The 215,991-nt window shown below is 67.0% G+C and carries 222 protein-coding genes, 3 tRNA genes and 3 pseudogenes (1 of these 228 only partly in view); 125 read left to right on the plus strand and 103 right to left on the minus strand.

Going from position 1 to position 215,991, the window contains the following annotated elements:
* The 3 genes from FPZ61_RS00005 to FPZ61_RS00015 all read left to right on the plus strand — a co-directional run.
* Nucleotides 1-337, plus strand: a 337-nt coding sequence (locus FPZ61_RS00005; protein ID WP_185464383.1) for a transposase, incomplete at its 5' end; no start/stop codon positions are given.
* A 692-nt stretch (nt 338-1,029) separates the two neighbouring features.
* The gene (locus FPZ61_RS00010; RefSeq protein ID WP_185474707.1) at nt 1,030-1,629 is read left to right on the plus strand and encodes a hypothetical protein; all 600 of its coding nucleotides are present in this window, start codon (nt 1,030-1,032) and stop codon (nt 1,627-1,629) included.
* Between the two features lie 143 nt (nt 1,630-1,772).
* The gene (locus FPZ61_RS00015) at nt 1,773-2,147 is read left to right on the plus strand and encodes a hypothetical protein (RefSeq protein WP_185464381.1); all 375 of its coding nucleotides are present in this window, start codon (nt 1,773-1,775) and stop codon (nt 2,145-2,147) included.
* A gap of 7 nt (nt 2,148-2,154) precedes the next feature.
* On the opposite strand, the gene FPZ61_RS15815 is transcribed toward FPZ61_RS00015, so the two are convergent.
* The 5 genes and pseudogenes from FPZ61_RS15815 to FPZ61_RS00035 all read right to left on the minus strand — a co-directional run bounded on the left by FPZ61_RS15815 (nt 2,155) and on the right by FPZ61_RS00035 (nt 4,535).
* On the minus strand, nt 2,155-2,952 hold the full coding sequence (locus FPZ61_RS15815; RefSeq protein ID WP_185464380.1) for an HNH endonuclease: 798 nt from the start codon (nt 2,950-2,952) through the stop codon (nt 2,155-2,157).
* A 194-nt stretch (nt 2,953-3,146) separates the two neighbouring features.
* A complete protein-coding gene (locus FPZ61_RS15820) occupies nt 3,147-3,413 on the minus strand; it encodes an HIT family protein (RefSeq protein WP_370594257.1) in 267 nt (88 codons plus the stop codon).
* Between the two features lie 175 nt (nt 3,414-3,588).
* Nucleotides 3,589-4,104: pseudogene (locus FPZ61_RS15825) on the minus strand (HNH endonuclease); the annotation flags it as partial.
* Nucleotides 4,105-4,110: 6 nt separating this feature from the next.
* On the minus strand, nt 4,111-4,269 hold the full coding sequence (locus tag FPZ61_RS00030) for a hypothetical protein (protein WP_221629682.1): 159 nt from the start codon (nt 4,267-4,269) through the stop codon (nt 4,111-4,113).
* A gap of 59 nt (nt 4,270-4,328) precedes the next feature.
* Nucleotides 4,329-4,535: an addiction module protein gene (locus FPZ61_RS00035; RefSeq protein WP_221629683.1), complete on the minus strand. Its 207-nt coding sequence runs from the start codon at nt 4,533-4,535 to the stop codon at nt 4,329-4,331.
* Between the two features lie 270 nt (nt 4,536-4,805).
* Between FPZ61_RS00035 and FPZ61_RS00040 the strand changes: the two genes are divergently transcribed.
* Together FPZ61_RS00040 and FPZ61_RS00045 are read left to right on the plus strand one after the other, a co-directional pair.
* The gene (locus FPZ61_RS00040; protein ID WP_185464378.1) at nt 4,806-5,438 is read left to right on the plus strand and encodes a DUF433 domain-containing protein; all 633 of its coding nucleotides are present in this window, start codon (nt 4,806-4,808) and stop codon (nt 5,436-5,438) included.
* Nucleotides 5,439-5,458: 20 nt separating this feature from the next.
* Nucleotides 5,459-5,827 carry a DUF5615 family PIN-like protein gene (locus tag FPZ61_RS00045; protein ID WP_185464377.1) on the plus strand — a complete coding sequence of 123 codons (369 nt, stop codon included), beginning with the start codon at nt 5,459-5,461 and terminating at the stop codon, nt 5,825-5,827.
* 5 nt (nt 5,828-5,832) lie between these two features.
* Here FPZ61_RS00045 and FPZ61_RS00050 read toward each other — a convergent pair whose 3' ends face one another.
* Nucleotides 5,833-6,459 carry an HNH endonuclease gene (locus FPZ61_RS00050; protein ID WP_185464376.1) on the minus strand — a complete coding sequence of 209 codons (627 nt, stop codon included), beginning with the start codon at nt 6,457-6,459 and terminating at the stop codon, nt 5,833-5,835.
* A gap of 325 nt (nt 6,460-6,784) precedes the next feature.
* Here FPZ61_RS00050 and FPZ61_RS00055 point away from each other — a divergent pair, with 325 nt between their 5' ends.
* On the plus strand, nt 6,785-7,078 hold the full coding sequence (locus FPZ61_RS00055; RefSeq protein WP_185464375.1) for a DUF1778 domain-containing protein: 294 nt from the start codon (nt 6,785-6,787) through the stop codon (nt 7,076-7,078).
* Nucleotides 7,075-7,575, plus strand: coding sequence for a GNAT family N-acetyltransferase (locus FPZ61_RS00060; protein ID WP_185464374.1), 501 nt, complete (start codon nt 7,075-7,077; stop codon nt 7,573-7,575). Before FPZ61_RS00055 ends, FPZ61_RS00060 begins: the two co-directional genes overlap by 4 nt.
* An 80-nt stretch (nt 7,576-7,655) precedes the next feature.
* Here FPZ61_RS00060 and FPZ61_RS00065 read toward each other — a convergent pair whose 3' ends face one another.
* A complete protein-coding gene (locus FPZ61_RS00065; protein ID WP_255441219.1) occupies nt 7,656-8,003 on the minus strand; it encodes a nucleotidyltransferase domain-containing protein in 348 nt (115 codons plus the stop codon).
* A 138-nt stretch (nt 8,004-8,141) separates the two neighbouring features.
* Between FPZ61_RS00065 and FPZ61_RS15380 the strand changes: the two genes are divergently transcribed.
* Together FPZ61_RS15380 and FPZ61_RS00075 are read left to right on the plus strand one after the other, a co-directional pair.
* Nucleotides 8,142-8,354: a type II toxin-antitoxin system RelE/ParE family toxin gene (locus FPZ61_RS15380; RefSeq protein WP_370593317.1), complete on the plus strand. Its 213-nt coding sequence runs from the start codon at nt 8,142-8,144 to the stop codon at nt 8,352-8,354.
* A gap of 25 nt (nt 8,355-8,379) precedes the next feature.
* A complete protein-coding gene (locus FPZ61_RS00075; RefSeq protein WP_370593316.1) occupies nt 8,380-8,643 on the plus strand; it encodes a HigA family addiction module antitoxin in 264 nt (87 codons plus the stop codon).
* On the opposite strand, the gene FPZ61_RS00080 is transcribed toward FPZ61_RS00075, so the two are convergent.
* Nucleotides 8,632-8,931 (minus strand): hypothetical protein, encoded by a 300-nt coding sequence (locus tag FPZ61_RS00080; protein WP_185464370.1) that lies wholly within the window; start codon nt 8,929-8,931, stop codon nt 8,632-8,634. The two genes, FPZ61_RS00075 and FPZ61_RS00080, sit on opposite strands and share 12 nt — an antisense overlap.
* 193 nt (nt 8,932-9,124) lie before the next feature.
* Here FPZ61_RS00080 and FPZ61_RS00085 point away from each other — a divergent pair, with 193 nt between their 5' ends.
* The 4 genes from FPZ61_RS00085 (at nt 9,125) to FPZ61_RS00100 (ending at nt 10,451) form a co-directional block, all read left to right on the plus strand.
* Nucleotides 9,125-9,349 carry a 2-oxoisovalerate dehydrogenase gene (locus FPZ61_RS00085; RefSeq protein ID WP_370594252.1) on the plus strand — a complete coding sequence of 75 codons (225 nt, stop codon included), beginning with the start codon at nt 9,125-9,127 and terminating at the stop codon, nt 9,347-9,349.
* Nucleotides 9,346-9,591, plus strand: a complete 246-nt coding sequence (locus FPZ61_RS15385) for a type II toxin-antitoxin system HicA family toxin (RefSeq protein ID WP_185464368.1) — start codon at nt 9,346-9,348, stop codon at nt 9,589-9,591. The genes FPZ61_RS00085 and FPZ61_RS15385 overlap by 4 nt, the downstream gene beginning before the upstream one ends.
* Nucleotides 9,592-9,884: 293 nt before the next feature.
* The gene (locus FPZ61_RS00095; RefSeq protein WP_185464366.1) at nt 9,885-10,214 is read left to right on the plus strand and encodes a DUF6883 domain-containing protein; all 330 of its coding nucleotides are present in this window, start codon (nt 9,885-9,887) and stop codon (nt 10,212-10,214) included.
* Between the two features lie 3 nt (nt 10,215-10,217).
* Entirely contained in the window at nt 10,218-10,451 is a 234-nt protein-coding gene (locus tag FPZ61_RS00100) for a DUF4926 domain-containing protein (protein WP_185464365.1), read from the plus strand.
* Here the strand turns inward: FPZ61_RS00100 and FPZ61_RS15270 are convergent.
* Nucleotides 10,406-10,807 (minus strand): HNH endonuclease, encoded by a 402-nt coding sequence (locus FPZ61_RS15270; RefSeq protein WP_370594253.1) that lies wholly within the window; start codon nt 10,805-10,807, stop codon nt 10,406-10,408. The two genes, FPZ61_RS00100 and FPZ61_RS15270, sit on opposite strands and share 46 nt — an antisense overlap.
* Between FPZ61_RS15270 and FPZ61_RS00110 the strand changes: the two genes are divergently transcribed.
* From FPZ61_RS00110 to FPZ61_RS00140, 7 genes are all read left to right on the plus strand, one after another.
* Complete coding sequence (locus tag FPZ61_RS00110) at nt 10,806-11,123, plus strand: nucleotidyltransferase family protein (RefSeq protein ID WP_185464364.1); 318 nt, start codon at nt 10,806-10,808, stop codon at nt 11,121-11,123. The genes FPZ61_RS15270 and FPZ61_RS00110 overlap by 2 nt on opposite strands.
* 170 nt (nt 11,124-11,293) lie before the next feature.
* Nucleotides 11,294-11,479, plus strand: coding sequence for a DUF86 domain-containing protein (locus tag FPZ61_RS00115; protein ID WP_185464363.1), 186 nt, complete (start codon nt 11,294-11,296; stop codon nt 11,477-11,479).
* A gap of 154 nt (nt 11,480-11,633) precedes the next feature.
* Nucleotides 11,634-11,816: a hypothetical protein gene (locus tag FPZ61_RS00120; protein ID WP_185464362.1), complete on the plus strand. Its 183-nt coding sequence runs from the start codon at nt 11,634-11,636 to the stop codon at nt 11,814-11,816.
* A gap of 56 nt (nt 11,817-11,872) precedes the next feature.
* A complete protein-coding gene (locus FPZ61_RS00125; RefSeq protein ID WP_185464361.1) occupies nt 11,873-12,133 on the plus strand; it encodes an AbrB/MazE/SpoVT family DNA-binding domain-containing protein in 261 nt (86 codons plus the stop codon).
* A complete protein-coding gene (locus FPZ61_RS00130) occupies nt 12,130-12,513 on the plus strand; it encodes a type II toxin-antitoxin system PemK/MazF family toxin (protein ID WP_185464360.1) in 384 nt (127 codons plus the stop codon). Before FPZ61_RS00125 ends, FPZ61_RS00130 begins: the two co-directional genes overlap by 4 nt.
* 282 nt (nt 12,514-12,795) lie before the next feature.
* Entirely contained in the window at nt 12,796-13,029 is a 234-nt protein-coding gene (locus FPZ61_RS00135; RefSeq protein WP_185464359.1) for a DUF433 domain-containing protein, read from the plus strand.
* Nucleotides 13,030-13,082: 53 nt separating this feature from the next.
* Nucleotides 13,083-13,520 carry a DUF5615 family PIN-like protein gene (locus tag FPZ61_RS00140; protein ID WP_255441220.1) on the plus strand — a complete coding sequence of 146 codons (438 nt, stop codon included), beginning with the start codon at nt 13,083-13,085 and terminating at the stop codon, nt 13,518-13,520.
* Nucleotides 13,521-13,550: 30 nt separating this feature from the next.
* Here FPZ61_RS00140 and FPZ61_RS00145 read toward each other — a convergent pair whose 3' ends face one another.
* Nucleotides 13,551-13,742, minus strand: a complete 192-nt coding sequence (locus tag FPZ61_RS00145; RefSeq protein ID WP_185474708.1) for a hypothetical protein — start codon at nt 13,740-13,742, stop codon at nt 13,551-13,553.
* Nucleotides 13,743-13,807: 65 nt separating this feature from the next.
* Between FPZ61_RS00145 and FPZ61_RS00150 the strand changes: the two genes are divergently transcribed.
* Entirely contained in the window at nt 13,808-14,092 is a 285-nt protein-coding gene (locus FPZ61_RS00150) for a hypothetical protein (protein WP_185464356.1), read from the plus strand.
* 352 nt (nt 14,093-14,444) lie between these two features.
* On the opposite strand, the gene FPZ61_RS00155 is transcribed toward FPZ61_RS00150, so the two are convergent.
* Nucleotides 14,445-14,705, minus strand: a complete 261-nt coding sequence (locus FPZ61_RS00155; RefSeq protein WP_185464425.1) for a hypothetical protein — start codon at nt 14,703-14,705, stop codon at nt 14,445-14,447.
* A gap of 131 nt (nt 14,706-14,836) precedes the next feature.
* On the opposite strand from FPZ61_RS00155, the gene FPZ61_RS00160 reads away from it, so the two are divergent.
* The gene (locus FPZ61_RS00160) at nt 14,837-16,321 is read left to right on the plus strand and encodes a glycosyl hydrolase family 57 (RefSeq protein ID WP_255441222.1); all 1,485 of its coding nucleotides are present in this window, start codon (nt 14,837-14,839) and stop codon (nt 16,319-16,321) included.
* An 890-nt stretch (nt 16,322-17,211) separates the two neighbouring features.
* On the opposite strand, the gene FPZ61_RS00165 is transcribed toward FPZ61_RS00160, so the two are convergent.
* Complete coding sequence (locus FPZ61_RS00165) at nt 17,212-17,469, minus strand: hypothetical protein (protein ID WP_185464354.1); 258 nt, start codon at nt 17,467-17,469, stop codon at nt 17,212-17,214.
* Nucleotides 17,470-17,707: 238 nt separating this feature from the next.
* On the opposite strand from FPZ61_RS00165, the gene FPZ61_RS00170 reads away from it, so the two are divergent.
* The gene (locus tag FPZ61_RS00170; protein ID WP_185464353.1) at nt 17,708-19,360 is read left to right on the plus strand and encodes an urea transporter; all 1,653 of its coding nucleotides are present in this window, start codon (nt 17,708-17,710) and stop codon (nt 19,358-19,360) included.
* Nucleotides 19,361-19,397: 37 nt separating this feature from the next.
* Here FPZ61_RS00170 and FPZ61_RS00175 read toward each other — a convergent pair whose 3' ends face one another.
* The 4 genes from FPZ61_RS00175 to FPZ61_RS00190 form a co-directional block, all read right to left on the minus strand.
* Nucleotides 19,398-20,816: a hypothetical protein gene (locus FPZ61_RS00175; protein WP_185464352.1), complete on the minus strand. Its 1,419-nt coding sequence runs from the start codon at nt 20,814-20,816 to the stop codon at nt 19,398-19,400.
* A 46-nt stretch (nt 20,817-20,862) separates the two neighbouring features.
* Complete coding sequence (locus FPZ61_RS00180) at nt 20,863-21,333, minus strand: hypothetical protein (protein WP_185464351.1); 471 nt, start codon at nt 21,331-21,333, stop codon at nt 20,863-20,865.
* Between the two features lie 4 nt (nt 21,334-21,337).
* Nucleotides 21,338-22,396, minus strand: coding sequence for a hypothetical protein (locus FPZ61_RS00185; protein WP_185464350.1), 1,059 nt, complete (start codon nt 22,394-22,396; stop codon nt 21,338-21,340).
* 117 nt (nt 22,397-22,513) lie between these two features.
* Nucleotides 22,514-22,696 (minus strand): hypothetical protein, encoded by a 183-nt coding sequence (locus FPZ61_RS00190; protein WP_185464429.1) that lies wholly within the window; start codon nt 22,694-22,696, stop codon nt 22,514-22,516.
* Nucleotides 22,697-23,202: 506 nt separating this feature from the next.
* On the opposite strand from FPZ61_RS00190, the gene FPZ61_RS00195 reads away from it, so the two are divergent.
* The 6 genes from FPZ61_RS00195 to FPZ61_RS00220 all read left to right on the plus strand — a co-directional run bounded on the left by FPZ61_RS00195 (nt 23,203) and on the right by FPZ61_RS00220 (nt 27,002).
* A complete protein-coding gene (locus tag FPZ61_RS00195) occupies nt 23,203-23,547 on the plus strand; it encodes an Hsp20/alpha crystallin family protein (protein ID WP_255441223.1) in 345 nt (114 codons plus the stop codon).
* Between the two features lie 23 nt (nt 23,548-23,570).
* Complete coding sequence (locus tag FPZ61_RS00200; protein WP_185464348.1) at nt 23,571-23,951, plus strand: hypothetical protein; 381 nt, start codon at nt 23,571-23,573, stop codon at nt 23,949-23,951.
* Nucleotides 23,952-24,086: 135 nt separating this feature from the next.
* Nucleotides 24,087-24,293, plus strand: coding sequence for a hypothetical protein (locus FPZ61_RS00205; RefSeq protein WP_185464428.1), 207 nt, complete (start codon nt 24,087-24,089; stop codon nt 24,291-24,293).
* A gap of 31 nt (nt 24,294-24,324) precedes the next feature.
* The gene (gene folK, locus FPZ61_RS00210) at nt 24,325-24,918 is read left to right on the plus strand and encodes a 2-amino-4-hydroxy-6-hydroxymethyldihydropteridine diphosphokinase (protein ID WP_185464347.1); all 594 of its coding nucleotides are present in this window, start codon (nt 24,325-24,327) and stop codon (nt 24,916-24,918) included.
* A gap of 48 nt (nt 24,919-24,966) precedes the next feature.
* Nucleotides 24,967-25,530: an NUDIX hydrolase gene (locus FPZ61_RS00215; RefSeq protein WP_185464346.1), complete on the plus strand. Its 564-nt coding sequence runs from the start codon at nt 24,967-24,969 to the stop codon at nt 25,528-25,530.
* Complete coding sequence (locus FPZ61_RS00220) at nt 25,527-27,002, plus strand: deoxyribodipyrimidine photo-lyase (RefSeq protein ID WP_185464345.1); 1,476 nt, start codon at nt 25,527-25,529, stop codon at nt 27,000-27,002. Before FPZ61_RS00215 ends, FPZ61_RS00220 begins: the two co-directional genes overlap by 4 nt.
* Here FPZ61_RS00220 and FPZ61_RS00225 read toward each other — a convergent pair.
* Nucleotides 26,978-28,183 (minus strand): DegT/DnrJ/EryC1/StrS aminotransferase family protein, encoded by a 1,206-nt coding sequence (locus FPZ61_RS00225; protein WP_185464344.1) that lies wholly within the window; start codon nt 28,181-28,183, stop codon nt 26,978-26,980. The genes FPZ61_RS00220 and FPZ61_RS00225 overlap by 25 nt on opposite strands.
* 27 nt (nt 28,184-28,210) lie before the next feature.
* On the minus strand, nt 28,211-28,780 hold the full coding sequence (locus FPZ61_RS00230) for a thioredoxin family protein (RefSeq protein ID WP_185464343.1): 570 nt from the start codon (nt 28,778-28,780) through the stop codon (nt 28,211-28,213).
* A gap of 33 nt (nt 28,781-28,813) precedes the next feature.
* Here FPZ61_RS00230 and FPZ61_RS00235 point away from each other — a divergent pair, with 33 nt between their 5' ends.
* The gene (locus tag FPZ61_RS00235) at nt 28,814-29,431 is read left to right on the plus strand and encodes a hypothetical protein (RefSeq protein ID WP_185464342.1); all 618 of its coding nucleotides are present in this window, start codon (nt 28,814-28,816) and stop codon (nt 29,429-29,431) included.
* 9 nt (nt 29,432-29,440) lie between these two features.
* Here FPZ61_RS00235 and FPZ61_RS00240 read toward each other — a convergent pair whose 3' ends face one another.
* From FPZ61_RS00240 to FPZ61_RS00250, 3 genes are read right to left on the minus strand one after another with little or no spacing between them, the layout of a single operon-like run.
* The gene (locus tag FPZ61_RS00240; RefSeq protein ID WP_185474709.1) at nt 29,441-30,079 is read right to left on the minus strand and encodes a 4'-phosphopantetheinyl transferase superfamily protein; all 639 of its coding nucleotides are present in this window, start codon (nt 30,077-30,079) and stop codon (nt 29,441-29,443) included.
* An 8-nt stretch (nt 30,080-30,087) separates the two neighbouring features.
* Nucleotides 30,088-30,525: a hypothetical protein gene (locus FPZ61_RS00245; protein ID WP_185464340.1), complete on the minus strand. Its 438-nt coding sequence runs from the start codon at nt 30,523-30,525 to the stop codon at nt 30,088-30,090.
* 2 nt (nt 30,526-30,527) lie between these two features.
* Nucleotides 30,528-31,388 (minus strand): FAD-binding domain-containing protein, encoded by an 861-nt coding sequence (locus FPZ61_RS00250; protein WP_185464339.1) that lies wholly within the window; start codon nt 31,386-31,388, stop codon nt 30,528-30,530.
* 88 nt (nt 31,389-31,476) lie between these two features.
* On the opposite strand from FPZ61_RS00250, the gene fabI reads away from it, so the two are divergent.
* A complete protein-coding gene (fabI, locus tag FPZ61_RS00255) occupies nt 31,477-32,259 on the plus strand; it encodes an enoyl-ACP reductase FabI (protein WP_185464338.1) in 783 nt (260 codons plus the stop codon).
* On the opposite strand, the gene FPZ61_RS00260 is transcribed toward fabI, so the two are convergent.
* Nucleotides 32,246-32,866: a carbonic anhydrase gene (locus FPZ61_RS00260; protein ID WP_185464337.1), complete on the minus strand. Its 621-nt coding sequence runs from the start codon at nt 32,864-32,866 to the stop codon at nt 32,246-32,248. The two genes, fabI and FPZ61_RS00260, sit on opposite strands and share 14 nt — an antisense overlap.
* An 85-nt stretch (nt 32,867-32,951) precedes the next feature.
* Between FPZ61_RS00260 and hisB the strand changes: the two genes are divergently transcribed.
* The 3 genes from hisB to FPZ61_RS00275 all read left to right on the plus strand — a co-directional run bounded on the left by hisB (nt 32,952) and on the right by FPZ61_RS00275 (nt 35,793).
* The gene (hisB, locus tag FPZ61_RS00265) at nt 32,952-33,593 is read left to right on the plus strand and encodes an imidazoleglycerol-phosphate dehydratase HisB (protein WP_370593315.1); all 642 of its coding nucleotides are present in this window, start codon (nt 32,952-32,954) and stop codon (nt 33,591-33,593) included.
* Between the two features lie 179 nt (nt 33,594-33,772).
* Nucleotides 33,773-35,314: a carotenoid oxygenase family protein gene (locus tag FPZ61_RS00270; RefSeq protein WP_185464335.1), complete on the plus strand. Its 1,542-nt coding sequence runs from the start codon at nt 33,773-33,775 to the stop codon at nt 35,312-35,314.
* Complete coding sequence (locus tag FPZ61_RS00275) at nt 35,314-35,793, plus strand: DUF1499 domain-containing protein (protein ID WP_185464334.1); 480 nt, start codon at nt 35,314-35,316, stop codon at nt 35,791-35,793. The genes FPZ61_RS00270 and FPZ61_RS00275 overlap by 1 nt, the downstream gene beginning before the upstream one ends.
* Before the next feature lie 52 nt (nt 35,794-35,845).
* On the opposite strand, the gene FPZ61_RS00280 is transcribed toward FPZ61_RS00275, so the two are convergent.
* Entirely contained in the window at nt 35,846-37,036 is a 1,191-nt protein-coding gene (locus tag FPZ61_RS00280; protein WP_255441224.1) for a DUF389 domain-containing protein, read from the minus strand.
* A 262-nt stretch (nt 37,037-37,298) separates the two neighbouring features.
* Between FPZ61_RS00280 and FPZ61_RS00285 the strand changes: the two genes are divergently transcribed.
* The gene (locus FPZ61_RS00285; protein ID WP_185464423.1) at nt 37,299-38,951 is read left to right on the plus strand and encodes a mechanosensitive ion channel family protein; all 1,653 of its coding nucleotides are present in this window, start codon (nt 37,299-37,301) and stop codon (nt 38,949-38,951) included.
* Here FPZ61_RS00285 and FPZ61_RS00290 read toward each other — a convergent pair.
* Complete coding sequence (locus FPZ61_RS00290) at nt 38,936-40,582, minus strand: mechanosensitive ion channel family protein (RefSeq protein WP_185464333.1); 1,647 nt, start codon at nt 40,580-40,582, stop codon at nt 38,936-38,938. The two genes, FPZ61_RS00285 and FPZ61_RS00290, sit on opposite strands and share 16 nt — an antisense overlap.
* A complete protein-coding gene (locus tag FPZ61_RS00295) occupies nt 40,579-42,339 on the minus strand; it encodes a SulP family inorganic anion transporter (protein ID WP_255441225.1) in 1,761 nt (586 codons plus the stop codon). The genes FPZ61_RS00290 and FPZ61_RS00295 overlap by 4 nt, the downstream gene beginning before the upstream one ends.
* A 120-nt stretch (nt 42,340-42,459) precedes the next feature.
* On the opposite strand from FPZ61_RS00295, the gene FPZ61_RS00300 reads away from it, so the two are divergent.
* Together FPZ61_RS00300 and FPZ61_RS00305 are read left to right on the plus strand one after the other, a co-directional pair.
* Nucleotides 42,460-42,960, plus strand: a complete 501-nt coding sequence (locus FPZ61_RS00300; RefSeq protein WP_185464332.1) for a hypothetical protein — start codon at nt 42,460-42,462, stop codon at nt 42,958-42,960.
* A gap of 470 nt (nt 42,961-43,430) precedes the next feature.
* A complete protein-coding gene (locus FPZ61_RS00305) occupies nt 43,431-43,907 on the plus strand; it encodes a hypothetical protein (RefSeq protein WP_185464331.1) in 477 nt (158 codons plus the stop codon).
* A 73-nt stretch (nt 43,908-43,980) separates the two neighbouring features.
* Here FPZ61_RS00305 and FPZ61_RS00310 read toward each other — a convergent pair whose 3' ends face one another.
* From FPZ61_RS00310 to FPZ61_RS00330, 5 genes are all read right to left on the minus strand, one after another.
* A complete protein-coding gene (locus FPZ61_RS00310) occupies nt 43,981-44,865 on the minus strand; it encodes a bile acid:sodium symporter family protein (protein WP_185464330.1) in 885 nt (294 codons plus the stop codon).
* A gap of 5 nt (nt 44,866-44,870) precedes the next feature.
* Nucleotides 44,871-45,257, minus strand: a complete 387-nt coding sequence (locus FPZ61_RS00315) for a YidH family protein (protein ID WP_185464329.1) — start codon at nt 45,255-45,257, stop codon at nt 44,871-44,873.
* Nucleotides 45,257-45,607 (minus strand): DUF1622 domain-containing protein, encoded by a 351-nt coding sequence (locus tag FPZ61_RS00320; protein WP_255441226.1) that lies wholly within the window; start codon nt 45,605-45,607, stop codon nt 45,257-45,259. Before FPZ61_RS00320 ends, FPZ61_RS00315 begins: the two co-directional genes overlap by 1 nt.
* A gap of 51 nt (nt 45,608-45,658) precedes the next feature.
* Nucleotides 45,659-46,582, minus strand: coding sequence for a formylglycine-generating enzyme family protein (locus tag FPZ61_RS00325; RefSeq protein ID WP_185474710.1), 924 nt, complete (start codon nt 46,580-46,582; stop codon nt 45,659-45,661).
* Between the two features lie 73 nt (nt 46,583-46,655).
* The gene (locus FPZ61_RS00330; RefSeq protein WP_185474711.1) at nt 46,656-48,158 is read right to left on the minus strand and encodes an arylsulfatase; all 1,503 of its coding nucleotides are present in this window, start codon (nt 48,156-48,158) and stop codon (nt 46,656-46,658) included.
* Nucleotides 48,159-48,927: 769 nt separating this feature from the next.
* Between FPZ61_RS00330 and FPZ61_RS15390 the strand changes: the two are divergent.
* Nucleotides 48,928-49,176: pseudogene (locus FPZ61_RS15390) on the plus strand (helix-turn-helix domain-containing protein); the annotation flags it as partial.
* Here the strand turns inward: FPZ61_RS15390 and FPZ61_RS00335 are convergent.
* From FPZ61_RS00335 to FPZ61_RS00345, 3 genes are read right to left on the minus strand one after another with little or no spacing between them, the layout of a single operon-like run.
* Nucleotides 49,141-50,316: an HAD family phosphatase gene (locus FPZ61_RS00335; protein ID WP_185464325.1), complete on the minus strand. Its 1,176-nt coding sequence runs from the start codon at nt 50,314-50,316 to the stop codon at nt 49,141-49,143. The pseudogene FPZ61_RS15390 and the gene FPZ61_RS00335 sit on opposite strands and share 36 nt — an antisense overlap.
* Nucleotides 50,310-50,948 (minus strand): RdgB/HAM1 family non-canonical purine NTP pyrophosphatase, encoded by a 639-nt coding sequence (gene rdgB, locus FPZ61_RS00340; RefSeq protein WP_185464324.1) that lies wholly within the window; start codon nt 50,946-50,948, stop codon nt 50,310-50,312. The genes FPZ61_RS00335 and rdgB overlap by 7 nt, the downstream gene beginning before the upstream one ends.
* Complete coding sequence (locus FPZ61_RS00345; protein WP_185464323.1) at nt 50,945-52,423, minus strand: phosphoglucomutase/phosphomannomutase family protein; 1,479 nt, start codon at nt 52,421-52,423, stop codon at nt 50,945-50,947. Before FPZ61_RS00345 ends, rdgB begins: the two co-directional genes overlap by 4 nt.
* 102 nt (nt 52,424-52,525) lie before the next feature.
* Here FPZ61_RS00345 and FPZ61_RS00350 point away from each other — a divergent pair, with 102 nt between their 5' ends.
* Nucleotides 52,526-54,100, plus strand: a complete 1,575-nt coding sequence (locus FPZ61_RS00350) for a TM0106 family RecB-like putative nuclease (RefSeq protein ID WP_185464322.1) — start codon at nt 52,526-52,528, stop codon at nt 54,098-54,100.
* Here FPZ61_RS00350 and FPZ61_RS00355 read toward each other — a convergent pair.
* Both FPZ61_RS00355 and pyrE read right to left on the minus strand, forming a co-directional pair.
* Entirely contained in the window at nt 54,007-54,936 is a 930-nt protein-coding gene (locus tag FPZ61_RS00355) for a folate-binding protein YgfZ (protein ID WP_185474712.1), read from the minus strand. The genes FPZ61_RS00350 and FPZ61_RS00355 overlap by 94 nt on opposite strands.
* Before the next feature lie 19 nt (nt 54,937-54,955).
* Nucleotides 54,956-55,585 (minus strand): orotate phosphoribosyltransferase, encoded by a 630-nt coding sequence (gene pyrE / locus FPZ61_RS00360; RefSeq protein WP_185464320.1) that lies wholly within the window; start codon nt 55,583-55,585, stop codon nt 54,956-54,958.
* A gap of 189 nt (nt 55,586-55,774) precedes the next feature.
* On the opposite strand from pyrE, the gene FPZ61_RS00365 reads away from it, so the two are divergent.
* From FPZ61_RS00365 to FPZ61_RS00380, 4 genes are all read left to right on the plus strand, one after another.
* The gene (locus FPZ61_RS00365; protein ID WP_255441227.1) at nt 55,775-56,362 is read left to right on the plus strand and encodes an occludin/ELL family protein; all 588 of its coding nucleotides are present in this window, start codon (nt 55,775-55,777) and stop codon (nt 56,360-56,362) included.
* 16 nt (nt 56,363-56,378) lie between these two features.
* Nucleotides 56,379-56,451: transfer RNA gene (locus FPZ61_RS00370), tRNA-Ile, on the plus strand.
* A 167-nt stretch (nt 56,452-56,618) separates the two neighbouring features.
* Nucleotides 56,619-57,044 carry a hypothetical protein gene (locus FPZ61_RS00375; protein ID WP_185474713.1) on the plus strand — a complete coding sequence of 142 codons (426 nt, stop codon included), beginning with the start codon at nt 56,619-56,621 and terminating at the stop codon, nt 57,042-57,044.
* A 256-nt stretch (nt 57,045-57,300) separates the two neighbouring features.
* Nucleotides 57,301-57,555, plus strand: a complete 255-nt coding sequence (locus FPZ61_RS00380; RefSeq protein WP_185464318.1) for a hypothetical protein — start codon at nt 57,301-57,303, stop codon at nt 57,553-57,555.
* A gap of 11 nt (nt 57,556-57,566) precedes the next feature.
* Here FPZ61_RS00380 and FPZ61_RS00385 read toward each other — a convergent pair whose 3' ends face one another.
* Entirely contained in the window at nt 57,567-58,043 is a 477-nt protein-coding gene (locus FPZ61_RS00385; protein WP_185464422.1) for a redox protein, read from the minus strand.
* Between the two features lie 230 nt (nt 58,044-58,273).
* Here FPZ61_RS00385 and FPZ61_RS00390 point away from each other — a divergent pair, with 230 nt between their 5' ends.
* Nucleotides 58,274-59,158, plus strand: coding sequence for a CsgG/HfaB family protein (locus tag FPZ61_RS00390; RefSeq protein ID WP_255441229.1), 885 nt, complete (start codon nt 58,274-58,276; stop codon nt 59,156-59,158).
* Between the two features lie 10 nt (nt 59,159-59,168).
* On the opposite strand, the gene FPZ61_RS00395 is transcribed toward FPZ61_RS00390, so the two are convergent.
* From FPZ61_RS00395 to FPZ61_RS00405, 3 genes are all read right to left on the minus strand, one after another.
* Entirely contained in the window at nt 59,169-59,351 is a 183-nt protein-coding gene (locus FPZ61_RS00395; protein ID WP_185464316.1) for a hypothetical protein, read from the minus strand.
* 63 nt (nt 59,352-59,414) lie between these two features.
* The gene (cobA, locus tag FPZ61_RS00400; protein ID WP_185464315.1) at nt 59,415-60,230 is read right to left on the minus strand and encodes a uroporphyrinogen-III C-methyltransferase; all 816 of its coding nucleotides are present in this window, start codon (nt 60,228-60,230) and stop codon (nt 59,415-59,417) included.
* On the minus strand, nt 60,227-61,525 hold the full coding sequence (locus FPZ61_RS00405) for a CbiX/SirB N-terminal domain-containing protein (RefSeq protein WP_185464314.1): 1,299 nt from the start codon (nt 61,523-61,525) through the stop codon (nt 60,227-60,229). The genes cobA and FPZ61_RS00405 overlap by 4 nt, the downstream gene beginning before the upstream one ends.
* Nucleotides 61,526-61,748: 223 nt before the next feature.
* On the opposite strand from FPZ61_RS00405, the gene FPZ61_RS00410 reads away from it, so the two are divergent.
* Nucleotides 61,749-62,099, plus strand: a complete 351-nt coding sequence (locus FPZ61_RS00410; RefSeq protein ID WP_185464313.1) for a hypothetical protein — start codon at nt 61,749-61,751, stop codon at nt 62,097-62,099.
* Here the strand turns inward: FPZ61_RS00410 and FPZ61_RS00415 are convergent.
* The 3 genes from FPZ61_RS00415 to FPZ61_RS00425 all read right to left on the minus strand — a co-directional run bounded on the left by FPZ61_RS00415 (nt 62,023) and on the right by FPZ61_RS00425 (nt 64,068).
* The gene (locus FPZ61_RS00415; RefSeq protein ID WP_255441230.1) at nt 62,023-63,603 is read right to left on the minus strand and encodes a ferredoxin--nitrite reductase; all 1,581 of its coding nucleotides are present in this window, start codon (nt 63,601-63,603) and stop codon (nt 62,023-62,025) included. The genes FPZ61_RS00410 and FPZ61_RS00415 overlap by 77 nt on opposite strands.
* A 97-nt stretch (nt 63,604-63,700) precedes the next feature.
* Nucleotides 63,701-63,898, minus strand: coding sequence for a hypothetical protein (locus FPZ61_RS00420; protein WP_185464312.1), 198 nt, complete (start codon nt 63,896-63,898; stop codon nt 63,701-63,703).
* A 26-nt stretch (nt 63,899-63,924) separates the two neighbouring features.
* The gene (locus tag FPZ61_RS00425) at nt 63,925-64,068 is read right to left on the minus strand and encodes a hypothetical protein (RefSeq protein ID WP_185464311.1); all 144 of its coding nucleotides are present in this window, start codon (nt 64,066-64,068) and stop codon (nt 63,925-63,927) included.
* Between the two features lie 239 nt (nt 64,069-64,307).
* On the opposite strand from FPZ61_RS00425, the gene FPZ61_RS00430 reads away from it, so the two are divergent.
* Nucleotides 64,308-65,405 carry an anthranilate phosphoribosyltransferase family protein gene (locus FPZ61_RS00430; RefSeq protein ID WP_185464310.1) on the plus strand — a complete coding sequence of 366 codons (1,098 nt, stop codon included), beginning with the start codon at nt 64,308-64,310 and terminating at the stop codon, nt 65,403-65,405.
* Nucleotides 65,395-65,865, plus strand: coding sequence for a nitrate reductase associated protein (locus tag FPZ61_RS00435; RefSeq protein WP_185464309.1), 471 nt, complete (start codon nt 65,395-65,397; stop codon nt 65,863-65,865). Before FPZ61_RS00430 ends, FPZ61_RS00435 begins: the two co-directional genes overlap by 11 nt.
* On the opposite strand, the gene FPZ61_RS00440 is transcribed toward FPZ61_RS00435, so the two are convergent.
* Nucleotides 65,826-68,030 carry a molybdopterin oxidoreductase family protein gene (locus tag FPZ61_RS00440; RefSeq protein ID WP_370594254.1) on the minus strand — a complete coding sequence of 735 codons (2,205 nt, stop codon included), beginning with the start codon at nt 68,028-68,030 and terminating at the stop codon, nt 65,826-65,828. The two genes, FPZ61_RS00435 and FPZ61_RS00440, sit on opposite strands and share 40 nt — an antisense overlap.
* A 43-nt stretch (nt 68,031-68,073) precedes the next feature.
* Nucleotides 68,074-69,630 carry an MFS transporter gene (locus FPZ61_RS00445; protein WP_185464307.1) on the minus strand — a complete coding sequence of 519 codons (1,557 nt, stop codon included), beginning with the start codon at nt 69,628-69,630 and terminating at the stop codon, nt 68,074-68,076.
* 311 nt (nt 69,631-69,941) lie between these two features.
* Here FPZ61_RS00445 and FPZ61_RS00450 point away from each other — a divergent pair, with 311 nt between their 5' ends.
* From FPZ61_RS00450 to FPZ61_RS00465, 4 genes are read left to right on the plus strand one after another with little or no spacing between them, the layout of a single operon-like run.
* Complete coding sequence (locus tag FPZ61_RS00450; RefSeq protein ID WP_221629687.1) at nt 69,942-70,517, plus strand: phosphate-starvation-inducible PsiE family protein; 576 nt, start codon at nt 69,942-69,944, stop codon at nt 70,515-70,517.
* Nucleotides 70,514-71,194: a molybdenum cofactor guanylyltransferase gene (locus FPZ61_RS00455; RefSeq protein ID WP_185464306.1), complete on the plus strand. Its 681-nt coding sequence runs from the start codon at nt 70,514-70,516 to the stop codon at nt 71,192-71,194. The genes FPZ61_RS00450 and FPZ61_RS00455 overlap by 4 nt, the downstream gene beginning before the upstream one ends.
* A 34-nt stretch (nt 71,195-71,228) precedes the next feature.
* The gene (locus FPZ61_RS00460) at nt 71,229-72,305 is read left to right on the plus strand and encodes a GTP 3',8-cyclase MoaA (RefSeq protein WP_370593314.1); all 1,077 of its coding nucleotides are present in this window, start codon (nt 71,229-71,231) and stop codon (nt 72,303-72,305) included.
* Between the two features lie 48 nt (nt 72,306-72,353).
* Nucleotides 72,354-72,734 carry a hypothetical protein gene (locus FPZ61_RS00465; RefSeq protein ID WP_185464304.1) on the plus strand — a complete coding sequence of 127 codons (381 nt, stop codon included), beginning with the start codon at nt 72,354-72,356 and terminating at the stop codon, nt 72,732-72,734.
* Here the strand turns inward: FPZ61_RS00465 and FPZ61_RS00470 are convergent.
* Nucleotides 72,717-73,358 (minus strand): cysteine hydrolase family protein, encoded by a 642-nt coding sequence (locus FPZ61_RS00470; RefSeq protein ID WP_255441231.1) that lies wholly within the window; start codon nt 73,356-73,358, stop codon nt 72,717-72,719. The genes FPZ61_RS00465 and FPZ61_RS00470 overlap by 18 nt on opposite strands.
* On the opposite strand from FPZ61_RS00470, the gene FPZ61_RS00475 reads away from it, so the two are divergent.
* Together FPZ61_RS00475 and FPZ61_RS00480 are read left to right on the plus strand one after the other, a co-directional pair.
* The gene (locus tag FPZ61_RS00475) at nt 73,357-74,760 is read left to right on the plus strand and encodes a glutamine synthetase family protein (protein WP_185464303.1); all 1,404 of its coding nucleotides are present in this window, start codon (nt 73,357-73,359) and stop codon (nt 74,758-74,760) included. The two genes, FPZ61_RS00470 and FPZ61_RS00475, sit on opposite strands and share 2 nt — an antisense overlap.
* A gap of 125 nt (nt 74,761-74,885) precedes the next feature.
* Nucleotides 74,886-76,247, plus strand: coding sequence for an APC family permease (locus FPZ61_RS00480; RefSeq protein WP_185474714.1), 1,362 nt, complete (start codon nt 74,886-74,888; stop codon nt 76,245-76,247).
* On the opposite strand, the gene FPZ61_RS00485 is transcribed toward FPZ61_RS00480, so the two are convergent.
* Nucleotides 76,195-78,570 carry an FdhF/YdeP family oxidoreductase gene (locus tag FPZ61_RS00485; protein WP_255441232.1) on the minus strand — a complete coding sequence of 792 codons (2,376 nt, stop codon included), beginning with the start codon at nt 78,568-78,570 and terminating at the stop codon, nt 76,195-76,197. The genes FPZ61_RS00480 and FPZ61_RS00485 overlap by 53 nt on opposite strands.
* A gap of 467 nt (nt 78,571-79,037) precedes the next feature.
* Here FPZ61_RS00485 and FPZ61_RS00490 point away from each other — a divergent pair, with 467 nt between their 5' ends.
* The 3 genes from FPZ61_RS00490 to FPZ61_RS00500 all read left to right on the plus strand — a co-directional run bounded on the left by FPZ61_RS00490 (nt 79,038) and on the right by FPZ61_RS00500 (nt 84,176).
* Nucleotides 79,038-81,167 (plus strand): HAD-IIB family hydrolase, encoded by a 2,130-nt coding sequence (locus FPZ61_RS00490; protein WP_255441233.1) that lies wholly within the window; start codon nt 79,038-79,040, stop codon nt 81,165-81,167.
* A 115-nt stretch (nt 81,168-81,282) separates the two neighbouring features.
* Nucleotides 81,283-82,122 (plus strand): HAD-IIB family hydrolase, encoded by an 840-nt coding sequence (locus FPZ61_RS00495; protein WP_185464300.1) that lies wholly within the window; start codon nt 81,283-81,285, stop codon nt 82,120-82,122.
* 101 nt (nt 82,123-82,223) lie between these two features.
* Nucleotides 82,224-84,176, plus strand: a complete 1,953-nt coding sequence (locus FPZ61_RS00500; protein ID WP_185464299.1) for an amylosucrase — start codon at nt 82,224-82,226, stop codon at nt 84,174-84,176.
* Between the two features lie 42 nt (nt 84,177-84,218).
* Here FPZ61_RS00500 and FPZ61_RS00505 read toward each other — a convergent pair whose 3' ends face one another.
* The 5 genes from FPZ61_RS00505 to FPZ61_RS00525 form a co-directional block, all read right to left on the minus strand.
* Nucleotides 84,219-85,058 (minus strand): MOSC domain-containing protein, encoded by an 840-nt coding sequence (locus FPZ61_RS00505; RefSeq protein ID WP_370593313.1) that lies wholly within the window; start codon nt 85,056-85,058, stop codon nt 84,219-84,221.
* A gap of 62 nt (nt 85,059-85,120) precedes the next feature.
* Complete coding sequence (gene moaB / locus FPZ61_RS00510) at nt 85,121-85,675, minus strand: molybdenum cofactor biosynthesis protein B (RefSeq protein WP_185464298.1); 555 nt, start codon at nt 85,673-85,675, stop codon at nt 85,121-85,123.
* Between the two features lie 188 nt (nt 85,676-85,863).
* Entirely contained in the window at nt 85,864-87,225 is a 1,362-nt protein-coding gene (locus FPZ61_RS00515) for a diacylglycerol kinase family protein (protein ID WP_370593312.1), read from the minus strand.
* A complete protein-coding gene (locus tag FPZ61_RS00520; RefSeq protein ID WP_185464297.1) occupies nt 87,176-90,289 on the minus strand; it encodes a DEAD/DEAH box helicase in 3,114 nt (1,037 codons plus the stop codon). Before FPZ61_RS00520 ends, FPZ61_RS00515 begins: the two co-directional genes overlap by 50 nt.
* 146 nt (nt 90,290-90,435) lie before the next feature.
* On the minus strand, nt 90,436-90,900 hold the full coding sequence (locus tag FPZ61_RS00525; protein ID WP_185464296.1) for a hypothetical protein: 465 nt from the start codon (nt 90,898-90,900) through the stop codon (nt 90,436-90,438).
* Between the two features lie 33 nt (nt 90,901-90,933).
* Between FPZ61_RS00525 and alaS the strand changes: the two genes are divergently transcribed.
* The 4 genes from alaS (at nt 90,934) to FPZ61_RS00545 (ending at nt 98,240) form a co-directional block, all read left to right on the plus strand.
* The gene (gene alaS / locus FPZ61_RS00530; protein WP_185464295.1) at nt 90,934-93,624 is read left to right on the plus strand and encodes an alanine--tRNA ligase; all 2,691 of its coding nucleotides are present in this window, start codon (nt 90,934-90,936) and stop codon (nt 93,622-93,624) included.
* A gap of 94 nt (nt 93,625-93,718) precedes the next feature.
* A complete protein-coding gene (gene glsA / locus FPZ61_RS00535; protein ID WP_185464294.1) occupies nt 93,719-95,581 on the plus strand; it encodes a glutaminase A in 1,863 nt (620 codons plus the stop codon).
* 13 nt (nt 95,582-95,594) lie between these two features.
* Entirely contained in the window at nt 95,595-97,499 is a 1,905-nt protein-coding gene (locus FPZ61_RS00540; protein WP_185464293.1) for a CHASE2 domain-containing protein, read from the plus strand.
* Between the two features lie 96 nt (nt 97,500-97,595).
* A complete protein-coding gene (locus tag FPZ61_RS00545) occupies nt 97,596-98,240 on the plus strand; it encodes a hypothetical protein (protein ID WP_185464292.1) in 645 nt (214 codons plus the stop codon).
* 8 nt (nt 98,241-98,248) lie between these two features.
* Here FPZ61_RS00545 and FPZ61_RS00550 read toward each other — a convergent pair whose 3' ends face one another.
* Nucleotides 98,249-99,727, minus strand: coding sequence for a mechanosensitive ion channel family protein (locus FPZ61_RS00550; protein ID WP_185474715.1), 1,479 nt, complete (start codon nt 99,725-99,727; stop codon nt 98,249-98,251).
* A gap of 197 nt (nt 99,728-99,924) precedes the next feature.
* Here FPZ61_RS00550 and FPZ61_RS00555 point away from each other — a divergent pair, with 197 nt between their 5' ends.
* Nucleotides 99,925-100,605 carry an SIMPL domain-containing protein gene (locus FPZ61_RS00555; protein WP_255441234.1) on the plus strand — a complete coding sequence of 227 codons (681 nt, stop codon included), beginning with the start codon at nt 99,925-99,927 and terminating at the stop codon, nt 100,603-100,605.
* A gap of 96 nt (nt 100,606-100,701) precedes the next feature.
* On the plus strand, nt 100,702-101,091 hold the full coding sequence (locus FPZ61_RS00560; protein ID WP_185464289.1) for a DUF3307 domain-containing protein: 390 nt from the start codon (nt 100,702-100,704) through the stop codon (nt 101,089-101,091).
* Here FPZ61_RS00560 and FPZ61_RS00565 read toward each other — a convergent pair.
* On the minus strand, nt 101,088-101,642 hold the full coding sequence (locus FPZ61_RS00565; protein WP_255441235.1) for a Crp/Fnr family transcriptional regulator: 555 nt from the start codon (nt 101,640-101,642) through the stop codon (nt 101,088-101,090). The genes FPZ61_RS00560 and FPZ61_RS00565 overlap by 4 nt on opposite strands.
* A 54-nt stretch (nt 101,643-101,696) precedes the next feature.
* Entirely contained in the window at nt 101,697-103,670 is a 1,974-nt protein-coding gene (gene speA / locus FPZ61_RS00570; protein WP_185464415.1) for a biosynthetic arginine decarboxylase, read from the minus strand.
* Between the two features lie 146 nt (nt 103,671-103,816).
* On the opposite strand from speA, the gene ndk reads away from it, so the two are divergent.
* The 3 genes from ndk to FPZ61_RS00585 are packed head-to-tail and all read left to right on the plus strand — an operon-like array spanning nt 103,817 to nt 106,810.
* Entirely contained in the window at nt 103,817-104,275 is a 459-nt protein-coding gene (ndk, locus tag FPZ61_RS00575; protein WP_185464287.1) for a nucleoside-diphosphate kinase, read from the plus strand.
* Nucleotides 104,276-104,285: 10 nt separating this feature from the next.
* Nucleotides 104,286-104,981 (plus strand): FecR family protein, encoded by a 696-nt coding sequence (locus FPZ61_RS00580; RefSeq protein ID WP_185464286.1) that lies wholly within the window; start codon nt 104,286-104,288, stop codon nt 104,979-104,981.
* Nucleotides 104,978-106,810: an adenylate/guanylate cyclase domain-containing protein gene (locus FPZ61_RS00585; protein ID WP_185464285.1), complete on the plus strand. Its 1,833-nt coding sequence runs from the start codon at nt 104,978-104,980 to the stop codon at nt 106,808-106,810. Before FPZ61_RS00580 ends, FPZ61_RS00585 begins: the two co-directional genes overlap by 4 nt.
* Before the next feature lie 20 nt (nt 106,811-106,830).
* On the opposite strand, the gene FPZ61_RS00590 is transcribed toward FPZ61_RS00585, so the two are convergent.
* Complete coding sequence (locus FPZ61_RS00590; RefSeq protein ID WP_185464284.1) at nt 106,831-107,985, minus strand: FAD-dependent oxidoreductase; 1,155 nt, start codon at nt 107,983-107,985, stop codon at nt 106,831-106,833.
* Nucleotides 107,986-108,099: 114 nt separating this feature from the next.
* Here FPZ61_RS00590 and gatB point away from each other — a divergent pair, with 114 nt between their 5' ends.
* The 3 genes from gatB (at nt 108,100) to FPZ61_RS00605 (ending at nt 110,674) form a co-directional block, all read left to right on the plus strand.
* Nucleotides 108,100-109,581 carry an Asp-tRNA(Asn)/Glu-tRNA(Gln) amidotransferase subunit GatB gene (gatB, locus tag FPZ61_RS00595; protein ID WP_185464414.1) on the plus strand — a complete coding sequence of 494 codons (1,482 nt, stop codon included), beginning with the start codon at nt 108,100-108,102 and terminating at the stop codon, nt 109,579-109,581.
* Between the two features lie 29 nt (nt 109,582-109,610).
* Nucleotides 109,611-109,889, plus strand: coding sequence for an Ets-domain-containing protein (locus tag FPZ61_RS00600; protein ID WP_185464283.1), 279 nt, complete (start codon nt 109,611-109,613; stop codon nt 109,887-109,889).
* A gap of 182 nt (nt 109,890-110,071) precedes the next feature.
* A complete protein-coding gene (locus FPZ61_RS00605) occupies nt 110,072-110,674 on the plus strand; it encodes a chemotaxis protein (protein WP_185464282.1) in 603 nt (200 codons plus the stop codon).
* 12 nt (nt 110,675-110,686) lie between these two features.
* Here FPZ61_RS00605 and FPZ61_RS00610 read toward each other — a convergent pair whose 3' ends face one another.
* Together FPZ61_RS00610 and coaE are read right to left on the minus strand one after the other, a co-directional pair.
* Nucleotides 110,687-111,622 carry a hypothetical protein gene (locus FPZ61_RS00610; RefSeq protein WP_185464281.1) on the minus strand — a complete coding sequence of 312 codons (936 nt, stop codon included), beginning with the start codon at nt 111,620-111,622 and terminating at the stop codon, nt 110,687-110,689.
* A 25-nt stretch (nt 111,623-111,647) separates the two neighbouring features.
* Nucleotides 111,648-113,123 carry a dephospho-CoA kinase gene (coaE, locus tag FPZ61_RS15830; RefSeq protein WP_370594255.1) on the minus strand — a complete coding sequence of 492 codons (1,476 nt, stop codon included), beginning with the start codon at nt 113,121-113,123 and terminating at the stop codon, nt 111,648-111,650.
* A 40-nt stretch (nt 113,124-113,163) separates the two neighbouring features.
* Between coaE and argJ the strand changes: the two genes are divergently transcribed.
* Genes argJ through FPZ61_RS00635 form a run of 4 tightly spaced genes read left to right on the plus strand, consistent with a single transcriptional unit; the run spans nt 113,164 to nt 117,058 of the window.
* A complete protein-coding gene (gene argJ, locus FPZ61_RS00620) occupies nt 113,164-114,393 on the plus strand; it encodes a bifunctional glutamate N-acetyltransferase/amino-acid acetyltransferase ArgJ (RefSeq protein ID WP_185464279.1) in 1,230 nt (409 codons plus the stop codon).
* Between the two features lie 47 nt (nt 114,394-114,440).
* On the plus strand, nt 114,441-115,010 hold the full coding sequence (locus FPZ61_RS00625; protein WP_185464278.1) for a hypothetical protein: 570 nt from the start codon (nt 114,441-114,443) through the stop codon (nt 115,008-115,010).
* 36 nt (nt 115,011-115,046) lie between these two features.
* Nucleotides 115,047-115,388 (plus strand): hypothetical protein, encoded by a 342-nt coding sequence (locus FPZ61_RS00630; protein WP_185464277.1) that lies wholly within the window; start codon nt 115,047-115,049, stop codon nt 115,386-115,388.
* Nucleotides 115,388-117,058 (plus strand): AarF/ABC1/UbiB kinase family protein, encoded by a 1,671-nt coding sequence (locus FPZ61_RS00635; RefSeq protein WP_185464276.1) that lies wholly within the window; start codon nt 115,388-115,390, stop codon nt 117,056-117,058. Before FPZ61_RS00630 ends, FPZ61_RS00635 begins: the two co-directional genes overlap by 1 nt.
* Nucleotides 117,059-117,165: 107 nt before the next feature.
* Here the strand turns inward: FPZ61_RS00635 and FPZ61_RS00640 are convergent, their stop codons facing one another.
* Complete coding sequence (locus tag FPZ61_RS00640) at nt 117,166-117,582, minus strand: hypothetical protein (RefSeq protein WP_185464275.1); 417 nt, start codon at nt 117,580-117,582, stop codon at nt 117,166-117,168.
* A 609-nt stretch (nt 117,583-118,191) separates the two neighbouring features.
* On the opposite strand from FPZ61_RS00640, the gene FPZ61_RS00650 reads away from it, so the two are divergent.
* Complete coding sequence (locus tag FPZ61_RS00650; RefSeq protein ID WP_185464274.1) at nt 118,192-119,610, plus strand: NAD(P)/FAD-dependent oxidoreductase; 1,419 nt, start codon at nt 118,192-118,194, stop codon at nt 119,608-119,610.
* 323 nt (nt 119,611-119,933) lie between these two features.
* On the plus strand, nt 119,934-120,980 hold the full coding sequence (locus FPZ61_RS00655; RefSeq protein ID WP_185474716.1) for a hypothetical protein: 1,047 nt from the start codon (nt 119,934-119,936) through the stop codon (nt 120,978-120,980).
* A gap of 465 nt (nt 120,981-121,445) precedes the next feature.
* Here the strand turns inward: FPZ61_RS00655 and eno are convergent, their stop codons facing one another.
* Nucleotides 121,446-122,738 carry a phosphopyruvate hydratase gene (eno, locus tag FPZ61_RS00660; RefSeq protein WP_185464271.1) on the minus strand — a complete coding sequence of 431 codons (1,293 nt, stop codon included), beginning with the start codon at nt 122,736-122,738 and terminating at the stop codon, nt 121,446-121,448.
* 138 nt (nt 122,739-122,876) lie between these two features.
* Between eno and gloA the strand changes: the two genes are divergently transcribed.
* From gloA to rplL, 8 genes are all read left to right on the plus strand, one after another.
* The gene (gene gloA, locus FPZ61_RS00665; protein WP_185464413.1) at nt 122,877-123,281 is read left to right on the plus strand and encodes a lactoylglutathione lyase; all 405 of its coding nucleotides are present in this window, start codon (nt 122,877-122,879) and stop codon (nt 123,279-123,281) included.
* Nucleotides 123,268-126,162, plus strand: coding sequence for an ATP-dependent Clp protease ATP-binding subunit (locus FPZ61_RS00670; RefSeq protein ID WP_185464270.1), 2,895 nt, complete (start codon nt 123,268-123,270; stop codon nt 126,160-126,162). The genes gloA and FPZ61_RS00670 overlap by 14 nt, the downstream gene beginning before the upstream one ends.
* 68 nt (nt 126,163-126,230) lie before the next feature.
* Entirely contained in the window at nt 126,231-126,479 is a 249-nt protein-coding gene (gene secE / locus FPZ61_RS00675) for a preprotein translocase subunit SecE (protein WP_185464269.1), read from the plus strand.
* Between the two features lie 136 nt (nt 126,480-126,615).
* The gene (gene nusG, locus FPZ61_RS00680) at nt 126,616-127,227 is read left to right on the plus strand and encodes a transcription termination/antitermination protein NusG (RefSeq protein ID WP_259738211.1); all 612 of its coding nucleotides are present in this window, start codon (nt 126,616-126,618) and stop codon (nt 127,225-127,227) included.
* A gap of 123 nt (nt 127,228-127,350) precedes the next feature.
* Nucleotides 127,351-127,776 carry a 50S ribosomal protein L11 gene (gene rplK, locus FPZ61_RS00685; protein WP_185464267.1) on the plus strand — a complete coding sequence of 142 codons (426 nt, stop codon included), beginning with the start codon at nt 127,351-127,353 and terminating at the stop codon, nt 127,774-127,776.
* 132 nt (nt 127,777-127,908) lie between these two features.
* Entirely contained in the window at nt 127,909-128,616 is a 708-nt protein-coding gene (rplA, locus tag FPZ61_RS00690) for a 50S ribosomal protein L1 (protein ID WP_185464266.1), read from the plus strand.
* Between the two features lie 325 nt (nt 128,617-128,941).
* Entirely contained in the window at nt 128,942-129,469 is a 528-nt protein-coding gene (rplJ, locus tag FPZ61_RS00695; protein WP_185464265.1) for a 50S ribosomal protein L10, read from the plus strand.
* Nucleotides 129,470-129,531: 62 nt separating this feature from the next.
* Nucleotides 129,532-129,915: a 50S ribosomal protein L7/L12 gene (gene rplL, locus FPZ61_RS00700; RefSeq protein ID WP_185464264.1), complete on the plus strand. Its 384-nt coding sequence runs from the start codon at nt 129,532-129,534 to the stop codon at nt 129,913-129,915.
* Nucleotides 129,916-130,161: 246 nt separating this feature from the next.
* Here the strand turns inward: rplL and FPZ61_RS00705 are convergent, their stop codons facing one another.
* Nucleotides 130,162-130,887 carry a DUF3747 domain-containing protein gene (locus FPZ61_RS00705; protein WP_185474717.1) on the minus strand — a complete coding sequence of 242 codons (726 nt, stop codon included), beginning with the start codon at nt 130,885-130,887 and terminating at the stop codon, nt 130,162-130,164.
* Between the two features lie 77 nt (nt 130,888-130,964).
* On the opposite strand from FPZ61_RS00705, the gene FPZ61_RS00710 reads away from it, so the two are divergent.
* The 6 genes from FPZ61_RS00710 to FPZ61_RS15410 all read left to right on the plus strand — a co-directional run bounded on the left by FPZ61_RS00710 (nt 130,965) and on the right by FPZ61_RS15410 (nt 138,326).
* Entirely contained in the window at nt 130,965-131,738 is a 774-nt protein-coding gene (locus FPZ61_RS00710) for a ribonuclease H (protein ID WP_185464262.1), read from the plus strand.
* The gene (locus tag FPZ61_RS00715; RefSeq protein ID WP_185464261.1) at nt 131,735-132,931 is read left to right on the plus strand and encodes a quinone-dependent dihydroorotate dehydrogenase; all 1,197 of its coding nucleotides are present in this window, start codon (nt 131,735-131,737) and stop codon (nt 132,929-132,931) included. Before FPZ61_RS00710 ends, FPZ61_RS00715 begins: the two co-directional genes overlap by 4 nt.
* Before the next feature lie 93 nt (nt 132,932-133,024).
* Nucleotides 133,025-133,996 carry a type IV pilus biogenesis protein PilM gene (gene pilM / locus FPZ61_RS00720; RefSeq protein WP_185464260.1) on the plus strand — a complete coding sequence of 324 codons (972 nt, stop codon included), beginning with the start codon at nt 133,025-133,027 and terminating at the stop codon, nt 133,994-133,996.
* On the plus strand, nt 133,993-134,706 hold the full coding sequence (locus FPZ61_RS00725; RefSeq protein WP_185464259.1) for a PilN domain-containing protein: 714 nt from the start codon (nt 133,993-133,995) through the stop codon (nt 134,704-134,706). The genes pilM and FPZ61_RS00725 overlap by 4 nt, the downstream gene beginning before the upstream one ends.
* Nucleotides 134,703-135,509 (plus strand): hypothetical protein, encoded by an 807-nt coding sequence (locus FPZ61_RS00730; protein WP_185464258.1) that lies wholly within the window; start codon nt 134,703-134,705, stop codon nt 135,507-135,509. Before FPZ61_RS00725 ends, FPZ61_RS00730 begins: the two co-directional genes overlap by 4 nt.
* 84 nt (nt 135,510-135,593) lie before the next feature.
* On the plus strand, nt 135,594-138,326 hold the full coding sequence (locus FPZ61_RS15410; RefSeq protein ID WP_255441238.1) for a type II secretion system protein GspD: 2,733 nt from the start codon (nt 135,594-135,596) through the stop codon (nt 138,324-138,326).
* Nucleotides 138,327-138,348: 22 nt separating this feature from the next.
* Here FPZ61_RS15410 and FPZ61_RS00740 read toward each other — a convergent pair whose 3' ends face one another.
* Genes FPZ61_RS00740 through FPZ61_RS00750 form a run of 3 tightly spaced genes read right to left on the minus strand, consistent with a single transcriptional unit; the run spans nt 138,349 to nt 139,541 of the window.
* Nucleotides 138,349-139,170 carry a pentapeptide repeat-containing protein gene (locus FPZ61_RS00740; protein ID WP_185464257.1) on the minus strand — a complete coding sequence of 274 codons (822 nt, stop codon included), beginning with the start codon at nt 139,168-139,170 and terminating at the stop codon, nt 138,349-138,351.
* Nucleotides 139,171-139,205: 35 nt separating this feature from the next.
* Nucleotides 139,206-139,379, minus strand: a complete 174-nt coding sequence (locus tag FPZ61_RS00745) for a hypothetical protein (protein WP_185464256.1) — start codon at nt 139,377-139,379, stop codon at nt 139,206-139,208.
* A 3-nt stretch (nt 139,380-139,382) separates the two neighbouring features.
* On the minus strand, nt 139,383-139,541 hold the full coding sequence (locus FPZ61_RS00750) for a hypothetical protein (protein WP_185464255.1): 159 nt from the start codon (nt 139,539-139,541) through the stop codon (nt 139,383-139,385).
* 131 nt (nt 139,542-139,672) lie between these two features.
* On the opposite strand from FPZ61_RS00750, the gene FPZ61_RS00755 reads away from it, so the two are divergent.
* Complete coding sequence (locus FPZ61_RS00755) at nt 139,673-140,857, plus strand: histidinol-phosphate transaminase (RefSeq protein WP_185464411.1); 1,185 nt, start codon at nt 139,673-139,675, stop codon at nt 140,855-140,857.
* Here the strand turns inward: FPZ61_RS00755 and FPZ61_RS00760 are convergent.
* Entirely contained in the window at nt 140,815-141,894 is a 1,080-nt protein-coding gene (locus FPZ61_RS00760; RefSeq protein ID WP_185464254.1) for a glycosyltransferase, read from the minus strand. The two genes, FPZ61_RS00755 and FPZ61_RS00760, sit on opposite strands and share 43 nt — an antisense overlap.
* A 72-nt stretch (nt 141,895-141,966) precedes the next feature.
* Between FPZ61_RS00760 and FPZ61_RS00765 the strand changes: the two genes are divergently transcribed.
* Nucleotides 141,967-142,716: a hypothetical protein gene (locus tag FPZ61_RS00765; RefSeq protein ID WP_185464253.1), complete on the plus strand. Its 750-nt coding sequence runs from the start codon at nt 141,967-141,969 to the stop codon at nt 142,714-142,716.
* On the opposite strand, the gene FPZ61_RS00770 is transcribed toward FPZ61_RS00765, so the two are convergent.
* A complete protein-coding gene (locus FPZ61_RS00770; protein WP_185464252.1) occupies nt 142,706-143,644 on the minus strand; it encodes an NAD(P)-dependent oxidoreductase in 939 nt (312 codons plus the stop codon). The two genes, FPZ61_RS00765 and FPZ61_RS00770, sit on opposite strands and share 11 nt — an antisense overlap.
* A 74-nt stretch (nt 143,645-143,718) precedes the next feature.
* Between FPZ61_RS00770 and FPZ61_RS00775 the strand changes: the two genes are divergently transcribed.
* The gene (locus tag FPZ61_RS00775; protein ID WP_185464251.1) at nt 143,719-144,153 is read left to right on the plus strand and encodes a hypothetical protein; all 435 of its coding nucleotides are present in this window, start codon (nt 143,719-143,721) and stop codon (nt 144,151-144,153) included.
* Between the two features lie 6 nt (nt 144,154-144,159).
* On the opposite strand, the gene pgk is transcribed toward FPZ61_RS00775, so the two are convergent.
* Nucleotides 144,160-145,365: a phosphoglycerate kinase gene (pgk, locus tag FPZ61_RS00780; RefSeq protein WP_185464250.1), complete on the minus strand. Its 1,206-nt coding sequence runs from the start codon at nt 145,363-145,365 to the stop codon at nt 144,160-144,162.
* A gap of 136 nt (nt 145,366-145,501) precedes the next feature.
* Here pgk and FPZ61_RS00785 point away from each other — a divergent pair, with 136 nt between their 5' ends.
* The 3 genes from FPZ61_RS00785 to FPZ61_RS00795 are packed head-to-tail and all read left to right on the plus strand — an operon-like array spanning nt 145,502 to nt 147,740.
* Nucleotides 145,502-145,885: a universal stress protein gene (locus FPZ61_RS00785; RefSeq protein ID WP_185464249.1), complete on the plus strand. Its 384-nt coding sequence runs from the start codon at nt 145,502-145,504 to the stop codon at nt 145,883-145,885.
* Entirely contained in the window at nt 145,885-146,796 is a 912-nt protein-coding gene (ylqF, locus tag FPZ61_RS00790) for a ribosome biogenesis GTPase YlqF (protein ID WP_185464248.1), read from the plus strand. The genes FPZ61_RS00785 and ylqF overlap by 1 nt, the downstream gene beginning before the upstream one ends.
* Nucleotides 146,793-147,740 carry an RluA family pseudouridine synthase gene (locus tag FPZ61_RS00795; RefSeq protein ID WP_185464247.1) on the plus strand — a complete coding sequence of 316 codons (948 nt, stop codon included), beginning with the start codon at nt 146,793-146,795 and terminating at the stop codon, nt 147,738-147,740. Before ylqF ends, FPZ61_RS00795 begins: the two co-directional genes overlap by 4 nt.
* A 27-nt stretch (nt 147,741-147,767) precedes the next feature.
* Here the strand turns inward: FPZ61_RS00795 and FPZ61_RS00800 are convergent, their stop codons facing one another.
* Together FPZ61_RS00800 and FPZ61_RS00805 are read right to left on the minus strand one after the other, a co-directional pair.
* A complete protein-coding gene (locus FPZ61_RS00800; RefSeq protein WP_185474718.1) occupies nt 147,768-149,081 on the minus strand; it encodes a chloride channel protein in 1,314 nt (437 codons plus the stop codon).
* An 8-nt stretch (nt 149,082-149,089) separates the two neighbouring features.
* Nucleotides 149,090-150,709 (minus strand): ABC transporter ATP-binding protein, encoded by a 1,620-nt coding sequence (locus FPZ61_RS00805; protein WP_185464245.1) that lies wholly within the window; start codon nt 150,707-150,709, stop codon nt 149,090-149,092.
* Nucleotides 150,710-150,815: 106 nt separating this feature from the next.
* On the opposite strand from FPZ61_RS00805, the gene FPZ61_RS00810 reads away from it, so the two are divergent.
* Nucleotides 150,816-153,215, plus strand: a complete 2,400-nt coding sequence (locus tag FPZ61_RS00810; protein WP_185464410.1) for a bifunctional (p)ppGpp synthetase/guanosine-3',5'-bis(diphosphate) 3'-pyrophosphohydrolase — start codon at nt 150,816-150,818, stop codon at nt 153,213-153,215.
* Between the two features lie 92 nt (nt 153,216-153,307).
* On the opposite strand, the gene FPZ61_RS00815 is transcribed toward FPZ61_RS00810, so the two are convergent.
* On the minus strand, nt 153,308-154,924 hold the full coding sequence (locus FPZ61_RS00815; RefSeq protein ID WP_185464244.1) for a hypothetical protein: 1,617 nt from the start codon (nt 154,922-154,924) through the stop codon (nt 153,308-153,310).
* A gap of 59 nt (nt 154,925-154,983) precedes the next feature.
* On the opposite strand from FPZ61_RS00815, the gene FPZ61_RS00820 reads away from it, so the two are divergent.
* Together FPZ61_RS00820 and FPZ61_RS00825 are read left to right on the plus strand one after the other, a co-directional pair.
* Complete coding sequence (locus FPZ61_RS00820; protein WP_185464243.1) at nt 154,984-156,510, plus strand: YdiU family protein; 1,527 nt, start codon at nt 154,984-154,986, stop codon at nt 156,508-156,510.
* A 36-nt stretch (nt 156,511-156,546) separates the two neighbouring features.
* Complete coding sequence (locus tag FPZ61_RS00825; RefSeq protein ID WP_185474719.1) at nt 156,547-156,735, plus strand: hypothetical protein; 189 nt, start codon at nt 156,547-156,549, stop codon at nt 156,733-156,735.
* On the opposite strand, the gene FPZ61_RS00830 is transcribed toward FPZ61_RS00825, so the two are convergent.
* Nucleotides 156,693-157,226 (minus strand): DUF2062 domain-containing protein, encoded by a 534-nt coding sequence (locus tag FPZ61_RS00830; RefSeq protein WP_185464242.1) that lies wholly within the window; start codon nt 157,224-157,226, stop codon nt 156,693-156,695. The two genes, FPZ61_RS00825 and FPZ61_RS00830, sit on opposite strands and share 43 nt — an antisense overlap.
* Here FPZ61_RS00830 and mnmE point away from each other — a divergent pair.
* Both mnmE and nadC read left to right on the plus strand, forming a co-directional pair.
* Nucleotides 157,207-158,559, plus strand: a complete 1,353-nt coding sequence (gene mnmE / locus FPZ61_RS00835) for a tRNA uridine-5-carboxymethylaminomethyl(34) synthesis GTPase MnmE (RefSeq protein WP_185464241.1) — start codon at nt 157,207-157,209, stop codon at nt 158,557-158,559. The two genes, FPZ61_RS00830 and mnmE, sit on opposite strands and share 20 nt — an antisense overlap.
* 47 nt (nt 158,560-158,606) lie before the next feature.
* Nucleotides 158,607-159,500 (plus strand): carboxylating nicotinate-nucleotide diphosphorylase, encoded by an 894-nt coding sequence (gene nadC, locus FPZ61_RS00840; RefSeq protein WP_221629689.1) that lies wholly within the window; start codon nt 158,607-158,609, stop codon nt 159,498-159,500.
* Here the strand turns inward: nadC and stpA are convergent.
* Nucleotides 159,479-160,735 carry a glucosylglycerol 3-phosphatase gene (gene stpA, locus FPZ61_RS00845; RefSeq protein ID WP_185464240.1) on the minus strand — a complete coding sequence of 419 codons (1,257 nt, stop codon included), beginning with the start codon at nt 160,733-160,735 and terminating at the stop codon, nt 159,479-159,481. The two genes, nadC and stpA, sit on opposite strands and share 22 nt — an antisense overlap.
* Nucleotides 160,732-162,174 carry a glycoside hydrolase family 13 protein gene (locus FPZ61_RS00850; protein ID WP_185464239.1) on the minus strand — a complete coding sequence of 481 codons (1,443 nt, stop codon included), beginning with the start codon at nt 162,172-162,174 and terminating at the stop codon, nt 160,732-160,734. The genes stpA and FPZ61_RS00850 overlap by 4 nt, the downstream gene beginning before the upstream one ends.
* A gap of 55 nt (nt 162,175-162,229) precedes the next feature.
* On the opposite strand from FPZ61_RS00850, the gene FPZ61_RS00855 reads away from it, so the two are divergent.
* Together FPZ61_RS00855 and FPZ61_RS00860 are read left to right on the plus strand one after the other, a co-directional pair.
* Nucleotides 162,230-163,768, plus strand: a complete 1,539-nt coding sequence (locus FPZ61_RS00855; RefSeq protein WP_185464238.1) for a glycerol kinase GlpK — start codon at nt 162,230-162,232, stop codon at nt 163,766-163,768.
* A 3-nt stretch (nt 163,769-163,771) separates the two neighbouring features.
* Entirely contained in the window at nt 163,772-165,358 is a 1,587-nt protein-coding gene (locus FPZ61_RS00860) for a glycerol-3-phosphate dehydrogenase/oxidase (protein ID WP_185464237.1), read from the plus strand.
* Here the strand turns inward: FPZ61_RS00860 and FPZ61_RS00865 are convergent.
* A complete protein-coding gene (locus FPZ61_RS00865) occupies nt 165,304-166,965 on the minus strand; it encodes an alpha-amylase family protein (protein ID WP_185464236.1) in 1,662 nt (553 codons plus the stop codon). The two genes, FPZ61_RS00860 and FPZ61_RS00865, sit on opposite strands and share 55 nt — an antisense overlap.
* Nucleotides 166,966-167,045: 80 nt before the next feature.
* Complete coding sequence (ggpS, locus tag FPZ61_RS00870) at nt 167,046-168,518, minus strand: glucosylglycerol-phosphate synthase (protein ID WP_185464408.1); 1,473 nt, start codon at nt 168,516-168,518, stop codon at nt 167,046-167,048.
* 342 nt (nt 168,519-168,860) lie between these two features.
* Here ggpS and grrP point away from each other — a divergent pair, with 342 nt between their 5' ends.
* The 5 genes from grrP to FPZ61_RS00895 all read left to right on the plus strand — a co-directional run bounded on the left by grrP (nt 168,861) and on the right by FPZ61_RS00895 (nt 174,527).
* A complete protein-coding gene (gene grrP, locus FPZ61_RS00875; protein WP_370593311.1) occupies nt 168,861-169,814 on the plus strand; it encodes an extracellular substrate binding-like orphan protein GrrP in 954 nt (317 codons plus the stop codon).
* Between the two features lie 65 nt (nt 169,815-169,879).
* Nucleotides 169,880-170,284 (plus strand): GrrA/OscA1 family cyclophane-containing rSAM-modified RiPP, encoded by a 405-nt coding sequence (grrA, locus tag FPZ61_RS00880; protein ID WP_185464235.1) that lies wholly within the window; start codon nt 169,880-169,882, stop codon nt 170,282-170,284.
* The gene (gene grrM, locus FPZ61_RS00885; RefSeq protein WP_185464234.1) at nt 170,281-171,459 is read left to right on the plus strand and encodes a cyclophane-forming radical SAM/SPASM peptide maturase GrrM/OscB; all 1,179 of its coding nucleotides are present in this window, start codon (nt 170,281-170,283) and stop codon (nt 171,457-171,459) included. The genes grrA and grrM overlap by 4 nt, the downstream gene beginning before the upstream one ends.
* A gap of 75 nt (nt 171,460-171,534) precedes the next feature.
* Nucleotides 171,535-173,349 (plus strand): arginine--tRNA ligase, encoded by a 1,815-nt coding sequence (gene argS, locus FPZ61_RS00890; protein ID WP_185474720.1) that lies wholly within the window; start codon nt 171,535-171,537, stop codon nt 173,347-173,349.
* Nucleotides 173,346-174,527, plus strand: a complete 1,182-nt coding sequence (locus tag FPZ61_RS00895) for a histidinol-phosphate transaminase (protein ID WP_370593310.1) — start codon at nt 173,346-173,348, stop codon at nt 174,525-174,527. The genes argS and FPZ61_RS00895 overlap by 4 nt, the downstream gene beginning before the upstream one ends.
* Before the next feature lie 6 nt (nt 174,528-174,533).
* Here the strand turns inward: FPZ61_RS00895 and FPZ61_RS00900 are convergent, their stop codons facing one another.
* The 6 genes from FPZ61_RS00900 to prfB all read right to left on the minus strand — a co-directional run bounded on the left by FPZ61_RS00900 (nt 174,534) and on the right by prfB (nt 178,528).
* Nucleotides 174,534-175,319, minus strand: coding sequence for an MBL fold metallo-hydrolase (locus tag FPZ61_RS00900; protein ID WP_185464232.1), 786 nt, complete (start codon nt 175,317-175,319; stop codon nt 174,534-174,536).
* Between the two features lie 65 nt (nt 175,320-175,384).
* Nucleotides 175,385-176,017: an aminodeoxychorismate/anthranilate synthase component II gene (locus FPZ61_RS00905; protein WP_185464231.1), complete on the minus strand. Its 633-nt coding sequence runs from the start codon at nt 176,015-176,017 to the stop codon at nt 175,385-175,387.
* A 23-nt stretch (nt 176,018-176,040) separates the two neighbouring features.
* On the minus strand, nt 176,041-176,463 hold the full coding sequence (locus FPZ61_RS00910) for a diacylglycerol kinase family protein (RefSeq protein ID WP_255441265.1): 423 nt from the start codon (nt 176,461-176,463) through the stop codon (nt 176,041-176,043).
* 98 nt (nt 176,464-176,561) lie between these two features.
* On the minus strand, nt 176,562-177,155 hold the full coding sequence (gene ybeY, locus FPZ61_RS00915; protein WP_370593309.1) for an rRNA maturation RNase YbeY: 594 nt from the start codon (nt 177,153-177,155) through the stop codon (nt 176,562-176,564).
* Entirely contained in the window at nt 177,152-177,385 is a 234-nt protein-coding gene (locus FPZ61_RS00920; protein ID WP_185464229.1) for a DUF3285 domain-containing protein, read from the minus strand. The genes ybeY and FPZ61_RS00920 overlap by 4 nt, the downstream gene beginning before the upstream one ends.
* A 17-nt stretch (nt 177,386-177,402) precedes the next feature.
* Nucleotides 177,403-178,528 (minus strand): peptide chain release factor 2 gene (gene prfB / locus FPZ61_RS00925; RefSeq protein WP_185464404.1). Its coding sequence is split into 2 segments (ribosomal slippage): nt 177,403-178,452 and nt 178,454-178,528, totalling 1,125 coding nucleotides; the frame shifts between segments, so codons are not numbered across the junction.
* 98 nt (nt 178,529-178,626) lie between these two features.
* Here prfB and grxC point away from each other — a divergent pair.
* Nucleotides 178,627-178,896 (plus strand): glutaredoxin 3, encoded by a 270-nt coding sequence (gene grxC / locus FPZ61_RS00930; protein WP_185474721.1) that lies wholly within the window; start codon nt 178,627-178,629, stop codon nt 178,894-178,896.
* Nucleotides 178,897-178,898: 2 nt separating this feature from the next.
* Nucleotides 178,899-179,912: a glutathione synthase gene (gshB, locus tag FPZ61_RS00935; RefSeq protein ID WP_185464227.1), complete on the plus strand. Its 1,014-nt coding sequence runs from the start codon at nt 178,899-178,901 to the stop codon at nt 179,910-179,912.
* Between the two features lie 27 nt (nt 179,913-179,939).
* Here gshB and FPZ61_RS00940 read toward each other — a convergent pair whose 3' ends face one another.
* Nucleotides 179,940-180,809 carry an ion transporter gene (locus tag FPZ61_RS00940; RefSeq protein WP_185464226.1) on the minus strand — a complete coding sequence of 290 codons (870 nt, stop codon included), beginning with the start codon at nt 180,807-180,809 and terminating at the stop codon, nt 179,940-179,942.
* 6 nt (nt 180,810-180,815) lie between these two features.
* Nucleotides 180,816-182,255, minus strand: coding sequence for an isochorismate synthase MenF (locus tag FPZ61_RS00945; RefSeq protein ID WP_370593308.1), 1,440 nt, complete (start codon nt 182,253-182,255; stop codon nt 180,816-180,818).
* Nucleotides 182,256-182,330: 75 nt separating this feature from the next.
* Here FPZ61_RS00945 and menA point away from each other — a divergent pair, with 75 nt between their 5' ends.
* From menA to FPZ61_RS00975, 6 genes are read left to right on the plus strand one after another with little or no spacing between them, the layout of a single operon-like run.
* The gene (gene menA, locus FPZ61_RS00950; RefSeq protein ID WP_185474722.1) at nt 182,331-183,311 is read left to right on the plus strand and encodes a 2-carboxy-1,4-naphthoquinone phytyltransferase; all 981 of its coding nucleotides are present in this window, start codon (nt 182,331-182,333) and stop codon (nt 183,309-183,311) included.
* Nucleotides 183,308-184,405 carry an enolase C-terminal domain-like protein gene (locus FPZ61_RS00955; RefSeq protein ID WP_185464224.1) on the plus strand — a complete coding sequence of 366 codons (1,098 nt, stop codon included), beginning with the start codon at nt 183,308-183,310 and terminating at the stop codon, nt 184,403-184,405. Before menA ends, FPZ61_RS00955 begins: the two co-directional genes overlap by 4 nt.
* Nucleotides 184,402-184,707 (plus strand): hypothetical protein, encoded by a 306-nt coding sequence (locus FPZ61_RS00960; protein WP_185464223.1) that lies wholly within the window; start codon nt 184,402-184,404, stop codon nt 184,705-184,707. Before FPZ61_RS00955 ends, FPZ61_RS00960 begins: the two co-directional genes overlap by 4 nt.
* A 16-nt stretch (nt 184,708-184,723) precedes the next feature.
* On the plus strand, nt 184,724-185,995 hold the full coding sequence (locus tag FPZ61_RS00965) for an AMP-binding protein (RefSeq protein ID WP_185464222.1): 1,272 nt from the start codon (nt 184,724-184,726) through the stop codon (nt 185,993-185,995).
* A 23-nt stretch (nt 185,996-186,018) separates the two neighbouring features.
* Nucleotides 186,019-186,285 (plus strand): TM2 domain-containing protein, encoded by a 267-nt coding sequence (locus tag FPZ61_RS00970; RefSeq protein WP_185464221.1) that lies wholly within the window; start codon nt 186,019-186,021, stop codon nt 186,283-186,285.
* Nucleotides 186,285-186,527 (plus strand): hypothetical protein, encoded by a 243-nt coding sequence (locus FPZ61_RS00975; RefSeq protein ID WP_185464220.1) that lies wholly within the window; start codon nt 186,285-186,287, stop codon nt 186,525-186,527. Before FPZ61_RS00970 ends, FPZ61_RS00975 begins: the two co-directional genes overlap by 1 nt.
* A gap of 127 nt (nt 186,528-186,654) precedes the next feature.
* Here the strand turns inward: FPZ61_RS00975 and FPZ61_RS00980 are convergent, their stop codons facing one another.
* The 4 genes and pseudogenes from FPZ61_RS00980 to FPZ61_RS00990 form a co-directional block, all read right to left on the minus strand.
* Complete coding sequence (locus FPZ61_RS00980; RefSeq protein WP_185464403.1) at nt 186,655-187,134, minus strand: thioesterase family protein; 480 nt, start codon at nt 187,132-187,134, stop codon at nt 186,655-186,657.
* Between the two features lie 23 nt (nt 187,135-187,157).
* Nucleotides 187,158-187,316, minus strand: coding sequence for a hypothetical protein (locus FPZ61_RS15835; RefSeq protein ID WP_311133976.1), 159 nt, complete (start codon nt 187,314-187,316; stop codon nt 187,158-187,160).
* A 3-nt stretch (nt 187,317-187,319) separates the two neighbouring features.
* Nucleotides 187,320-187,559, minus strand: a pseudogene (locus FPZ61_RS15840) (DUF2752 domain-containing protein); the annotation flags it as partial.
* Complete coding sequence (locus FPZ61_RS00990) at nt 187,556-188,740, minus strand: NAD(P)H-quinone oxidoreductase subunit H (protein WP_185464219.1); 1,185 nt, start codon at nt 188,738-188,740, stop codon at nt 187,556-187,558. The pseudogene FPZ61_RS15840 and the gene FPZ61_RS00990, both read right to left, overlap by 4 nt.
* A 47-nt stretch (nt 188,741-188,787) precedes the next feature.
* On the opposite strand from FPZ61_RS00990, the gene rsmH reads away from it, so the two are divergent.
* Nucleotides 188,788-189,687, plus strand: coding sequence for a 16S rRNA (cytosine(1402)-N(4))-methyltransferase RsmH (gene rsmH, locus FPZ61_RS00995; protein ID WP_185464218.1), 900 nt, complete (start codon nt 188,788-188,790; stop codon nt 189,685-189,687).
* Nucleotides 189,687-190,235, plus strand: a complete 549-nt coding sequence (locus tag FPZ61_RS01000; RefSeq protein WP_185464217.1) for a DUF456 family protein — start codon at nt 189,687-189,689, stop codon at nt 190,233-190,235. The genes rsmH and FPZ61_RS01000 overlap by 1 nt, the downstream gene beginning before the upstream one ends.
* On the opposite strand, the gene FPZ61_RS01005 is transcribed toward FPZ61_RS01000, so the two are convergent.
* Both FPZ61_RS01005 and FPZ61_RS01010 read right to left on the minus strand, forming a co-directional pair.
* Nucleotides 190,210-191,271: a hypothetical protein gene (locus FPZ61_RS01005; protein WP_185474723.1), complete on the minus strand. Its 1,062-nt coding sequence runs from the start codon at nt 191,269-191,271 to the stop codon at nt 190,210-190,212. The two genes, FPZ61_RS01000 and FPZ61_RS01005, sit on opposite strands and share 26 nt — an antisense overlap.
* Nucleotides 191,272-191,330: 59 nt before the next feature.
* Complete coding sequence (locus FPZ61_RS01010; RefSeq protein ID WP_185464215.1) at nt 191,331-192,464, minus strand: cysteine desulfurase family protein; 1,134 nt, start codon at nt 192,462-192,464, stop codon at nt 191,331-191,333.
* Nucleotides 192,465-192,527: 63 nt separating this feature from the next.
* Between FPZ61_RS01010 and FPZ61_RS01015 the strand changes: the two genes are divergently transcribed.
* The 3 genes from FPZ61_RS01015 to FPZ61_RS01025 all read left to right on the plus strand — a co-directional run bounded on the left by FPZ61_RS01015 (nt 192,528) and on the right by FPZ61_RS01025 (nt 194,917).
* Nucleotides 192,528-193,052, plus strand: a complete 525-nt coding sequence (locus FPZ61_RS01015) for a hypothetical protein (RefSeq protein WP_255441241.1) — start codon at nt 192,528-192,530, stop codon at nt 193,050-193,052.
* Between the two features lie 82 nt (nt 193,053-193,134).
* Complete coding sequence (locus FPZ61_RS01020) at nt 193,135-193,893, plus strand: response regulator transcription factor (protein WP_255441242.1); 759 nt, start codon at nt 193,135-193,137, stop codon at nt 193,891-193,893.
* Nucleotides 193,886-194,917 (plus strand): RluA family pseudouridine synthase, encoded by a 1,032-nt coding sequence (locus FPZ61_RS01025; RefSeq protein ID WP_255441243.1) that lies wholly within the window; start codon nt 193,886-193,888, stop codon nt 194,915-194,917. Before FPZ61_RS01020 ends, FPZ61_RS01025 begins: the two co-directional genes overlap by 8 nt.
* An 8-nt stretch (nt 194,918-194,925) precedes the next feature.
* Here the strand turns inward: FPZ61_RS01025 and lipA are convergent, their stop codons facing one another.
* Nucleotides 194,926-195,795 carry a lipoyl synthase gene (gene lipA, locus FPZ61_RS01030; RefSeq protein ID WP_185464399.1) on the minus strand — a complete coding sequence of 290 codons (870 nt, stop codon included), beginning with the start codon at nt 195,793-195,795 and terminating at the stop codon, nt 194,926-194,928.
* 83 nt (nt 195,796-195,878) lie between these two features.
* On the opposite strand from lipA, the gene FPZ61_RS01035 reads away from it, so the two are divergent.
* Nucleotides 195,879-195,952, plus strand: a tRNA-Pro gene (locus FPZ61_RS01035).
* A gap of 37 nt (nt 195,953-195,989) precedes the next feature.
* On the opposite strand, the gene cobJ is transcribed toward FPZ61_RS01035, so the two are convergent.
* Together cobJ and FPZ61_RS01045 are read right to left on the minus strand one after the other, a co-directional pair.
* On the minus strand, nt 195,990-197,777 hold the full coding sequence (gene cobJ, locus FPZ61_RS01040) for a precorrin-3B C(17)-methyltransferase (protein ID WP_185464213.1): 1,788 nt from the start codon (nt 197,775-197,777) through the stop codon (nt 195,990-195,992).
* On the minus strand, nt 197,774-199,099 hold the full coding sequence (locus FPZ61_RS01045; RefSeq protein ID WP_185464212.1) for a hypothetical protein: 1,326 nt from the start codon (nt 199,097-199,099) through the stop codon (nt 197,774-197,776). Before FPZ61_RS01045 ends, cobJ begins: the two co-directional genes overlap by 4 nt.
* A gap of 457 nt (nt 199,100-199,556) precedes the next feature.
* Between FPZ61_RS01045 and psaA the strand changes: the two genes are divergently transcribed.
* Together psaA and psaB are read left to right on the plus strand one after the other, a co-directional pair.
* Nucleotides 199,557-201,860 carry a photosystem I core protein PsaA gene (gene psaA / locus FPZ61_RS01050; RefSeq protein WP_185464211.1) on the plus strand — a complete coding sequence of 768 codons (2,304 nt, stop codon included), beginning with the start codon at nt 199,557-199,559 and terminating at the stop codon, nt 201,858-201,860.
* A 21-nt stretch (nt 201,861-201,881) separates the two neighbouring features.
* Nucleotides 201,882-204,101 carry a photosystem I core protein PsaB gene (psaB, locus tag FPZ61_RS01055; RefSeq protein ID WP_185464210.1) on the plus strand — a complete coding sequence of 740 codons (2,220 nt, stop codon included), beginning with the start codon at nt 201,882-201,884 and terminating at the stop codon, nt 204,099-204,101.
* Between the two features lie 73 nt (nt 204,102-204,174).
* Here the strand turns inward: psaB and FPZ61_RS01060 are convergent, their stop codons facing one another.
* The 3 genes from FPZ61_RS01060 to FPZ61_RS01070 form a co-directional block, all read right to left on the minus strand.
* Nucleotides 204,175-207,309: an efflux RND transporter permease subunit gene (locus FPZ61_RS01060; protein ID WP_185464209.1), complete on the minus strand. Its 3,135-nt coding sequence runs from the start codon at nt 207,307-207,309 to the stop codon at nt 204,175-204,177.
* A 175-nt stretch (nt 207,310-207,484) separates the two neighbouring features.
* Complete coding sequence (locus FPZ61_RS01065; protein ID WP_185464208.1) at nt 207,485-207,964, minus strand: photosystem I reaction center subunit XI; 480 nt, start codon at nt 207,962-207,964, stop codon at nt 207,485-207,487.
* A gap of 72 nt (nt 207,965-208,036) precedes the next feature.
* On the minus strand, nt 208,037-208,153 hold the full coding sequence (locus FPZ61_RS01070) for a photosystem I reaction center subunit VIII (protein ID WP_185464398.1): 117 nt from the start codon (nt 208,151-208,153) through the stop codon (nt 208,037-208,039).
* 92 nt (nt 208,154-208,245) lie between these two features.
* On the opposite strand from FPZ61_RS01070, the gene FPZ61_RS01075 reads away from it, so the two are divergent.
* Nucleotides 208,246-208,764, plus strand: coding sequence for a hypothetical protein (locus FPZ61_RS01075; RefSeq protein ID WP_185464207.1), 519 nt, complete (start codon nt 208,246-208,248; stop codon nt 208,762-208,764).
* On the opposite strand, the gene FPZ61_RS01080 is transcribed toward FPZ61_RS01075, so the two are convergent.
* Both FPZ61_RS01080 and FPZ61_RS01085 read right to left on the minus strand, forming a co-directional pair.
* Complete coding sequence (locus FPZ61_RS01080) at nt 208,722-209,693, minus strand: glycosyltransferase family 2 protein (RefSeq protein WP_185464206.1); 972 nt, start codon at nt 209,691-209,693, stop codon at nt 208,722-208,724. The genes FPZ61_RS01075 and FPZ61_RS01080 overlap by 43 nt on opposite strands.
* 44 nt (nt 209,694-209,737) lie before the next feature.
* A complete protein-coding gene (locus FPZ61_RS01085; RefSeq protein ID WP_185464205.1) occupies nt 209,738-210,469 on the minus strand; it encodes a C40 family peptidase in 732 nt (243 codons plus the stop codon).
* Nucleotides 210,470-210,486: 17 nt separating this feature from the next.
* Here FPZ61_RS01085 and FPZ61_RS01090 point away from each other — a divergent pair, with 17 nt between their 5' ends.
* Nucleotides 210,487-211,419 (plus strand): serine hydrolase, encoded by a 933-nt coding sequence (locus FPZ61_RS01090; protein ID WP_185464204.1) that lies wholly within the window; start codon nt 210,487-210,489, stop codon nt 211,417-211,419.
* Nucleotides 211,420-211,480: 61 nt separating this feature from the next.
* Here the strand turns inward: FPZ61_RS01090 and FPZ61_RS01095 are convergent.
* Together FPZ61_RS01095 and alr are read right to left on the minus strand one after the other, a co-directional pair.
* Nucleotides 211,481-211,569, minus strand: a tRNA-Ser gene (locus tag FPZ61_RS01095).
* 19 nt (nt 211,570-211,588) lie between these two features.
* Nucleotides 211,589-212,806 (minus strand): alanine racemase, encoded by a 1,218-nt coding sequence (gene alr / locus FPZ61_RS01100; RefSeq protein WP_185464203.1) that lies wholly within the window; start codon nt 212,804-212,806, stop codon nt 211,589-211,591.
* A 137-nt stretch (nt 212,807-212,943) separates the two neighbouring features.
* Between alr and FPZ61_RS01105 the strand changes: the two genes are divergently transcribed.
* On the plus strand, nt 212,944-213,441 hold the full coding sequence (locus FPZ61_RS01105) for an HNH endonuclease (protein ID WP_185464202.1): 498 nt from the start codon (nt 212,944-212,946) through the stop codon (nt 213,439-213,441).
* Nucleotides 213,442-213,466: 25 nt separating this feature from the next.
* On the opposite strand, the gene prfA is transcribed toward FPZ61_RS01105, so the two are convergent.
* From prfA to truA, 5 genes are all read right to left on the minus strand, one after another.
* Nucleotides 213,467-214,564: a peptide chain release factor 1 gene (prfA, locus tag FPZ61_RS01110; RefSeq protein WP_185464201.1), complete on the minus strand. Its 1,098-nt coding sequence runs from the start codon at nt 214,562-214,564 to the stop codon at nt 213,467-213,469.
* Nucleotides 214,565-214,639: 75 nt separating this feature from the next.
* Nucleotides 214,640-214,906, minus strand: a complete 267-nt coding sequence (gene rpmE / locus FPZ61_RS01115; protein ID WP_185464200.1) for a 50S ribosomal protein L31 — start codon at nt 214,904-214,906, stop codon at nt 214,640-214,642.
* Nucleotides 214,907-214,937: 31 nt separating this feature from the next.
* Nucleotides 214,938-215,345 (minus strand): 30S ribosomal protein S9, encoded by a 408-nt coding sequence (gene rpsI / locus FPZ61_RS01120; RefSeq protein ID WP_185464199.1) that lies wholly within the window; start codon nt 215,343-215,345, stop codon nt 214,938-214,940.
* Entirely contained in the window at nt 215,342-215,794 is a 453-nt protein-coding gene (gene rplM, locus FPZ61_RS01125) for a 50S ribosomal protein L13 (protein ID WP_185474724.1), read from the minus strand. Before rplM ends, rpsI begins: the two co-directional genes overlap by 4 nt.
* Before the next feature lie 114 nt (nt 215,795-215,908).
* Nucleotides 215,909-215,991, minus strand: partial view of a tRNA pseudouridine(38-40) synthase TruA gene (gene truA, locus FPZ61_RS01130; protein ID WP_185464397.1) — the 3' portion only. 859 nt of this gene lie beyond the right edge of the window; only the last 83 of its 942 coding nucleotides appear in the window; its start codon lies beyond the right edge, outside the window — the gene reads right to left on this strand; the stop codon is at nt 215,909-215,911.

The raw sequence follows: 215,991 nt of genomic DNA on the forward strand, positions 1-215,991 counted from the left end.
TCCAGAAAACGAACATGACTATGTCTGGGCAGACTCAGCTTATTCAGGTGAATGCTTTGAGGATCTTCTGAGTCTCGGTGGCTTCGAGAGTCTGATCCACGAAAAAGGAGCTCGCAATCATCCGCTCAGCGACGCAGCCAGGGAACTGAATCGTGTCAAGTCGTCAATCAGAGCTTGCGTGGAGCATGTCTTCGGCTGCATGACTATTTCCATGGGTGGAAAGCTGACAAGAAAGATTGGGCTAGAAAGGAATGAAGCTTGGTGGGGCCTCAAGAACCTTACCTTCAACTTTCTTCGTTATCTCCAGCGCTCTTCCCATATAGCAGTTGTTGCATGAATCCGCCGGAGAAGCTCCCATAGTCCGAGCAATCTCGTCAATGGTTGAGAAAAGATTCCCTTGCTTTGCCGCCTCTTCGGCGGCTTCTTTGTGTCCGCAAAGCCCCTGTAAATTACTGATTATTCGAGGTAACCTGAAGTCAAAGCTGGTATCGCAAGGCTGGGAGACTCAGTGGAGAAGGTGTTCCTAATGGATCATCTTTGGCAGATCTCGCAGAAGGAGGGCAACTAACATTGCTGTTTGGCTATCCCATTGCGGCAACGAATGACAATTGGCTTCATGAATGTCTGTGCGAAGTGAATAGGAGCATCCATGATACTGTTGATGCCGGAAGATGCTATCCAGGCTGGCCCGCTATTCTGCCAGTTGCGCATCGAGAAAGGCTGAGTGCAAGGACAGGCTTTCGAGATCGCCTGGCAAATTACGATAGGACTGTTCGCAGGTTCTCGAAAGCCAACAGAGCCCGTATTCTTGAAGCTGTAACAGACCAGAACCGATTATCTGATCTGCTAATCGGAAGATGTAACTGCGCCAGGCTTGCCGAACTGCCAAAGATCGTTCATAAGCCAGTCAAAGAACTATTTGACTTCGCATTCGATCGGCTAACTGATCTGGGTGTACGTGATTCACACTATATTGGCATCTACGAAACAACCCAGGATCACGTCTGTCCCTTTTGTGGGGTCGAATACATGGATGCGCCAGGAGCGCCTCGCGAAGCCTTGGATCACTATCTCGCAAAAAGCATTTATCCTTTCGCTGCCGCAAATCTAAGAATCCTCGTGCCAATGGGCAATAAGTGCAATTCGAGATATAAGCTGACGACCGATATTATCTGGCGTGATGATGGGACACGTCGTCCGGCCATTGATCCCTATAGCCATTTTAGGGTCCAAGTTCTGTTGGACGACAGTGAACCCTTCCACGGTGAATCTGAGTATACGCCAAAGTGGGCTATCTGCTTCGTGCCCGATACGCCAGCCTTGGCGACCTGGGACGAGGTCTTCAAAGTTCGAGAACGCTACTGCCGAGATCATTTAAACCCGTCGTTTCCCAGCTGGCTCGGCATCTTTGGGAGCTGGGTCCGCTCTGCTCGGCTAGAGATAGACTCTGATGTAGAGATCGTAGATGCTCTGCGGCGTTACGAGGAGTGCTTAGCCGCATGTGGAATGCAAGACCGGGCTTTTCTCAAGGCTGCCGTCTTTCGCATGCTTCGACGCCACTGCGAAGCTGGTGATCAACGCCTGCTCAGTCAGATTAAGAATTTGGTGGCTCATTCCGGTATTTCTTGAGCAGTGGCTCCAGGCTCACACTGCCTCGCTTCTAGAACAATCAACTTGCTCATTTTTAGCGTTGTTTGACCTATCCGCGTGGCGAGCGGAAGCTTCAGCCTTGATGCGCTGGTGGCACATGCCCTTGCAGCCGTGCCACCCCCTTGGCCACCCGCGCTGCCTTCTCGTTCAAAGACTTTCCCGGCGTCCCGGTACGCCACCTTTATCTCTACCACGTCGGCTACCCCACCGGCGCCGCCTGGCGTTTTGCGGAGTCCAAGCGGGAGTCCTCCGATCCCGCTTCCCTCCTTGTCACTTTCCTGAGATCCCAGCCCAGGGCGGCGCAGATCGAGAACTCCGAGGAGACCGCCGATGCCGAGTACCGCTATCGGGTGCAGCTGCTCCCCGGCCCCGATCCCCAGCTGCTGGTGCAGGCCTGGCGGCGTCTTCCTGCCAGCAGTTCCTGGCATCCCCGCTGCGGTCCAATGGAGCTGGCAGTGTTCGTCCGGCGCTTCCTGTCCGGGGGCCTTCCCGATTGACCAACGATCATCGGCGCAGTACCTCCCGATGGGCACTCAGAAACTGCTCCTGCTCCCGGCTGAACGGTCGGATCAGGTTCGCCCCCTCGATCCCCCAGCAGCGCAATGCCTCCCGGGCCGCCTCGTGCTCACAGATCAGCTGTCCTCTGGAATCGAAGCTGATCCAGTTGCGGTCGAACAGTTTGTCCACATGGGGGGAGAGCAGCAGGCCGTTGGCGCCATCGAGCCGCTCACGGTTGTCGCAGTCGCGCCAGGGCTTGATGTGGCTCGCCACCAGGAACTGCTGCCGCGCCAACCCCGTGACGCGGCAGGCCGGTTCCCGTTCGACCACCCGATGGCGGAACAACCCCTGCCCCAGCCGCGCCTTGGTGAGCGCATCGCGTTCGGTGCTGCTCGGCACCTCCCGCAACCGCTGCATGTCATCGAGCAGGGCAGCGGTGTAGTCGCCCTCTTCCGCCAGCACCACCAGGTGCACCCGCACCGCGGGTTCGGCATGGTCTTCGATCAGCTTCAGCAGCAGCAGGCCCAGCGTTTCGCTCAGCCCCGCCAGGTACACCCCCTGGTTGCCCCGGCCCGTGCTGGTGCTGATCGGGCTGTGGCGCTCCGGCAGCAGTGGCTGGATCAGCTCGAAATGGGTTTGCGGCACCAGGGCCTGGCGCAGCGGCTGCCAGTTCACCCGCACCAGCCAGCCCTCCTGGCTCCAGTTGTCGCCCGCGGCGCCAAACTCCGGCGGCTTCTGCGCCGTGACCGCTGTCGTTTCCACCAGACCGATCTGGCTGATGCGCCCATTGGCGTAGCTGAACACCACATCCCCGCGCTGGCAGGGGTGAGGTTGTCATAGGTCACGTTGCGGGCGCCGTTGGCATTGGCCTTGGGCGACCAGACGTAGCCGCCGTCGGTCTCCTGACGGTAGGTCTGCTTGTGGTTGACGCACCAGTAGGAGGGCACGGATCAGGCCTGGCGCTTTCTTTGTTGTAGCTGAGGTTGTGAGGGGTGTCCTCAGTAGCTCTGATGCGCCGGAATCACCCCCCGCACCCCACCCCGCGGCTCCTCGCAATCCTCCTCCCGCCTCGGAATCAGATGCCAGGGCGCATGAAACACCGTCTGCCCCGCTGCCTCGCCTGAGTTCAGCCCCACATTCCAGCCGCTGATCGTGGGGTCCTGGGCGCTGAGCTGCTCCCGCCGCAGCTTCAGCAGCTCCACCGCGGCGTTCCACTCCGGCTGGTGCAGCGCCAGCCCGTCGGCCACATGGCGCCGCGGGATCACCAGGCTGTGGCCAGTTCAGCAGCACCCGGCCGCTGCCCTCCAGCGCGCAGAACACACAGCCCGCGTCGCGCAGAGCGTAGCTGGCCTGCACGCCGCGGAAGTCGGTGGTGTCGGTGTCGCGCTTGCCGGCATTGCAGCGGAAGCAGAGGGCCTGCAAGTTGCTGAGGTCGTCAGAGCCGCCCTGGTTCCTGGGCACGATGTGGTCCACCTCCAGGGCCCTTTGGTGCTCATGGGCGCCGCAGCACTCGCAGCGGCCCCTGGCGCGGGTGAGCACCCGGTACTTGATCGAGCCGCTGATCGGCGTGCGGTGGCGGCTGCGGTGGGCGAACACCTCTTCGCCGCGCTGCTCTCGGAAGGCATCGAGGCGCTGGCGGCAGAGCTGCAGCAGCTGGTCGCGTTCGGCGTCGCTCAGCTCGTCGCCGCCCACCAGGGCGTAGGTGCCCTTCTCGCAGCGGGTGATGCCGTTGCCGGTGAGCACCTTGCCCACCATGCGCTTCACGCGTTCGGTGTAGTACTCGATCTGGGTCACGTCTTCCCCCAGGATCCGGCGGGCCACGTCCTGCGCCGGGGCCGGGCTTCGGCGGCCGAGCAGCTCCATGAGCATCAACGGTTGGTAGACGTGGCTCATGCGCATGCGTTCGGCGATGTAGTCGCGCAGGCGCTGGTAGGTGGCGGAGGGGGGCGGGGGCATGGGGGCTCACGTGCTGGAGCGCTGCCGCCAGAGTGTTGGGTCGCGGCCGCAATGCAGAACCGCCAGCACAACGATGAAGCGCCGGATCAGTGCACGGCGGGTGTTTCGATAGCCCTCGGCATAGGCCTCTGGGTTGCTTCGGATGCGGTGGAAGGTCTGACGCACCTCTTGCAAAAAACTCCGCCCCAGGCCCGGCTCCTGGGCTTCGTACCAACGGGCTGCGATCAGAGGGACTGCTCCAGAGCGTTCAGCACGGCGTCGGCATCCAGGCCGGGATCCCCGCTTGCCAGGAACTGCTCCAACCGCTGATCGATCACCTGGCGGTCGGCTTCCGAGAGTTCCGGTCCGATCTGCTCTGCAGCAATGGAATCCCATAGGGTCTGGACCAACTCCAGCCGCTGTGCCAAGGGCAGCGTCAGCAGGTCATTCACCACGCGCCGTGCCGGCAGGGCCGGTAGCCAGATGATTTCAGGGTAGCGGGGGTTTCAGGCACCTCCTCGCCACCCACCTTGCGCTTCCAGGATCCGCCGGGCCACGTCCTGCGCGGGCGCTGGGGGGGGCAGGTGGGGACTGGGGGGTGACAGGGGTGGCACTTGCCCATTGAGGAACCATCTCCTTTTGGCAATGGCCTCCCACCCCGTCCACCAGGACACCAACCTCAGCTCCCTTACTATGATTCAGCCTGAAACATGGTTTTTGCGATGCCCCCAGCCCTCACCGCCGCCACAGGGGCCGCCCTGCTCGGAACCGATGCCCGTCTGCTGAGTCAGGAATACCGCCGTGTGCTGGCCCCGCCCGAATCGCATTCCTCCGCAGCACCGCTGCGCCTGGGCTTTCGTGAGCTGCTCTACTTCCAGGTGGTCAGCGCCCTGAGTGCCGAGGGCCTTCAGCTTTCGCCTGTTCAGAAGCGTCAGGTGTTCCGTGTCCTCACCGAGAAGACTCAGCGGTTGCCTGTGGACTCACCCCCGGGTCAGGTCGCTCTGGGTGAATGGTCCCGTGGTCACGGTGAACTGCGCAAAACCGGTGCGGTGTCCTTCAGCTTCGATCTCAGCAGCGTGAGCCGGGAGGTCCGGTATCGCTATCGGCTCCTCAGGCGGCCCCATGCCCTGGTGGAGAGCAATCCAGCCATCTGCTCGGGGCAACCTGTGTTTCGGGGCACCCGAATTCCAGTCGCCGTGGTTGTGGAGCAGCTGCGCTCCGGCGTGAGCCGCACCGACCTGGAGGCCGACTTTCCCCAGCTCAGCAGGCAGGCCCTCGACTACGCCCAGATCCAGGCCCGCCTGCCGAAGCCTCCAGGCCGTCCCCGCCAACCTCTCACCCTGCAGCGCGGCTGAAGGCCCATCCCTTGAGGCTGTTGATCGACGAAAACCTCAGCCCTCGTCTCGCCCGTTGGGCCTGTGACATGGGAATTCCAGCAGAGGCTGCCGTGCATGTCGGTCTTGCTGGCGCTGCGGATGAGGATGTCTTCGCCCATGCAATGGCTCGGGATCAGATTGTGGTCACGGTGAACGTGGGGGATTTCATGCGATTGGCCGCCGCCATGGAAGTTCACCCAGGCGTGATCGCTCTCAGGGAAGCTGGTTTGAATGCGGAAGAGCAATGGCTCAGGGTCCAGTCAGCCTTGCAGCTGATCAACCAGAGCCGTGACCCTGACATGGTTAATCGGGTGCTTGAAGTTCAATCCGACGTTGTTGTCCGATGTCATGAGATTCCCGCCAGCTGATCTCATCAGATCTGCATCGAATGAACCAGCTCCACCACGGCGTTCCACTCCGGCTGGTGCAGCGCCAGCCCGTCGGCCACATGGCGCCGGGGGATCACCAGACTGTGGCCCGGCGTCACCGGGTAGGCATCGGCGATGCACAGCGCCAGCTCGTTCTCCAGCAGCACCCGGCCGCTGCCCTCCAGCGCGCAGAACACACAGCCCGCCTCGCGCCTGGCGTAGCTGGCCTGCAGACCGCGGAAGTCGGTGGAGTCGGTGTCGCGCTTGCCGGCATTGCAGCGGAAGCAGAGCGCCTGCAGGTTGCTGAGGTCGTCGGAGCCGCCGTGGTTTCTGGGCACGATGTGATCCACCTCCAGGGCTCGCTGGTGTTCATGGGCGCCGCAGCACTCGCAGCGGCCCCTGGCGCGGGTGAGCACCCGGTACTTGATCGAGCCGCTGATCGGGGTGCGGTGGTGGCTGCGGTGGGCAAACACCCCCTCGCCGCGCTGTTGGCGGAACGCATCGAGGCGCTGGCGGCAGAGCTGCAGCAGCTGGTCGCGCTCGGCGTCGCTCAGCTCGTCGCCGCCCACCAGGGCATAGGCGCCCCTCTCGCAGTGGGTGATGCCGTTGCCGGTGAGCACCTTGCCCACCATGCGCGTCCCAGGATCCGCCGGGCCACATCCTGCGCCGGGGCCGGGCTGCGGCGGCCGAGCAGCTCCATGAGCATCAACGGTTAGTAGACGTGGCTCATGCGCATGCGTTCGGCGATGGTGTGCTGCAGGCGCTGGCAGGTGGCGGAGGGGGGCGGGGGCATGGGGGCATCCTGGCGGGGTGTGACGGGGGGTGGCACTGGTGGAGGGGAAGCCCTGCGGCGATGCCATGCACTCCGCCATGCCCACAGCCACGCCTTGCGGGACACCCTCGCGTGCGTCGTTTGTACTAACATTTTCCATCACCTCAAGTGGGAGATGGTTCGCCATGGCTGCCATCGGAGCTTCGCCTCCTGCGCGCTCAGCCCGGCTCGGCCTGCGCGCCACTCCGGAACAGGAAGCCGTGCTGCGTCGTGCCGCCGAGGTGACCCACAAGTCGCTCACCGACTTCATCCTCGACAGCGCCTGCCTCGCTGCTGAGCAGACGCTCCTCGATCAGCGCCTGTTCATGGTCTCGGGCTCCCAGGCCCAGGCCCTGATCGATCTGCTGGACCGCCCCGAACAGACCAACGAGGGTCTGCGTGATCTGTTCACCAGGCAGGCACCCTGGGACGCCCAGTGACCTGGCGGCCGCCGGAGCCGCTGGCCGTCCAGCACCGGCTGGAAGGCTTTGACTGCGGCAAGCCCACATTGAATCACTGGCTGATTCACCATGCCCGCCAGGGCCAGACCGGTGGCTCGGCCCGAACGTTCGTGGTCGCTGAGGAGGAGAACCGCGTTGCCGGCTATTTCAGCCTCACCGTGGGCCAGGTCGACACGGTGGAGGCGCCAGAGCGCATCCGTCAGGGCATGGGGCGATTTCCGCTGCCCGTGGTCATCCTGGCCAGGCTCGCCGTGTCACGGGAGAACCATGGACGTGGCCTTGGTGTCGGGATGCTTCAGGACGCGATCCGTCGGACGCTGGTGATCGCCGAGCAGGCCGGAATTCGAGCGATCCTGACCCACCCCATCGACGAAGACGCGGCGCGCTTCTACACCCGGTTCGGTTTCAGCGCATCGCCACTATGTCAGCAGCAACTGCTTCTGCTGCTCAAGGACGCGAGGAAGATCCTCCGCTGAGCATCCTCCACCGCCTGGGCCCGCCAGAACCCCCAGGCGCATCCAGATCGGCGATGGCGATCCGCAGCAGGCCTTCAGGCTCAGAGAGCACCATCCAGCAACCGCCCCTCCCGCAACGCCCTGCCGATCACGTGGCTACGCCACTGGCGGCGTTCCTCACACTCCCGCTCGGAGTACAGCAGCAGATCCAGCGACACATCCGCTCGCGCCAGCAGCCCCCAGAGGTGATTGAGCACCTCGAAGCGGTTGCGCCCTTCCAGCCAGGCATCCGGGGCAGTGATCAGCAGATCGATATCCGAGTCAGGTCCGGCGGTGCCCTTTGCCCTGGATCCGAACAGGCGTACCTCTGAGCCCGGGATAACGCCATGGATGACCTCAGCCATCGCCTGCAGGCGCGCATCGATCGGCGGCGCAACCGGGGTGCTCATGCTCACCATTCTGGTGGATCTAGCCATTCCCGTTGGCGGCGGAGTGCTGAGGGGGCATGGCTGCATCCTGGTGCCGGCAGGCCAGTACTGGCGCGGAACACAGGCAAGCCAGGCCGCCGCTTCCGAGGCTTCGCTCGGGTGGCGTTCCGCAAGCTCGCCATCCTCGACGCCACCAGATGCCTCAACGATCTGCAGATCCCTCCGGACAATCGCCTGGAGCCGCTCAGGGGGAACCGCCATGGCCAGCAAAGGGCCTGTCTCAGAAAACGGTGCATCAACGACCAGTTCCGGCTCTGCTTTGTCTGGACGGACGCCGGGCCAGAAGAGGTCGAGATCGTTGACGTCCACTGACGTGATGCTCGTGCCACCTGGCGAGGTGCTGCTGGAGGAGTTCCTGCGGCCCATGGGAATCAGCCAGTACCGATTGGCGCTGGCGATCGGTGTGCCGGAGAGCCGCATCAACGCGATCGTGAAGGGCAAACGGGCCATCACTGCCGACACCGATCTGCGCCTGTGCCGTTTCTTCGGCCTGAGCGAGGGCTTCTGGCTGCGGATGCAAGGGAGCCACGATCTGAAGCTGGCAAAGCAGGCCCTGGAAAGCGTGCTGCCGACGATCGAGCCAATCCAGTCAATGGCGTGAGGAGGGCTTGCGGTTCAGTGCCAGCAGCTGGTCGCGCTCGGCGTCGCTCAACTCCTCACCGCCCACCAGGGCGTAGGTGCCCTTCTCGCAGCGGGTGATGCCGTTGAAGGTGAACCTTGCCCACCGTGCGCTCCCCAGGATCCGGCGGGCCACGTCCTGCGCCGGGGCCGGGCTGCGGCGGCCCAGGAGTTCCATGAGCATCAGTGGTAGGTCGATGGGGCTCATGCGCATGCGTTCGACGATGTACTGCCGCAGCCGCTGGTAGGTGGCGGAGGGGGGCGGGGGCATGGGGGATGCTGGCGGCTCCCGGGCGTCCGAGCCAGGTTTGGGTTTGGGCGGCCCGTCAGGCCATTGCCGCTGGGGGGATCTCCTCCGGCGTGGGCGCGCCGTGGCTGCAGCCAACCCTGCACCAGGCGTGGCTGTGCCGCCCCAGTCCGTTGGCCCGGCCAGAGGCAGCATCCCCCCCACCACTGCAAGACTGGTGCTATCGGAGGGCGCCATGCAGGAAATCCTTTTCGTGGTCGAGGAAGCGGAGGACGGCTCCTACCGGGCCAGTGCCGCCGGCGCCGCCATCCATGCGGAAGCCGACACGCTGGAGGACCTCCACCGGGAGATTCGCGACGCCGTCGTCTGCCATTTCGATCCCGGCGAGGCGCCGCCCCTGATCCGCCTCCATCACGTCAGACAGGAACTGCTGGCCCTGTGAGGATTCCGCGGGACGTCAACGGCCAGCTCCTGGCCGAGCGTCTGCGGCGCCATGGCTACGTGCTGACGCGGCAGACAGGCAGTCACATGCGGCTGAGCCGAAGCTCTGATGGCCAGCATCAGCACCTCACGATTCCTGCCCACAAGCCTCTCAGGGTCGGCACCTTGCGGCAGATCCTCAAGGACGTGGCCAGCCAGCTGGGCTGCTCGATCGAAGAGCTGATTGGCAGCCTTGACCTGTGAAGACTGGGCCATGGGGCCGCTCCCTCGGACCGCAGGCTTCAGAGCCGCTGACGCCTGGTCACCACATCAGAGTGTGCCTGCCCATCGGCTTGGGGCACTGATGCCGTTGCCGGTGAGCACCTTGCCCACCATGCGCTCCCCAGGATCCGGCGGGCCACGTCCTGCGTTCGGCGATGGTCTCGCGCAGGCGCTGGTACGTGGCGGAGGGGGCGGGGACATGGCTTGATGCTGGCGGGGGGTGACGGGGGTGGCACTGGTGGAGGAGAAGCCCCGGCGATCACCCTGGCCCACGAATGCTCCCCCATGCAGACCACGCACTCGATGACGACGCCAAGATCTGCGACTACCTGCTTTCTGACACGCATCCCGTCGGTCGCTTCAAGGCCAGGGTATTTCGTTCCCTCGGCTACACCGCTGAATCCTGGATACGACTTCGTGATGATCTGCTCCACCATGGGCAGTCTGGGTCGGTTAAGCAGATCGAGATGAGCGCCTATGGGATGAAAGTTGTCATCAGTGCTACTTTGAAAGGCCCCAACGGAGCATCCAGACCATTCAGAACGGTCTGGCTGATCCCCGATCATTCCAGTCAGCCAAGGCTCGTCACCGCATTTCCGGAGTAAGTCATGTTCGTCTTGCACCAGACAGTTGCTCTCACCCACGACATACCTGATGCTGGTCTGCAGTTGGGGGATCTCGGTGCTGTCGTCGCTATTCACGATCCTGAAAATGTCGAGGTTGAGTTTGTCGCCGCATCGGGACGCACCCAATCGCTGTTGACGCTTTCAATCAGCAGCCTCCGAGCGATTGGTGATCAGGATCTGATCGCCGTCTGCTCACTGGCCACTGCCAGGCATTGAGTTTCGGATGTGCTCAGCGATCCCAACCCTCCGCCCGGTGATGAGCTCCAACGCGCAGAACACACAGTCCGCCTCGCTTGGCATCGCTTGCCGGCATTGCAGCGGAAGCAGAGGGCCTGCAGGTTGCTGATGGCGTTGGAGCTGCCCTGATTTTTGGGGATGATGTGGTCCACCTCCAGGGCCCGCTGGTGCTCATGCGCCCCGCAGCACTCGCAGCGGCCTCTGGCGCGAGTGAGCCCCGGTAGTTGATCGAGCCGCTGATCGCCGTGCGGTGGCGGGGGCATGGAGGCATCCTGGCGGGGTGTGATGGGAGTGGCATTGGTACGTTGCCCACAGGGCCAGCACAATGGACCCATGATCCGGACAGCACCGTTATCCCCTCTCACGGCCGAAGAGGTGCTCAACGGCCTCCGTCAGCGCCAGCCGGACTGGCATCGCCGTTTCCATGTGGTGGAGCTTGGCCTGTTCGGCTCCGTTGCCCGCGGCGATGCCCGCCCAGACAGCGATCTCGATGTCTGGGTCCAGCTTGACCCGCTCACGCCCTACGCCCTGGTGCACTTGAAACAGGAGCTGGAAGAGCTGATGCAGTGCCCCGTCGATCTGGTGCGCCTGCGGGATCGCATGGCCCCAACCCTCCGAAAGGGAATTGAGCAGGAGGGGCTCACGGCGTGACTGAGGACCAGAGGGATGTCCTGCTGAGCCTCCTGAGCGCACTCAAGCGTGCCCAGCGCAAATCCCAGTCTCTGATTGCCAGTCCTGAGTTATTGGATCAGGAGGAAGGTGAAGATGCTCTGGATGTGATCTGTATGTAGTTCCTCGCAGCCGGTGAATCTCTGAAGCGTTTGGAGCGTCTGTATCCTGGCCTCTTGCAGAATCGTTATCCCCATATCGACTGGAAAGGAGCAATGGGGTTTCGCGGTGTCATCGCTCATCAGTATTTTGATCTTGATGTTGAACAAGTGCTTGTCATTTGTGAGCAGTCCCTGCCCGGCCTGATCCTTGCGGTTCAAGACCTGTTGGAGAACTGATGAAGCGGCGCCACGTCGCTCATTCGCCATGGCATCCATCTCTCCAGTCCCTTTGCTCCCCTCTGACCGTTCCTACAGTGAGTCCCTCGCTGGGTGAGGTGGCGGTGGCGCCCATGGCTGACATGCTTCACCGACCCCAGATGGGGCGCTGCCGGTGGACCCTGCCCTCTGCGTCGCTCAGCTCCTTGCCGCCCACCAGCGCGACGGTGCCCTTCTCGCAGCGGGTTATGTCGTTGCCGGTGAGCACCTGGCCCAGCAGGCGGATCCCAGGCCCTGCTCGGCGATGAACGCCCGCAGGCGAAGGAAGGCAGCAGAGGGGCTGGAGGCCATGGAGTGATGCTGGCGCTCCAGCCACCTGAGACGTCTATACTTCTGTCTATACGCCTGATTTCCATGGCCGCCACCCCTTCGCGCCAGGCCCTGCGCCGCTGGGGCAACAGCCTTGGCATTCGCCTGCCTGCAGCCATTGCCCGGGAGGCTCAGCTGCAGGAGGGTCAGGCCGTGGAACTCTCCGTTGTGGAGGGAGGCGTGATGATCAGGTCGGTGCAGCGACGCCTGTCTCTGGCAGAACGGCTGGCGGCCTACGAGCCCATGGCTGGCGGACCCATCGAGGCTCTGGCGTTCAGGCCGCTCGGTGCTGAGGTCATCGAGTGAGTCCCCGCCGAGGGATCCAGGGCTGGGTGCCCGATCGCGGCGACGTGATCTGGATCGACCACAACCCCCAGGCTGGTCGCGAGATGAAGGATCACCATCCCTTTGCCGTCTTGTCCACAGCTTCCTTCCACAGCACCGTGGGCCTGGTGGTGGGCTGCGCCATGAAGTCAGCGCCCTACAAGTGTGGTTCCACCCTTGCTGTGGACCTGGGCCCCATCCCCGATCGGCCGGACAGCCACAGCTATGTGCTGTGCCAGCAACTCAAATCCTTCGACTGGCGCGCCAGGGGCGCTCGCCCGCATCCGATCGGGCGACTGCAGGACTCCCAGCTGGAAGAGGTGTTGGCGATTGTGGGGCAGATCCTTGGGTTTGTCGTTTGAGCCATCGGACGCCAGGTGACGCTCGATCGAAGACCTGACCGGCAGCTTTGATTTTTGAGGGCGTGGCTGCGCCGGCCCAGCAACTCCACGAGCATCAGCGGTTGGTCGATGGGGCTCATGCACATCCGCTCGGCGATGTAGTCGCGGAGGGGGTGGTGAGTGGCTGGTTTGTGACGGGGTTGGCACTGGTGGAAGAGCGACTCCGTCGCCATGGCATCCCCCCAGCCGTTTCAAGGCCGAGAGCGCTGGTGCCGCCTGGCGTGGGGATGGCCAGGGAGCACCATGGGAGACCAGCTCAGCCGGATCACCCTCAATCCAGAGGTGTGTCACGGGAAACCAACGATCCGTGGGTTGCGTTATTCTGTGGAGATGCTGTTCGACCTGTTGGCCGCCGGCATGAGCGCGGCTGAGATCTTGGCCGATTATCCCGATCTCGAAGCCGCAGACATCACCGCGGCACTTCAGTACGCGGCACAACTGGCCTGTGTTCAGAGGGTTGAACTACTGCCTGCATGAAGATCCTGCTGGAAGCCCAGCTGCCGCCAGCCCTCAAGGGCCAGCTGGAACCCATGGGCTGTGATGTTCTTCATACCCTTGATCTTCCCGAAGGTAATCGCAGCTCAGACAAAACAATCTCCTCCATCGCAGACCACGACGGACGCGTGGTGTTCAGCAAGGATGCTGATTTCATCCAGAGTCATCTGCTGCGCGGAATTCCCGCCAGGTTGCTGATCTTGACCACTGGGAACATCAGTGCGCTTCCCAGGATCTGGCGGGCGATGACCTGGACCGGGGTGGGGCTGTTCATGCGCCTTCCGCTCGGCGATGAACGCCCGCAGGCGAAGGAAGGCGGCAGAGGGGCTGGAGGCCATGGAGTGATGCTGGCGCCCCCGCTGGGAATCCTTCTGGCGTGGGCGCGTGGCGGCTGCAGCCAATCCGGCTCCGGGTGCTGGCGTTTTGCCCCAGCCCTCCACAAGGCTGATGACAAAAGGCACACACGAGCCTAAGGTGTTTCGATGAAGCCCTTTCGCTGGAGCTCAGGCAAGAACGAGGTCCTTCAGGTTCAGCGAGGCGTTCCCTTCGAGGCCGTGGTGGTCGCTATCGAATCCGGTGATCTGCTCGACATCGTTGAGCATCCGAACCAAGCCCGATACCCAGGCCAGCGCATTCTTGTCGTTCTGATCTCCGGCTATGCCCATCTGGTGCCGTTTGCCGAGGCCGACGATCACCTCTTTCTCGAAACCATCATTCCCAGCCGCAAAGCCACCATCGCCTACCGCCCAGGAGACCCACCATGAACACCCTTGATCACGAAGAGCAGGAGATCCTGGAGGCCTTCGAAGCGGGCACGCTCCGTTCGGTGGCCACGGCCGCCGAGCGCTCCCGCCTGGAATCCTCCGCCAGGGTCACCCAAACCAAGGATCAGCGCATCAACATTCGCCTCACCAGCGAAGATCTGGGCGCCTTGCGCGCCCGAGCCCTGCAGGAGGGGATTCCCTACCAGACCCTGATCAGCAGTGTCCTTCATAAGTATGTGAGCGGCAGACTGCTGGATCGTCCCGGAAGCGGTGGAGCTTGACGGTTGCGGGCGGCCTGAGGGGTAGGAGAGGTTTGATCTCGATGCCGGCCTCCTGCACGAGCAACAGCAAGCGGGAGATGTCGTGCGTCGAGGGTGGCGTGCTGCCGAGGTGGTGCAGCCAGGCCCACTGCTTCTCTTCGAGAAGGCTTCGCCTACGCAGAAGCCTTCGGCCACAAGGTCTTCTCCAGACACTGCAGCGCTTCAGGCCTGGCCATCGAGCAGAACGCCCTCGCGCATGGCCTCGACCATCAGGTCGACAGACAGATTCGGTTGGGCCACGTCACCCCACAGGTCAGCGGGCAATGCAAAGCGGTCGCGTTGTGCCAGCCAGGCCTGTCACCTTGCCGGCGGATCAGAAAATTCCCAGGGTCTTTTTCTTGCAGTAGCCCGCCCCGATGTTCATCCATCCCGAATCACAGGGCTTTCCGTAGGTGGGCTTCACTTCGTAATAGATGGGCGAATTGCAATGCTGCTTCAGGTCATTCACATAACCAAGCGGACACTGGTCATATCCCGGCAGTTTGGGAATCCGCTTCTGAGCCTGTGCTGGGCCAGGGCTCAGCACAGGCAGGGCAAGGAGTACGGCGGACAGAGCGAGGGGACGAGTGCGCACCGGACGAGCAATCAAGGGATCAAACCTTAGGAGTATCTCGCCGGAAGCTCCGATCTCGTCAGTGACAAAGACTGCACAGGCGCCAGCCAGCAGCCCGAAGCGGCCGCGATGATGGGCCCATGGATTCAGACATGAGCAGCCACGACCTGCCGCCGATCGCCGGCTTCGAAGCCGAGATCCTCGCCCTGGTTCAGCAGCCCGGCCCCGTGGCACTGCCGCACACCAATCTGAACCTGGAGCGGATTCGCTCAGGCTTTGCCTGCGCGCTCCACATGCACCAGCCCACGATTCCAGCCGGGGTGAACGGTGCCCTCATCTCCCACCTGCAATACATGCTGGAGCACCCTGGCGAGGGCGACAACCACAATGCCGAACCCTTTGCCCGCTGCTACAGGCGCCTGGCTGACATCATTCCCCAGCTGATTCAGGAAGGCTGCAACCCTCGGATCATGCTCGATTATTCGGGAACTCTGCTCTGGGGAATCCAGCAGATGGGCCGCCACGACATCCTCGAGGCCCTCCAGGCACTTGCCTGCGATCCCAACCTCCAACCCCATGTGGAATGGCTCGGCACCTTCTGGAGCCATGCCGTGGCGCCCTCCACGCCCATTCCCGACCTGAAGCTGCAGATCCTGGCCTGGCAGCACCAGTTCGCGGCCCTCTTCGGCCATGAGGCGCTGCAGCGGGTGAAGGGATTCTCCCCACCGGAGATGCACCTGCCCAACCACCCCGACACGCTTTATGCCTTCGTGAAGGCCCTCAGGGAGTGTGGCTACCGCTGGCTGCTGGTGCAGGAGCACAGCGTTGAAAATCTCGATGGTGCAGGCCTCAGCCAGGAGCAGAAAGTCGTCCCCAACCAGCTGGTGGCGCACAGCTCCCGCGGTGATACGGCCACGATCACAGCGCTGATCAAAACCCAGGGCTCCGACACCAAGCTGGTGGGCCAGATGCAGCCCTGTCACGAAGCTCTTGGCCTCGCTCGGCAACCGCTGGGTGCCGCCACGGTTCCATCGCTCGTCTCCCAGATTGCCGACGGTGAAAACGGCGGTGTGATGATGAATGAGTTCCCGTCGGCCTTCATCCAGGCTCATCACACCATCGCCGCCAAGGGGGATGATCCGGGAACGGTGGCGATCAACGGCACGGAATATCTTGAGTTGCTGGAAGATTCCGGTGTGGATTCAGGGGATTTCCCGAGGATTCAGGGGATCCACCAACACAAACTGTGGCAACGGCTCGGCAGCCTGCCCTCCCCGGAAGCCACCCCGGACGCCACGGCAGCGGCCATCGCCGACCTCCAGGCCAGCGATCCCTCCTTCTCGATGGCCGGCGCCTCCTGGACCAACGACCTCAGCTGGGTGGAGGGCTACGCCAACGTGCTGGAGCCGATGAACGCCCTCAGCGCCCGTTTTCACCAGGTGTTCGATCCCCTGGTGGCCCAGGATCCCGGGGTGACCCTGACCCCTCACTATCAGCAGGCCCTGCTCCACCTGCTGCTGCTGGAAACCAGCTGTTTCCGCTACTGGGGCCAGGGCACCTGGACCGACTACGCCCGCGAGATCCACAGGCGTGGCGAAGCCGCGATCGCCAGCGCCCGGGTCAGCTGCAGCGCTTGATGCCAGCGGAGGCGGGCCATCGCAAGGCCCCCTTGGTCCCCCGCGGCCATTTGCGCTGGAGCGATCCTCCTGGTTCTGCGGATGGTTGGTTCAGCCGCCTGGACGCTGATGCTCAGCTGGGTGATCCGGGATTGCCAGGGGTGGCTGAGGCGTGGCGTTGTCGAGCCTGTCCCTGCAGGTGGAGCAGAGCACCCGGCCCTTTTGTTGGACGTAGCTGCGGGCAGAGCGTTCGATCTGAACGCCGCAACTGGTGCAGGCAAACAGAGGAGGCATCGGATGCCGGAAACCTTTCCACAACTAGCCCAGGGACAGCAGTCCCGCCGTAGCCCCCTCTACTGGCTCTACAGGCCCCACAGACTGACCAGCAGGAGCAGGCCGGGCCCACAGGATCATCGACGGGAAAGTTCAGAAGGCCATTCCCTGGGGGGTCGTGGCGGCGATCACTCTGTTGCCGGTCGCCAGTTCGATCCTGATCTTCAACCTGCGGCAGTCTGATCATCATCCCCTCAAGATGCGCAGGGAACTTCGTCAGTTCTGAGCAGGACAGACACCCCGGACACCTTCATGGAAGATCAGCGAATCAGCAACGACCAGGTGGCGGTTGGCAGGGTTCGGCAGGTGATCTCGCTGGAGGCTATGGCGATTCACTCTGTCGTCATGATGGCCGAAGACACGCAGACATCGAGGTGGCCTGAGGAGCTTTGTCCGTCGGGCGGTTCGTGGCGAGTCAGGACGAGTGCAGCTTGCTTCGCCCCGATCTTCAGAGTGAAGATCTGCGCCGTCTTTACCGGCAGTTTGAAGGGGGTGAGCAGGGCTTGATCTCTTCCAGTCAGGTGGATCGGGCCCTGGCCAACATGGCTGATGTGATTGATGAGGAAGGCGCAGCAGACCTACGATCGCTGGTGCAGGAGCAGGGACGCCTGAGTTTCAGCGGCTTTGCCGAGTGGGCCCTGAGACAGCCCACCTTCGACCTGATGGCGAATCATCGCGAGCTGTTCGCGTTGGTTGACAGCAATGCCAATGGCTACCTCAGCCGCATCGGGGTGGTCTGGATCGATGCCCACGACAACCGCCAGCACGCCATCAACACCTCCGACTCCAGCACCCTCGGCCTCTGGAGGTCTTGCCGGAACCTGGCTGGCTGTCATCTGCTCTACGTCAGCTTCGATGGCGACAGCCTCGACGCCACCATCTGCAAAGGCACCGACACGCCGCCGCCTCCTGCGGATCCTGCTGAGCGATCAGCGAGTGGTGTGCTGGGAAATCTGCGAGATCAACCCTCATCTCGACAGCCTCAATACTCTTGCGGAGGTGTCGCTGGGGATCTACAAGTCCGTGCTAACGGTCCTCGATCAGAGGCTGTAGATCAAGCCTGTCCTCTCCCCCATGCCCCAGTCCGAAGGAACAGACCAGGCCCAGGCTTTCGATCTGCTGGCCCGCTTCGTGGATTCCCCCGAGGCGCCGGCGCAGAGGCCATGGCTGCCCACGGCGGGCACCTTGCCGCAGCTCGTTGCACTGTGGGATGGGCATCCAGCCGCTGTGACCCTGACCTGCACCCTGCGCAGCCTGGGGCAGGTGATCTTCATCAACAACCCGATCAGTGGCCTGCTGCTGCTGCTGGCACTTCTGTGGCAATCACCCGCCATGGGGATCTTCTCGGTGCTGGGGATCGCCACGGCGACCCTCACATCCCGGCTGATCGGTGCTGATCGCGGTGCACGGCTCAATGGCATCTACGGCTTCAATGGAGCGCTGGTGGGCAGTGCCGCAGCCGCCTTCGCCGCCTTGGATCGCCCCCTCAGCCTGGTGGCCTGGTTGCTGTTGGTGGCGGCTGGCGCGGCGCTCACCACGCTGCTGGTTGAGGGCCTGGGAGGTTGGCTGGTCAGGCGTCTCGGCGTGCCACCCCTCACCCTGCCGTTCTGCCTGATCACCTGGTTGCTGCTCTCCCTCGTGATGGCCGTCAGCCATCCGGCCCTGGGCCTGATGGTGGCGACTCCAGCCACGGCCCAGGATCCAGGTGGCGCCGGTCTGCTGCTGGGGGTGGTGCGGGGCTTCGGGCAGGTGTTTCTCTGCCCATCCCTGCCCAGTGGTCTGATCGTGCTGGTGGCCGTCGCCGCCGCCAGCCCCCTGGCCGCCCTTCTCGGCCTGGCCGGTGGTCTGGTCTCCAGCCTCACGGCCCTGGCGATCGGCATGGCGCCCGCTTCGGTGGCCCTGGGTCTGGGCAGTTACAACGGTGTGCTCACCGCCATCGCGATCGGCGGCATTTTCTACGCCACGACCCGAGGCAGCCTGTTGATCGCTCTGCTTGCGGCAGCGGGCGCGAGCCTGGTGACGCCGGCTCTGAGCCAGGTCCTGGCCACAGCTCAGCTGCCCGTGCTCACCTTCCCCTTTGTGCTGGCCACCATGGCCACGATGGTGGTGATGCGCCCGGTCCTTCCCTCCCTCCTGCCGGTGGCGCTGCATTCGGTGCACACCCCCGAGGAACACCGTCAGCGCTTCAGGGTCGCCAGGTCGCTGCTGAATGATTTTCGTCGCCGGCTTCGTCAGGCCGTCTGCGGTGAGCCGAAGGCGGTGCTGATGCCAGGCGCGGAGGCTGCCCACCGCCAGCAACTCCAGAGCCTGTTCGAGGAGCTCGACAAGGACGGCAACGGCAGCCTCAGCGTGGCTGAACTCGCCACGGGTCTGATGCAGCGCCAGCCGTCGAATCGCGCCGATGCCGCCAGCCGACAACGCTTCCTGCTGATCAAGGGGATTCTGAAGCGCATGGATCTCAATGGCGACGGCCGGGTGGATCACGTGGAATTCGCTGAACTGATGCTGCGGCTCCGCCGCCTGCAGGAGGGGCGCGCACGGCTGCTCACCTATCTGCAACCGGTGGATGTCGACGGCAATACCGAGCTCGACCCAGCCGAGCTGGACCGGCTGCTGGTGAGCGTCGGCCAACCCCGCCTCCTGGAGGAGGAGCGCCAGCGGATCTTCGGCACCACAGGCGGTGGCCTGAGCTGGGGCAGTTTCCTCGATCAACTGCTGCTGACCTGAACCGACGCTGGAGACGCGTTCTGGGCGCGAGACCTGATCAGTTGTCCTGCTGGGGTGGGTCGTGGCCGGACAGGGAGGGCGAGTGGAACGTCAGCAGTTCAAGCCAGGTCTGGGCTGCCCGCCTCAGCGTGAATCCCTGGGTGGAGATCAGGCGTTGGATCTGGTCACGGGCCCAGCTGCTGCGCTGCTCAGCGGGAACCAGTCCTGCCAGTTCATCGCACACGGCGTGGTTGTGTCCGATCCAGTCACTGGTCACCGCCGTCGTTGAGGAACCCGGCCCGCTGGCCAGCCAACCCAGGGAGCCCGCCAGGGGCTGATCGGGCAACAGATCAGCAAGCCCGATCTCCGGACGGCGCGCCCCGAGCCACCAGCGACGGGCGCCCGCAGGGTCATGACCATGGCGATCACGGGCACGCCTCGGGAAGAACCCATCGATGGGATTGTTCTCTCCCTCGACCACCTGCTGGGCGATCCAGTCGACCCGCCGACTCCTTCCCTGGGCGGGGGCCTGATAGAGCACCCGGCCCCTCACGGCATCGTGCAGGGGGCTGGTGGCATCAACCGAGATTTCCGTGTGGGGATCAAGGATCGCCGGCAGAGCGCAGTACTGCGCCCGCGAGCCCAGGCCGAGGCCGTGAAAACGCTGCAACCGAACGCCAGCGTCGCGAAAGCCATCGCGGATGCCGAACAGAATCTCTGCCAACTTCACATAGCGCGTGGCTGTGGGTTGAGAGAGCTTCCGGCGTGCTGCCAGTGACGTCCACTGGGTGCCGGTCTGGAGGTTGTTCAGTCCGGCAAAACCCACCGCCACATTGCTGGCACCCTCTTCAGCGGCCATCCGTCCAGCTGCCTTGGCTGTGAAGTAATCAGCCGCCGCCAGGGTCACATAGACGTGCCGATCCCGTGCACGGGGATCGGAGATCATCGCCATCCAGCCATTCAGGCTGATGCGATTGCGCTGCCTGAACTTGTCGATCGACCAGCCGGTCATCGTGCGATCGATGCCCAGGCCCATCAGGCAACCAATGCAGAAATCCTCTGGGGCGATCAGATGGGTGGGATCCATCGCCATCTGCTCATCGATCACGGCGGCCCAGTCACGACCCTGATGCAAGGTGTCGATGAAGCGGGCAACCTCCAGGGCGAACATCTTTGCCGGTAGGCGCACAGCCTTGGGCATGCTGCTCATTGATGGTTCGCCACTTTCCTTGCGGATGGATCGGTAGGTGGAGAGGATCGATCCGGCGGTTTCTGCGAACTCGTCGATGACGAGATCGATCAGTGGTTTGGTGCCATTGTCGGCCATCAGGTCAGCGCCGTCTTGGCGCACGTCTGCGGCCAGCTCGAGGGTCTGTGGGGTTGTTCGGTGACTGGAGAGCAGCCAGGCCGAAGAGACGTAACCGCTGTCGGCGTAGATCTCAGCGGTCTGAGGGCGGAGATTGGTGAAAAAACGCATGGGCCACTGATTCAGAACTGACGCTCAGGGCAATGGCAGGCGAAAATTAATTGATGTAGTTGTGGTACCAACGCGATTCAACACAGCAATGGGTATGCGTGGACTGCAGGAGCCCTTTGGTCTCAGCTTCGATGCTGCGTTGGGGCGCCAAATCATTGTAGCGATCATTGGCAAGTTGGAGCTTGTTGTTGGCTGCATCGACGATGGCCTGGTAGGCGGAAGAGGCTTCGTCGTCTCCAGCTTGTTCCGCATCACGCTGGCCCAGCTGTGCTTCGTTTCGGATGCGCTCAAGATCATCGCGGGTCGTGTAGTCGTCCAGCTCAGTCATTCGATCCTTGGCATCATCAAGCCAGGTTTGCACCTGGTCCAGCAGGCCAGCCACGTACTCACAGTCGATCTGGTCGCAGGGGACATTGTTGAAGGTCTCAACAACGCCTGATCCATCCAGAAGGTCAGACACATCAGGGGGGTCGGGAATCCCATCAAGCTCGGCCTGAAGCTCCTCGGGGGTCAACATCTGCCTAGGCCTCCTGAAGTCTGGAAATCAGATCACCCGCTGAGTACTGCACTCCGATCGATGGAAACTCCCAGTTCCCATCGATCACGCGAGGGTAAAGATCATAGGCGTGCCGAGCCTCATCGGCCAGCCAGTCTTCCCAGACAGTGTCGGCGTGGCTTCCCGGTCCTTCAAAGTGGGCCACAAGGATCTTCTCGCCATTGTCGTCGAGCTCCACCTTGCCTCGGATCCAGACGAGGGCTCCGGGCACGGTGCCGTTCTGCTTGATGTCCCTGCGGTGGATCCGTAATTCCGATCCGTCGGTCAGCCGCAGAAAGGAATAGGGAATCAGGGGCCGATCCACCCAGCCCATTTCGGCAATTTCTCCAACCACCACCTGGTCTTCACCCTCTGGAAGGGCACTCAGGGGCAGGCCACCCTGCCACTGGGCAGTGTCGTAGCGCCGCAGGGTGGTGCGGTTGCCGGCGATCCGCCTCATGCCGGCCTCACCGGGGCCGGTCGACAGGCGTCGCATCACCAGCACCGTGCCGGCCAGAAGCATGGCGTGACGCCGAGCGAGATCAGAGCAACGCAGGCCCAGATTCCCCATCCGTCGATCAGCCACCGGCAGGAGTCCTGCGCCTTCAAGGACAGGATCAAGCCTCTCAACGTCGTTGACGAGTTCAAGGAAGATCGCCGTGGCCGCAGGAAGATCTCCAGCCCTGGCCGTTTCCCTCAGGTCATGGAGGCGGGCGTCGTAGCTGGCCTCGGCCGTGCCAAGCAGCATCAGCAGACGCCCCGGGTTCACGGGTGTAGCGCCTGGCCTCATCACGGCGTCATGGAGCCGGGCATGCGCCGATCGACCAAGGGCCGAGGCCACCCGCTCGGCTTCCTCATCCGTGATGGCGCCGTAGCCCGGAAGCGGTTCGGTGGCTCCCTCGTCAATCACGTCGGGAACCCGGGGAAATTGAGAGAAGAGTTCACCCCAGGCGATGATTCGGCCTGGTTCTGCGGCATAAACCGCTGTGGATTCCTTGTCGGCGCTGAGCTGGAGAACGGTTGCGGCGATCCCTCGATGCAGCATCAGATCGACCAGTGGCTGGCCTCTAAAGGCTATCGCACATCTGCCAGGCAGCATGCCAAGGGTCCTTCCCCGGGATTGTCCTCATGGTGCTGGCTGTTCAGTTACACCTGCGATGGCTTAGGGCAGGGTGAATCCGGAGGTGTTCAGGTGCTTGAGATCGAGCATCACGATCGAGAGCCAGCCCAGCAGTGCCAGGCCGCCAAGAACGGCCAGGACGACCAGAACACCAGCCCATGCAGACTTCGACGAGCCGTTGTCGTTCATCACAGGAGCACGGGGTTGCTGCACGAAGTATGCCATGCCAGGGCTGTGCAACTATTCGCCGTATGTCAATCCTGCAGTTGCATGAACAGGATTGTTGGTGCTCAGGACAGCTCTTGAACCGTGCTGAGTCCGAGCAAGATGATCAACAAGTGCTGCAGTCCTCCGGGTTGGATCATCCTGAGTGGCCCGGATAGCTTCGCGACCTGGGCCCATCGAGGCCTTGGGGGCAACCGTCAGGGGCGGTCTCCCGCACCTTTTCAAGCCCACGCAGCGGATCGACAGTTCCATCAAGGGAGGTCCATCTGGACGCAACCGTCCATTCCGGTCCCGGAATTCTCCCGCGTGCAAGGTCGATGCCAGGCAGCGGTCGTGCATGTGGCGAGATGAAGAGCTTCCCTCCACACTCCTTTCACTCACCACCAGGAGGTCACGCCATGGCGCTCTTGAAACGAGAATCCCTTAAAGACGTCGAAGATCTCTTTGACAGATACACCCTTTCGTTGCCCTGGCCGTTCACTCGCAGCAGTTCTGGCCTGGCCGGCATGCCCCTCCATGACTGGCACCCTCGGGTCGACATCTCCGAAACCGCCACGGGTTATGAGGTCCGCGCCGACATCCCCGGTGTCAGCAAGGATGACCTGAAGGTGACTCTTCAGGAAGGGGTCCTCACCATTCAGGGTGAGCGCCGTCAGGAGCAGAAGGAGGAGAACGAGCGCATGCACCGCGTCGAGCGGGTCTACGGCAGCTTCAGCCGCAGTTTCCACCTCCCCGACGACGCCGATGCCGCCGCCATGACCGCCACGGCCAATGACGGACAGTTGACGGTGTCCCTGCCCCGCAGAGGTCCGGCCCCCAGCGCGGAACCGCTCCAGATTCCGGTTCAATGAGAACGGACCTGTGAGCCCGGCTGATGCCTGTTCTCGCCCGTGCCGTTCTGCTGATGCTCGGCTTCGCCGCCATGCCACCGGCCCTGGCGGCGGAGCGCCTCTCCACCATCCCGGAGCGTTTCCGGGGCATCTGGATGGCCGAAGCCCGCCACTGCACCGCCCCGGCCACGGATGAATCCTGGCTGCGGATCGGGGCTGATCAGATCAGCTTCTACGAGAGCGCCGGCCCCGTGCTGGCGATCGTGACCCGGGGGGCTGATCAGCTGGCTCTGATCAGCGAGCTCAGCGGCGAGGGCAGCACCTGGCTGGACCTGCACCAGTTCACGCTCTCCGCCGACCGCCAGCAGCTCACGACCCGGGCGCCAGGCCTGGCCGACCCCTACCAGCGGGTTCGCTGTCCCTGAGCGCCTCTCGTCTGGTGCGAGCCTTCCTGCTCCCGCTGAACCGGTTGTGTGTCGCTTCCAGGCGGGCAAGGCCTGCGCCTGGGCACAACGTTCTGACCGCCGATACGCTGGCGAACTCTTCACCAGCACCGCACCATGGCCCCCAGGGTCTCCCTTGCAGCCCGCAGCAGGCGCGTGAGCCGGGAAGACGCACTGCAGCAGCTTGATCTGGCCACTCTGGCCCAGGCGTATCGCTCCGGCCATTCGGTGTACCTGGGCCGCGGCGACTTCTGGATCTGGGCCCACGACGGCATCCCCTCCTGGCTCGTGCCCCGGTTCGAGGATCTTGGCTTTCTGCCGTAGCTCTCCGCCCCCGCCACGGCCTGGGACGACCATGGCCGTGGTGTCAGGTCTCGCCATAGCTCTCGGGGCGAACCTCGGCCATCCCACCCGCACCCTGACCGCCGTGCGGCCATTGCTGAGCCAGCAGCTGCTCGACTGGGCCGGCTTCCCGCTGCTGCTGCGCTGGTCGCCGCTGTTTCGCACGGCGCCGGTGGGCGGGCCGCCGGATCAGCCCTCGTTCATCAATGCCGCTCTTCTGGCCGTTCGCCCGGAGCCGGAGGAGACCGCGGTGAGGGCTGGCCTTGAGCCCTGGCCCGATCCCCTGGGGTTGCTGGAGCGGCTCCAGGGGCTGGAGGCGTGCTTCGGCCGCCGGCGCCTGGAGCACTGGGGACCCCGCAGCCTCGATCTCGATCTCCTCTGGTGCGCTGGGGCCCGCCGCCACAGCCCCCAGCTGGAGCTGCCCCACCCGCGTCTGCGCCAGCGTGCTTTTGTGATCGGCCCCCTGGCGGCGATCGAACCGCAGCTGGTGCTTCCCGGCGGTCTCGAGACCGCCGCCTCCCTGTTGGCTGAACTGCTCAGCCGCACAGGGGCCGAACCGCCCCCGTTGTTGCTGCCGGCTCAGGACGGCTGGCCCGAGGGGGGCTGATCGCGCCTGGCCGGCGGTCACACTGGTGTGGCTGCTCCACCTCCCTCCATGGCTCCCCTGCCGCCCCCCGAGCCCTCCACCCACCTGGAAACCACGGCGGCACTTGAAGCCCGCAAACTTCGCTTCGAGCTCAACCGGGTGCTGCTGCCGATGGGGGTGGAGGGCACCTACGGGATCATTCGCCATCCCGGGGCCTCCCTGGCTGTGCCGGTGCTGGCTGACGGGCGGGTGGTGGTGCTGCGCCAGTACCGCTTCGCCGTGGAGCGCCGCATCCTCGAGTTCCCCGCCGGCACCCTGGAAGACGGCGAAGACCCCCTGGAGTCGATGCAGCGGGAGCTGGGGGAGGAGGCCGGCTACAGCGCCACCCGCTGGGATTCCCTGGGCCTGATGCTGCCCTGCCCCGGTTATTCCGATGAGGTGATCCATCTATTCCTGGCCAGGGATCTCTCGCCCCTCAGCGAGCGGCCCCCGGGCGATGACGACGAGGATCTGCAGGTGCTGCTGCTTGAGCCCGCCGCCCTTGATTCGGCCCTGGCCAGCGGTGATGAAGCCCTTGATGGCAAGAGCGTCACCGCCTGGTTCCGGGCCCGCCAGCTGCTCGGCCTCGCATGAGCTCGCCCCGCTGGTTGTTCTGGCACCGCCGCGATCTGCGCCTGGCCGACAACCTGGGCCTGGCCGCCGCCGCCCGCGCCACCGCCGCCGTCACCGGCGTGTTCATCGTCGATCCAGCTCAGGAGGAGGCCCTCGACCGTTCCGCGTCCCGTCTCTGGTTCCAGAGCGAGAGCCTGCTGGAGCTGCAGCGCCGCTGGCGCGAGGCCGGCTCCCGGCTGCTCCTGGTGCGGGGGGATCCGGCTGAGCTGCTGCCACAGCTGGCGGAGGCCAGCGGCGCTGAAGTGGTGGCCTGGAACCGCGATGTGGAGCCCTGGGCCCGCGCCCGCGATCGTCGTGTCGCTGAGGCCCTGCGCGCCAGCGGCTGCAAGCTGCTGGCCGACTGGGACCAGTTGCTGGTACCCCCAGAGACCCTGGCCACCGGCGCCGGGGACCCCTACCGGGTCTACGGCCCCTACTTCCGGGCCTGGCGCCGGCGGATCGAGCAGGCCGGTCCCGAGAGCACGGCCCCCGTTCCCGCCCCATCGGGCCTGATCGATCTCGATCCTGCTGCGATGCCCGCCGAGCGCCGCCGGCTCTGGGACCGGATGAGCTGGTTGGAGCCGGCGCCCAGCCCCTTCGCGGGCGCTGATCTCTGCCCCTGCCGTCCCGGTGAGGCGGCCGCTGCCGCCCAGCTGGCTGCCTTCGCCGATGGGCCCCTGCTGAGTTATGAGTCAGGCCGCAACCTGCCGGCGGAGCCGGGCACCTCGGGCCTGAGCGCGGCGCTCAGGTTCGGCACCCTCAGCCCACGCCAGGCCTGGGCCGCCGCCCAGGAGCAGCGCCCACGGGCCCGCAGCGAGGAGGAGCACCAGGCGATCACGGTCTGGGAGCAGGAACTGGCCTGGCGCGAGTTCTACCAGCAGGCCCTCTTCCATTTCCCGGAACTGGCTGACGGTCCCTACCGCCCCCAGTGGCGCCACTTCCCCTGGGAGAACGACGAGGCCCGATTCGTGGCCTGGTGTGAGGGTCTCACCGGCGTGCCGATCGTGGATGCCGCCATGCGCCAGCTCAACGCCTCAGGCTGGATGCACAACCGCTGCCGGATGATCGTGGCCTCCTTCCTGGTGAAGGATCTGATCGTGGACTGGCGCTGGGGCGAACGCCGGTTCATGGACCAGCTGGTCGACGGTGATCTGGCGGCCAACAACGGCGGCTGGCAGTGGAGTGCCAGCAGCGGCATGGATCCCAAACCCCTGCGCATCTTCAACCCCTACACCCAGGCGGCCCGCTTCGATCCCGAAGCCGCCTACATCCGCCGCTGGTTGCCTGAGCTCTCCCATGTGGCCAGCGCCGATCTGATCCGTGGGGAGATCGCGCCCATGGAGCGCCGGGGGTACCCGGGGCCGATCGTGAACCACAAGACGCAGCAGGCCCGTTTCAAGGCGCTCCATGCCGCGCTGGCGCCTCCGGCTCAGGAGGCCAGGCTGAGGGGCTGAGCCACCAGCTGCCGCATCACCGCGGTCACGGTGGCCTGCTGGGCGGAGCTGAGTTCAGGGAAGATCGGCAGGCTGAGCACCTCGGCCGTGAGCCGCTCGGTGATCGGCAGGCTGCCGGGCCCGTAGCCCAGCTCTTCGTAGGCCGGTTGACGGTGGATCGGGATCGGGTAGTAGATGATCGTGTTCACGCCGGCCTCGGCCAGGGCCTGCTTCAGCCAGTCGCGGCAGCAGCTCTCGGGCAGTCCGTAGGCGGCGCTGTCGCCGGAGGGCACGCAGCTGCCGCCACAGCCCGCCTCGGCCGCTGGGCAGCGGGGGATGCGCACCACGAACTGGTTCCAGCTGTGGCCGCTGGGGCCCGGTTCCGGCAGGACCAGCCCCTGCAGGTCAGCCAGCTCGCGCCGGTAGGTGTCAGCCAGATGGCGCCGCCGCTCCACCCACTCCGGCAGATGGGGCAGCTTCACGCTCAGCACGGCAGCCTGCAGGGCGTCGAGGCGGCTGTTGTATCCCAGCGACGTGTGCAGGTAGCGGCGCGGCATGCCGTGCACCGCCAGCTCCCGGATGCGGGCGGCCAGTGCCGGATCCCGGCAGGTGACCGCACCGCCGTCCCCGGCGCCCCCCAGGTTCTTGGTGGGGAAGAAGCTGAAGCAGCCGGCATCACCCCAGCTGCCCACAGGCCGCCCGGCCCAGCTGGCGCCGGTGGCCTGGGCACAGTCTTCGATCACCCGCAGGTCGTGGGCGGCGGCGAGTGCCCCCAGGCGCTCCATGTCCACCGGCCGCCCGAACAGATGCACCGGCATCACCGCCCTGGTGGCCGGGGTGATGGCGGCCTCGATCAGCTCGAGATCGATCAGGTAGGTGGCCTCATCCACATCCACGAACACGGGCGTGGCGCCCACGGCGCTGATCGCTTCGGCGGTGGCGAAGAAGCTGAAGGAGCTGGTGATCACCTCATCGCCCTCGCCGATGCCCAGGCCCCTCAGGGCCAGCACCAGGGCGTCGGTGCCGCTGTTGCAGCCGATGGCGTGGGGAGCGCCCACGGCCTGGGCGAACTGTTGCTCGAAGCGTGCAATCGTGGCGCCCCCGATGTATTGCCCACTGCGCAACACCTGCAGAACGGCGTCTTCGAGGGCCTCACCCAGTTGATGAAGCTGCTCGGTGAGATCGAAGGGGGGCACCTGCATGAAAGCAACCTTAAGCCCCTCCCAGGGTCAGGCCCAGGCCGGCTCCAGCCCCGGGTGCCACTTGATGTTGCAACCGATTGCAGGCTTCTGATCAGTGTTCGGCGGCCGCCCCGCCAGCAGGGCTTCGAGGGCCTCACGCAGGTCGGCGCCATCCAGGGGCAGGTCGTTGCCTGGACGGCTGGCATCGAGCTGCCCCCGGTACACCAGGCGCCGCTCGGCATCGAACAGAAACAGGTCCGGGGTGCAGGCCGCCCTGAAAGCCCGCGCCACGCTCTGGTCGGGGTCGAGCAGGTAGGGGAAACCCCAGCCGCAGCGACGGCGCTGCTCCGCCAGCTGCTCCGCTCCGTCCTGGGGGTGGGTGATCAGGCTGTTGCTGGCGATGGCCAGGATCGTGACCCGCTCGCCGTAGTCGCGATCGATCCGGCTCAGTTCCGCCTCGATGTGCTTCACGAAGGGGCAGTGGGCGCAGAGGAACAGCACCAGCACCGGCCGCGGCGGCAGCCCGGAGCTGCTCACCATGTCCCCGTCCAGGTTCCGCAGCGTGAACGAGGGCAGGGGATGGGCCAGCGGCAGCATCGTCGAGGGAGTCAGTGCCATGGATCGACCGTCGCTGGAGTGATTGTCGCGTCCATGGCTGCGGCGCGCCCGGGGCAGGATCCCCCCACTTGCGACCATCCCTTGGCCCGGCCACCCCATCGCCCGGCACCGCCCCTGGTCGCGCTTGCCGCCCTGGTGGCGCTGGCCGCGGTGGCCGGCTGTGTCCCCGCCCACCACCGCCCCAGCTGGCGCCTCTTTCCCCTGCAGCGGCAGCAGACCCACGACGGCCTGGCGGTGGTCAGCCAGCCTGACGGCTACGGGCTGCACATCTGGCTCGAGACCGACACCCGCCGCAAGGGTGTCTGCAGCCCGCGCTGGCTGCCGGATCCAGCGAGGCTGTTCAACGGCAACGGCAGTCACCCCTTCAGCTCGGGCCTGGCCAGCCGCGAGGAGTTCTTTGCCGCCGTGGCCCGCCGCGACGTGCGCCAGGCCCTGCGCAGGGAACTGGAGGCGCTCTGCCAGAGCCGGGCCCCACGCAGCACCTGGGAGTGGGTCGAGCCGCCCCTGAATCCATCTCAGGTGAAGGTGGAGACGCTGCCGATGCTGGAGGAGGAGGACCTGCTCACCGATCCCGAGACGATCCGAGAGCAGGAGCAGGACCCCGGGCAGGAGGACCCCACAGAGCCGGAGGCGGACGCCGGAAACCCCTGAACTCAGGGCTCAGATCACGGCGAGGCTGCCGGCGTAGCCCTCCGGCAGGTGCAGATCGTGCAGCTCAAGGCCTGGTGGTGGAGGGGATCCGGCGGCGGCCAGGCCGTGTCCCGTGGCCTTCAGCACCGCCTCCAGCCGGCACCACTGCTGCAGAAAGCCGCCTGGCTGCTCCTCGGGGGGAAGCGCCAGCAGGGCTTCACAGCCACCGCTGGGCAGATGGCGTCGGGCGATCGCCTCCCAGTTGGGGACGGGCCGCTGCCGCTCCACATCCACCCCCACGGGCCGCCGTGGGTGCAGCGCCAGCAGCACCAGGGCACCCGAGTGGGCCAGGTTGAACTGCATGGCGCCCCGCTCGTCCAGGGCGGGCTTGCCCTGGGGGCCCAGGCGAAAGTGCAGCCGCGCGGGCTCCAGCCCCAGAGCTTCCCCCAGCCGCTGCCGCAGCAGACCCCGTCCCAGCAGGAAATGGTCCCGGTCCCCGGGCTGACGCCAGCTCCGCAGCCGCTGGCGCTCCTCGCTGGAGAGCAGCGCCAGCAGCTCCGCGCGCCGCGAGGGGGTGAGCCAGCCCAGCCCTGCCATCCACACCGTGGCCGGCAGCCGGGGATCCTCCAGCTGGCGTGGCGAGGCCTGCAGCGGGTCGCTGGGATCCATCAGCGCGGTCAAGGCGTGGGGTGATCGGGCCGCAGCCGGGGCCCGGCCGATCGCCAGTAGCGGCTGAAGCGGCGCAGATCCACCGGCTCCGGCAGGAGCACGAAGGGCTCGGGCTCCAGCACCTGCAGGGGCAGGGTGGCGGCCACCGTGGCGGCGATGCCGCCCAGCTGCGGGTCCACCCAGGCGCTGGTCACCACCCCGTCGGCCCGGTGCCTGGCGGCGAAGGCCAGCACCTGCTCGGCTCCGTCGCCCCGGCGGATCGTGACCGGCAGCTCCAGCAGACACTCGTAGAGGAACACGATCCGCTTGAGGCTGATCGGTTCGTCGGCGCCTCCCAGCAGGCCATCGTCGAAGACGAACAGCGCCGGCCGGTCCGGGTGGGCCAGCAGGGCGGGATTGGCCGGCCCCAGGGCTTCGGCGTGGATCCACAGCACCGGGCGTTCCATGCTCAGGTCGTCTCCCCGCTGGCCTCTCCAGCGAACAGCCGGCCCTGCAGCACCTCGTAGCTGGCCTCGAACGGACAGGCCGCCGCGGCCGGGCAGCCCGGGCAATGGCGCCCGGCGCCGAAGCGCTCCAGGTTGGCGCGGTTGAACAGGTAGGGCTTGCTGCTGAAGCTGCTGGCCACCCACTGCCAGCTCAGATTGTTGCTGGCGGGATCGCCGTCGAGCAGATGGCGCAGGAACCAGCGGGCCCCGGCCTGCCAGCGCACCCGGCGCCAGTGCACCACGTAGGCGGCCAGCCACATCCGTTCGTGGTTGTGCAGCCAGCCGGTGTCGATCAGCTGGCGCGCGAAGGCATCGATGCAGGCCAGGCCGCTGCGGCCCTCGCGGATGTCCGCCGGCAGCTCTCGGGCGTAAGCCTCCTCCGGGTGGCCGGTCTTGAGGGGCTCCAGGTTGTCCCAGATGCGATCCCCCAGCCGGCGCCGGAGCCGCTGCCAGTAGTCGCGCCAGGCCAGCTCCTGCAACAGCTTCTCGCTCACCGGCCCTGGCCCCCTGGTCATGCGTCGCTGCACCGTGTCGCGCACCTGCGCCAGGGTCACCACCCCGTGGCGGATGTAGGGGGAGAGACCGCTCACGGCTCCATCCAGGTGGTTGCGGCTGGCGGCGTAGCGCACAGGATCCACGGCCTCCAGGGCTGCCAGCGCCGGCTTGGATCCCCCCCTGATCGTGCTGGCGCCCCCTTCGGCGCGGGGAAAGCGTGCCGCCAGCTCACGCACCAGGGCGTCGCGGTCGCTGAAGGTGCGCGGCAGATCGCCTCTGCCGGGCTGCAGGGGCGGCGTGGTGTCTGAAACGGGAGCGCTGGGCGTCATCACTGGCTGAGGGGCGCGGCCTGGTGCCGCCGGATGCGGTGGAGGAGAATCCCCCCACTGTCTTCGGCCGGCACTCGGCGCCTCTCCCATGCTCCTCGATCTGCGCGGCAAGAAAGCCCTCGTCACAGGCATCGCCAACAACCGCTCGATCGCCTGGGGCATCGCCCAGCAGCTGGCCGCGGCCGGCTGCGAGCTGGGAGTCACCTATCTGCCGGATGAGAAGGGCCGCTTCGAGGGCAAGGTGCGGGAACTCACCGCGCCGCTGAACCCCAGCCTGTTCGAGCCGCTCAACGTGCAGGACCCGGCCCAGATCGAGGCGGTGTTCGAGCAGGTGAAGCAGCAGTGGGGCTCGATCGACGTGCTCGTCCACTGCCTCGCCTTCGCCGGCAAGGATGAACTGATCGGCAACTACTCCGACATCAGCCCAGAGGGTTTCGCCCGGGCTCTGGAGGTGAGCGCCTACTCCCTGGCCCCCCTCTGCCGTCACGCCAAGCCCCTGTTCAGTGAGGGCGCCAGCGTGATCACCCTCAGCTATCTCGGGGCGGAGCGGGCCATCCCCAACTACAACGTGATGGGTGTGGCCAAGGCGGCCCTGGAGGCGAGTGTGCGCTATCTGGCCGCTGAACTTGGGCCGGAGAAGCAGGTGCGGGTGAACGCCATCAGCGCCGGTCCGATCCGCACCCTGGCCAGCTCCGCCATCGGCGGCATCCTCGAGATGATCCACAACGTCGAGGAGAAGGCTCCGCTCAAGCGCACCGTCACGCAGGACGAGGTGGGCGCCACCGCCGCCTTCCTGGCCAGCCCCCTGGCCTCGGGCATCACCGGCCAGGTGATCTACGTGGATGCCGGTTACTGCATCACGGGGATGTGATCAGGGCCTCCAAGTGCGTCGGCATCACCGATCCCATCCAGTCGATGGTGGTGGTGTGCAGGTTGTAGAAGGCGGCTTCCACCTGAAGACGGCCGGCGCGCATCAGGTCGGTGAGCAGCACGCTGGAATCCACCAGGTTGCGGGCCGCATTGAGGGTGTGGTGGCGGGAGGCCTGATCGAGGTCGTGGTGGCCGCCGAGATTGATCAGCTCCATGCGCAGCTGACCCACCAGCTGGGCCAGGCTTGGGGTGAGCGTCAGCGCAGGGTTCAGGGCCGCCTCCACGGCGCCGCAGCGCTCATGGCCGAGCACCACGATCACGGGTACGCCCAGATGGGCCACGGCGTATTCCAGCGAGGCGATCGCCGCTGTGGTGGAGAGGGTGCCGGCGTTGCGCACCACGAACAGATCGCCGAAGCCCGTGTCGAACAGCAGCTCCACCGGCACCCGGGAATCGGCGCAGCCCAGCACCGCCGCGGTGGGATGCTGCCCCGTCTCCACCTCGAGCATGCGTTCGCGGCTGCTGTGGGGATGGAGCGACTCCCCGTCCAGGAAGCGCCGATGGCCGGCGCGCAGCTCGGAGAGCACCGCCTGGGGAGAGTCGTTCACGCGGCGGGCGATCGGAGCCACTGATTGTGACCCGATACCGACGTCCGACTTCGGCATGATTGGTACAGTCTCGCGCCAACGCCCCGTGTCCTCTCCCCTGGACCTCGATCACGGCGGCCCCGGCGGCCGCAGCGGCAGCATCCACCGCGTCACGGGTGAAACCGACGTGCGGGTGCGGCTGGGTCTCGATGGCCGCGGCCGCTGCCAGGTGAGCACCGGCGTTCCCTTCCTCGATCACATGCTCCATCAGCTCGCCAGCCATGGCCTGCTGGACCTGGAGATCAGCGCCGAGGGCGACACCCACATCGACGACCACCACACCAACGAGGACGTGGGCATCGCCGTGGGCCAGGCCCTGGCCAAGGCCCTGGGGAGCCGCAAGGGCATCCAGCGCTTCGGCCATTTTGTGGCACCCCTGGATGAGGCGCTGGTGCAGGTGGCGCTCGACTGCTCCGGCCGCCCCCACCTCAGCTGCGATCTCGCCATCCCGGCGCAGAAGATCGGCAGCTACGACACCGAGCTGGTGAAGGAGTTCTTCGTGGCGGTGGTGAACAACAGCGGCCTCACGCTGCACATCCGCCAGCTGGCGGGGGCCAACTCCCACCACATCGTGGAGGCCTGCTTCAAGGCCTTCGCCCGGGCCCTGCGCATGGCCACCGAGATCGACCCGCGCCGCGCCGGCGAGGTGCCCAGCAGCAAGGGCGTACTGGAGCGGGCCGGCGCCTGAGCCGTTGCTCAGCCAGCCTGCTGTGGCGACCGGCTTCATCGCGTGGCGTTTGAAGGTTTCGCGGCCCAGCACCTGCCCCTGGAGGGGACGCGCTGCTCTCCTGCAGGGCTGTTCAGCGGTGCATCCACGCTGTCACACTCCGTTACGTGATGATGGAGGGATCCCCGCGCGAATGAGCGATGACCATCGCCCCCAGTCGACCCGAGCCCGGCAACCCCGCGGCCGCTGCCGCCGCGCCGGCCCAGGCCCCCGGTTACGACCGCGGCGACTGGGCCAGCGCCTTCCGCAATGTGGGCACGGAACTCACGGCCGTGCCGCTGGCCACGTCCAGCGGCACCATCCCGAGCGAGCTGAGCGGCAGCCTGTACCGCAATGGGCCCGGGCGGCTGGAGCGTGGCGGACGCTGGGTGCACCATCCCTTTGATGGCGACGGCATGATCACCGCCGTGCGCTTCGCGGGCGGTGAGGCCCACCTCTCCAACCGCTTCGTGCGGACCGAGGGCTGGCTGGCGGAGGAGGAGGCCGGCAAGGTGCTCTACAGGGGGGTGTTCGGCAGCCAGAAGCCTGGGGGGCCATTGGCCAACGCCTTCGACCTGCGCCTGAAGAACATCGCCAACACCCACGTGGTGCGGCTGGGAGAGAAGCTGCTGGCCCTCTGGGAGGCCAGCTCCCCCCACAGCCTCGATCCCACCACGCTCGAAACGGAGGGGGTCGAGCTCCTCGGGGGCGTGCTGGCCGATGGTGAGGCCTTCAGTGCCCATCCCCGCTTCGATCCCGGCCACCACGGCCAGCAGCGCATGGTCACCTTCGGGGTCAAGGCAGGCCCGCGCAGCACCATCCGCCTGATGGAGTTCGACGCCGGCCCCGATGCGGCTGCAGGGGACCTGGTGGCGGATCAGAAGCGCAGCTTCAACGGCTTCGCCTTCCTGCATGACTTCGCCATCACCCCGAACTGGGCGGTGTTCCTGCAGAACGCCATGAACTTCAACCCGTTGGGGTTCGTGCTCGGCTGGAAGGGGGCTGCCCAGTGCCTGAGCTCAAAGCCTGGCGAAAGTGGCCAGTTCTGGCTGATCCCTCGCTCTGGCGAGGGGGAGCCTCTGCAGGTGGGTGCTCCCGAAGGCTTCGTCTTCCACCACCTCAATGCCTTCGAGGATCCCGGCGCCGGCGTGGCCGGCCAGTTGGTGGTGGATTCGATTTTCTACGACGATTTCCCCTCGATCGGTCCTGACGTTGATTTCCGCGCCGTCGATTTCGACACCCTGCCCATCGGCCAGCTCAAGCGTTGCCGCATCGACCTGACCAGCGGTGAGGTGAGCACGGAGCTGCTGGAGGAGCGCTGCTGTGAATTCGCCATGGTCAACCCCCAGCGGGTGGGCCTGGAGGCCCGTTACGCCTGGATGGCTGTCACGGAGCAGGAGCGGGGCAATGCCCCCCTGCAGGCGATCGAGAAGCTCGATCTGATCAGCGGGGAGCGCCGGATCTGGAGCGCCGCTCCCCGGGGCTTCGTGAGCGAACCCGTGATGGTGCCGCGCCCCCGGCCCGAGGCCGCGAGCGAGCAACCCGCCGAAGACGATGGCTGGATCCTCTGTGTGGTCTGGAACGGGGCGCGTTGCGCCAGCGACCTGGTGATCCTCAACGCCGCCGATCTCTCCGAGCAGGCGGTGCTGCCCATGCCCCTCGCCCTGCCCCACGGCCTGCACGGCAGCTGGACGGGCGCCTGATGAGACTGTTTTCCGGATTGAACAAGTTTCTGACGCTGGTGGCAGCGCAGCTTTTGCTCTGGGTGTTCCTGCTGGGCCACCCGGTCGCCGCCTGGGCATCCCTGCTCCATTTCAGCGGCGTGCCACCCGCGGATCTGGGCCTGCACGATGGGCTGCTGCGTCCCTGCGTCAGCCCCGCCCACTGCGCCCGCCAGGACTGGCCGCTGGCCGATCCAAAAGCTGCCCTTCGGCAGCTGGCGCTGGAGCTGGAGGCCATTCCAGGCACGGAGATCGAAGCCAGGTCCGGCTCCCCCGAGCTCAGCTACCTCCATGCCACCGCCGAGAGTCAGCTGTTCGGCTTTGCCGACGATCTGGAACTGGCCGTGGATCCCTCCGGGTCCAGCCTCCAGGCCCGCTCGGAATCCCGCCTGGGCGATTCCGACCTTGGCGTCAATGCCCGCCGGCTGGACCACCTGCGCTCCAGCCTCAATCCTGGCTGAGCTTCAGCTCAGCTCAGCTCTGAACATCGCTGCCGCCTGATGGGGGGGCTGGCTACTCGGGCGGCGACGGCGGCGCCACGGGTGCTGTTCCCGCACCTGCCGATCCCGCGGGCTGTGGGGTTACGGGTGTTGGTGGATCAGGAGGGGGGGGTGCTTGCTGTGTTCTGGGCAGTGGCAACACACCTTCGGGGGGTTCGGGATTGGGGGCGGTTTCCGGTCCCACCACCTCCACCGCCGAGCGCTCCACCAGCAGGCGAAAGCGCAGCCCCTGGCGTTCGTTGATCAGTTTCTGCACCTCCGCCACCTGCTTCGGGCTGGGCACATCCGGCCGGTTGGCCCGCACCACCACCCGGATCAGGGGGGGATTCTGGTCCCAGTCGATGGTCATCCCATCGAGCTGGGCCTCCTGGCCCAGGGTCACGGTCTCGCGCACCAGCAGGTTCTGGATCGTGTCCTGCAACTGTCGTTGCAGTGTCTGCTGCCGGCCCCGCTGGACCAGATCGAGGAAGCTGCTGGTCAGGGGAACCACCAGCACCGCCGTCAGGGAGAGGCTGATCAGGCTGAGCCGGCTGCGGCGCATGTGGTGCCGTAGCCCCGGCCCGGATTTGGCCAGCACCACCAAGCAACCGCTCAGGATGCCCAGCAGGTTGGTGAGGTAGAGCAGGCCGGCTCCCAGGGCCAGGCTCCACTGGTTGGCCGAGAGCAGAAGACCCATCACGCATACCGGCGGCACCAGTGCCACGGCAATGGCCGTTCCGGCGAGCGACGAGACCGCCTCGCTGCGCAGCTTGGCGTAGGCGGCGATCCCACCGGCCACCAGGGCGATGCCCAGGTCGAGCAGATTGGGGCTGGTGCGCGAGAGCACCTCGTTGCCGAAATCCGGCAGGCCAGCCAGCTTGCCCAGCAACAACGACAGGCTGACCGTGATCAAGGCCCCCACCAACAGGGTCCCCAGCCCCTGCACCACCATCGGCAGGCGCCCCCGCAGGATGCCGAAGGAGGTGGCCCGCAGCGGCGTGATCCACGGAGCGATGATCATCGCCCCGATCACCACGGCGGCACTGTTGGCCAGCAGGCCGAGGCTGGAGATCAGGGCGGAGCCCAGGGTGAGCACGATGAACACCTGATCCAGCCGGGCGTCCTCGCGGAACTCCATCAGCAGACGTCGCATGCGCTGACGCGGCACGGCGCGTGCCTCCCTGCGCAAGGAAGGGCTGGTCAGAGGCCAGCGCTCTGGTGTCATGGGCCCCAGGTTCGGCGGCACGGAGCGATCAGTCCCGGATGGGAATGGGGCGGTGCGATGGCGGCGAGCCGATCAGGGGCGGCAACTGTAAGCGGTCAATCGGTCCAGAACGGTTGCTTCTTGCCCCGGGGAGCCGCGCCCGTCTGAGCAGGGGCGAGGCTGGAGGTTCGGCTCCGTGAGGGGCGTGAGCCGTCAGGGCGCTGAGAGGCGTTCCCCGATTCATGGGGCTGCCATGATCCTTGGCTTTATGGGCACAATGGCCATGGGGCATGCCAGGCCCCGTCACCGGGTGGTGACCCTGCTGCTGGGTGTGCTGCTGGGCCTTGGTTTCGTCTTCACGCCGGCGATCGCCTCGCCAGCCCAGCTCCCCACGCCCGAGAGCGTTCCGCAGTACTGCGCCAATCCCTCGGCGTGGATCCGTCTGGACGGCAAGAACGTGCTGGAGATTCGCTCGGCCCCCGGAGCCCAGCAGGTCACGGCCTTCGCCGCCCGCGGCAGCAGGACCCTGGCGCAATGGGCCTCCGACTTCACTGTTCAGCCCGAGCAGATCGTGCTGAAGGAGGATCCTCCCTACACGTTGATCGGTGTCAAGCGTGGATCCACATTCGCCGCCTCGATGGCGGTGGATGATCGCGGCAGTGCCTGCTTCGGGCTCAAGCGCCAGGAGCTGGCAACGCGCTATCGCGACAGCCTGCGCCAGGCTGTGTCCGATTACCGCCGGAGCCACACCCAGGACTACTGGTTGCGGGGCACGGCCCTGGCCCTGCTGGTGCTTGGGGTCTACGTGCTCTGGGTGCACCTGCAGACGCTGTTGCGTGGGCGCATCCAGGGCTGGATCGATGAGCAGGAATCGGGGTCGTTCCTGCTGGTGCAACGACGCAGTGGCCAGCTGCTGGATCCAGCTCAGATCCGCTCGGTGCTGCAGGCGCTGCTGCGGCTGATCCACTGGGGGCTGTTGCTGCTGGTCAGCTACCTGCTGATCCCCCTGTTGCTGGGATTCTTCCCGCCCACCCAGGGAATCGCCGAAGGGTTGCGCGGCCAGATTCTGGCGCTGGTGGGCAACCTGCTGGCCGGGGTCCTGGCCACCATCCCGAATCTGTTCTCGATCCTGGTGATCATCGTGATCGCCACGGCGGTCGGACGGTGCAGCAACGCCTGGTTCAAGGCCCTCGATCGCGGGCGGGTTCGTATTCCTGGGTTCTACCAGGAGTGGGCCATGCCCACGGCGCGCCTGGCCACGATCCTGATCGTCCTGGCCAGTGTGGTGCTGGCCTACCCCTACATTCCGGGCTCCAGCAGCAAGGCCTTCCAGGGGGCCGGCCTGCTGCTGGGTGCACTGGCGGCTCTCGGCTCCAGTGCCATCGCCACCAACATCATCAGCGGGATGATGCTGATCTACACCCGGGCCTTTCGCAAGGGAGACCGGGTGGAGATCAACGGCACCATCGGTGTGGTGCAGGACCGAGCCCTGCTGGTGACTCTGATCAAGACACCCCGCAACGAACTCGTGAGCATTCCCAATGCCACGGTGATCTCGGCCTCCATTCTCAACTTCAGCTTCTCCCGCCGGGAGATCTCCAGGCCCGTGGCCATTGCCACCACCGTCACCATCGGCTACGACGTGCCCTGGCGACGGGTTCATGAGCTGATGCTCGCCGCCGCCGACAGCGTCGAGGGCATCACCGACGAGGTCAGTCCCTCTGTGTTCCAGACCTCCCTCAACGATTTCCACATCAGTTATGAGCTGAATGCTTTCGTCAGGGATGTGGACAGCTATCGCCAGACCCTCTCGGATCTATTGGCGGCCCTGCAGGATCAGTTCGCAGCGGCGCAGGTGGAGATTCTCTCGCCGGGATATCACGCGATCCGCAGTGGTCGGGCCAGCACGGTGCCCCCCACCTACGGCACTCCCTGATCCGGTGGCGCCACCGGGGATTCACCGGCGCGGCCGGCCAGCAGGGCCTGGAGCCCCGCACTGAGCTCAGGCGGCAGGGCAAGTTGCAGACTCTCGCCGCCCAGATGCAGATCCCGCTGGGGGAAGGGGATCGTGATCTCTCGGCGGCGGAGAAGGGCTTCGATCCGGTAGTTGAGATCGCTGATGATCTCGTACTGGCGCATGGGTTGGTTGATCCAGACCAGCAGGGAGAAGTCGAGGGAGCTGTCGCCGAAACCGGTGAAGAACACACTTGGTTTGGGCTCCTGGAGAATGCCGGAATAGCCTTTGCACGCTTCCACCAGCGCATTACGCACCGCGTTGCAATCTGAGCCGTAGGCCACCCCCACGGGCAGGATCAGGCGGGAGGTGGGACTGCCATGGCTCCAGTTCACCACCTGGGATTCAAGGAATTCCGAGTTCGGCACGATGATCGAGATCCGATCCAGGGTCACCACCTCGGTGCTGCGCAGGCTGATCTTCTGAACGGTGCCCTGAAGCTCACCGATCTCCACGAAATCGCCCACCTGAATCGGCCGCTCGAAGATGATGATCAGGCCACTGATGAAATTCTTGGTGATTCCCTGCAGTCCAAGGCCCAGGGCAACGCCGAACACACTGGCGAACAGGGCCAGGGAGCTCAGGTCGAGCCCCCAGAGCTGCAGCAGCACCAGCGAGCCGATGAACAGCAGGGCGTATTGCAGCACGAAGGCGATCGCTTCCTGGTTGCCCTTGCCGATCCCGGTGTACTGAAGAACGCGGGTGCGCAGCATCCGTTGCAGCATTCCCAGCCCATTGGCCAGGGCCAGGAACAGGGTGATCAGCACGATCACATCCAGCACCGAATAGCTGCGCTCCCCCAGGGGCAGGAAGGGGGACGCGAGGCTGTCGGAGAGGGCGCCCCGCAGCCGTTGCAAGCCCATCCGACTGATCGGAAACAGGTCGGCCACGGTTCCGGCCACGCTGATCCAGAGCGCTGCCTGCAGCACTCGCAGCAGTCCCCTGAGCAGCAGGCCCGTGCCCCCGGGGTTCTCCTTCTTGTCGCTGTCGGGGCCAGGTTGTGGCCAGGCCTGCGTAAAGGCCCGCCGGAAGATGGTCCCCAGCAGGCGCTGCAGCAGGAAGGCCCCCAGCAGCAGCAGCAGCGAGCGCAACAGCATGCTGCGGATGTAGGTGGGCTTGCGCTGGAGCCGCGCTTGCTCGAGGGCCTCCTCCAGGCGACGGCGCCAGGCTTCCGCCTGCTCCTCCAGGCTCACCCCCTCCGGAGCGTCCAGGCGGGTCACAGTCAGCAGGGAGGTGCCGTTGAGGGTGATCACCGGCAGCTCGTTGCGTTCCACCACCTCAATCACGGCTGCCCTGGGGGTCTCGGCGGCGCGCTGGAGCAGCCCATTGGCCGCGTCAACCCTTTGCTCGGCGCTGAAGTCCTTCGACGTGCGCACCTGAAACAGGCCGTTCCCATCCACCTCCACCAGAGCGGAGGGAATCTCGGGCGCCTCCAGGGATGGGGCCGCGGCGGGCAGGGCCACCAGCAAGGCCACGATCAGCAGAGCGCGCCAGAACCATCCCCGCCGATCAGACCGGGCGTGGCTGCGCTGGCCCGCTGGCTTCGGGGTCATGGGCCGATGTCCTCCCCAGATCTGGGCAACCTACCGAGATCTGAACGCTGCACCTGCTCCTCCGGGTTGCCGACCGGCCAAGGGTTGGCCCCCCGCTCCAGCCCCTCGGCGAGGTAGTGCTCCACCGCCCGCTCGATGTTGCGGTGCATCCGCTCCCTGCCCAGGCGCTCGCCCAGCTCCGAGCGGCGGATCACCTCCAGCACCGTGGGGTTCAGCCCCGCCAGCCACAGGGAGATCCCCTCCCGCTCCAGACGCCGCTCCGCCTCGATGATCGTCTTCAGGGCGGAGTACTCGATGTCGATCACAGCGCTGCCATCGAGCACCACCACCCGCGGGTGGTGCCGATCCACCTCGGCGCGCATCCTCAGGAGCACGCCATGGGCGTTCGCGAAGAACAGGCGCCCCTCGGCCCGGAGCAGCAGCAGCCCCGGCCAGGTTTCATCGTGGGGATGCCGGGCGGACAGTGGCCGGAACACATCGGTGCCACGCTTGCGGCCGATGGCATACACCGGAGGGTTCACCGCCTGCTGCACCAGCGCCAGCAGGGAGAGGATCACCGCCACGAGGATGCCCTGGAGGGTTCCAAGGACCACCACCCCCAGGAAAGCCACCAGCGCCCAGCGGAATTCGATGTCGCGGACACGGCGGATGGCCAGAAATTCGCCAGGGGCGATCAATTCGAACGAATAGACGATCACCACCACCGCCAGGGCCGCCAGGGGCATCAGCGCGATCCAGGGGGCGAGCAGCAGCAGCGTGGCGAGTGCGGCTCCTGCCGTGACCAGCTCCGCCATCTGACTGCGGGCACCGGCCTGGCGGTTCACCGCCGTCTGGGTGGTGCCGCCGCCTGCCGCCATCGCCCCGAAGAAGCCGCCGCCGATGTTGGCCAGCCCGAGAGCCAGCAGCTCCCGGTCGGGTTGCGGAGAAGGTTCATCGCTGGCGCGGAAGGCGCGCGCTGCGGCGATGCTTTCCGTGAAACTCATCATGGCGATGCCGGCCGCCCCTGGCCAGAGACCGCTGAGCAGATCCAGTCGCGGCAAACTCAGTCCAGGCAGCCCCCTGGGCACGGCGCCCACCAGCTCCACGCCGAAGCGATCGAGGCCCAGCAGGGCACAACCGGCGATCGCCATGGCCACCACCACCAGCGGCGCCGGCACCCACGGCAGCCCACGCTTCAGGCCGAAGAGCAGGCCGAACAGAGCGGCCGAGAGCAGCACCGTGGCCAGCGAAGCCTTGGGGATCCCAACCAGCAGCGCAGCGAGGTCGCGGAAGAAGCCTTCCTTCTCCCCATGCAGCCCCAGCAACTTGGGCAGCTGATCCACCACGATCACCAGACCGATGCCTGACTTGAAGCCCACCAGCACCGATTCGGAGATGAAGTTGGCGATGAAACCGAGTCGCAGCAGGGCCGCGCCGCAGAGCATGGCGCCCACCAGCAGGGTCAGGGTGGTGCTGGCCGCCACCAGGGCGCTGGGATCATCCAACGGCGAGAGCCGGTTCAGCTCGCTGCCCACAAGGATCGCCAGGGTGGTGGTGGTGCTCACGCTCAGGGGTCTGGAGCTGCCCAGCAGGGCGTACACCGCCATCGGCACCAGGGCTGTGTACAGACCCACCTGCACAGGGAGGCCGGCGATGGTGGCGTAGGCCATCGCCTTGGGCAGCACCACCGCGGCGGCGGTCAGTCCGGCCGCCAGATCCTCCTGCCCCAGTCCTCGCCGGTAGCCGATGGGCAGAAGAGAGGCAGGAAACCGGGCCATGGCTGGAACTGGAGAAGTCGGACGATCGATCTGTGGTCAAAGGCAACGGCTTGCTGCCCGCTTTCAGTTCTGTTGTCAGGATGACAACAAAGCCCGCCGCTGACTGGGAGTTCTTCAGCCATGCAACTCCACGTTCCATCTCCAGGACCCTTTGTCCCACTTGCCCTGGCCGCGGCCTCACTCCTGAGTTGGGCGGCAATTCCGGCACCGGCTCGCTCGGAGCTGCTCTACAAACTCGAGACGGAGTGCAGCCTGAAGAGTGGGCCGGCCCAGCCCTGCATCGTGGAGGCCACCAATGAAGAGGGAGCCACCCTCTACCGCCACACGATCGGCGAGAAGGAGGAGCTCATCAAAATCACCAGCACCCCCACCCGCATGAGTCTCTGGGATCCAGCCGGCAAGACGTGGACCTATCTGACCTCGGCGGGTGCCTTGTTCTCGACCAACACCATCTGCTTCAACGGCCGAGATCTCTGCGTCGTCAATGCCAATTATCTCAACAGCGTTGTGGAGGAACGGCCCGAGGCCACCGAGGGGAGAGATCTGATTCGGGTCAAATTCGGAGCGGATGGCCGGGTCGACCTCAGCTGCTACGACGAGGCCTGTGAGGAGGTGAACTGATGAAACGGCCCCTCTCAGTTTTCGGTGTGCTGCTGGCCGCGGTGATGGCCCTGCCGGCCACCCCCTCCCACGGGGCTTTGGAGTCAGTCCCCCCGGCCCTCGACACCAGCGAGCAGCTGGCCCAGAGGGGCGGCGGCAGGCGCTCCGGCGGGAGCCGGAGTCGTGGGGGAAGCCGGAGTCGCGGAGGGAGCCGCGGATCCTCGTCGAGGGGCAGAAGTGGCTTCAGGAATTCAGGCTCCAGCCTCAACCGCGGCTCGAGAAAACCGCGAAGCGGCTGGAGCAACACGTCGAGGCAGAGGGGTGGGCCTTCGATGAATCGCTCCTACCGGAGCGGGAGTGGCAACATCAACCGCAATGTGAATCGGAATCGGAATCGAGCGGTCAACCGGAATTTCAACCGGAATGTCAACCGAAATGTGAATCGAAATGTGAATCGGAATCGAGCGATCAATCGAAATTTTGATCGCCGTGTGGGCAACCGCCGGGGCTACAACTACAACCGGGCGAACAACAACTGGCGCCGCTACAACAGTGGTTACCGCTACCGGGGGGGCTGGGCGCGGCCCGGCTGGGGATACGCCCGTCCCTGGAACCACGGCTGGTATGGCGGTTGGTCGCGGCCCAACTGGGGTTGGTGGGGGGCGAGTGCAGCGGTCTGGGGCGTCACCACGCTGGCAACGGCCGCCATCATCAATTCGTCCGTCGATAACGCCGTGACCACCAAGACGGAGTACATCGTGGTGCCGAACACCGATTACCAGCTGTACTACGGATCAGTCCAACCCACCAACGACGATTCAGTGACCTTCCTGGTCAAAGCCGGTGATGGCGATTACCAGATCACGGCTGACTGCAAGGCCGGCACCCTCAACGGCCAGCAACCCGGCAACGCCTCCGAAGCTGAGCTGCTGAACGCCGTCTGTCAGGTGGCCTTCGGTTCGGTCTGATCGACAGCGGCCTGCCTTGAAGCGGTGCACGCCTTGGCGTGTGGTTGTTGACCTGCTTGATGGTCAATAATGATCATGCGACTCCGGTGATTTCGCGCTGTTGCCATTTCAGAAACAGGGTGGAGATGATCACCGTGATCAACACATAAGAGAGGATGCCGGGGATCAGTTCAGGCATCCCTGGTTGATAGGTCAGGGCCAGTTGAGCCGCCAGGCCCGTGTTGCGCATCCCCGTCACCAGCGCCACCGTTCGACGCTCCAGCGGATCCCGTCCGGCCAGGCCATAGCCGATCGCCAGGCTGAAAACGCAGAGGCCGGCCATCGCGGCCAGGGCCAGCAGGTTCTGCTGGAGGAAGGGCACCAGCTGACTGCCGCTCAGCACCAGCAGAGCCACCAGCATCAGCATCAGCATCAGGGTGGCCAGGGCACCGAGAGCACGGCTGCAACGCTGGGCCAGCTGCGGCTTCCACTGCCCCAGCAGCACGCCGGCGATCACGGGCAGCACCTGCACCTGCAGCACCTGCATCGCCACCTGGGCCGGGTTGATCTCCCACCCGTCGATCTCCCACCCGTTAAGGGCGACGCTGGCCTTGAACACGACCGCCATCAGGGGAATGGTGAGGATGGCCAGCAGCGCCGCCGCGATCTGCAGCCGCGCCGCGAGCTCAGCGGTGCCGCCACTGCCGCGCACCCGGAACAGAATGAGCGGGGCGCTGGGACACACCAGCATCAGGGCCATGGCTGCCCAGGCAGGCCGTGTCAGCACCCCTTGCAAGGGCAGCAACACCAGCACCAGCCCGGCCAGGGGCACCAGCAGGCAGGTGCCGATCACCACACGCCAGAGAAAGCCGGGGCGATCCCTCAGCAGCATGAACGGGTAGTCCTTCAGCCCCAGGCCAAGGCTGAACATGAGCGTCACGATGGTGGCCGTGACCAGCAGCGCTGCAGACTGGGGCATGGGAGCTAGGTGACTGAGGTGCCGGTCACCAGCAGGGCAAAGGCCGCAATGCCGATGATCGTGAGAGCAATGGCCGTGAAGACGGTGATCGAGCGCTGATCGACATACACGAAGTCATCGCGTCGAATCAGCTTGAGGGTGCGCAGATGCTGCCGGGTGGCTGAGGCCATGGCCAGAATGCCGATCAGCACGAAGCCAATCGCCACCAGACGCACGCTCATGCTGGCATGGTCGCTGCCGTCGAAACGGCTGCGGTTGATGGCGGCGATGATTTTGTCGAGACCGAAGCCGAAACTGATCAGCGACAGGCAGGTGCGGATCCAGGCCATCATCGTGCGCTCGGCGGCGGCCCGATTGCGCTCCTTGGCCAGTTCGTTGTTGAGATTTCCCATCAGTATGAGGTGGCTGTAGTGCCGGATGTCCGCTCACGCTCGGCATCTTCCAGCTTCCGTTCGGCTTCCACCTCGCGGCCGAGAAAGACGTTGAGAAAGGTTCGAATCACAGCCACCACCGTCAGCTGAATCAGATTCTCATTCGAGGGGGTCGTGGTGGTGGCGACGATGTCGGCCGCCAGTTGGAATTCCAGCGCCATCGATAGCCAGCTGCCGAACGTGAGCCGGGTGCTGTTGAAAGGCCGTCCCTGAGATTGACCGTTGCGACGCAGGCGAAGACTCTGACGAAGGGTGACAAGGAACCCGATGGCCACACAGACAACGGAGACGCCTTCCAGCAGCAGCCGCAACCCCCCGGCGACCAGCTCGAGCAACTCCGTGAAGAGGACAGCAGGCACGGTTCAGCTCCTCACGATGCAACGGAAGCCCATGTGGCAGGTGGAGGTGTCGATGCCCTGGGCCATGCGGGCGGCAGGGCGGTAGCGGCGGCAGTAACTGGGGGCACACAGAAAGGAGCCGCCCTTGACCACCTTGCGGGGGATGGTGCCGTGCTGGGAGCTGGCGTCGATGCTCTCCTGTCGCGAAGCACCGCGCGGGGACTCGATCGTGCAGCAACCTCCCGCCTGCTTGTGGGCCGCCACGGTGGCGCCATGGCCGGCGTACCAGTCGTCGGTCCACTCCCAGACATTGCCGATCATGTCGAGCAGGCCATAGCCATTGGGCGGGAAGCTGCCCACCGGCGAGGTGCGCTCCCAGCCATCGAGCAGGCTGTTGTGGTGGGGGAAGTCCCCCTGGAAAGTGTTGGCCTTCGGCCGCCCGCCGGGATGGAGTTCCTCCCCCCAGGCGAATTCAATTCCCTCCACTCCGCCCCGGGCGGCCCGCTCCCACTCGGCTTCGCTGGGCAAGGCCTTGCCGGCCCAGGCGGCGTAGGCCAGGGCATCCTCATGGGCCACATGCACCACGGGATGGTGGTCGCGGCTCTTGATCGAGCTGCCCGGGCCTTCCGGGTGGCGCCAGTTGGCCCCCTGCAGGTACTGCCACCAGCGGTAGGGGTCGCCCTTGCCGATCGGCCCGGGCGGAGGCACGAACACGATCGATGACGGAGCCAGCAGCTCCGGCAGGGCGTCGGGATAGGTCGCCGGATCCGCCGGCCGCTCGGCCAGGGTCACGTGACCGGTGGCCTTCACGAACTTGCGGAACTGGGCATTGGTCACCGGCGCGCGGTCGATCCAGAAGCCCTTCACCACCACCCGGTGGGCCGGGGCCTCCTCGGGGTAGTGGTGGTCGGAGCCCATCAGAAAGCTGCCGGCCGGGATCCAGACCATGTCCCGCGCCGGCGGGCGCCCTGGAGGGCGGGCAGTCCGGGCCCTGGACGCTGGAGCAGGCGACATCTGATCCTCAGGAGCTGCCGAGGGGGGCTGTCATCTTCTCGATTGCATCGCTCACCGTGAAGCTGGCCGCTTTCTGGCGGGGCGGGAAGGCCTTGAGGGTCTCCAGTGCCTGGGCCACCCGCGCCTGGGCTGGAATCAGCAGGAAGACATGGTCCAGCATCCAGTCCCAGTAGGTGTTGGAGGTGATGTCGGCCCGCTCGTAGGGATCGGTGAGCAGGTTGAAGATCTTGGGGATACGCAGAACGGTGAAGGGTTCAGCCCAGATCTGCAGCGTGCCGGTGCAGCGCTGCTCCATGAACACGAACTTCCAGTTGTCGTAGCGCAGAGCAGTGAGATCACCGTCGTCAGAGAAGTAGAAGTAGTCGATGCGCGGACTTTTGTCGGTCTTCCCGGTCCAGTAGTCGAGCATGTTGTAGCCATCCAGGTGCACCTTGAAGGTCTTGGTGCCCACCTGATGACCCTCCAGGCACTTCTGCTTGATCTCGGGTTCGCCGGCCGCTGCCAGGATCGTGGGCAGCCAGTCGAGATGGCTGACGATTCCGGTGAGCAGGGTGCCGGGTTCGATGTGGCCTGGCCAGCGCACCATCGCCGGCACACGGTAGGCACCCTCCCAGTTGGAGTTCTTCTCGTTGCGGAAGGGGGTCATGCCGGCATCGGGCCAGCTGTTCATGTGGGGGCCGTTGTCGGTGCTGTACATCACGATCGTGTCGTCAGTGATGCCCAGCTCGTCGACCAGATCGAGCATCTCACCGATGCAGTTGTCGTGATAGATCATCACGTCGTGGTATTCCGATTGCCAGCGTCCCGACTGGCCGATGTCCTGGGGACGGGCATGGGTGCGGAAGTGCATGTGGGTGGTGTTGAACCATACGAAGAAGGGCTCTCCGGACGCCACCGCATCCTTGATGAAGCGCTTGGCCTCCTTCATGAACTCCTCGTCGGCCGTCTCCATCCGCTTCTTGGTGAGCGGGCCGGTGTTCTCAATGCGCTGGGTGCCGTCGCCATTGGCCCAGCAGTGCAACACGCCGCGGGGTCCGAAGTTCTCCTTGAAGTTGGGATAGTCAGCTTCGGGGGGATAGTCGCGCAGCTCGGGCTCTTCCTCGGCATTGAGGTGGTAGAGATTGCCAAAGAACTCATCGAAGCCGTGCATCGTCGGAAGATGCTCGTCGCGGTCGCCGAAGTGGTTCTTGCCGAACTGGCCGGTGCGATAGCCCAGGGGCTTGAGCAACTCGGCGATGGTCGGATCTTCGGCCTGGTAACCAGCCTCAGCGCCTGGCAGGCCCACCTTGCTGAGGCCGGTGCGGATCACGCTCTGGCCGGAGATGAAGGCGGCCCGGCCGGCGGTGCAGCTCTGCTCGGCGTAATAGTGAATGAAGCGGGCGCCTTCCTTGGCGACGCGATCGATGTTGGGGGTCTGGTACCCCATCAGGCCGTCGCTGTAGCAGCTGAGGTTGCTCTGGCCGATGTCGTCGCCCCAGAGGATCAGGACGTTGGGCTTTCCGTTGGGCATGGGAGGTGGGGCCTGTGTTGGCTGCGGGCCTGGCGCTGGAGGGGTTTCCAGCTCCGGCACACGGAGGAACTCACTCACAACATGCCGCCCATGGCAGGCTGGGGCCACTCAGAAAGTGCAAGGGGCGATGGCTCCGCTCCACAGGTTCGAGGCTGTTGAGCAACTGGAAACTCAGCTGCAGGAGGCGGGGCTGGATCTGCGTCTGCTCCAGCTCTCCAACGGCCGCCTCAGCGGCAACCTCGTCGTCCGCAGGCTAGGCCCGCTGCGGTTGCTGCGCCTTCAGGCCAACCGTTGTCTGCACATGGCCGGATCCAAGCCCCTGGATCAACGCCTGGTCTGTCTGAACCTTCTGCCCTCCGGCGGCGGCGCCTCTCTTCGGGCCCACGGCACCACCATCAGCCCCGATCTGCTGTTCGGTCTCGACCCCCGGACGGAGGTTCACCTCTCCACTCCTGAGCAGATGGATCTGGCGGTGGTGATGCTGAATCCCAGCACCCTGACGCGCTGGAGCGGTGGCCAGGGGGACCTTGATCTGGAAGCGGCGCCCTTCCGCTCCAATTGCCTGCCCGTCGATGTCGACAGCCGCGCGCAGCTCCAGCGCCGGTTGCTCAAGCTGTTGCCCCTCCAGGCAGAGCTGCCCCCGGTGCCGGCCGTGTCGCCGCCGGCACTGGATGGAGCTGGTGGTGATCTGTTGCCTCTGCTCGTTGATGCGCTGGAGCAAGGCCTCAGGCTGCGGGGCGGGCCCGACAGCCCGCCGGCACGGATCGAGATGGTCAAGCAGCTGCAGCAGTGGGTCGAGGAGCACCCCCTTGAACCGATCAGCCTGGACCGCCTCAGCCGTCAGGTGTATGTCGGACGGCGCAGCCTGATCCTTGGGTTCAAGGAGCACCTGGGCATGGGCCCGATGGCCTATTTCAAGCTGCGGCGCCTCCATGCCGTCCGCCGTGAGCTGATGGAGGCAGCGCCTGGCGCGATCACGATCTCAGGGCTGGCGGCCTCCTGGGGCTTCCTCAATCCGGGGCACTTCGCCCGGGATTACCGCCGGTTGTTCGGGGAGCTCCCCAGTGCCACGCTCTCCCGCCGGCTCAGCCCCGCCGTCCTGGCCGGGGGGCATCGCACAGCGGTTGACCACCTCCCCGTCGGATCCTGCCGAAACTGAAGGGGCCGCGAACACGCTGGCCCAGTCGTCGCGCATGCTCACCACCGTCCAGCCCTTCCGCGGGGCTTCACGCAACGCCCGATCCAGATGGCCGAAGGCTGATTGGCGGTCGTAGGCCACCTCCCGCTCCGGGTCGTCGTGGTGAACAATCACCCCCAGGCGTGGCCCCGGCAGGCTGGTGGTCCACTCCAGCATCTCGAAATCTCCGTCAGAGTTGCCGAAGGCGGCGATCGGCCTCCGACCGATCAGCTGCTCGATCAGGACCGGTTTCTTGGCCCGATCGGCGACCGTCTGCACCTCGCCCTGGCGCAGGATCACCGGCAAGCCGCCGCGGATGGCGTAGGTGGTGCCGACGCTGGAGCCGATCACCTGCTCCGGGGGGATTCCATAGACCTCCTCGGCGAACACCCGCATGAAGGCCTCGCCACCCGCCGAAACGATGTAGGTGCGGAAGCCGTTGGCCCGCAGGTGGTCCAGCAGCTCCAGCATCGGCTGGTAGGCCAGGGCGGTGTAGGGCCGCTGCAGGGTCGGGTGGCAAGCGCCATTCAGCCACTCGCGCACCAGGTCGCGGAACACGTCGGTGCTCATGCCCGCATGGGTGAGTCCCACCAGATCCAGCAGACCCTTGATGCCCATGGTGAGCACGGCGTCTCCGTTCCCGGCCGCGGCCGCCGCGGCGATGATCGGATTGGAGGCGAGCTCCGGTTGCTGGGCCACCATGGCGCGGGCCCGCTCGATCGCGAAGGCCAGCTGCACGTACATCGGTTGCTCCGACCAGAGCGTTCCGTCGTTGTCGAAGACGGCGATGCGCTCCTCGGGGGGCACATAGGTCTCTCCTCCTTCCCGGCTGACGCTGGCGATGAAGTCCAGGATCCGGGCTCTGGTGGCACCGTCGCGCCAGGAGGGGAGGAGCTCGCTGGCCATGGCGGGGGCCAAAGGGGGCACCATCATCAGGGCGAGAAGGCTTCCCGCCGCTGCCGCCACGACCCGCCTCAGCATTCGGCTCTGCTTCCGGGGTCAGCGAACAGCTGCTGCAGCTGCGGCAGCAGGGCCTCCAGGGCCCGGCCGCGATGCCCCAGGCGCCGCTTCAGTTCAGAGGGCATCTGGGCGAAGCTGAGGCCCGCTTCTGGCACCAGGAACACGGGGTCGTAACCGAAGCCACCGTCACCGCTGGGGGCGTTCAGGATCTCGCCCGTGCAGACCCCCTCCACCTCCAGCACGGTGTGGCCTGCGGGGTCGGCAACAGCCAGGGCGGCCGTGAACCGGGCCCGCCGGTTGCTTTCGCCTGTCAGCTCCGCCAGCAAGCGGGCAATTCGCTCGGAGTCGCTGGGGGCGTAGCGGGCGGAGTGGATGCCGGGTGCACCGCCGAGGGCGTCCACGCTGAGGCCGGAATCGTCGGCCAGGGCCCATTGCCCGGTGATCCTGGCCACGGCTTCGGCCTTGAGGCGAGCGTTGGCGGCGAAGCTGTCGCCGGTTTCGTCCACCACCAGCCCCCTTGGCTGCGGCAGGACCTCCAGTTCCAGTCCCGGGCCCGCCGAGGCCAGCGCGGCCTTGAATTCCCGCAGCTTGCCGGCGTTACCGCTGGCGATCACCAGCACCCTCGCCGTGGGGTGTGGGCCGGCCGCGCTCATGCCGCCTCAGCGAACTGGCGAGCCCACGCCAGGATCTCGCTCACCCGCTCGCGGCTCGGAGCCTCGCTGTAGAGACGAAGCAGCGGTTCGGTGCCCGAGAAGCGCAGCATCAGCCAGTGGCTGGCGCCGAGGCGCAGCTTCACCCCGTCGGTGCTCACCACTTCCTGTACCGGCCAGCCGGCCACGCTGCTGGGGGGATCCTGCGCCAGCTGCTGCTCCAGCCGCTCCCGGCTGGCCATGTCCTTGAGGCGCAGGTCGAGCCGGTCGTAGGCGCTGGCCCCGCCATGGGAGGCCTGCAGCCGGTCGAGGCGCTCGCCCAGGGGCAGGCCGCCCTCCACCAGAGCTTCCAGCACCAGCAGGGCGGCGAAGAGGGCATCCCGCTCGGGCAGGTGCAGGCCGAATCCCACCCCGCCCGATTCCTCGCCGCCCACCAGCACTCCACCGGCGATCATTTCGCTGGCGATGTACTTGAAGCCCACGGGCTTCTCGATCACGGGCCGGCCCAGGCCCTCGGCCACCAGCTGCATCAGGTCGGAGCCGCTCACGGTCTTGATCACGGTGCCCGGCAGGTCCCGCGCCCGGGCGAGGTGATCGATCAGCAGGGGCATCAGCAGCTGAGTGCTGCAGTAGCGGCCGCGTTCATCGATGGCGGCGATGCGGTCGCCGTCGCCGTCGAAGACGATCCCCACCGCCGGCCGGCCGGCCTCGCCGCTGGCGCGGACGGCTGCGATCAGCTCCTGCAGGTAGGGCGCCAGGGGCTCGGGCGGGTGGCCGCCGAAGAGCGGATCGCGCCAGGAGCGGATCTCCTCGATGCAGCCATCTCCGGCGCTGGGGCCTGAACCGGCTGCCAACAGCGCCGGCAGTCCGCCGGCCGCGGAGCCGTGCATGGGATCGACGATCACCCGCAGCCTCATCCCCTCCAGTCCCCTGCGCAGGGTGCTGGTGTCCACCAGCTCGCGCAGGCCCGCCAGGTAACCGCCCCAGCCATCGAAGCGGGGCGTGTCGCCGGGGATCGGCACGGTGATGCCCCCAGCCTCCAGCCGCTTCTCCACAGCGGCGGTGAACGACTCCTCCACCGAGCCGCCGAAGTGCCCTTTGATCTTCAGGCCGATCCACTCCGGCGGGTTGTGGCTGGCGGTGATCACCAGGGCCCCGAGAGCGCTCCGCTCCACCACGGCCCAGCTGCAGGCGGGCGTGGGCACGGCCGACTCGGTGAGCACCGGCTCGAGATCGGCCCCGCGCACGGCGCTGGAGATGGCCTCAGCCAGCTCCGGTGCCAGGAAGCGGCGGTCGTAGCCGATCACCACCTCCCGGCTGTTCAGCTGTGCCGGGGCCGCACGTTCCAGCTCGCGGGCCGCGGCAGCGGCCACCACCAGCAGCCGTTCCAGGGTCACATCGACGCCGAGGATGCCGCGCCAGCCATCGGTGCCGAAACGGATGGGACTGGGCTCCAGGGGCAGGGGGGCAGAAGCCATGGGGGCAGCGGCATTGAGTAGCTCGTAGCAGCCGGCCGGCCGGCCTGGGTTCGAGCAGGTGCCGGCCTGGCGGCAGGCCACCGCCCGCCGTAGCCTGCCGCCATGCCCGCTGAACCCTCCAACCGGCTGTTGACCGACCGGTTGCTGCGCAGCTGGTTGCGATGCCGGCGACGGGCCTGGCTCGACCGCCATGGGGATCCCGGCCAGAGGCTCTGGAGTGCCCACCGTGCCCTCCAGCTCGACGACCAGCAGCGCTGTTTCGTGAGCCTGCTGGAACGGCGCCCCCAGGCCGGTGAAGCCGCCTGCGCCACCGGTGCCCCGGCGGTGGTGGGGGTGCGCCTGCGGGGCAGCGGCCCTGCAGGCCTGGCGCTGGAGGGCCATCCACCGCTGTTGCGGCGCACCAGTGGGGAGAGCCGCTGGGGGGCCTACGCCTACCAGCCCGTGATGGCCCGCCAGGGCCGTCGCCTCACCCGCGAACACCGGCTGGTGATGGGGCTGTGGGGTCAGCTGCTCGCGGGTTGGCAGCAGGGACCTGTCAGCCATGGCCTGGTGGTGGCGGCAGGCTCCGGGCGCCTGGAGCGGGAGCGGCTGGCCCTGGGGGAGGGATTGCAGCGCCAGCTGCAGGAGGCGCTGCCCAAGCTGGCGGCGGATCTGGAGCGCCCCCAGCCGCCACCGCTGGTGAGTGACCGCAAGAAGTGCGTGCTCTGCTCCTGGCGCGGCGTCTGCGACCGCGAAGCGGCCGTGCAGGGGCACCTCAGCGAGGTGAGTGGCATCGGCGCCAAGCGCCGTGAGTTGCTGATCGAGCTCGGCCTGCCCCAGCTCAACGCCCTGGCCGGCGCCGATCCCGAGGCCCTGGCCGATGCGCTCGAGGTGCATGGGGAGCAGCACCGCGAGGTGGCGGCGCGGCTGGTGGACCAGGCCCGCGTGCAGCAGCGGGGGGAACCTCTGCGGCTGCACGCGGAGCCCGCTCAGGCGGCCATGGCCCTGCCCGAGCTGCGCACGGCCGCTGGGGTGCTCGTGTACGACATCGAATCCGACCCCGATGCCCGCGACGACTTCCTGCACGGCTTCCTGCGCATCGAGCGGGATGCCGACGGCCGCTGGCCCGACTGGCGGACGGCCGACATCGGCAGCTACCGCCCGTTGCTGGCCCTGCACGAGCACGGCGAGGCCAGGCTCTGGCGGCGCCTGCGCCGGCTGCTGGCCGCCACACCAGCCGACTGGCCCCTGCTCCACTACGGCGAAACCGAGTCGATCGCCCTGGTGCGCCTGGCCCAGCGCCAGGGGGCCAGCGAGCGTGAGCTGACCGTTCTGCGCCGGCGCCTGGTGGATCTGCACCAGCGGCTGCGGCGCCACTGGCTGCTGCCGGTGAACAGCTACGGACTCAAGGCCGTGGCCGGCTGGCTGGGCTTCGCCTGGAGCCAGAAGGGGGTGGATGGGGCCCGCTGCCTGCTCTGGTGGCGCCAGTGGCGCGGGGATGGCACTCCGGCCGGCCGCGGCAGCCTGCATGGGCTGCGCCGGATCTTCCGCTACAACCACGACGACGGACGGGCCACCTGGGCGGTGGCCAGCTGGCTGCTGGCTCAGGACGCCGCGCTTCCCGCCCCCACCGGCGGCGCCACCACCCCGGTGGGCACGGAGACCTCCAGGGCGATCCCCTCGCCGGTCACCAGCTGAGGGTCCGCCAGGGCCTGACGCCGCACCAGGGCCAGCCCCAGCCAGAGGCTCGAGCCCTCCCCCCCCCCGTCCAGCCGCAGGCTGGAGGTGATCCGGCCGGCCCGCTCACCGCTGGTGGTCAGCAGTGCCGTTCCCACGGACGGGCCCACGGCCGGACCCACCGTGAACCAGCGCCGCAGCTGCTGCTTGACGCCGTCGTAGGTGGCCAGCTTGGCGAGAGTTTCCTGGCCCACGTAGCAGCCCTTGCTCAGGCTCACCCGATCCGCCAGTCCGAGCTCGAACGGATTCACCTCGTCGCTGACTTCATTGGGGGCCACCGGCCGGCCCTGGCTCAGGCGCCAGCGCTCGCTCTCGATCGCTCCCAGGGCCGGGACGGCCTCAAGCTCGGCGGGGAGTGCCGTCCCATCGGGGAGCAGCAGTCGGCCTCCTGGCAGCCACCAGCCCGCGGCGGACTCTGCCGCGGGCTCTGCTCCCTCCAGAGTGATCAGCCTTGCGGTCTGCACCGGTCCCAGGCTCACCTGATCGGCCGGAAAGAGGACCCGGTCGAGAGCCTGATGGATCGCGGCCCCGTTGCCGGCGCTGACCACCAGCCAGGCTCCGCCGGCATCCACGAGCACGTCAGCCAGTCCACGCACCCGGCCGGTGGGGGTGAGGCAGCAGGTGGCCAGGCACTCACCCGGCTTTGCCCGCTCCAGGTCCTGGCTGCTCTGGCCATGCAGGAAGCGCAGGGTGTCGGGGCCCTCGAGGCGGATCAGGCTGACGGGTTGCTCCCAGCGGCAGGGGGGGGCGGGCTGCCAGTCCCAGGGGGCTGAGACGGTGGTGGCGGTCAGGGGCATGGCAGGGGAAGCGGTGCGCTCACCCTTGCAAATTCCCTGCCGTGGCGGCGATCTCCTCGAGCAGGTACAGGCTGCGCAGCTCCAGTCCGGCTGCCGTCATCGCCTCGTGCCCTCCTTCCTGGCGATCGACGATCGTGACCACCCGATCCACCCGGTAACCGGCCTGGCGCAGCTGCTCCACGGCCTTGAGGGAGGAGCCCCCTGTGGTCACCACGTCTTCCAGCACGGTGATCCGCGAACCGGTGGCGGGCAGGGGCCCCTCCAGCCAGGCACCGGTGCCGTGCCCCTTGGCCTGCTTGCGCACGATCAGGGCATCAAGCGGCAGGCCGGCCTGGGCCGCCGCCATCGCCACCCCACTGACCAGAGGATCGGCGCCGAGGGTGAGGCCGGCCACGGCCGCGGCGCCCTCGTCCACGTGCTTCAGCAGAGCAGTGGCCAGCAGGGCCAGCCCGAAGCCGCTCAGGCTCACGGGTTTGCAGTTGACGTAGTGGTTGCTGCGTCGTCCGGACGCCAGGGTGAACTCCCCATGGCGGTAGGCCCTGGTGGCCAGCAGTTCGAGCAGCAGCTGCCGGTTCTCCCCGGCCGTGGTGGGAAGGGCCGGTACGCTCCCTCCCGCGGTGCTGGGACTGGTGCTGGGGGTCTGAGGCATCGCAGCGGAGGAGGAAGCAGGGGTAGCGGGTGCGCCTCGGCGGAAGTCCCTGGCAAAACACGACCCAACCACCTAGTTTGCGGGATGATCAGGATGTACCGAACATCCGGGCGCCATCGGCTCTCCAGGCCCTGTCTGCCTTCCGGATACAGCCGGCCCACTCCACTGCTCCGTGAACAGCCCCGAGCCATGACTCCCGCCGCCCCCCCGAGTGCTCACCCGGCCGCCCTGGCGGCTGGTGCCCTGGCCTCCGGGGTGCTGCTGGGGCTGCTCCCCGCCATGCCGGCGCAGGCCGGCCCTGTGGTCTGCACCACCACCCTCGAGGCTCCCCTGGCCGGTACCGGCAACAGCACCCGGCCACCCAGTGCCCCGGTGGAGGTCACCCGCTGCGGTGAGGTTCAGACCACGGCCGAACTCTTTGAGCAGCGTGCCTACACCTGGCGCTCCACCTTTGCCCGCGGGGTCAGCCTCACCAACCAGATCACCGACATCCTGGGCATCGCCATGGGCGGTCCTCAGGGCAACCGCGTGATGGGGTTCGGCTTCCCCGAGCAGGCCATCGTCTGGGATTCCTCCGCCATCGGCAACACCACGGCCGCCCTGCTGGAAGAGCAGAGTGCACCAATGCCGTTTCGCGACACTGACCTGCCCTCGATCTTCTCTTCCAGCCTGCAGGTGGCCCCCACCACAGTGCCGGTCCAGGTCGCCCAGCCTGGGGTGAACGACTTCCCCACGTCCTTCCCTGTGCAGACTGCACCAGTGCGAGGTCTTTGGTGATACCAGGATTTGGCCCGGGGGTCTAGCAATCTGGTGAATGCAGCGGGCTCATAATCCGCCTGAGGCGAGTTCGATCCTCGCGACCCCCATTTCAGCTTCAGAGGGTGGATCCTCGACTCAGCGGGCCTGGGTTGTCCACTGTTTCCGACGGCTGTCAGACCTGGTCACATCTTCTTGGACCCGGTAAGCCTCCTGCTCGTCATGCAGCCGTGGGTTCTTGCCACCATGGACCTGAAGACGTAGCCACCCGGGAACCATGAAAGGCCTGCGCCGTAGCCTCAGACCAGCTCTTCTGTGTGCTGCAGGGCTGGCTGCAGGCCTGAGTGCCGTCCCCGCTGATGCCCAGGTGGGAATCACCATCCAGCTGGGCCAGCCCGGGTACTACGGACCCGTTCGGCCCTACGGCATCGGTCTCAACCAGCTGCTCTACCAGCAGCCGCTGATCATTGAACCCCGCTACAGGGGCTGGGATTCGGGCCGGACTGTTCAGCCGATCTACCTGCGGGTGCCGCCCGGGCATGCCAAGAACTGGGGAAAGCATTGCCAGCGCTACGGATCCTGCAACAGGCCCGTTTATTTCGTGCGAGACAGTTGGTACAACGACACCTATGGGCAACGCTATCAGCAACAGAAAAAGAACTACCGACGTGGACGCGGCCGTTATCGTTACGATGACGATTGAACTCGATTCCAACTCTCAGCGGATTGGACCACCCTGGATGGGTCAGTGATGTCTGAGTCGTGTGGTGGATTCTTGTGGCCCACTGGCGACCAAGCTGCGACAGAACAGTTCGATGTCGAACTCTGCTGAGGATCGCTGCCAACGCGCTCGATTCGCACCTCATCGCCGCTGGGGGTCATCGACAATCTTGCTGCCGAATCCAGACAGGCCAGGCAGGGGACTGCCTCCCTGCTCTGACCCCATGACAGGCCCAGCCATGACACGCTCTGCGGCTGCTGCCACCCATGGACTTCCTGCCGCCGCCGTGCACCAGATCCAGTCCACCCTCTACGGATCCCGCGCCCTCAGCCGCCATCGCCCCGACTCCGACATCGACGATCTGCTGCTGCCCTGGCGCTTCGATCTTTCGCTGCAGGATTCGCTGCAATCCCCCGAGGGGATCGACCATATCCAGCGGGTGGGGCAGGTGTTCTACCGCCGCTCGCCCTGGTCAGATTTCAGGACGAGCTGAATGATCCCCTCCTACCAGCTCACCCCGTGCAGCTTGGGCAGTGGTGCCGTCTGGCTGGTGACGGCGAACAGCCGGGGGATGTCGTTGCTGTTGTAGACGCGGAACTCGCGCACCAGAGAGGCTCCCTCCTCGCGCACGGCCTGGTTGAGCACCAGGGAGCCGTCAGGATCCGACACGGAGCGGTGGAAGGTGCCCGGAGGGATGCGCAGGATGTCGCCGCCCGTGTCGAGGCGGACGATGTGGAAGGGGTAGTTCCAGCCCAGGTTCACCAGGAAGAAGGTGCGGCCGCCGTGCATCGCCAGCAGGTTGTCCTCCTGGTGGGGATGCAGATAGAACTGCCAGGCGCCGGTTTCGGGGTCGTCGGGGGGGCTCACCGCCGGACCGCTGTGCACCACCAGATCACGGGCGTTGGAGGTGGGCACCGTGATGTCGAAGAAGCGCACCGCCGGGGTGTCCCGGAACTTCTCGTAGGGAATCAGTTCAAACATCGGGGCCGGCTTCGGCCCCTTGTGTTCGCTGTTGCGCAGCAGGGATGTGACCATGGAGGCAACCGCTGGCGCTGATGGCCAGTCGGCGAAAAGTGACTCCATTGAACAGAACGGTGGTTCCGTTCAACGTGCAGGACGCTACGGAACAGCTCTCTGGGGACAGAAGCCGATCCGGTCATGACGGGTCTGGCCATCGTTGGTTGAATGGAGTCTCCCTGGGATCCTTCGTCTTGGCTGATCGTCCGATCTCCCGGTCTGCCGCGCCTCTGGCCCGGCTGTCGTTCCGCTCCATGCCCCTGCTGCTGGTCGCTGGTCTCGGCCTGAGCGTGATGGCGGCTCCGGCCCTGGCGCAGAGCCGTGCCGGTGGTCGGCCCACCGTCTCGGTGCCCGACTTCAAGAACACCGTCACCCAGCAGACCTGGTGGTGGCAGGGGCCTGTGGCCACCGATCTGGCCGCCATGCTGGCCAATGAACTGCAGGCCACCGGCGACCTTCAGGTGGTGGAGCGCAAGAACCTCAAGGCGGTGCTCTCGGAGCAGGAGCTGGCCGAGCTGGGCATCGTGCGCCAGAGCGCCAATGCCGCCCAGCGGGGCCAGATGACCGGGGCCCGCTACCTCGTGCTCGGTACCGTCACCTCCTACGACTCCAGCGTGGAGAGCAAGACCTCCGGCAGCAACTTCGGTTTGCTGGGTTTCGGCACCAACAAGCAGCAGGCTGAAACCAAGGATTACGTGGCGATCGACGTGCGGGTTGTCGACAGCACCACCGGCGAGGTGGTGGGTCAGCGCACGGTGGAAGGGCGGGCCACCAGCACCGCCGCTGCTCAGGAGAACGGGGTGAACCTGCTGCCTGCCGCAGGCCTGGCCCTGTTCCTGGCCCCCAACATGGGCCGCACTGGACAGGGCCTCACCGGTGCCGCGGGCACGCTGCGCTTCGGCTCCAACAGCTCGGAGGCCCAGCGCACGCCTGCCGCCAAGGCGCTCCGCGCTGCCCTGATCGATGCCTCCGACTACGTGAGCTGTCTGCTGGTGCCCAGGGGCAATTGCATGGCCAGTTTCGAAGCCCAGGAACAGCAGCGCCGCCAGCGCACCCGAGGGGTGCTGCAACTGGAGTGAGCCGCTGGCCTCAGCGGGGCTTGATGTTCAGCAGCTTGGCGCCGTAATCGGCTGTGAAGGCGGCCTGCATCTGCCAGGCCCGCAACAGGGTCTGGGCCACCTGGCGCAGTTCCTCGATGTCGTCACAGTTGGCGATCGCCCGGGAGTGGACAGCCGTGGAGAACTCGCGGGAGAGGGATAGAGGGTCGTTCATGCTGGATTTTTACATTACGTTACAAACCAGGAGCTGCCTTCCGTGGGGCGGGTTGCCGAACCCTCAGAAGGGAATCGGCATCTCCACATCGGCCGGTGGGGGGGCGCAGGCCGGCACCCGCTCCAGCACCACGTGCCCGATCACCACGATCGAGGGGGAGCCGTAGCCCTGGGCTTCGGCCGCATCGGCCAGTTCCCCCAGGGTGCTCACCAGCTGGCGCTGACCGTTGACGGTGCCCTGCTGGATCACGGCGGCGGGCGTCGCGGCAGGGAGCTCGCCGGCGATCAGCTCGTCGCAGATGCGGCGCAGGTTGTGCAGGCCCATGTAGATCACCAGCCCATCGCTGCTGCGGGCCAGGCCCCGCCAGTCGACGCCGGGCCGGGCCTTGTCGATCTCCTCATGGCCCGTCACGAAGGTGACGCTGGAGCCTGCCCGCCGGTGGGTGATCGGGATGCCGGCATAGGCGGGGGCGGCAATTCCGGCAGTGACCCCGGGGACCACCTGCACCGGCACGCCGCAGCTGGCCAGGTGGGCCGCTTCCTCGCCGCCACGGCCGAACAGGAAGGGATCACCACCCTTGAGGCGCACGATCGTGCGGTGGCGTTGGGCGAGCTCCACGAGCACGGCGTTGGTGCTCGGCTGGGGCACGGAATGGTGGCCCCGGCGCTTGCCCACGAAGTGGCGCTCACAGCCTGCCGGCGTCAGATCCAGCAGGGCCGCGGGCACCAGTGAGTCGAACACGAGGGCATCGCAGCGCCGCAGCAGCCGGTGGGCCTTGAGGGTGATCAGTTCCGGATCGCCCGGGCCGGCTCCCACGAGGTACACGGTACCCAGCCGCTCCTGATCGGGTTGCCTGGGAGCGGCCTTGCCGTCGCTCATGGCAGGGCCCCGAGCAGATCGAGCAGCAGGGCCTGGAAGCGCGGACGTTGCAGCAGCGGTGTCCCCAGGGGGCCGGGCAGGTTTTCGGTGAGCCGGTTGGCGGCCAGGGCCAGGGGCAGGGCTGCACCACGGATCTCCAGAGTCGGCTCCTCGAAATCAGTCGCAGTGTATGGAGCGGCTCGGCAGGTTGCTGAGCAGATTCGGCCCAGGTGCGCCAGATAGCGCTCTGCCACCCCCGGCTGGAGTGGGTGATGCAGCAGCAACGGCGGCGTCGCGCTGCCGGTGAGGGCCACCAGGGCGGCCAGTTCGGCCGCGATCGCCCGCTGCCAGGCGGGCCAGGCCCCCAGGAAGGGCAGCCGCCGCAGGGGGCCGCAGCGACGCCAGGCGGCGGCGATCGCCGGGATGTCCTGACGCACGTGGTTGCCTGGCAGCAGCAGCAGGGGCACCAGGGTGAGGGCGCGTGAGGATCCCAGCGCGCCCAGACCTGCGGGGTCAGGCGCTGGCGGGTGGCCACTCAGGGTCTGCAGGCGCACGGGAGCGCGACGGCGGCGCTCCAGCTCAAGGGCCAGGGCCTGCAGTTCCTCGGGAATCACCCCACCGGCGCGGCCATGGACCACCAGTAGCAGCGGAAGGCGTGGCAGCGCCGCCATCCGGCGCCTGGCGCGGGCCTCAACCGCAGGATCCAGGCGGCCGCCGAGCACCGTCTCCAGGGCTGGGCGCGCCCTCGGCAGACGGGCGAGCAGATCCACCGCCTGGGACGCCAGCGGGCCGTCGAGGTCGGTGCTCAGCTCGATCAGCAGCTGCTGGAGAGCCGCTTCGGGCCAGGCGCTCAGGCCCACGGCCAGGGCTTCGAGGGCGGCGCGGCGCAACGGTGCCGGGGCGGCCTTCCGCGCCAGCTGCTCGAGCAGAGGAAAGTCCTGGCTGTCGCGCTGGTGCCCGAGCAGGGGAAGCAGGGCTGCGCTCGGTCGTGCGGCGATGGCCGCGCGCAACAGGGCGGCGCAGGCGGGATCGCGGCGCCGACCGATCAGATCCAGCAGCTCCAGCCACAGCGCCGCCACGGCGGGGTCGTTGCTCTCGCCCTGGCTGAGCCACCAGTGCAGCAGGCGCGCTGACTGTTCCCCATCCAGCTTCTCCACCAGCACCGCGATCAGGTCGGTGGCCGGCGGAATCGATCCCCGCTCCAGGGCCTCCAGCCAGGGGGTCATCTCCGCGGCTTCGGATCGCTTGAAGCGCCGCAGCCAGGGCCAGCGCTCGCTGCTCCCCTCGGGCGGCAGCTCCCACGGATGGGCTGTCACTGGGATCGTCCCAGGCCCTTCACGGGGCCCCCTGGCGGCGCGCTGGATCGCAAAGTGTCTCCATGGATACGTTTTGTGGGGGTGGGGCGGCTCCAGGGGCTGGCTCCCTCTAGCAAGGAATGGAGTACGCCGTCAGAACAAGGTCGCCATGGAACGCCCCCCTGCAGAACTCTCAACTGACCGAGGCGCCTGTGGCCGCCCCGGGATCAGAGCCAGGGGGGCGGTGCCCACCAGTTTCGCCGAGCGGAAGCAGCAGCAGCTGGTGTTCACCCTGGTGGGTCAGTTGGCCGAGGCCCAGTTCGCCCGCGCCGACCGGGAGCTCTCCCGACGGCTCTGGCAGGAAGTGGCCGCGCTCGACATCGATCCCGAGCGCATCACCTCCCTGCTCTATGGCGGTCAGGCCTGCGACGACCGCCGGGCCCTTCAGACCCTTGACGAGGCCTGGCTTCAGAGAGTCGCTGACGCCCAGCCCCGTCGTGGCTTCCGCTGGGGCTGGGTCAGCCCGATGCCACGCGCCGGCGGGCGCCGTAGTGCTCCACCAGCAGTTCCTCCATCACGTCGGGCAGCTGGCTGAGGGGCACGACTTTGTCGTGCAGGGTCGCCAGTTTCGGGTCGGCGTCCATGCTGCCGCCCAGAAAGATCTTGGCGGCCTCCACCATCTGGCCATCCACCCGGGTCTTGGCGCCCATCAGGCCGATCTGGCCCATGTAGGGCTGGCCGCAGGCATTGGGGCAGCCGGTCCAGTGGCTGCGCACCCCATGGGGTAACTCCAGGCGCCGCTCCAGTTCCTCGACCACCGCCTGGGCCGTGCTCTTGGTGGGAATCAGGGCAAAGCTGCAGTACCGGTTGCCGGTGCAGCTCACCGCTTCGGCCTGCAGAGGCCCCGGGCTCACCTGGAAGCGCTCCAGCAGGGGCTCCTGCAGCAGCGCATCCAGCCTGCCTTCGGGCACATCGGCGATCAGGGCGTTCTGGCTTTCGCTCAGCCTCAGCTCGCCGCTGCCGTATTCCCGGGCCAGTCGGGCCAGCTCCAGCATGCTGGCCGCATCCAGGCGGCCCATCGGCACGTGCAGACCGACCCAGTGCAGGCCCTCCTGCTTCTGAGCGTGGACACCGCAGATGTCACGCGGGGCCCGACAGACCAGGTGGGCCCCGTCGTGGGATGGCGTGGCGGCGGCTTCCTCCGCACCCACGTAGTCCGCGAAGCTCTCCAGCACCTGGGATCGGTAATTCTCCAGGCCGAGGGCATCAATCATGTACATCAACCGTGCCTTGTTGCGGCTCTCGCGGCTGCCTTCCCGTTCGTAGTGCCGCAGCACCGCCAGACTGAACGCAGGCAGCTGCTCGCCCCGCAGCCAGAGCCCCAGGGGGATGGCCAGCTCGTTGCGCTGGGCGGAGAAGAAGCCGCCCACCATCACCGTGAAGCCCAGCTCCCCGTTGTGATGAGCTGGCAAAAAGGCCAGATCGTTGTGCAGCAGGAAGCTGTCGGGCGCTCCACCCACCGCCACGTTGAACTTGCGGGGGAGGTTCCGGGGGCCGCCGGGGCCCAGCAGGGTCGCCTGGATGGCGCTCACCAGGGGGCGGGTGTCGATCAATTCCTCAGGATCCAGCCCGGCCAGAGGATTGCCGGTGACATTCCGGGGGTTGTCGTGGCCCGACTGGCGGGTGGTGAGCCCCACCGTCTCCAGGGCGCTCAACAGCGGGGCCATGTCCTCCAGCAGCAATCCCCGCAGCTGGATGTTCTGGCGCGTGGTGATGTCGGCACTGCCGTGCTCGCCGCAGCGATCGACCGCATCCGCCAGCACCTCCAGCTGATCGGCGCTGATCACCCCATTGGGGGTGCGCAGACGCAACATGAAGCGCCCCGGCGTGACGGGCCGGAAGAAAATGCCCAGCCACTTGAGATGGATCGTGAGGGTGGCCTCATCCAGGGATTCCCATCCCTCCCTGCCGAGCTCCGCCAGGCGTGGTGCCAGATCCAGCCCGCAGGCCTCGGCCTTGGCCTGCTCGAGTTTGGAGAGTTTGCGCTCGGATGGAGCCTGGCCCATGGCCGTTGGCGCATCAGGGCTGTCAGCGGCCATGGGGGCTTAAACGAGGAGAACGTTCCGTTCATCCTCAGCTGTTGAAGGCGGCAGGCCTGTGGCCGTGGCTACGACGGCTTCAGGTCTGCTCAGGTCTTCAGCGCTCGCCCAGGGTCTGCCAGAGGGTGGAAGGATGAGCCACGACAGGCGCCACCCCGGAGTCGCTCGATGACCCGCGGGAGGTGGAGACCACCAGCTGAACCGCGAGGGAGCCGAGCACGAACATGCCCAGGAAAGCCGTTGCCAGGCGCAGGGGGCGATCCTGTGACCGGGTCAGAGAAGACAGTGCCGCCATGACAGGAAATGGACCATTGGACCCAATCAGTATGGGAAAGCCGGCCCCTGCAGGCCTCGTGGCGACGGCCACCATTCGGTGGCATGAACTGAGCTCGAGAGCCGCTGCTCGACCGTGATCAGGCCATGGGCCATGCCCAGCAGCAGTCCCAGGCAGGCAGCGAAACGCATCGCTATGACTGAACCGATTCAGACAACCTCCCCGATCGCGAGGGGGTTGCGATGCAGCGGTTGGTACGGAAGTTCGAGGCCAGAGGCCCACTCCAGGTCAATCAACAAAATTTTGTATCTGTTGATACTTCTTTGTGCCAGGGATGCGGCACCTGCCCTCCTGGCTCCATCCCTGGCCGCAGAGGGCGGTGCCACAATCGAGTCCTGACCTTCCTCAATCGGTGCTTCTGATGCCGCCCATGGCCACGCCATCGACGACATCTGATCTCCAGCACGATCCAGCCACGGCGATCAAGCTGCCGGCCCGCGAGCGGTTCAAGCAGCTGCTGCGCCGGATCGGAAGTGGGGAGCACACCAGTTCCGGACTGACTCGGGCGGAGGCCCAGGAGGCCCTGGAGCTGATGCTCACCGCTCAGGCCAGTCCAGCCCAGATCGGCGCCTTCCTGATCGCTCACCGCATCCGCAGGCCTGAGCCCCAGGAGCTTGCCGGCATGCTCGACCTCTATCACCGGCTGGGCCCGAACCTCAGCACCGAGCGGCGGGCCATCTGCTTCGGCATCCCCTTCGACGGCCGCAGCCGCACGGCCCCCGTGTACCCCCTCACCGCCCTGGTGCTGGCCGCGGCAGGGATTCCCGTGGTGCTGCAGGGCGCAGGGCGGATGCCGGTCAAGTACGGGGTCACGGCCATGGAGCTCTTCAGGGGCCTTGGCCTGAATCTGCTGGGTCTGGATCTGGGATCCGTGCAGCTGGGACTTGATCAGCACGGGCTGGCTCTCCTCCACCAGCCTGAGCATTTCCCGCTGGCGGAAGCGCTCAACCAGTACCGGGAAGAGCTGGGCAAGCGCCCCCCCGTGGCCAGCCTCGAGCTGCTCTGGACCGCCCACCGGGGGGATCACCTGATGGTGAGTGGTTTTGTGCACCCCCCCACCGAAGCCCGGGCCTGGAAGTCTCTGCTGCTCTGCGGTGAGACGGATCTGATCACCGTCAAGGGCCTGGAGGGAAGCACGGATCTTCCCAACAGCCGGGCCTGCATCACCGCCAGGGTGCGCCATGGAGAGATGGAGCGATTGATCCTTCACCCCCGCGACCATGGCTGCTACGAATCCGACGCCCCCTGGATCGATCTCGAGAGCTGGGCCCCGCAGGCGCGGGCGGCGCTGGGCGGCGCTGGGCCTCTGCGGGCACCGTTGCTCTGGAACGCCGGCGCCTATCTCTGGCTGGCGGGCCGGGCTCCTGATCTCCAGGAGGGGCTCCAAATGGCGCGAGAGCTTCTGAGCAATGGCTCGGTTCTGGCGAAGCTCGACGAGCTGATCGCCTGGAGAAGCCATGCCTCCTGAGCCCACCAGCCAGGCCAGTCGCTGCTTCGCGTTTGAGCGTGACCTGATCGGGAACTGGCGCTGCATCCCCCTCTGCCTGCGGCGGAAGCTCGACCTGGCCGGCATCAAACTGCGCCTCACCCACTGGCTCACCCTTGATCAGGCCCAGCGTCAGGAGCTGGTGCTCTGGCCCGACGGGCCCGACGATCTGCGTGCCATGGCCGACCACATCCGTGCGCTCACCCGCCCGATGGCAGAGGGAGAGGCCAGGGATCTGCCGCCGGTGTTCGCCGAGCCCTGGCAGGGGGCAGCCGCCCCTCCAGAGCCCGTGCTGCAGGCGGCCGCCGCCCTGGGGAAGCCTCTCAGCCTGGCTGAATGGCATGGCCTGGGCGAGTTGGAGCGGTTTGCGCTCTGCAAGCTGGCCCGCCCGGGCCACGACCATCACAACCTGCCGGCGGCCTTGCTGGAAGTGCTCGACTGAGGGGCGGGGACCACGCGCACGGCCGTGGCCTTGAGTTCCGGCTGGCCAGACACCTGGCAGGCCTGCTCGTGCATCAGGGCATTGGCCTCGCAGGCCCCCTCCTGCATGAAACCCCAGTGCATCGGCAGAAAGACGGTTCCCGGCCGGATGCGATCCGTGATCAACACCTTGGTGACCAGGCTGGCCCGGCGTGAGCTCACAGCCGCCATCCAATTCTGCTCGAGGCCAAGGTCAAGGGCGTCATCGGGATGGATTTCCAGCAGGGGTTCGGGGTGCATGGACATCAGCCGAGGCACCTTCGCCGTGCGCGTCATGGTGTGCCACTGGCCGAGGTAGCGGCCAACGGTGAGCACCAGGGGGAACGTGTCGCAGGGGGGCTCAGCCAGGCCCAGGGGATGTTCGGCGATGAAGCGGGCCCGGCCGGAGGGGGTGGGGAAGACCCAGTTCTCGTAAAGGCGCTTGGCCTCGGCTGTCGGGGTGCTGCCGGCGGGGTAAGGCCACTGCTGCGGCCCCTCTGCCTGGAGCAGTTGATGGCTCAGCCCCGAGAGGTCACAGAGTCGCCCCGCGGTGAGTGCGGCCAGCTCGTCGTAAACCTGATCGGCCGAATCGAAGCTGAACTGGCTCTCGAATCCGAGGCGCCGGCCCACGGCGGCGAACACCTGCCAGTCAGGCCTGGCCTGTCCGGGAGGGCGCCGGAACTCCGGGCAGAGGGTGACCCGGCGCTCTGAGTTGGTCATGGTGCCGCGCTTCTCGCTCCATTGGGCCGCCGGCAGCAGCAGGTGCGCGTACTCGGCCGTCTCGGTGCCGGCGTAGGCCTCGCTGAGCACGACCAGAGGGCAGCGCTCGACGGCGGCCTTGACGCGCCCCAGGTTGGGCATGCTCACCAGGGGGTTGGTGGCGGCCACCCACCAGAGGTCGAGATCGCCCCGCTCCATGGCTTCCACCTGCTGCCAGGCGCTCAGTCCGGGCCGAGGGGAGATGGATCCCATCGGGAAACCCCAGGCTCGCTCCACCTCCTGCCGGTGCGTCTGATCCGTGACCACCCGGTAGCCCGGCAGCAGATGGGCCAGGCCGCCGGCCTCGCGGCCCCCCATGGCGTTGGGTTGCCCCGTGAGCGAAAAGGGCCCCGCCCCCGGGCGTCCGATCTGGCCGGTGAGCAGATGGAGGTTGACGATGCCCGACACCGTGGCCGTTCCCTCCACGCTTTGATTCACCCCCATCGACCAGAGGCTGAGCACGGAATGGGCGGAGCCAAAGAGGCTGGCCAACCCACGAAGGTCGGCTTCCTCGATGCCGCAGATCCCCGCGACCCTGGCCGGGGTCCAGGCCTGGACGATGGTGGCGAAGCCCTCGAAGCCCTCGGTGGCCTCATCGATGAAGTCGTGGTCGACCCTGGTCCGGCGCAGGAGCAGGTGGGCGATGCCGTGCAGCAGGACCAGATCGGTTCCGGGCCGGATGGCCAGATGTCGATCAGCCGCGTCGGAAGTGGCCGTGGATCGGGGATCCACCACCACGATCTTCAGCTTCCGGGGTTGACGCTTCTTGCGCTTGAGCAACCGCTGAAACAACACCGGGTGACAGTCCGCGGTGTTGGTGCCGATCAGAACGGCCAGATCACAGTGGTCGATGTCGTCGTAGCAGCAGGGGGGGCCATCCGATCCCAGGCTGCGGGTGTAACCGGCCACAGCTGAACTCATGCACAGCCGGGAGTTGGCATCGAAATTGTTGGAGCCAATGGCTCCCTTCATCAATTTCTGAGCAACGTAATAATCTTCCGTGTGAAACTGACCGGAGCCATAGATTGCGATGGCGTCAGGGCCTTTGGCCTTCAAGGTCTGCTGGATCCGGCCGGCAATCAGATCCAGGGCCTCATCCCAGCTGATCGGGGTGAAGGGATCCTGGAGTGATCGCCTGTGCAGAGGGACCTCCAGGCGGGAGGCATCCAGGGTCTCCCCGACCGTTGCCCCTTTGATGCACACCTGCCCGTGACTGGAGGGATGGAGGCGATCCCCACGTACCCCCCAGATCGGCAGGCCCTCCTCATTCCTCCGGGTGAGTTGCTTCTTGGCTGCCGGGGGCAGCATCTCCAGACCACACCCCACACCGCAGTAGGGGCATTGGGAGCGCACGGTGGCAGGGTCTTGCTGTGTCAAGAAAGGGACCACCAGCCCGGCAGAAACGGAAGGGAAGGACCTGATCCAGCTGGACTCAGACCGCTTCTTTGAGCATCATCTCTCCTTCGTGCTGCTCATCGAAGGATCCCTTCGGCTCCTTGAGGAAGAAGTAGCACATCAGGCCGACGACGAGACCGGCGATGCCCAGCACCTGGAAGAAGGCACTGTTGGAGGCGGCGACGATGGCCGGGGTGGGCTCTCCTGCCTCCCCTCCCATCCAGATGGGGAGCAGGCTGTAAATGGTGAGATAAGCCACAGCTCCAACATTTCCGTAGGCTCCCACCATCCCGGCGATCTGCCCGGTCACCCGTCGCTTCACCAGGGGCACGATGGCGAAGGTGGATCCTTCCCCAGCCTGCACGAAGAACGAACAACCCATGGTCAGGATCAGCGCGAGCAGGATTCCTGCCGTACCAATGAAGGTGCCGGGCTTGATCATGCTCATCACCAGGTAGCCGATGCCAAGTCCGACGGTGAGGAATCCCATGGTCCTGCGCCTCGATCCAAGCCGGTCCGAGATCAGCCCGCCGGCCGGCCTGGCGACGAGATTCACGAAGGCAAAAGCGGAAGCCAGGATCCCTGCTGTGGCCTTGGGGAGCAGAAACGTCGTTTCGAAGAAGGTGGGAAGCATCGAGACCACAGCCAGCTCGGATCCGAAGTTGACGATGTAGGTGAGCTCAAGAATGGCCACCTGCTTGAATTCGTAGCGGTCGTCCTTGGGATAGGTGCGACCTCCGAAGACAAGATCCTTGTTGGTGCGTACGATCCCGAGGGTCTGAACGACAAAGAAGGCCAGAATGAGCAGCAGGGCGATGGTGTAGCCGGTGTCATTCAGGAACTGGACTTTTTGCAGGCGCCAGGCCAGCACGCAGAGAATGGCCGCGAAAGGCACGTTCATGCCGATCAGACCCCAGAAGTCTTTGATGGAAGTGACTTCTAGCCCAGCGGTCTTGGCTGGCTTTTGGTAAATCTTGCCAGGGGGCGTGTCAGTGACATTGAAAAAATAAATAATCCCATACACAGCGGAAATAATGCCTGTGAGCGCAATAGCGCCCCGCCAGTTGAGAACAACGTCGCCGATCTGAGCGCCCCCGGAGAAAGACAGCCAGCCAGCAATGATCACCATGGTCAGTGCGGAGAAGGCTGAGCCGAAATTCCCCCATCCGCCATAGATTCCTTCAGCCAGGCCGATTTCCTTGGGAGGGAACCATTCGGCCACCATGCGGATCCCGATCACAAATCCAGCTCCCACAATCGACAGCATCAGCCGTGCGATCACCAGCTGGCTGAAGTCCTGGGCGCTCGCAAACAGCAGGCAGGGGATGGCCGAGAAGACCAGGAGGGTGGAGTAGGTGGCTCTAGGCCCGAATTTGTCCAGCAGCATGCCGATCAGGATGCGCGCAGGGACGGTCAGGGCAACATTGCAGATGGCAAGGGTGCGGATCTGGGACAGGGAGAGCCCCATGTCGGCCTTGACGGTCGTGGCCAGTGGCGCAAGGTTGAACCAGACGACAAAGGTGAGAAAAAAGGCAAACCAGGTGAGATGAAGCGTCTTGTAACGCCCCTGGAGAGACCAGAGTTCACTGAGCATGAATCAATGCGTATCGAGTCCTGGCCTCAGGAAAAAGCGCTCAGGGGTTATTTCCGGCGCCGAATGCTAACCGTTTGGGTATTTAAGGTTGTGTCGGCGATTCTTCCATGTGTATCTGGCTACGGAATGACAACTTCGCTGGATCATCCGTTGGACGGTTGTGACCTGCTGGGCTCGGCCTGTCCTCCTCCGCCGGCCGGCCCTGTGCCCATGGCTTCCATCAGTGAGCCTCATCAAACGCGGATTGATGCATAAGAAAAAGCCGCGTAGGGTTCGCTCACTGACCTCTCCGGCCGACGAGCCTGATCCCCTTGACCACAGCCATTTCCGACGCCCTTCAGCCGAGCGCCGCTGACCGGCCGCTCGCTCCGCCCCCAGGCCGGGTTCGCTGGTATCAGCAGTTCCGCCGCGTTCAGATCGTGCAATCCCTCGAGGCGATTCAGGATCTGATTGCTGTCTCCCTCTGTGTGGGCCTGTTCTGCGTGATGGTGCTGCAGATGCGCATCCTGTTCTCCACGCTGCTCTCAGCGCCCCAGTTTCACGCGATCACAGCCGACATCCTCTTCATCCTGATTCTGGTGGAGCTGTTTCGCCTGCTGATCATCTATCTGCAGGAGCAGCGGGTCTCCATCGGTGTGTCGGTGGAGATTGCGATCGTTTCGGTGTTGCGGGAGGTGATCGTGAACGGGGTGCTGGAGACCGACTGGCATCAGATCCTCGCGGTCTGCCTGTTCCTGGCCACCATGGCCCTGCTGATGGTGGTGCGGGTCTGGCTGCCTCCCACGTTCTCCGGAGTCGATCCGGAGGCGAAGGTGTCGGCGCGGATGAAGGCTGGGCATCCCTCGCGATCAGGGGCGGATCGCCTGCTTGGCGCACCGTGCCCATGAATGGATCAGCCGGCGGCCCGTCGCGCCGTGACCACCGATCGCAGCCGGCCATGCTGCGGGCCTGCCTGCTCAGTGGCGGTGACAGCCGGCGCATGGGCACCGACAAGGCCATGTTGTCCCACCCCAGCGGCGGCACCTGGCTGGAGCAGGCCCTGACTCTGCTGGCCGGCCTCGGGGTGCCGCTGACCCTGGTGAGCCGCCACCGCGCCCACGGCAGCCTGGCCCGTCAGCTCAGCGCAAGGCTTGAGCTGGAGATCGAGGTGCTGCTCGAGCCGCCCCCCCGGGAGGGGCCCCTGCTGGCGCTCACCAGGCTGATGGCTTTGCACCCCGGCCAGCGGCTGCTCCTGGCCCCGGTGGACATGCCCCGCCTGCAGCCCGGGGGCCTGCGGGCCCTGGTGGCCGCAGCCGAGGCCGGCTTCGACCCCGACACCATCCATCTGGCCCACGATGGCCAACGGCTGCAGCCCCTGCTGGGCCTCTATCCGGCCACGCCCTCCAACAGGGCGGCGGCCGAGGCCTTCACCGGTCGTGGCGGGCGCAGCCTGCTGCGCTGGCTCGAGCAGACCCGCCGCGTCAGTGCCGTGAAGCTTGCCCCCGATCAGCTGCTCAATGCCAACACCCCGGGGGATTGCGGGCCAGGGCTGAGCGACGGTTTCAATGGGTCTGCGCCAGGCTGAGCCGCCAGCCTCCGGCCGCCCAGGTCGCGCAGACGTGGCCGCTCCGACCCCTCCCCTCGATCAGCTGGGCCGTCCCCCGGGGGTGTTGCGCCTGTCCCTCACCGCCCGCTGCAACCTCGCCTGCCCCTATTGCTGCCCCGACAGCCAGGACCCCCCGGAGCTGCTCACCCTGCCCGAGCGGGTCGAGCTGGTGGCCGCGGTGGCTGAGCTGGGCTTCAGCCGGCTGCGGCTCACCGGTGGCGAGCCCCTGCTGCATAGGGGTCTGGAGGAACTGGTGGCGGCGCTGCAACCCCTGCGCGGGGCGAGGGGAAGCTCGGGCTCATCAGGGCTGAGCGAGATCGCCCTCACCACCAACGGGGTGCTGCTCAGCGCCGAGCGGGCCCGGGCGCTCAGGCGGGCGGGCCTGGATCGGATCACCGTCAGCCTCGATGGCACCGATGGCGCCAGCGTGGGGCGCATGGCGGGCCTGGCCGGTGGGGTGCCTGCCGGAGAGGCCGTGCTCGAGAAGGTGCTGGCCGCCCTCGACCATGCCCGCAGGGCGGGTTTCGATCCCGCCACAGGGGCGCTCAAGCTCAATGCCGTGATCGCCCGCGGTCTGAATGAGGATCAGTTGCTCCCCCTCGCTGCGCTGGCCCGTCAGCGGGGGATCGAGCTGCGCTTGATCGAGTTCATGGACGTGGGCAACCGCAATGGCTGGCAGCCGGATCAGGTGCTGCCAGCCGCCGAGATGGTCCGGCGGATCGGCATCCACTGGCCTCTGGAGCCCCTCGGGCGCCAGGCCCATGGCACCGCCAGTCGCTGGCGCTACCGCGACGGGGTGGCCCACCTGGCCGTGGTGGCCTCGATCTCCGCCCCCTTCTGCGGCGACTGCGACCGGCTGCGCATCACCGCCGACGGCGTGGCCTACACCTGCCTGTTCGCCTCCAGCGGAGTTGATCTCAAGCCATGGCTGCGTCCGTCTTCGTCTGCGGTCGACAGCCTGAGCGGAGCCTTGCGGGGCCTCTGGAGCCAGCGCCACGACCGTTACAGCGAGGAGCGCAAGTTGGAGCAACCTTCAGGGAATGTCACGACGCCACGTTCCCTTGCTGAGATGGCCTATCTGGGGGGGTGATGATCGGGCTGACGCGAATGCGTTCAGCCGTCAATCATTTCCATCGTCATGCGCCAGACGTTCAAGGTTGCCCTCACCCTCGCGGCGATCAGCGCTCCGTTGGCCGCCTTCGCTCTGCCCTTCAAGCCTGATCCCACCTCCTTTGCCAACTACCTCGGCAAGAAATCGATGGAGGATGGATCCAAGGCCACCTTCTCCAACCTGAGCGGCTGTGCCGCCGGCACCACGGGCGGGAAGGACAGCTACAGCTGCCAGACGGGCGACGCCCTGCTCACAACCCCGAGCGGAGCGCAGCGCTCCTGCAAGGCGGTGGTTCGTGATGGCCGCCCTGGAATCACCTGGACGGCTCAGCAAACAGGAGGGGGCTCCTGGCAGGGCAACCTGGCGTGCCCGCCGCTGCCCGAAAGCTCCTCAGGAATGGGGGAGTGAGGCCCCACCGCTGAATGCAGCCACAGTGAGCTGTCGGCAGTAGCCACTGAAGCAACGCAGCGCTGCCCTGTGGCGTTCGGCCGATTCCGCCATGCAGGCATCGATCAGGCAGGTCACGGTGTAACCGCGATCAGCCGCATCCTTGACGGTGTGATCGATGCATTGATCGGTGAGCAGGCCCGCCACCACAAGCTCGGTGATGCCCATGTTGCGCAGCAGGTAGTCGAGGCTGGTGGAGTTGAAGGGGGAGGAGGAACTCTTGGGCAGCACCAGCTCATCGGGGCCGGGGGTGAGGGGCTCGATCACCCTTGACTCCCAGCTGCCCGGAGCAAACCCCAGGCCGGAGCGCTTGTAGTCGAGGCTGCGATCGCGCCCGTCGGCGGTGAGGTTGGCGATCACGGTGTGAATCACCTCCAGCCCGCCCTGGCGTGCGTGTGCCAGCGCCTGCTGCAGCCGTGGCAGGACGGCCTCCTGGAAGTGGGCTTCAAAGCCGGGCGGCCGGGGCGGGGGTGATGCGTTGCTGCCTGCGGGGCCGGCCGGTCCGCAGGTGCCGTTCTGGACATCGACCAGGAGCAGGGCCGCGGCAGCCAAGGGCAGGGATGGAGTGGCCGTGGCCTCCACCATGGCCTCTGCCGCCGAATCAGGCAATGATCTCGAGGCCTGTGGCTGCCCTGCTGTGCCTGACGTTCCCAGCGCCACTGCTCTGACCGCCGAGCTGCTGGAGCGCGGTCTGCGCCGTGTGGCGGTCACCTTCGTGAACCACGCCGGGTCCGTGCTGGCGAAGGGGGTGCCGCTGGGGCGGTTGCCGCTGGTGGCGAGCCAGGGGCTGGGCTTCTCACCGGTGTCCGATGCCTTCGGGGCCACGGGCCTGATCGATCCGCAGCAATCCCTGGCCAGGCCCGATGGCGACCTGCGCCTGAAGCCTGATCTCGCGGCCCTGCGCCCGCTCGATCCTGGAAACGGCTGGGCCTGGGCCCCCGGAATCCGCCACGAGCGCGATGGCGCCATCTACGCCCTGGATCAACGGGGCTTCTGTGCGCGGCAGGAGGCGGCCCTCGCCGCCACCGGGCTGAGCGCCCTGGCCGGCTTCGAGATCGAGTGGATGGTGGGGCAGCCAGAGCCAGCTGGGGGCTGGATTCCAGCAGTGGCGGGCGGCCCCTACGGCGCCGATCGTCTGGTGCAGGGGCTGGATTACCTCAGCGCCGTGGCTGAGGCCCTGGATGCCGCCGAGCTGCCCTGGCTTCAGCTGCACCCGGAATACGGCGCCGGCCAGTTCGAGCTGTCGCTGGCGGCGGCGCAGCCGCTGGAGGCTGCCGATCGCCTGGTGGCCGCGCGCCTGGTGATTCAGCAGGTGAGCCGCCGCTTCGGCTGGATCTGCAGCTTTGCTCCTGTGGTGACGGCCGATCTGGTGGGCAACGGCGGCCACCTGCATCTGAGCGTGGTGGAGCGGGGCGTGCCGCTGCTGGCCGGTGGGGCGGGCCCGGCCGGGCTGACGCCAAGGGGGGAAGCACTGCTGGCGGGCCTGCTGGAGCAGCTGCCGGCCCTGATGCCCCTGGCCTGCGCCCTGGCCGTGTCGTACCGGCGGCTGGCCCCGGGCCGCTGGGCGGCGCCGTTTCAGGTCTGGGGGGTGGAGAACCGGGAGGCGGCGCTGCGCCTGGTGCCTGCCGCTGGCGGAGAACCGGGTCACCTGGAGATCAAGGTGGCCGATCTCAGCGCCAACCCCTATCTGCTGGTGGGCGGCGTACTGGCCGTGCTCCTGGATGCTCTGCAGCGCCCCCGGGTCCTGCCGCCCCCGCTGAGCGGGGATCCCTCGGCCGCGCCTGCCGCCGAGGCTCCGAGGCTTCCCAGGACCCTCACCGAGGCGGTGCGGGCGTTCGAGGCCAGCCCTGTGCTGCGGAACGCCATGGGGGAGGCCCTTCAGCGCACCGTGGTGGAGGCCCGCCTCTCGGAAGTGCGCCGCAGCGAACCTCTGGCCGACGACGCCTTGATCATCTCCACCCGCGCCTGGCCCCTCACAGGGATCTGAAAACGAATTGGGTCTCCGGCCCGCCGTGCGATCACGACCGGCGCCGGCTCTGCACGCCCTGACGCCCAGCAGACTCGTCGCTGGTGGGAGCCTGCTCCGCTCCCGCGGCAATCGCACGGTGCCTGATGTCCACACCTGAGAAATCGGGCTCCCTGCTGCAGATCCTGGGAGTCAGTTTCGGGATCGCCGGGGCAGTGGGGGGCACGATCGGCGCCGGCATCCTGCGCACTCCCGGCCTGGTGGCCGAGCAGCTCGGCAGTGTTCCCCTGATCGTGGCCGCCTGGGTGGCGGGGGCGCTCTATGCCCTGCTCGGGGCCTTCGCCGTGGCTGAACTGAGCACCAGCCTGCCCCGGGCTGGTGGTTGGACGGTCTACGCCCGACGGGCCCTGGGGGATCAGGCCGGCTTTTCGGTGGGCTGGATCGACTGGGTGGGCCACTGCGCCGGTCTGGCCTGGGTGGCAGTGACCATCGGCGACTACACGATCGGCCTGTTGCCGGCCCTTCCCGTGGGCAGCAAGGTGGTGGCCCTGCTGGTGCTGGTGGCCTTTGCGCTGATCCAGCGGCTCGGCCTGGAGGCCGGAAGCCTCAGCCAGAAGATCCTCAGCCTGGGCAAGGCTCTGGCCTTCCTCGGCCTGATCACGGCCTGTTTTCTGCATGCCCCGGTCAGGGAGCTGGCGGGGGGGGCCGAACCGTTGCTGGAGGCTGCCGACCCCGGGGGCCGGGCGGCGGGGGGCGGGGTCAGCCTCGGCATCGGCACGGGGTTCGCCATGCAGGCCGTGATCACCACCTACGACGGCTGGCACAGCCCGATCTACTTCGCTGAGGAATTCGCCCAGCCCAGCCAGGATCTGCCCCGCTCGCTGGTGGGGGGTGTACTCAGTGTGGCGGGGCTCTACCTGCTCGTGAATCTGGCACTGCTTCGGCTGCTGCCGGTCTCGCGGATCGCAGGGTCGGTGCTGCCCCTGGCCGATGCCGCCGAGGTGATCTTCGGGGCCTGGAGTGCTCAGCTGATCGTGGTGCTGGCGCTGATCTCCTCGTTCGGTCTGGTCAATGCCGTGGTGATGGGTGCACCGCGCATCCTCTATGGCCTCAGCCGGGATGGCTTGTTCCTGCCCCAGTTCGCCGCGGTCAGCACCAGCGGGACCCCCGTGCTCGGGCTGGCGCTGACGACCGCCACCGCCGGGTTGCTGGTGAGCTTCGGCGATTTCACGGTCCTGCTGGGCATCGCCTCCTTCCTTTATGTGCTGCTGTATCTGAGCGGCATCACGGCATTGCTGCTGCTGCGCTGGCGAGAGCCCGAGCTGGAGCGGCCCTTCCGGGATCCGGGCTATCCGCTCAGCGCGGTGATCGTCTGGCTGGGTTCGCTGGCGTTCCTGATCGCCGCGATCCGCAACGACACCGCCAACAGCATTTGGGCCCTGGGACTGATCCTGCTCAGCCTGCCCCTGCACCAGCTGACGCGGCGCCTGGCGCCGCCACCGGCCTGATCCCGCCGCGCACCAACACCGGCACCCGTTTGAACCCTGGCGTGCCACTGCGGGGATCCGCCGGGGCGCGGATGATCGCATTCACCTCCGGATAGAACATCAGTGCGGCGCCCTCGCGGATCTCACCGGGGATGATCTCGATGCCCTCCAGTTGGCCGGCCTCCCCCTGCACCGTCACCCGCTGGTGGGCGGCCAGGCCGGATCGGGCCAGATCGGCGCGGTTCATCAGGATCGTCTGGCGGTGCGGCATGCCCCGGTAGGCATCGCCGACCTTGTACACCACCGTGTTGTGCTGGCCGTAGCTGCGGGCGGTGATCAGCGCCAGCACCAGGCCGGATTCCCCCGGCGCCAGGCCACCGAAATGGTCCGGCTCGGGGAGCTGCAGCGCCGGCAGGGGTGTGGGCTCCATCCGTGCTTTCCCTGAGGGCGTGGGGAAGCTGGGCTGCTCGAACACCCGCCCTTCCACGCTGAATTCGCGCCTGGTGGCATCGATCTCCGCGATCGGGCCGTAGCCGGGCACGGTGCGGGCGATCAGCTGGCGCACATAGACGGGGTCCTGCAGGCGCCCCCAGTCGATCGGATCGTTGCCCATCAGCCGCCGGGCCAGTTCGGCCAGGAAGCCCACCTCGCTGATCAGATCGGCCTGCTCGAGGTGGGTGGTGCCGGGCTCGTTGAGGCGCACGAAGTTGTTGCCCGATTCGGTGGTGGTGCGGTGGGGGGTCTCGAAGCGGTTGAACACCGGCAGCACCAGGGTCTGGCGGGCCGCCAGGCCATGGAAGTGGCCCTGGTTGGGCTTGGTGGCCAGATACATCACGGTGTCGATGCGCCCCAGGGCGTGGCGGGCCTGCTCGGAATCGGGGTTGGCCCCCCAGAGGTTGCCCCCCAGGCAGAGCAGGGTGTCCACATCTCCGGCTTCCGCCGCTTCGATCAGGGCGCGGGTGTCGTAGCCGGGCACCCGGCTGAGCGGGCGCCCCAGCAGGGCTTCGAGGGCCTGCTGCATTGCGGCGCGCAGCTTCACCGTCACGCCCATCGAGCCGAAGCCCTGCACGTTGGAGTGGCCGCGGATCGGCATCGTGCCGGCTCCGGGCCGGCCCACGTTGCCGCTGAGCAGGGCGGTGTTGGCAATGGCATGGACGTTGGCGGTGCCGTTGGCGTGGTGGGTGATCCCCATTGCCCAGGCGAACACCACACCGCTGGAGCGGGCGATCACGGCGGCGGCGTGCTCCAGCTCCTCGCGGCTGAGGCCGCAGCAGGCGCAGATCGACTCCCAGGAGGTGGCTTGCAGCGGCTCCACCACCGCCTGCCAGTTCTCGGTGTGGGATTTGAGGAAGTCCCACTGGATCGAGCCGGCCTCCAGCAACGCCTTCTGGAGGCCCAGAAACACGGCGGTGTCGCTGCCCGGCACCGGCTGCAGGAACAGCGAGGCGATCTCCGAGCCCCGCAGCATCGACTTGATCGGAAAGGCGGGCGAGCCGAACCTGAGCAGGCCCACCTCCAGCACCGGGTTGATCACGATCACGCTGCCGCCGCGCTCGCGCAGGCGGATCAGCTCGTTCATCAGCCGCGGGTGGTTGGCCGGAGCGTTGGATCCCACCAGCACCACGCACTCCGCCTGTCGCAGGCTCTCCAGGCTCACCATCGAGGTGCCGGAGCCGAACACCTCGCTCAGCCCCACGGTGGAGGGGGCGTGGCAGAGATCGGAGCAGTCGGCCAGGTTATTCGAGCCCCAGGCCCGCAGCAGCAGCTGCAGCAGGTAGGCGGCCTCATTGGAGGAGCGGCCGGAGCTGTAGGAGGCCACCCGCTCCGGCGGGTGCCGGAAGGCCGCTTCGGCCAGCTCCAGCACGTCGTCCCAGCTGAGGCGCTCGTAGTGGCTGCGGCCCTCCCGCAGGATCAGGGGATGGCTGAGGCGGCCGAGGCGATCGGCCTCCTGGGAGGTGAGGCGTTGCAGCTCCTGGAGGCTGCGCTGGCCGAAGACCTCCTGGATCACCGCCGGCTGCAGCTCGGCGCTGATCGCCTCCACGCTCTTGAGGCAGCGCTGCAGGGGTTCCCCCAGCTCATCGCGGAAGCCTCCGTTCTGGCCGCCTGTGCCCCAGGCGCAGGAGAGGCAGGCGCTCTTGTGCAGCAGGGTCTGCCAGAGCAGGGGGCCTTTGGGGGAGAGGGTGGCCTTGGCCCAGCCTTCGATCACCGGCCAGCCGCCGCCCAGCTCAGGGGCGCCTGGATCAGGAGCACTGTTGGACCTGCGCGATTCTGCCTTCACGATCTTCGCGGCGGGGTCCACCTCTTCAGGATGGCGCGCCCCGCCCCAGGCACCGATAGGACCCATCACACAGATCACCGACGATGACCACCGGGTTGCCTCGCTTCAGGGCTGGGGTGGGCACAGAGATGGGCATCGGGGCAATCCCCCCGGCCTGGGAGAGCTCCTGGTGCGGAAGTGCAGCGTGGAGGTCCAGCACGTTTGCCACCCCGCCCGCAGAGGCGGCACAGCTGCGTGCGCACTCCTGCTGGTTTCCAACTCCACAATGAACGTTCTGGTGTTGCGATAAACGCTTGACGGAATGCCAGGAAATGTGTATTCTTAGTTGATAAATTAAATAATAAAAAAGTTGCCTCATTACGCTTCTCAGCAGGCTTTTGTGCCAACGCTTTTTCCGTTTGCTTGATCTTCTCGGTTTTGGCTTTCGCATCAGTGTTCAGGGCGATTGCCGGCAACGGCGATTCCTGCCCAGTCGCTTCTGGCCGGTTGCCAGGCATTCTTGAATCACTTTCCCCCAGGCGATCATGGTTGATATGGCCCGCTCCGGTGGTCTCTATATCCTGCTCATCAGTATCCATGGCCTGATCCGAGGCCATAACCTGGAGCTGGGTCGTGACGCCGATACGGGCGGCCAGACGAAATACGTGGTTGAACTGGCCAAAGCCCTGGCCAGGAAGGAAGGCGTTGAGCGTGTGGATCTGGTCACCCGACTGGTTGTGGATGATCACGTCAGCCCCGACTATGCAGTTCCCATTGAGAAGTTAGCAGAGAATCTTCAGATTGTACGAGTCAAGGCAGGTCCGAATGAATACTTGCCCAAGGAGCAGCTCTGGCCCCACATGGACAGCTTTGCTGATCACCTCTCCACCTGGTTGGCGGAACAGCCCAGGCTGCCCGATGTTGTTCATACCCACTATGCCGATGCTGGCTATGTAGGAGTCCGCCTTTCGAATCTCACCGGCCTGCCGTTGATTCACACCGGTCACTCCCTCGGTCGCGACAAATACCGCCGCCTGCTTGCCGTGGGCATGGACATCGAGCAGATCGAGAAGCGCTATCACATGCAGGCGCGGATCAGCGCTGAGGAAGATACCCTGAGCTGTGCTGAGCTGGTGATCACCAGCACGCGGAATGAAATCGAGAGTCAATATGAGCTTTACGACTACTACACACCAGAGAAGATGGCGGTGATCCCTCCGGGCACCGACCTCGAGCAGTTCCACCCCCCCACGAACAGTCAGACTTCAGACGCACCAGAATTTCTGGACAGGCTCAATCCGTTTCTGCGGGATCCAGCCAAGCCGATGATCCTGGCCCTGTCACGGCCGGATCAACGAAAGAACATTGTGTCGCTTCTGGAGGCCTATGGCCAGAACAAGCGTCTGCAGGGCCTGGCCAATCTGGTGATCGTCGCCGGAAATCGGGATGACATTCGCGAGCTCAATGAAGGGGCCCAGTCGGTGTTGACGGAACTGCTCTGGGTGATCGATTTCCATGACCTGTATGGCCGAGTGGCCCTCCCCAAGCACCACAGCGGCGAGGAGGTGCCCGAGATCTATCGCCTGGCCGCAGCCTCGAGGGGCGTGTTCGTCAATCCTGCTCTCACCGAGCCGTTCGGCCTGACCCTCCTGGAAGCGGCGGCCAGTGGTCTGCCCCTGGTGGCCACCGAGAATGGTGGCCCGGTCGACATCATCGGCAATTGCCGCAATGGCTTGCTCGTGGATCCCCTCAGCCGGGAGGCCATTGCCGACGCCATCCTCTCCATCCTGGAGAAGCCCCGGCGCTGGAGAGAACTCTCCGGAAACGGGCTGCGCAACATCGCCCGCTTCTATTCCTGGGAAGCCCATGCCCAGGCCTATCTGGCCATGCTGCAGCCGGTGGTATCCAAGCAGAAACCGCTGGCCCAGTCCCCAGCCACCCATCAATTCAGCAGTTACAGGAACCGAGCCCTGTTCACGGCCATCGACAACACCTTGCTGGGCGATGCCGAAGCCCTGGAGCAGTTTTCCAAGGTGGTGCGCACCCATCGTCGCCAGTTCCTGTTCGGGATCGCCACAGGCCGCCGCCTTGATTCCGTGTTGACCATCCTGAAACGTAACAATATTCCGACTCCGGATGTGTTGATTACCAGCCTTGGAACAGAGATTTATTATACCTCTGAACTGTTCGCTGATATTGCCTGGAGCCATCACATCGATCACTCCTGGACACCGCAGGTGTTGCGCCGAGTGCTCGAGCCGGTGCCAGGGCTGTCCCCCCAGCCTAAGAACGAGCAGAGCCGATTCAAGGTCTCGTACTACTACGATTCCGAGCACGCGCCTCCCCTCGACGACATCCATGCCTTGTTGCGTCAGAAGGAACTGTCGGTGAATGCCACGCTCTCCTTCGGGCAATACCTGGATATCGTCCCGGCCCGGGCCTCCAAGGGCCAGGCTTTGCGATACGTCTCCAGTCAGTACAACATTCCGCTCGAGCGCACCCTGGTCACGGGCGGCTCCGGAGGGGACGCCGACATGCTGAGAGGCAACACCCTGGGGGTGGTGGTCTCCAACAGGCATCAGGAAGAACTTTCCAACCTCAGTGGGAATGAACAGGTTTACTTCGCCAATGGAGCCCATGCCTGGGGAATTCTTGAGGCCATCAGGCACTACGGCTTTTTCTGATCACAACCTCACCCACATCACAACGGATCAGAACACGATCTGTTGAATCTGAATGGCTGTGGTCGCCCACGACTGGATCACCACACCCCGATCAATCCATGCCACGGCCTCTGCCATGACGCGTCTCCTTCTCTGCACGGACCTGGATCGCACCTTGCTGCCCAATGGGGAGCCCCAGGAGTCACCAGGGGCCCGGGATCGCTTTGCGGCCGTGGTGGCCCGCCCTGAGGTGACCCTGGCCTACGTCTCCGGTCGTCATCTGGCTCTGGTGGAGCAGGCGATCAAGCAGTACGGCATCCCCACGCCTGATTGGGTGATCAGCGATGTCGGAAGCCGGATGCACCAGCTGAAGTCCCCGGGGACATGGGTCCGTTCCCTGGCCTGGGACGAGGAGATCTCCAGGGACTGGCCTGGGCTGAGCCGTGGACAGATCGCTGAGGTCTTCTCCTCCCTTGAAGGCCTGACCCTGCAGGAGGAGGACCGCCAGAGCCGCTACAAACTCAGTTATTTCTTGCCCCTGGGCTTCGATCTGGGCAGCCTCCGGCGGAGGATGGAAGCTCGGCTGCAGGAGCTGAAGGCCCGCTCCAGCTGGATCTACAGTGTGGATGAGCAAGCTCAGGTGGGCCTTCTCGACATCCTGCCCGAGCGTGCCACCAAGTTGCATGCGGTGGAGTTCCTGATGCAGGAGCAGGGTTTTGGCCCCACCACCACCGTCTTCGCCGGAGACAGCGGCAATGATCTACCGATTCTGGTCAGCTCCATTCCCTCCGTTCTCGTGGCCAATGCTCACCCCGACGTCCTGCGGCAGGCCAGCGAGGGCTCCAGGAAACGGGGAACCGATAAGGCTTTGTATCTCGCAAAGGGTGACTTCCTGGGTATGAACGGTAATTACAGCGCCGGGATTCTTGAGGGCCTTGTTCATTTTCAACCAGCCACAAAGGACTGGATTACGTAGGCCCAGCCCAGCCGTACCCCAGCTTCATCGCCATCCCTGCTTCAGGCCGGTGCTTCTCAGAGCTTTGCCCATAGACCCCTCCACCCTTCGTTGACTTCCTGATGTACGAGCAGATTTCCCACTCCCTGCTGAATTCGATTCTGGATGAATTGAAGCCAGAAATCAAACGACAGAATCTTCGCTATTTCTACACAAGGCTAGGCGCAAACTTTTATGCTATCCACTCGCTCTTCTCCACCCTTTATGGAGATCGCGACGACTTCCAGGCACAGATGGTCCGCCTCGTGGAGACGATGGCTGAGGGCTACATCTACCGATCGGAGGAGTCCGAGCGGATCGACATGAGTCGGGAGCAAGACCACAACTGGTTCCTCTCGCAGAAATGGGTGGGCATGGCGCTGTATACCAACGGATTTGCCAATGACCTGGCTGACCTGGCCACCAAGATCACTTACTTCCAGGAGCTCGGTGTGAACATGGTTCACATCATGCCGATCCTGAAGTGCCCTGTCGGCAAGAGCGATGGAGGCTATGCCATCAGCAGCTTTCGCGAGATCGACAGCCGAGTTGGTGATCTGAATGATATCCAGAGGATTTCCGAACAATTCAGAAAGAATGGAATCCTATTGGTTCTTGATATCGTCCTTAACCACACCTCCGATGAGCACGAATGGGCCTTGAAGGCTAAAGATGGCGACACTCGCTATCAGAACTACTACCTCACGTTTGAGGATCGTTCTGTGCCTGATGTGTTCGAACAGGGCATGCCGTGGGTTTTCCCGGAGACTGACCCAGGGAATTTCACCTGGAATGAGGAGATGAGGCGCTGGGTGATGACAGTGTTCCACGACTACCAGTGGGATCTGAATTACAGAAACCCCGAAGTTTTTATCGAAATCCTCTCGATCGTATTGTTCTGGGCCAACCAGGGCGTGGATGTGCTCAGGCTTGATGCTGTGGCCTTCCTCTGGAAGAAGATGGGATCAACCTGCCAGAATGAGCGCAAGGCCCATCTGATTCTCCAGTTGCTCAAGGACTGCTGCCAGGTCACGGCTCCTGGAGTTCTGTTCATCGCTGAAGCCATTGTAGCTCCAAGTGAGGTGGCTAAATACTTCGGCGAGGATGCGATCGTTGCCAAAGAATGTGAAATTGCCTACAACGCTACGCTGATGGCACTTCTCTGGGATGGCATTGCGACGCGCAACACCAAGCTGTTACGCGAAGGCATCAAGAGTTTGCCCACCAAGCTGGATCGTGCCACCTGGCTGACCTATGTCCGCTGTCATGACGACATCGGCTTTGGTTTCGATGACAAGGACATTGCGGCCGCAGGCTATGAGCCTTATTCCCATCGCAAGTTCCTGATCGACTATTTTATCGGAAAATATGATGATACTGCCAGAGGCCTTGAGTTCATGCGCAACGATTCAACAGGAGATGCGAGAATCTGTGGGTCGCTGGCCTCGCTGGCGGGGCTTGAGTCGGCGCTTGAAAAGGGAGATAAGGCCTTGATCGATATGGCGGTCAATAAGATACTGCTGCTCAACGGAATCATGTTCTCCTTCGGCGGAATTCCGCTGATTTATAACGGTGATGCGCTGGGGCTTCTCAACGACTACAGCTATACCAGTGATCCAAGCAAGGACAATGACAGCCGCTGGGTGCACCGAGCCAAGATCGATTGGGAGAAAGCTGCGCTTCGCCATCAGCGGGGCACCGTGGAGTGCACGATCTTCACGGCCATGAAGCGGATGATTGCCATTCGTAAGGAGATCTCCGCCTTTGCAGACTTCAACAACCGTGAGCTTCTGCACTCTGACAACGAACATCTTCTCTGCTACCTCCGCTACAACCATCTCAGAAGTTCCGAAAAGGTGTTCGTGATTGCCAACTTCGACGATCACCCCCAGCAGTTGGAGTTGGAGAGCTACAGCCGCTATGGCATCAATCCAAGGGCCAACTACACGGATCTCTACACCGGAGTCAAGCCCTCCCAGTACGAAGGTGTGATCGCTCTCCAGGGGGGGCAGTTCTACTGGCTCAGCGAGAGCTGAGAGCGTCCTCGCCACCCCCAGCGGACCCTGCCGCCATCGCGTTCAGCCCAGCAGGACCACCGGATCACCCACGTGCACATCTCCGGGGTTGTTCACGCTCAGGCGGATTCCAGCCACCACATTGTTGTGCCGTGCCGTGGCCCGCAGGATCTCCAGGTCTTCCGGCAGTTCGCCCTGGCTGAGGGTGGTCACCACACAGCGCGGGCAGCCATCGCTGACGTGGAGCTGCAGGTCATCGCCGAGGGCGAGGTTGTGGCCGATCCAGGACTCCTCCACAAAGCCGCTGGCGCCCGCTTCCGGGCGGATCAGCAGGTTCGGGCGAAAGCGCTCCACGGCGAAGTCGAGCAGGGGTTCCAGCTGCCGCAGCCGCTCCAGGCTGGCCGTGCTGATGGCGTGAATCGGGCAGGAGTCGAAGAAGGTGCCGGGCGGCAGCACCAGCTCGTTGACCACATCCTGAAACTCCCGCTGCTGTACCGCTGGCCAGTACTGATCCAGGCTGGCTCCCTGCGGAGACTGGTCCAGCAGGCTCACCTCCCGGCCGAGGCGTTGGCTGAGCCAGCTGTCCACGGCGGCATCGCTGCTGATCATGCGGGCGCCCTCGGAGGGCTCCTGCCCTCCGGCCGGGGCGGTGATCGCCACCGCCGGTGGCGCCGCTTCTGCCTGCGGTGGCTCCAGGCACCGGGCCGCATAGCCGAGCAGGTCACGCCACAACCTTGGATTCTTGGCGCTGGCCACCCGGCCCGTGGCGTGGTCCCAGAGGGCATAGGCCCGATCGCCGACGAGCCCGCCGCTGCCGATCGTGGCGGCTTCGAGGCGCTCTCCCAGCATCGATTTCACCGGGTAGCGCCAGATCGCCTCCACCCGTCCGACGATCTGTCCCACCCTCTGCTCCACTGGCTTCGCTCACCACAGCATTTCAACCGCCGACCCGGGCCAGGCGGGGTTCAGCCCACACCTTTTCCAACGCCCGGGCTGGTCGCCGGGCGACGGGGATCTTCATTCAGCCGTGGCAGCAGCTGCACCAGGTTGCAGGGCTGCGTGGCGTCATCGAGCTGGGCTCGGATCAGCCGGTCCCAGGCCGTGGCCACCGCATCGAGAGAGCCAGGCAGCACGAACAGGATCGTGCCGTTGGCCACCCCCGCCAGGCAGCGGCTCTGCAGGGTGCTGGTGCCGATCGACTCGAAGGAGAGCACCCGGAACAGCTCCCCGAACCCCTCGATCGTCTTGTCGAGCAGGGGCGCCACCGCTTCCGGTGTGCCGTCACGGCCGGTGAGGCCCGTGCCGCCGCTGCTGATCACCACCTGCACGGCCGGATCGGCGATCCAGGTGCTCAGGGCGGCGCGGATGGCGTAGCGGTTGTCGGGCACCAGCCGGCGTTCCACCAGGTGGTGGCCAGCGGACTCCAGCCGCTGGCGCAGGGCATCGCCGGAGGGGTCACCACTGGAGGGATCGGCGCTGCGGCGATCCGACACCGTGAGCAGGGCGATGGCGAGGGACACCGGGGCAGGGGCGGTTTGACCTTGTTTACAGGCAGATCGGCACCACTGGGACCACTGCGCATCAGCTCAAGCCAAAACACATCGACGCCGGCCCAGCGGAAGGTGGAGCAGCGGTTGGGCAGAGGTCGTAGGTCCGATCCTGGCGCCGTAACGCGACAAGCCGGTGTCCCCCAGGGTCATTGCCGGACTCAGTCCACGGGGAGAGGGACGAACACCGTCAGCGCCCCGTCCAGGCAGACGATGTTGATCGGTTCGGCCTCGATCAGTTCGCCGTCGATCACCAGTTTCTGGGGTGGATCGGTGCTGATCGTGATCGCGTGCGCCCGCAGGCAGAGCAGATCGGGCCGGTTGGTGGGTGTGCGGACCACGGCGGAGGCCACCAGGGAGGCGAAGGTGTTCAGCCCCTGCAGCCGGTTGACGGGGGAGGCGATGGTGATCTCCAGCAGGCCGTCGTCGGGGATCACCTGGCCGAATCCCTGCGCCAGAACTGAGGTGGCCGGGGCCACATTCGCCACCGTGATCGCCCCGGTCTGCAACTCGGTCACCTGTCCCTCGATGGTCAGCCTCGCCTGGAAGGGCTCCTGGGTGGCCAGTTGCTGGGCGCCGGCCAGCACGTAGGCCAGGGGGCCCAGCATGGTCTTGAGCTCCCGGGTGGCCCGGTCCACCATCCCCGCCTCGAAGCCGAGGCCCGCCAGCAGGATCATCGGCGTGTCGTTGCAACGGGCCGCGTCCACCACCCGGGTGTGTCCGGCCAGAATCGTGCGGCAGGCCCACTCCAGGTCGGTGGGGATGTCCAGGGCGTTGGCGAAGGCGTTGGCGGTGCCCCGGGGGATCACCCCCAGGGGAATGCCGGTCTCGATCACGGCACCCGCCACGGCCGAGACCGTGCCATCACCACCGCTGGCCAGGATCATCACGCTGCCGCTCTCGGGTTCGGGCCGTGCCTGCAGGATGTCCACCAGCTCCCGTGTCTGATCGGCAGGGTCACGATCCGGGCGGGTCATCACCACGTTGAGCACCAGCTGCGGCTCCAGCAGGGCCCGGATCAGGGCCAGATCCTCATTGGGGTCCCCCTGGCCGGCCACCGGGTTGAAGATCAGGTAGGCCAGCCGGCAGCGACCCAGGCCTCGCAGGGCCAGGGTGGCGGTGGCCTCGTTCAGGGCCAGGGGCGTGTCGGCCAGGGCGCAGACCCGCAGCAGCAGGCGCAGGTCGGGGGTGCCGGCCAGGGCGGTGGCTGGATCCACGAAGAACAGCACGGCGCTGACCGCGCCGCTCAGGATCCGCTCGGCCAGCTGGATGTCGCCGCCGGCAGCCAATCCCCCCTCCGGGGTCAGCTTCAGGCCGGCGGTGCGTTCATCCCGGGCCAGATCGCCGGCCAATTCAGCGGGGGCCAGCAGGGGGAATCCATCGAGCAGGGGCTGGTGATGATCCAGCCAGTCGAGCAGCCTTGGGGTGCCGTTCCCGTCGGCCAGCAGAACAATCGCTCCGGCCATCACCGGATCACTCCTCAAGGGACACCAGATCGCGCAGCTGGCCGGGGTCGAGGCCACCCAGCCACTCCTCACCGCTGCCCACGATGTCTTCGGCCAGTCGGGCCTTCTCCCGGATCATGCGGTCGATCTTCTCCTCCACCGAGCCGCTGGTGATGAACTTGTGAACCATCACCCGGTTGGTCTGGCCGATGCGGTAGGCGCGGTCGGTGGCCTGGTTCTCCACTGCCGGATTCCACCAGCGGTCGATGTGGAACACGTGGCTGGCCCTGGTGAGGTTGAGGCCCACGCCGCCTGCCTTGAGCGAGAGCAGGAACAATTGAGGGCCCCGGGGGTCCTCCTGGAAGCGATCCACCATCGCCTGACGCTCCGCCTTGCTGGTGCTGCCGTAGAGGAAGGGCACCTCCTGGTGAAAGCGCTGCTGCAGGTGGGTCTGGAGCAGGTGCCCCCATTCGGCGAATTGCGTGAAGAGCAGGGCCCGGTCGCCGGCCTCAATCACTTCCTCCACGATTTCCTCAAGGCGCTGCAACTTGGCTGAGCGGGCGCTGAAGCCTGTCCCCACCTCCGGTTCCTTGAGCATCAGGGCCGGGTGGTTGCAGACCTGCTTGAGCTTGGTGAGCAGGCCCAGCACCTGGCCGTGCTTCTTGCCCACGGGTGCCCGCGCGATCGCATCGAGGGTCTCCTCCACGGTGCGGCGGTAGAGCTTCACCTGTTCGGGGGAGAGCCCCACCCATTCGCTCAGTTCCACCTTCTCGGGCAGGTCGGAGATGATCGAGCGGTCGGTCTTGAGGCGCCGCAGGATGAACGGACCCACCCGGGCCTTGAGGTCGCTCACCGACGCCATGTCGCCGTAGCGCTCGATCGGCAGGCGGTAGCGCTGGCGGAAGAACTCCTCCTCCCCCAGCACCTTCGGGTTGAGAAAGTCCATCAGGGCCCAGAGCTCGCTCACCCTGTTCTCCACCGGCGTGCCGGTGAGGGCGATGCGGAAACGGCTCTGCTTGAGCGGCCGTGCCAGATCGCGGGCTGCCTGCGACTGCCGGGCCGATGAATTCTTGATTGCCTGGGCTTCATCGATCACCAGCCCCTGCCAGTCGAGGCTGCTCAGCAGTGCGCTGTCGCGCTGCAGCAGGCCGTAGCTGGTGAGGACCAGATCCACCCCCTCCAGCTTCTTCTTCAGGGCGGCGGGGGTGGACGGCCGCCGGGGGCCGTAGTGCTCCACCACGCTCAGTTCCGGGGTGAAGCCCTTCGCCTCCCGCAGCCAGTTGGTGAGCACCGAGGTGGGGGCCACCAGCAACACCGGACGTTTCAGTTCCTTCTCCGCCTTGAGGTGCTGCAGGAAGGCCAGCAGCTGGATGGTCTTGCCCAGGCCCATGTCGTCGGCCAGGCAGGCCCCCTGATCGAAGCGGTGCAGGAAGGCCAGCCAGCCCAGCCCCCGTTCCTGGTAGGGCCGCAGCTGCCCGGCGAAGCCCTCGGGAGCCGGCAGGGGATCGGGAGCCTTCTGCTGGTGGTACTGCTCCAGCACCGCCTGCAGCCTCGGGCCGGCGATGAAACGGTGCACCGGCAGCCGCTGCAGGGTCTCTCCTTCGTTGCCGGTCAGGCGCAGGGCGTCATCGAGGCTGAGAACAGGATCGAGGGCGCAGAACTTCTCGGCATGGCGCAGATCACCGGGACGCAGCTCGATCCAGGCCCCTTTGTGCTGCACCAGGGGGCTGCGTTTGCCAGCCAGCCGCTCCAGGTCGCGCAGGGTGAGCGTGACTCCGCCGATCATCAGCTCCCAGTGCCATTGCAGGCTTTCGCCGAGGCTGAAGCCCCGGGAGCGCTCGGGCAGATCGGCTTCGATCGAGAGGCCGAGCCGGCTGGCAAGGCCTCCGCTGAGGCTGGGGGGCAGCACCACCCCCACACCCACATCGCGCAGCTTCAACGCGGCGGTGCGCACCAGCACGAAGGCTTCGGCCGGGGTGAGCGCCATCCGCTCGGGTGTGGCCGTGTCGAGGCCCCGTTCGATCGGCTCAAACACCTGCAGGGCCCGTCCCAGGCCCTCCAGCAGCAGTTCGCCGGGCTGCTGGAGTTCAGCTTCACCGAGCTGCAGGGCGCCGGCCCCGGCGGCCCAGACGCCGGCGGCGGGCAGCAGCAAGCTTGGGTCGGCTTCGGCCTGCAGGCTGAAGCGCAGGGGCCACAACTCCTCCCCCTCGCCGGGGGTGTCGAGCTCGAGGCAGGCCCGGGCCGGCTCCACCCGGCCGGCCACCGCTTCGCGCCAGTGGTGGGTGGCCACCTGCAGGCGCTCGCAGTCGTCGTCATCCAGATCGAGGCGCCCGTCTCCGGGTCCGAGGGCCCGCTGCCAGGCCGCCAGCAGTGGGTCCAGCCCCTCCGGCGCAGGGGTGAAGCCCGCGCGCATGCGCGCATCCACCAGATCCGTGAGGATCGAAGCCAGCCGTCGCCGTCCGGACCCCGGCCGCCAGCAGGCCAGTGAAACGCCGGCGTCTCCCAGGCCGGGCTCCAGGGCCGCCAGGGCCACCTGGGGCAGGCGCGAGGCCAGATCCTCCAGGCGACGCCGGTCGTCCTCGCGGTTGATCAGTGGCAGCCAGCGGGCGCGTCCCGCCTCCACCTGGGGCAGCAGCCGGCCCCGCGAGAGCAGGCTCAGCGACCAGCGCTGCAGGTGGCTCCACCAGCGCAGGTCATCGGCCAGGTCGGGATGGTCGCCCGAGAGGGGCAGGCGGCCCAGCCAGATCGTGGCGGCACCAGGCTCCAGCCACCAGCCCTCCACGCGCCAGGGCCACCACTCCACCGATTTCGGGATCGGCTCACCCGCCTGCAGCGGCAGGCCGCTCCAGGTGCTGCTGTCGGTTTTCCTTTTCCCCCTGGCGCCCTGCCGGCGGCTGGGCAGGCAGAGGTTGGCCCCTGCGGGGCGGAAATCCTCGGTCCAGAGGTCTGCTTCCTCCAGCCAGGCGCCGAGGTCGTCCTGATCGAGGCTGAGGGGGTGCAGCGGCGGCTCGCTTGCCGGGGCCTGTGGTTCCGCCACGCGCCAGGTGTCCCCCCAGAGCAGCAACCCTGGCCTGTAACCACCGCCAAGGGCGGGCACGGCCGCGGTTTCCCTCGACAGCCAGGTGGCGTGCAGCAGGCTCATGGCTGCTGGGACCCCTCAGAGCATGGGTGGCGTCGCATCGAGAACACCGGCAGCAACCACGGACATCGACCACGGACATCGCCTCGGCTCGCGTGAGCGGAGCGACTCCCCGGGCACTCTGCCGGATGGCGCGCCCACCGGCCCGCTCAGGGCCTCAGGGCCGACAGCCGGCGCTGCAGTGAGTGAAGCACCAGGGCACTGCCCGCCAGAGGCAGCCAGAGCGGCAGCCAGACCAGCAGCAGCTCCAGCGCCAGGCCCGGCAGCAACCGCAGCCCGCCTGCGTCCATCAGGGCACCGATGGCAGGCAGATCGGGGCTGGTGCCCAGGCTGCGGATGCCGCAGACCGCCCCCACCAGGCCGGCCTGCAGGTGGCTGTCGTCGGGATCGACCCGCTGCAGATGAAAGGCCAGCAACCCGTAGAAAAAGCCGCAGCCACCAGCCCTCAGGGCCGGCCTCAACCCCAGCACCAGGGCCAGCGCCAGGGCCGTGGCGCCTGCCAGCAGGGCCCAGGCAATCGACTGCAGGCGCAGCTGGGCGCGGTGGTCGGATGGGGCCGTCAGGGCGGGCACGGGGAGCGGGCGGAACGGGAGGGGCCTGTGCTGGGCGATCATGCCCTCTCCAGGGTTGATTTGCCGCGTCCGGCCATGGCTGCCACCTCATCCGCCCGCTCCGAGCGGCACCCACGCCCCCGCAGCGGCGCCGAGATCCGCGAGGCCTTCCTGGCCTTCTACGAAGCCCGGGGGCACCGCCGCATGGCCAGCGCCTCGCTGGTGCCTGATGACCCCACGGTGCTGCTCACCATCGCCGGAATGCTGCCTTTCAAGCCGGTGTTCCTGGGACAGGCGCCGAGGCCGGCCGCGCGGGCCACCACCAGCCAGAAGTGCATCCGCACCAACGACATCGAGAACGTGGGCCGCACGGCCCGGCATCACACGTTCTTCGAGATGCTCGGCAACTTCTCCTTCGGCGATTACTTCAAGGCCGAGGCGATGACCTGGGCCTGGGAGCTCTCCACAGGGGTGTTCGGCCTCGATCCGAAGCATCTGGTGGTCAGTGTCTTTCGCGACGACGACGAAGCGGCGGCGATCTGGCGCGACACGGTGGGGGTCGACCCCCGGCGGATCGTGCGCCTGGGTGAGGCCGACAACTTCTGGGTGTCGGGTCCCACAGGACCCTGCGGTCCCTGCTCCGAGATCTATTACGACTTCCGACCCGAGCTCGGTGACGACCACCTCGACCTGGAGGACGACAGCCGCTTCATCGAGTTCTACAACCTGGTGTTCATGCAGTTCAACCGCGACGCCGAGGGCAACCTCACGCCGCTGGAGAATCGCAACATCGACACCGGCATGGGCCTGGAACGCATGGCCCAGATCCTGCAGGGGGTTTCGAACAACTACGAAACCGACCTGATCTATCCGCTGATCGAAACCGCTGCCACCCTGGCTGGGATCGACTACCGGCAGCTGGACCCCCGCGGCCAGACCTCCCTGAAGGTGATCGGCGACCACAGCCGCGCCATCACCCAGCTGATCGCCGATGGGGTGACCGCCTCCAATCTGGGCCGTGGGTACATCCTGAGGCGGCTGCTTCGGCGGGTGGTGCGTCATGGCCGGTTGCTGGGCATCGACACTCCCTTCCTGCCGTCCATGGGGCAGGCGGCGATCGCCCTGATGGCGGAGGCCTATCCCCAGCTGGAGGAGCGGCGCGAGGCGATCATGGCTGAGCTGGCCCGGGAGGAGGCCCGTTTCCTGGAAACCCTCGAGCGTGGCGAGAAGCTTCTGGCGGAGGTGCTCTCGGCCCGGCCTGATCAGATCAGCGGGGAGCAGGCCTTCGAGCTCTACGACACCTACGGCTTCCCCCTGGAGCTCACCGAGGAGATCGCCGAGGAGCATGGGCTGGCCGTCGACCTGGCCGGCTTCGAGGCGGCGATGGAGGCCCAGCGCCAGCGGGCCAAGGCCGCCTCGGTGCGGCTGGATCTCACCCTGCAGGGGGCGATCGAGGCGATGGCCGAGCACTTGTCCCCCACCGACTTTCGCGGCTACGAGGCCCTGGAGCACCCCAGCCAGGTGATGGCCCTGGTGGTGAATGGTGAGCAGGCCCAGGCTGCGGTGGCGGGCGATGCCGTCCAGATCGTGCTGGATTCCACCCCGTTCTACGGCGAATCCGGAGGGCAGATCGGTGATCGCGGCGTGCTGGCGGGCGGTGCTCCGGGCGCTGGGCCCGAGGCCGGGGTGATCGTGCGGATCGAAGCGGTCAGCCACCAGCGCAAGCTGATCGTCCACCACGGCCGGATCGAGCGGGGCGAGCTGACCCTGGGGGACACCCTGACCGCCCTGGTGGACCGTGCCTGTCGCCGGCGTGTCCAGGCCCATCACACCGCCACCCATCTGCTGCAGGCGGCTCTCAAGCAGCTGGTGGATGCCTCGATCTCCCAGGCCGGCTCCCTGGTGGATTTTGAGCGGCTGCGCTTCGATTTCCATTGTCCCCGTGCCCTGAGCGCCGAGGAACTGGAGCGGATCGAGGAGCGGATCAACGGCTGGATCGCCGAGGCCCACGCCCTGGAGGTGCAAGAGATGGATCTGGAGCGGGCCCGTGCCGCCGGGGCCGTGGCCATGTTCGGGGAAAAGTATGGGGAGACGGTGCGGGTGGTGGATGTCCCGGGGGTCTCGATGGAGCTCTGCGGCGGCACCCATGTGGCCAACACCGCCGAGATCGGCCTGTTCCGGATCGTGAGCGAGACCGGCGTGGCGGCCGGCATCCGACGCATCGAAGCGGTGGCCGGCCCGGCGGTGCTCGATTACCTCAGGGAACGCGACAGCGTGGTGCGGGCCCTTACGGAACGCTTCAAGGTGCAGCCCGTCGAGATCCTGGCGCGGGTGAGCGGTCTTCAGGACGACCTCAAGGCCACGGCCAGGGCCCTGGAGGCCGCTCGCTCGGAGCTGGCCAGGGCCAGGGTCGCGGCACTGGCGGCCCAGACGCAGGAGGCGGGAGCGTTCCGGGTGCTGGTAGCGCGCCTCGATGGGGTGGAGGGTGCCGCCCTTCAGCCGGCCGCCCAGCAGCTCCAGGAGACGCTTGGCCCGGCCGGCGCCGTCGTCCTCGGTGGCCTGCCTGACACCGCCGAGTCCAGCAAGCTGATCCTGGTGGCAGCCTTCGGTGCTCAGGTGATCGACGCCGGGCCGAAAGCCGGGCCTTTCATCGCTGCGGTGGCCAAGCGCTGTGGAGGTGGTGGTGGCGGTCGTCCGCACCTGGCCCAGGCGGGAGGCCGTGATGCCGCCGCCCTTGACCCGGCCCTCGAGCAGGCCCGAGCCGACCTGATCGCTCGGCTCTCCTGAATGGTTGCTACGTATTGCCCGCTACAGACTGACCCGCCCGACACCGATTGGTATCTGTGCTCACCGGTATCCCACCCCGCTTGAGCCTGCTCGCATGATCGATACCCCCAGCAGCACGGCCGATGTCATTCAAGGGCTGCTGGCGGATCTCCACCGTCGCTACTCCCTGCTTGAGGACGGCGCTCCAGCCGACTACATCCCCGAGCTGGCCAAGGCGAATCCCTCTGATTTCGGCATCTCGATCGCCACAGTCGATGGCCGCCTCTACGAAGTGGGCGACACCCGCAAGCCGTTCACGATCCAGTCGATCTCCAAGCCGTTTGCCTATGGCCTGGCCCTGAAGTTGTTTTCAGGCCAGCACCTGGCCACGAAGGTGGGTGTGGAGCCCTCAGGGGATGCCTTCAACGCCATCAGCCTTGATCAGAAGACGGGTCGCCCCCGCAATCCGATGATCAACGCCGGAGCCATCGCCACCACGGCGCAGATCTGGAACCACGATCCGCATCAGGCCGAAGCTCTGATGCTCGACTTCTTCAGCGAACTGGCCGGACGTCGTCTGAGCATCGACCGGGAGGTGTTCCAGTCGGAGCGCTCCACCGGCCATCGCAACCGGGCGATCGGACACCTGCTGCGCAATTTCGGAATCATTGAGGATGATCCGGAAGAGTCGCTCGATCTCTACTTCAAGCAGTGTTCGATCACCGTCACCTGCCACGATCTGGCGGTGATGGCCGCCACCCTCGCCTGCCAGGGTCACAATCCCTTCACCGGCGCCAGGCCACTCACGCCGGAGATCACTGTGCGCATGCTGGCGTTGATGGCCACCTGCGGCACCTACGACTTCGCCGGTCAGTGGCTCTACGACGTGGGCATGCCCGCCAAGAGTGGCGTGGGCGGCGGGGTGCTGGCCGTGGTGCCCGGTCGGCTCGGCATCGCCACCTATTCGCCGCCTCTGGATGTGCTGGGCAACAGTGTGCGCGGCATTGCGGTCTGCAATGAGCTCTCCGACAGCCTCGGACTCAGTCTCTTCAACCAATACCCCCAGACCAGTTCCACGATCCGCCGTTCCTACAAGGGCACCCAGCGGCAGTCGCGGCGTTGGCGTGCAGTTGACCAGGCCAGGCTCCTGCAGGAGCGGCGGGATGCGATCCGAATCGTGCACGCCCAGGGAGTGCTTGATTTCGCCGCGATCGAGCGGCTGCTCTCCGAACTCAGCGAGATCATGGCCGACGCCTGGATCCTGGTGCTGGATGTGGCTCACGTCACCGAATTGCCGGAGGAATCCAGAGGGTTGTTCCTGAACGAGCTCACGTCCCTGCGGCGCAGTGGCGTGATCGTTCTGCTGGCCAGGGCCCAACATCTCGATCTTCCACGGACCCTGAGCGTGGCCAGTGAAGAGGAGGAGATGCCGAAGTTCACTCAATTGGATCAGGCACTGGAGTGGGCCGAGGATTTACTCCTGAACTCAAGAGGTGATGAGGACCGCACCCCTCCCTTCACCACGGAGATCGATCAGACGCTGGGCTTTCTGGGCATGCTGCAGCCCGGCCATCGCCAGACCCTGGCCGACCTGATGAAGTGCCGCACCTTTGCCAAGGATGACCTGGTGATCACCAAAGGTGATCCAGGCCATGAGCTCTTTCTGGTCAGGGAGGGACGCTTCACGATCACCGTTGAAATGCGGAGCAGCGATGGCCAGACCCATCAATCCCGCCTGGCCACCTTCGAGCCGGGGATGTGCTTCGGCGAGATTTCCTTTCTTTCCGGCGCGCCCCGCACCGCCAATGTCACTGCTGATCTCGACGGCAGCTGCTGGGTGCTGGAGCGCCATGATTTCGATACCCTGCGTCAGTGGGAGCCAGATGCCGTCACGGAACTGTTGCTGGCCCTCACCCGCGATCTGGGCACCAAGCTTGCCCTCACCAGCTATCAGCTCACGTTGATGGAGCATCTTTGAAGCCCCTGAGCCCATGACCTCCCGAGCGATCACATGGCTGCGCCGCTACGGGGTGTTCGTGGGCTGGGCAGGAGCCTGCGCGCTCGGCTTCGGGTTGTTCCCCGACATCTACGAGCGCTGGCAGCTGAATCTGTCCTCCCGCACCCAGGAGCTGCGCGGTCCGCGCCAGCCTCCGGGCGGTGTGGTGATCGTCGGCATCGACGACTACAGCCTGGTTCAGGGGCAGAACGCCGACCTGAGCCAGGACAAGGAGCTGCGACGCCTGGCGGCCTGGCCATGGCCGCGGGCCATCTACGACCGTGTGCTGGATCGCCTGTTTTCCGCCGGTGCCCGGGTGGTGGGTTTCGACCTTCTCTTCGATGCCCCCAGCAGCCATGGCCCGGAGGATGATCAGGCTCTGACCGAGGCCCTGCAGCGCCACAGCGGCAAGGTGGTGCTCGGTGCCCAGGTGTTTGAAAGCCGCGGCCGGGTGGGGGGGCTGACCCTCAGCGCTGCGATGCCCTTCCTTAGCGAGGCCGCAGGGGCCCGCAGCTCTGGACTTCTCAATGGCCTGCAGGATCCTGATGGCTACATCCGTCTGCGTCCCAGCACCTATGCCGAGCAGCTGCGTCAGTCCGGCATGTTGGATGTGCCACCGGGGCTCTCCACCCAGCTGATCACCAAGGGCGGTCTGGAAGAAATTCAGCCGCCGCCGCTGCTGGCCAACTGGCGCCCCCTGGTGGACCCCTATGGCCCGCCGCGCACGATCCCCACGATTCCGATCTGGGAGGTGCTGGAGTCGGGCAGCTTCTCCCGGCTCGATCAGCAGGGTGTTTTCAGCGATCAGGTGGTGCTGATCGGCCCCACCGCCAGCGTGCTGCAGGACATTCACCGCACGGCGTTCGCGGGAGCCGAGGGCATGCCCGGCGTGGAGATTCACGCCGCCGAGATCGCCAACCGACTGGAGGGCCGGGCTCTCTACATTCCCCCCACGGCCTGGTACGTGGCACCGTTGCTCGGGCTGGGGATGCTGGCCCTGGGCCTGGCCAGTGCCCGAGCTGAAAAACCCCTGGTTCGTCTCGGCGTCCTGGCGCTTCTCTCCGGCGGGATGGTGATCCTGGGCCTGATCCTGGTGAGCGCCTCCGGGACAGGGATCGGCATGGTGGGTCTCTCGGTCCTCACCCTCGCCACCGGTCTGGTCAGTGCCGGGGATGCCACGGTGCGCCTTCAATGGAATCGGCTGCGCCTGCGGCGGATGCTGGAGCGTTACCTCTCCCCTGCGGTGGCTGCTCAGATCGCCAGTCAGCCTGAGGAAGCTGATGAAATGCTGGGTGGCAAGGTCTCGGAGGTGGTGGTGTTCATCTGCGACGTGCGTGGCTTCACCCAGCGCACCACCCAGATGAGCAAGGAAGGCAAGGCCAGTGAATTGGTACAGCAATTGAATGAGTATTTCGCTGTCGTCGTTGATACGCTTCAGCGGAAAGGGGCGATCATCGACAAGTACATGGGCGACGCCGTCCTGGCTGTGTTCGGTGTCCCCCTGAACCGGGGAATCGCCGTCGAGGTCCAGTCGGCCCTGGAAGCGATTCTGGAGCTCCAGCACCAGATGGACTCCCTCAACGATCGCTGGGCCACCCAGGGGAAGGACCCCTGGGAGCAGGTGATGATTCTCAGTGGCGGGCCTGTGATCAGCGGCAACATCGGCTGCGCCTCACGGATGGATTACACGGTGATCGGCGACACGGTGAACATGGCCAGTCGCCTGGAGGGCGTGGCCAAGCAGTCGGGACGCGACATCATCCTCAGCAGGGTGGTGGCGGCCAATGCCGACCCCGCATGGAATCTGGAGCGGGTGGGCGAGTATGAGATCAGGGGTCAGGGAGCCCAGGAGGTGTTCACCATGCAACCGAGTGAGTATTACGAGCAGAATCAGGGTTAGTCTTGATCAGATCGTTCAGTGACTGGCCTCATGAACCGTCGCGTTGGTGCAACGTTTGCTGGACTCCTTCAGGTTGGCCTGCTGCAGGCCGTGCTGATGGCTCCCGCTTCTCCGCTTCATGCCGCAGCGTTTCAGCAGGCCACCATCAAGAGGTTGGTGGATGGTCGCGAGGTCTACATCAATGGAAAGGCCGCCCGGGTCAACCAGGTGGCCCGCTCCGGGCAGCAGGTGCGCACCGGCAAGAGCAGGGCCGAGCTCCTCTTCGATGGCCGCGCCACGGGCTTCATGGGCCGCTCCAGCGTGATCACTCTCGGCAACAGCTGCTTTCGCCTGAGCAAGGGTGCCGTGCTGGTGAGTGGTCCCCAGAAGGCCTGCCTCGGCTCCAAGGTACTGGGCGTGAAGGGCACCACCTACGTGCTCACCCGAGCTGACGACGGCCTGTACGACTTCGTGGTGCTGGAAGGTCAGGGCTATGTGGGCCCTGAAGACGGCTACGAGGAGAACCAGGACTCCACCTCCTCAGGCTCTGGAGCCGTGGCGGCGGGTGATCCATCCGGCAACACCACCTACGTCTGCAGCTGTGAAGTGGCCCGCTTCACAGCCGATGGTGAATTCGTCAGTCAGGGCAAGATGAGCAGCAGCCAATACCAGGCACTGCTGGGGCGGCATACTTCGGGTCAGTCCCAGTTGCCCAAAAGCTCAGCGATCCAGGAGGCCTTCTCCCGCTGCTACAGCGGCTGAGGCCGGCATCAGAGGGTGAGGTTCTCGAACAGTTGCTTCATGCGCCTGAGCAACTGATTCTCATGAGCCTTCACCTTCTCGCGCTCCATCCCCTCCAGTTCACCCCGGCGTTTGCTCACCAGGTGGGCCAGCCGGTCCATCAGGGGAGGGTTGTTCAGCAGAAGGGGTCCCAGGCTGGGCCGTGACACCTCCAGCAGCAGGCATTCCTCCAGGGCCCGCACGGTGGCGCTGCGTCGGCTGTCGGTGAGCATCGACATCTCGCCGAAGACATCCCCGTGCCTGAGGCAGGCCACCTGGAACGGCTCGGCCTCCTCCTGGTTCTTGAGCACCTCGACCACCCCCTGAACCACCTGGAAGAGAGAGTCGCCCGGGTTCCCTTCCCGCACCACCACCTCTCCAGGGGCGAAACGCAGGCAGCGGGTGGTCGTGGCCAGTTGGAACATCTCCTCTTCACTGAGGTCGCCGAACAGGGGGTTGCGGCTGAGCAGGCTGCGCCGATGCTCCATGCCGCGCTGCTCGGGATGTCCGGCATCGAGGATGCTGCGCTTCGGCCGCAGTTCACGCACCGGATAGGGAACGCTCTGGCCGGCCCGCTCGAGGGTGAACCAGATCTGCTCGAGCAGTTCACTGCGCAGGTCGAGCAGATCGCTCTGGTTTCCTGGCCTCTGGAAGGCCAGGATGTCGTAGGTGATGGCGCTGTCGGCAAAGGCCTGCACCCTCACCGCCGGAGGGGGCTCATCGAGCACCCGGGGATGCTTGTCCAGCACATCCAGCAGGAACTGACGGGCCCTGGAGGGGGGGAGGCTGTAGTCGAGCCCGATGTCGAAACGGTTGCCCATCACGCCAAAGGCCACGTGGTTGCGCACCACCACCTCGGTGACCTGGGTGTTGGGAACAACCACCAGCGAGCCGGTGATGTCCTTCAGGCAGGTGTCGCGCCAGTTGATCGACACCACCACCCCCATGGTCCCGTCACCAAGGTCGAGGAAATCACCCACGGTGAAGACATCATCGAACTGGAGCTCCAGACCCGCGAAGAGATCCTTGAGAGGTTCCTGGGCCGCCAGGCCCACCATGGCGGTGAGCACGGCCGAGGTGGTGACCAGGCTGACCAGGTTGAAGCGGGCCTGCTCCTGCACGAGGATCACCGTGGCCACGGTGCCGCCTCCCAGCATCAACAACTGCAGCAGAATCTGCGCCGGTTCCTTTCTCAGGCCCAGGGCGGCGGGTAGCTCCAGGAATCCCCAGAGGGCCATGCGGATGCCCAGATAGCTGAACATCAATTCGTCGATGGTGGAGATCCAGGTCCGGTAATGGAGGGGCAGGAGGATCAGCGGCAGGGTGCGCACCAGCGCCCAGCTCAGAATCGACAGGGTCGCCAGCTGGATGGGCAGCTTCGGCAGTCGAAGTCGCCGGACCAGGATCTGCAGCGGCAACAGCAGAACCATCACGACGATGGCTGAGACCCATACCTCCAGCAATGACATCCTGAGGTTCAGCGCTCAAAGGGGGAACGACCGGCCAGGGCCTTGCCTGGACAGCCTGTCGCGCAGGATAGGTGGCGAAGTTGGGCTCATTCCGCTCCCTGCGGCCCTTCTTGGGCCTCAGTTTTCGCTCCGACCATCACCATGGTCTTCAACACGTTCTTCACCATCGTCTGCCCATGGTTAGCCCCGGTCGCCCCATGGTCTTGTGGCCCCTGGCCCTGCTGCTTCTTCCGCTCGCTCCGCCAGCGGAAGCCCAGCAGGTGCAGCTGCGCTGTGATGGGACGCTGCTTGAAGCCAGGGGCATGGCTGAGCAGAAGCGCAGCATCGCCTTACTGAGGGTGTCTCTGGCGCTTTCGGGCGAAGCCGCCAGCTCCGATGGGGCCCTGGGCGAGCTGCAGCGACGGCTGGCTGATGTGCGCCAGGCCCTGCAGCGTCTGGAGGTGACGGAGCTGGCGGTGAGTTCCCCTTCGACCCGGCGGCGGGAGGCGAGCCCGAAACGCCCTGCGGCCGTGGAGGCCAGTCTGCAGGTGAGCGGGGTGCTAGCCCCGGCCCGGTTGCAGGCGCTGATCCGCTCGGTGGGGTCGTTGCCCGGTGTCCGCCTCAACCCGGTGCAACCCCAGGCCGATGAGAACGCAGATGCCGCCATCCGCGCTGCCTTGCTGCGGCTTGCCTATCGGGATGCCCTGCTCCAGGCCAGGCAGCTGGCCGAGGCGATTGGGCTGGGGACACCGACCCCGCTGGAGGTGCAGATCGAAGCGGGATCCCGGCCGATGCTGGCCAGGGGAGTGATGGCGGATGCCCCCCCCCCGTTCGAGGCCGACGAGTTGCCATCACCGATGGATCGGCTCGCGCTGCAGGTGCGCTTCTGCGCCCGCTGAGTGCTGACCAGTGAGTTCTCCGGGGCCGATGGTGGCCATGCATCCAGCGGAGCGGTCCCTTGAAGCGGCAAGCTGAGTGGATAGCTGATCACCGCCATGGCATTGGATGGTGCCCAGGCCATTGTCGGCCTAGGGCTTTTCACCCTGTTGGCCATGGGCCACTTCGTTGCTGACTTCGGCCTCCAGAGTGATCGGATGGCGGTGGAGAAGTGTCCCGGCAAAGATCACACCCTCCCCTGGCCCTGGTGGTTGCTGGCCCATTCCGGGATTCACGCCTTCTTCGTGAGCGTGATCACGGGCGTGATCTGGCTTGGTCTGGCCGAGTGGGGCCTCCATGCCCTGATCGATTACGGCAAGTGCCGCCACCGCTACGGGCTGGGGGTGGATCAATCCCTGCACATGGCCTGCAAGCTGATCTGGGTGCTGATCCTGCTGAGCTTCGGCCCCATTCCCACCGGAGCCCTGCTGCAGGCCTTCCCCCGCTAAGGCTTGATGGCCGGGGAGGAAGGATGGGGCGAGCGCGCTTTGCCGATCGTCACCAGCCGCTCCATCGCTGTGTTCAGGCAGTAATTCAGGGGTTGGATCGCCTTCTCCAGCTGGCTCAGCTGCGTCGTGTCGCCCCTCTCGCCGGCGGCAATGCCACTGAGCAGCAGGGCGATCACCTCATTGCTGCGCATGCAGCGCTGGCTCACCAGCGCCAGCATCTCCATGGCCAGGTCCACATCAAAGAGCAGGGTCTTGAGGAAGTTATCCACGCTCACCTCCACCAGCTCGGCGGGGCCCTCGACCACCCGCACATCGGCGGAGTGCTGACCTGAGCCGAACAGTCCCATCTCCCCCAGCAGTTCCTCGGCCTCGATCACGGCCAGAGTGTGGGGCTCGGGTTCGATCAACCGTACCTGGATCGCCACCTTGCCGCTGGTGAGCAGCATCAGGCTTTCGGCAGGATCCCCCTGCCGCATGATCAGCTCCCCGATGGCAACGAGACGGCGCACCGGTGCCAGCTCCTCATGGTGGATGTCCAGGAGCAGTTTCATGCGCTCCCGTACCACCTTCAGCTGCGGCTCATCTCCCCACATGGTTGGCTCCTCTCAGGTCTGCAGGTAGGTGCTCTGGCGCAGACTGCTCTCCAGATGGGCCATCAGCCGACCGGCATCGGGCAGCGGCAAGGTGCCGCGGTGAATGGCCGCTTCGCTGGCCACCCGCAGGCGCTCCAGCAGGGCATCGGGATCGTGTTCCATCGCTTCGAGCACCTGGGCGTTGCTGTTACCCCTCACCACATGGTCGACCCGGTAGCGCCCGTTGGCACCCAGACGGATATGGACCGCATTGGTGCTGCCGAACAGGTTGTGAAGGTTGCCCATCACTTCCTGGTAGGCGCCTCCCAGAAACAGGCCGATCCAGTAGGGCTCTCCGGCCCGCGGCTCATGCAGTTCCAGCAGCGGCTTGGCCTGGCCGGCGCCGATGAAGCGGGCCAGCTTGCCGTCGGAGTCGCAGGTGAGGTCAGCGAAGCTGCCCAGGCGGGTGGGTCGTTCCTCGAGCCGGTGGATGGGCATCACCGGAAAGAGCTGATCGATCGCCCAGGTGTCGGGAGCGGAGCGGAAGATCGAAAGGTTGGCGTAGTAGGTGCCCGCCAGGGTGGCCTGCAGGGTCCGAAGGTCGTCGGGAATGGGGGTGTCGGTGCTCCAGCGATCCAGCTGCTCCGCAATCGCCTGGCAGCAGGCCCAGTAGAGCTGCTCAGCCGCTCCCCGTTCGGTGAGGCTGAGGTAGCCCAGCCGGAAGGCGGAGAGGGCGTCCTGCTTGAACTTGATGGCGTCAGTCCAGCCTTCCTGCAGGTGGTCAACGTTGCCTGGCGTGTCCCGCACAGCGGCCCGGATCGAGGCCAGGGTGTCGCGCAGGTTGCGCACGATCAGCGGTTCCTCCGGCTGTCCCGCCGGCTCCTCCCCGGGCACCCCGGCGGTGCCGAGCACGTCGAAGACGAGCACACTGAAGTGGCTGACGATGGCGCGGCCGCTCTCGCTCACCAGGGTGGGCACCGGCACCCCGCGCGGCTCGCAGCATTCCCGCACCGTGGCCACCACGTCGTTGGCGTAGTTCTGCAGGGAATAGTTGGTGGAAGCGGCCGTGGCGGTGCGGCTGCCGTCGTAGTCGATGCCGAGGCCACCGCCCACATCCAGATAGCCCATCGGCGCCCCGAGCTCCGCCAGTTGCACATAGATCTGGCCCGCTTCCTGCAGGGCGTCCTTGAGCACGGCAATGTCGTTGATCTGGCTGCCCACGTGGAAATGGAGCAGGCGCAGCTCGCCGAGCAGATCGGCCCGACGCAGGGCCTCCACGGTGGCCAGCAGATCGGGCACCGAGAGGCCGAACTTGGCGCGCTCGCCCACTGAGCTTCCCCAGCGGCCGGTGCTGCGGCTGGCCAGCTTGGCGCGCACCCCGATCAGGGGGGCGGCCCCCAGCTCCCGACTGGCGGTGATGATCCGCTCCACCTCATCGGGTTGCTCGATCACCACCACCGGCTGGCGGCCGAGCCGACGGGCCAGGATCGCCGTCTCGATGTAGCGCTGGTCCTTGTAGCCGTTGCAGATCAGCAGGGCCTCGGGATCGTCCACCAGGGAGAGGGCGATCAGCAGTTCCGCCTTGCTGCCGGCCTCCAGGCCGAAATGCCACTGGCGGCCGCTCTCCACCAGCTGTTCCACCACGTGGCGTTGCTGGTTGCATTTCACCGGAAACACCCCCTGGTAGCGGCCGCCGTAGCCGTACTGGGCGATGGCCCGCTCAAAGGCGGCATGGAGCCTCTCCAGCCGGTCTTCGAGAATGTCGTCGAAGCGGATCAGCAGCGGCAGGGTGAGATCGCGCCCCTGAAGGCCCTGCACCAGCTCCACCAGATCCAGGCAGCCACCCCGCTCCCCCCGCGGCTGCACCATTACGTGCCCGCGGGCGCTCACGGAGAAATAGGGCTCACCCCAGCCGTCGAGGCCGTAGAGCCGGCTGCTGTCGGCCACGCTCCAGCCATCGCCGGCAGGAGCAGGGGGGGCGGAGCCGCGGGTCGGGTCGGCCCCCATGGCCGTGGGATCGGCGAGAACCATGGCGGAGCGGAGGGATCCCGGTGTGAGGCGTCAACAGGGAATCTAAGTAGGGTGGCCGCTGGTGCTTGCCAAGGGGTGGGGCCGGCGCGGACGATGGGCCGGATCCGCCGTCCTTCCTTGTCATGGCCGTTGAACGCACTTTCCTGGCCATCAAGCCCGATGGGGTGCAGCGGGGGCTGGTGGGGGAGATCCTCGGTCGCTTCGAGCGCAAGGGCTTCAAGCTGGTGGGGCTCAAGCAACTGGTGCCCAGCCGCGAGCTGGCCGAGAGCCACTACGGCGTGCACCGCGAGCGCCCCTTCTTCGCCGGCCTGGTCGACTTCATCACCAGTGGTCCGGTGGTGGCGATGGTGTGGGAAGGCGACGGCGTGATCGCCAGTGCCCGCAAGCTGATCGGTGCCACCAAGCCCCTGGAGGCTGAACCCGGCACCATTCGCGGTGACCTGGCGGTGAACATCGGCCGCAACGTGATTCACGGTTCCGATGCGCCCGAAACCGCCGTCTTCGAGATCGGTCTCTGGTTCCAGCCCTCCGAGCTGAGCGACTGGACGCCCGCCGATCAGGTGTGGCGCAGCGAAGACTGAGCGGCCACGATTGGGCGAGGTTCTCATTGAGGCCATGCCCCGTCTCAATCCTCTGATTCCATTCGCCCTCGGCGGCCTTGCAGCGGTCGCCGGGATCCTCCCGGTCGAGGCCCGTGGCGGCCTGCCTACCTTGCCGCAGGTGGTGGAGATCCCCTCCCGGCCGGCCTACGTCACCCCGCCCAAGGGTCAGGAATCAGATGCGCGCAGGGGCCAGCGGCTTGAGCCCTCCACCCTGCTGCGCACCCGCAAACCCGGCAGGCTGCAGGTCGCTTTCCCCGATGGACGCCGGTTCCGTCTGGGAGGCGATTCCCTCGCCCTGATCGGGAACCGCAGCGTGGAACTCAAGCGCGGTCAGATCATCGGCTGGTTGCTGCCCGGAAGACCTGACGGCGCCCCTCTGAGGATCAGAACCCGGGTCGGCACCGCTTCGATTTCGGGCACCACGGTGTTTCTCGAAGCCAGCTCCGAGCTCCTGAGGATTTTCAGCTGGGAAGGACCGGTGCAGGTGGAGGCCCGTGACGGCCAGCGCTTCAGCCTCAGCACAGGAGAAGAGGTGGTGTACAGCGATGGAGCCTGGAGTCCGCCGCGTCGACTGAGCCGCGCCGAGGCGGCGCGCCGCCGCCGTGCCAGTGCCTTGCTCAATGGCTTCTCCAGCCCGATGGAGACCCTGCCCGAACTGGAGCGTCAGCTCGACAATCTGCCGTGAGGCGCTTCCGCGTCTGGTGGCTGGCGCTGGCCCTGCCCCTGGTCGTGGCGCTCCCCGTCTGGCGCGACTCCCCTCCTGGAAGAGCCCTCGCCCGTCTCGACAGCCCGGCCCGCCGGGCTTTCTTTCGCTGGCGGGGGCCCAGGGAGGCGCCGGAGAATCCCCTGCTCCTGGCGATCGACTCCGAGTCCCTGGGGCTGGCTGATCTGCTCACGGCTGAGGAACGTCGGGCCTCGCCGCTCTGGCGGCGGATGGGGCCGTGGCCCTGGCCCCGCGCCCTGCAGGCGGAGCTCGCCGCCATCACCCTGCGTGGAGGTGCCACGCGGGTGCTGGTGAACATCGAATTCAGCCAGCCCAGTCGCTACGGGCCCGCCGATGACGCGGCCGCCCAGGCCGTGCTGGCTCCCTGGCGGGAGCGGGTGCATCTGGTCAGCGGGTATCAGCTCGAGCGGCGACAGGGGATGGATCAGATCAAGCTGAGCCGCCCTGTGCTGGATCTGGGCCCGGCGGGTCTTGCCGTCCTGCTGCAGAGCGATGACGGGCTGGCGGAGGCGGTGCCCGGACGGCGCTGGTGGCGCGAGCAGCTGGTGGGATTCGCTCCTCCCCATCCACTGCCGATGGCCTTCCTGGTCCGGCCGGAAGCTCTGACGGAGGAGCCGCTTGGCCTCAACTTCCGCGGCCCGGCGGGAACGCTGCCATCCCTGCCGGCCTGGCGCATCCAGCAGGTTCCCCCGGAAACCTGGAACGACCGCACGGTGGTGATCGGGGCGACGACGCCAGAGCTGGGGGATCAGCAGGAAACGCCCTACGGCGCCATGAGCGGCAGCGAGGTGCTGGCCACGGCCGTCGGAAACGTGCTCGTCGGTGATGGGCTGCGGCCACTTCCGGCGCTGGGTTCGGGGCTGCTGCTGCTGCTCTGGGGCGTTACCGCTCTGGCGGTGCTCACGCGCCCGATCACCGCCCTGGGCACGGCCACCGCGGCCATCGCGCTGATGGCCAGCGGTCTGGGTGTGGCCTACGGATTCTGGCTCTGGGCCCAGCTCAGCCTGCCCCTGGCGGCCCTGCTGCTGAGCCCCCTGCTCGGGGGCGGCCTGCGCGTGGCCGCCCAGGCCCGGGAGGAACTGCGCGAGCGGGCCTACCTGCACCAGGTGCTGGCCCACCGGATCTCCCCGACTCTGCTCAACGACATTTTGCGCAACCCCGGGCCCCTCTGGAACCGGGCCGGCGGCCAGCGCTGCCGCTGCGTGCTGCTGTTCAGCGATCTGGTCGCGTTCACCCCCCTGAGCGCGGTTCTGGATCCCGGGGAGCTGTTCGCGCTGCTCAACCGCTACTTCGAGGTCATGGCTGAGGCGGTGCTGGCGGAGCAGGGCCTGCTTGACAAGTTCATCGGCGATTCGGTGATGGCGGAGTTCGGCGTGCCCCGCAGTCGCGGCGACCGGCTCGAGGCCAGGGCGGCGGTGCGCGCTGCCCTGGCGATGCAGCGTGGCCTGGAGGGCATCAATCGCGAGCTGGCCGCCAGGAATCGACCCCCCCTGCGCCATGGCATCGGCCTGCATGTGGGTGAGGTGATCGCCGGCAACCTCGGCTCCAGCCAGCGGCTCGAGTTCACGGTGGTGGGGGCCAGTGTGAATGTGGCCAGCCGCCTGGAGGGCCTTACCCGCCGTTATCCCCAGCACCCGATTCTGATCAGTGCCGCCCTGCAGGCGCTGCTGCCGGGGGAGCTGGAGGTGGAACCGCTGGGGGCCCACTTCCTCAAGGGCTGGCCCGAGCCCCTGGAGGTGCTGGCTCTGCAGGGGCTGCGTGGCCCGGAGTCCAACGTGCAGCCTGGATGACCTCTCGGAGGCTCTTCTGGTCAGCGGGGTGATTCCTCCGCGCCCACCGGAAAGCGATCCCAGCGGAAGTTGTTGAGCAGCGACGCCCCTTCAGGCGAGATGGTCTGGGAAGAGCCGGCCGGGGCGCCCGCCCGGGGGATCACCGCCGCGATCAGCTCCGCGGTGATCGCCGCCAGCAGCACGCCGTTGCGGTAGTGTCCCGTAGCCAGCCAAAGCCCTGGGATCGGGCTTTGACCGAGCAGGGGGGCCTGGTCAGGCGTGCCCGGGCGAAAGCCCCACCAGCGCTCCATCGGCGGCCAGCTGGCCGCTTCCGGCAGCAGCGCCTCGATGCCGGCCTGCAGCTGGCGTTGCCCGAAGGGGGTGAGCCCTTCCGCGAAGCCCGCTTCCGGCTCGCTGGTTGCCCCCACCACCAGCAGACCGTCTTCGCGGGGGACCAGATAGGTGCCGGGACCGAACAACACCCGCTGCAGGGCCGCTCGGGGCCCCTGCAGGGAGAGCATCTGGCCTTTGATGGGTGCCACCGGCAGCTCGTGCATCAGCCGGGCGCTCCAGGCGCCGCAGGCCAGCACCGCTCGCTGGCAGGGGATGGTGGCGTCATCCCCCTGGGCGCGGCGGATGCGCACCGCTTCGAGCGCACCGCCCCGGTGACGGGAGAGCTCCTGCACCTCGGCCCCTTCCTCGAAGGCCACGCCCCGCTCCACGCAGGCCCGCTCCAGGGACCGCATCAGCTGGCGGCGGTTGTCGATCTGCCCATCCTGGGGGAAGAGCAGCCCGGCCCGCCAGCGCTGGCCTATGCCCGGAATTTCCCGCTCCAGATCAGCCCGCGACAGGGGTTGCCCGAAGCAGGCGGTCGGGTAGGCATCACGCTGCTCGGCTGCTGTGAAGGGCACCACGATTCCGCAGGGGCGCAGCCCGCAACCAAGACCGCTGTCGGTTTCGATCCGCCTCACCCAGGCGGGAATCCGCGCCAGGCTGGCCTGGCCCAGTGCCAGCAGCGGGCCCGACAGCCCCTCGGCATGGGGGGCGAGCATGCCGGCGGCCACGAACCCGGCGGCCTCGCTGCGCCGCCGACTCAGCACCAGCACCCGCTCCCCCCGGCTGGCCAGCTGGTGGGCCACCCCCAGGCCGATCAAGCCGCCACCGAGGATCAGCACGGGGTCGTTCTCGACGCTCATGGGGCCGGCTCAGGAGTCCGCAGGGTTTCGTTCAGCTTCAACCATCGAGCGCCCCGGCCCGCGACGGTTCGGCGAGGCCCGCTGCATAGGATCAGCCCAGGTGGGATGCAGGTCATGACAGCGGCGAGCGGACAGGGCGGATGGGAGGCCGTGATCGGCCTGGAAACCCATGTGCAGCTGGGCACCGCCAGCAAGATCTTCACCGCCGCCTCCACCAACTTCGGCGACGATCCCAACACCCACATCGATCCCGTGGTGCTCGGGCTCCCCGGCACTCTGCCGGTGCTGAATGAAAAGGTGCTGGAGTATGCGGTGAAGGCGGCCCTGGCCCTTAATCTGCAGGTGGCCGAGCACAGCAAGTTCGACCGCAAACAATACTTCTATCCCGATCTGCCCAAGAACTACCAGATCTCCCAGTACGACCAGCCGATCGCCGAGAATGGCTGGATTGAGGTGGAGGTGGCCGAGAAGGGCAAGGACACCTACCTCAAGACGATCGGCATCGAGCGGCTGCACATGGAGGAAGACGCCGGCAAGCTCGTGCACGCCGGCAGTGATCGCCTGGCGGGCAGTACCCACTCCCTGGTGGATTACAACCGCGCCGGAGTGGCCCTTGCTGAAATCGTGAGCAAGCCCGATCTGCGCACCGGCCGGGAGGCGGCGGAATACGCCTCCGAGATCCGCCGGATCATGCGCTATCTGGGCGTGAGCGACGGCAACATGCAGGAAGGATCTCTGCGCTGCGATGTGAATATCTCGGTGCGGCGCGGACCGGATGAACCTTTTGGCGTGAAGGTGGAGATCAAGAACATGAACTCCTTCTCGGCGATCCAGAAGGCCTGTGATCATGAGATCGCCCGGCAGATCAAGGCGATCGAAGCCGGTGAGCCGATCCGGCAGGAAACGCGTCTCTGGGATGAGAGCAAGCAGCTCACCAAAAGCATGCGCAGCAAGGAGGGCAGCAGCGACTACCGCTACTTTCCCGAGCCGGATCTGGGCCCGATCGAGGTCACGGCCGAGCGGCGCGAGGGATGGCGTGGTGAACTGCCCGAGCTGCCCGCGGCCAAGCGTCATCGCTATGCCGAACAGTTGGGACTCTCGATCTACGACGCCCGGGTGCTCACCGATGAGCGCGCCATGGCCGAATACTTCGAAGCCGCCGTGGCCGCCGGAGCCGAGCCCAAGGGGGTGGCCAACTGGGTCACCGGTGACATCGCCGCCCACCTCAACGCCAGCAAGCTCTCGATCACCGAACTGCCCCTGAAGCCCCAGCAACTGGCGGAGCTGGTGGGCCTGATCGAAGACGGCACCATCAGCGGCAAGATCGCCAAGGAGATCCTTCCCGAGCTGCTGGCGCAGGGCGGTTCAGCCAAGGCGATCGTGGCGGAGCGAGGCCTGGGCATGATCAGCGACCCCGCGGCCATCACCGAGGTGGTGCAGGAGCTGCTGGCGGCCCACCCGGCGGAGGTGGAGGCCTTCCGCGGCGGCAAGACCAAACTGCAGGGCTTCTTCGTGGGGCAGCTGATGAAGCGCACCGGCGGCCGCGCTGATCCGAAGCTCGCCAACCGCATCCTCAGCGAGCAGTTGAAAGGCTGAGGATCACCTCGGAAATCCGTGCCACCCAAATGAGCGACCACAACGACCAGAAACTGTCTCCGCGGGAAATGATCCGGGCTCATGCGGGGATCATTCTTCAGTTGGCCACCAGCATCAGCGCTGTCGTCATCGCTGCATCACTGGTCCCCATGGCCCGGCAGGCGAAACTCTGGGAGGCCTGCCATGACACCTCCTTGAAGTGGCACGTTGAGTGGCACGTCGAGAACAGCACTGGCGATACGAAGGACGTGCATCAGGCGTGGGCGACACGCTTCTGCAATGGCGGCTCCCTCAGGCCCAGAGAGTGAAAAAGAGTGACGCCAGGTCGCGAGGTGGCCGGGCTCTGATCGACAGGGATTGTTGTTCGCGTTGCTTGCGCAAGGCCTGCTCAGGGCTCTGGCCCGCAATGCCGCCGTCCAGATCAGGCTGGAGAAGTTGAAGGGCTGAGCGCGCGGGATAGCCTCGAAAGGCTGGAAATCAGGGGTACGACGTGGACTGGCCTGACGTCATCCTTGTCAACGGGCCGTCCAGTGCGGGCAAGTCCACCCTCTGTCGCCGGCTGCAGGCGCGGATCGAGCACCCCTATCTCTGCCTGGGCTTCGACGACCTGCTCTTTTTCGCTGCTCCTCGCTATTACAAAGGGGCAGACACGCCCCGGCAGGGCGATTCCGATCCGTTCACCGCCCAGGGTGTGCAGATGCATCGGGTGTCCGCTGAGGGAGAGCCCCTGGATATGCGGCCCGTGTTCGGACCCGTCTTCCGGCGCCTGATCGCGGCCATGGCGCCTGTCGTGCGAACGCTGGTGGAGGGCGGCAACGCGGTGATTTTCGATCATGTCCTGCATGATCAGGGGATGATGGACAGCTGCACGGCCGCTTTCGCAGGGCTGCGGGTGTTCTCCGTGGGCATCACCTGTGATCTGGCCATCCTCGAGGCCCGCGAGCGGGCTCGCGGCGACCGCGTCCTTGGTCGGGCGCGTGGTCTTGCGGACGTGGTGCACGGCTTCTGCGCCTACGACCTGATGGTGGATTCCGGGCAAATGGAGCCAGAGGCCTGCGTGGATCTGGTGGTCTCCGCTCTGCACGAGGGCTGAGCCAGCCGCTGGTCATCGGCTCGGCGTCGGCTGTTCAGGCACACCAGGCTTGATGAATCCCCGGATTGTCTGAAAGGAGTCCTCGGCGAAGGAGGCGTCGCCTGTGAACTCCGGTTTGTTGATGACTCGGAGCCGCTCATCCACGTGGCCGATCAGTTTGGCCATGTCCGGCTTGCTGGCCAGGTTGAGCGTGGTCGGCTCCTGGTTGGCGCTGATCTGGGCGGAGCCATTGGCCACGGCGCTTTCGATCGTGGCGATCAGATCATTGGCCAGCACATATTTACGGCTGTAGTTCTCATAGTTCGCGGCCTGTCCATAGAGCTGGCTGAAGGTCCAGGCTGAATAGAGCACCAGCCCGGAGGTGATGCCGATGTTGATGATGGCGTTGTTGGACTTCTCCCAACCCTGCTTGCTGATCAGGGCCAGGGAGCTGAGGGCGAGGATCCCGGCCGCGGTGCTCAGAGAGAGGGCGGCGTAGCGGTGGGAGAAGTAGAACACCCCCACGGTGCAGGCCAGTCGCCTCCCCTGATCCAGCTGCCGGATCTGTTCCTTGAGCCGCATGGTCTGGCCCGGTGTGATCGATGCGTCCACAACTGCGCTGAGCCGCCCGATGCGGGCATCGAGGTTGACGAGCCGGTTGTTGAGCTCCCCGAGTTGCCGCTGTTCATCCTCTTCCGTCTGCGGTTGACCCTGGCAGATGGTCCAGCGGCTGGAGATGCCGGACACCGTGAAGAACACCCCCCAATACAGGACTGAGGCCAGCAGGATCAGGCCGGTGCTGATGGCCAGATGGCCCACAAGGGTGGGATTGGCACTGGGGCCCTCCTTGCCTTCTGTCTCCTTGATCAACCACTGCCGCAACTGATGGCAGGAGCGGCTCCAGGCCACGATCAGCGCCTTGGGCAACCGCGGCCAGCCTGCCTGAGGCGATCCGGACTCGGCATCCATGCAGACCTTCACGCGAAAAGTCAGGCTAGGAACGTTGCGCTGCGTCGTCATCAGCCCCTGCCGACAGAGCTTTCTCCACCTGCCGCTCCAGGGCCTCGCTCACGCCACGGTTGTCGATCACCCGATCAGCCAGCGGACGTTTTCGCTCCATGGGCCACTGGGCCGCCAGGCGGGGCAGGGCCTCGGTTGCGCTCAGGCCATCGCGGGCCATCAGTCGCCGGAGCTGTTGCTCGGCCTCGCAGTCCACCAGCCAGACCTCGCTGCACAACCCCTCGAGGCCCGCTTCAAACAGCAGCGGGATCATCAGCACCACCACCGGAGCGGCCGCCAGCTGCTCCAGCTCCGCTTCGAACCGCTGGCGCACCAGCGGATGGACCAGCTGCTCCAGCCAGGCGCGCTCCGCCTGGTCGCTGAACACGATTCGCCCGAGGGCGGAGCGATCGATGCCTCCCACTGGCTGTTGCACCCCGGAGCCGAGGCGCTCCAGCACGGCCTGCTCTCCACGGCTGCCAGGAGCCAGGGCTTCGCGGGCATAGCGGTCGGCATCCAGCACAGGGAGCCCATGCCGTTCCGCGAGCAACCGGCCCACGCTGCTCTTGCCGCTGGCAATGCCGCCGGTGAGGCCGATCCGCCGCTGGTGGCCCCGCCAGCGCGGCCGATTCAGCCGCTCCAGCATGGCCGGCGGCCCCAGTTGCTCCAGGTGGAAGCGGGCGCCATAGCTGGGGGTGGGGCGTTCCGAGTAGAAGCGGGTGGTGCCCTGGCCCTGGGGCCAACGGCGGGACAGGCGGCTGCGCAGGCGCAACCCGCCCAGCACAAGCTGCTGCAGCCAGTTAGGGCTGCAGCTCCACCCGAGGCTGGCGCACACATCACGGCTCACCAGCGCCAGCAGCACCCTGCGCAGGGCCGGCCGCAGGGGAGCCGGCCAGTCGGCCAGCAACATCGCCAGGGTCGACTCGGCGATCTGCCGGTTGCTGGGGGCGCTCTGGAACGCCTCTCGCTCAAAGCGGCGGTTGAACGCCAGCAGCGCCTCCAGGTTGTCGGGGATGGCCTCCAGGCCCATCGCTTCGCCCACCTGGCGCCAGAACAGGTAGAGGCATGTCTGCTCCCGCGCGCTCAGGGGCCGCCAGCCGTAGCGGGCCAGCCAGCGGATCGGCTCGGCCACGAAGGTGGAGAGCACGTAGAGGAAATCCCGGTTGCTGATCGCATAGGCGCCATGGATGCGGTTCATCCGGGTGATCACCGCCTGACCCTGGGGGCTGTCAGGGCCCCAGCGCAGCAGCTCCGCCACCATCAGGCCGGTGTCGTCGTAGCGCTTGCGGGGTCTGTGGGTGAATTCACCCGTGCGCTGCAGCAGGGCGGAGATCGAGGGGACGCAGAAGGTCTTGAGCAGGGCCAGCTCAAGGGAGCGCGTGGTGTCCCAGGGAAAGAGGTCGCCGGCCAGCTCCCGGCAGAGGGCCTCCACCTGCTTCGGCGTCGGCGATTCAGGCGTGGTCGGCTCCACCACGGCGGCTCGGCAGGATGGTGCGAGTCATCCTGCCGCCGTGACCCATCCCTGGCACCCGATCCCCGGCGGCATCTCCGCTCCGGCGGGATTCCTGGCCGCCGCCATCACCGCAGGCCTCAAGGCTTCCGGCAAACCCGATCTGTCGTTGTTGCTGGCTCCCCACGACGCTGTCTGTGCCGGCAGCTTCACCACCAACCACGTGCGGGCGGCCTGCGTGGACCTCTGCGCCCAGCGCCTGGCGGCCAGCGGTGGCCGGGCCCGGGCGGTGCTCACCAATTCCGGCCAGGCCAATGCCTGCACCGGTGAGCGGGGGCTGACCGACAGCCTGCGGGCCACCCAGGCCACCGCCGATCGCCTCGGCCTATCGGCCGGGGAGGTGCTGATCTGCTCCACCGGCGTGATCGGCGTCCCGATCCCGATGGACACCCTGCTGGCGGGCCTTGATCCCCTGGTGGCGGCCCTCAGCCCCGAGGGAGGGGGCGCCGCCGCCACGGCCATTCTCACCACCGATCTGATCGACAAGCAGATCGCCCTGGAGGCCGACCTGGGCGGTCGCCGGGTCCGCCTCGGCGGCATGGCCAAGGGCTCCGGGATGATCCACCCCACCATGGCCACGATGCTGGGGTATCTCAGCTGCGATGCCGGCGTGCCGCCGGATATCTGGCTGGCGATGGTGCGGCGGGCCGTGGATCGCTCCTTCAATGCGATCACCGTCGACGGCGACACCAGCACCAACGACACGTACCTGGCCTTTGCCGCCGGGGAACCCCTGAGCCCCGAGCACTTCGACGCGCTGGAGGCCGGCCTGACGGCGGTGTCGCAGCACCTGGCCAGAGCGATCGCCCGCGATGGCGAGGGGGCCACCTGCCTGATTGCCGTGCAGGTGGAGGGCGCCGCCGATGAGGCCGGCGCGAGAGCGATGGCCCGCACCATCTGCGGCTCCTCGCTGGTCAAATGCGCCGTCCACGGCCGCGACCCCAACTGGGGCCGGATCGTGGCCGCGGCGGGTCGCGCCGGTGTGGCCTTCGACCCCGAGGCGGTGGCCCTGTGGCTGGGGGAGCACCAGCTGATGGCCGCCGGTCAGCCTGTGCCCTTCGACCGCCCGGCCGCCTCCCGCTACATGGCCGATCGGGCCGCCGGCGCCTATCTGCTCGACGACACCGTGGCCATCCGCCTGGTGGTGGGCGACGGCCCGGGCCACGGCGAGGCCTGGGGCTGTGATCTCTCCGATCAGTACGTGCGCATCAACGCCGACTACACCACCTGAAGGCTTGCAGCTGCGGGCAGGATGGGATGTCTTCGACAGCCAGCCCCATGCCCGAGGCCGGAGCCCGGCGCCGATCCCGTCGGTCCAGTCCCGAGGAGGTGCCTGCCCCCCCGAAGCGCTGGGCCCCGTGGGTACTCCCCCTGGTGGCGGGCCTTGGCTTCGGCGGGGGCTACGGCATCACCGATCGCCTGCTGGCGGTCCAGACCGGAGGGCCGGCGAAGCTGGACCAGGGGTTCGAGGTCAAGCCGTTTCCCGGCACCACGCTGGAGAGCCTGCGCCTCCGTTACGGGGCCGACCGGGAGGAGCTGCGGGGCGATCTGGAGCTGATCGAGCTGGAACGCAAGCAGGAGGAAGAGGAGGCGGCTGAGAAGGCGAAAGCGGAGGACGCGAAGGCAAAAGCGGAACAGGCCAGGCGCGAGGCCGCCCAGAAGGAGAAGGAAGCGCCGAAGCCGCAAGCCCCCCGCCCTCAGCCGGAGGCCCCTGCTCGCGGATCCTCGCCGGAGTCAGCCCCGAACCCCGGCACCGCTGCTGACGCTCCGCGCTCCGAGGCCCCACCTGAGCCCGTGCCGCCTGCGCTGTCCGCGCCGCCGCCGCCTTCTCCCGAGCCCCTGCCCTGATCTGCCACAGTTTGCCGAGAGCGGACGGTCCTTTCGATGCATGCCCCCCAATCGCTGCTGCAGGCTGCGTTGAATCGGCTGGGGGCGCGTCTCGGCAGTGGCTTCGCTGATTCGGCGGCCAACCTCGCTGTGCTGGCCCAGGAGGCGCCCGAGCGCCTGCGCCGTGAACTGGAGCTGTTCTGGAGCGAGGTGGAGCAGGAGGCCGAGCGCCTTGAAACCGAGGCCGGCGACGACTCCTCCGGGGCCGAGTCTGGAGCCGGCGCAACCGCTGGCAGCACCAGTCCCTCAGGCTGGGCCGTTGCCTCGCCCCAGGATCAGATCGACGATCTGCGCGCCCGCGTCGCTGAGCTTTCACGCCAGCTCGAGGACCGGGGTTGATGGGGGGCTTGCGCCAGCAGTGGCGGGGCCTGGCCCGTTCGCTGCGCATCTGGTGGGCTGTGCTGCGCCTGCTGGGCGGCCTCTGGTGGGATGGGAGGGACTGGACCTACCCCGGTGGCGCCAGTGAGCAGCGACGGGAAGAAAGGCAGAACAGGCGAGCCCGCTGGCTCACCCAGGAGTTGCTGGGGCTGGGTTCGGCCTTCATCAAGTTGGGACAGTTGCTCTCCGCCCGTCCCGATGTGCTGCCGGCGGGTTACGTCGAAGAGCTCTCCCACCTGCAGGACCAGGTGCCCTCCTTCCCCTTCGCGGTGGTGCAGGCCCGGCTCGAGGAGGAGTTGGGCGAGCGCTGTGCCGAGATCGTCGATCTTGAGGAGCGGCCCCTGGGCTCGGCCAGCCTCGCCCAGGTGCATCGCGCCAGCCTGCGCAGTGGCCGTCAGGTGGTCTTCAAGATCCAGCGACCCGGGTTGGAGCGGCTGTTTCGCCTCGATCTGGAGGTGATGCAGCAGGTGGCGGCGGTGATGCAGCGCCATCCCCGCTGGGGCGAGGGCCGCGACTGGGTCTCGATCGCCCAGGAATGCCGGCGGGTGCTGCTGCGGGAACTGGATTTCCGCCTTGAGGCGGAACATGCGGCCCGCTTCCGCCAGCAGTTTCTCGATGACTCCGGCATCCGCATCCCCGCGGTGATCTGGGAGCTCAGCACCCGCCGGGTGCTCTGCCTTGATTTTCTGCCCGGCATCAAGATCACCGATCGCACGGCCCTGGTGGAGGCGGGCATCGACCCGTCGGCCGTGGCCGAGAAGGGGGCCGCCAGCTACCTGCAGCAGTTGGTGCGCTTCGGCTTCTTTCACGCCGATCCTCACCCCGGCAACCTGGCGGTGGCCGCCGACGGCGCCCTCATCTACTACGACTTCGGGATGATGGGTCAGCTGTCCTCGCGGCTGCGCAGCCGCCTGGGACGGATGGTGCGTGCCGCGGCGGCCCGTGATGCTTCCGGTCTGGTGGACGAGTTGCAGGGTGCCGGTCTGATCGCCCGAGACGTGGATCCGGGCCCGGTCCGGCGTCTGGTGCGGGTGATGCTCACCGAGGCGCTCACGCCGCCCTTCTCCTCGAACGTGATCGAGAAGCTCTCCGGCGACCTCTACGACCTGGTCTACGGCCAGCCGTTCCGCCTTCCCGCCGAGCTGATCTTCGTGATGCGGGCCCTCTCCACTTTCGAGGGGGTGGGCCGCAGCCTCGACCCTGCCTTTAGCCTGATGGCGATTGCCCGCCCCTACCTGCTGCCCCTGATGACCTCAAGTGGGAACGGACCCAGCGATTTTCTGGGGGAACTCAGCCGTCAGGCGGCGGACGTGGGCAGCCGTGCCCTTGGGCTGCCGCGCCGGCTGGAGGACAGCCTGGCCCGGGTGGAGCAGGGCGATCTCCAGGTGCAGATCCGTGCCGGTGAAACCGACCGGCTTCTGCGGCGCCTGGCCCTGGCCCAGCAGTCGAGTGGCCAGTCGATCCTGTTGGGTGGGCTGGCTGTGGCGGCATCGGTGCTGGCGGCCAGCGCGCGCCCGGCTCTCTGCGCCGTTCCACTGGTGCTGGGCTTGCCGGTGGGATTCAGCTGGCTGAAGCTCCAGGGCCGCCTCCGCCGTGATGGCCGCCTTGACAGGCTCCCCGGCACCGGCTGATTGCCCTCATGCGGGTGAGCCGAACGCCTCCTGGCAGACGGCATTGACCAGCTGGGCCTGGGCGACCGTGGCCGGAATCTGGCCATTCAGCAGGCCCTCCAGGCAGTTCACCCCCCGAAGAGGTTGCCCTTCCCGTCGGTGCTGTAGGAGAAGCTTGCTCCGTACTGGCCAACGGGCTCGACCGAGGCGAAATGGAGCTGGTAAGGCGTCTGCGGCGCAACGAACGCCGTTGCCTGCTGCTCGGCGGCTGTGTTCACCAGGGAACTGATCGTGGCGGCACTGGCCAGGCCGGCCACCCCCCAGGCGGCATGCCATCCGTTGTACGGACGGTCATAGAAGCGGGCACCCTCGGCGCCCAGCCTGCCGAAGCCCACGCCACCCCTGAAGCCCCCGCGGGCCGTGGCCGGCGATGGAATGGCCAGGGGACCTCCTGCCAGCAGCAGGGCCAGCGCCAGGACCAGCGGCCTGGGGCGGGGAAGCGACCTGTGTCGGAAACATCCTGCCTGGAATGGATGGTTGGTCATGGCCTGTTCCTGATTTCCGGGTCGTGCTGTCACCGAGCCAGTGGTGAATCAGGATAATGATTAACAAAGAGAATTTCATGCCGATATCGATATCCTTCTCCATCAATGCCGTGGTGCTGATGATCCTGATGGCCTTGGTGTTTGGGAGAATGCTCCTGTTGCGGCCGGCTCCAACTCCTCACGGGCAAGCCTGGGTTCAGCACGGAACATGGAGAATCTGGAATGGGATGAAAGCTTCGGCATCGGCTCTGACGCGATCACCGGCATCAACGACGCGGATGATCTGCCACCCTTCTTGCTCACCGCGGAGCTCAACTAACTGACGATCAGGATTGATCGCCTGCAATTCTTGCCGGAAGATATCAGGACGCTGGCAGCGAGCATGAAGACAGCAGCTCTCGGGATTCAATAACCCAGCGCATCTTAACGTCTACCCAGACTGCTTGATGCTGCAGTCCACCACCGATGGGGAAGCCCCCGAGGGGAGAGACGCTGTGGACCTTCCCCATCGGCGGTGTGGAGCACCTGATGAACGCGCCGGATGGCTTCCACCACTACCAACCACCGAGAGACCCATCGATACGTTGAATCTTTCAGGTTGGAGTGGCAATGGCACCGGAACGCTTCTTCCTGGAGCTGGACCCCCCCGCCTGCGCCCTGCGGGACTGGCCCCACGTGGTGATCGTGGGCGGCGGCTTTGCCGGGCTCAAGGCCTGTCATGCCCTGGCCGGCAAACCCGTGCGGGTAACCCTGATCGACAAGCGCAACTTCAACCTGTTTCAGCCCCTGCTGTATCAGGTGGCCTCGGGGCTCGTGTCGGAGGCTGACGTGGCCTCCCCGCTTCGCCAGATGGTGGGCCAGGCCCCGAACATTCAGGTGTTGCTGGGGGAGGTGGTCGACATTGACCCCCAGGCCAGGGAGGTGGTGTTCAACGACCACCGCTACGGCTACGACCACCTGATCCTGGCCAGTGGCTCCGGCAGCACCTACTTCGGCCGGGAGGAATGGCGGCCGCTGGCACCACCGATGAAGATCCTTGAGCACGCCGATGAGATCCGGCGCCGCCTGCTGATGGCCCTGGAGGAGGCCGAGCAGACCCTCGACCCCGAGCGCCGTCGCTTCCTCCAGACCGTGGTGGTGGTGGGAGCCGGCCCGGCTGGCTGTGAGCTGGCTGGCTCCCTGATCGAGCTGATGCACCGCGCCATCCGCCGGGATTTCAAGCAGCTCGACCATGACCTCTGCCGGGTGGTTCTGGTGGATCCACTCGAGCGGGTGCTGCCCACAATGCATCCGAAGCTGTCGGCCGCTGCGGCGGGATACCTCCAGCAGGCCGGCGTGGAGCTGCGGCTGCAGGCGAAGGTGGAGGCGATCGCCCCCGGGCGGGTGAGCCTGCGGGGGGCAGATGGGCTGCAGCCGCTGGAGGCCGCCACCATCTGCTGGACCGCCGGCGTAAGGGCTTCCCGGCTGGGAGTCCTCCTGGCCGAACGCACCGGCTGCCCCGTCGACCGGGGCGGGCGACTGTTGGTGGAGCCCGATTTCTCGGTGCCGGGCCATCCCGACATCCATGCTGTGGGTGACCTCTGCGCCTACCTCCACACCAGCGATGGCAAGCCCCTGCCCGGCATGGCCGGCCCCGCCGTGCAGATGGGCGGCTGGGTGGCGGCCCACATCCTGGCCAGGAGGGAGGGCCGCTCCCTGGAACCTTTCCGCTTCACCGACCTGGGCAGCATGGCCGTGATCGGCCCTTGGTATGCCGTCGCCGACCTGAGGGGTCTTCATGTCACGGGGCTGGCAGGTTGGATCCTGTGGGCGCTGGCCCACCTGGCCTTCATCCCGGACTCGGAGAACCGCATCACCCTGTTCACCAAATGGATGTGGCAGATCGCCACCCGACAGCGCACGGCCCTGCTGATCACCGGCCGGCCCGACCAGCACCTGGGCGTGGATGTGGGGCTGTTTCGGGCCGAACTGCACGCCGAACCCGACGCCGCTGACATGGACGAGGACTCAGCACCCCTGGCCGCCTGAACTGCTCTGGACCCCCTACCATCTGTCCCGTTGGGGTGGAGAGTATGAGACTCCAGGCGCCCCTCAGGAAAAGAGCCCGGCCGTTGGTTGTGGGTCGTGCCCAGCTCGCAGCCGCCCTGGCATGGTCCCTGCTGGTGGCCCCCGCCCTGGCCAGCGCCCCATTGGCATCGGAGTCCGAACCGGCCGAAGCCTCCCCTCAGCCGGCGTCAAGGCAGCAGCGGCTGCAGCAGAGCCTGCTGCTGATCAAGGCCATGCCCGACGCAAGGCCCAAGGCTCTGCTGCTGCTGGAACTGGTCGACACCTGCCTGGTGGGGTTCTGCGGCATGGAGCCGGGCCCCCTGCTGGATCAGGCCCTGCGGATCATCAAAGACGAGAAGGATCCGGAACAACGGGTCAACGACCTGATCCGAGTCGCCCGGACCTATGGCCGGCTGGAGCAACCCCAGCAGGCGGAGCAGGTGTTGGCCGATGCCCAGCGCCAGGCGCTTCTGCTGCATACCGACGCCACGGAAGAGGAGCGCATTCGCAGGGCCCGGCTCCTGCTCCGGATCAGCCTCGCCCAGGAGGTCATCGATGGCTCTGGCGCAACCTCGGACCTGCTGGCGGAAAGCCGTGCCCTGCTGAAGCAGCCCACCGGCCCGGAACCCTTCCCCTTCCAGGAGCGGCCCGCCAGGGTGGAGTTGGGTGTGGGGGCCGGTGGCAATTCTTTTACCGACACCAGTATTCGGGCTGATCTGAGCGTGGATCTCTACAAGCAGTGGCCCAGGCAGGACGCGTATCTCGATGGATTGTTTGCCCTTGATTACGACAGCAGCCGCTCGGTGGTGAATGGCCGACCGATTGGTATTGCCACCTTGATCTACCGCCGTCACCTCTCGAGCAAGTGGAATCTCTTTTACGATCACCTGCTGGCGGTGAATTCCACAGGATTTGCCGTCGCCGATGATGATGAAGATCTTTCGGCTGTTTCCAGTTCACTCGTGGGCGCGGGGCTCAACCTCTGGCGTGGGGGTCATCCTGGCAGTTTTCTCGATCTTCAGCTGGGCATTGGGCTGCGCTATCAATATGAATACGTCGATTTTCAACGGCTAAAGGACAAGTTGGGTGCAGACCTCAGCCTGATCCTGGTGGGCAGGGAGCTTCCCATCGGTGGATCTAAGCTGGCCATTCTGTTTGGTGGTGGCAGTTATCTCGATGATTGGAATGACGGCTTCGCTTTGCTCGATACCACGATCGATATTCCCCTCAGCAGGCGATGGTCGTGGAGCAACAGCCTGGTCTTGCGCTACCAAACCGATACAGTGATTAAGCAAAATCCAAACCTCAGCTCAGTTTTTTCTTCACGCTTTACGTTTAAGTTCACGCCTTGATAGTACTCGGAGTCCATGGACTATGTACCTGGCCGGCCGCTTCTCCCGGGCCACTTCCAGCAGGTCATGGGATTGGGAATCCACTCTGTTGAGGAACCCTCGAAAACCGGATGGAATCGGCTCAGTTCCAAGACGGAGGCTGTCAATGGATGCCCCCCCCCCTCTTCCCCTCGCCTGCGCAGGGTGGGCGAGCAGGATCCTGATAGGCATTCGTTCGCCAAGGGACACCAGTGAGTTCACTGCTGCCCGGAGAGCGCTGCGTCCTACTGCCTGCAGCGAAAACCCTTGATCAGTTGTGGATTTAGCCGTGATCGCCTAGATATCTTCATGTCCGCTCGGCCGGAACGTCCCTGAGGGCCCTCAAGTCCCCCCTGGGCTTGCATGCGTTGGAGACCCACTTCTCGGTTGGCCCCCTTCGTGATTCCCGCGGGCGGGTGGGGTCCTCTCAATTCTGGTGTTCCACGCTCAGAGCTTGCCCTTGGGTCCCTGACCATCGGCACCGGCATACAGGGCCTGGCTGCCCAGTTCGTCCTCGATGCGCAGCAGGCGGTTGTATTTCGCCACCCGCTCGCTGCGGCTCAGGGAGCCGGTCTTGATCTGGCCCGCCCGGGTGGCCACCGCCAGATCCGCGATGGTGGTGTCTTCGGTTTCACCGCTGCGGTGGCTGATCACGCTGGTGTAGCCGGCCCGGCCAGCCAGATCGATCGCCTGCAGGGTTTCGGTGAGTGAGCCGATCTGGTTCACCTTGATCAGAATCGAGTTGGCGGTGGCGGTGTCGATGCCCCGCTGCAGGCGGCTGGTGTTGGTCACGAACAGATCGTCGCCCACCAGTTGCACCGTGCCGCCCAGCTTTTCGGTGAGCAGCGCCCAGCCCTCCCAGTCGTCCTCCGCCAGGCCGTCCTCGATCGAGACGATCGGAAAGCGGTTCACCAGCACCGCCAGCTGGTCCACCATCTCGGCGCTGCTGTAGCTGCCGCCGCCGAAGGCGTAGCGACCGTCGGCGTAGAACTCGGTGCTGGCCACATCCAGGGCCAGGGAGATCTGATCGCCAGGGCGGTAGCCGGCCTTCTCGATCGCCTGCACCAGCAGCTCGCCGGCTTCCACGTTGCCCAGATCGGGAGCGAAGCCGCCCTCATCGCCCACAGCGGTGCTGAGGCCCCCGTCCTTGAGCAGCCCCTTGAGCACGTGAAACACCTCGGTGCCCATCCGCAGCGCCTCGCGGAAGCTGGGGGCGCCGTGGGGCACCAGCATGAATTCCTGAAAATCCAGGTTGTTGGCGGCGTGGGCCCCGCCGTTGATCACGTTCATCAACGGCACCGGCAGCAGGGTGGCCATCGGCCCACCCAGGTAGCGGTAGAGGGGAAGGCCCACCCCATCGGCGGCCGCCCGCGCCACCGCCAGGCTCACGGCCAGGATGGCGTTGGCCCCCAGGGCCGATTTGTTGTCGCTGCCATCCAGTTCGACCATGGCGCTGTCGACCGCCACCTGGTCGAGGGCTGTGAGGCCGCAGAGAGCCGGGGCGATCTTCTCTTCGATGTTGGCCACGGCTTTGAGCACCCCCTTGCCGGCGTAGCGGCTGCCGCCGTCGCGCAATTCATGGGCCTCGTGGGCTCCGGTGCTGGCGCCGCTGGGCACGATGGCCTGTCCCTGCCCGCCCCCTTCCAGCCTGACTTCCGCTTCCACCGTGGGGGTACCGCGGGAATCGAGCACCTCCCGAGCCACGATGGAATCGATCACGAGGTCGAGGGAGTCGAACACGAAAACTTCAGGCGGGCATGGCTTGGGGGGATCTTATGGGGCGCCCCGGGGAGCTCCGATGTGACGGTCGGTACCGACAGACCAGACGCCGCCGACAGGGCCGACGCCAGAATCGACGCAACGAATCCGGAAACCCCCATGCGCCTGCTGCACACCATGCTCCGGGTGGGAGACCTGGAACGCTCGCTCGCTTTCTACACGGAGGTGTTGGGCATGCGGCTGCTGCGCCGCAAGGACTATCCCTCAGGCCGGTTCACGCTGGCGTTCGTGGGCTATGGCGATGAGAGCGACCACAGCGTGCTGGAGCTCACCCACAACTGGGATACTCCGGCCTACGACATCGGCAGCGGCTATGGCCACATCGCCCTTGGCGTCGACGATATCTACAGCACCTGTGCGGCGATCACCGGCAAGGGGGGACGGGTGGTGCGTGAGCCGGGGCCGATGAAGCACGGCAGCACCGTGATCGCTTTTGTGGAAGACCCTGATGGGTACAAGGTGGAACTGATTCAGTTGTCATCCAGGGCCGATGCAGCCGCCTGAACCCGTCCCCACCGGCAGCCTCACCAGCGAGCCCGACCGTTTCAGCGAGGCCGCCTGGGATCTCCTGCTGGCCTCCCAGGATCAGGCCCGCCGCTGGCGCCACGGCCAGATGGATGTGGAGCATCTGCTCCAGGCGCTGCTGCAGGATCCCCGCTTTGCAGCCTGGGTGGATCCCTTGCCGATCCAGGCCGAGCGCCTGCTCGATGGCCTGGAGGCGTTCTGCGCCGAGCAGCCCTCCTCGCCCGGCGATGACCTCTACATCGGCGAGGCCCTCGAAGACCTGCTGGAGGAGGCCGACCGGCGCCGTGCCGGCTGGGGCTCGCGTCTGCTCGACATCCCCCATCTGCTGCTGGCCCTGCTGGATGAACCTCGCCTGGGTGCCGATCTTCTGGCGGAGGAGGGTCTGACTGAGCAGGAGCTGCTGCGCCACCTCCGGCCCGGTGCCACCGCGGCCCCCGTCGCCTCCTCTCGCCGCGCCTCCTCGGCAGGGACCACTGCCGCAGGCGATCCAGCCACGCCTTCCGCAGAGGCCGGGCGTCCCCGACGCTTTGCGGCGACTGCCGTTGCGGCTGACGACTGGATCGACAGCCCATCGGCGGCACCCGCAGCCGCGGCCGTCGCGCCTGCTCCCACTCCGCCACCGCCAGCGTTCCCCCGCCATCCCATGCCTTCAGCGGGCGGCAGCCAGGCGACCAGACCACCCTCTGCCCCTGCGGAGCCTGAACTCAGCCTGGACGCCGAGCCCAGCGCCCTGGAGCAGTACGGCCGCGATCTCACCGCCGCCGCCCGCGCCGGGCTGCTCGATCCCGTGATCGGCCGCGACACCGAAATCCGGCGGCTGATCCAGGTGCTCTCCCGCCGCGGCAAGAACAACCCGGTGTTGATCGGGGAGCCCGGGGTCGGCAAGACCGCCATCGCCGAGCGGCTGGCCCAGCGCATCGCCACCGGTGAGGTGCCCGACTCCCTCAAGGGGTTGCGGCTGATCGCCCTCGACCTCGGTGCCCTGATCGCCGGGGCCAAGTTCCGCGGTCAGTTCGAGGAGCGCCTGCGCAGCGTGCTCGCCGAGGTGAAGGAGCCTGAAGCGGGCCGCGCTGATGCCGGGGTGGTGCTGTTCATCGACGAACTGCACACGGTGGTGAGCACCGACCGCTCCAGCGCCGATGCCGGCAGCATCCTCAAGCCGGCCCTGGCCCGGGGGGAGCTGCGCTGCATCGGGGCCACCACCCCGGAGGACTACCGCCGCACGGTGGAGAAGGATCCTGCCCTCAACCGTCGCTTCCAGCAGGTGCTGATCCGCGAACCCGGCAAGGAGGTGAGCCTCGAGATCCTGCGGGGCCTCAAGGAGCGCTACGAGCTCCACCACGGTGTCACCATCACCGATGGGGCCCTGCAGGCGGCGGTGCGGCTCTCCGATCGCTACATCGCCGACCGCTGCCTGCCCGACAAGGCGATCGATCTGATCGATGAGGCCGCGGCCCAGCTGCGCATGGAGGTCACCTCCAAGCCCCAGGTGGTGGAGGCCGCCGAACTCGACCTGCGCCGCATCGAGCTCGCCCTGCTCGGGGCTGAGGCGGCCTCCCAGGAGGAGCGGGTGGCCCTGCAGGAGCAGCGGCGAACGGCCCTGGAGCGGTTGCAGGATCTGCAGCGGCGCTGGCAGGCGGAGCGTGATCAGCTCGCCGAGCTGCGGGAGCTGCTGCAGCAGGACGACGAGCTGCGGCTGGCGATCGGCGAGGCCGAACGGGACGGGGAGTATGAGGAGGCGGCTCGGCTGCAGGTGGATCAGCTGCAGGTGGTGCAGCAGCGGCGTGCCGCCCTCGAGGAGGAACTTCTCGACGACCAGCGGGGAGGGCTCTCCCTGCTGCGCGAGCAGGTGGAGGAGGGCGACATCGCCGACGTGGTGGCCCGCTGGACGGGCATCCCGATCCAGCGCCTGCTGGCCGGGGAACGGCAGAAACTGCTGGAGCTGGAGCAGCGCCTGGCCGAGCGGGTGATCGGCCAGCCCGAAGCGGTGGCGGCGGTGGCCGCCTCGATCCGCCGTGCCCGGGCCGGCATGCAGGACCCCCGCCGCCCGGTGGGTTCCTTCCTCTTCCTCGGACCCACCGGCGTGGGCAAGACCGAGCTGGCCAAGGCCCTGGCGGCCGCCCTCTTCGATGAGGAGGACGCCCTGGTGAGGCTCGACATGAGTGAATTCATGGAGCGCAACGCCGTGGCCCGGCTGGTGGGAGCGCCCCCCGGTTACGTGGGCTACGAGGAGGGCGGCCAGCTCACCGAGGCCGTGCGCCGTCGGCCCTACGCCGTGCTGCTGCTCGATGAGGTGGAGAAGGCCCACCCCGAGGTGTTCAACCTGCTCCTGCAGGTGCTCGACGACGGCCGTCTCACCGACTCCCAGGGCCGCACCGTGGATTTCCGTCACACCGTGGTGGTGATGACCAGCAACCTGGCCAGTCGGGCCATTCTCGAGAGTGCCCGCAGCGGCGATGAGTCAGGTCTGGAGGCGGCGGTGGAGCGTGCTCTGGCTGGACAGTTCCGGCCCGAGTTCCTCAACCGCATCGACGAGGTGATCCGTTTCCGGCCCCTGGCGGCGGGTGATCTGGAACGGATCGTGCGCCTGCAGGTGGCGGAGCTGGCGGCCCTGCTGCAGGAGCAGCGGCTGGTGCTCGAAATCGATGAAGCGGTGGTGAGCAGGCTGGCGGAGCTTGGCTACGAGCCGGAATTCGGGGCCCGCCCCCTGCGCCGGGTGCTGCGCCGCCGCATCGAAAACCCCCTGGCCACCGAACTGCTGGAGGACCACTTCCGCGGGGCCCGTGGCGTGCGGGTGAGCCTCGGCGACCCCAGTGGCCCGGGGGGCGCCGACGGCCTGCGGTTCCTGCCTCTGGAGTGAAGGCGGAAAGGGTGTCCGGTAGGGTGTTCGTTTGCCGGTACGCCTTGCCGTCCGGTGCGCTCGCGCCCTTGGATTCTCCCAGCCGCACCACCACCCCCGACGACACTGCCCCCCAGGAGGTCAACCCTGGGGAACGGTCTGGTCCTGCTGGTTTCGTCTCTTCCACCCTGGAAGAGCTGCGCAAGGTGGTCTGGCCCAGCCGTCAGCAGCTGTTCAGCGAGTCGGTGGCGGTGATCCTGATGGTGAGCCTCTCGGCTGCCACCATCGCGGCCGTCGATCGTTTCTACAGCTGGGCCTCCAGCCAGGTTTTCCCCTGAGGCAGCAACGGTCCTGCCGCTGCCTCCCCCGTCCTGATCCCTCCTGAGCTCCCACTCCTCCGTCCCCGTGTCCGAAGCCGATCTCGTCACCGCAACCAGCCCCGACGGGGCCCTTGAGGACGCCGTCGTCGAAGACGTGCTCGCCCTTGAAGCTCCGCCGGAATCCGAGCGGCAGGGCAAGCCGATGGTGGCCCGCTGGTATGCGGTGCAGGTGGCTTCCAGCTGTGAGAAGAAGGTGAAGGCCACCCTGGAGCAGCGCGCGATCACCCTGGGGGTCGACAGCCGCATCCTCGAGATCGAGATCCCCCAGACCCCGGCGGTGAAGCTCAAGAAAGACGGCAGCCGTCAGGCCGCCGAGGAAAAGGTCTTCCCCGGCTACGTGCTGGTGCGGATGATGCTCGATGAAGACACGATGATGGCGGTGCGGAGCACACCGAACGTGATCAACTTCGTGGGTCAGGAGGAGCGCCGCTCCACCGGCCGGGCCCGCGGTCACATCAAGCCGAGGCCGCTCAGCCGCCAGGAGGTCGACCGGATCTTCAAGCGTGCCGCTGAGAAGAAGCCCGTTGTCAAGGTCGATCTGGCCGAGGGCGATCAGATCCTCGTCACGGCCGGTCCTTTCAAAGACTTCCAGGGGGAGGTGATCGAGGTGTCGGGCGAGCGGAGCAAGCTCAAGGCCCTGCTCTCGATCTTCGGCCGGGAAACCCCGGTGGAACTGGAGTTCTCCCAGATCAGCAAGCAGAGCTGATCCCCCTGCGGCCGTCTCCCTGCGGAGGGCGGCCCTGGCTGAGGGCACCGGACCGGTGCCCTCAGCAGACGCCTCGACCCAAGGGTCAGGCGATCCGCATCGCTTCCCTCCGTAGACCAGCCGATGGCCAAAAAAGTCGTTGCCGTGATCAAGCTGGCGCTCAACGCCGGCAAAGCCAACCCCGCACCACCGGTGGGCCCTGCCCTCGGTCAGCACGGGGTGAACATCATGGCGTTCTGCAAGGAGTACAACGCCCGCACCCAGGACAAGGCCGGTTATGTGATCCCGGTGGAGATTTCGGTCTTCGAAGACCGCAGCTTCACCTTCATCACCAAGACCCCGCCGGCTTCGGTGCTGATCACCAAGGCCGCCGGGATCGAGAAGGGTGCCGCCACCTCTGCCAAAGGCAGCGTGGGCGCCATCAGCCGTGCCCAGCTCCAGGAGATCGCCAGCACCAAGTTGCCCGACCTCAACTGCTCCAATCTGGATTCAGCCATGCGCATCATTGAGGGCACCGCCCGCAACATGGGCGTCGCCATCAGCGACTGAGTTCCACTGGAGCCCTGCTCCACCTGTTCCGCTTCACTCCACCATTCACCCCATCCGGGGGAGACAGTCGCCGCCTGCCCTGGCCTCAGCCCTGCCCGCGGACAACCTGTCGCCTGAACCCCGCTCAAACCCATGCCCAAGACATCCAAACGGTTCACCGCCCTGCTCGAGACGATCGAGGACCGTGACTACACGCCGAACGAGGCCCTCGAGCTGGTCAAGGCCAACGCCAACGCCAAGTTCGATGAAACGATCGAAGCCCACGTGCGCCTCGGCATCGATCCCAAATACACCGATCAGCAGCTGCGCACCACCGTGGCCCTGCCCAGGGGCACCGGCCAGACCATCCGCATCGCCGTGATCGCCCGTGGCGAGAAGGTGGCCGAGGCCAAGGCCGCCGGCGCAGACCTCGCCGGCGACGACGATCTGGTGGAGGCCATCGCCGGCGGCCAGATGGACTTCGACCTGCTGATCGCCACCCCGGACATGATGCCCAAGGTGGCCAAGCTGGGCCGGGTGCTCGGTCCCCGCGGCCTGATGCCGAACCCCAAGGCCGGCACCGTGGCCACCGATCTTGCTGCGGCCATCGACGAATTCAAGGCGGGCAAGCTGGAGTTCCGTGCCGACCGCAGCGGCATCGTGCATGTGCGCTTCGGCAAGGCGAGTTTCACGGTGGAGGCTCTGCTGGAGAACCTCAAGGCTCTGCAGGAAACAATCGATCGTCAGAAGCCCAGCGGTGCCAAGGGCCGCTACTGGCGCAGCCTCTACTTGACCTCCACGATGGGCCCCTCGGTCCCGGTTGACTTCACCGCCCTTCAGGACCTCAAGCTCGAGGGCTGAGGTTCGCCTCCAACCCCGGGACGGCTCGCGTGTAAGTTGGAGGATCGGGCACGCGCCCGGCCCAAGACAGCAGGTCAGGGCTGCGGCCTCCAGGCTTCCCGCTTCAGCGGGTGATCCGGTGGCCACGGTCTTCGTAAACCCTGCCGAGGTGCACGCGACTTTTTTCCGGTTCGGATTCTCCGGGCGGATCACCGTTCAGCGGCCTCGAGACTTCACTCCGGTCTGCACCGGCTGCGAAGTCGGCTGAGCCTTCTGGCCCCAGTGGTCAGTGGCCCGGCCTCGGTGCCGCGTTCCCGGCTTGTTCCCCTCGATCCGTACCAAACCCATGGGCCGCACGCTGGAGAGCAAGCAACAGATCATCGAAGAGCTCAAGGGGCTCCTCGGTGAGGCCGAAATGGCGCTGGTCCTTGATTACAAGGGCCTGTCCATCAAGGAGATGTCTGATCTGCGGACCCGTCTGCAGGCCAGCAACGGCATCTGCAAGGTGACCAAGAACACCTTGATGCGCCGTGCCATCGATGGAAACAGCGCCTGGTCGGAACTCGATTCCCTGCTCACCGGCACCAATGCCTTCGTCCTGATCAAGGGCGATGTGGGTGGTGCCGTCAAGGCCGTTCAGTCCTTCCAGAAGGACACGAAGAAGTCGGATGTGAAGGGAGGCCTTTTCGAAGGCAAGCTCCTCTCCCAGAACGACATCAAGGCCATTGCCGAGCTGCCCTCCAAGGAGGCGCTGATCGCCCAGATTGCCGGTGCGATCAATGCCGTGGCCACCAAGCTGGCCGTTGGCATCAACGAAGTTCCCTCCGGTCTCGCCAGAGCCCTCAACCAGCACGCCGAAGGCGACGCCAGCTGAGCACTCCGCATCCATCCGGCCACGCCGGCTCCACCCCACCGATCTGTTGCTGACTCTCAACCATGACCACCAAAACTGACGACATTCTCGATTCGCTGAAAACTCTCTCCCTGCTGGAAGCTTCCGAGCTTGTCAAGCAGATCGAAGAGGCCTTCGGTGTGTCTGCCGCCGCTTCCGCTGGCGTGATGGTGGCTGCGGCTCCCGCCGCTGCCGCTGAGGCCGCTGAAGAGCAGACCGAATTCGATGTGATTCTCGAAAGCTTCGACGCCGCCGCCAAGATCAAGGTGCTCAAGGCCGTCCGCGAGGCCACCGGTCTTGGCCTGGGCGAAGCCAAGGCCCTGGTCGAGGCAGCCCCCAAGGCTGTCAAGGAAGGCATCGCCAAGGCCGATGCCGAGGCTCTCAAGAAGTCGATTGAAGAAGTGGGCGGCAAGGTCACCATCAAGTGATCAGGCCCGGCGGGGGCCTGCCCTCCGCCACCCCCCTTTCATTCACCTCAGCCGGCCTCTCGGGGCCGGCTTTTTGCTGGACAAAGGCAAAAAAAAACCCCGCCGAAGGCAGGGTTTCAGAGGTGGAACGATGCCGGGAGTCTGTCCTCGTTTCGACCCCGGGAGAGCGTTCTGCACTCCTCACACAAGAAGAATTTATGGGATGGATCGTTGGGGTGCCAGCGGCGAGGGTCGCTGTGTCGACTGTCACTCCTTGAAGGGCACCACCTGCAGGGCGATCGGCCCACTGTCGAGCTCGCCGCCACCGGCCAGGTCGGCCACATCACGCCCGAGGCTGGAGATGACTCCGCTGGAGATGGGCTGAAGCGGCTGGGCACCCTCGCTGTTGCTGCCACCACCACCGGAGCTGGCGATCAGTTGCTCCAGGGGGCTGCTGGCGGCGAAATAGATGTGATTCAGCGCCTGCTGGCCGTAGAGCCGGCGGTTGAGCTGCCAGTCGGTTTCGAGGCGGATGGGGACGAATCCATCGGAATCGCGGCGGCTCACCTGGCCACGGCCCACCAGCAGCAGCGTGGTGTCCGCCGGGCTCATGGCCTGCAACTGAATCTCGTCGCCCACCTGGCTCAGGCGCAGGCGGTAGCGGCTGGCCAGGTCCTGGTCAGCCACCCGCAGGGAATAGGCGTTGCTGCCGGCGTAGCTGGCGCAGACCCCCTTGGAGTCGAAGCGGTTCATCGCCGCGTCCACCAGCCCATCAGGTCGCTCCTGCCAGCAGGGCTGACCGTTGGCCACCTGCTCGATCAGCACCAGCGACCAGTCGGCCAGGCCGACCGGCTTGGCCAGGACTGCAAAGCGGGATGCTTCAACCGGCTGGGTGTCGAACACGCCGGCTGCCACAGCCAGGGGAGTTGTGACGGCCTGCAGCGTGGTGGCCGCAAGCCCGGCCCCCGCAAGGGCCAGGTAGGTTCGCTGCATGGTGGATTTTTTGCGTCCCAACATCGTCACCAAGGTCTACGGCACCACTGTCTACCGAACAATTGCCGGTCTGCCCAGTGGCTGCTGAGCAGACACGGGTGGTGGCTGCAGCCTGCGACGGGGCCTGCAGCGGCAATCCTGGCCCGGGGGGCTGGGGCTGTCTTCTGCGTTTCGAAGATGGCAGCGTGCGCGAGCTGGGAGGTGCGGCGGCGGCCACCACCAACAACCGCATGGAGCTCACCGCCGCCCTGGCTCTGATGGAGGAGTTGCGCCAGTGGCCTCTTCACCCGGATCTGCGCCTGCGCACCGACAGCCGCTACCTGATCGACGGTCTGACCAAGTGGATGCCGGGCTGGAAGCGCAAGGGCTGGCGCACCGCCTCCGGTGGACCGGTGCTCAATCGTGACCTCTGGGAGGAGCTGGACCGGGCCCGTTTGCCAGGGCTGTCCCTGGCCCATGTGAAGGGCCACAGCGGTGATCCCGACAACGACCGCTGCGATGCGATTGCCGTGGCCTTCTCCCGGGGGGGTGTCCCCGATCTGGCCCAGGGACCTGGATCCGGGGGCACCAGGCGTGATCCTGAGCCCGCCCCTTCAGGGCAGGATCAGCTCGAGCAGCCGGCTCCCGCTGACCTCGGTGCTCTGCTCACCCGCCTTGAAGTGGCCGACCGCCTCGCCAGCGGAGGCTATGCCCTCACGGCTGGTGAGCTGGCCCGTCTGGTGGAGCAGCCGCTGGCCCGGCTGCAGCAGCGGCAGGGGCCATGGATCTGGCGCGACTGGCGGGTGTTCCCCACTGGTGAGGGCCGCTGGCGACTTGAGCGCACCAAGCCCGCCCTGCAGGAGGCCCCATGATCCTGGAGCGATCCGAGCGAGACGCCACCGCCACTGCGGGGACCAGCACCGGCGCCCTCTACAGCCGATGGGTGGGTCCGCTGCTGGCCCGCGATGAAGGGGCCGACGCTGAGCAGCTCAGTGCGCTCACCCTCGCGGCCCTGGCCCAGGCCTCCCTGCGCCGCAACTGGCCTGTGGTGGCCGGCAGCCTGGCGGGCCTCGGCGCCGAACTCCAGCGGCGTGACCATCGCTTCGAGCAGACCCTGTTCGGCTGCCGCTTCGCCAATCCGGTGGGGCTGGCCGCCGGCTTCGACAAGAACGCGGTGGCGGCGGCGATCTGGCACCTGTTCGGCTTCGGCTTCGCCGAACTCGGCACCATCACCTGGCACGCCCAGCCAGGCAACCCCCGGCCCCGTCTGTTTCGCCTGGCTCAGGAGCGGGCTGCCCTCAACCGGATGGGCTTCAACAACGACGGCGCCTTGGGGGTGAAGCGCAACCTCATGCGCCAGCAGATGCCGTTGCCGGGGCAGAGGCCGGCGGTGCTGGGCCTCAATCTGGGCAAGTCGAAGATCACCTCCCTCGAACTCGCCGCCGACGACTACGCCTCCTCCCTGGAGCTCCTCTCGCCCCTGGCCGACTATGTGGTGATCAACGTGAGTTCTCCCAACACCCCGGGCCTGCGGGATCTGCAGGACGCCGTGCAGCTGCGGCGCCTGGTGGAGCGTCTGCGGCGTCTCTCGGCCTGCCCGCCATTGCTGGTCAAGATCGCCCCTGACCTGGAGGATGACGCCATCGACACGATTGCGCGCCTGGCCTATGAGGAGGGGCTGGCGGGTGTGATTGCGGTGAACACCAGCGTCAACCGCCTGGGGCTGGAGCACCGCCGCCTTCCCCAGACGGGGCGGACCCTGGCTGAGGAGGCCGGCGGCCTCAGCGGAGCCCCCCTGCGCGGCCGTGCTCTGGAAGTGATCCGGCGGCTGAGGGCCACGGCAGGTCCTGCCCTGCCGCTGATCGGGGTGGGCGGGATCGATTCCCCCGAGGCCGCCTGGGAGCGGATCACGGCAGGAGCCTCCCTGATCCAGCTCTACACCGGCTGGATCTATCAGGGCCCCGGGCTGGTCCCGGCGATTCTCGAGGGCCTTGCCGACCAGCTGGATCGGCATGGCTGCAGCCATCTCAGTGAGGCCGTGGGCAGCGGCCTGCCCTGGCGCTGAAAGGACCGGGACCCTCGCGGAGCAGGGTTGTGCAAGGAGGTGCGCAAACGGCCGCTGACCGATACGCTTCTGGCGGATTAAGGAAAGCGCACCTTGGTCCTGGCCGGCGTGCAGGAACAGCTCAAGCCCCTTGCAAAGCGGCTGTTTCCGCGCCTGGTCTGGCTTGCCCTCACGGATGACGCGGTCACGGTGCTGACCACCAAGGGGACGGGCCAGCCTGCGCAGGTGGACCTGCTGCAGCGGGTTCCCCTGCCCCGCGGGGCCTGCTCCGAAGGGGATCCGCAGGAGGTGATGGCCCTGGGCGACCTGATCGGTGATCTGCTGGTGGAACTGGGCCTGGTGGAGGCCGATGTCGCGGTGGTGCTGCCTGCGGCGGCCTGTGTCTGGAGGGTGGTGCAGTGGCCCTTCGACGACTGGCCCGAGGCGCCGGACGAGGCCCTGCGCCAGATCGATCCTGCGCTGGGCCTGCCCTACGACCTCTCTCAGGCCTACCTCAGCCTCCTGCCTCTTGAAGGCTCCGGCGCTCCGGAGACAGGTTGCTCCTCCCTGCTGGTCACGGCCCCCCGCCAGCGGGTGCTCCGTTGGATCGAGGTCTTCGACATCGCCGGCGTTCAGCTGGTGCGGCTGGAAGCCGCCCAGGTGTGCGAGCTGCGGGCGCTGGCGCCTCTGCTGGAAGGGGCTGAGCCTGGGCAGTTGGAGGTGCTGATGGTGCCTGAAGACCGGGGTGCGCGGCTCACCCTGCTGCGCCATGGTGTGCCGGAGTATGGCCGTGCGTTGACGGGGGCCATGGCCGATCTCATTCCCCAGCTCGAACGTTGCATCACCTACTGGCACTCGCGGGATGCCGCTGTCACAGGAGTTCGTCTCTGGCTGGGGGGCTCAAACCCCGACCTGCCCCTGCTGGCCGAGAACCTGCGCCGCAGCGGTGAGTGGTCTGTTCAGATCCTTGATCCGGTGGTCATGGGCTGGATGGCCTTGCCCCAGCAGGATGGCGATGGAGAGCTGCCGCCCGGCTGGGCCCTGAGCTCCCTCCATGGCCTGATGCAGGCGGAGCCGGCCCGATGAGTCAAGTGCTGCCTGGCCTGGATCTGCTGCGGGAACGCCGGCTCGAGCTGGGTCTGCCGGCCGAACCACCCCAGCCGCCCCCGGCCAGACGACTGCTCCTGATCGGATCGCTCGTCGGTGGCTCCATTGCGCTGGTCACTGTGGGGGCTTCGTTGCTGCTCAAGCTGCAGGGGATGCTGCTGGAGCAGGAACTCGCTCGGCTGGCTCCCGTGCGGGGCCAGGTGGAGTCGATCGAGGCCGAACTCGCTGCTGACAAGATCAACCTGGACCGCAAGACCAAGGGCAATGATCAGCTGGTGCGCGGCCTGGTGACCGTGCGTTCGGGCTCTGCCTTCTTGACTGATCTGGCTGGCCGTACGCCGGCCGAGTTGCAGCTCTCCTCGGTGCAGGTCGGCAAGGATGATCTGCAGATCAAGGGCCGGACCGGTGATCCAGGAGCGTTCGAGCGGATCAACGCCCTCATGCTGAGCCTGAAGTCGTCCCCGCTGATCGATCCGGCCAGCGTGACGCTCAGCCGTGCGATCCGCAACGACACCGATCCCAATCAGTCCAGCAAGGGGCAGGAGAGCGGGCTGGTGGACTTTGATCTCAGTGCTGCCTTCCGCCCCCCCCCATCCAGCTCGGTCCAGCTGAAGCAGTTGCAGGATCTGGGTGCGGGTGGCATGGCCCGCCGCCTCGAGCTGCTGGAGGAGGAGGGTCTGCTGCGATGACCAACCTTCAGCAGGGTGCTCAGCCCCGATCCCAACTGCTGCGCAACGGTCTGCTGATCGGATTGCCCGTGGCGGCCGGCGTGATGGTGGCCTCCCTGGTGGCCCTGTTGGGGGTCTTCCAGCCCTGGGATCAGCTGCGCCGGGATCAGCTCCAGCTCGATGAGCTTCGGGGCATGAACGAGCGGCTGCCCCTGCTGCGAGGCCAGCGATTGCGTCAGCTCGATCAGCTCAAGACGGTGAACGGCCAGAGGGCGAGCCTGCTCAGGCTGATTGCCGGCAGTGGGCAGATCAGCACCTTTCTCGCTCAGCTCAACCGTGAGGCCACCGCCACAGGGGTGCAGCTCGACGTGTTCGAACCACTGCCTGACCCCGTGGCCACAGCCCCTGCCCAGGGCGGCAACTCTTCTGCTTCTCCGGCGCCTGCGGCCGGCGACGAGACGAAGAAGACCCCGCCGTCGGATCCACTCGAAGCCGATGGCCTGCGCAGGACCATCCTGCTGCTGAGTGCCCGGGGCCGCTACCCGAATCTGCTGGTGTTCATGCGCCGGCTGGAGCGACTCAGCCTTCTGGTGGCTCAGAGCGATCTCAACCTTGACCTCGAGGCGATCCCTGCTCAGGCCCAGCAGCAGGCCGCCAACAGCCCGGCATCTCAGGGCCAGAGGATTCCGCTGGTGGTCTTGAAGCTGAACCTTGCCCTTTACAGCAAGGGCCCTGGTCTCACGCCTGCCTCCGGCCGGGCCACGGCGGCGGCGGCTCCCACGCCAACCCCAGCACCACCTGAGCCTCCGCCGCCGCCCCAGTAATCCTCCACGGTGGAGTTGTTGACCAGGGGGATGCTGGTCATTTTATCCAGTTGCTTATACCATTCCGGCGAAATAGGTGCGTGGATGAATTCTGCAGGCGTCGGATTGCGTGCCGGTATGTGGCTGGGTGCCGCCACCGCCCTGCTCACCTCGCTTCCCCTGGTGGTGTCACCTGTGCCTGCGGTAGCCCAGGCGTCCATCCGACAGGACGGTCTGCAGCTCAAGCTTCGTCGCCTGCCGGATGCTCTGGAACTGGTGATCCAGGATGCCGGCACCGGCAGCGATCTGCGTCAGCAGATGCAGGGCCAGGTGTGGGTCGGTGAGCTGCGCACCGGACAGATCCGTGGGCTCAAGGCCGGCCCCCAGTCGCTCTCGATGACCGATGCAGGCGTCGATTCGATCACCTTCGAAGGCACAGGCACTGAATTTCAGCTGAAGGTCACGCCGATGCCGGGGCGCAACCTGGGCACGCCGGTGGTGAGCAGCGACGGTCGCGACCTCACCGTGCGCTTCAACGCCCCGCAACTGCCCGTGAGCCAGACGGCCCAGGTGAATCTGCGGGCACCCGCGCGGGTGCCGACGGCGCCCTACGTGCCGCCCCTGCGGCCCCGGGCGGTGGCGCCCCCGTCGGGGGACATCGCCGTGGGCACGATGACGATCCGCAACCGCGGCTACCTCAGCCTCTACGGCCCGCCGGTGACCCTCACCACCCGTGCGGCCAATCCCCGTGACGTGCTGATGGTGCTGGCGCAGATGGGGGGGTATGGCTTCGCTTTCTCCGATCCCTCGATGGCGGGGGGGATCAATGGTCAGGGGGCACCGATGCCTGCTCCTCCCGCCCCGGTGACGGTGGCGTTCCAGGGCGAGCCCTACGAGCGGGCCTTCAACTTCGTTCTGCTCTCCTCCGGGCTGCAGGCCCGCAAGGAGGGCAACACGATCCTGGTGGGATCCGACGTCCTGGGCAAGACCATCGGCCCTCAGATGTCGAAGGTGTACCGCCTCAATCAGGTGGGGGCCAATTCGGCGGCGGATTACCTGGCCAACCTCGGCGCTCAGGTCACCAAGACCAACACGATCACCACGGCTGTGTCCCAGGGCGTGCCGCTGGGGGCTCAGCCTGCCGGAACCGGGCTGAGTGCCACCTCCCAGAGCACCACCTCCACCCAGCAGACCGTGGAAGCCTTCGGGGCCTCCTCCGGGCCACTGGTGGGGCTGCGGGCCACCACCGATCCACGCCTGGGCACGATCACGATCGTGGGTGAGCCTTCGCTGGTGGCGATCGGCGAGCAATACCTCAAGCAGCTGGATCTCCGTCAGCGCCAGGTGGCACTTTCAGTGAAAATCCTCGATGTGACCCTCACGAATGACACCGAGATCGACAACAGCTTCGCTTTCCGCTTTGGCAACAACTTCATCGTCAATGATGGCGGCCGGCTGCTGGCGGCCTTCGGGCGTAACCTTCCGGCCAATGCCGAGGATTTCAGCGACGCCAACACCCGTGAGTTCTTTGGCTCATCCTTGAGCTCTTCAAGTAATTCCCTGGTAAACTCCGGCAGTGATTCGACGTCGGGCTCAAGCTCAAGCAGCCAGTCTGGCAGTACGTCTGGATCTGGAACCGACTCCTCATTCAGTGAGGATCTCACCTTGTCGCTGAACAACGGCTGGTCGCTGAATCAGAACCAGATCAGTGACGTGAATCGTCAGTTGTTCCGCGAAACCGGTACGGAGATCCAGCCCTTTGATGTTGAGCGCTTCATCCCCAATCCCAATTTCAACGAAGGTGCTGAAGACCCTGGCGACCGCTTCATCACTGTCACGGACACGGAATATCGCATCGTCCCGACAGGGCGCACCACGCGAGCCATCACCAATGACCTCACGTCCAGGATTTCCCAGATCGTCTCGTCACAGGTCAACAGCGGCGTGAACATCGCCCGCAGTCGTGGAGGATTCTCCAATTCCGGCTCCAGCTCCAGCTCCAACTCGGGCAGAACAGGTTCGAACAACTCCCGTTCAGGCTCCGACACCATTTCGCAGTCTTCCTCCGACTCCTTCCAGAACTACTCCGGATCCAGGAGTCGCAACCCCGGCCTGAACTATCCCGACAACGAGTTCTTCAGCTTTCTGCAGGCTCAGATCGTCTCGGAGAATGCCAAGGTACTGGCCAGCCCCACCCTGATCCTCAGTGAGAATCCCGAAGTCATTGAAGGGGGTGCCAATGTCGGAGGGGGAGGCTTGGGAGGACAGGCCGGTGACACCTCCGGCCTCAGCCCGGCCACCATCGGCCGCACCCGGGCCAATGAATCCTTTGTGACCGTGGGTCGCCAGGTGGTCTCGGCCTACGACGTCACCAACACGGCCAACGTGGGCACCAGTTGCGAGCCCACCTTCAGCACGGCGGGGCTCACCTTCGGTGCCCGGGTCTCGAAGATCGACGACAATGGGTTCGTGACCTTCACCCTCTCCCCGGCCATCTCGGGAGTGGTGGGCCGCCAGCCGGTGCCGGGCTGTGGCTTCATCGACATCCTGCGCCTGCGCCGCCTCGACACCGGCAGCGTGCGCGTACGCGACGGCCAGACCCTGATTCTCACCGGGGTCATCTCTGACGATGATTTCCAGGTGGTCTCCAAGTGGCCCATTCTGGGTGATCTGCCTCTGCTGGGTCAGTTCTTCCGCAGAACAAACGGTTCGCGCAACAAAAATGAACTGGTGATTCTGGTGACCCCGCGCATCATCGATGATCAGCAGGGTGGCACCTATGGCTATGGCTACACCCCGTCAACCCGGGATGCCCGCCGCTTGATCTACAGCCCCTGACCCCTCGTCGCCCGCCTGAGGATCAGAAGGCCAGGGGGGCGAAGTATTTGACCGCCAGCGGTGCCAGCTGCTGGAAGATCGCCGTGGCGCTCTGCAGGAACTGGCCGCCCCAGCCATTGCCGGCACTGTTGCCCTGGGGATTCTTCTTGAGGTCTTCAGCCCCCTGGCGCACCTGCTGGGCCACCTTGGTGTTGCCCTGTTTCTCGAACAGACTGGCGGCGTAGGTGAAGTCGGCGGCGGCCAGGTCGCGCTTGGCCTGCTCCGCCCGGCTGATCCCCCGGGCCAGCCAGCTCAGGGCCGCGTCGGGCTGCTTGAGAATGGCCTGGTTGAAATAGGTTTCCGCTTCGCTGGCTTGGCCCTGCAGGGCTGCCTCCACGCCGGAATTGTGCAGATCGGCGTAGCTGCTGGCGCTTGGATTCACGCCAACAGCCTGTTTCCAGTGGCTGCGAGCCAGCCCGTCCACGTCAAGCAGCGCGCCACTGAGGTCGGATTCACGCAGATCCGTGCCCTCCAGCTGGGCACCACGCAGGTCGGCGCCGCGCAGGGAGGCCCCCAGCAGCGAGGTGAAGGTCAGGTCGGCTCCCTGGAGATTGGCGCCATCGAGCTGGGCGCGGCTGAGGTTGGCCCGCTGCAACTGAGCCTTGCTCAGGTCGGCGTCACGCAGGTCGGCATGGACCAGATCCGCATCCTGAAGGCGGCAGCTCGAGCAGGCCCGCTGGTCGAGCAGCCGCATCACGTCGTTGGCGTCGGCGGCTTGCACCGCTCCACTCGTCAGCTGGGTGCTGGTGGCGAGCAGCAGAGCTCCCCTCAGAAGAGGGCGATGGGTTCGCAGCGAGGGCGCCATGCCGGAGATGGTTGATGGAGGGTGAACTGGTGGACTCAGAGGGCGGCCGCTGGAGCTGCCTTGACGCCGCGGGGTGCGATGCACCAGCGAGGGCCGATTTTCTTCCATACGTAGGCCGCCGGCAAGGGCTCCAGGCCCACCATCCCGGCGAACAACTGGTTGAGGCAGGGCTGGCCACTGGAGCAGGACTGGATGTTGCGTCCGTTCACCCGCTACACCGAGGCGTCTGGAGGTTGCGGTCCCTGGGTGAAGAACCGCTGCTCGGCCAGGCAGTAGGGGGCGGCCTGAACCACTGAGCCCATCAGGATTGCTGCAACTGAGAGGCCCAGCGTCACCCCGTTGGCGATGCCCCTGACCATGCCCAGGTCCATGGCCCTAGCTCCGGCAACCTGACGAACCGGATTATGGCAACCTCCTCACTGCCGGGCTGCTGATCGGTGGCCGCCGTTGCGTGGGGAGATCCTGACTGGTCCAGGCTGGGGGCATGGGCTGTCAGGCAGGCATGGGCGGAGGACCAGCGGGGATAGGCACCGCTGAGCGTCACGGCGGCAATCTGGAGGCCGTTGCCCGGCGTCTGGGCTGCCGTCCCTCCGATCTGCTCGATGCCAGCGCCTCCCTGGTTCCCTTCGGCCCCCCCGCCAAGGTGCGGGGACTATTGGCGGGCCTGCTGCTCACGCCAGCCGGGAGGCCGTCGCCCCTGAGGGACTACCCCGACCGCGACTCCCTGCGGCTGCGCCAGGCCATCGCCGCACACCACGGGCTCGATTCGGCCGCCGTGCTGCCTGGAAACGGGGCTGCGGAGCTGTTCACCTGGCTGGCCCGCGACGCGACGGCGATGGGACGCAGCCTGCTGCCCACCCCCGGCTTCGCTGACTACCCCCGGGCCCTGGCCTGCTGGGGCGGGGCGTGGAGTCCCTGGCCGCTTGAGCTGCCGCTGCCGGGGCGACTGGCCTGGCCCCAGCCCCTGCCGACAGTCCCCGATGGTGACGTCCAGGCGGTGTGGATCACCAACCCCCACAACCCCACCGGGCAGCTCTGGAGTCGCGCCTCCCTGGAGCCGCTGCTGCAGCGCTTTGCGCTGGTGATCGTCGATGAGGCCTTCCTGCCCCTGGTGCCCGGCGGGGAGTGCCAGTCGCTGGTGCCGCTGCTCCCGGACCACCCCCGGCTGGTGGTGATCCGCAGCCTCACCAAGCTGCTGGCGATCGCCGGCCTTCGCCTGGGTTATGCCCTGGCGGATCCCGCCCGGCTGAGGCGCTGGGCCTCCTGGCGTGACCCCTGGCCGGTGAATGGCCTGGCGGCGGCCGTGGGGGAGGCCGTGGTGGGCGATCGGCGCTGGCAGGAACGTGTGCAGCGCTGGGTGGCAGTGGAGCGCCCCTGGCTGGAGCAGGGTCTGCAGCGGTTGCCGGGGCTCACGCCGCTGCCTTCAGCTGCCAACTTTCTGCTGGTGCGAGGGGACGCCTCCCTGGTGGAGCTGCGGGAGCGGCTGGAGTGCCATCAGCGGGTGCTGCTGAGGGATTGCCGCTCCTTTGCCGGCCTGGGGGAGTGCTGGCTGCGGATCGCCCTGCAGGACCGGCGTGGCAACCGACGGCTGCTGCGGGCCCTGCAGCAGGAGTGGGCGCCGTGGCATGACGCCCTGGTTCCGGCTCAGTCGACCGCCAGCTCGCCCAGCAAGCCTGCCAGCCGCTGATCGGCTTCGCGCACCGCCAGGCGCTCCATGCCCGCCCGCAGGGTGTTGAGGGGGTCAAGGGAGCCGCAGGTGCCCCGCAGACGCGGCCCGAGCAACCGCCACACCGCCTGCTCCAGGGCCGGATGCTCCGGCTGGTGCTGCCAAACGATCACAGCGGCTCCGGCCGCGGCGGCGGCCTCGGCGTTGGCGTCCTGGTGGCGGTCGGCGGCCTGGGGAAACGGCACCAGAATTGTGGGGGTGCCGCAGACGGCCAGTTCGCTGAGGCTCCCAGCCCCCGCTCGGCTGATGGCCAGCTGGGCGTGCTGCAGCAGGCCTGGCAGTTCGTCGCTGAAGGGCCGCTCGATCGCCCCGCGGATCTGCAGGCTGCCGGCATCGGGATCGCTGCTGCCTGTGAGGTGCACCACACGGCAGCCGACGGCCACCAGCTTCGGCACCAGCGGCCGCACCATGCGGTTCAGGCCGAGGGCACCCTGGCTGCCGCCCATCACCAGTACCAGCGGTCCGGGCCCGTCGGGCACCCAGCTGGGCAGGGGAGCCGGCTGCAGGAAGGCCGCACGCACCGGGGTTCCCGTGACCAGTGGACGGCAGTGCGGCAGGCGCTCCGCCGCTTCGCGCAGCCCCACGGCCACCCGGCTGCAGTGCCGACCGAGCAGGCGGGTGACCCGGCCGGGGATCGCGTTGGATTCATGCAGAACCACAGGCACCCCGCACCAACGGGCGGCCAGGATCGCCGGGGCGGCGATATAGCCACCGGTGCTGAAGACCAGGCCGATGCCCTCCCGCCGGATCAGCCGGCGCACCGCCACGCTGGAGGCGATCAGGCGCAGCAGTTGCCAGAGCTTGCGCAACCCCTTGCCCTGCAACCCTCCGGCGCGGATGGTGTGCAACGGGTAGCGGCTGGGCACGAGCTCCCGCTCGAGACGGTTGGGGACCCCCAGCCACTGCACCTGCCACCCATCGGGCAAGGCCTCGGCCACGGCCAGGGCGGGAAACAGATGCCCGCCGGTTCCGCTGGCCGCGATCAGGAGCCTGGACATGGAGCTTCACTGACGCGCTCGGCGCGCTACCGGGGCGCGCCTAACTTAAAAGGGCCGCCATGGCCCACCCGGATGCCGCACCTCCGCCCGTTCCTGCTCGCGCTGTTGTCGGCCTCGATGGTCTTCACGCGTCCTGAGGCCATGGCCGCGCCACCGGGTCCTGCCCTTCTCCAGAACCTCGAGCAGGCGCTCAACAACGGCAGTCCCTCGGGGCTGACCGCACTTGTTGAGGCTGGACCTGGTCTGGATCCCGCCCTGCTGGAGGCCCGTTACAAGATCCTGCGCGACCGCTTCCCCGATGCGCGCTGGACCGTGACCAGCGGCGCTCCCCTGCGCGATGGTCGCCCCACCGTGGCGATCGCGGTGAGCGGCAGCCGCATGGAGGGTCCCTTCCGCTACAGCCTTCAGGCGGAGCAGCTGCTCGCCCTCAGCGCCAATGGTTCCCTGCTGAATGGCCAGGAATTGATTCGCGAAACCACCACCATGCGCAGCGGTGAGGCGAGCCTGCCGGTGAGCGTGCTGATTCCCGATGCGGTGCTCACAGGTCAGCGCTACGACGTGGACGTGGTCTTCGATGAGCCGCTCGATGGCGCCGTGGCCGCCGGCGGCATCGCCGCGATCACCCCGGAGCAGATCAGTGCTCTGGAAACCCCCGACCTCGAACTGGCAGCCCTCGGTGGCGGCGGTCTGTTCAAGACGGTGCAGGCGCCCCTCAAACCCGGCAGCCAGACCTGGGCCGTGCTGCTGGTTCATCCCAAGGGCATCGTGAGCACCACCAAGCGTGTGCGGGTGGTGGCCGACAAGGCCTCGCTCACTCCCTGACCCCAGTGGGGTTGGTCTCAGGGCTGAACCATCGGGCCAGGGCCGAGACGTCCTCGTCGCCATGGCCGGCGGAGATCAGAGCATCCTCGATTCCTGCCACGCGGGCACTGATCGGCAGCTCCACCCCTGCGGATGCGGCCGTCTCCAGAGCGATCCCCAGATCCTTGCGGTGCAGGGCCAGGCGAAAGCCCAGCGGGTAGGTGTTCTCGATCATCTGGCTGGCACGGTTCTGCAGGGCCCAGGAACCGGCGGCTCCGCCCTCGAGGGCCTCACAGACCTGCTGCAGTGGCAGGCCCTGCGCCCTGGCCAGCGCCAGGCCTTCCGCCAGGGCGGCATAACTCCCGGCCACCAGGATCTGGTTGACGGCCTTCACCTGCTGGCCTGAACCCACAGGGCCGAAGTGGCTGATCCGGGCGCCCACCACCTCCAGGAGGGGCCGGGCCCGATCCAGGTGGTCGCTGTCTCCACCACAGAGCAGTGAGAGTGTGCCGGCGCGGGCCCCCTCGGTGCCGCCGGTGACCGGGGCATCGAGGTAGCCCACCCCCAGCTCCCGCAGGCGGGCGGCCAGACGGCTGCTGGTGGCTGCGGAGATGGTGGAGAAATCGATCACGAGTGCCCCTGGGGCCACGCCTTCAGCCACACCGCCCTCGGCGAACAGCACGTCCTCCACGGCGAGGTCATCGCTGAGGCAGAGCGCAATCAGCTCGGATGAGGCCGCCGCCGCCGCCGGAGTGGCCGCCCTGATGGCGCCTCCAGCAGCCAGGGGCTCTTCCGCTTCACGGGTGCGGTTGTGGATGGTGAGGGGGAAGCCCGCCGCCAGCAGCCGCCCCGCCATCGGAGCCCCCAGGGCCCCGAGACCCAGGAAGGCCACCGCGGGGCGGTCAGGGTTGCCTTGTCGATCGGGGCCGTCCGGGAAAGATCTGGTCATCGGTCCCACCGTTTCGGTTGGCATCTGGTGATACGGACTACGGGAGCATGAAGGGGTCTGAAATCACCTCCGTCATGTCGCTGCTTCGAAACGTCCAGTTGCTTCTGCTGCCCCCGGCCGCCGTCACTCTGGCGATGCTGCTGCAGGTGGGCTCCGGCCATGCCCAGACCGAAGCCTCTCCCAGCACCCGGCCTGCGCCAGCACGGGTCAGGCTCACCCCCAGCCAGGAAGCTGAGCTGTACAAAGGGCAGCGCAGCCTTTCGCTACGGGCCCATGCCGAGCGGATCGCCATCCTGCAGAAGGGTGAGCGCTGCCTGAATGAGGCCAAGGACCTCGCAGCGCTCAGCGCCTGCCGCCGCAGCGAACGGCAAGCCAGGCGGGAGCTGATGGGGCGGACCCGGAACGAGGCCCGTGCCCTGCATCAGCGGCTGGGCTTGCCGATGCGTGAAGGCCGCCGCGGCAAAGGCGGCAAGGGCAGGGCCTGGGAGACGCCGGCCGATCAGAACTGAGCGACCTCAGGCCTCGTCGAGGGCGGCGACACCGGGAAGCACCTTCCCTTCCAGCAGCTCCAGGCTGGCGCCCCCCCCCGTGGAGATGTGGCTCATCTTTTCGGCCACACCAACCTTCTCCACGGCCGCCACCGAATCCCCGCCTCCAATGATCGTGCAGCAGCCCCTGCCGCTCAGCTCGGCCAGGGTATGGGCGACACCGTTGGTACCGGCGGCGAACTTGTCGAACTCGAACACGCCCATCGGGCCGTTCCAGATCACGGTCTTGCAGTCGGCCAGGGCCTCCTGGAAGGCCTTGAGCGAATCGGGGCCGATGTCGAGGCCCATCCAGCCATCGGGGATCACGTTCACCGAGGTGGTGAGGGTATTAGCGTCGGGGGAAAAGGCGTCGGCGAGCACCACATCGCTGGGCAGAAGGAGCTGAACCCCCTTGGCCTTGGCCTTGGCCTCCAGCTCGCGGGCCAGCTCAAGCTTGTCCTCTTCCACAAGGCTCTTGCCCACCGCCAGACCGCGGGCCTTGTAGAAGGTGAAGATCATGCCGCCGCCGATCAGCACCTTGTCGCACTTGTCGATCAGGGCTTCGAGCACGCCGATCTTGCTGCTCACTTTGGACCCGCCCACGATCGCCGCCAGAGGGCGCTTGGGCTCGTCGATGGCCCCCTGCAGGTACTGCAGTTCCTTTTCCATCAGGTGACCGGCCACGTTGGGCCTCAGGAATTCGGTCACCCCTTCGGTGGAGGCATGGGCACGGTGGGCGGCGCCGAAGGCATCGTTGACATACACCTCGGCCAGGGCGGCCAGCTGACGGGCGAAGGCGTCGTCGTTTTTCTCTTCTTCGGCGAAGAAGCGCACGTTCTCCAGGAGCACCACGTCACCGTCCTCCATCGCCGCCACCTTGGCTTCGGCATCGGGGCCGATGCAGCTGTCGGTCTTCACCACCGGTTTGCCCAGCAGCTCGCTCAGGCGGGCGGCCACCGGAGTGAGCCGCATCGCCTCGTTCACCTCGCCCTTGGGCCGGCCGAAGTGGGCGGCCAGGATCACCTTGGCGCCCTTTCCCACCAGGTCGTTGATGGTGGGCAGTGCCGCGCGGATGCGGGTGTCGTCGGTGATGGCACCGCTCTCATCCAGGGGTACGTTGAAGTCGACCCGTACCAGAACACGCTTGCCTTGCAGATCGGCTGCGGACAGGCTGGTCAGGGATCGCTTCGCCATGGGGTCTGGGGTGATCGAGGATGGGAGAGATTAACCCGCAGCCTTCGGCTCACTCCTGGCAGGGCGCTAGGACAAGTGGGGACAGGCTTTCTGCCCGACCCCTGCGCCGTGATGGCGACCACTGGATGGCGAACCCATGTTCAACACCGTTCTTTTCCCGATCGACCAGAGCCGCCAGACCATGGACACCGCGGCGGTGGCCCTGAAGCTGGCCCTGCAGCACGGCAGCCGGCTGGTGGTGCTCTCGGTGGTGGAGCCCGAGGAGGGCGTGATGCACGATGCCGCTGCTGTGGCGAGGCTGCTGGAGCAGGCCCGCGGCCATTTCGAGCAGGCCGGTGTGGCCTGTGAGGTGATCGAGCGGGAAGGTCGGCCTGCCTTCGTGATCGGTGATGTGGCCGATGAGATCGATGCCGACGTGATCGTGATGGGGACCCGCGGCCTGTCCGTCGAGGCCGATCAGCCCAGCACGGCGTCGCGGGTGATCCAGCTGGCCCCCTGCCCTGTTCTGGTGGTGCCCTGATGGAGGGGATCGCCACTCCCGCCGCTGAGGGTCTGAGCCAGTCGGCCCCCGCGATCCAGTGGTACCCGGGGCACATCGCCAAGGCGGAGCGGCAGCTGTTCAGCCAGCTCGACAAGGTGGATCTGGTGATCGAGGTGCGCGATGCACGGATCCCCAGGGCCACCGGCCACCCGCGCCTGCAGCGCTGGGTGAAGTCCAAGCCACGGCTGCTGGTGATCAACCGTCGCGACATGGTCAACGAGGCGGCCCGCCAGGCCTGGGATCACTGGCTGCGTGCCCGGGGTGAAACCCCCTGGTGGTGCGACGCCAAGGTGGGGACCGGGGTGAAGCAGCTTCAGGAGGCCGCGATCCGTGCCGGGGAGAAGCTCAATGCCCGCCGGGCGGGCCGGGGCATGCGGCCGCGCCCGGTGCGTGCCCTGATGCTCGGCTTTCCCAACGTGGGCAAATCGGCCCTGATCAACCGCCTCGTGCGCCAGAAGGTGGTAGACAGCGCCCGCCGCGCCGGGGTCACCCGCGCGCTGCGCTGGGTTCGTCTCGGCCAGGCGCTCGATCTGCTCGATGCCCCCGGCGTGCTGCCACCGCGGCTCGACGACCAGCGCTCCGCCCTGCTGCTTGCCCTCTGCGACGACATCGGCCAGGCCGCCTACGACGGTGAGGCTGTGGCGGTGGCCTTTCTGCGCCTGCTCGAGACCCTGCAGATTCACCCCGCGGCCGGCATCTCCTCCAGCGGCGTGCTGGGGCGCTACGGGGTGCCGGTGCCCTCCCCGATGGACGGCTGGAGCTGGCTGGAGACGGCCGCCGCCCGCCACACCAGCGGTGACACGGCCCGCATGGCCCAGCGCCTGCTCGACGATTTCCGCCGCTCGTTGCTCGGTCCGATCGCTCTGGAGCTGCCCCCTGATCCGGCATGAGCGGCTTCGGGGAAGGCGATGGTGAGCTGCTCACGCTCCATTACCCGAAGCCGCTGCCGATGCGGCTCGACCGCTGGCTGGTGGCCCAGCGGCCGGAGCAGAGCCGGGCACGCATCCAGAAATTCATCGAGGCCGGCTACGTGCGCGTCAATGGCGTCACGGGCCGCGCCAAGACCCCCCTGCGCAACAACGATGAGGTGCAGCTCTGGATGCCGCCGCCCGAGCCGCTGCCTTACCTGCTGCCCCAGCCGATCCCGCTTGATGTGCTCCACGAGGACGCCCATCTGATCGTGATCAACAAGCCGGCTGGCCTCACGGTGCATCCGGCGCCGGGCAACCGTGACGGCACTCTGGTGAACGGCCTGCTGCACCACTGCCCCGATCTGCCTGGGATCGGCGGTGAGATGCGCCCCGGGATCGTGCACCGCCTCGACAAGGACACCACCGGCTGCATCGTGATCGCCAAGAGTCAGCAGGCCCTGGTACGGCTGCAGGAGCAGATCCAGAAGCGGGTGGCCTCGCGGGAGTACCTGGCGGTGGTGCATGGGGCGCCGGCGACGGAGAGCGGCACGATCGTCGGTGCGATCGGCCGACATCCCGCCGATCGCAAGAAATACGCCGTGGTGGCCGACGAGAAGGGCCGCTTCGCCTGCACCCACTGGACCCTGATCGAGCGCCTTGGCGATCACTCCCTGTTGCGCTTCCGACTCGACACCGGCAGGACCCATCAGATCCGGGTCCACTGCGCCCACATCGGCCATCCGATCGTGGGCGATGCCACCTACAGCCGCTGCCGCAGGCTGCCGCTGGAGCTGCCCGGCCAGGCCCTGCATGCGGTGGCCCTGGGCCTCGATCATCCGATCAGCGGCGAGCGGCTGAGCTTCGAGGCTCCCCTGCCGGAGCCGTTCGAGAGCCTCCTCCACCTGCTGCGCCGGCGCCGCTGATCCAGTCCACCGCGGCGAACCTCCCCATCAGCCGGCCCGGCGCAGCTCCTCCTCCGCCTCCTCGCGCATCAGATCGAAGAGGGTGTCGCGCTCGAACAGATCAGCCACGGCGATGGCGGTGAGCACGGCGAAGCCGATCGGCAGCAGCAGGGCGTAATCCTTGCTCAGCTCGAAGCTGAGCAGGATCGCCGTCAGAGGTGTGCGGGTGAGCGCCCCCAGAAAGGCGGCCCCACCGGCGAACAGGAGCGAGGCGGGAGCGTAGTGGACCACCACCAGGCTGAATTCCCTCAGCAGCGTCCCCAGGGAGGCCCCCACCACCAGGGCCGGAGCGAGGATGCCCCCCGGGGCCTCCGCCGCCACCGCCACAGCCGTGCCGATGGCCTGGACCACCAGGGCCAGCAGGGCCAGCACCGGCGTCGTCAGGCCCAGCAGGGCGTCGAAGCCCAGCTTTTCCGGGCTGTCGAAGGAGGAGGGCAGAGCCGCCGCCCCTGCGCCGATCACCAGCCCCACCAGGGGAAGCAGCTGCCAGGGGGGTAACCGCCAGCGCCGGAAGAGGAGCAACAGGCGCAGCACCCAGCGCTGGTACTGCATGGCCAGAAGTCCGGCCAGCACCCCGAGCAGCAGGAGGAAGGGGATGTCCACCAGACGGAGGGTGTCGATGCGGCTGGGGTCGACCACGATCGGGGCCAGATTGCGCATCCAGGCCGGCGACGTCGGCGCGGACGAGAGCAGGCGCGTCCAGGCCACCGTGGCGAAGGTGGCGAAGGCGGCGATCGCGTTGACCCGGATGTCCGCCTTCTTGAGCAGTTCCTCGAGGGTGTAAACCAGGCCGCCCAGGGGGGAGTGGAAGATGGCGGCGAGGCCGGCGCCGCTGCCGATGGCCACGGCCGAGCGACGGGTGCTCCCCTTGGCGCCCACCACTCCTGCGGATTCCTTGGCCATGGAGGCCCCGATCTGGATGGAGGGTCCTTCGGGTCCAACCGGCAGGCCACCGCCGATGGCGACGCCGCTGGCCAGCAGCTTCACCAGGGCTACCTTCCAGCCCATCGGCACGGGCAGTCCCCGCAGCCAGACCATGACCTGAATGATCCCCGAGCCCTTGGCGCCGGGTTCGACGCCGCTGATCAGCGCACCGGCCAGGCCGCCCCCGAGCGCCCCCATCAGTGGCAGCACCAGCAGGCGTGGCAGGCGGGAGGCCAGCTGCAGCCGCAGGCCATTCACCGCCTCGATCTCGAGGGCATAGATCCAGATCGCCACCCCGACCCCCAGGCCGATGGCGTTCACCAGCAGGAAAAGCATCAGCAGCCGGCGGAGCCTGACGAGCCGCTGGTTGGGAGTCACCCCCACCGTCAGGCCACCGCAGGTAGGCGCGGGCAGGCCTCCACCAGCTGGCGCGTGATCGCCGCCCGCGGTTGCTCGAGCATCGGCCCGGCTGGCCCCTCCTCAACGATGCGGCCCCCGTCGAGCACGATCAGCCGCTGGCAGAAGCCGCTGGCCACCGCCAGGTCGTGGGTCACGAAGATCAGACCCAGGCCCAGGCGCCCCTGCAGCTCCCGCAGCAGGGCCAGCACCTCGGCCTGCACTTCGGCATCGAGCATGCTCACGCTCTCGTCGCAGAGCAGCACCTTCGGCTCCAGCACCAGGGCGCGGGCGATCGCCACCCGCTGCTGCTGGCCCCCGGAGAGCTGGCGGGGCAGGCGGTTCTCAAACAGCTCGGGCGGCTCCAGCCCCACCGTGGCCAGCCATTCCCTGGCCCTGGCGCGGGCCCCGGAGCGGCTGGCCAGCCCATGGATCAGCAGCGGATCCGCCACTGCTTCCCCCACCGTCATGGTCGGATTGAGGCAGGCCAGCGGATCCTGGAACACCATCTGCAGGCGACGGCGAGCCCTGGCCAGCTCAGCCCCGCCCATCCTGAGCAGATCGCGTCCCTCCAGGCTGACGCGGCCGCCTCGCACCGGGGTCAGACCCATCAGGGCCCTGCAAAGGGTGCTCTTGCCGCAGCCCGAAGCCCCCACCACTCCGAGGGTTTCGCCGGGGCTGAGGCGAAGGCTCACCCCATCGACGGCCTTCAGCCAGCGCTGCCGCCAGGGGGGTGAGGGCAGGGGATGCCAGCAGCGAAGCTCCTCCAGCTCCAGCAGGGGAGGGGCCACGATCGCAGGGGGGGTGTGGCTGCCTTCGCGAGCACGGGCCGCCGCCACCAGCCGTCGGCTGAGCGGTGCCTGGGGGGCTTGCAGCAGCGTGGTGGCCGGGGCCTCCTCCACCACCCGTCCATGGTCGAGAACGGCGATGCGCTGGCACCAGCGGCCTGCCATGGCCAGGTCGTGGCTGATCAGCAACAGAGCGCTGCCGCTCTCCCGGCAGAGGCCGGTGAGCTCCGCCATCACCTGGCCCGCCACGGCCACATCCAGGCTGGTGGTGGGCTCATCCGCGATCACCAGCGCCGGCTCCAGGGCCATGGCCAGGGCAATCGCCAGCCGCTGGCGCATGCCGCCGCTGAATTCATGGGGATAGCTGCCATAGCGATCCGGGCTGATGCCCACCCGCTCCAGCAGTTGCTGGGCCCGCTGCCGCACCCGGGCCCGATCCCAGTCGGGGCGGTGGGCCGAGAGGGTGTCGTCGAGATGCTCGCCGATGCGCAGGAGTGGGTTCAGCCGTGTCATCGGGTCCTGAAACACCAGCCCCACGGCTTCGCCCCGCAGCTGGCGCAGGGCCGAGCGTTTCAGCCCACGGGGATCCTGCCCCGCCAGCCGCAGGCTGCCAGAGCAGTGGCTGCCGGGGGGCAACAACTGCAGAACAGCCCTCGCCACGGTGCTCTTGCCGCAGCCCGACGGTCCCACCAGGGCGAGGGTGTCGCCCGAGCCGAGCCGAAGGTTCAGGCCATCGAGCGTGGGGGCGCCAGGGCTGGCGGGGTAACGCACGCTCAGGTCATTGATCTCCAGAACCGGCTCGGCGGCACGCATGTCGACCATGGGACGCGGCGGTTCGTGACAAGCGGACACAGCATGGGTGGGCGGGTCCTCACGCACGTGGCTTTGTTGCGTGATCTGCATACGATGGATGCAGAAGCGTCTGGTGATGCTCGATACCGCCGTTGGAATCAGAGACAACGTTGCGGGCGAGAGCCTGGGCGGCGAGCGAATCGGCCTGCACGGTGCCCGTCCCGCTGGAGCGATCGCCGATCCCGGGGCCCTGAACGGTGACACCCCGGCCTCCCTCCCCCTGGGGCGACGGCCGATCACTACCCCTGACGACTACGGGGTGAAGCTTCCCGACTGGCTGTGGCAGTGCATTCTCAATGTCCCCCCCGGCCAGGGCGATGTCTGCCCGACCGATGCGGAATCCCTGCTGGCGGCGGCCTTTGACTTCGCCTTTCAGCTCCACGACGGCCAGGTGCGTGCCACCGGTGAGCCTTACATCATTCACCCGATTGCCGTTGCCGATCTCCTGCGCGACATCGGCGCCAGCGCGGGGGTGATCGCGGCCGGATTCCTCCACGATGTGGTCGAGGACACCGACGTCACCCCCGAGGAGCTTGAGGTTCATTTCGGAGCCGAGGTGCGCGCTCTGGTGGAGGGGGTCACCAAACTTGGCGGGATTCACTTCACCAACCACACCGAAGCCCAGGCGGAAAACCTGCGGCGGATGTTTCTGGCCATGGCCAGCGACATCCGCGTGGTGCTGGTGAAGCTGGCTGATCGGCTGCACAACATGCGCACCCTCGGCGCCCTCAAGCCCGAGAAGCAGCAGCGCATCGCCCGTGAAACCCGTGAGATCTACGCCCCCCTCGCCAACCGGCTCGGCATCGGCCGCTTCAAGTGGGAGCTCGAGGACCTCGCCTTCAAGATTCTCGAGCCCGAGGCCTACGGGGAGATCAAGCAGCAGGTGGCCAGCAAGCGCAGCGACCGTGAGGAGCGCCTCGCCACCACGGTGGGCCTGCTGATGCAACGGCTCGAGGCGGCAGGGCTGCACGACTGCGAAGTGAGCGGACGGCCCAAGCACCTCTATGGCATCTGGAGCAAGATGCAGCTGCAGCAGAAGGCCTTCCACGAAATCTTCGATGTGGCGGCCCTGCGCATCCTGATGCCCAACCTCGAGAGCTGTTATCGCGCTCTTGCGGTGGTTCACGACACCTTTCGCCCCATCCCCGGTCGCTTCAAGGATTACATCGGCCTGCCCAAGCCCAATGGCTACCAGTCGTTGCACACGGCCGTGATCGGCCGTCATCGGCCGATCGAGGTGCAGATCCGCACCACCGAGATGCATCAGGTGGCCGAATACGGCATTGCGGCCCACTGGAAATACAAGGAGGGAGGCTCACCCGCCTCTGCCGGCGCTGCAGAGCGATTCAACTGGCTGCGTCAGCTGGTCGACTGGCAGCAGGACGACGGCGGTGAGGACAGCAGCGATTACCTCGCCTCGATCAAGGAAGACCTCTTTGACGAAGAGGTTTTCGTGTTCACGCCCCAAGGGGATGTGGTGGGGCTGCGCAAAGGATCCACGGCTGTGGATTTCGCTTTCCGCATCCACTCGGAAGTGGGCAATCACTGCCAGGGCGTACGCATCAACGACCGTCTCTGCCCCTTGGCCACGCCGCTGCGCAATGGTGATTTCGTGCAGATCATCACCGCCAAGTCGGCCCATCCGAGCCTCGACTGGCTCAATTTCGTGGCCACCCCCACCGCCCGCAACCGGATCCGGCAGTGGTACAAGCGCAGCCACCGCGAGGAGAACATCCAGCGGGGCACCGCCATGCTCGAGCGGGAACTGGGGCGCGACGGCTTCGATGCCCTGCTGAACGGCGAGGCGATGGTCAAGGTGGCCCGTCGTTGCAATCTGGTGGGCACCGAGGATCTTCTCGCGGCCCTCGGCTTCGGCGGTGTCACCCTGCAGCAGGCGGTCAACCGTCTGCGCGAGGAGGTGCGGCTCACCTCCGAGGCGGCAGCCCCGGTGCTCAGCAACGAGGACCTGGCCCGCACGGTCTCGGATCAGGCGGGTCAGCCCTTGCCCGCCTCTCCCGAGGGGGTTGGCAGTCCGATCCTGGGTCTCGAGGGCCTTGAGTATCGGCTGGGGGGCTGTTGTTGTCCTCTCCCCGGAGAATCAATCGTGGGCAGCGTGGCTCTGGGCAATCACGGCATCACCATTCATCGCCAGGACTGCGTCAATGTGGCGGCCGTGCCGGTGGAACGTCGGTTGCCGGTGCGCTGGAATCCCGAAGCGGATCAGCAGAGCCGTCGCTACCCGGTGCAGATCCGCATTGAGGTGCTCGATCGTGTCGGTGTACTCAAAGACATCCTCACGCGTCTCTCCGACAGCCGCATCAATGTCAGCGATGCCCGGGTGCGCACGGCCGTCGGCAAGCCCGCCCGCATCGACCTCAAGGTGGAGCTCGCCAGCGCCAGCCAGCTGGTCACCACGATGGATCAGATCCGCTCCATGGCCGATGTGCTCGACCTCTGCCGCACCGGCATCGGTTAGGCCCTGCCCAGCGCGGCCGAGCAGGTCGAGACCATCGGCGAATCGTCATCGAAGTCTGGATGGATGGCCTTCGCGCACCGGGTCCATCCGGCTCACGGTTCTCGACGGAAGACCCTGATCGCCCCGGAGGAGAGTTCCAGGTCCTGGGTGATCTCCCGCCAGGTGAGCTCGTCGCGGCTCAGGCACTCCAGCAGGAAGGCTTCGCTGTGGCGACCGCCCCGCCCGGTGCGGCTCCAGATCAGGTGCCGGTGGCGCGGGTCGGTGAGCTGGGCGCAGGCCTGCTCGTCGCTGATCGCCAGACCGATCAGATCGGTGGCCCAGGAGCGCCGCATGCCGTAGGGATCCAGGCTCCAGCTGGGGTGCACCCCCACGGTGGAGGAGGGTTCATCCAGTTCCCAGTGCAGGGAAAAATCCTGGGGGGAGGTGAAGGTGCCCGCCTCCCCCGGCAGGGTGCGCAGCCGCTGGATCAACCGCTCCCGATCCCGTTCCACCGCATCCGGGGCCCTGCTGCCTGCCCCGAGGGCCAGGGTCTCCACCACCAGCACGTTGTTCACCAGGATCAGCGAGAGCACGAGGGCGAAGGCGGCACCCGTTCGCAGCAGTCCGCGGCTGGAGGACTGCTCCAGGGCGGCCGTGCCGGCGGCCACGATCAGCACCACCGGCACGATCGCCATCAGCACGTAGTGCCTCCAGTAGTGGGTGGTGCTGAAGGAGAGGATCAACCCCCCCAGAAAAACCAGACTCAGCAGCGGCACGACCAGGCTTCTGCCACCGGCTCCGGCCCGACGTCGACTGGCCAGCCGGGTCAGGCGCAGCACGCCCAGCAGGGGAATGACCAGCAGCATCCAGAGCTCCACTCCCGCCACTGACGCCCCCGCCACCCGCGCCAGCAGCTCACCAAGGCTCTGGCTGTCTCCAGGGCGCTGGGCGCTCCACTCCAGCGGCAGAACCACCGCTCCGGCCCAGAGTTTGGCCAGGCCGTCGCTGAGAAACAGGTAGGGGAGCCCCATCAGCAGCGCCCCCAGCCCAGCGCCCGCGGTGACCCAGCCAAGGCCCACCCAGCGCCGCCGCCAGCTCCAGGACTCCGGCCAGGACAGCAGCGCCAGCGCCACCAGCAGCAGGGGAAGCAGCAGGTTGGGGCGTACGGCCACCGCCAGGAACAGGCTGAATCCCGAGGCCGCCAGTCCGAACCGGCGCGGCTTCGGCACCTGGCGTGCCAGCAGAGCCACGGCCAGCACCAGGAAGGCATTGGCGAACTGGTGCAGATGGCCGGAGAGTCCGCCGAGCATCTTCTGGCTCATGACCACGAACAGAGCGGCGCTGCCGAGCGGCACCAGCGAGCCATGCCGCAGCGGCACCAGGCCACGGCTGGCCAGCTGGCGGATCGCATCGGCCAGCAGCAGGCCGCCGCCGATGTTGAGCAGCAGCGTCAGCACCCGGTGGGCCCGGATCGATCCCAGCCATGCCGAGGGGGCATAGAGCACCTGGATGATCGGCCACTTGGCGTTGAAGCCCTCCTCGTACATCAGTCGACCGTGCAGCAGCCGGCGGCCCAGGTGGAGGTACGTGTCCACATCCAGGTCGTAGTTCCCCGCGGCCGTGGGGGCCTGCCAGAGCCGCAGGACCAGTCCTGCGCCGATCAGCAGCCAGAGCCCGGTGAGGACGATATCGATCGGCCTGTGAGCGGTTGATCCGGAGGGTGGAATCACGACGTCGGACCTGGTGTCACGCCCCGTTTCTAGGCTGCGCCCAGCCAAGGGCTTCAGGGGTGTCGCACCAGCGTTCGAATCCGCTGCTCGCCCTGCCGTTCGAGCCGTCGCTCGAGGGCCTTGGCCCCGACTACTGGGACGTGGTGGAGGCGGCCCGCTTCCCGCTCACCCAGCTGCGCTTCCGCAACGACGACCTGCTGGTTCAGCTCGGCCTCGATCCGGCTGCCATCAGTGATGGGAATCTGGAGGCCGCCTATGGCCGTTTCGAGGCGCGCACTCCCCTGCTGGCCCTGCGTTACCACGGCTATCAGTTCGGCAGCTACAACCCCTTCCTCGGGGACGGCCGTGGCTTTCTCTACGGCCAGCTGCGCGACTGCAGGGGTGATCTGCAGGACCTGGGCACCAAGGGCTCCGGGACCACCCCCTGGAGCCGGGGTGGGGATGGCCGCCTCACCCTCAAGGGCGGGGTGCGTGAGCTGATCGCCTCCGAAGCCCTGCATCGCCTGGGTGTCTCCACCAGCCGCACCCTCAGCCTGGTGGAGACCGGCGAGGACCTCTGGCGGGGCGACGAACCCTCCCCGACCCGCAGCTCGGTGATGGTGCGCCTGGCCCGCACCCACCTGCGCTTCGGCACCTGTGAACGGCTGCTGCACCGGCGTGAGCCCCAGGCGTTGGAGCGCTTGCTCCGTCACGTGGTGCGGGTCTACTACCCCCACATCTCCGAGGACCATCCAGTAGGCCCTGGCGGGAACAGCGAACCTGCCCTGCTGGCCTTCTACGGCGAACTGGTGGAGCGGGTGGCCCAGCTGGCCGCGCAATGGATGGCTGCCGGCTTCACCCATGGGGTGCTCAATACCGACAACATGTCGCTGGCCGGGGAGAGCTTCGACTACGGCCCCTTCGCCTTCCTCGAGGGCTGGGATCCGGGGTTCACCGCGGCCTACTTCGACCACAGCGGTCTCTATGCCTATGGCCAGCAGCCTCTGATCTGCCACCACAACCTGCGTCTCCTGCAGGAACCGCTGGCGATGCTGCTGCCCAGGGCTGAGCTCGAATCCAGGCTGGAGCGCTTTGCACCTGCCTACGACACCCATTACCACGCCCGCCTGATGCGCAGGCTGGGCTTCGATGCCGTGGCCCTGGCCGCGATCGAGCCGGAGCGCCCCGACCCCGTGCCTCTGACCCTGCAGTTGCTGGCGTCCTGGCCCGTGGCCTACGGCGACTTCTTTTCGGCCCTGGCCGATCGGATCGAGCGCGGCGGGGTGCCCCAGGATCCCGAGCAGCTCAGCCCCTTCGTGGCTGGATGCGCTGATCCCCCGCGCCAGGCCTGGCAGGCCTGGCGGGATGCCTGGTGGGCGAGCAGCCAGGCCCTCACGAGCGAACGGCAGGCCACGATCGCCCCCACGTTGCGGCGCTGGAATCTGCCCGAGCCGCCGGTGCGTTCATGCATCGAGCGGATCTGGGCGGATATCGATGAGCACGACAACTGGCAGCCCCTGCATGACTGGTTGGACCGGTGCGGATCCAGCCACAGTGCCGGATCCGGGTGCTCGGCGCTACAGCTTCCTCGCTTGGATTCTGTCTGAATTCGTCTATCGATTTCCCCGCTGGAATGTGCAGCCATGACCTCCGAACAGGCCGCCCAACTGATTGACGACACCCTGGATCTTGTGCACCAACGTCTTCAGGCGCTTGACGCGGTCCAGAAACGTCGGGAGCACAAAGCTCTTGCCGAGGAATTTCGCGAGTGGCGTCAACCCAGTGGCGGTCACATCGACCTGATGCTCTGCCCTGGCTTCGGGGGCGGCTGACGCAGCATCCAGCGCCAGTAGGTGAGCCCCACCACCGAAGCGGAGCTGGCCCCGACGATCGTGGAGCCGAGAATCAGCCGGCTCGTGAATGACCAGCCCAGCTCCCAGAATCCATGCTGTTTCAGAATGGCCATGCTGGGCCATCCATGGCCCGGACCCAGCAGCCAGGTGCCCAGCTGGTAGTTGAACCAGTACAGCGGTACGTACGTGAAGGGGTTGCTGATCCAGGTGCCGGCGGCTGCCAGCAGGTGATTGCCTCTCACCAGGCTGGCCAGCGCCACCCCCAGCAGAGTCTGCAACCCGAAGAAGGGGAAGCAGCCGCAGAACACACCGGCGGCGAGCCCCCGCGCCCGCTGAGCGGGGCTGCCCTCCTGCTCCCAAAGCCAGCGGATCCAGTGGCGGACCCTGGTCAGGGTCGCTGAACACCAACGCCGCCAACGAGACTGGCGGGGACCCTGATCGTTGGGCTGCTTGGACTCGGACGACACCATTGCTGCGATCGCGACGGCGCTGGCGCCCGGAGAGGGAAGTGTGGCGATCGTAAGAATGTCTGGCCTCCGGGCGGAGGCGATCGGCCGGAGCCTGTTCGTGGCCCCCGGGGATCAGCCCTGGGCGAGCCACCGCGTGCTCTACGGCCATGTGCGGGATCCCTCCAGTGGCGAGCGGTTGGATGAGGCCCTGCTGCTGCTGATGAAGGCTCCCCGCAGCTTCACCCGGGAAGACGTGGTGGAGATCCACTGCCACGGCGGTCTTGTTGCTGTGGCGCGGGTGCTGGAGCTGGTGCTCCGCTGTGGCGCCCGTCTGGCGCGGCCTGGGGAATTCAGCCAGCGAGCGTTCCTCAATGGCCGTCTCGATCTCACCCGTGCTGAGGCGATCAGTGATCTGATCACGGCCCGCAGCCGACGGGCGGCCCAGCTGGCGGTGGCGGGCCTCGATGGCGGCCTGCAGCGACGGATCAGCGCTCTGCGCGAACGCCTGCTCGATCAGCTGGCGGAGCTGGAGGCCCGGGTCGATTTCGAGGAGGACCTGCCCCCTCTCGACCCGGAGGCCCTGGTGGCGCAACTGGAGGCGGTGCGTGGGGATCTCAGACAGCTGGTGGCCGAGGCCAGCGAGGGCCAGCTGTTGCGCGAGGGCCTGAGGGTGGCGATCGTTGGCCGCCCCAACGTGGGGAAATCCAGTCTGCTCAATGCACTCAGCCGTCGGGAGCGAGCCATCGTGACCGAGTTGCCGGGCACCACCCGCGATCTGGTGGAGAGCGAGCTTGTGCTGCAGGGGGTGCCGCTCACCCTGCTCGACACTGCCGGCATCCGTGCCACCGACGATCCGGTGGAGCGCCAGGGCATCGCGCGCAGCCGCCAGGCCCTGGCCTCCGCCGACGCGGTGCTGCTGCTGGTGGACCTGAGTGAGGGCTGGACCGCGGCCGACGCCGATCTCTCAGCCCAGCTGCCTGCCGGGGTGCCCGCCCTGGTGGTGGGCAACAAGAGCGATTGCGCCGCAGGCCCTCCCCCGGCCCCAGTGGATGTGGGGATCAGCGCCCTCACCGGCAGTGGCCTCGAGGACCTGGCGGCGGCGCTGCTCTCCCGCTGCGGCCTCAGCCTGGGCCCAGGGCTTCAGGTGGCCCTCAACGCCCGTCAGCGGGATCTGGCGGCGGCTGCCGCCACCAGCCTGGGTGACTCCCTGGAGGCGGCCGCCACCGGGCTGCCCTGGGATTTCTGGACGATCGACCTGCGTCAGGCGGTGCGCAGCCTGGGTGAAATCACCGGTGAAGAGGTGAGCGAAGCGGTGCTCGATCGGGTCTTCTCCCGTTTCTGCATCGGCAAGTGAGGCCTCCTCGGCCGGCAGGATGATGGGCTCACCCGTCGACGTCGTTGTTGGCCATTCCTGAGCGTGTCCTCGCGGCCGCCTCCCTGCTCAGCCAGCCTCGTCTGGAGCCCCTGCTGCGCTCCTGGCTGGCTGAAGACATCGGTCGCGGGGACCTCAGCGCCGCCGCGCTTGTGGGCCGCACCGGATCGGCGGGCTGGACGACCCGGCGTGCGGGGATCTTCTGCGGCGGCCTGCTGGTGGAACCGCTGTTCCGCTTGCTCGATGCCTCGGTGCAGGTGAGCCTGTTGGTGGCCGACGGGGAGGCGGTGGAGCCCGGTCAGCGGCTGCTGGAGCTGTCGGGTCCGGCAACGGCTCTGGTGGCCGGTGAGCGTACGGCCCTCAACCTGGCCATGCGCCTCTCGGGCATCGCCACCGCCACCGCGGCGCTGGTGGCGGAGCTGAGCGGAACTGGGGTGGGGCTGGCCGACACCCGCAAGACCACCCCGGGGCTGCGGCTGCTGGAGAAATATGCCGTGCGCTGTGGCGGCGGCATCAATCACCGCTGCGGCCTCGATGATGCTGCGATGCTCAAGGAAAACCACCTGGCCTGGGCTGGCGGGGTGGCCGACGCCGTGGCCGCGGTGCGTGCGGCTGGCCCCTGGCCGGCCCGGGTGATCGTGGAGGCGGAACGGGCAGACGAGGCGGTTCGGGCGATTGGCGCCGGGGCCGATGGGGTGCTGCTTGATGGCTTCACGCCCGAGGCCCTGCTGACGCTGGTGCCGCAGCTGCGCCGGCAAGCGGAGGAACGGGGCACCCGGGTGGTTCTGGAGGCTTCCGGCGTGGATCCCGATCACCTGCGCGCCTACGCCGCCACGGGGATCGATCTGATTTCCACCAGTGCCCCGATCACCCGCAGTCCCTGGCTGGATCTGAGCATGCGCTACGAGGCCCTGCCGGCCTGAGGGCCCTCGGGCGGCTGGCGCGCCGCCAGGGTGCGGAACCAGCGGATGTACTGCCTCGGCCCGCCGGCCATGGTCGTGTCGATCCGCAGGGGATCCTCGGGATCACTGAGACCGGCCAGGCGGCCATCGGCCAGAGAGGGACGATCCACTTCGCCGCCGCTGCTGTCCACCAGCACCACCCGGTTGGCGGTGCCGAAGCTCTCCCCCAGCTCCTGCAGCAGGGTGAGGAAGCCCCGGTCGCTTCCGCCCCGCAGCCAGCCTCCGCCCATCCCCGCCGGCTGTGAGGTGATCGTGTCGCCCACCCCCACCAGCCGCGGCATCTGGGTTGGATCGATGTGGCTGCGGCACAGCTCCAGCAGGCCGGCGTGGTCGTGGGGGGCGTTGCGCACATGGAACTCCCCGCCCAGGGGTGCCGTGCCCGTGCGGCGCTGGATGAATTGATTGATCAGCACCAGCAGGCCCACCTCCTTGAGGGCGCCGCGCAGCATCAGCTGGAAATCCGTGGTGCCGCTGCCTTCTGGATCCGCAGGCTTCAGGCGTTCCCGGCCGTCCACGTGGCCCAGGTTGGGGGCCAGATGCACAAAGAACGACTCTCCCAGCCCGGCTGACGCTGCCTGCTCAAGCAGGGACTCCATCAGCTCCAGGGCCAGCGCCTGCAGATCCTGCTGCCGGCCCACCTCGCCGCCGATCGCCGCCAGCAGGGGATTCAGGTTGAGGCTTGGCGAGAGGGGGTTGTCGAGCACGGCCGCTGCGATCAGCTCGGCCCTGTGCTCCTGGGCTGGCGGTGGCAGCAGGGGGGGCAGTCGCTCCTCCAGCGCGGCGTGCAGCCATGCCGGAACCGCGGCCAGAAAGCGAAGCTCCGCCTGGCTCACCCCCGGGTGCGTCACCCGGCCATGGGGGCTCTGCAGCTGCACGCCGCCGGCGCCCAGTCCCGGCAGGTACAGCCCCTCGGCGGCTGGGTCCGCCACGCCGGCCAGGGCCTGCTCCACCAGCCGGTTCACCCCACGGCTGCCGTCATGCTCGCCGTTGGTGAGTACCGCAAACCGTCCCTCCAGCTGCCTTGCGGCCCTCAGGTAGTCGGGATCCAGCAGGCGCCGGCGCGGATCGTGGACCAGCTCCATGCAAACCCCATCGAGGTCCTGCACGAGCAGCCACGGGGTGCCTCCGCTGAGCTCCTCCAGCAGCCCATCGGGGTTCAGCCAGGCCTGGGCCGGGGATCGTGGTTGGGCGTTCATGCTGAGGGTTCGGAGAGGATCAACGCCGAGTGCCCGGCCAGAGAGGCCGTGGTTTCAGCGACGGCGGGGGCGCTTGCCCAGAGCGGCGTTCCTTGGACGGGCGGGGCCAGGGGCAGTGACGCCTCACCGCGGTTGATCGCCACCCAGACACGCTCAAGACCCTCGCCGCGCCGCAGCAGCAGCAGGTCGTCATGGGGGCTCTCGAGGAGCTGGAGGGTGGCCGAGCGCAGCGCCGGAAGGCACCTGCGCAGGGCGGCCAGCTCCCGCAACCAGTCCGCCAGGGCGCCCCCGGGGCTGTCCCAGGGGTAAGCCTCCCGGCAGCCAGGCTCCGGCCCCCCGTCGAGGCCCATCTCGGTGCCGTAATACACGCAAGGGGCTCCCGGCAGCAGGAAGAGGAACAGCAGGGAAAGACGCAGGGCGTCCCTGTCGCCGCCGAGGGCATGCAGGGCTCGGGGGGTGTCGTGGCTGTCGAGCAGGTTGAGCATGCAGCAGTTCACCGCTGGTGCATGGCGGCCGAGCAGCTCGTTCAGGCGTTGCTCGAAGCCGGCCCGATCCAGGGGCTGGTAGGGAGGCTCGGCCAGAGGTGGCAGCTTCAGGTCGTCGCGCACGCTGGTGGCGCCGAAATAGCCGTGGATGCTCCAGGCCAGGGGGTAGTTCATCACCCCGTCGAATTGGTCGCCCCCCAGCCAGGGCCTGGCATCGCCCCAGATCTCCCCCACGATCCAGGCCTCCGGGTTCTCAGCCCGCACGGTCTGGCGGAACGCGTCCCAGAACTCGGCCGGCACTTCATCGGGGACATCCAGCCGCCAGCCATCGGCACCGGCGGCGATCCAGGTGCGGGCGACTTCCAGCAGGTGCTCGCGGACCGGCGGATGGTCGTGGCGGAATTTCGGCAGGGCCGGATCATTCCACCAGCAGTGATAGCCACAGCTCTGCCCCGCCGTCGGATAGGGGTTCAGCGGCCACTGCTCGACGTGAAACCAGTGACGGTAAGGAGACGCCTCCCCGTTTTCCAGCAGATGGTGAAAGGCCCAGAAGCCCCGGCCGCAATGGTTGAACACCCCATCGAGGATCAGCCGCATGCCGCGCTGGTGGACGGCCTCGATCAGGGCGTTCAGGGCATCGTTGCCGCCCAGCAGGGGATCCACCTGCAGGTAGTCGTAGGCGTGGTAACGGTGATTGGCGGCTGAGGCGAACACTGGATTCAGTGACAGGCAGGTGATCCCCAGGTCCTGGAGGTGGTCGAGGGCCTCGATCACTCCGTAGAGATCCCCGCCCTGGAACCCCTGCAGGGCCGGATCGCTGCCCCAGGGCATCAGCTCAAGCCCGTCCTGGGCCGCCACCTGCCCACTGCGGCGGAAGCGATCGGGAAAGATCTGATACACCACCGCATCGGCGACCCAGGCCGGTGATGAGGTTGCTGCCGTTGCAAATCCCATCGCTTGCGCCTGGCATGCCTCCTCCAGCGCTAGCACAAGCAAAAGCGGTTCCCCCATGCTCTCCCCCCTGTTGTTGAGCATCGATCAGGGCACCACCAGCTCCCGCGCCGCCATCCACGACCTGGAAGGCCGCCGGTTGCTGAGCCGATCCGTGCCACTGGAGAGTCACTACCCGGCCAATGGCTGGGTGGAGCAGTCGGCCGAGGCCATCTGGCACAGCCAGCTGCAGGCCCTCCTGCAGCTCGAGCAGGCCCTGAGCCCCGAGCAGCGCCGGGCGGTGGCGGCCTGCGGCATCACCAACCAGCGCGAAACCACCGTGCTCTGGCGGCGTGGTGGCGGTGAGCCGCTGGCGCCGGCGATCGTGTGGCAGGACGGTCGCACCGCAGCTGTTTGCGAGGAGTGGAAGCGGGCCGGGCTGGAGCCCTTGTTGCGGGCCCGCACCGGATTGCTGGTGGATCCCTACTTCAGCGCCAGCAAGATCGCCTGGCTGCTGCGGGAGGTGCCCGCCGTGGCCGCGGCGGCGGCCGATGGTCAGCTCTGCTTCGGCACGGTCGACAGCTGGTTGCTGCAGAAGCTCAGTGCGGGGGGGCGCCATGCCACCGAGTGCAGCAATGCCAGCCGCACGCTGCTGATGGACCTGGAGAAGCTCTGCTGGGACCCTGACCTGAGCGCTGCCCTGGGCGTGCCGCCCTCGGCGTTGCCGGAGCTGCTGCCCAGTTGCGGCGCCTTCGGCACCATCGCGGACGGCTTGCCTTTTGCGGGCGTTCCGATCACCGCCATGCTGGGGGACCAGCAGGCGGCCACCCTCGGGCAGGGCTGCCTGGCTGCAGGTGAAGGCAAGTGCACCTACGGCACGGGAGCCTTCCTGGTGATCAACACGGGGGCCACGATTCACCGCTCCAGCGCGGGCCTGCTGAGCACCGTGGGCTGGAGTGATGCCGCCGGCCGGCCCACTTACTGCCTGGAGGGGAGTCTGTTCAACGCCGGCACCGCCATCCAGTGGCTGCGTGATGGCCTTGGGCTGATCGAGCGCTCCGACCAGGTGAACGAGCTGGCGGCCCGCTGCGACAGCAGTGGGGGGGTGATGCTGGTTCCCGCCTTCACAGGCTGGGGAACGCCCCACTGGGACCCCACGGCCCGGGGCCTGCTGATCGGTCTCACGCGCGACAGCGGGCCGGCCCAGATCGCCCGGGCGGCCCTGGAGGGGATCGCCCTGGCGGTGGCCACCCTGGTGGAGCTGGCGGAGGAGGCCCGCGGCCAGCCCCTGCTGGAACTGGCGGCCGATGGAGGCGCTGCGGCCGCTGACCTCCTGCTGCAGGCTCAGGCCGATGCCACGGGGTTGCCGGTGCTGCGTCGTGCCGATCTGGAGAGCACCAGCCGCGGGGTGGCTCTGCTGGCGGGTGTCCAGGCGGGTGTGCTGCCCGATCTCTCCAGCTGGTCGCGGCTGGCTGATGAGCCGGCACCCCAGCGTTTCTCGCCTCGAATCGACGGGCCGTCGCGGCAGCGTTGGCGGGCCCGATGGCACTCGGCGGTGGAGCGCAGCCTGCACTGGCATCCTCAGACCGCCAGTGTGGGCGCAGCTGAGTCGAACTGATTGATGAGCGTGGATCTGCTGGTGATCGGCGCCGGCGCCACCGGCGCCAGCATTGCCATGGAAGCGGCACGGCGGGGGCTGAGCGTGGTCCTGGTGGAGGCTGGCGACATCGCCATCGGCACCAGCAGCCGCAGCACCAAGCTCCTGCATGGAGGGGTTCGCTACCTGGAGCTGGCCTTCCGTCGGCTCGACTGGCGTCAGCTCCAGCTGGTGCGCGAAGCCCTCGCTGAGCGGGGCCACTGGCTGGAGGCCGTGCCGTTCCTGGCGCGGCGGCTGGAGTTGTTGCTCCCCAGTGATGGTCTGCTTCAGCAGGCCTACTACGGCCTCGGACTGGCGGTCTACGACCGGTTGGCGGGGCGGGCCGGCATCGGCTCCAGCCGCTGGCTGGGCCGCCAGGCGGTCCAGGAGCTGCTGCCGGAACTGTCCGCCGGCCACGTCGGTGTGGCCTATGGCGATGGCCAGTTCGATGACGCGCGACTGAACCTGCTGATGGTGCGGACCGCCGCCCACCTGGGGGCCGAGGTCTTCACGCGAACGGAAGTGGTGGAGCTGCTGCGCCAGGGTGATCGGCTCAGCGGCGCCGTGCTTCACGACCAGGCCACAGGCCAGCGGCGCCGGCTGGAGGCCCGGGTGGTGCTCAATGCCACGGGGATCGGGGCCGATCGGATCCGTCAGTTGGCCCAGCCCGACCTGCCGCCCTCCCTGCAGGTGAGCCGCGGGGTGCACCTGGTGCTGGCCGCCGACCTCTGCCCCGGGGGGACGGGGTTGCTGATCCCCTCCACCGACGACGGCCGGGTGCTGTTCGTGCTGCCGTTTTATGGCCGCACCCTGGTGGGCACCACGGACACCCCCTGTGGCTCCGCCGAGGCCGAGCGTCCCAGCGAGGCCGAGGAGCATTACCTGCTTGACCATGTGCGCCGCTGGTTCCCGGGCCATGGGGAACCGCTGGTGAGCAGCCGCTGGGCCGGTGGTCGCCCCCTGCTCCTGCCCACGGGGGAGGAGGAGTCCGCCAGTGGCGGGACGGCCACCGTGGTGCGTGAGCACCGGGTGGAGACACTCCCCTGCGGTCTGATCAGCGTGATGGGCGGCAAGTGGACCACCTGCCGCCCGATGGCCTTCGACGGGCTCCAGGCCGTGGCTCAGCAGCTGGGGGTGCCCCTGCCAGTTCCCTCGGAGCAGGCCGCTGCCGTGCCGATCCATGGGGCGGCCGCCAGTGGCGCGGCCACTGTGGCCGGCCTCAGCCGACTGCGGGCCGAGCTGCCCCAGCGCCTGCCCTGCGGGGAGACGGCGTTGCTGGAGCACCTGCTGACGGGCCACGGCCTGGAAACGGAGGCGGTGCTGGCCTGTGCCGCCGGCCCGCAAGAGCTCGAACCCCTCAGCCCGGTGATCCCGCTGACTGCCGCGGAGGTGCGCCATGCGGTGCGCCACGAGTGGGCCCGGACGGCCGATGATCTGCTGGCCCGGCGTTGCCGCCTGGCATTCGTGGATCAGGCCGAAGCCGAGCGTTTGCGGCCGCTGGTGGAGGCCCTGCTGGATCAGGAGTTGTCCTCACTGAGGTCCTCGCCCACCAGCCACCAGAAGAATCCGTAGGCCTGCAGGTAAACGAACCAGGCGTCGCTGGCGGGGGGAAACTCGCAGCCCCAGAGGGTGTCGCGCATGCGGCTGCCATGCCACTGGCCCAGGTCGAGACGGCTTGAGGCTCCCGTGGCCGCCAGGTTTGCCGCCACCACCACGGTCATGCCTTCGCTGCGGCGGGCATAGCAGAGCACGCTGGGATGGGCGCTCTGGAGCAACTCGAAGCTGCCCTGGCGCAGGGCAGGCAGCAACCGCCGACAGGTGAGCATGCGGTGGTGCCAGTTCAGCAGGGAGCCCGACAGCTGCTGTTGCACCTCCACATTCACGACCCGGTAGTCGTAACCGGGGGAGGTGATCGGCGGCAGCACCAGCAGGGGGTCGGGGGCGGTGGAGAAGCCGCCGTTGCGTTCGCGGGTCCAGGCCATCGGGGTGCGGTTGGCATCCCGGTCCCGCAGGCCCGGCCAGTCGCCCATTCCCAGCTCGTCCCCGTAGTAGAGGCAGGGAATGCCGGGCAGGCTGTACAGCAATCCGTGCAACAGGGTGTTCGGCCGGGGGTCGCCGTTGAGCAGGGGGGCCAGGCGGCGGTTGACGCCCCAGTTCAACCAGTGCTCCCTGGCCTCGGGGAAACCGGTCATCACCGCCTGAACCACCGCGTCTTCCACCAGGTGGCCGTCGCCGAGCCAGAGTTCGTCGTGGTTGCGCAGTGGCAGGGCCCAGCGGCTGCCGGGCACCATCTCCTGGGCGTGCTGCAGACACTCCTGAAGCTTGTCGCAGCGTCCCTGGGCCACGGCGGCGAAGAGGTGTGCGGTGAGGGCGAAATCAAAGGCGGCGTGCAGTTCGTCGTCTGCCAGATAGGGTGCCGACTCCTTCACCGGCTGAATGGCCTCGGCGATCAGGAGCAGGTCGCGTCCGGAGGCATCCACCCGGGCGCGCAGCCGCTTCAGGAAGGCATGGGTTTCGGGCAATCCCTCACAGCGGGTGCCCTCCCGTTCATGCAGGAACGGCACCGCATCCAGGCGAAAGCCGTCGACGCCACGGTCGACCCAGAAATCGACCACCTCCAGCATTGCTTGCTGAACCGCGGGATTGTCGTAGTTGAGGTCGGGCTGGTGATGCAGGAAGCGGTGCAGGTAGTACTGGCCGGCCACCGAATCCCACTGCCAGTTGGAGCTCTCGAAGTGGCGGAACAGCACCTGGGCCTCGGGGTAGCCGCTGTCGTCGTCGCGCCACACGTAGAAGTCACGCTCGCTGCTCCCGGTGGGTGACCAACGGGCCCGCTGAAACCAGGGATGGAGCACGCTGGTGTGGTTGAGCACCAGGTCGAGCAGAACCCTGATGCCTTGGCCGTGGGCCTCCTCCAGCAGCCGTGCCAGGTCGTCCATGCTGCCCAGATCGGGATGGATGGCCGTGAAATCGGTGATGTCGTAGCCACCGTCCCTCAGGGGAGAGGGGTAGATGGGCGTCAGCCAGATCGCATCCACCCCCAGCCATTGCAGGTAGGGGAGGCGTCTGGTGATTCCCTCCAGATCACCGACTCCATCGCCGTTGGCATCCGCGAACGTGCGCGGCATCAGCTGATAGATCACGCAGCCTCTCCACCAGTGCTCCGTCTCGATCGACATCGGTGGCCACGGCTGGGCTTCGTTTCGGGTCTAGGCCTGGTCAGGATGGTCTGCCAATGGCTGAAGCCCCTGGTGAGGGCTCAAAGAGCCCGGAGGGTGCCCAGTTGCTGCTCCGCCCAGTGCTGCACCGTGAATTCATCCACGGCCAGGGTCATCGAGGCCATCCGGCGCACCTGCTCCTCCTGGGGCATGTCCAGGGCGGCGCTGATGGCCTCATCCATGCTGCGATGGGAATAGGGATTGGTGAGAACCGCGTCTTCGAGTTCGACGGAGGCACCGGTGAATTCGGAGAGCACCAGCACGCCGCCCAGGCCCTGGCGGGCTGCCACGTATTCCTTGGCCACCAGGTTGAGGCCGTCCCGAAGCGGGGTGATCCAGCAGACATCGGCCTGGCTGAACCAGCCCATCAGCTCCTCGTAGGAGGTGCGGCGGGTGGAGAGGCGAACCGGCGTCCAGTCGATGCGTCCGAAGCGGCCATTGATGCGCCCCACGATCTCTTCCACCGAACGCTGGATGTCTTCGTAGATGCGCATGCCGCTGGCGGCAGCAACGCAACCGAGAAACAGTTCCACGCCACCCTGCCAGCGGGGCTGCTGCTCGAGCAGACGCTCGTAGGCCAGCAGCATTTCCTCATTGCCCTTGGTGTAATCGACCCTGGAGGCCGAGAGAATCAACTTGCGCCCCTCGTGCTGCTCCGCGATCTGGCTGGCCATGGCCTGCACCGCCGGAGTATGAACCAGTTCACGGATCAGCTCAGGGGAGGTGCCGACCGGGGAGGCCTGGATGTGAACCCGGCGGTCCGGGTGATCGAGCCAGGGCACCTCGGTGGGTTCAGAGAGTGCGCTGCCATGGAGGCGGAACTTCTTGGCCACGGGCACTGGATCGCCGCCTTTGACCCCGCGCAGATTGATGGCGCTGCGGGCGAAGTTGTTGGCGTAGCGGGGAATGTGGAAACCCACCAGGTCACAGCTGAGCAGGCTGTCGAGGATTTCATCCCGCCATGGAAGGATGCTGAAGACATCACTCGAGGGGAAGGGCGTGTGATGAAAGAAAGCGATCCGGACGTCCTTTCGGTGCTTGCGAATCAGGGCTGGGGTGAGCCAGAGGTTGTAATCGTGGATCCAGATGGTGGCGCCATGGGCCGCTTCTTCGCAGGCGGCACGGGCAAAGGAACGGTTCACCTCCTCGAAGGTGGCCCAGTCTGAATTGTCGACGCTGAACAGTCCTGGGAAGCTGTGCAGGATCGGCCAGAACGATTCCTTGGAGGTGACGTGGTAGAAGCTGGAGATCTGCTCCGGCGTGAGGGGAAGCCGCCGCAGAGTGAAGGGACTGGGGGAAGTGAGGCTCAGCCGTTCGTCGGGGGTGTGGAAAGCGCTGGCATCTTCACGCCAGGAGATCCATGTGCCGGATCGTTCCTCCTGAAAGAGATTGCGCAGGGTTGGAATGACCCCATTCGGGCTTTTCTGGTCCACCCACTGGCGATTGCCGTCGGCGTCGATCTTTTCTTCGTATGGAGATCTGTGGTAAACAAGAACAAATTTGCTCTCGCCGATCTTGAACGGAGCTGCGTCGGGCGAGTCCTGTGGGGTAGTTTCTTTAGATGTATTGGTCTGCAATGACTGCTCAGTTGTGGATTGATCGGGAGGATGTTGATTTCTTTGTTGGAGTTGTTGCGTCACGAATTCTTCACCCTCGCATTTGAAACCATTCTATACGCTTGAACGGGTGACCGCTCCAATGCAGCCTGTCGCCTGCCCTGATCCCTGTGCTGCACTGGCCTCGCTCAGGGCCTCTCCTAGTGGCGTGGGCTTCTGCCGGGTGCCCCCGTCAACCAGGGCACTGGTCAAATCCACTCGCCGTGGCCAGATTGAAGCTGGTCTGCCTGGCAAGCTCCCGTGCTGAGCCTGTTTCGTTCCCGCTTTGCTCGCTGGCTGCTGCCAGGAGGGGTGGCCCTGCTGGCGGGGCTGCTGCCAGCTGCCGGCGCTCGTGCGGACGGTGTCATTGATCGGGTTGCCCGCAGTGGTGAACTGGTGCTGGTGGGAGATCCAGATCAGGCACCGATGCTCTCCCTCGACGACCAGGGGCAGCCGGTGGGCTATGGGATGGAGGTGGCCAAGAGGATTGCAGCCGAGCTGGCCATGGCCGTGGGCCGGCCGGTGCGGCTCCGCTTCGATGCGGTGGCTGACCCGGCCGAACTGGGCCAGCGTCTCGTCGCTGGCCAGGCAGATCTGGCCTGTGGCGTGCCCTTCACCTGGGAGCGGGACATCACGCTCGACTATTCACTGCCGTTCGGTCTTTCCGGTCTGCGGCTGCTGGCGCCTGCCGGCCGTCTGGATGGATCGCCCCAGGCGCTGGCGGGTCAGCGCATCGGTGTTGTCGCCAACTCCCTGGCGGAAACGGAACTGCGGGGCATCCAGCCGGCCGCCCGGCCCGTGGGTTTCAGGGATCTCTCCCAGGCTGTGGAGGCCCTTCGCGCTGGCTCGGTGGATGGGGTGATCGGTGACAGCACTCTCCTGGCCGGCCTGGGCGCCGGCGGGAAGGGCACAGCTCTGGTTCAGACCCCCTCTGAGCCCTACGAGCGCTATGCCGTGGCCTGCCTGGTGCCAGAGAACGACTCCGCCTTCCGCAACCTGGTGAACCTGGCGATCGCACGCTTGCTGCAGGGATACCTCGACGGCCAGTCCGAGGCGGTGACCGCCATCGATCGCTGGGTGGGACCCGGCAGTGCCCTCAACCGCTCCCCTGAGCAGATCCGCAACTATTTCGAGGCGGTGCTGCTCGGGGTGGAGGCCCTGCGCCCGCTGCCAGCCCAGGCGGGGGCGCCCCCCATCAGGCCTACGGCTCCCTGATGCCTTGAGGCAGCCCACGCCGGCGCGTCGTTGTCTCTCCATACCCCGCTTCCACCCCTGCTCCGATGGCCTTCTTCACCCGCTCCAGGCTTTTCGGCATCCTTTTGTTGGCTGCCTCCTTGCCCCTTGATCCTGGGGTGGCCCGAGCCCTTGCGGCTTCGGGCTCAGCAACCTCAGCCGGTGATCAGCCTCGCCAGTCCGATGCCATCGAGGGGCGCCTGCGCCGCATCGCTGCCGCCATTCGGGAACACGACGACGCGGAAGTCGGGGGGGATGGGGCCAGTGCTGACGGCAGGCTGGCGCGGGTGTTTCTCAACGGGCCAAGGGTCGGTTGGGGGAATGGTGGATTCCGCAACGGTGGCTTCTACAACGGTGGATTCCGCAACGGCGGCTTCTTCAACGGTGGATTCCGCAACGGTGGCTTCCGTAATGGCGGTTTCCGCAACGGCGGCTGGCGTAATTACTGGTGACCCGCGAGCCCGCCACGGCCAAGGCCGGCCCGCTGCGGCTGCTGGTGGTGCAGCCCACCCCCTTCTGCAACCTCGACTGCGACTACTGCTATCTGCCCAGCCGCGACGACCGCGCCCGGCTGCCACTGGAGATCCTGGACGCGGCCCTGGAGCGGGTGCTGGAGAGTCCGTTCCTGGAGGGCGGCTTCACCCTCCTCTGGCATGCGGGCGAGCCGCTCACCATGCCGATCGCCTTCTACGACGAGGCCTCCAAGCGGATCCGTCTGGCCCTGGAGCGTCACGAACTGCCTCCGTCCACGATCGTGCAGTCGCTGCAGACCAATGCGGTGGTGATCGACGACGCCTGGTGCGACTGCTTCGAGCGCAACGGCATCCACGTGGGCGTGAGCATGGATGGACCGGCATCCCTGCACGACGCCCATCGCCGCACCCGCACGGGCCTGCCCACCCATGGGGCCGTGATGCGCGGCATTGCCGCCCTGCAGCGCCGCGGCATCCCCTTCCAGGTGATCTGCGTGCTCACCGCCGACGCCCTTGATCAGGCCGACGCCCTCTACGACTTCTTCACCGGTGCCGGCATCGCCGACGTGGCCTTCAACATGGAGGAAACCGAGGGGGAAAATCTTCGCTCCACCCTCGAGCGTCCCGATGGCGAGCGCCGCTACACTGCGTTTCTGGAGCGTTTCTGGCAGCGGACCCGCGCTGAGCCCGGCCGGCTGCACCTGCGCGAGTTCGATGGCATCACCAGCCTGGCCTGTGGCGAGGGCCGGATGGAGAGCACCGACATGAACACCCCCTTCGCGATCGTCAACGTGGATGCACGGGGCAACTTCTCCAGCTTCGATCCGGAATTGCTGGCGGTGGCTACTGCCGACTACGGCGATTTCATCTTCGGCAACGTGCTGCAGGGCAGCCTGGAAGCGTCGATGGACACCGACAAGTTCCAGAAGGTGTGGCGTGGGATCGCCTCCGGCGTGGATCTCTGCCGCCACGACTGCGCCTACTTCGGCCTCTGCGGTGGCGGTGCCGCCAGCAACAAGTACTGGGAGCACGGCAGCTTCGATTGCAGCGTCACCCAGGCCTGCCGCTACCGCATCCAGCTGGTGGCCGACGTGGTGCTCGCGGGCATGGAGCGGGAGCTGGGGCTGAGTCCCCAGAGCGGACCCAGCGGCTGAGCGCCGACCCCCACGGGGGATGATCGGAGCTGAACCTGTCCCCTCCCCGCGGCACGCCGGCCGCACCCGCCACCCATGCTTCGCATCGCCCACGCCCTCGACGCCCAGCTGCGCGCGGCCCTGGAGCGGGCCTTTCCACAGGAGGTGGCCGCTGCGTTTGAGGCCGGTGCCCCGCTTGATCCCCAGCTGGCGCCGGCCAGCCAGCCGGAGTTCGGAGATTTCCAGGCCAATGGTGCCCTCTCCCTGGCCCGTCGCCTGAAGCAGCCCCCCCGGGCCATTGCCGGTGCGATCGTGGATCAGCTGGCCGCCGATCCGGCCTTCACGGCGCTCTGCGAACCCGCCCAGATCGCCGGCCCAGGCTTCATCAACCTCACCCTGCGGCCCCGGCGGCTGGCGGAGGAGCTGCGCTCCCGTCTGGGAGATGCACGCCTGGGGGTGCCGCCGGTGACGACCCTGACCCCGACGGTCATCGATTTCTCCAGCCCCAACATCGCCAAGGAGATGCATGTGGGGCACCTGCGCTCCACCATCATTGGCGACGCCCTGGCGCGGGTGCTGGAGTTCCGCGGCCATCCGGTGCTGCGTCTCAACCATGTGGGCGATTGGGGCACCCAGTTCGGCATGCTGATCACCCACCTCAAACAGGTGGCTCCTGAGGCGCTCACCACCGCCGATGCGGTGGATCTGGGCGATCTGGTGGCCTTCTACCGCCAGGCCAAGGCACGCTTCGATGCCGATGAAGCCTTCCAGGCCACCTCCCGCGAGGAGGTGGTGAAGCTGCAGAGCGGCGATCCGGTGACTCGCCGAGCCTGGCAACTGCTGTGTGAGCAGTCGCGGCGTGAATTCCAGCAGATCTATGACCGCCTCGACATCCGCCTGAGCGAGCGGGGCGAGTCGTTCTACAACCCCTATCTGGAGTCGGTGGTGGCCGATCTGGAGGCCTGTGGGCTGCTGGTCAGCGATGCCGGCGCCGGCTGTGTGTTCCTTGAGGGGGTGAGCGGCAAGGACGGCAAGCCGCTGCCGCTGATCGTGCGCAAGAGCGACGGCGGCTTCAACTACGCCACCACTGATCTGGCGGCCCTGCGGTACCGCTTTGCGGGGCCGCCAGAGGGGGATGGTGCCCGCCGGTTGATCTACGTGACCGATGCAGGCCAGGCCAGCCACTTCGCCGCTGTGTTTCAGGTGGCGCGCCGTGCCGGCTGGGTGCCCGCGGGAGGGCGGCTGGAGCATGTGCCCTTCGGTCTGGTGCAGGGGGACGACGGCAAGAAGCTCAAGACCCGCTCCGGCGACACAGTGCGGCTCAAAGATTTGCTGGATGAGGCGGTGGAGCGCTCCGAAGTCGATCTGCGCCGCCGTCTGGCGGAGGAGGAGCGCCAGGAGGAGGAGGCGTTCATCCAGCTGGTGTCGTCCACCGTGGGCATCGCCGCCGTGAAGTACGCCGATCTGAGCACCAACCGGATCACCAACTACCAGTTCAGTTTTGATCGCATGCTCGCCCTGAGCGGCAACACGGCCCCCTATCTGCTTTACGCCCTGGTGCGGATCGCAGGCATCGCCCGCAGGGGTGGCGTGGGTGCCGGTGAAGGGGATGAAGCTGGGGTTTTCCCTGATCCCCTTGTGTTCAGTGAACCCCAGGAATGGGCCCTGGCGCGTCAGCTGCTGGCGCTGGATACGGTGATTGCCGAGGTGGAGGAGGAATTGCTGCCCAACCGGCTCTGCTCTTACCTGTTCGAGCTCTCCCAGGCGTTCAACCGCTTCTACGACCAGGTGCCGGTGCTCAAGGCTGATGAACCGGCCCGGGGCTCACGTCTGGCCCTCTGCCGTCTCAGCGCCGACACCCTGCGCCTGGGTCTGGGCCTGCTGGGGATTCCGACGCTGGAGCGGATGTGAGCGAAGCCCGGTTGCCGGAGTGGGCGGCGGCTCCCCTGGCCCGCCCCGAAGTGGAAGGCCTGGTGGCCTACAGCGCCCCCCTGGAGGGACGCCGGGGTCTCCTGCGGCTGGATTTCAACGAGAACACCGTGGGCCCCAGCCCGCTGGTGGTGGAGGCGGTCCGTGCCATCCCCGCCGATCACTACGCCATCTATCCCGAATACGACGGTCTGCGTGAGGCGGTGGTGGCCTCGCTGGGGGGAATGGGCCTGAGCCCGGCCCACATCGGCCTGTTCAACGGTGTCGATGCCGCCCTGCATGCGGTGTTCCACTCCTATGGCGCCCCGGGCGACCGATTGCTCACCACCAGCCCCACCTTCGGCTACTACAGCCCCTGCGCCCGCATGCAGGGCATGACGATCGAGGCGATCCCCTACCGGTTGCCCGACTACAGCTTTCCCCTCGAGGAGATCCGCGCGGCGCTGCTCGGTCCCGCTGCTGCCGGTGAACCCAGCGGCGACTGGCACCCTCCGCGCCTCCTGCTGCTCTGCAACCCCAACAACCCCACCGGCACCCGCCTGGCTCCGGAGCGGATCCTGGAGCTGGTGGCCGCCGCGCCCCGCACCCTGGTGGTGGTGGATGAGTTGTATGAGGCCTTCACCGGCGATAGCGTGATACCTCCGTTGCTGAGCTCAGCGGTGGCCGGACCAGAGGCTGCCGTCGACCCGTTCGCGGCCCACCCGAACCTGCTGGTGCTGCGCTCCCTGGCCAAGACCGCAGGCCTGGCAGGTCTGCGCATCGGCTTCGCGATCGGCGCTCCGGCCCTGGTGGACCGGGTGGGCCGCGTCACCGGCCCTTACGACATCAACAGCTTTGCGGTGACGGCCGCCCGCGCCGCCCTGGCGGATCAGGCCTATGTGGAGGCCTATGTGGCTGAGGTGCTGCTGGCCCGCGACTGGCTGCTGGAGCAACTTCAGGCCGCCGGTGTGCGCCACCACGCGGCTGGTGGCAATTACCTGCTGGTATGGCCCTCCCGTTCGGCGGCGGCCGTGGAGGCTGAGCTGCGCCAGGCGGGCATCCTGGTGCGCTCCATGTCCGGCAAGCCCCTGATCGATGGGGCCCTGCGGGTGAGCCTGGGCACCCGCGAGCAGATGGACCGCTTCTGGCAGGAGTATCGCCGAATCGAGAAACGCCGCTGAAGGGCCTCAGCGCATCACCTTGATCAGGGGGCCATCGTTCAGTGGGGAACCGAAGCTGACCGTGCGTCCCACCCGTTGCACCGGCGTGCCGCTCATCGCTTCGAGGAAGGGCTCGATGTTGCCCTGGTCACAGCCGCTGGGTGCGCTTCCACTCACGTATTGCACTGGAATCACCCGCCGGGGTTCGAGCTCCCTCACCACCGCTGCCGCCTCGGCGCCGTCGTAGACCTTGGCGCCGCCGCCCACACCGATGATCAGCACATCGGGCTTGCCGATCAGCACCCGGTCTTCGGGGCGCAAAGCCGAAGCCGTGCCGCCCAGGTGGGCGATCTCGAGCCCCCCCTGCTTCCAGCGCCAGAGGGTGGCCTGGCCGAAGCGCCGTCCGCCGATGCGGTCGTGGGGGATGGCTGCCCCCTCCAGCTTCAGGCCCGCCACCCGGTAGGAGCCGGGGGTGACCAGCATCCGGCCGGAGGCCACGGGGGCGCCCTCATCCAGCAGCCGGCTGCTGGCCAGGATCACATCGGCGCGCACCCGGGGCTCAGCCAGGCCGGCAGCGCAACCCACGGCCTTGAAGGGGTTGACCAGCACAGTGGCGCCACCACCCCTGATCAGCAGGGCGCTGTGGCCAAAGCTGGTGACTGTGACGCCCCCGGCAGCCTGGCCGGCGCCAGGAACTCCGAGGCTCACGCCGGACACCAGAGCCGCCGCCCCCAGGGCCGAAGCCAGATGGCTCAGGGACCTGTTCCCGTTGGGGGAGGCTCCGTGGTGCCGTTGCCCTGATGCGGAGGCCATGCCTGGTGGTGCGCCCCGCAGGCGCCGATTGTGGCGCGAACCTAGCAGCGATGCTCCGGCTGCTTTCAGGAAGGGGTTCCGGTGAGCGGTCTGGCGTTGGCCGGTGGGTGCTGGGCTGCCTGCACCAGGAAGTTGGCCAGCAGTCGGTGCCCGTCCTGGGTGAGCACGCTCTCCGGATGGAACTGGACTCCCTCCAGGGGGAACTGGCGGTGGCGCAGGCCCATGATCGTGCCGTCCTCCAGCCAGGCACTGATCTCGAGCACATCGGGCAGGCTGGCGCGCTCCGCGATCAGGCTGTGATAGCGGGTGGCCGTGAGCGGGCTGGGCAGGCCCGCGAAGACCCCCTGGCCTGCATGCAGCACCGGTGATGTCTTGCCGTGCATCAGCTCCGCCGCCCGCACCACCCGACCCCCGAACACCTGGGCCAGGCACTGGTGGCCCAGGCAGACCCCCAGGGTCGGCACGGTCGGCCCCAGCTCCCGCAGCACCTCCAGGCACACGCCCGCCTGATCGGGGTCACCGGGGCCTGGCGAGATCAGGATCGCGGCCGGTTGCAGGGCTCTGATCTGGTCCACGTTCAGGGCGTCGTTGCGAACCACCCGCAGGTCGGCGGCGATCGGGTGGTCTGCCGCCAGCTCGCCGAGGTACTGAACCAGGTTGAAGGTGAAGCTGTCGTAGTTGTCGAGAACCAGGAGCATCAGGCCAGCCGCCAGGCCTCCATTCAAACGCCCAGGCGCAGCAGCAGGGGGGGCAGCAACAGCAGCAGGGCGATCAGCAGCGAGGCCAGGGCGGCCACCAGCACGGCCGCTGCCGCGCAGTCCTTGGCGATGCGCGCCAAGGGGTGGAAACGGCGGCCGATCGCCAGGTCCACCACCGACTCGATCGCCGTGTTGATCAATTCCAGCACCAGCACGGCGGCCACGGTGAGCACCAGCAGGGCCAGCTGCTCCGTGCTCAGCTGCAGCCACACCCCCAGGGCAAAGACGCAGGCCCCGGTGATCGCATGGATGCGGAAGTTGCGCTGGCTGGCGAAGCCATAGGCCAGCCCCTGGGCCGCATAGCGAAAGCTCAGGGGCAGGTCACTGGCCACCCGCCATGCCCCGGTCCTTTGGGTCCGCCCCCTGCGGGGAGAGTCGCTGCTCATGGGATCCGCCAGCACAAGGGGAACCGGTTCGAGGGGGACCGGATTGGCCATGCTGCCGCCTCCTTGGGTTCCGCTGCTGCGTGCTTCTCGGCTGAACGTTACCGCTGTCGTCCAGGGGGGTCGCCGCCGTCGCGACCGGAGCAGCGGCCCAGCAGCTGGTCCTGACGGCGCAGCATGGCCTCCAGGCTTGGGTCGTCGGGGTGATCCCAGCCCAGCAGGTGGAGCAGGCCGTGGCACGCCAGCCAGCAGAGCTCCCGGGTCAGGCCCTGGCGCGCCGCCTCGGCCTGCCGGGCGGCCGTTTCCAGGGAAATCACGATGTCGCCCAGCTCCAGGGGCTGCGGCTGTCCGGTCTCCGGGACCGCGGGCATCGGCATCGCCGCTGCCCCCTCCAGGGCTTCATCCTGGGCGGCGAAGGCCAGCACATCGGTGGGGCCTGGCTGGCCCCGCCAGCCAGCGTTGAGTTCGGCCATCTCCCCGTCACCCACCAGGCTCAGCCCCAGGCTGTAGACAGACGCCCGCAGGGCCGCCGGCAACTCGGCCTGCATCTGCTCCAGCCAGGCGCCGAGCTGATCGTGCCAATGCTGCTCTGCCATGATGGGGTCGGCCAGGGGCCCTGCCGCCTGCAGCAGCCGGGTGCTCAGCCCAGGGTCGCAGCTGAAAGCCAGGTCGAGGCCAGGGCGGACCTCCGTCACTGGGGCAGGCTGGGGCGGCCGAACCAGGCCAGCAGCAGCAGAACGGCGCTGAAACCCACCGCGGTCAGGCCGAAGTGGAGCAGGCTCTGGCGGCCCTTGCGCACCATGTTGCGCATGGCCAGCTTCACGAAGCTGGGCGGTGGGCTGGTCGCCGGCGCTGGCTCCATGTCGGCGGCTTCCGGCAGGACCGCCTCGGGTTGGTTGCTCTCAGGGAGGCTGCTGTCAGTCATCAGGGGATCGTCAGGGCTCAGGCGGCCACATCGGCGGCGATCTCCACACCCTGGCGCAGCAGGGCCTGAATGAAGGGATCGAGGTCGCCGTCCATCACCCCCTGCACATCGGTGGTTTCCTCCGCTGTGCGCAGGTCTTTCACCATCTGATAAGGGTGGAACACGTAGTTGCGGATCTGGTTGCCCCAGGCCGCCTCCACGATGTCGCCGCGGATGTCGGCGATCTCGGCCGCCCGCTGTTCCTGGGCGATCACCAGCAGCTTGGCCATCAGCAGGGCCATCGCCTTCTCCTTGTTCTGCAGCTGGGACCGCTCCTGGGTGCAGCGCACGAACAGGCCGGTGGGGATGTGCAGGATGCGCACCGCGGTTTCCACCTTGTTCACGTTCTGGCCGCCGGCGCCCCCTGAACGGGAGGTGGTGATCTCCAGATCCTTGTCGGGGATGTCGAGCTTCACCTCCTCCTCGATCTTGGGCATCACCTCCACGCCGGCGAAGCTGGTCTGGCGCTTGTCGTTGGCGTTGAAGGGGGAGATGCGCACCAACCGGTGGGTGCCCTTCTCGTTGCGCAGGTAGCCGTAGGCATAGCGGCCGTCGATCTCGATCGTGCAGCTCTTGATGCCTGCTTCCTCCCCTTCCGAGAGTTCGTCCACGCTCACCGCCATGCCGTGGTCCTCGGCCCAGCGGGTGTACATGCGCATCAGCATCAGGGCCCAGTCCTGGGCGTCGGTGCCGCCGGCGCCGGCGTTGATCGAGATCACCGCACCCTCCTTGTCGTAGGGGCCGCTCAGCAGCCGCTCCAGCTCCCAGCGGTCGAGATCCCCCTTCAGGGTCTGTAGGCCGCCATTGGCTTCGCCCAGCAGCTCCTCGTCAGGCTCCAGGTCGTACAGCTCCAGGGTGGCGCGGGCATCGTCGACGGCTGTTTGCCACCGCTGCAGCTGCTCCAGCTGTGCCTTCACCTCATCGAGCTGGCGCATCAGTTTCTGGGCCTGCTGCTGGTCGTCCCAGAAGCCGGGCTGGGAGGCCAGCTGCTCGAGGTCCTGCTGGCGGGCGTTCAGGGCCGGTACGTCAAAGACAGTCCTGGGCATGGCCCAGGCGGTCGGTGAGCTCGGAGAGGTCGCGTTTGAAATCGGTGAGATCGAGCACCGGCTGCAGCTCAACGGTTTTCACGACCGTATCAGCGGGGCTGGGCTCCCGCAGAGGCTTCTAGGATCCCGCCACGGCCATGCACCTGGGTGATTTTGGTGAACAATGCGGCGAAGGTCGAGATCTACACGTGGCGGTTCTGCCCCTTCTGCATCCGGGCCAAGGCTCTGCTGGATCGCAAGGGCGTGGCCTATAAGGAATATGTGATCGATGGCGATCAGGCGGCACGCGCTGCCATGGCCCAGCGGGCCGAAGGCCGCTCCAGCCTGCCCCAGATCTTCATCGACGATCTGGGGATCGGCGGCTGCGATGAACTCCATGCGCTCGAGCGGTCCGGCCGGCTCGATCCGCTGCTGCAAGGGGCCTGAGGGTGCCGACCAGCGCGGACGCCACCAGCCGTTCCCACCTCTTCGTTCTTGACCCGATCCAGCGTCTGCGCCCCGGGAAGGATTCGAGCGTGGCTCTGATGCAGGCGGCCCAGCGGGCCGGCCATCAGGTCTGGATCTGCTCCCTGGCCGACCTGGCGGTGGAAGGCGAGAGAGCCGACGCCACCGAACCGGGCCAGCGTCCCACGGTTCTGACCCAGCCCGCCCGTCTGGCGGAGATCCGCCCCACGGCGGAAGGTTGGGAGATCCCCGAGCCCTGGGTGGAACTGGGCGAACCCCAGCGGGTGCCCCTCGAGGTTTTCCCCTGGGTGTGGATGCGCAAGGATCCGCCCGTGGATGAGGCCTACCTCTATGCCACCCATCTGCTGGAGCTGGCGGAGCCCCGGGGGGTGCGTGTGCTCAACCGGCCGGCCTCCCTGCGGGCCTGGAACGAGAAGCTGGGGGCCTTGCGCTTCAGCCATCTGATGGCGCCCACCCTCGTGAGCGGCAACATCGAGCAGCTTTCGGCCTTCACCGCCGAGTACGGCGAGGTGGTGCTCAAGCCTCTGGGTGGGCGAGCGGGGCAGGGGGTGGTACGCACCGAAGCGCGAGCGCCGGGATTGCGGGCCCTGCTGGAGCTGGTCACGAACCAGGGACAGTTGCCGGTGATGGCCCAGGCTTTTCTGCCCCAGGTGGTGGCGGGCGACAAGCGCATCCTGCTGGTGAACGGCGAACCGCTCGGCGCCGTGAACCGCCGCCCCTCGCCAGGAGAGTTCCGCAGCAATCTGGCGGTGGGGGGGGAGCCGGAGGCCACCGCCCTCACCGATCCCGAGCGCCGCATCTGCGCCGAGCTTGCCCCGGCCCTGCGGGCCGCCGGGCTGTTCTTCGTGGGCATCGACGTGATCGGCGATCGCCTCAGCGAGATCAATGTCACCAGCCCCACGGGCGTGCGCGAGATCGAGCGGCTGGGCGGCGTCCCCCTGGCGGATCTGACCATCGAGGCACTGCTGGCGAGCTGAGGCTCCAAGGGTCGGCGTTGAGCAGGATCAGAGTCCCGCCCCGCAGGATTTGCAGAAGCGCGCATCGCTGTCGTGGTCCGTGCAATCGCAGCGACGGCAGACACGGCCCGACTGACGCCGCTGACGATGGGCGTCCCGCAGGCCGACACTGAGGATGCCGGTGGGCACAGCGATGATGCTGTAGCCCAGCAGCATCACGGCGGAGGCCACGAACCGTCCCAGAGGAGTCACTGGTGCCACATCGCCATAGCCCACCGTGGTGATCGTGACCACGGCCCAGTAGATCCCCACGGGAATGCTCACGAAGCCACCCGCTTCACCCTCGATCAGAAACATCAGGGCCCCGATCACAATCACCAGGGTGATGATGGTGAGCAGGAAGACCAGGATCTTTCGCCGGCTGGCCACCAGAGCCTGCCAGAGCAGCTCCGATTCCTTGAGGTATTCCCCCAGCTTGAGAATCCTGAAGACGCGCAGCAGCCGCAGGATCCGCACCACCAGGAACGATTGGGAGCCCGGCAGGATCAGTCCCAGGAACGTGGGAAGGATCGCCACCAGATCCACCACGCCATAGAAGCTGGTGGCATAGCGAAGCGGCTGCCCCACGCAGAGCAGCCGCAACACGTATTCCAGGCCGAACAACAGGGTGAAGCCCCATTCCAGGATCCCGAAGGGGACCATGTAGCGCACCCTCAGCCGCGGATCGCTCTCCAGCACCACGGAGAGAACACTGGCGACGATCGCCAGCAGCAGCACCACGTCGAAGCCTTTGCCGGCGGGAGTGTCGGCCTCGAAAATGATGCGATAGAGCCGCCCGCGACCCAGCCAGCGGCGCAGCAGCACGGCCAGGGCCACCAGGCTGCCCAGGATCAGCGCCATGGCGACGGAGGGCGCCATGGCCGATCAGTGCAGGGTGGGTTCGATCGCCGCTGGTTGGCCGGCGGCCTGGCTGTTGCGGGATGACCGGAAGGTGCTGAGGTTGAGCTGCTGCTGCAGCACCCCCAGTTTCAGGGCCACTTCCTGGAGCTCCCGCTCCGGCTCGGAACCCCGCACCAGCCCTGCCCCGGCGGTGAGCTCCAGCTGGTTGCCGTGCAGGCGGCCGCTGCGAATCGCCACCCGCAACTCGGCGTCGCCGGCACTGTCGATCCAGCCGATCGGGGCGGCGTAGTGACCCCGCTCGAAGGGTTCGAGGCTGCGCAACCAGGCCATCGCCTCCCGCCGTGGCAGCCCGGCCACGGCCGGGGTGGGGTGCAGGGCCTCCGCCAGGGCCAGGGGCTGATGCTCCGCCAGGGCGGCTGTGATCGGAGTGTGCAGATGCACCAGCCTCCCGTGGCGGGCCAGCCGGGGATGGCGGGGGCGCCGGGGACTCAGCCCCGCTTCCGCCAGCACCTGGGTGATCGCCTCCACCACCAGTTCGTGCTCATGGCGATCCTTGGTCGACTGGGTGAGGCGCCCGGCCGGTTGCCCGAGGGGGGCCGTGCCGGCCAGGGCATCGCAGCGCAGCTGTCCCTGGCGCACCGCCAGCAGACGCTCGGGGGAGGCACCGATCAGGGCGTCGTCGGGGCGCTGTTGCCAGAGGAAGCGACAGCTGCCCGGCTGGTGCCGTCGCAGGCGTGCCAGCAGCTCCAGGGGGTCGAGCGGCTGATCCAGCCCCACCTGCTGGCGCACGGCCACCACCAGTTTGCGCAGGGCTCCGGCTTCCACCAGGCCAAGGGCCTGGCGCACCGCTTCGCGGTAATCGGCTTCCCAGCAGGAGCGGTTGGTGATGCCCACCCCACTGGCTCCGCTGGGTGCTTCCTGCCTGCAGGCCGGCAGACGGCTGAGGATCTGGGCGCGTTCCCAGAGCTCCTCGGCCACCCCCCGGGGGGTGACGTCTCCTCCCAGGCAGCGCTGCAGCCGCAGCCAGCAGTGGCGCCCCTGGCGACTCAGCTGCCAGCGGGGAAGCACAGCCTGCACGCCCGGGACAGCGCCGCTGGCTTCCTGAAGGGGGCTGTCGAAAAAGGAGAAGGCCAACAGCACCCGTGGCCTGGCCAGGGCCGGGACAGACTGGGGCTGTTGCCCCAGTCGGCTGAGGCTCATGGTGCTGAAGCGCCGGGCCAGCTCGAAGCGCCTCGGCCCGCTCAAGTCCAGGCGGTGGGTGGTGCCGCTGGCCGCCAGGCAGAGTCCGGGCGCCCCATCCCAGAGAAAGCGGAAGCGTTCCCCGTCGTCGAGGTGGGGGAGCAGCGCCAGGGGATCGCGGCAGGGCAGCGGCAGGGCCAGGCTGAGCACACCCTCCTCCTCCAGCTGCCGCGCCCCCTGGGCAGCGGCGGCGAGCAGATCGGTGAAGGAGGGAACGACCTGCACCAGGACGACAGCGGCAGGGGCCAGGGAAGCTGCTCAAATGTATGGGTGCTTCCAGGTCCGCCGTCCCCGCAGCCCATGTCCGACCCCCAGGTCGTCGCAAGCCGTTACGCCGGCGGGGACTCCGCCGGCGACCCAGCCCGCCGCCGCCTCTGGAAGGCGGCGATCAAATGGCCGATGTATTCGGTGGCGGTGATGCCGGTGCTGCTGGCCGCCGGCTGGTGGGCCGGCCAGGGGGAGCCCCCACGCCTGGATCAGCTGCTGGCCTTCCTGCTGGCGGCCGTGCTGCTGCTGGGCTGGGAGAACCTGTCCAACGACGTCTTCGATGCCGACACAGGGGTGGATCGGCTCGGAAAACCCCATTCGCTGGTGAACCTCACGGGCCGCCGCGACCGGGTGGCCCAGCTCGCCAATGGCTGCCTGGTGCTGGGGCTGGGGTTGTTCGCCCTGGTGGCGGCAAGGAGCACCCCTCTGGTGCTGGGGCTGGTGGTGGGGTGCTGCGGCCTGGGCTACGCCTACCAGGGTCCCCCCCTGCGGCTGGGTTACCGCGGCCTCGGTGAACCGCTCTGCTGGCTGGCCTTCGGGCCTCTGGCCACCGCCGCCGCTCTGCTGGCGCTGGCGCCCAGCGCAGCCAGCGCCCTGGCCGGCCCCATTCCCTGGAAGACGGCCCTGCTGCTCGGCAGTGGACCGGCGGTGGCCACCACCCTGGTCCTGTTCTGCTCCCACTTCCATCAGGTGGAACAGGATGCCAGCCACGGCAAGCGATCCCCGGTGGTGAAGCTGGGCACCGCCTCCGCGGCGGCCCTGGTGCCCTGGTTCATCGCCATGGCCCTGGCTCTGCAGTGGGCCCCGGTGCTGCTGGGAAGCTGGCCCCTCACCGCCCTGCTGGGGTTGGTGGGCCTGCCGCCGGCCCGGGCCCTGATCCAGCTGCTGCGGGAGCACCACGACCCACCCGATCGGATTGTCGGCAGCAAGTTCCTGGCCCTGCGCTTTCAGGCTCTCAACGGCCTGGGGCTGGCCCTGGGGCTGGCGATTGCCCCCTGGGTGCCTTTTCGGTGAGGCTCGGCCTGCACTGGCAGCCCTTCGATCTGGCTCTCGCCGCTCCCCTGGTCACCGCCCAGGGCAGGCTGCGCCGCAAGCGGGGCTGGCTGCTGCGGCTCGAGCTGCAGAGCCGGCGAGATGGAGCCTCCGGGGCATGGGCCGATCAGGGCTGGGGGGAGGCGTCCCCGCTCCCCTTGGCGGCTGAACCCGAGGCTTCCGGGCGTGAGCTGGCTCGGCTGGCCGAGGCCATCAGCGCTTTGGGGCCCGAGATCGAGCACCCCGAACTGGAGGCTTGCCTTCCATCCCTGCCGGCGACCCTGGCCTTCGCGCTTGGGGCCGCCCTCGGCGAAATTCAGGGGGTGGTGGGGGGCGCCGTCGGGGGGTGGTTGCCGCCGCCGGCCTCTGCGCAGTTGCTGCCGGCAGGGCCTGCGGCGCTGATGGCCCTGGAGCGGACCCTGGGCGATCACCCCCTCAGCTGGCAAGGGCAGGATGGAGGTGGTCCCCTCACGCTGAAATGGAAGGTGGCGGTCAGCGACGACCTCCAGGAGCGCCAGCTGCTGGAGCAGCTGCTGGAGCGCTTGCCGCCAGGAGCTCGGCTTCGGCTGGATGCCAATGGGGGCTGGGGACGCGGCACAGCCGCAGCCTGGGCGGCACGGCTGGCCGGGGATCCCCGGCTGGCATGGCTCGAGCAACCGCTGGATCCCGCCGATCACGCCGGTCTCCTCGCCCTGGCCGCTGGTCCGCCGGCCGTGCCTGTGGCCCTTGACGAGTCGCTGGTGCAGGATCCGGTTCGGGGACGGAGCTGGCGCGGCTGGCAGGTGCGACGGCCGTCCCAGGAGGGAGACCCCCGACCCCTGCTGGCGCAACTGCGGGGAGGGGTGCCCCGGCTGATGCTCAGCACCGGCTTCGAAACGGGCATCGGCAGACGCTGGCTGCATCACCTGGCGGCCCTGCAGATTCTGGGACCCACTCCCGCGGCGCCGGGCCTGGCCCCGGGCTGGGGCCCCAGCGGTGATCTGGCCAGTCACGACCCTGAGCGGGTCTGGGCCGCGGCCGCAGAGAGCCGGGCAGAGCCGCCAGAGTCGGGATCAACCGTTCCCCCCCCACGATGAGTCTCAGCAAGCAGGACACCCTGGCGGCCTCGGCTCCCTGGGTGGCCGTGGTCCTCAACCTCGTCCCCGGCCTCGGCACTGGCTACATCTACCAACGGCGCTGGCGGGCCTACTGGATCACCTCGGCCCTGAGCACCGGCTGGTTCGGGCTCGGGCTGGTGCTGGGCCAAACGGATGGGGCCGATCTAGGCGCGCAGCCGGACCCCCGGCAGCAGTTGGTCGGTCTGCTCGGACTGCTGCTTCTGGCCGGCGTCACGGCCGCGGAGGCGGGGATCACCGCTCGCCGCAGCCGTCAGGGATAGGCCTGGGAGCGTGCCGATGCCCTCCCCCTTGCTGCTCACCAGTGCCGTCCCGGCTGATCGGCTGGTGGCTCAGCTCGAGCAGGCCTGGCGTGAGGGTCGCCTGGTGGGCCTCTGCTCGGCTCAGGAGCAGGAGCTGCTCAGCGAGGCTGTGGCTGGATCAGCCACGGGGGTGCCCTCGGTGGTGGTGGGCAGCGGCGGCAGTGCCGGAGGCCGCCGCTGGTGCCTGCAGCCCCTTGCCCATCTGGAGGCCTCGGCTGCCGCCACCGGCCTGTGGCTGCAATCGATCGGGCTTGATCCGTCAGCGACCCTTCAGCTCGATCCCCTCCCCCTGCATCACGTCAGTGGCCTGTTGCCCCTGGTGAGAAGCCGGCTCTGGGGGACGCCCTGGCGTTGGTTGCCTCCGGAGCTGATGCGTAAGCCCAGTGAGCTGGCGGCGACGATTCCCCTCCCCGCCGCCAGCCGGGCGCTGCTCTCCCTGGTGCCGACCCAGCTGGAGCGGCTGCTGGCTGTGCCGGAAGGCTGCGCCTGGCTGCGGCGCTGCGCACTGGTGTGGATCGGTGGCGGTGCCCTCTCCGCCAGCTTGGCCGAGCGGGCCCGGGCCGCTGAGATCCCTCTGGCGCCCTGTTACGGCGCCACGGAAACCGCCGCGATGGTGACGGCCTTGTCTCCCGATCGCTTCCTTGCGGGGGCGTCAGGTTCCGGTCAGGCGCTTGCCGATGTGGAGCTGCGGATCGATCCAGGCGGGGCGTTGATGGTGCGGACACCGCGTCTGAGCCCGGGGAGCTTTCAGGCCGGCCAGCTCGAGCCCCTGGAGCGTGGAGGGGGCTGGTGGCGCAGTGGCGATGGGGCCCGCCTCGGTCCCGCTGGCCTGGAGATCCTCGGGCGGCTGGATGGGGCGATCAGCAGCGGCGGCGAAACGGTGTTCCCCGAGCAGGTGGAGGCTCGCCTGCTGGGCTGGGCCAGGGCGGAGGACCTGCCCCTGGCGCATCTCCTGCTGATCGCCAGCCCTGATCCCCTCTGGGGTCAGCGCCTGCTGGCGCTGGTGCGCCATGCCGAGGCCGATGGGGCCGACGGGCCTGCGATCGGATCTGTCGACGGGCTGATCGCCCGTTGCCGCAGCCTGGCTCAGCGGCTTCCTCCCGCCCAGCGGCCTCAGCACTGGCTGGCCTGCCCTGATCTGGCCCCCAACGCCCTGGGCAAGTGGGAGCGGAGGCGCTGGCGCCAGTGGCTGCATCAGTCCTGTGACGGAGGCCCCCGAGCCGATGACGCTGCCGCAGAAGTCGGCTAGAGCTGGTCAGTCGCGCCCACTGGATGACCTCGTCTGCTGACCCGGAACTCTCCAACAAGAAACTGGCCGCGGGGCTGCTGGCGATCTTCCTCGGTGCGTTCGGGATCCACAAGTTCGTGCTCGGCTACACCACCCCGGGCGTGATCATGCTGGTGATCACCCTGGTCACCTGTGGCCTTGGGGGATTCGTGATGGGGGTGATCGGCCTGGTGGAGGGAATCATCTACCTCACCAAGACCCCCGAGGAGTTCAAGGCCACGTACATCGACGCCAAGAAGGAGTGGTTCTGATGACTGGCCGCGGCCTCACGCCACCCCGGGCTGGAGCTGGAGTCCTGAACCTGCGCGCTCCCGGACTCTCCGGTCGCCTCGGCCTGACCCTGCTGATCGGCCTGGCGGCCATGGTGAGCTTCTCCCTGGCGGGGGTGGCTGTGGAAGATGGCTTTCACCCCCTCACCCTTCTGGCCAGCCTTCTTCCCCTGCAGCTGGCTGCCTTGCTCTGGGCCGTCTCCCGTCGGGCACCGACCCTCTGATTGGATCCTCTCGGAGATCGTTCCGCTCCCTGACGTCTGCCGCTTTTTGGGCGAGCCGATCAGCCACTTTCAACCTTTTGAGCGCGCCTCGCTTCGGACGCCAAGTGCTCCAGTTTGATCGCTGCCGTCAGGGCATCGCTTCAGCCGATGCCTCCAGCCAGCTGCCGATCGCCTTGGGCAGATCGCAGCGGCGGCGGCTGACCGGGTCGATGGCCACATGGCGTGTCAGGGCGAGGCCCGCAGGGCCGCTGGCCACTTCCCGACGCCTGAAGCTGTAGCCCACTTCAAAACATCCGGCATCGAGCCGCTGGGGGCTGAGGGTGATCGTCAGTTGGTCGCCACACACCAGAGGGGCCTTGAAATCGGCCTGGCAGTGCACGATCGGCAGGGCTGTCCGCACCGGGCTTGAGTCGATGCTGTCACGGGTGGGGGCCGTCCGGAGAGGTGTGGGAAAGATTGCCGCGGCTGGAATTCCGAACGTTTCAAGGCTCTCTTCATAGGCCTCATGGCACCAGCGCAGAAGCTGGTGAAAATGCATCACACCAGCGGCATCGGTATCGCCGAAACGCACGGTCCGGCGCAGCTGCAGCCAGCTGGAGGAGGGCATGCCGCCATGCTTGCACCGTTGGGTCATCCAGAGGGGAAGGCGGTGATGCCGAGTCCGTAGTGGAGGAGCAGACGCAGGCCCCAGTACGTCAGCAAGGCCGCCGTGGTCGTGGCGACCTGCCAGCCCTTCAGGCCGCGGGGAACCAGCCGGTGCTGGCGGATGGCCTCGACTGACCACAGCACCAGGGCGGCCGCCGCCAGGGGGCCGAACGCATGCAGGGCGATGGCTTCTGACCAGTTACCACGCAGGCTGGCGCAGGTGGCACGGGTGAGGAAGCAGCTGGGGCAGGGGATGCCCGTGAGGGCCCTCAGGGGACAGCTGAATCCCGGCAGGTCTGAATTGCCCGCCTTCAGCCACAGGTATCCGGTCAGGCTCGCCGGCAGCAGAACACCGGCGTGGCGAAGCCGGGCGAGGAAGGAGCTCAGCGGTCGACCGAGCCCATGATCACATCGATCGAGCCGAGAATCGCCATGATGTCGGCCACCTTGGCTCCGGTGAGGATGTGGGGGAGGATCTGAAGGTTGTTGAAGTCAGCTGCGCGGATCTTCCAGCGCCACGGAGTGACATCATCATTGCCCATGATGAACACACCGAGTTCACCCTTGCCTGATTCCACCCGGGCGTAGAGCTCACCGCCGGGGATCTTGAAGGTGGGGGCCACCTTCTTGGCGACGTACTGATAATCAAAGCCATACCAGTCACTCTTCTTGCCTTCGTTCAGGCGGTGGGCTTCGAGGTTCTCGGTGGGGCCGCCGGGGATGGCCTTGCAGGCCTGGCGCAGGATCTTGAGCGACTGGCGCATTTCTTCGATGCGCACCCGGTAGCGGGCATAGCAGTCGCCTTCCTTCTCGCTGGCCACGTCCCACTCGAAGTCGTCGTAGCACTCGTACTTGTCAACTTTGCGGAGATCCCAGGGGACGCCGGAAGCGCGCAACATTGGGCCGGACAGACTCCAGTTGATCGCCATCTCACGACTGATCACCCCCAGGCCCTCGATGCGGCGCTTGAAGATCGGGTTGTTGGTGATCAGCTTCTCGTATTCATCAATCTTCGGGCCGAACCAGTCGCAGAAGTCGAGGCATTTCTCCAGCCAGCCATAGGGCAGATCGGCAGCAACGCCACCGATGCGGAAATAGTTGTTGTTGATCAGCCGCTGGCCGGTGGCCGCTTCCCAGAGGTCGTAGATCATCTCCCGCTCGCGGAAGATGTAGAAGAACGGCGTCTGGGCGCCCACGTCCGCCAGGAACGGGCCAAGCCATAGCAGGTGGTTGGCGATGCGGTTCAGCTCCAGCATCAACACCCGGATGTAGCTGGCGCGCTTCGGCACCTGGATGCTGGCGAGCTTCTCGGGGGCGTTCACCGTGATCGCCTCGTTGAACATCCCCGCCGCATAGTCCCAGCGGCTCACATAAGGCACGAACATCACGCTCGTGCGGTTCTCGGCGATCTTCTCCATGCCGCGGTGCAGGTAGCCGATCACCGGCTCGCAATCCACCACGTCTTCACCATCGAGGGTCACCACCAGGCGCAACACCCCATGCATGGAAGGGTGGTGCGGCCCGAAGTTGACCACCATCGGCTCCGTGCGCGTTTCCAGTTGCGTCATGGGCCCGTGGACTCGAAGGCGAACGCGCGGATCTTAGGAAGGAACCCATGCAGCAGACGTTCGACCACCAGCCGGTTCTCGCCGCCGCCGTGGTGGCTGCCTTCGCAGCCCTGCCGAGCGAGGGAACGCTGCTCGATGCCACCGTGGGAGGCGGCGGGCACAGTGCCCTGTTGCTTGGCGCCCATCCCGGCCTGCGCCTGATCGGTCTCGACCAGGATCCTGCGGCCCTCGCCGCTGCGGCCCGGCGCCTGGAGCCCTTTGCCGAGCGGGTCAGCCTGGTGCCCGGCAACTTCGCCGGTTACACCCCCAGTGGGCCCCTGGTGGGGGTGCTGGCCGATCTGGGAGTGAGCAGCCCCCAGCTGGACCGGCCTGAGCGTGGTTTCAGTTTTCGCTCGGATGGCCCCCTCGACATGCGCATGGACACCACCTGCGGTGAGACGGCCGCCGAACTGATCGACCGGCTGGAGGAGAAGGAGCTGGCCGATCTGATCTACGCCTATGGGGAGGAAAGACTCTCGCGCCGGATTGCGCGCCGTATCGTCGAAGCCCGTCCGTGGCATGGCTCAAGCCGTGGCACCGCTGAACTGGCGTACCTGGTGGCAGGCTGCTACCCACCCAAGGTCCGCCATGGCCGCATCCATGCCGCCACCCGCACCTTTCAGGCCCTGCGCATCGCCGTGAATGACGAACTGGTGGTGCTTGAGCATCTGCTGCAGAACGCCCCGGCCTGGCTGCAACCAGGCGGATTGTTCGGCGTGATCAGCTTCCATTCCCTCGAGGACAGGCGGGTCAAGGCGGCGTTTCTGAGCGATGACCGTCTCGAGCGTCTGACCCGCAAGCCCGTTGTGGCCGATGAGCAGGAGTCGGAGCGGAATCCCCGCAGCCGTTCCGCGAAGTTCAGGCTGGCCCGGCGTCGTTCGGCGGACCCATCCCCCGGGGACCGCTGATGGATCGCGCTGACCTGCTCTGGTGGCTTGCCTTCATCATCCAGTTGATGGCGATCCCAGGCACGCTCCTGCCTGTGCTGCCTGGGCTCGCATTTCTGCCTCTGGGGGCTGCGCTCTGGGTCTGGGCCGAGGGCTGGGCCGCCGCCTGGCCGGAGTTCCTGCTGGCCGCCCTGATCCTGCTGCTGGGCTGGGGAGCGGATGTGCTTGGCGTGACCCTCGGGGCGGCCAGGCTGCAGGCCACACGATGGGCCTATGTGGGGGCGGGGCTTGGCTTGCTGTTCGGCCTGCTGGGGCTGTTGCCGGCGCTGCCGGTCGGTGGACCGCTGCTCGGAGCTCTGGTCGGACCGTTGCTTGGGGCCTCCCTGGGGGAGCTGCTCACGGCCCCCAGCTCGCTCGGGCCCCTTGGCCTGCTTCGGCTGCGTCGGTCCCTGCTGGTGGGACTGGCCGTGGTCACCGGAATCCTCGTGAGCCGTGTGGCGCAGTTTCTGCTGGCGCTTGCCGGGGTGGCGGGGTTCGTGCTGCTCAGCCGGGTGCTGCTGCCGGGTTGAGGGGGCTTGGATCGGGGTTGGCCCAGAGGAGGTAACAGCGTCCGGCGTGCAGCAGCACACCCAGAGAGAAGAGGCATTCGGCAACCTCCTGGTCGCGGGTCACCAGCACCGGTATGAACACACCGTGCTTGAGCAGCACCACCGGAACGTAGAGAAGGGCTGCAAACAGGAAGTAGCCCAGCAGCGTGACGTGCGGCAGCACCGCATCAGCCAGGGAGCGGGGGATCAGGCGCCCCTTGGCCTCCAGGGCCCAGCGGACTCCCACCAGCAGGGTCATCCCCACACAAACCGCCGCAGTGATGGTCCAGATCCGGTTGTGAATCAACACCAGGTTGTGCAGGTTCGTTTCCTTCTGGGCATTGGTGGTGACGAACAGCTCAGGGGTCTCCCAGTTGAAGATGATCTGCCCCCAGCTCATCTCCTCGAAGCCGATCAGCAGGCTGACCACGCCCAGGGCGAGGAAAAGGCCACCGATGCCCCGGCGCCCCATGCCCCTGGAGGGCCCCCATTCCACCCGCCCGGTGAGCAGGAAGAGCGCCCCGGCGGCGAGAAAGAACAGGAAGGTGAGCCACTCCACCACGCTCCCTTCCGAGACAAGCACCTTGTAGCCATCCACGTCGGTCACCCCCAGCCGGTAAGTGGCGAACAGGGCCATGGCTCCGAAGGGGAACCAGCCCAGCAGGCGTCCGAGGCGCCGTTGCCCCCCGGGGGTGGCCGTCCATCCCACCAGCAGGCGGCCGCATCGGCGCCAGCCGGCCGTGAGCAGCAGCAGTCCCAGCCCTGCCACCACGGCTTGCACCACCGTGGGTCGACTGCCTCCGATGCCGGCGATCCGGCCGGCCGCCGAGAGCATCAGGGCCACGCCCAGGGCTCCCAGCAGTCGATCGATCGTGAGGGCAAGGAAGCGCTCCCGCCGCTGCCGCAGGGATTCTGTTCCCGGTGGCTGGGGGATCGGGCCCCCCTTGGCCAGGGCAGACGCACGGTTCGTCATGGCACTGAGCGCGACTGGTTGTCTGTCGGAGGTGTCATCGCTCAAGGATTGACCAACACCTGGTTAAGACAGAGCAAAGATGGCACGGGCGGCCATGATTTTGGTCAGCCCCGAAGTTCTTGAAGTACCGCCGCCACCACCTCCACGGCCTGGTTGATCTCCTCGAGCGTGGTGGAGCGTCCGAGCCCGAAGCGGATCGAGGCTGCCGCTTCCCCTGGGCTCAGCCCCAGGGCCGCCAGCACGTGGGAGGGGCTGCCGCTGCTGCAGGCCGAGCCTCCGCTCACTGCCAGATGCCTCCTCAGCGACCTGTGCAGCTGGTTGCCATCCACCCCCTCCAGCGCCACGTTGAGGTTGTGGGCCAGACGATGCTCCAGGCTGCCGTTCACCGTCACCCCCCCCAGGCTCACCAGACCAGCCAGCAGCCGATCCCGCAGCCTGCTCAGGCGCTGCTGCCGCTCCTGCAGGTCGTGGCCGGCGAGCTCCGCCGCCCGCGCCAGCCCTGCGATCAGCGGGACTGCGAGGGTGCCGCCCCGCAGGCCCCCCTCCTGGCCACCGCCATGCTGCTGAGGTGCCGGGTTGGTCCCCGGGGCCACCACCAGGGCCCCGATGCCCTTGGGGCCATAGATCTTGTGCCCGCTGAGGCTGAACAGGTCGATGCCCAGCTCGCCGGGGCGGAGCAGGCGGTTTCCGAAAATCTGGGCGCCATCGCAGTGGAAGGCGATCCCACGGTCCCGGCAGAGGGCCCCGATCCCGGCAAGGGGCTGAAGCACGCCGATCTCATTGTTGGCCGCCATCACGCTCACCAGCACGGTGTCATCGCGGAGGGCCTCGCTGAATCGATTCAGGTCGACCAGGCCATCGGGTTGCACCGGCAGAACGGTGAGTTCGAAGCCATGACCAGCGAGATAGCGCAGGGGTTCGAGCACCGCCCGGTGCTCCGTGGCCAGGGTGAGCAGATGCCGGCCCCGGCTCTGGCGGGATTCAGCCACTCCCTTGATGGCCAGGTTGTTGGCCTCCGTGGCCCCGCTGGTGAAGACCACCTGCTCTGGGGCCACACCCAGTTCGGCGGCCAGGCGGGAGCGGGACAGTTCCACCGCAGCGGCCGCTTCCAGTCCCGGGCGGTGCAGGCGGCTGGAGGGGTTGGCGAACAGCTCGCTCCAGAAGGGCGCCATGGCAGCCACCACGGAGGGATCACAGGGCGTGGTGGCCTGGTGATCCAGGTAGGGGATGGTGGTCATCCCGGCTTCCCATCCCCACGAAACCGTTCCATGCTGGCAAGTCCCGGCCCGTCGATCCTGCCCATGGCTTCCCCCCCACGATGTCGGCGCTGGTCCCCGCTGGCCCTGGCGGGAGCCCTGATCTCCCTTGCCTGGAGGCCCGCAGCCCTTGCCCAGAGCGTTTTCCTGCGCCCCGATCAGAATCGCCCGGCAGGGCTGGCCCTCCTCCTGGAGCGGGACATCGCCGACGGCAAGCAGGCCCTGGGAGTCTTCGGCATCACCGCCGATCCTGTCCAGCCGCAGGTCTGGCGGATCAAGGTCTGGGAGGAGCTGCCCAACGACGTCAAGGTGCGCTCCGAGACGGTCCAGTGCTCTCCCACGGCTCCGCTGAGGGTCACCAACGACGGCCGCAGCCTGATCCTGCGGGAACTCAATCCCGGTGGAGTGGTCACGACCGCCAACCGCATCGACCATCTGGTCTGGTGGGCCACCTGCTTCCCCGAGCAGGCCGGCAAGGACCCCAACAGCCTGCGCAGCCTGGCCCGTGAGTTGGGCTACAGCGGCACCCGAATGGAGCGGGAGCAGGTGGTGCCGGCGAGCAACCTCTGACGATCTCTTCTTCACGGGAGGGGTCCCCCTGCGGGGCCGCCAGACCGGCCTGGATAGATTCCCTCCTGTTGCCAGCCGGGTCATGAGCCAGAACGAGTCCCTCTCCAGGCCGGACGGGGAGAGCCCCGGCGAAGAGGCGGTGGCCCCGCCCGCACCGGCCCGGTTGCTGCTGGTCGACGATGAACCGGGGCTGCGCACCGCCGTGCAGGCTTACCTCGAGGACGAGGGCTTTGACGTCAGCACCGCCAACGACGGGGAAGAGGGCTGGACCGCCGCCCAGGAGCTGATCCCCGACCTGGTGATCAGCGATGTGATGATGCCGCGCCTGGATGGCTACGGTCTGCTCAAGCGCCTGAGGGCCGACGAGCGACTGGGGGGCACCCCGGTGATCTTCCTCACCGCCAAGGGGATGACGGCCGATCGGATCGAGGGCTTCCAGGCCGGAGTCGACGACTACATCCCCAAGCCCTTCGACCCCGATGAGCTGGTGGCGCGGGTTCGCAACGTCGTGCGGCGCCAGGAGCGGCTGCTGGCTGAGGCGGCCCGCTACGCCGATGCCGACATCGGCCAGATGGCGCTGCAGATCACCGAGATCCGCTCCCTTCTTCAGCAGACGGGTGCCCGCAAGAGTGTCACACCGGCCAGCCATTCCTTCACCCCCCGCGAAGCGAGCGTGCTCCAGCTGGTGGCTGAGGGTCTGATGAACAAGGAAATCGCCCGCCGCCTCGAAACCTCCATCCGCAATGTCGAGAAATATGTGAGCCGCCTGTTCACCAAGACCGGCACCACCAGCCGCACCGAACTGGTCCGCTACGCCCTCGAGAACGGTCTGGTTGACTGAGTCCCTGCCGCCTGGCTGGGTGCCGGCCCGGCTCAACCGGGGCTGGACCTACAGCGACCGGGTTCCCCCCGCCCAGGCACCGATCCTGATCAGCGCGTTCCTGGCGGAGCGCCACCGCCATTCCGATGCCCCCCTCTGGAGACAGCGCCTGGGGGCGGGCGAGATTCTGTGCAACGGCCGCCGGCTTGACGGCGATCGGTTGCTCAGGGCAGGAGACCGTCTCCAGTGGCAGCGTCCCCCCTGGCGGGAGGAAGCGGTGCCGGCCTGTTGGCGGGTGATCCACGACGACGGGGATCTCTATGTGATCGACAAACCCAGCGGCCTGCCCGTTCTCCCTGCCGGGGGCTTTCTGGAGCACACCCTGCTGGGCCTGCTGGAGCGAAGGTTCGCGGCGGAGGGCCCACGAGCCGGCAAGCCCCCCGGGGAGTTGCCGCGGCCGGTGCACCGACTCGGGCGCCACACCTCGGGGCTGCTGGTCTGTGCTCGCCGGACCGGGAGCCGCGCCTGGCTGAGTGCCAGGCTGCGCGAGAGCACGGCCCAGCTCCAGGGCCAGTCCGAAACCCAGTCCGCGCAGGCTCCCGCCTCCTGCCGCAAGGTGTATCGGGCCCTGACGGTGCCGGCTGCTCTCCCCCTGACTCCGGGGGAGACCCTGGCGATCACCACCCCGATCGGGCGGCGTCCCCATCCCCGGATCGGCCTGATCTGGGCCGTTGCCACCGATCCCGACGACCCTGAGGCCCTGCCCGCCTGGAGTGAGCTGCGCCTGCTGGAGCGCCGGCCGGAGGGACACCTGGTGGAAGTGACGATTCGCACGGGACGTCCCCATCAGATCCGCATCCACCTGGCCAGCGCAGGGGTCCCCCTGCTGGGGGATCCCCTCTATGGACCTGGTGGGACTCCAAAGCCTGGCGCCCTTCCGGGTGATGGCGGCTACCGGCTGCATGCCCATCGGCTGCGCCTGCCGCTGCCGGCCGGTGGCCGGCTTGATCTGGAGGCTTCGCCGCCGCCGCCTGGGCTCAGGTGAGGAAGGCCTCAGCGGGGATGCTGCCGCATCAACCGCTGCACCTCACCGGCGTGGTAGCTGCTGCGGGTGAGGGGGCTGCTCACCACCTGCAGAAATCCCAGCTCCCCCTCACCGGTGGCTCTGAAGCCGTCGAATTGCCCCGGGGTCACGAAGCGCTGCACCGGCAGGTGCTTCGGTCCGGGCGAGAGGTACTGGCCGATGGTCACGATGTCGACCTGGTGGGCCCGCAGGTCTCGCAGCACATCCAGCACCTCGCTGTCGGCCTCCCCCAGCCCCACCATCAACCCGGATTTGGTGTAGGTGCGCGGCCAGTCCTGGCGCACCCGCTGCAGCAACTCCAGTGAGCGGCGATAACGGCCCTGGGGCCGCACCTGCCGGTAGAGCCGCGGCACGGTTTCGATGTTGTGGTTCAACACCTCCGGAGATCCCTCCATCACAGCGGCCAGGGCCTGCCAGTTGCCGCAGAAATCCGGGATCAGCAGCTCGATGCTGGTGCCGGGTGAGCGGCGGCGCACGGCGGCCATGCAGGCCACGAACTGGCTGGCGCCACCGTCCGCCAGGTCGTCACGGTTCACCGAGGTGATCACCACATGGGAGAGCCCCATGCGGCCCACCGCCTCCCCCAGCCGCTCAGGCTCGCTGGGGTCGAGGGCGCGCACGCTCTTGTCGAAGTCGATGTCGCAGTAGGGGCAGGCCCTTGTGCAGCCGGGCCCCATGATCAGAAAGGTGGCCGTGCCACCGGCAAAGCACTCTCCGATGTTCGGACAGCTGGCCTCCTGGCAGACCGTGTTCAGCTTCAGGTCCACCAGGAGGTCAGCAACCGCACCGATCCGCTCCCGCTGGGGGGCCTTGACGCGCAACCAATCGGGCTTGAGCAGAGCGTCGGGGGCCATCACTGCCGGGATCCTGTGGCCTGGAGTCTAGAAACCCGCTCTGTGGCGATCCCGTAAACTGCCTGAAGCGGGATGTGGCGCAGCTTGGTAGCGCACTTCGTTCGGGACGAAGGGGCCGCAGGTTCGAATCCTGTCATCCCGATTGCTGAGCCCCTGGGGTCCGCGCTGCTCCGTGACCCTCAGCTCAATTCGGCCCCCGGGTAGCCCCGGGGAGTCACCATCACCCCATCCCGGCTGCGGGTGCTGCTGTTGCCCACCAGCACCAGGCTGAGCATGTCCACCTGCTCGAGCGGCAGCCCTCCGAGGGTGTGCAGCTGCACGCTTTCCTCCGCCCGGCCCAGCTGCCGTGCCAGCACCACGGGCGTTTCGGCGCTGCGCCCCTCCAGCAGCAGGTCCCGGGCCCGGCCCAGCTGCCAGTCACGGCCCTGGGAGCGGGGGTTGTAGAGCGCCACCACGAAATCACCGCTGGCGGCGGCCTTCAACCGTTTCTCAATCGTCGGCCAGGGGGTGAGGCGGTCGCTCAGGCTGATCGTGCAGAAATCGTGCATCAGCGGCGCTCCGGCCCTGGCAGCGGCCACCTGCAGGGCAGAGAGGCCGGGATGCACCGCGAAGGCCGGCCTGTTCTCCGGCGCCCGCTCCAGCCAGAGCTCCAGGGCCAGCCCCGCCATGCCGTAGATGCCGCTGTCGCCCGACGACACCAGGGCCACGTTCAGTCCGGCATCCGCCAGCTCCAGGGCCAGCCGGCAGCGGTCCCGCTCCTGGGTGAGCTGGCCGTCACGGCGCAGTTGGTCGGGCCGCCTAAGGGGCTCCAGCAGATCGAGGTAGAGGGTGTAACCCACCCAGACCGTGCTCTCGGCCAGGGCGAGGCGAGCCTCGGGGGTGAGCAGATCGAGCTGGCCCGGGCCGCTGCCCACCAGATGGATTTTTCCCCGCTGCGGGGCCCATTGCCTTCGAGCCTGTGCCACCGCCAGGGTGGCGGCCCCCCGCTCCCCCTGGCGGGCCCGTTCGATGCGCTTCGGCAGCAACAGGGCCGACTGGGGGGCTGCCGCCAGCAGGGCGGCCGCCTCGGCCACGCTGGCGGTCCCCATTTCCCTGAGCACCGCCTCCGACGGGGTGGGCACGGCCACCGGCGCCAGGGCCTCGGAGCTGAACAGCCGCAGCGGCCACCGATGGCGCCCGGCCAGCTCCAGCAGCGCCGGTTCATCGCCCTTGCGGTCGATGCTCGCCAGCCCGGCCACGGCTTGCGGGGCCAGTTGCGCCTCATCCAGGGCCCTCTCCACCAACCGCTCCAGCAGGTTGAGGCTGGTGTGGCGCTCACAGCCCAGGCCCAGCCAGAGGCTGGGAGGATGCCAGCGGCAGCCGGGCCCCTGGCGCGGGCTGATCACCAGCGACAGCGGTGCACCCCCCTCGGGCAGCCGTTCCGCCGCCGGCGGCAGCAGCGCTGAGGCGGCCTCAAGCTCCTGCCAGTCAGGGCAGCCGCTCTCCTGGTGCATGGCGATCGGCGCGCCCCTGGCCGCGGCTTTCATCAGGGTGTCCCAGTCACCCAGACCCTTCCGCCAGCCCCAGGCCACCCCGAAGCCGTCGAGGGCCAGGCTGCCGCTGCCACTGCTGGCGCCCGTGAGCACCGCTTCCCCCCCGAGCAGGGCGGCCACCCGCTGGCTGAGCTGCTCGGCTCCCGCCGCATGCCCCCCCAGCAGCGGGACGGCGAAGCGTCCCTGGGGATCCACCACCACCACGGCAGGGTCCTGGTGCTTGCCCACCAGCAGAGGCGCCACCAGCCGGGTCACGGCGCCACAGGCCCCCACCACCACGAAGGCAGTCGCCTGGGCCCAGTGGCGGCTGAGCAGCTCGGATGCCGAGCCTTCAGGTTCGAGCCGCCCCCCCAGCAGGCCGGCCTGATCGAGCCGCTCGAGCACGGGGGCACCGGCCCTGCTCAGGGCCAGTCCCCAACAGAGGGAATCACTCATCCCCCGAACCTGGCACGCAGCCGTCCAAGACCCTGGGCGGCGGAGCTCCCATCCCCTTCATCCCCAGGACTGCCGGGCTGCACTGAAGCTGCCGCTGGAGGCTCTGTCATCGGTTGCTCTGAAGCCTCCTCAGGCTCCCCTCCTTCCGGCGCTTCCACGGAGGAAGCCTGAGGTGCGCTCACTGGCCCAGGTGCCACAGCCTCCTCTGGCTCTGGCGCGTCCGCTGCACCAGGCTCCGGCTCGGGCTGAAGCGAAGCCTCGAGAGCCTCGGATTCAGGCGATGCCCGGGCTGGCGCCTCAGGTTCGGGATACAGCCTTGACTCCGACTCCGACTCCGGTTCCTGTTCTGGTTCCGGTTCCGGCTCAACCTCGCTCTCAGCCTCAATCGATCGCTCACCGAGCAGACGCTCCAGATCCTCAGCGGCGAGCGCAGCCGTCTGCCAGGGGCGTGGGGCACCGGGGAGCATCACCAGGTCCTGCACCCGGCTGTTGAAGGGCGGGTTGAGGGGCTCGCCCAGCCCGTCGAGCAGCTCCAGCTGCAGGGGGTTGCTGCCCGGGCGCAGGCCGGAAAGCCAGAGCGGCGACTGCCGATCGACCAGGAAGCTGTCGCCATTGAGGGTCACCCGCAGCCGCCAACGGGGCCCCGCCCCATCGAAGCTCTGCAGGGGCGCGTCGATCAGCAGCCAGTCGATCAGCACCGGTTCGCGGTGGATCAGATCGGTGGGCGTGCTGCTCACCAGCTGGGGCGTCCCCCTGCGCGGCTGGCTGAGAGGGTTGGCGGCCAGGCCATGCAGGCGGATCTGGCTCGACGCCCCGGGATCCTTCACGGCCTCTCCCCAGGGTTGGGCGGCGTACACCGTGAGGCGATGGCTGCCTGGAGCGAGCGGGGGCATCATCGTGCTGAGCGTTGTCGCCCTCGCTCGCTCGATGGGAGCTGTTTCCTCGGCTCCCTGGGCGGGGTCGGTCCCCAGGCGGATCGGTTCCTGGTCATCCAGTTGCACCACCAGGTGAGCGCCAAGCCCCAGTGAGCCTGCATCGGTCAGTGGCCAGTCCTCCAGCTCGAGCTGCAGTGACCAGGGGCCTGCCGGAAGCACGGCGTCGTCGGCCGGAGCCAGAACCCTCAGCCGGGGCTGATGCTCCGCCAGCCGAAGGCGCAAGGCCTGGCTGGCCTTGGGCGGCGGGACCTCCCGCAGCCTGCCGGAGGGGCTGCTGCCGGCGGATGGTGGCGACTCTGGCCTGGGCCGGAGGCTCCAGCCCCCGCTCAGCAGCACCGCCAGGCAGAGCAACACCGCTCCCAGGCTTCGAAGCCCCGCCGCCAGCATCCGCATTGCTCCTGATGGACGTCAGGCCACGGCCTTGGTGCCGGGGCCATGGAGTCAGTTTGCCCAGCGGGCCACGGATCCGTAAAAAATGATGCTGAATTTATCCCCAGATCTTCTGGGAATTAGATAAAGAAAGCGCGTCATCACGCTGCCATTGAGTGATAGGGAGCCCAGGGCAGAGCCCTGTTCCTGACTGGGGTGGCGCCGGATTGAACCTTTGTTACTTACCCCCCAAGAGGCTTGAAACTCGCCCTTATACTTCCGCCAGCGGTCCCCTCATAGGGGCCCCAGCTCCAGTTGCGGCAGTGGGTTTCGGTCTTTTCCGGATCCTCTCCGCACTGGTGCCCATGGTTCCAGCGGCCTTGGTCGCGAACCGTGAGGCCCACCGGCCAGGCCTTTCGGCCCGGTCCGGAGGGGTGGACCTCCACCTCGACTCCGTCCCTCGAGGAACGTCTCGATGACCATCAGCCCACCAGAGCGTGGGAAAACGGCGAAGGCCCAGGTGGACCAGGTGAACAACCCGGCCACCTTCGAACTGTTCGGCAAGCCCGGCCACTTCGATCGCACCCTCGCCAAAGGTCCCAAAACCACCACCTGGGTTTGGAACCTCCACGCCAACGCTCACGACTTCGACAGCCACACGAGCGATCTCGAAGAAGTCTCCCGGAAGATCTTCAGCGCTCACTTCGGCCATCTGGCCGTCATTTTCATCTGGCTGAGCGGCGCCTTCTACCACGGTGCCCGCTTCTCCAACTACACCGGCTGGCTGGCCGACCCCCTGCACGTCAAACCGAGTGCTCAGGTGGTCTGGCCGATCTTCGGTCAGGAAATTCTCAATGGTGATGTGGGGGCCGGTTTCCACGGCATCCAGATCACGTCAGGTCTCTTCCACGTGTGGAGAGCCTGGGGATTCACCAGCGAGTTCCAGCTCCTCTGCACGGCCATCGGCGCCTTGGTGATGGCTGGCCTGATGCTGAATGCCGGCGTCTTCCACTATCACAAGGCAGCTCCCAAGCTCGAGTGGTTCCAGAACGTTGAGTCCATGCTCAACCACCACCTGGCTGGCCTGCTGGGCCTGGGCTCCCTGTCCTGGACCGGGCACCTGCTGCACGTGTCCCTGCCCACCACGCAGTTGATGGATGCCATCGACGCCGGCAATCCGCTGGTGCTCGACGGCAAGACCATCGCTTCGGTGGCGGACATCCCCCTGCCCCACGAATTCCTCAACCTGGATCTGCTGACCCAGCTGTATCCGGGATTCGGCGCGGGCCTCTCCGCCTTCTTCACCGGCAACTGGGCCGCCTACAGCGATTTCCTCACCTTCAAGGGTGGGCTCAATCCTGTCACCGGCAGCCTCTGGATGACCGACATCGCCCATCACCATCTGGCGATCGCGGTGCTGTTCATCGTGGCCGGTCACCAGTACCGCACCAACTGGGGCATCGGTCACAGCCTCAAGGAGATCCTGGAAGGCCAGAAGGGTGATCCCCTGCTGTTCCCGGCTCCGAAGGGTCACGATGGCCTGTTTGAGTTCATGACCACCTCCTGGCATGCCCAGTTGGCCGTGAACCTGGCCCTGCTCGGTTCACTGAGCATCATCGTGGCGCATCACATGTATGCGATGCCGCCCTATCCCTACATCGGTATCGACTACCCAACGCAGCTTTCGATCTTCACGCACCATATGTGGATCGGCGGTTTCATCATTGTTGGTGCCGGTGCCCACGCCGCCATCGCACTCATCCGCGATTACGACCCGGCCCAGCACGTCGACAACGTGCTGGATCGTGTGCTCAAAGCCCGTGATGCCCTGATCAGCCACCTCAACTGGGTGTGCATTTTCCTTGGCTTCCACAGCTTCGGCCTTTACATCCACAACGACACCATGCGTGCCCTGGGCCGTCCCCAGGACATGTTCAGCGACACCACCATTCAGCTGAGGCCTGTGTTCGCTCAGTGGATCCAGGGTCTCCACGCCTCTGCCGCCGGTTCCACCGCACCCAATGCGCTGGCCGGGGTGAGCGAAGTGTTCAACGGTGCCGTCGTCGCCGTCGGCGGCAAGGTGGCTGCCGGTCCGATCCCCCTGGGAACGGCCGACTTCATGGTCCACCACATCCACGCCTTCACGATCCACGTCACCGTGCTGATCCTGCTGAAGGGCGTGCTCTACAGCCGCAGCTCCAGGCTCATCCCCGACAAGGCGAACCTGGGCTTCCGCTTCCCCTGCGACGGCCCCGGTCGTGGCGGTACCTGCCAGGTGTCGGCTTGGGACCACGTGTTCCTCGGCCTCTTCTGGATGTACAACTCCCTGTCCATTGTGATCTTCCACTTCAGCTGGAAGATGCAGAGCGATGTCTGGGGAACCGTGAATGCGGACGGCAGCGTCCAGCACATCACCAATGGAAACTTTGCGCAGAGCGCCATCACCATCAATGGCTGGCTGCGTGATTTCCTCTGGGCTCAGGCTGCACAGGTGATCAACAGCTACGGCTCATCATCCAGTGCTTACGGCCTGATGTTCCTCGGTGCCCACTTCGTCTGGGCGTTCAGCCTGATGTTCCTGTTCAGCGGCCGTGGCTACTGGCAGGAGCTGATTGAGTCCATCGTCTGGGCTCACAACAAGCTGAGGGTGGCTCCTGCCATCCAGCCCCGTGCGCTGAGCATCGTTCAGGGACGCGCCGTTGGCGTAGCCCACTATCTCCTGGGGGGTATCGCTACCACCTGGGCGTTCTTCCTGGCCCGACTTGTCGCGGTCGGCTGACCTCACACCTGACCTTTCCACATGGCAACGAAATTTCCTTCGTTCAGCCAGGGTCTGGCACAGGACCCGACAACCCGCCGTATCTGGTACGGCATCGCCACGGCTCACGACTTCGAGAGCCATGACGGGATGACGGAGGAGAAGCTTTACCAAAAGCTCTTCTCCACCCATTTCGGTCACCTGGCGATCATCGGCCTCTGGGTTTCGGGCAACCTGTTCCATATCGCCTGGCAGGGCAACTTCGAACAGTGGGTCGCCGATCCACTGCACGTCCGTCCCATCGCTCATGCGATCTGGGATCCGCACTTCGGCCAGGGGGCCATCACCGCCTTCACCCAGGCGGGAGCCACCTCCCCGGTCAACATTGCGTATTCCGGTCTTTACCACTGGTGGTACACCATCGGCATGAAGACCAATGCCGAGCTGTATCAGGGTTCCATCTTCATGATGATCCTGTCGGCTTGGGCACTCTTCGCCGGCTGGCTCCACCTTCAGCCCAAGTTCCGGCCTTCCCTGGCCTGGTTCAAGAACGCTGAGTCCCGCCTCAACCACCACCTCGCCGTCCTCTTCGGCTTCAGCTCCATCGCCTGGACCGGTCACCTGGTTCACGTGGCCATCCCTGAAGCCCGTGGCCAGCACGTCGGTTGGGACAACTTCCTGAACGTGCTGCCGCACCCCGCCGGTCTGGCTCCGTTCTTCACCGGCAACTGGGGCGTTTACGCCGAGAATCCAGACACCCTCAACCAGGTGTTCGGCACCTCCGAGGGCTCCGGTACAGCGATCCTCACATTCCTGGGTGGTTTTCACCCCCAGACCGAGGCGCTCTGGCTGACCGACATCGCCCACCACCATCTGGCGATTGGCGTGATCTTCGTGATCGCCGGCCACATGTACCGCACCAACTTCGGGATCGGCCACTCGATCCGGGAGATTCTGGAGGCCCACAATCCTCCCAAGGGCACCCCTTTCGGTGGTGCGCTCGGTGCAGGTCACAAGGGTCTCTATGACACAGTCAACAATTCCCTGCACTTCCAACTGGGTCTGGCTCTGGCCAGCCTGGGGGTGATCACCAGCCTCGTGGCGCAGCACATGTATGCGCTGCCGTCCTATGCGTTCATCGCCAAGGACTACACAACACAAGCTGCCCTCTACACCCACCACCAGTACATCGCCATCTTCCTGATGTGCGGTGCCTTCGCCCACGGTGCGATCTTCTTCATCCGTGACTACGACCCCGAAGCCAACAAGAACAACGTTCTGGCCCGGATGCTCGAGCACAAAGAAGCGATCATCAGCCACCTGAGCTGGGTTTCCCTGTTCCTCGGGTTCCACACCCTTGGTCTCTACGTCCACAACGATGTGGTCGTGGCCTTCGGTACCCCCGAGAAGCAGATTCTGGTGGAGCCGGTCTTCGCGCAGTTTGTTCAGGCTGCGAGTGGCAAGGCCATCTATGGCTTCGACGTGCTGCTCTCCAATCCGGCCAGTGCCGCCAGCCTGGCTTCGGCCAACATCCCCGGTGAACACTTCTGGTTGGATGCCATCAACGGCAACACCGATGTGTTCCTGCAGATCGGCCCTGGTGACTTCCTTGTCCACCACGCCATCGCCCTTGGACTGCACACCACCACGCTGATCCTGGTGAAGGGTGCCCTGGATGCCCGGGGTTCCAAGCTGATGCCCGACAAGAAGGACTTCGGCTACTCCTTCCCCTGCGACGGCCCCGGCCGTGGCGGCACCTGCGACATCTCAGCCTGGGACGCCTTCTACCTGTCGGTGTTCTGGGCCCTGAACACCGTGGGTTGGGTCACCTTCTACTGGCACTGGAAGCACCTTGCCATCTGGCAGGGCAACGTGGCCCAGTTCAACGAATCCAGCACCTACCTGATGGGTTGGTTCCGCGACTACCTCTGGCTGAACAGCTCCCAGCTGATCAACGGCTACAACCCGTTCGGCTCGAACAACCTGGCCGTCTGGGCCTGGATGTTCCTCTTCGGTCATCTGGTGTGGGCCACCGGTTTCATGTTCCTCATCTCCTGGCGTGGTTACTGGCAGGAGCTGATTGAAACCATCGTCTGGGCGCACCAGCGCACCCCCCTGGCCAACCTGGTTGGCTGGCGCGACAAGCCCGTGGCTCTGTCGATCGTGCAGGCCCGTGTGGTCGGTCTGGCTCACTTCACCGTGGGCTACATCCTCACCTACGGTGCTTTCCTGATCGCTTCCACTTCAGGCAAGTTCGGCTGATCCCAGGATCAGCTCAGTCACCCCGAGGGACGTACCTCCAACACCAACCCCCGGAGATTCTCCGGGGGTTTTTTCATGGCTTCTTCGGCTGGGGCCACCAGCGGCGACCCTCCAGAAGTTTGATCTCCAGATACACCACAGGCACCACGAACAGCGTCAGCCCCGTCGACACCAGCAGCCCGAAGAACACCACGGTGCCGATGCTGATCCGGCTGGCGGCCCCCGCCCCTGTGGCCAGCAGCAGCGGCAGAAATCCCGCCAGGGAGGAGAGCGCCGTGAGCAGGATCGGTCGCAGGCGGCTGATGGCGGCTTCCTCCACGGCTTCCCGCAGACCCAGTCCCTCCTTCAGCCGCTGGTTGGCGAATTCAACGATCAGGATGCCGTTCTTGGCGGCCAGGCTCACCAGCACGAGCATCCCCACCTGGGCGTAGATATCGAGAAAGAGGCCTCGCGAGGCCAGGCCCAGCAGAGCACCCAGCAGAGCCAGCGGCACCGTGATCAGGATGATCAACGGATCGAGAAAGCTTTCGTAGAGGCCGGCGAGCACCAGGAACACCACCGCCATCCCCAGGGCGAACAGCTGCCAGGTGCGACCCCCGGCCTGGCGTTCCTCCTTGGCCAGCCCCACCCACTCCAGGGCGATCACCGGATTGGCCAGCTCCTGCTTCACCTCCTCCAGTCGTTGGATCGCCTGCCCGGTGCTCAGCCCTGCTCTGGGCAGGGCCCGAACGGTGATCGCACGCACCAGGCGGCTGTGGTTGATCACCGTCGGGCCACTGTCCTGGCGCAGGGTCATCAGTTCCCGCAGTGGAATCAGGTTTCCCTCCCGGCTGCGCACCTGGAGGGCCAGCACGTCCTCAGCTGTGCGCCGATGGGCTCCATCCAGTTGCACCACCACTCGTCTCACCCGCTCCCCTTCGAAGGTGTCGTTCACATAGCTGCTGCCGAAACTGGCACCAAGGGTGTCGACCACCTCGTCGAGGTCCACCCCCAGGGAGGCCATGCGCAGACGGTTGGGCTCGAGCCGCAACTGAGGCGAATCGGCACTGAACCGTGTGCTCACCCGCTCGAAGTCGCCCGTGGCCGTGGCTGCGGCGATGAAGTCACGGGTGGCTTGCTCGAAATCGCTCAGGCTGAGCCTGCCGCCACTGAGATCCAGCAACTCCAGCTCCAGCCCCCCCTCACTGCTGAAGCCCCGCACCACCGGTGGCACGCTCACCAGCACGGTGGCTTCGCTGATCCGGCTGCGCAGTTGTTTGGAGAGCCGCTCCGCCACCGCGGTGTTGCTGTCATCCGCTCGCGATCCGCGCTGCTCGAGCGGTTTCAGGCGCAGAAAGAAGATGCCCCGGTTCGGGGCGCTGTCTCCGAAGGAACGACCGGAGTAGAAGTTGCCCACCCGAACCAGAGGTTCACTGGCCACCTGCTCCCGCACCTGCTCCATCACGGCTTCGGTGCGCTGAATTGAAGCTCCTCCGGGCAGCACCACCACCCCGCGGATCTGACTGTCGTCTTCCTGCGGAACGAAGGCCGTGGGCAGTTGCCCCAGTCCCCAGGCCGCCAGGATCAGACCACCCAGCAGCCCCAGCAGGATGCGCCGCCTCCAGCGAAAGCTGCGATCCAGGGACCGGCCGTACTGCTCGCCGAGTCGGTGGATCCAGCGCTGCGGCCGATCCAGCAGCCGGCGCATCCATCGCGGTTCCTTCCAGCCGTGCTGCAGCAGCCAGCTGGAGGCCACAGGCGTGAAGGTGAGGGCGTTGATGGTGGAAAAGAGGATCGTGGCGCTGATCGTGATCGCGATCGGTTGGTAGAGGCGGCCCACACTGCCGGGCATCGCCAGCACCGGCAGGAACACCACCACCAGCACCAGCGAGGTGGCGATCACGGCACTCCCCAGCTCCTGCATGGCGTTGTGGGCCGCTCGCCCGGGTGGTTCACCCGCTTCAAGGCGGCGGCCGATGTCTTCGCTGACCACGATCGCGTCATCCACCACCAGGCCCGTGGCCAGCACCATGCCGAACAGGCTGAGGGTGTTGATCGAGCTGTCCGTCAGGCGCAGCACCGTGAAGCTCCCCACCAGAGCCACGGGAACCGCGACGGCGGTGATGGCCGCCAGGCGGCTGTTGCCCAGGGCCATCAGCAGCACCAGCAGCACCAGCAGCACCGCATCCCGCAGGCTCCTCCAGGTGAGCTGGATGCTTTCCCGCACGCTGTCGGCCACATCAACGATGCGCTGCAGCTCCACCCCCAGCGGGAACTCGGGCTCCAGCCGGGTCAGCGCTGCGTTGACCGCCTTGCTCACCTCAAGGGCGTTGCTGCCGTCGCGCTGGAAGATCAGCACTGCCAGGGTGGGCTGCCCAGCCAGGTTCATGGCCGTGCTCTCGAAGCTTTCCTCATCGAGGACGACCCGCCCCACGTCTTTCAGCTGCACCACGCCGCCATTGCCGGCTCGGCTGATCACCAGACCCTCCAGTTCACTGGCGCTGCGCAGTCGCCCTTCCATCTCCAGGGGCAGGGTGATCTCCTGACCGGGTGGGCTGGGTGCATCGCCCACCTGGCCCAGGGCGGCAAGAACGTTCTGCTCCTCCAGGGCGTCTTCGATGTCGGTGATGGTGAGGTTGCGCTGCTCCAGAGCCACGGGATCGAGCCAGACCCGGAAGGCCAGTTCACTGCCGCCCGCGACCGCCACATTGCCCACCCCGGGCACACGCTGAAGCTCATCCCTCAGGCGCTGGTCGAGCCAGCCGCTGAGGAAGGCATCGCTGTACATTCCCCTCGGGGTGCTGAAGCTCACCACCATCAGCAGGTCGTCGGAGCTGCGACGCACCTGAACACCCAGACGGGCCACCTCGGGCGGCAGCCGGCGATTCACCAGAACGGCTTCGTTCTGGGCATTGATCTGGTTGAGCTCAGGATTGCCCCCCTCGAACGTGAGGGTGATCGAACTGCCGTTGGCGGAACTGGTGGAGCGGATGCTCTCCAGCCGTTCCAGCCCATTCAGCTGCCGCTCCAGTGGGGTGGTGACCCCCTGCTCCACAGCCAGAGCCCCACCCCCTGGATAACTGGCGCGCACGTTCACCCGCACAGGAGCGATCGGGGGCAGGTTCTCCACCTGCAGGCCGGGAAGGCTGAGCAGGCCCGCCATCACGATCAGCAGGCTCACCACCAGGGTGAGCACCGGCCGGCGCAGGAAAGGATCGGAGACCGACATCGAAAGGGCTGCTCGCAGCACGCCCGGGGAGTCTGCCTGTCCTGACCATCGATCTGGGGCTCCTCAGTCCCGGGGGCTGACCTCGTGCCATGAAAAAACCCCGCCGGAGCGGGGCTTGGCACAACACAACCGACTCACCACGTGAGCGGTTGATTCAGGCCCTGCGGCGGTTGGCTCAGCCGATGCCGGAGAGGTCGACCAGCGGGGAGATCAGAGGCGACCCGGCCAGGAACCAGGCGAAGGCTGCGCCACCACAGCCACCCAGCCAGAAACCGCTGGCGAATTCGGCCCAGCCCGCTTTGGTGAACAGATCAGCGGGAGGGTTGTCGATCGTGACGTCGGGCGGCTGCACGCTGGGGCCTGTGCCGGCGGTGCCGTAGATCGAGAGACAGACCGTGAGGATCGTGACCAGTCCGATGGCAGCGAGAAGGCCCGAGGTGCTGGCGTAATCGGTGTTGCGGAGGGGCCCCGTCATGGCAAACGGGCCGTACAGCAGGAAGCCATGGGCCATTCCGACCTCAAGGCCCCGGCGGTTGGGAGACAGTGAGGGCCGATAGGCCGGCAGAGCGTTGAGGAAGGCCTTGGTGAAGTAGCTGCTGTTGACGGGGGTGGCCAGATTGCCGACGGTGGGGTCGGCGACGGGTTGCACGGTCATGGAGAAGAGAAGAAGAAGGAACGAACGCAGCAGGGTCGCAGGGGTGAATCGAGCCGCACAGGATCGTTGATATCAGTCGCGGGCTTCGATCACGTTGAACAACAGGGCCATGGCCATGGCAGGGCCAAGGATTCCAACGAAGGGAACAAGGATGGACGGCAGCCAGGCGGCGGCGAATTCTCCAGTCATGGCGCGGGCCAATACAGCAACCGCCGGTACTGTAAAGATCACTGCGGGGCAGGCCTTGTCGGCCTGTCGTTGCGACATAAAAGTTCAATCCGATGCAGCAGGTCCTCCCCGCAGCCGCCGCTCTCCTGCTGGCGTTCTGGCTGCTTCGGCGTCGCAGGCACCCCCTGCTGCCCTTCAGTGACGGCAGGGCTGTCGCCGCTCTCAACCGAGCCCAGGCCACCCAGGTGGAGCAGGTGGAGCCCCCTGTCGCTCCCTTTGACGTGGAGGAGCGGCGGCAGGCTCCCCTGCCCGCGTTGGCACCAGGGCTGCTCGAGCTGGCGGCTCCCGGCTCAGGACGACTCCTGGATCCCCGTGGGCGGCAGCAGCTTCTCTCAGCACTTCGTGCCGCTGCTTCCAGCAGCGACGGGAAGCGCCTGGCCGCCATGAGCACCTGCCTGGCCTGGGGCGATCGGGCCAGCTTGCCGCTGCTTCGGCGGGCCCGCTTCGATCCCGACCCTCGGGTGGCTGCCCTGGCCGCCGAGGGGATCGCGGCCTTCCGGGGTCGGCCAGCCGCTGCGGCCCCGGGGCCTCAACCCGCCAGGCTGCCGCGCAATGTGGCCCGCACCCGGTAGATCGGCCGGCCCTGACTCTCGTGGTATGTGCGCATCTGCAATTCCGCCAGCAGCCCGAAGCAGAACAGCTGGATGCCGGCCACGATCGCCAACACCGCCACCATCAGCAGAGGCCGGGCGCCCACGTCGGCATTGAGGAAGATCTTCTCACCGAGCAGCACAACCCCCAGCACAAGGCCAATCGCCAGGCAGGCCAGCCCACCGAAGCCGAACACATGCATCGGACGGGTCAGGAAGCGCTTCATGAACCAGACCGTGAGCAGATCCATCAGCACCCGGAACGTGCGATCGATTCCGTACTTGCTCTGGCCGAAGCGGCGGGCGTGGTGGTTCACCTTCACCTCGGTGATGCGCGCCCCCTCGATGAAGGCCAGCGCCGGCAGGAAGCGATGCAGTTCTCCGTAGAGGTTCATGTCCGCCACCACTTCGCGTCGGTAGGCCTTGAGGGAGCAGCCGTAATCGTGAAGCCGCACCCCGGTGACGCGGGCGATCAGCCGGTTCGCGATCTTGGAGGGCAGCAGGCGCTGGATGGCTGCATCCTGCCGCTGGTGACGCCAGCCGCTCACCAGGTCGTAGCCCTCCTCCAGGCGTTCCAGCAACAGGGGGATGTCGGCGGGATCGTTCTGCAGGTCGCCGTCGAGGGTGACAATCACCGCGCCGTGGCTGGCATCAAAGCCGGCGGCCATGGCGGCGGTCTGGCCGTAGTTGCGGCGCAGCAGCACCGCCACCAGCTCAGGGGTCCCTGCGGCAAGCGCCTCCAGCCGCGCCGCGGTCCCATCACTGGAGCCGTCGTCGACCAGCACCAGCTCGAAGCGGCGACCGAGGGGCCTCAGACTGGCGAGCACCTGCTCCACCAGCGGACCGAGGCTGTCCTCCTCGTTGTAGAGGGGGATCACCACCGAGAGCTCGGGTCCGCGCGACGCATTCATGACGGCCGGTGCTGCATCGGCATGCAACCTACGGGAGCCCCTGGTCAGGGCAGGGTGGTGCCGTCATGGCTGCGCACCACCCGCCCGGCCCCGCGCAGTTCTCTGCGGTAATGCCGCGACACGGGGTGGTCGGCTTCCGGGCTGAGCTGGTCGACACCAAGACCATCGCGGCCATGCTCCCGGCCCGAGCTGTGCAGGTAGCGCCCCGTGCCCAGATACAGCCCCACATGGGTGCAGCGCTGGGGACGGCCGAAGAAGATCAGATCCCCCGGCCGCAGCAGCGCGAAGACCCCAGGGCGGACCGCCACCGGCTGACAGAACCGCTCCTGCTGGTAGGCGTCGCGGGGGATCCAGATCCCTTCGCTGGCAAACGCGCTCTGCACGAAGCCGGAACAATCGTAGTCGGGGCCGAGTGTGCCCCCCCAGAGGTAATGGTTGGGCTGTTGGCGGGCTTTCTCGGCAAAGGCCAGCACCGCCGGCAAGCGGGCACTGATGCGGCTTGACCCCAGGGGGTGGGGCCGGCGGGGCAGGGTTGGGACGGCCCGCTCCAGCAGGTCACTGATCTCCAGCCAGCAGGGGTAGCCATCCTCCAGCAGGCGAGCCCGCACCCGGCTCCCCTCCCGCTGGGCGAGCAGCTGCAGCGCGCGGCCGCGACGGGCCTGGGTGGCCAGTCCAGGGCCGCTGGAGCGGGCATGCCCATCGATGTCGGCCGTCAGCCGCCAGCAGCGGCCGGGGAGCAGCCCAGCCAGGCTCGTCTCGGTTCCTACGCTCTCCATGGCAGCTGACGGTACCGATGGCGTTCTACAGCCTTGATGCGGCGATGGGCGCGATCCTCGAGGACCACCTCCATGCCCTGGAGCTCCAGGGCCGCCCTGGTCTCACCTCCCAGGTTTCGATCACCTGGTTGCGCTATCCGCGCAGCCTGATCGGTGCAGCTGAGGTCACCGAGACGTCAGGTCCCTGGCTGCAGCACCCGGCAGGGGCCTCCTGGGCAGGGTCCCGGGCCCGCTATCCCGCCAGCGTGGTCAAGCTCTTCTATCTGGCTGCCACCGAAGCCTGGCTGCAGCGTCAGCTGCTGGAAGACGGGGCTGAGCTGCGCCGGGCGATGGCAGACATGATCCGTGATTCCAGCAACGACGCCACCGCCGTGCTGGTGGACTGGCTCACGGGCACCACCAGCGGCCCCGACCTGCCGGAGCGGCCGCTGCAGGCCTGGATCGAGCGCCGCCAGCTGGTGAATCAGTGGTTCGCCTCCCTGGGCTGGCCGGAGTTCGATGGGTGCAACGTCTGCCAGAAAACCTGGGGGGATGGCCCCTATGGACGGGAGCGGCAGTTCTACGGACCGGCGCTGGAGAACCGCAACCGCCTCAGCACCGATGCCACCGCCCGGCTGCTGCACCTGATCATGGCCGGGGGGCTCGTGTCCCCCCCTGCCTGCGCCCGGATGCGGGACCTGCTGGCCCGCTCGCTCGATCCCGAGCTGCTGGCGGCGGATCCTGAAAATCAGGTGGACGGCTTCATCGGCGCAGGCCTCTCCGCCGGCGCACGGCTGTGGAGCAAGGCAGGCTGGATGAGCCAGGCCCGCCACGACGCGGCCTACGTGGAGAGCGAGGGACGGGCCCCCTTCCTGCTGGTGATCTTCAGTGAAGGGACGGAGCGGGCTTGCGATCAGGAGCTTCTGCCCGAACTGAGCCAAGCTCTCAGCCAGGTCAGTGCGCTGAGCTGAGCGCCGCCTGCCGGGCAAGCGGGGATGGGAGGGTAAGGCCGCCGGGGGCAGGACCTTGAAACGGAGAGGGAGGGATTCGAACCCTCGACAGAAGTTGCCTCCTGTAACTCCTTAGCAGGGAGCCGCTTTCAACCACTCAGCCACCTCTCCAGGGGGCCCGCTGAGCTTATCAGCGATCGCGTTCGGCTTTGTCGCTGCGCAAGCGGGGCAGGCGGTGCTTGAAGCCGCAGAGAATTTCCCAGGGGATGGTGCCACTGGCCTGCGCCCACTCCTGGGGCCCGATGCGCTCGCCGCCGTCCTCCCCCAGCAGGGTGACCACGGAGCCCACCTCCAGCTGGGGAGCGTCGGTGGCATCGATCAGCAGCTGATCCATGGTGATGGCCCCCACCTGGGTCAGCCTGCGCCCGGCGAAGAGCACCTCCAGCCGGTTGCTGAGCAGCCTGGGAACCCCATCGGCATACCCGATCGTGACCACCGCCAGACGGCTGGCTCGGCGGGTGCGGTATTGATGGCCGTAGCTGACTCCCACCCCCGCGGGCACCTCGCGGATCAGGCAGACCCTGGCCCGCACGCTCATGGCGGGCTGCAGCGGCACGCGGGCACTCAGGTGGGGAGCCGGCGACTGGCCGTAGAGGGCCAGGCCGACGCGCACCAGGTCGTAGTGGAGCCGGTGGCTGCTCAGGGTGCCGGCGGAATTGGCCAGATGACGGCTGCCGGTGTTGAGCCCCAGCTCTCTGGCGCCACGCAGCACCTTCTCGAAGCGATCCTGCTGGAGCCCCGTGAGGCCATCAGGGTCCTGGTGGGGGGCATCGGCATCGGCCAGGTGGGAGTAGACCCCCGCCACGTTCACCGCGTCCAGTTCATGGAGGGCCTTCAGCAACCTGACCCCATCGCTCCAGTCCACCCCGAGCCGCGCCATGCCGGTGTCGACCTTGAGCTGAAGCGCCATGGAACGGCCACTGCCTCTGGCCAGGTTCTGGCAGAGGAGGGCTTCGCGCATGCCGCTGATGGTGGGCATCAGCTCCCAGTCGAGGCAGCTGCGCAGCTCATCCGGGTTGATCAGGTTCCCCATCACCAGCAGCGGCACCTCCAGGCCCGCCTGGCGCAGCTCGATGCCTTCCTGCAAGGTGGCCACCCCCAGCGATGTGGCGCCGCCGTCCAGGGCGGCTCGCGCCACCGGGGCCGCGCCATGGCCGTAGCCATCGGCCTTGACCACGGCCATCAGGGATGATCCCGGAGCGAGCCAGCGACTCAACGCCCGGGCATTGCGCTCAATGGCTCCCTCATCCACCTCCACCCAGGCCCTCTGCCGAGGATGCAGCCCTGGGGCTGGGGCCGTGAACGGCTGGGCATCCTCAAGGGGCGGTCGCTGGCTGGGCTGGGGCATCGGTGCCTTCACGAACGGGCATCACAGCAGAGGTCGCTGGGTTGTGAACCGTACGACCAATCTCGTGCCAGATGGTTGAGACCCGTTAGCATGCCGGCCATCTGGGGAGCTGGCACCCCTCCCATGGACCATGCGCGGTGAGCCAGGTTCTGGTCCTGAATGCGTCTTATGAGCCTCTGAACATCACCAGCTGGCGCCGCGCCACGGTGATGCTGCTCAAAGGGAAGGCCGAGGGCCTCGAGCACGACCCCATGCATCCCATCCGCGGAGAGATGCTGCTGCCTTCGGTGATCCGCCTGAGGCAGTTCGTGCGGGTCCCCTACAAGCAGTTGCCGCTCACTCGCCGCAACATCTTCCAGCGCGACGGCCACAGCTGTCAGTACTGCGGCTATCAGGGGGAGCTCCTGTCGATCGACCATGTGATCCCCCGTAGCCGCGGCGGCATGGACACCTGGGAGAACGTCACCACGGCCTGTCTCCGCTGCAATGTGCGCAAGGGAAGTCGCACCCCCCGTGAGGCGGCCATGCCCCTGGCCCGGGTGCCCCGCCGGCCCGTGAGCACCCTGTATTTCGAGGCGACCCGCCACATCCGCTCGGGCCGTCAGGAGTGGGCCAAGTATGTGATCGGGGCCTGAGAGGGCTCTTTCGAACAAACCCGCCTCAGCCTGAGCCCTCCTCAGCCAGCTGCTCCAGCTGGATCTTCTGTTCTTGCGCCACGCAGGCGCCGATCACGTCGGCGAGCTGCCCCTGCAGCACCGGTTCGAGGGCGAAGTTGCGGCCCAGCCGGTGATCGGTGACCCGGTTGTCCTTGGCGTTGTAGGTGCGGATCTTTTCGCTGCGCTCTCCGCTGCCCACCTGGGCACGGCGGGCGGAACTCTCGGCGGCGGCGGCCTCTGCCAGTTCCCGCTCCAGAAGCTTCGCCCGCAGGATCTCCAGGGCACGCTCACGGTTCTGCAACTGTGAGCGCTCCTGGGTGCAGAAGACCCTGATGCCAGTGGGTTTGTGCAGCAGATCCACGGCTGTTTCCACCTTGTTGACGTTCTGCCCGCCGGCGCCGCCTGAGCGGGCCGTACTGATCTCGAGGTCGCCCGGATCGAGCTCGACTTCCACCGGATCGGCCTCCGGCATCACCGCCACGGTTGCGGTGGAGGTGTGCACCCGTCCCTGGGACTCTGTCGCGGGCACCCGCTGGACCCGATGCACGCCTGCTTCGTACTTGAGCTGGCTGTAGACCCCCTCTCCGCGGATGGCCAGGATCAGTTCCTTGAAGCCGCCCAGGTCGGATTCGGAGGCACTCAGCGGCTGCACCCTCCAGCCCAGGGTCTGGGCAAAGCGTTCGTACATCCGTGCCAGATCGCCCGCCCACAGAGCGGCTTCATCCCCCCCGGTGCCGGCGCGGATTTCCAGCATCACGCTGCGTTCATCGCGGGGGTCCCTGGGGAGCAGGGCAAGGGTGAGCTGCTGCTCGAGCTCGTCGATCTGACCCCCCAGCTCCCTGAGTTCCTCCTGGATCAGGGCATCCATCTCAGGGTCCCCCTTGCTCTGGCGGGCCAGCTGACGGCTGTCCTCCAGCTGGCCCTGGAGGCTGTGCAGGTGGCTGAGGCCCGTGGCCAGCGGTTCCAGCCGGGCCCGTTCCTTGGAGAGCCGACGCAATTCGCCGGGGTCGGCCGCCACGGCAGGATCGGCCAGCTGACGTTCCAGCACGTGGAAGGTGCGATCGGCAGCCTCAAGGCGCTGACGCAGCAGGGATGGATCCATGGGAGCGGGGACCAGACAGCACAAAGCCGGACACCCGTGGGCGTCCGGCTTCCAAAGCGAACAAACCAGCGGGAATCAGGCCTCGGCCTCGCCCTTCGCTTCTTCGCTGCTGGGCTTGGTGTTGGCGCTCTCGGTACTGCCCATGCCGTACTTGCGCATGAAGCGGTCCACGCGCCCCTCGGTGTCGAGGATCTTCTGTGTGCCGGTGTAGAAGGGATGGTTGCCACTCCACACGTCCACGTGAAGCTCGGGCTGCGTGGAGCCGGTGGTCATCACCACCTCTCCGTTGCAGATCACCTTGGCATCGGGAAACCAGGTGGGATGGATGTCGGCCTTGGGCATGGCTGGGTGGGCTGAATGGAGAGGGAAAGGATCAGCGCTTGGAGAACTGGGGCGCTTTACGGGCTTTCTTCAGTCCGTACTTGCGACGCTCCTTGGCCCGGGGATCACGGCTGAGGTGACCTTCGGTCTTGAGGGGTTTGCGGTTGTCGGGGGAGAGCTCGCAGAGGGCGCGGGCAGCGCCCTGCTTGATCGCATCGGCCTGGCCGGTGAGCCCGCCGCCTTTGACGTTGACCAGCAGGTCGTACTCGGCGGAGAGCCCCAGGGTGTCGAGCGGCGACTTGACCGCGCTGAGGTAACTGGGATTGTAGTTCAGGTAGTTGTCGCCGGGGCGGCCGTTGATCGTGATCGAGCCTGTGCCGGGAACGACACGCACACGGGCTACGGCCGTCTTACGACGACCTGTGCCCCAGTAGACGACGCGGTTGGAAGCGGTGCTCATTGGGCGGTGGCGGAAGGATCGAGGGACAGAACCTGAGGCTGCTGGGCGGCGTGGGGGTGCTCGGCACCCTTGTACACCTTCAGCTTGCGGAACAACTGTCGGCCGAGGGCGTTGTGGGGAAGCATGCCCTTGATGGCCTTCTCGACAATCCGCTCGGGCAGGCGCGCCTGAAGAGCGGAGAAGGTTTCAGTCTTCATCCCGCCAGGACGGCCGGAGTGACGGCGGTAGATCTTCTGGCTGGCCTTGTTGCCGCTGATGCGGATCTTGTCGGCATTGATGATGACCACGAAGTCACCGGTGTCCAGGTGGGGGGTGAAGGTGGGTTTGTTCTTGCCACGCAGCACGCTGGCCACCTCACTGGCCAGACGGCCGAGGGTCTGATTCTCGGCATCCACCAGATACCACTGGCGGTCGAGGGAATCGAGAGAGGGAACGGAGGTCTTGTTCATCGCACCGGCAGGCCGGATCGGAGTAAGGCACCATCCCGAAGGATGGGGCTGGACAGGGGTGGAAGAGCCGTGCCGGCGGAGAGGCTCCAGCGGCGTGACGCGCAGTTCCTGAGCCTAAACCTTGGCCCATTGGCCCGTCTCCGGGACTCCGCTGGACGTATCCAGTGGCGAGCACGCCTCGTTGCTGTCAGACAGCG

It is taken from the genome of Synechococcus sp. BSA11S (assembly GCF_014224355.1).
In the GTDB taxonomy this organism is placed as follows: domain Bacteria; phylum Cyanobacteriota; class Cyanobacteriia; order PCC-6307; family Cyanobiaceae; genus Regnicoccus_A.

Excerpts from the sequence above, each read along its gene's own strand:
- FPZ61_RS00010 (WP_185474707.1), top strand. The coding sequence starts at position 1,030 with ATGGATGCGCCAGGAGCGCCTCGCGAAGCCTTGGATCACTATCTCGCA.
- FPZ61_RS00040 (WP_185464378.1), top strand. The coding sequence starts at position 4,806 with ATGCCCCCAGCCCTCACCGCCGCCACAGGGGCCGCCCTGCTCGGAACC.
- FPZ61_RS00050 (WP_185464376.1), bottom strand. The coding sequence starts at position 6,459 with ATGGTGGGCAAGGTGCTCACCGGCAACGGCATCACCCACTGCGAGAGG.
- FPZ61_RS00055 (WP_185464375.1), top strand. The coding sequence starts at position 6,785 with ATGGCTGCCATCGGAGCTTCGCCTCCTGCGCGCTCAGCCCGGCTCGGC.
- FPZ61_RS00065 (WP_255441219.1), bottom strand. The coding sequence starts at position 8,003 with ATGAGCACCCCGGTTGCGCCGCCGATCGATGCGCGCCTGCAGGCGATG.
- FPZ61_RS00080 (WP_185464370.1), bottom strand. The coding sequence starts at position 8,931 with ATGCCCCCGCCCCCCTCCGCCACCTACCAGCGGCTGCGGCAGTACATC.
- FPZ61_RS00095 (WP_185464366.1), top strand. The coding sequence starts at position 9,885 with ATGCTCCCCCATGCAGACCACGCACTCGATGACGACGCCAAGATCTGC.
- FPZ61_RS00100 (WP_185464365.1), top strand. The coding sequence starts at position 10,218 with ATGTTCGTCTTGCACCAGACAGTTGCTCTCACCCACGACATACCTGAT.
- FPZ61_RS00110 (WP_185464364.1), top strand. The coding sequence starts at position 10,806 with ATGATCCGGACAGCACCGTTATCCCCTCTCACGGCCGAAGAGGTGCTC.
- FPZ61_RS15270 (WP_370594253.1), bottom strand. The coding sequence starts at position 10,807 with ATGGGTCCATTGTGCTGGCCCTGTGGGCAACGTACCAATGCCACTCCC.
- FPZ61_RS00125 (WP_185464361.1), top strand. The coding sequence starts at position 11,873 with ATGGCCGCCACCCCTTCGCGCCAGGCCCTGCGCCGCTGGGGCAACAGC.
- FPZ61_RS00135 (WP_185464359.1), top strand. The coding sequence starts at position 12,796 with ATGGGAGACCAGCTCAGCCGGATCACCCTCAATCCAGAGGTGTGTCAC.
- FPZ61_RS00140 (WP_255441220.1), top strand. The coding sequence starts at position 13,083 with ATGGGCTGTGATGTTCTTCATACCCTTGATCTTCCCGAAGGTAATCGC.
- FPZ61_RS00150 (WP_185464356.1), top strand. The coding sequence starts at position 13,808 with ATGAACACCCTTGATCACGAAGAGCAGGAGATCCTGGAGGCCTTCGAA.
- FPZ61_RS00160 (WP_255441222.1), top strand. The coding sequence starts at position 14,837 with ATGAGCAGCCACGACCTGCCGCCGATCGCCGGCTTCGAAGCCGAGATC.
- FPZ61_RS00165 (WP_185464354.1), bottom strand. The coding sequence starts at position 17,469 with ATGACAGCCAGCCAGGTTCCGGCAAGACCTCCAGAGGCCGAGGGTGCT.
- FPZ61_RS00170 (WP_185464353.1), top strand. The coding sequence starts at position 17,708 with ATGCCCCAGTCCGAAGGAACAGACCAGGCCCAGGCTTTCGATCTGCTG.
- FPZ61_RS00175 (WP_185464352.1), bottom strand. The coding sequence starts at position 20,816 with ATGCGTTTTTTCACCAATCTCCGCCCTCAGACCGCTGAGATCTACGCC.
- FPZ61_RS00180 (WP_185464351.1), bottom strand. The coding sequence starts at position 21,333 with ATGTTGACCCCCGAGGAGCTTCAGGCCGAGCTTGATGGGATTCCCGAC.
- FPZ61_RS00185 (WP_185464350.1), bottom strand. The coding sequence starts at position 22,396 with ATGCTGCATCGAGGGATCGCCGCAACCGTTCTCCAGCTCAGCGCCGAC.
- FPZ61_RS00190 (WP_185464429.1), bottom strand. The coding sequence starts at position 22,696 with ATGGCATACTTCGTGCAGCAACCCCGTGCTCCTGTGATGAACGACAAC.
- FPZ61_RS00195 (WP_255441223.1), top strand. The coding sequence starts at position 23,203 with ATGCCCCTCCATGACTGGCACCCTCGGGTCGACATCTCCGAAACCGCC.
- FPZ61_RS00200 (WP_185464348.1), top strand. The coding sequence starts at position 23,571 with ATGCCTGTTCTCGCCCGTGCCGTTCTGCTGATGCTCGGCTTCGCCGCC.
- FPZ61_RS00205 (WP_185464428.1), top strand. The coding sequence starts at position 24,087 with ATGGCCCCCAGGGTCTCCCTTGCAGCCCGCAGCAGGCGCGTGAGCCGG.
- folK (WP_185464347.1), top strand. The coding sequence starts at position 24,325 with ATGGCCGTGGTGTCAGGTCTCGCCATAGCTCTCGGGGCGAACCTCGGC.
- FPZ61_RS00215 (WP_185464346.1), top strand. The coding sequence starts at position 24,967 with ATGGCTCCCCTGCCGCCCCCCGAGCCCTCCACCCACCTGGAAACCACG.
- FPZ61_RS00220 (WP_185464345.1), top strand. The coding sequence starts at position 25,527 with ATGAGCTCGCCCCGCTGGTTGTTCTGGCACCGCCGCGATCTGCGCCTG.
- FPZ61_RS00225 (WP_185464344.1), bottom strand. The coding sequence starts at position 28,183 with ATGCAGGTGCCCCCCTTCGATCTCACCGAGCAGCTTCATCAACTGGGT.
- FPZ61_RS00230 (WP_185464343.1), bottom strand. The coding sequence starts at position 28,780 with ATGGCACTGACTCCCTCGACGATGCTGCCGCTGGCCCATCCCCTGCCC.
- FPZ61_RS00235 (WP_185464342.1), top strand. The coding sequence starts at position 28,814 with ATGGCTGCGGCGCGCCCGGGGCAGGATCCCCCCACTTGCGACCATCCC.
- FPZ61_RS00240 (WP_185474709.1), bottom strand. The coding sequence starts at position 30,079 with ATGGATCCCAGCGACCCGCTGCAGGCCTCGCCACGCCAGCTGGAGGAT.
- FPZ61_RS00245 (WP_185464340.1), bottom strand. The coding sequence starts at position 30,525 with ATGGAACGCCCGGTGCTGTGGATCCACGCCGAAGCCCTGGGGCCGGCC.
- FPZ61_RS00250 (WP_185464339.1), bottom strand. The coding sequence starts at position 31,388 with ATGACGCCCAGCGCTCCCGTTTCAGACACCACGCCGCCCCTGCAGCCC.
- fabI (WP_185464338.1), top strand. The coding sequence starts at position 31,477 with ATGCTCCTCGATCTGCGCGGCAAGAAAGCCCTCGTCACAGGCATCGCC.
- FPZ61_RS00270 (WP_185464335.1), top strand. The coding sequence starts at position 33,773 with ATGACCATCGCCCCCAGTCGACCCGAGCCCGGCAACCCCGCGGCCGCT.
- FPZ61_RS00275 (WP_185464334.1), top strand. The coding sequence starts at position 35,314 with ATGAGACTGTTTTCCGGATTGAACAAGTTTCTGACGCTGGTGGCAGCG.
- FPZ61_RS00280 (WP_255441224.1), bottom strand. The coding sequence starts at position 37,036 with ATGACACCAGAGCGCTGGCCTCTGACCAGCCCTTCCTTGCGCAGGGAG.
- FPZ61_RS00285 (WP_185464423.1), top strand. The coding sequence starts at position 37,299 with ATGGGGCATGCCAGGCCCCGTCACCGGGTGGTGACCCTGCTGCTGGGT.
- FPZ61_RS00290 (WP_185464333.1), bottom strand. The coding sequence starts at position 40,582 with ATGACCCCGAAGCCAGCGGGCCAGCGCAGCCACGCCCGGTCTGATCGG.
- FPZ61_RS00295 (WP_255441225.1), bottom strand. The coding sequence starts at position 42,339 with ATGGCCCGGTTTCCTGCCTCTCTTCTGCCCATCGGCTACCGGCGAGGA.
- FPZ61_RS00300 (WP_185464332.1), top strand. The coding sequence starts at position 42,460 with ATGCAACTCCACGTTCCATCTCCAGGACCCTTTGTCCCACTTGCCCTG.
- FPZ61_RS00310 (WP_185464330.1), bottom strand. The coding sequence starts at position 44,865 with ATGCCCCAGTCTGCAGCGCTGCTGGTCACGGCCACCATCGTGACGCTC.
- FPZ61_RS00315 (WP_185464329.1), bottom strand. The coding sequence starts at position 45,257 with ATGGGAAATCTCAACAACGAACTGGCCAAGGAGCGCAATCGGGCCGCC.
- FPZ61_RS00325 (WP_185474710.1), bottom strand. The coding sequence starts at position 46,582 with ATGGTCTGGATCCCGGCCGGCAGCTTTCTGATGGGCTCCGACCACCAC.
- FPZ61_RS00330 (WP_185474711.1), bottom strand. The coding sequence starts at position 48,158 with ATGCCCAACGGAAAGCCCAACGTCCTGATCCTCTGGGGCGACGACATC.
- FPZ61_RS00335 (WP_185464325.1), bottom strand. The coding sequence starts at position 50,316 with ATGCTGAGGCGGGTCGTGGCGGCAGCGGCGGGAAGCCTTCTCGCCCTG.
- rdgB (WP_185464324.1), bottom strand. The coding sequence starts at position 50,948 with ATGAGCGCGGCCGGCCCACACCCCACGGCGAGGGTGCTGGTGATCGCC.
- FPZ61_RS00345 (WP_185464323.1), bottom strand. The coding sequence starts at position 52,423 with ATGGCTTCTGCCCCCCTGCCCCTGGAGCCCAGTCCCATCCGTTTCGGC.
- FPZ61_RS00350 (WP_185464322.1), top strand. The coding sequence starts at position 52,526 with ATGCCCGCTGAACCCTCCAACCGGCTGTTGACCGACCGGTTGCTGCGC.
- FPZ61_RS00355 (WP_185474712.1), bottom strand. The coding sequence starts at position 54,936 with ATGCCCCTGACCGCCACCACCGTCTCAGCCCCCTGGGACTGGCAGCCC.
- pyrE (WP_185464320.1), bottom strand. The coding sequence starts at position 55,585 with ATGCCTCAGACCCCCAGCACCAGTCCCAGCACCGCGGGAGGGAGCGTA.
- FPZ61_RS00365 (WP_255441227.1), top strand. The coding sequence starts at position 55,775 with ATGACTCCCGCCGCCCCCCCGAGTGCTCACCCGGCCGCCCTGGCGGCT.
- FPZ61_RS00375 (WP_185474713.1), top strand. The coding sequence starts at position 56,619 with ATGAAAGGCCTGCGCCGTAGCCTCAGACCAGCTCTTCTGTGTGCTGCA.
- FPZ61_RS00380 (WP_185464318.1), top strand. The coding sequence starts at position 57,301 with ATGACACGCTCTGCGGCTGCTGCCACCCATGGACTTCCTGCCGCCGCC.
- FPZ61_RS00385 (WP_185464422.1), bottom strand. The coding sequence starts at position 58,043 with ATGTTTGAACTGATTCCCTACGAGAAGTTCCGGGACACCCCGGCGGTG.
- FPZ61_RS00395 (WP_185464316.1), bottom strand. The coding sequence starts at position 59,351 with ATGAACGACCCTCTATCCCTCTCCCGCGAGTTCTCCACGGCTGTCCAC.
- cobA (WP_185464315.1), bottom strand. The coding sequence starts at position 60,230 with ATGAGCGACGGCAAGGCCGCTCCCAGGCAACCCGATCAGGAGCGGCTG.
- FPZ61_RS00415 (WP_255441230.1), bottom strand. The coding sequence starts at position 63,603 with ATGGCCGCTGACAGCCCTGATGCGCCAACGGCCATGGGCCAGGCTCCA.
- FPZ61_RS00420 (WP_185464312.1), bottom strand. The coding sequence starts at position 63,898 with ATGGCGGCACTGTCTTCTCTGACCCGGTCACAGGATCGCCCCCTGCGC.
- FPZ61_RS00425 (WP_185464311.1), bottom strand. The coding sequence starts at position 64,068 with ATGCGTTTCGCTGCCTGCCTGGGACTGCTGCTGGGCATGGCCCATGGC.
- FPZ61_RS00430 (WP_185464310.1), top strand. The coding sequence starts at position 64,308 with ATGGCCACGCCATCGACGACATCTGATCTCCAGCACGATCCAGCCACG.
- FPZ61_RS00435 (WP_185464309.1), top strand. The coding sequence starts at position 65,395 with ATGCCTCCTGAGCCCACCAGCCAGGCCAGTCGCTGCTTCGCGTTTGAG.
- FPZ61_RS00445 (WP_185464307.1), bottom strand. The coding sequence starts at position 69,630 with ATGCTCAGTGAACTCTGGTCTCTCCAGGGGCGTTACAAGACGCTTCAT.
- FPZ61_RS00455 (WP_185464306.1), top strand. The coding sequence starts at position 70,514 with ATGAATGGATCAGCCGGCGGCCCGTCGCGCCGTGACCACCGATCGCAG.
- FPZ61_RS00465 (WP_185464304.1), top strand. The coding sequence starts at position 72,354 with ATGCGCCAGACGTTCAAGGTTGCCCTCACCCTCGCGGCGATCAGCGCT.
- FPZ61_RS00475 (WP_185464303.1), top strand. The coding sequence starts at position 73,357 with ATGGCCTCTGCCGCCGAATCAGGCAATGATCTCGAGGCCTGTGGCTGC.
- FPZ61_RS00470 (WP_255441231.1), bottom strand. The coding sequence starts at position 73,358 with ATGGTGGAGGCCACGGCCACTCCATCCCTGCCCTTGGCTGCCGCGGCC.
- FPZ61_RS00480 (WP_185474714.1), top strand. The coding sequence starts at position 74,886 with ATGTCCACACCTGAGAAATCGGGCTCCCTGCTGCAGATCCTGGGAGTC.
- FPZ61_RS00485 (WP_255441232.1), bottom strand. The coding sequence starts at position 78,570 with ATGGGTCCTATCGGTGCCTGGGGCGGGGCGCGCCATCCTGAAGAGGTG.
- FPZ61_RS00490 (WP_255441233.1), top strand. The coding sequence starts at position 79,038 with ATGGCCCGCTCCGGTGGTCTCTATATCCTGCTCATCAGTATCCATGGC.
- FPZ61_RS00495 (WP_185464300.1), top strand. The coding sequence starts at position 81,283 with ATGACGCGTCTCCTTCTCTGCACGGACCTGGATCGCACCTTGCTGCCC.
- FPZ61_RS00500 (WP_185464299.1), top strand. The coding sequence starts at position 82,224 with ATGTACGAGCAGATTTCCCACTCCCTGCTGAATTCGATTCTGGATGAA.
- FPZ61_RS00520 (WP_185464297.1), bottom strand. The coding sequence starts at position 90,289 with ATGAGCCTGCTGCACGCCACCTGGCTGTCGAGGGAAACCGCGGCCGTG.
- FPZ61_RS00525 (WP_185464296.1), bottom strand. The coding sequence starts at position 90,900 with ATGATCGCCCAGCACAGGCCCCTCCCGTTCCGCCCGCTCCCCGTGCCC.
- alaS (WP_185464295.1), top strand. The coding sequence starts at position 90,934 with ATGGCTGCCACCTCATCCGCCCGCTCCGAGCGGCACCCACGCCCCCGC.
- glsA (WP_185464294.1), top strand. The coding sequence starts at position 93,719 with ATGATCGATACCCCCAGCAGCACGGCCGATGTCATTCAAGGGCTGCTG.
- FPZ61_RS00540 (WP_185464293.1), top strand. The coding sequence starts at position 95,595 with ATGACCTCCCGAGCGATCACATGGCTGCGCCGCTACGGGGTGTTCGTG.
- FPZ61_RS00545 (WP_185464292.1), top strand. The coding sequence starts at position 97,596 with ATGGCTCCCGCTTCTCCGCTTCATGCCGCAGCGTTTCAGCAGGCCACC.
- FPZ61_RS00550 (WP_185474715.1), bottom strand. The coding sequence starts at position 99,727 with ATGTCATTGCTGGAGGTATGGGTCTCAGCCATCGTCGTGATGGTTCTG.
- FPZ61_RS00555 (WP_255441234.1), top strand. The coding sequence starts at position 99,925 with ATGGTCTTGTGGCCCCTGGCCCTGCTGCTTCTTCCGCTCGCTCCGCCA.
- FPZ61_RS00560 (WP_185464289.1), top strand. The coding sequence starts at position 100,702 with ATGGCATTGGATGGTGCCCAGGCCATTGTCGGCCTAGGGCTTTTCACC.
- FPZ61_RS00565 (WP_255441235.1), bottom strand. The coding sequence starts at position 101,642 with ATGAAACTGCTCCTGGACATCCACCATGAGGAGCTGGCACCGGTGCGC.
- speA (WP_185464415.1), bottom strand. The coding sequence starts at position 103,670 with ATGGGGGCCGACCCGACCCGCGGCTCCGCCCCCCCTGCTCCTGCCGGC.
- ndk (WP_185464287.1), top strand. The coding sequence starts at position 103,817 with ATGGCCGTTGAACGCACTTTCCTGGCCATCAAGCCCGATGGGGTGCAG.
- FPZ61_RS00590 (WP_185464284.1), bottom strand. The coding sequence starts at position 107,985 with ATGAGCGTCGAGAACGACCCCGTGCTGATCCTCGGTGGCGGCTTGATC.
- gatB (WP_185464414.1), top strand. The coding sequence starts at position 108,100 with ATGACAGCGGCGAGCGGACAGGGCGGATGGGAGGCCGTGATCGGCCTG.
- FPZ61_RS00600 (WP_185464283.1), top strand. The coding sequence starts at position 109,611 with ATGAGCGACCACAACGACCAGAAACTGTCTCCGCGGGAAATGATCCGG.
- FPZ61_RS00610 (WP_185464281.1), bottom strand. The coding sequence starts at position 111,622 with ATGGATGCCGAGTCCGGATCGCCTCAGGCAGGCTGGCCGCGGTTGCCC.
- FPZ61_RS00625 (WP_185464278.1), top strand. The coding sequence starts at position 114,441 with ATGCCCGAGGCCGGAGCCCGGCGCCGATCCCGTCGGTCCAGTCCCGAG.
- FPZ61_RS00630 (WP_185464277.1), top strand. The coding sequence starts at position 115,047 with ATGCATGCCCCCCAATCGCTGCTGCAGGCTGCGTTGAATCGGCTGGGG.
- FPZ61_RS00635 (WP_185464276.1), top strand. The coding sequence starts at position 115,388 with ATGGGGGGCTTGCGCCAGCAGTGGCGGGGCCTGGCCCGTTCGCTGCGC.
- FPZ61_RS00640 (WP_185464275.1), bottom strand. The coding sequence starts at position 117,582 with ATGACCAACCATCCATTCCAGGCAGGATGTTTCCGACACAGGTCGCTT.
- FPZ61_RS00650 (WP_185464274.1), top strand. The coding sequence starts at position 118,192 with ATGGCACCGGAACGCTTCTTCCTGGAGCTGGACCCCCCCGCCTGCGCC.
- FPZ61_RS00655 (WP_185474716.1), top strand. The coding sequence starts at position 119,934 with ATGGAGCCGGGCCCCCTGCTGGATCAGGCCCTGCGGATCATCAAAGAC.
- gloA (WP_185464413.1), top strand. The coding sequence starts at position 122,877 with ATGCGCCTGCTGCACACCATGCTCCGGGTGGGAGACCTGGAACGCTCG.
- FPZ61_RS00670 (WP_185464270.1), top strand. The coding sequence starts at position 123,268 with ATGCAGCCGCCTGAACCCGTCCCCACCGGCAGCCTCACCAGCGAGCCC.
- rplK (WP_185464267.1), top strand. The coding sequence starts at position 127,351 with ATGGCCAAAAAAGTCGTTGCCGTGATCAAGCTGGCGCTCAACGCCGGC.
- rplA (WP_185464266.1), top strand. The coding sequence starts at position 127,909 with ATGCCCAAGACATCCAAACGGTTCACCGCCCTGCTCGAGACGATCGAG.
- rplJ (WP_185464265.1), top strand. The coding sequence starts at position 128,942 with ATGGGCCGCACGCTGGAGAGCAAGCAACAGATCATCGAAGAGCTCAAG.
- rplL (WP_185464264.1), top strand. The coding sequence starts at position 129,532 with ATGACCACCAAAACTGACGACATTCTCGATTCGCTGAAAACTCTCTCC.
- FPZ61_RS00705 (WP_185474717.1), bottom strand. The coding sequence starts at position 130,887 with ATGCAGCGAACCTACCTGGCCCTTGCGGGGGCCGGGCTTGCGGCCACC.
- FPZ61_RS00715 (WP_185464261.1), top strand. The coding sequence starts at position 131,735 with ATGATCCTGGAGCGATCCGAGCGAGACGCCACCGCCACTGCGGGGACC.
- FPZ61_RS00725 (WP_185464259.1), top strand. The coding sequence starts at position 133,993 with ATGAGTCAAGTGCTGCCTGGCCTGGATCTGCTGCGGGAACGCCGGCTC.
- FPZ61_RS00730 (WP_185464258.1), top strand. The coding sequence starts at position 134,703 with ATGACCAACCTTCAGCAGGGTGCTCAGCCCCGATCCCAACTGCTGCGC.
- FPZ61_RS15410 (WP_255441238.1), top strand. The coding sequence starts at position 135,594 with ATGAATTCTGCAGGCGTCGGATTGCGTGCCGGTATGTGGCTGGGTGCC.
- FPZ61_RS00740 (WP_185464257.1), bottom strand. The coding sequence starts at position 139,170 with ATGGCGCCCTCGCTGCGAACCCATCGCCCTCTTCTGAGGGGAGCTCTG.
- FPZ61_RS00750 (WP_185464255.1), bottom strand. The coding sequence starts at position 139,541 with ATGGACCTGGGCATGGTCAGGGGCATCGCCAACGGGGTGACGCTGGGC.
- FPZ61_RS00755 (WP_185464411.1), top strand. The coding sequence starts at position 139,673 with ATGGGCGGAGGACCAGCGGGGATAGGCACCGCTGAGCGTCACGGCGGC.
- FPZ61_RS00760 (WP_185464254.1), bottom strand. The coding sequence starts at position 141,894 with ATGTCCAGGCTCCTGATCGCGGCCAGCGGAACCGGCGGGCATCTGTTT.
- FPZ61_RS00765 (WP_185464253.1), top strand. The coding sequence starts at position 141,967 with ATGCCGCACCTCCGCCCGTTCCTGCTCGCGCTGTTGTCGGCCTCGATG.
- FPZ61_RS00770 (WP_185464252.1), bottom strand. The coding sequence starts at position 143,644 with ATGACCAGATCTTTCCCGGACGGCCCCGATCGACAAGGCAACCCTGAC.
- FPZ61_RS00775 (WP_185464251.1), top strand. The coding sequence starts at position 143,719 with ATGTCGCTGCTTCGAAACGTCCAGTTGCTTCTGCTGCCCCCGGCCGCC.
- pgk (WP_185464250.1), bottom strand. The coding sequence starts at position 145,365 with ATGGCGAAGCGATCCCTGACCAGCCTGTCCGCAGCCGATCTGCAAGGC.
- FPZ61_RS00785 (WP_185464249.1), top strand. The coding sequence starts at position 145,502 with ATGTTCAACACCGTTCTTTTCCCGATCGACCAGAGCCGCCAGACCATG.
- ylqF (WP_185464248.1), top strand. The coding sequence starts at position 145,885 with ATGGAGGGGATCGCCACTCCCGCCGCTGAGGGTCTGAGCCAGTCGGCC.
- FPZ61_RS00795 (WP_185464247.1), top strand. The coding sequence starts at position 146,793 with ATGAGCGGCTTCGGGGAAGGCGATGGTGAGCTGCTCACGCTCCATTAC.
- FPZ61_RS00805 (WP_185464245.1), bottom strand. The coding sequence starts at position 150,709 with ATGGTCGACATGCGTGCCGCCGAGCCGGTTCTGGAGATCAATGACCTG.
- FPZ61_RS00810 (WP_185464410.1), top strand. The coding sequence starts at position 150,816 with ATGCTCGATACCGCCGTTGGAATCAGAGACAACGTTGCGGGCGAGAGC.
- FPZ61_RS00825 (WP_185474719.1), top strand. The coding sequence starts at position 156,547 with ATGACCTCCGAACAGGCCGCCCAACTGATTGACGACACCCTGGATCTT.
- FPZ61_RS00830 (WP_185464242.1), bottom strand. The coding sequence starts at position 157,226 with ATGGTGTCGTCCGAGTCCAAGCAGCCCAACGATCAGGGTCCCCGCCAG.
- stpA (WP_185464240.1), bottom strand. The coding sequence starts at position 160,735 with ATGAACGCCCAACCACGATCCCCGGCCCAGGCCTGGCTGAACCCCGAT.
- FPZ61_RS00850 (WP_185464239.1), bottom strand. The coding sequence starts at position 162,174 with ATGGGATTTGCAACGGCAGCAACCTCATCACCGGCCTGGGTCGCCGAT.
- FPZ61_RS00855 (WP_185464238.1), top strand. The coding sequence starts at position 162,230 with ATGCTCTCCCCCCTGTTGTTGAGCATCGATCAGGGCACCACCAGCTCC.
- FPZ61_RS00860 (WP_185464237.1), top strand. The coding sequence starts at position 163,772 with ATGAGCGTGGATCTGCTGGTGATCGGCGCCGGCGCCACCGGCGCCAGC.
- FPZ61_RS00865 (WP_185464236.1), bottom strand. The coding sequence starts at position 166,965 with ATGTCGATCGAGACGGAGCACTGGTGGAGAGGCTGCGTGATCTATCAG.
- grrA (WP_185464235.1), top strand. The coding sequence starts at position 169,880 with ATGGCCTTCTTCACCCGCTCCAGGCTTTTCGGCATCCTTTTGTTGGCT.
- argS (WP_185474720.1), top strand. The coding sequence starts at position 171,535 with ATGCTTCGCATCGCCCACGCCCTCGACGCCCAGCTGCGCGCGGCCCTG.
- FPZ61_RS00900 (WP_185464232.1), bottom strand. The coding sequence starts at position 175,319 with ATGGCCTCCGCATCAGGGCAACGGCACCACGGAGCCTCCCCCAACGGG.
- FPZ61_RS00905 (WP_185464231.1), bottom strand. The coding sequence starts at position 176,017 with ATGCTCCTGGTTCTCGACAACTACGACAGCTTCACCTTCAACCTGGTT.
- FPZ61_RS00910 (WP_255441265.1), bottom strand. The coding sequence starts at position 176,463 with ATGAGCAGCGACTCTCCCCGCAGGGGGCGGACCCAAAGGACCGGGGCA.
- FPZ61_RS00920 (WP_185464229.1), bottom strand. The coding sequence starts at position 177,385 with ATGACTGACAGCAGCCTCCCTGAGAGCAACCAACCCGAGGCGGTCCTG.
- FPZ61_RS00940 (WP_185464226.1), bottom strand. The coding sequence starts at position 180,809 with ATGGCGCCCTCCGTCGCCATGGCGCTGATCCTGGGCAGCCTGGTGGCC.
- menA (WP_185474722.1), top strand. The coding sequence starts at position 182,331 with ATGTCCGACCCCCAGGTCGTCGCAAGCCGTTACGCCGGCGGGGACTCC.
- FPZ61_RS00960 (WP_185464223.1), top strand. The coding sequence starts at position 184,402 with ATGAGTCTCAGCAAGCAGGACACCCTGGCGGCCTCGGCTCCCTGGGTG.
- FPZ61_RS00965 (WP_185464222.1), top strand. The coding sequence starts at position 184,724 with ATGCCCTCCCCCTTGCTGCTCACCAGTGCCGTCCCGGCTGATCGGCTG.
- FPZ61_RS00970 (WP_185464221.1), top strand. The coding sequence starts at position 186,019 with ATGACCTCGTCTGCTGACCCGGAACTCTCCAACAAGAAACTGGCCGCG.
- FPZ61_RS00975 (WP_185464220.1), top strand. The coding sequence starts at position 186,285 with ATGACTGGCCGCGGCCTCACGCCACCCCGGGCTGGAGCTGGAGTCCTG.
- FPZ61_RS00980 (WP_185464403.1), bottom strand. The coding sequence starts at position 187,134 with ATGCCCTCCTCCAGCTGGCTGCAGCTGCGCCGGACCGTGCGTTTCGGC.
- FPZ61_RS00990 (WP_185464219.1), bottom strand. The coding sequence starts at position 188,740 with ATGACGCAACTGGAAACGCGCACGGAGCCGATGGTGGTCAACTTCGGG.
- rsmH (WP_185464218.1), top strand. The coding sequence starts at position 188,788 with ATGCAGCAGACGTTCGACCACCAGCCGGTTCTCGCCGCCGCCGTGGTG.
- FPZ61_RS01000 (WP_185464217.1), top strand. The coding sequence starts at position 189,687 with ATGGATCGCGCTGACCTGCTCTGGTGGCTTGCCTTCATCATCCAGTTG.
- FPZ61_RS01010 (WP_185464215.1), bottom strand. The coding sequence starts at position 192,464 with ATGACCACCATCCCCTACCTGGATCACCAGGCCACCACGCCCTGTGAT.
- FPZ61_RS01015 (WP_255441241.1), top strand. The coding sequence starts at position 192,528 with ATGGCTTCCCCCCCACGATGTCGGCGCTGGTCCCCGCTGGCCCTGGCG.
- FPZ61_RS01020 (WP_255441242.1), top strand. The coding sequence starts at position 193,135 with ATGAGCCAGAACGAGTCCCTCTCCAGGCCGGACGGGGAGAGCCCCGGC.
- cobJ (WP_185464213.1), bottom strand. The coding sequence starts at position 197,777 with ATGAGTGATTCCCTCTGTTGGGGACTGGCCCTGAGCAGGGCCGGTGCC.
- FPZ61_RS01045 (WP_185464212.1), bottom strand. The coding sequence starts at position 199,099 with ATGCTGGCGGCGGGGCTTCGAAGCCTGGGAGCGGTGTTGCTCTGCCTG.
- psaA (WP_185464211.1), top strand. The coding sequence starts at position 199,557 with ATGACCATCAGCCCACCAGAGCGTGGGAAAACGGCGAAGGCCCAGGTG.
- psaB (WP_185464210.1), top strand. The coding sequence starts at position 201,882 with ATGGCAACGAAATTTCCTTCGTTCAGCCAGGGTCTGGCACAGGACCCG.
- FPZ61_RS01060 (WP_185464209.1), bottom strand. The coding sequence starts at position 207,309 with ATGTCGGTCTCCGATCCTTTCCTGCGCCGGCCGGTGCTCACCCTGGTG.
- FPZ61_RS01065 (WP_185464208.1), bottom strand. The coding sequence starts at position 207,964 with ATGACCGTGCAACCCGTCGCCGACCCCACCGTCGGCAATCTGGCCACC.
- FPZ61_RS01070 (WP_185464398.1), bottom strand. The coding sequence starts at position 208,153 with ATGACTGGAGAATTCGCCGCCGCCTGGCTGCCGTCCATCCTTGTTCCC.
- FPZ61_RS01075 (WP_185464207.1), top strand. The coding sequence starts at position 208,246 with ATGCAGCAGGTCCTCCCCGCAGCCGCCGCTCTCCTGCTGGCGTTCTGG.
- FPZ61_RS01080 (WP_185464206.1), bottom strand. The coding sequence starts at position 209,693 with ATGAATGCGTCGCGCGGACCCGAGCTCTCGGTGGTGATCCCCCTCTAC.
- FPZ61_RS01085 (WP_185464205.1), bottom strand. The coding sequence starts at position 210,469 with ATGGAGAGCGTAGGAACCGAGACGAGCCTGGCTGGGCTGCTCCCCGGC.
- FPZ61_RS01090 (WP_185464204.1), top strand. The coding sequence starts at position 210,487 with ATGGCGTTCTACAGCCTTGATGCGGCGATGGGCGCGATCCTCGAGGAC.
- alr (WP_185464203.1), bottom strand. The coding sequence starts at position 212,806 with ATGCCCCAGCCCAGCCAGCGACCGCCCCTTGAGGATGCCCAGCCGTTC.
- prfA (WP_185464201.1), bottom strand. The coding sequence starts at position 214,564 with ATGGATCCATCCCTGCTGCGTCAGCGCCTTGAGGCTGCCGATCGCACC.
- rpmE (WP_185464200.1), bottom strand. The coding sequence starts at position 214,906 with ATGCCCAAGGCCGACATCCATCCCACCTGGTTTCCCGATGCCAAGGTG.
- rpsI (WP_185464199.1), bottom strand. The coding sequence starts at position 215,345 with ATGAGCACCGCTTCCAACCGCGTCGTCTACTGGGGCACAGGTCGTCGT.
- rplM (WP_185474724.1), bottom strand. The coding sequence starts at position 215,794 with ATGAACAAGACCTCCGTTCCCTCTCTCGATTCCCTCGACCGCCAGTGG.